Source organism: Lentzea jiangxiensis (assembly GCF_900104175.1).
GTDB lineage: Bacteria > Actinomycetota > Actinomycetes > Mycobacteriales > Pseudonocardiaceae > Lentzea > Lentzea jiangxiensis.
Window position 1 is genome coordinate 1,426,687 of sequence record NZ_FNIX01000001.1, and the last position, 162,247, is coordinate 1,588,933.

Sequence of the window (162,247 nt, forward strand, 5' to 3'; positions counted from 1 at the left end):
ACGGACGCCAGGCAGGTCCCCGCGAGCCACGCCGACGACAGCAGTTCGGTTCGTGCCTCCACAGTGGACGGGTTTTCGCTCAAAGCGTGCAAAACGCCCTCGATCGCCCTGGTGGCGATGGCGTCGACCAACGGGTTTTCGTCGCCCCTCGCGGCGACGGCGTGCGCGAGAGCGTTGAGCGCGCTCGTCACCGTGACGTCGAGGGGCAGGTCGAGCGTCAGGTCGACGTCGTAGATCACCGTGTCGGGCTGCACCGCCGCGTCGCGCCGCGTCTTCTTCCGCCCCGACGCCGTCTCGCCGAGCACCGGCGTGACCTCGGACCCGGCGTAGGTCGTCGGCAGGACGACCTGGGGCACGCCGGCGCGCACCGAGAGCGCCTTGGACAACCCCGTGCTGGACCCGCCGCCAACTGAAACGACACAGTCCGCGCCGTGTTCCTGCAACAACGCGAGCGCGCGCTCCGTGACTTCGACCGGCGTGTGCATCGCCGCGCCCGTGAACCTGGAGGCGAGCAGCGGGCCGAGTTGCGCGGCCACCCCGTCCCCGCCGTGCCGGGCGACCAGCAGCACCCGCGCCGCGCCGAGCCGCTCGACCTCGGCCCGCACGGTGGAGGCGGTGCCGCGGCCGAAGACGACGCGGGTGCGTCCGGGCTCGAAGGTGAAGCTCACGGAGGACGAATATTCGCGAGCGACGCCGCGGGCGCAACAGCACAGGGTCAAGCCTTTCGGCTCTGACGGGGCGACTTCGTCACTCTTTAGCGTGAATCTTCATGAAGCGTGTTCGTGTTGTAGTGGCGTTAGCAGGGGCCCTGACCCTGACGCCCATCCCTGCCACAGCGGCGACACCCGCGTTCACCCTGTCCGGTGGCGTGTCCGCGCCGATCCACTCGATGGCCGACGCCGTGCGCGAGACCGTCTACGTGGACTCCGGGCTCGACCTCGACGGCGACGGCACCCGCGACAGGGTGGCCGCCGACGTCATCCGGCCGTCCACGACCGGGCGCGTGCCCGTGATCATGGACGCCAGCCCCTACTACCAGAGCGCCGGCCGGGGCAACGAGTCCGAGGTCAAGACCTACGACTCCGCCGGTGTGCCGGTGAAGTTCCCGCTCTTCTACGACAACTACTTCGTCCCTCGCGGCTACGCCGTGGTGCTGGTCGACTTCCTCGGCACGAACCGGTCGCGCGGCTGCGTCGACGTCGGCGGCCAGTCGGAGATCGCGTCCGGCACCGCCGTGATCGACTGGCTCAACGGCCGGCGCACCGGCTATTCGACCCTGACCGGTTCCACGACGAAGTCCGCCTCCTGGTCGACCGGTGCCGTCGGCATGATCGGCAAGTCGTGGGACGGCTCGATCGCCAACGGCGTCGCGGCGACCGGCATCGACGGCCTGAAGACCATCGTGCCGATCGCGGCCATCAGCTCCTGGTACGACTGGTTCCGCTCGGACGGCGTCGCGTACCCCGGCTACAGCTCGCCGACCGGGCTGGGCTCGCAGTTCGAGAACTCGAACGCGCGCTCACGGTGTGGCGCCGTGCGCACGCAGATGACGAACGGCTCTCCCGCCAACGGCGACTACACGTCGATGTGGCAAGCGCGTGACTTCGTGCGCAACGCCTCGCGCGTGAAGGCCTCCATCTTCGCGATCCACGGCCTGAACGACCTCAACGTGAAGACGCTGCAGTACGGGCAGTTCTGGGACGCCGTGCCCGCGTCGGTGCCGAAGAAGCTGTGGTTCTCGCAGACCGCGCACGTCGACCCGTTCGACTTCCGGCGCAGCGAGTGGGTGCCGACGTTGCACCGGTGGTTCGACCGCTGGCTGCTGAACGTGCAGAACGGGATCGAGAACGAGCCGCAGGTGTCCGCTGAACGCGCACCGGGCCAGTGGGCCGACGACCAGACGTGGCCTCCTGCGGGGACCGTCAGCACCGTGCTGCGTCCCTCGGCCGCGGGGCTCGGCACGACAGCGGGAACCGGAACGGCGGCGTTCACCGACAACGGCAGCGCGACGCCCTCCACCTGGCTGTCGGGTTCGAACACCGGCCGGGTCCTCTACTCGACCGCCCCGCTGACGTCGGACCTGCGCGTCGCGGGCACCTCGTCGATCACGGTCGGGGTGTCGTCGTCCACGCGGACCGCGCACCTCACGGCGTACCTGGTCGACTACGGCCCGGCTCGGGTGCGGACCGGTGAGGGCATCCGGACGCTGACCACGGAGTCGTGCTGGGGCGAGAGCCGCACGGGCGACGACGCCTGTTACCGCGACACGGAGGCAACGGCGGGCAACGTCGACGCCCAGATCATCGCGCGCGGATGGGCGGACCTCGCGAACTACGAGTCGCTCTCGGTGCCGCGCACGATCACGCCGGAGACGAAGTACCGCATGACGTTCCGACTGTCCACAACGGACCACGTGGTTCCGGCGGGGCACCGGCTGGGCCTGCTGATCGGTGGCACCGACTCGAGCGCGATCGTGCGGCCGAGCCAGCTGCCGAGGCTCACCGTCGACCTGGCGGACACCTCGGTGCGCGTCCCGGTGAAGGGCCCGGTGCCGGCCGCCTCGACGGCTCCGCTGGTGGCGAGCAGTGTTTCCGCTGGTACGAAGGGTGCGTTGGGCTAGCGAACCGGACTGTCGGTGCTGCTCGCTAGCATCGGCGACATGGGTTCAACCGACGGTGTCGACGGTGTCGACCTCGGAGACGCGCTGCAGGTCCTGCAGCGCGTCTTCGGGTACCCCGAGTTCCGCGGCGACCAGGCCGCCATCGTCGAGCACGTGATCGCCGGTGGCGACGCGCTCGTGCTCATGCCGACGGGCGGCGGCAAGTCCCTGTGCTACCAGGTTCCGGCGCTGGTCCGGCCGGGCACGGGCGTGGTGATCTCCCCGCTCATCGCGCTGATGCAGGACCAGGTGGACGCGTTGCGGGCGCTGGGCGTGCGCGCGGGCTTCCTGAACTCCTCGCTGTCGTGGGACGAGCGCAGGATGGTCGAGGCCGAGTTCGTCAACGGCGAGCTCGACCTGCTCTACCTGGCGCCGGAGCGGCTGACGTCCGAGGCCACCCTGAAGCTGCTGGAGCAGGGCGAGATCGCGCTGTTCGCGATCGACGAGGCGCACTGCGTCTCCCAGTGGGGCCACGACTTCCGGCCCGACTACCTCTCGCTGACGCACCTGCACGAGCGCTGGCCGAAGGTCCCGCGCATCGCGCTCACCGCCACGGCGACGGAGGCGACGCGCCAGGAGATCCTGACGCGCCTCGACCTGGGCGACGGCCGCCAGTTCGTCTCGAGCTTCGACCGGCCGAACATCCAGTACCGCATCGTCGGCAAGAAGGAGCCGAAGAAGCAGCTGCTGGACCTCCTGCGCGGCGAGCACCAGGGCGATGCCGGCATCGTGTACTGCCTGTCGCGCGCGTCGGTGGAGAAGACGGCGGAGTTCCTGGTGGCCAACGGCATCCCCGCGCTGCCGTACCACGCGGGCCTCGACGCGTCGGTCCGCCAGCGCAACCAGGCCAGGTTCCTGCGCGAGGACGGTCTGGTCATGGTCGCGACCATCGCGTTCGGCATGGGCATCGACAAGCCGGACGTCCGCTTCGTCGCCCACCTCGACCTGCCGAAGTCGGTGGAGGGCTACTACCAGGAGACGGGAAGGGCGGGCCGCGACGGCTCGCCGTCCACCGCGTGGCTCGCCTACGGCCTGCAGGACGTGGTGCAGCAGCGCAAGATGATCGAGTCGTCCGAAGGCGACCTGGCCTTCCGGCGCCGCTCGCAGGCGCACCTCGACGCGATGCTCGGCCTCTGCGAGACGATCACGTGCCGCCGCACGATGCTCCTCGAGTACTTCGGCGAGTCCGGCGTCCCCTGCGGCAACTGCGACACGTGCCTGACGCCGCCGGAGTCGTGGGACGGCACCGTGGCGGCGCAGAAGATCCTCTCCACGGTCTACCGGCTGCGCAAGGAGCGGAACCAGAAGTTCGGCGCCGGCCAGACCATCGACATCCTGCTGGGCCGCAAGACCGCCAAGGTGATCCAGTTCGACCACGACCAGCTCAGCACGTTCGGCATCGGCGAGGACCTGAACGAGAGCGAGTGGCGCGGTGTGGTCCGCCAGCTCCTGGCGCAGGGGCTGCTCGCCGTGGAAGGCGAGTACTCGACCCTGGTGCTGACGGAAGCGAGCTCCGAGGTCCTGGGCCGCAAGCGCGAAGTGAAGCTGCGCAAGGACCCGACGCCCACCCGCTCGACGACGCGCACGGCTTCCGTCCCCGCCGCCAAGCCGAAGGTCGACCTCCCCGCCAACGCGGGCCCGCTGTTCGAGCAGCTGCGCGAGTGGCGCGCCGGCCAGGCCCGCGAGCAGGGCGTCCCGGCGTACGTGATCTTCCACGACGCCACCCTGAAGGCCATCGCGGCCTCCCGGCCCGGCTCGCTGGCCGCGCTGGGCGAGGTGAGCGGCGTGGGCCAGGCCAAGCTGGCGAAGTACGGCGAGCAGATCCTGGAGGTGGTGGCGGGCGCCGGTTCCGCCGCACCCGCCCCGGCCACGCCTCCGCCCGCCAGGTCCAAGCCGCGCACCACCAGCACCGGCGGCGCGGCGTGGGGGGCGGGCGACGGCGCGGCGGACGAGTGGCCCGAGCCGGAGGAGCCCGACGAGCCGATGGACTGGTGACCGGGCCGCTCGGCGACCACAGGACCATGCGCCGATCGCGGCCGTGCCGGCACGGCCGCGCGGCACTGCTGGGGTGAGCCGGGCCTCCAGCCGTGCCGAGGCCCTGTGCCACACCGCCGCCACCTCGGGCACCTGCTCCGCTGCCGACCGGCCCACGCCGGCTCGCCGGCCATCGCGCCAGACGCCTGCGCCCTTGCTCGCCCGCCAGCTCACACGACCGGCAACCCGTCCACCGGCGCTCTGTGACCCTCTGGCGTCGGGACCGGCTCAGGTCACCTTCTCGATCTGAACGCGCTTGATCACGCTCTTGCCGGACTCCCCGACGAGCGCGAACGCCTCGCTGTTCAGCACGACGCAGGCAGGTCCGACGCCGACGATCCGCACCGTCGACTGCTTGCCGTTGTCGAGGTTGGTGACCCGCACCGAAGTCCCCACGGGGAGCTGCGACGAGAACGCACCGGGCGCGCCGCCGACGGGCGACAACCCGACGGTCGCACCGTCGCACACGACCTGCCCGACCACTCCGGAAGCACGCACTCGTGACACCGGGGTTCTGGTCGTCGGAATCGGTGCGGGCGCGTTCCCGACGATTTCCACGCGCACCCGGCGAAGAACGTTCTCCGAACCATCCCGATCGGAATCGGCTGACCGCACAGCATCGAATGCCGCGGTGTTCAGCACCGCGCAGCCGCCGGACTCCGCGACGACCGCAAGGGTGACCGCGCGGCCGTTCGCGAGATTGGTGACGCGCAACGACGTGCCGACGGGAAAGCGGTCCGACAACACACCCGCCGGTCCGGTGGAGGCGACGGCGCGCACCGGTTGCCCGCCGCACACCTCCTTGCCCGCCAAGTCCGGCTGTGGCGCGGGCGCGGCGGATCCGGAGAGCGCGAAAGCCGTTCCCCCGATGGCCGCCACGACGAAGAACACCCCGGCGCCCGCGATCCAGCCCCGTGACCAGCGCATGTGCACCACCCCACCTCTCCTGCGAGGCGTACGGCCCGCGGATCAAGAAGGTTCAACGGCGCGTGGCCCGGACCAGCGCGGTCGGGTCGCACGACGCGAGGTGGTCGCGCAGGGCGACGTGCGTGAAGCGGTACTCGCCGTCGACTCGCGTGAGCAGCAGCCTGTCCTGCGCGAGGTGGAGCAAAGCCTTGCGGCGGAACGACAACTCGCCCAGGGACAGCGGCCTGGTGACGCCCTCGGCGGCGACTTCCGCCAGCGCGTCGAACGGCCAGACGTAGTCACGAGCGGCGGTCGGGGTCACCAGCAAACCCAGTGCGACGCCCAGCGCGGTGCCCCATGATCCCGTCGCGCCGATCCCGCCCAGCAGACCGGCCGCGCCGAGAACCGGGATGGCGGGCTGGACCCACCACGGCCGCCCGAGCCGCATCCGTTGATGCTGCGCCGGACGCACCGTGCGCCACACGCGCCCTACGGCAGCCGCGAAAACGCCGCCCGCCACGCCTGCGGAGAAACCGAGCCCCATGCCCGACAGCACCGCGTAGGGGCCGGTCCAGATCATCGCGACGCCGGGCGCGGCGGCGATCAGCACCGCCCACGGCACGGGCGCGTCACCCGGTATGAACCCCAACGCCAAGAAGAATGACGCCACCACCACGAACACGTAAGTCACGAAATACGGCCACGACGTTCCGATCTCGCCCAGCCACAGTCCGACGAGCCCGACCAACGATCCCGCGAGCACGCCGGCGAGGAATGCCAACGCGGCCGTGATGATGCCATGCGCGCGTCCGGGTGGGTGGAAGACGTGCGGCAGTTTGTTCACCATCACGAGCAACGCGGACGCCGTGACTACGAACACCAGAGCGGACCACAGCCCGAGGCGCAGTCCGGTCATGAACGCCACGGCAGACACACCACCGGCGTACGCGGCAGGGACTGCGCGGATGAACAACAACCACAACGGACGCGTCGGTAGCAGTGGAAGCCAAGCACGACGGTGAGGCATGTGCACGGGTGCGCCGAGGTCTGGTCTGTCCAACCGCGCGAGGAACTTCAACGCGCGAATGGTGGGTCCCGCACCGCGTTGCCCGGAGAGCCGTTCCACCACGAAGGAACCCACGAAGTCGGTGCCGATGGTGTCGACCTGCTTGTCCAGGTGCGTGAGAGCCAGCAGGTTCAACGCCAGCGGTGAGTCCAGCCGCTCCCAGATCTCCGGGGTGAGAGCGGACTCCAGGCTGTCAAGACGAGGGCTGACCGAGGCGATGTACTCGAGCACCTGGCCGCGCGACAACGGCTCGACGAACACCGACGGCAGGTTCTCGATCGGACCTGTCGAGCACACGACCGAGGCGAAGGGCGCGAGCTCGGACTCGCAGTGCGCCCGATCGACGCGCGGCACCTCGTCCAGGCCGTCGACCAGGACCGCGACGCGTTCCCGGCGCAGCCAGATCGTGCCTGCCGAACGGCTGATGCCGTAACGCAGGTTCATCTCCCGCAGCAGCCAGGAGGTGAACTCAGTCGGCTTGCGCGTGCCGTACGCACGCCAGGTCGCCAAGTCCACGACGACGGGAATCGGTGCCTCGGGGTCGTTGCGCGCCCGTTCGACGAGCGCGAGGCACAGTTCGTGCAACAACGTCGACCGCCCGCTGCCCACCGGCCCGACGAGGACCATGGTGTGACCGAGGCGGTCGTAGACGGCTTCGAGATCAGAGGAGGAGATTCCCTCGCCCTCGACCCGCACGGCGAGCCGGGGCTGCTTCAGCACGCCGAGCTTGATCTGCGTCTGAGCGGCCAGCGAAGACGCGAGCAGCGCCTTCACCCGCGACTCGACCCGGCTGAGCGCGGCGGTCCGGCTGCTGGTCTCGTGCCCGCGGACCCGCTCCCAGAGCGCGAGGCCGATCGCGACGAGCACCATCGCGCCGACCGCGGGCCACAGCCACCGCCCGAACTCGCCGATGAACCCCGGTACGGCCCCGCCGGTGCTCACGCTGATGGCTGCGGGAAGCAGCAGGACGACGGTGACCAGGCACAACGCGGCCAACGCGGTCAGCCGTGCCGCCCTTTTCACACCGCTCGGATCCACTTCCACCTCCGCGATCCCGGCGAACGACGGTAACCGTGCTGCCGGGATCGCGGAAGTGACTCGGGCTCGCGTGCACGCACGCAGACGCGGGATCGTCCGATCAGGCGTAACTCACATGCGAACCAACCGCATGCACAGCCTTCGGAGACCCACGCCGGGCAGACCTGTCCTACTGCTGCTGGCCGCCGAAGTTCCGGAGGCCTTCCTTGAGCTTGTCCTCGCCCTGGTCGATGTGCTCGGTGTGCTTGCCGCCGGTCTTGTCGTCGGCGAACTGCCCAGCACGTTCCACACCCTGGTCGACCTTGTCGTCGTGCTGGCCGATGAGGTCCTTGGCCTTGTCCTTCATTTCCTCGAAGCCCATGACTGCATCACCTCCCTATGGAGCGCGGGTACCCGGTCTCGGATCCGGAACACCTCACTGGATCGAGTGAAGTGCCGCCACCGGGCTCACCCGCGCCGCGCGGCGGGCAGGCAGCCCGCACCAGTTGTGAGTGCGGCGAGAACGAGCACCACCACGCCGACAGCGACCACAGATACTTGCAACGGCCACTCGATACAACGCCGTGGCCGAGCCTGCTCCCACCACCGCGATCACCGTTGGCCAGCGCACCGACCGGTTCACCCTCCACATCGGACCGCTGCACCAGCGCGTTCTCGGCGTGCTGGCAGGGCAGGACGTACGTGAGCCCGGCCGCTTCGAGCGCCTTGACATCGACGTCACCGCGGACCTCAGGCAGCGTGTTCGCGCTCGTCAGGGTCGCGATGACCAGTTTGTCGCAGTACACGAACTCGCCTGCGCGGCAACAGCCGCGCAGCCTCTCCGCGCGAGGTCGATGTCGTGAAACTCGCCGCGATCGGGAGGACGAACGCCGAAATCGCACGGAAGCTGTTCATCTCCGTCGGCACGGTAGAGACGCACCTGACGAGCGTTCAGACCAAACTGGACGCGGGCAACCGCATCGACATCGCCGACTGGGCCTGGCAAACCCGGCTGGTCGACCACAAGCAGGACCCGCAACCGGTCTGCGGACAGAAGCCGCGCCGCCCGCCACCAGAATTCGCGCAATGAAGAAACTCCTGTTGCTATTCCCCTGCGGCGTTCACGGCGTGCGGCTCGAAGAGCTACACCTACGAGGCCTTCTACGACATCGAGAGCATCGCCGGGCCGAGGTGTCGCTCACCGTGCCTGGCGGCAACTCATCGACCGAGGTCGTGGACCTGCCGGTGCGGAACCGAGGCCTGCTCGCCAACGCCCTCGGCAAGGTGAAGCCACAGCAGGGCAGGTGATGTGCAAGTTCCGCCTGAAGAAGATCACCGGCTCCGGCTCCGAGGCGGCCTGGGAGTACGAGATCACCGCGGACATGGACGAATGAGTGATCCGTTAACCCTTGCCGGGCCGCCTCCGGCTCCACTAGGAAACGCGCATGAGGCGAATCGCAGCTGGTCTGGCAGTGGCGGCACTGGCCGTTGGGTTCATCACCACGGGCACCGCGGCCGCCGAGGAGCAGGTGGCCAGGCCGGACTGCGGCTACACCGCGACCCCGGAGGAGCCGGCCGCTCGTCCGGTCACGATCCCGCGCGACCCGTGGTTCACCAAGGGCAAGGTCCTCGTCAAGGTGAGGACCAACCAGGGCGACGTGCCACTGCTGCTCGACCGCAGCAAGGCGCCGTGCACGGCGCACAGCTTCATCCACCTGGCGCTCCGCGGTTTCTACAACCAGACCGAGTGCCACCGCCTCACCGCGTACCCGACGTTGAAGGTGCTGCAGTGCGGCGACCCGTCCAACACCGGTGAGGGCGGCCCCGGCTACAGGTACAAGGACGAGCTGCCGACGGATCTCGAGCCCGTGCCGAACGACCCGACCGGCCAGCGCCGCATCTACCCGCGCGGCACGCTCGCGATGGCCAACGCCGGCCCGGACACGAACGGCTCGCAGTTCTTCCTCGTGCAGTCGGACTCGACCCTGCGCCCGAACTACACGGTGTTCGGCCAGATCCTGCCCGAGGGCCTGAAGACCCTGGACAAGATCGCGGCCGGTGGCATCGCCGGGGAGAACCCCCTCGACGGCCGCCCGAACGTCAAGTCCGAACTCAAGTGGGTGCTCCCGCTCGGCATCTAGTTCGAGGCCCAGCCCTTCAACGCGCCGTAGAACGCGTCGGAGAGCCGCCGGACCACCTGCTCGTCGGGTAGTCCGGCGGTTTTCGTGAGGTCGAGGATCTCCCTCGGGTCGAACAGGGCGTTGTGCAGGAAGCGCGCCACGTTCAGCAAAGAATCGGGCAGCGAGAGGTCGATCAGCACGCCGCGCAACGCCTGGTCCCACGCGCTGCATGACAACGTGGTCATTCCGTCGCCGCCGTGGAGGCGTTCCAAAAAGCCTTTCTGGGACCAGAACCGCACTATCACCGGACCGTGCACGCTCTGCAGCTTCACCCAGCGCGTGGCCTGGTGCTCGAACAGTTCTTTGCCGGTCTTGCGAGACCGTTCGCCGTGCTCGACCAACGACGCTATGACGTCCTCGTGGTACGCGATTACCAGCGCCTCCACGGACGGGAAGTGCCGATAGGCCGTCGCTTGCGAAAGCGCCGCTTCACGCGCGATGGACTGCATCGTCGCGGTTGCTGGTTCAGCCCGCAGGACGTGCGTCGCGGCTTCCAGCAATCGCTTGCGGTTGCGGCGTGCGTCACTGCGGCTGTTTGTCTCTTCCGGCAGAACGCCCTCCTACCCCGCGAACCGATGGCGAGGTGCAGGATAGGGCGAACGATCAGCGGAATGATGCGATTCCGGTCAACGCGTGGCCGATGGATAGCAGGTGGATGTCGGAGGTCCCCTCGTAAGTAAGGACCGATTCCAGGTTGTTGGCGTGGCGCAAAGGCGAGTACTCGAGCGAGATGCCGTTCGCGCCGAGGATGGTGCGGCTTTCCCGGGCGACGGCGATGGCCGACTCGACGTTGTTGTACTTGCCGACGCTGATCTGCTCGGGCTTCAGCGTGCCGGCCTCCTTGAGCCTCGCGAGGTGCAGCGCCAGCAGCATCGAGTTGCCGACCTGCACCGTCATGCCCGCGAGCTTGCGCTGGGTCAGCTGGAAAGCGGCGATCGGCTTGTCGAACTGGACGCGCGTGCCGGAGTACTCGAGCGCGGCCTGCAACGAGTCCCGCGCCGCGCCGACGGCCCCGAACACGATTCCGAACCGTGCCTCGTTCAGGCAGGAAAGCGGAGCGCGCAAGGAGGTCGCGAGCGGCAGCCGAGCACTTTCCGGCAGGCGCACGTCCTGCAGCACCAACTCGGAAGTGACGGATGCTCGCATCGACAGCTTCTGCTTGATGTCCCGGGTGGAGAATCCCGGTGTGCCCCGAGGAACGAGGAATCCTCGAATTCCCTCCTCCGTCCGCGCCCAGACGGTCGCCACGTCCGCCAGACCGCCGTTGGTGATCCACGTCTTGGTGCCGTTCAGCACCCAGTCCCCGCCGTCCCGCACGGCCCGCGTGCGCATGCCGGACGGGTTGGAACCGAAGTCCGGCTCGGTGAGCCCGAAACACCCGATGGCCTCACCGGCGGCCAGCCGCGGCAGCCACTCCTGCTTCTGCTCCTCCGACCCGTACTTCCAGATCGAGTACATCGACAGCGAGCCCTGCACGGACACGAAGCTGCGGATGCCGCTGTCCACCGCCTCCAGCTCCAGGCAGGCGAGCCCGTACGCCAGCGCCGACGTCCCGGCGCACCCGTACCCCTCCAGGTGCATGCCCAGCACGCCCAGCTTGCCCAGTTCCCGAGCGAGTTCGCGCGGGAGGACGCCCTCCTCGAACCACGAGGCGATGTGCGGCCGCACATGGTCGGACAGGAACGCCGCCACGGTGGCCTGGATGTCGCGCTCCTCGTCGCTCAGCAACGACGGGATGTCCAGCAGCTCCAACGGGTCCTGCACGTCACTGCTCCAGCTTCGGCGGGCGCAGCCGGTAGGTGACCGGCGTGCGCGACAGGCGGATGGGGTTCGCGACGAGCGTCATGTCGCCGATCGTCGCGGTGGGGTTGAGGTCCAGCGACTCCGCCAGCGCGAACGCGCGCGCGACGTCGTTCACCGGCCCGCACGGAACGCCCAGCGGCGTCAGCGTCTCGAACCAGTGCTGGGCCGGCCGCGACCGCAGCCGGGCGGAGAGGACCTCGAACAACGCATCCACGCTCTGCACGCGGTCGGAGTTCGTGACGAAGCGCTCGTCCGTGGCGAGCTCCGGCACGTCCAGCACCGAGCACAACCGGCGGAACTGCCGGTCGTTGCCCACCGCGAGCACGATCGGCTGGTCGGCCGTCGGGAACACCTCGTACGGAGCGATCGACGGGTGCCGGTTGCCCATCGGCTGTGGCACCGAACCGGCCAGCGTGAAGCCCGCGCTCTGGTTCACCATGCTCGACAACAACACCGTGAGCAGGTCCAGCTCGACGAGCTGACCCAGCCCGGTCGCCTCCCGGTGCCGCAGCGCCGCCAGGATTCCGACGCACGCGTGCAGACCGGTCAGCACGTCGACCAGCGCCACGCCGGTCTTCACCGGCGCGTGCGGGCCGGGCCCGGTGACGCTCATCAACCCGCCCACGGCCTGCACGAGCAGGTCGTAACCGGGCAGGTCCGCACCCTTGCCCGAACCGAACCCCGAGATCGAGCAGTACACGAGGTCGTCACGCCCCAGCGACTCGTAGTCCAGCCCGAACTTCTTCATCGTGCCCGGCTTGAAGTTCTCGACCACGACGTCCGCCCGCGCGATCAGCTCGCGCGCCCGCTCCCGGCCCGCCCCGGTGGACAGGTCGATCTGCACCGACGTCTTGTTCCTGTTGACGGACAGGAAGTACGTCGCCTCGTCCTCGTAGTGCGGCGGACCCCACGTGCGGGTCTCGTCGCCCCTGCCGGGCTGCTCGACCTTGACGACCTCGGCACCGAGGTCACCCAGCACCATCGTCGCGTACGGCGCCGCCAGCACGCGGCTGAAGTCCGCGATCACCACGCCTTCGAGTGAACTCATGCGATCGTCTCCCGCCGATCGGTCCCGGTTGCCCGTCCGCCTGCCGCCACGGCTGCCGGCACGGTCATGCCACCCGCCCGCGCAGCTTCATCGCGGCCAGCACGCGTTCCTGCGCCAGCTCGCGCGCCGCCACGTGCGTCGTGGTGCCACGGCTTCTCGCTTCGACGACGACCTTCGCCGCGTTCGCCCTCAGCTTCGAGGACACGGCGTCGAGCACCGTCGCGGGGTTCACCGGGAAGGGGGAGTACCGCGCGTCCATCCCGAACGCCGCCGCGACCACACCGCCGGCGTTCGCGATGAAGTCCGGCACGACGGTGATCCCGCGTCCCGCGAGAACCTCCTGTGCCGCAACGGATGTCGGCAGGTTCGCGCCCTCGACCACCAGCGCGGTGTCGAGCACGCCCGCGAGATCCGCGTCGATCACGTCCTGCAGCGCGGCCGGCACCAGCACGTCGCACGGCACGCGCAGCTCGGCACCGAGCGGACGGACTCCGCCGTACTCCTCGACCGCGATATCACCGAACTCCGCCCGCAACTCCAGCAGCCTGGTGACGTCGAGTCCGTGGGGATCCACCAACGCGCCGTGCACCGACGACACGGCGACGACGACGGCGCCCAGTTCGGTGAACCGCTTCGCCGCCGCGGCGCCCACCGCGCCGAAACCCTGCAGGGCCACGCGTTTGCCGCGCAGCTCCACCAATTCGTCCGCCACCTCGGCCACGCCGTACCCGGTGACGCCCAGCTCGTCGTACGGGAGACCGCCGAGTTGAGCCGGTGCGCCCATCATAGCGCCGCGGTCCGACAGTTCGTCCTGGACGATCGCAGCGTCCCGTTCGGTGAGGCCCATGTCGAGGCCGAACACGTACTCCCGCGGCACCTCGTTGGACAGCTTGCGCGCGAACGCCCGCAGCGCCGCTTCCTTGTCGGGGGAGGCGGGGTCGAACCTGATCCCCGCCTTCGCGCCGCCGAAGAAGAGGTCGACCCCGGCCCACTTCCACGTCATCACGCGCGCGAGGCGGGCGATCTCGGAGACCGTCACGTGCGGGCTCATCCGCGTGCCGCCCTTGCCCATGCCGCGCGCGGTGTTGTCGATGACGAGCACGCCCTTCACGCCGGTGCGCCGGTCGGACACGCAGACGACCTTCTCCGGACCCCACTCGTCCATGAGCTCGAGAACGTCCATCACATCCCTCACACGCGGTTGAGTTCCGGCCGTGCTTTGCCGGCGGCGAACCTGGAGGCGTCCAGACTGGACACGTCGACGAAGGGCTCGCGGTCAAGCACGAGGTCGCGCACGACCTCGCCGACGGCGGGACCCTGCAGGAAGCCGTGCCCGGAAAAGCCCGTGGCGTAGTAGAAGCCGCCGACGGAGCCGATCAGGGCGTTGTGGTCCGGCGTCACCTCGTACAGCCCGGCCCACCCGTCGCGCACGCCCACGTCCAGCAGCTTGGGCGCACGCCGGCCGATCGCCTCGGTGAGGCGGGGCAGCCACGCGTCGGACACCTCCAGCTTGAAGCCCGGCGTCTCGTCGGGGTCGGACATGCCGAGCAGCAGTCCGCGGCCCTCGCGGTGGAAGTAGAAGGTGCTGCCGAAGTCGATGGTGAACGGTGTCACCCCATCGTGTAGCTCCGGCATGGGTTCGGTGAACACGACCTGGCGCCGCAGGGGAGAAACCGGCAGGTCAACGCCCACCATCTCGCCGATCTCCCGCGACCAGGCGCCGGCCGCGCAGACCACTTTCCGCGCCGAGACGGTGCCGCGGTCGGTCTCGACGCGAAAAGTGTCGGACCCCGTCCCTACGATCGATCTCACGGTTGTCCTGGTGCTGAAGCGGGCACCGAACCGGCGGGCCGCGGTGGCATAGCCGAGGACCACGGACTCCGGAGTGCAGTGTCCGTCGTCCGGCGAGAAGGTCGCCGCGAGCAGGCCGTCCGCTTCGACCAACGGCGACATCCGCCGTGCTTCCTCGACCGTCACCATGCGGCTGGGTACCCCGAGGGAGTTCTGGAGGTCGACGTTGCGCTCGAACGCCGTGACGTGTTCGTCGGAAGAGAGGAGGAACAGGTAGCCGACCTGGTGCAGATCGATCTCCTGCCCGGGCCGCTGCGGAAAGCGCTGGAACAGTTCGATGGATCGAGCTCCGAGCCTGATGTTCAGCTCGTCGGAGAACTGGGCGCGCACCCCACCCGCCGCTTTGCAGGTGGAGCCGGAGCCCAGCTCGTCCTTCTCGACGACCACCACATCTCGGACGCCTGCCTCGGCGAGGTGAAAGGCGATGGACGTCCCCATCACCCCGCCGCCGATGACGACGACTTCGGCCTGACCGGGCAGCTCAAGCCAGTCGGAAGTCAAGGTCCGCCTCGATCGCGAGAGTGTCCATCTGCGCCTTCTGCAGCTTCCCGGAGTAGTCCCAGTTCATGGACTGCCAGCGGGTGAACTGGTCGAGCACCCACACGCCCGACTGCCGGGAGCCGTTGCCGCTCTTGCCGTTGCCGCCGAACGGCAGGTGCGCCTCGGCCCCGGACGTCGAGTTGTTGACGCTCACCATGCCGGCGGAGATGCCGGCGCGGAACCGGAAGGCCTTGTTCGGGTCCGTGGTGTAGATCGAGCACGACAGGCCGTAGCCCGGCTTGTTGCCGAGCTCGATCGCCTCGTCCAGGTCCGAGTACCTCATGACGCCGACGATCGGTCCGAACGTCTCCTGGAGGAACAGTTCGTCGTCGTCGCGCACACCGGAAACGATTGCGGGGTGGTAGAAGAAGCCGTTCTCACCAGTGAAACCGTTGCGCGGGCTGGAGTTTGTGATGCGGCCGGTCGGGCCGTGCACCGTGTGGTGCTCGCCGATCCAGCCGAGGTACTTCTCGTACGCCAGCGCGAACTTCTCGTCGAGCATCGGTCCATAGAGGACATCGCCGGTCGGGTCGCCCACGGTGGCACCGGCCACGGCGTCGACGAAGCGGGACAGGAACTCGTCGTACACCGACTCGTGCACGATTGCCGTGCCGAGCGAGGTGCAGCGCTGCCCCGCGGACCCGAAGCCGGCGAACAGCGCGCCCTGCACGGCCAGGTCGAGGTCGGCGTCCTCGGTGACGACCATCGGGTTCTTGCCGCCCAGTTCCAGGCACGGTGCCTGGAGGTGGCGCCCGCACAGCTCGCCGATCCGCGCACCGACCTCGCTGGAGCCGGTGAAGCCGACCTTGTCGACCAGGCCCTGCCGCAGCGACTGCTCCAGTCCGGTGAACGTCTCCGAGCCCTCGGCGAAGACGATCTCGAACACGCCGGCCGGGATGCCGGCGGCCTGGAACACGTCGTAGAAGGCCTGCGCCGACGCGGCGGAGTACTCGGCGGGCTTCCACACGACCGAGTTGCCGCACAGCAGCGCGGGCACGATGTACCAGGACGGCACGGCGACCGGGAAGTTGCCGGCGGTGATGATCGCCGCGACGCCCACCGGGTTGCGGAACGTGAACAGCTGCTTGTCCGGCATCTCCGACGGCACCGTCTGCCCGTACAGGCGCCTGCCCTCGCCGACGAAGAAGTCGCAGGTGTCCACGATCTCCTGCACCTCGCCGCGGGCCTCCGCGATCGGCTTGCCGATCTCGCGGGTCACGAGCCGGGAGAGGGGTTCGGAGTTCGCCTCGACCAGCCGGCCGATGTTGCCGATCACCTGACCGCGCACAGGTGCGGGCACACGTGCCCACGCGCGTTGTGCGGCTTTTGCCCGCTGGGCGGCGTCGACGAAGGTGCGACTGGTCCCGAGCTCGATCTCGGCGACCACGTCGGAGGTGTTCGACGGGTTCGTGGAGACGTAGGGCATGCATCCACCCTGGCGGCTGTGGGGGTGGATGCGCCAGAGGCCGCAGAATGAAACCTCGCGACGTCGAGCATAAGCTGCCCTGGTGCTCAACCCGGTTCATCTCCGCACGCTCGTCGAGGTCGTGAAGACGGGTTCCTTCGCCGAGGCGGCCCGCCGGCTCGGCTACACGTCCTCGGCCGTGTCGCAGCAGATCTCGGCGTTCGAGCGAGCGGTCGGCGTTGCGCTCTTCGAACGCGAGGCGCACTCGATCCGCCCCGCCAGCGCCGCCCTGCTGATCGCCGACCGCGGCGGCGAACTGCTCGCCGCGCTGGACGGGTTCGAGCACGAGGTGAAGGCGATGGTGCAGGGCCTGCGCGGCCGCCTGCGGATCGGCACCTTCCCCACGGCGAGCTCGCGCATCGTGCCGAAGGCACTGGCGAAGCTGCAGACCGACCTGCCGGACGCCGAGCTCCGCCTGGACGAGGCCGAACCGGACGACGTGCTGCCGCTCGTCCTGACCGGCGAGCTCGACCTGTCGCTCGTCTACGCCTACGACCTGGTGCCGCGGACGTGGCCGGAGGAGCTGACCGTGTCACCGCTGCTGGACGAGTCCCTGCTCGTGATGGTCCCCGCCGACCACCCGGCCGCGAAGAACAACGTCAAACTCGAAGATCTCAAAGACGAACGCTGGATCGCCTCGCGCGACGGAACATCAGGCGCCACCTGTCTGACCCCCCTGTGCGCGGCAGCGGGATTCGCGCCGAGGATTGCTTTCCGAAGCAACGATTACGAGGTCGTCCAGTCGCTCGTGGCAGCCGGCGTCGGCGTGGCCCTGATACCCGCGCTCGGCTACAGGCCGCTGCCGGACACCCACGCGATGCCGTTGCGCCACAAGCCTTTGCGCAGACACGTCCACGTCATCCACCGCACGGCGAACACCAACCCGCTGCTTCGCGACGCGGTGAAGGCACTTCACGAAGTCTGCCAAAACGCCGTGGGTGGCTACATCAACCGACCATGATGGAGAAATGGGGAGTTCAGCAGCGGCGGGGCGCTACCTGAGATCCGGGACTGGGATTCACCGGATCTGAGCGCACACGCCAGACAATTGATCGACAGCAACGAACCGGACGTCGAGGAATTGCTCCTCGACACCCTCGACAACGCGGGCCCGTTACGCCCGCTGCTCTGCCGCGTCCTGGCGGACCGCGACCCGGACCGCGACCTGGACTACGCCCTGAGGCACTTCTACGCCGTAACCGACGGCCCAGTCCGCAGATGGCTCGGCCAAGAGGTCTGCCACAGCCCGTGGGTGTGGCTCTACGGCATCACCAGGCTCCGCGGCGCGAACCCGGTAGCGCGCATCACCCCGGACGCCACCCACTGGCTGGCCTCCCGTCGCCGCACAGCCGTCATCGCCCTCGGCGACACCGCGGACCCAGCCGCCCTCCCGCCGGTGATCGGCCGGCTCCGCGACCGGAAGTGGTGGGTCCGATCCCCAGCGGCAGCGGCAGTCCGCCGCTTGGCCCCAACGGCGTCCAAGTGGGACAGGCAGCCGACGCGCTGGTCCGCTGCCTCGACCACGACCGCCAAGAGGTCGTCGAGCAAGCCGCAGCCGCACTCGCAACACCGGCCCTGCGCACAGACCTGCTCTACGCAAGGGCAACCCTCATGTCACTCGCCGGCGCCATCGTCGACAACGCCCTCGACGGCGTGGTCGCCCCGCTGATCCCGCTCTGGCCGGGCGATGAGTGATGCGCCGGGTGTGACGTTGAGCTCACTCACCGTGAGTTGAGCCGATCGGCGCATTGCTTTCCGATGTCCGTTTTCGGCATGCTCAGCGCCGATCAACACGCTGGGGGCGTGCGGGCAGCGGAAGCCCGCGCCTTCCATTGAATTCTGGGGGATAGACCAATATGACGCGTCGCTCAGCGACGCGGCACACTCGTGCGCGAAGATTCGCACGGGTGCTTGCCGCTGCGCTCGCAACCTCTCTGACGATCAGTCTGGCGTCCGCACCCGCGTTCGCCGCGCCTCCCGCGAAGTCACCGGCCGTCGACACGACGAAGCTGCCGGTGCTCAAGGGACGGGAGGTGCCCGCCCCGCCGACGGCCGCGGCGGATCCGAAGGCGGACTTCGGCCCTCTGGCCGCGCGGGAGGCGAAGTCGAGCTTCGACCCCGAGAAGTCCAAGGTGACCTCGCGGTCGATGTTCGTCGACGAGTACACCAACCCGGACGGCACCAAGACGATCAAGCAGTCCACGGAACCGCTGAACGTCCAGGACGCCAGGGGTTCCTGGCAGCCGGTCGACACGACGCTGGTCGCGGACACGCCGACCCGGCGGGTCAAGGCCAGGCAACACCCGCTGAAGCCGACGCTCGCGGCCAAGGCGGACGACCCGGCGCTGATCACCGTCGAGTACGACGGCAACAAGGTCTCGCTGGCGCCGGAGAAGCCCGCGAAGGACAAGCAGGTCAAGGTCTCGGCGGACAAGGCCGAGTACGTCGACGTCGCCGCGGACACCGACCTCACCTACGAGGTGACGCCGGGTTCGGTCAAGGAGACCATCCTGCTGAAGAAGGTGCCCACCACCAACAAGTGGCGGTTCACCCTCAAAGCCGGCGCGTTGACGCCGACCGTGACGGAGCAGGGCACGGTCGAGCTGCGGGACGCCCAGGGCACACCGAAGATCGTCATGCCGCCCATCGTCACCTGGGACTCCTCCGGCAAGGCGGAGGAGGCGCCGCCCGCGCAGACCGGCGGCACCTACACGGTCGAGAAGGCCGGGCAGGACTGGATGCTCACGGTCGCCGTCGACGAGGCGTGGCTCAAGGACCCGAAGCGCGTCTACCCGGTCAGCGTCGACCCGACGTTCAGCTTCGGGGTGGTCTTCGCCGAGTCGTACAAGTCGGACGGCTACTGGTGCCAGATGTGCGGTGTCCAGTTCGGCAACTCGCTGGACCACGGTGACAAGTACTGGCGCAGCGCGATCCGGTTCGACTACCAGTCCCTGTACGGCCAGCGCATCGTCGGCGCCAAGCTCGACGTGACGAAGAAGACCGGCCCGCTCAGCCCGGACAAGACGTGGCCGGCGCAGCTCTACCACGCCTCGGCCATGGACTTCAACGGCCTCGGCGGTCTGCTGGCCAACGGTCTCGTCGGCCAGGTCGGCACGCTCACCGGTGACAGCCTGGTGAGCTTCCTCCAGCACATCGCGGACATCCGCCACATGGCCACGTTCATGATCGTGGGCGCGGAACAGCCGGGAGCCTGGACCTACAAGGATACGGTCGTCTCGCTGACCGTGGACACGGGCTCGGCCCCGCCCGCGCCCACCCTGGTCGGCCCCGCCGACCACGGCGTCATCACGAACACGACCCCGACCCTCGAGGTCAGCCCCGTCAGCGACCCGGACGGCGAACAGGTGAAGTACTGCTTCACCGTCGCGACCGGCGCGGACGCGAAGACCGGTGTGGTGGTCGACTCCGGCTGCCTCGACACCCCGAAGTGGACGATCCCGACGGGTGTCCTCCAGGACGGCGTCTCCTACACGTGGCAGGCCAAGGCCGTCAGCGGCGCCACCTCGCGGATCCCGAGCGCGGTCTTCCACCTGAAGGTCGACCAGCGCATCGGCAACCGCGGCCCGGCACCGTCGGACAAGATTGGTCCGATCGAGGTCAACCTGGCCAACGGCAACGTGCAGACGTCGCTCTCCTCTCCGACGTTCACGACGGTCGGCGGTACCGCGGGTCTGAACATGACCTACAACTCGCAGCAGCAGGAGCAGAAGGGTCTCCGGGCGTCCTACTTCCAGGACCTGTCGCACAACGGCGAGATCAGCTCGCAGCAGGAGCCCGTGCTGGTGCGCACCGAGCCGCAGGTGAACGTGGACTGGGGTGACACCTCCCCGTTCGCTCCCGCGCTGCCGAAGGACTGGTTCGTCGCCCGCTGGGAGGGTTACTTCCAGGCTCCCGCGACCGGTGACTACCAGTTCGCCGGCGTGCACGACGACCGGCTGCGGGTGTGGGTCAACGGCGCCTCGGTCTACGACCAGGGCTGCTGCAGCGACGTGAACTGGGGTGTCGCGACCAGCGTGAAGCTGAACGCGGGCCAGCGCGTGCCGATCAAGGTCGAACTGGCCGAAGCCACCGGTTGGGCGTACCTCCGCCTGTTCACGCGGACGGCTGACGGCACCACCGTGCCGTCGCAGATCGTCCCCGCCGACTGGCTGCACTCCTCCGACCTGCCCGCACTGCCCAGGGGCTGGACGCTGAGCGCCGACCTCGACGGCAGCGGGACGGGCTTCACCGAGGCCAAGGTCACCGACCAGAACGTCGTGCTGACCGACGCCACAGGTGCGAAGCACACGTGGACGAAAAAGAGCACCGGTGGCTACACGCCGCCGGACGGTGAGTCGGGCACCCTCGTCCTGGACACCGCGGGACGCATCACGCTGACCTACGGTTCGGACGTCTTCGTGTTCAACTCGGCCGGCAAGCTCGAGTCGCAGACCGGCGCGATCGACGCTCGCAAGCCTGCCGCGCTGCAGAACGTCTACGACGGCTCTCCCTCGCGTCTCAAGGAGATCAAGGACCCGATCTCGGGCCGTTCGCAGAAGCTCTTCTACAACCGGCCCGGTGATGACTGCTATGCGGGCACCACTCCTCCGCCGGACGCGGAGAAACTCCCTCCGGCGCAGATGCTCTGCCGGGTCGAGTACTGGGACGGCAGCCAGACGAAGCTGTACTACTACCGCGGGAACCTGGTGGCGGTGGAGGACCCGGGCCGTGAGATGACGCAGTTCAGCTTCACGTCGAACGGTCTTCTCGACGGGCTGCGGGACAGCCGGGGCGCGGACTGGGTCGCCCAGGACCACGCGAACCGGAACACCGACGCGGCGAACTACATCGTCCACTACTACAACCACACCGTGGCCACGCCGATCGCGCGGACGATCTACCAGCCGTACACCACGCACGGTGAGGAGCGCGGCTTCCACTCGTACCGCTACGACACGGGTGCGAAGACGTCCTTCGTGGACATCGCCGGGGTGAACCCGGTGAGCGGGTTCTCCCGCAAGGTGGTCTACGACGACGCCTTCCGGATGCTGACCGACACCGACGCGACCGGCAAGACGACGTCGCAGACGTGGAACGCCAAGGACCAGCTGCTGACCACGACGGACGCCGCCGGCCGGGTGTCGACCACGTTGTACGACGCGCAGGACAGGCCGACCGATAACTTCGGTCCCGGCCCGGCGTCGTGCTTCAACGGTCAGCAGCTCAAGCTCGAGTGCGCGGAGACCGTTCCGCACACCAAGACGAGCTACGACGAGAACCTGAACGGTCTGGCCGTGTCGTTCTACGACAACAAGGACATGGTCGGCACGCCGAAGGTGTACCAGACCGGTCTGGCAACCGACGGCACGTTCGTCCGCAACTGGGGCGAGAGTGCACCGGTCACCGGCATCGTCGCGGACAACTTCTCGCTCCGGGCGACCGGGGACATCGTCTTCCCCGAGGCGGGCAACTACAAGCTCCGCGTCGTGGCAGATGACGGTGTGCGGGTGTGGATCGACGACGCGATCGTCATCGACGATTGGATCGACACGGGCGCGAAGTGGCGCGAGGCCACGGTCAACAGCCCGTCCGCCGGTGCCGCGAAGAAGATCCGCGTCGAGTACTACGACCTCACGTCGTTCGCCCAGCTCGAACTGCACTGGACCACCCCCGGCGGCACCCAGCAGGTCGTGCCCGCGGCGAACATGAAGCCGAAGTACGGCCTGACGACGTCGGTCACGAAGGGCGAGTCGCTGGGACTCACCCCGTCGGTCACCACCACGAAGTTCGGTGAGAACGGACTCGACCCCGTCTACGGTCTCGCCAGCAGCAACACGGCGAACGGCAGGCAGGTCAAGACGTCCTACGAGAACGTCGGTACCGGCTACCTGCGCAAGACCGGGGTGACCGCGCCGAACAACGCGCAGACGACCTACGTCTACTACGGCGACCAGGAGACCCGGGACAACCCCTGCACCCCGCAGGTCGAGGCGATCAACCAGGGCGGGCTCGCGAAGCTCACCCGGATGCCCGCTCCGGCAACGGGACCGGCGCGCGAGGACGAGCAGATCTTCGACGCGTCGGGCCGTGTGGTGGCCGAGGGCAGCGCCGGCCAGTGGACCTGCACCACCTACGACGACCGCGACCGGGTGGTGTCGGTCAAGTACCCGGCGAACGGCGCGGCGGGTGAGCGCGTCGTCACCACCAACCACGCGGTGAACGGCGACCCGCTCGTGTCGTCGGTGTCCGACCACAACGGCACCGTCACCACGAAGGTCGACCTCCTCGGCCGCGTGATCGAGTACACCGACGTGCACGGCGTGCGCACGGAGACCAAGTACGACCGCGCGGGCCGTGCCACGACGGAGACGGTGAACCTGCCGTCGAACCCGGCGCAGGTCATCACCAACACCCACGACGACGCGGGCAGGCTGCTGACCGTGTCGCTCGACGGCACGCTCCTCGCCAAGCCCGCCTACAACGCGGCCGGTGAGCTCGCGTCGGTGGTGTACGCCAACGGCACCTCGCTGTCGGCCATCGGCAAGGACGGCACCGGCCAGGTCACCTCGCACACGTGGAAGACCAAGGCGGGGGCCGAGATCGTCACGGCCGTGACCCGCACCCGTGCGGGCACGATCGTCGACGAGACGCTCAACGGCTTCGACGCGGGTGCAGGCCACAACTACATCTACGACTCAGCGGGAAGGCTCACCAAGGCAGCGGTCAACGGCCACGTCTACACCTACGACTTCGCTTCGCCCACGGCGGAGGGATGTCCGGCGGGATCGGTCGGCAACGCGGGTGCGAACACCAACCGCGTCAAGCTGCTCGACCAGACGGCGAGCGGCACGCAGACCACCGGCTACTGCTACGACGCGGCCGACAGGTTGCTGGCCACCACGGGCCACAACGCGGTGTCCGGCATCAAGTACGACGATTCCGGCAACACCACCGAGTACACGGTCAACGGTTCCACGACCCATCTCTCGTGGGACGCGGCCAACCGCAACCTCAGTGCCCGTTCCGTCGGCACGGATCCCGCCGCCGTCGCGTACCAGCGCGACTCGAGCGACCGGATCGTGCGCCGTGGTGCGGAGCAGGGCGACGAGCAGAAGGTCGTGCTGTACGGCTACACCGCTGAAGGTGACGCCGCGGACTTCGCGCTCGGTGAGGACAAGAAGCTGCTGTCCCGCTCGATCTCGTTGCCGGGCGGCGTGTTGCTGACGATCAACGGCGACACGCGGTCGTACGACCACCCGAGCGTGCGCGGCGACACGGTCCTCACGACGGACGCGGCGGGCAACCAGGCCGGGCAGCTGCGGCACTACACCCCGTTCGGTGAGCCGCTGGCAGCGAACGGATCGGTCGACAACGACAACGTGCCCGACAACCAGCCCGGTCAGATGGACCACGGCTGGCTCGGACAGCACCAGCGCCCGTACGAGCACGCCGGTGCGTTGTCGATCGTCCAGATGGGTGCGCGCCCGTACAGTCCGTTGCTCGGCCGCTTCCTGTCGGTCGACCCGGTCGAGGGCGGCTCCGCCAACGACTACGACTACGTCAACGGTGACCCGGTCAACGCCAACGACCTGGACGGCAAGTGCCCGTTCTGCGTCGTGGCCGCGGTGATGGGGCTGCGGGTCGCGATCCCGTGGGCCGCCCGCGCGTCGGCGCCGTACCTCTTCCGGTTCGGTGCGTGGGCAGCGACCAAGGCCGCGCCGAGGATCTGGACCGGCATGAAGTGGACCGGCCGCAAGGTCGTCGCGGCCGGCGGCTGGATCCGCAACACCACCGTGAAGACGGTGAGCCGGGCCAAGGGTGTCTTCAAGCAAGCGAAGACGCGCTGGCAGTCCAGCAAGGCCAACAAGGTGTTCAACAACATCAAGCTGCACCCGCGCGTGCAGGGGTGCAGGGACAACCTCCGCTACAACAAGGCGATCCTGGGTGACCAGGCCACACCGACATCGTTCAAGATCGGCTTTGGCGTGTTCACCTGCTTGATGGGTGCACTGAGACGCTGATCGGCCGGGTGCCCGGTCCGGGCGGGGCGCTGCGAGGCGCCCCGCCCGCTCGTGTCGGAACAGGTTTGAGGTAACAGCAGATGAACGTTGATGTCGCTCTGGCGGGACTTCTCGACTGGAAGTCACCGCGTCACCTTGAGCACGTACGGGCTCTGGTCGAGTCGGAAGAGCCCGGCGCCGACGGCCTGATCGAAGCCTTCCTCGGCCAGCACGACGCATCGATGCAGGTGACGTCGGTGTTGTGCCGGGTGCTCGCGGAACGCGATCGTGACCGCGATCCCTCGTACGTGTTGAAGTTCTTCGGCAAAGGACGCAAAGGCGACCCAGCCGACTGGCCGCTGCGTCGGAACCCCTACCGCAGTCCGATGTCGTCCGCGTACGGAATCCCCCGGTTGCGGCGGCTCAAGCCCGTCGAGAACCTCGCGCCAGGTCTGAAGAGCTGGTCCGCCCATCGGCGGAGCATCTCGGTTCTCGGGCTGGGAGACACGGGGGAGCCCGCCGCCGCGGCGCTCCTCGCCGGACGGCTGGCCGACCGTCACCCGAAGATCCGCATCGCCGTGGCCAGCTCGGTGCGCAGGCTCGATCGGCAGGGAGCCTTGCCCGCCGAGTCGCTGGGACCGCTCGGCGATGGGCTCGTGTCGTGCCTGTCGCACCGGGAAGAGGCTGTCGTGCGGAACGCCGCCGCCGCGTTGGCGCTTCCGGCGCTGCGCGAACGGCTGGTCGAGGTGAGCCGCGCCGGCGAACTCTCACCGGTCGCGCAGTCGGCGGTCGACGACGCGCTCAAGGGCGATGTCGTGCCGTTGAACCAGATTTGGCCCGGTGAGGTCGTCTGATCTCTACTCGCCGGTCTCGCCGTCCGCCAGTTCGCGGAGCAGGTCGAGATGGCCCACGTGGCGTGCGGTTTCCTGTGTCACGTGGGTCAGGATCCATCGCACGGTGCGCTCGCCGTCGGCTGCCATCGCGGCGGGATCCAGCTTCGTCAACGCCTCGGCGTTCGCCCATTCCTCGCGGTACGCCTGGATGAGCGACGCCGGGGTGTCGTCGTCTTCGAGGTTCCAGGACGGGTCCGGGTCGCCCTCCCAGAGTGACGGCAGGTCGAGGCCCGCGCCGGCGATGCAGAGCCAGTAGCGCTCGACGGCGGTCAGGTGCTTGAGGACGCCCAATGCCGTCAGCTTCGGGGAGGTGGGGATCGGGGCTGCTGCGGCCTGGGCTCTGGTCAGGCCTTCGACCTTCAGCACGGCGGTCTTGCGGAGGAAGACCAGGAACTGCCGGGCGAGGGCCGCTTCGTCGGTCGCTTGGTTCTCGGGCCAGGTTCGCGTCACCGGAGCAGTTTCTCAAGTCCCATAGTAGTGATGCAGCCACACGGTGCTGTCGTCCTCGCCCACGGTGGCGTTGGTCAGGTGACGGTTTTGCGGTACCAGCGCGGTGAGGTGTTCAGCGGCGGTTTGAGGCTCGCGTTGACGACGATCATCGACGGGCCGTCGGAGGCGTCCAGTGCCGTTCGGAGGTCGTCGAAGCCGTCCAGCGTCACGGCGGGGATGCCGAAGCTCTCGGCCAGCTTGGCGAAGTCGGGACGGGTCAGGTCCACGCCGGTGATGGCGTGGTTCGCGATCTGCTGGTCGTAGCGGAGCATGCCGTAGCCGCCGTCGTCCACGAGCACGATGGTGAGCGGCAGGCCTTCCTGCTTCAACGTCGCCAGGTCGCCGCACGCGAAGAGGAAGCCGCCGTCACCCACGACCGCGATGGTGCGGTGGGCCACGGCGGCGCCGATGGCCGCCGGGAAGCCGAAGCCGAGCGTGCCCCAGCCGACCGGGTAGGCGAGGCCGCGGGGGCGGGTGACGTGGTGGAAGCCGCCGATCCAGTAGCCGGGGATGCACATGTCGGCGACGATCGTGGCGTCGGTGCCTTCCAACGCGTGCAACAACTTCGCGGCGTCCGGAGAGTCTGCTTCGGTCAAAGCGCGCACTTCGGCGTTGACCGCTTCGACGTCGCACGCACCTTCTTTGGGACTCACCGCGGCTGCGAGGGCGGCGGTGACGGTGGCGGCATCGCCTTCCAGGGTGACGTCCGCCGGGTAGTTCTTGCTCGCCTCGGCCTTGTCGATGTTCACGGCCAGCAGAGCGGGAGGCCGCGGCTGCACCCAGTTCTGGGTCATCATGCCGTCGAAGTCGGTGCCGATCGCGATCACGAGGTCGGCGTCGTCCCACAGTTGCCCAACGGGCGGTGCGTGCACTGGGCCGCGCACGACGAGAGGGCTGTCCGTCAGGCCGCGTGCCCCGTACGTCGTGATGATCGGTGCCTGCAGCTTGGCGGCCAACGTGCCGATGGCAGAGCCGGCACCGGACCGCGCCGCGCCGCCGCCGGCCCAGATGAGCGGCCGGGACGACGCGGCGACGAGCCGTTCGGCTTCGGCGAGATCGGGAACGGTGCGGGAGGACTCCACCTCCGCGACGGTGTGCCGTGGCGCTTCGGTGGACAGGAAGTCCGTTGGGACACCGAGGTAGACGGGGCCGTGCGGGCTGCGAAGGGCTTGCCGGACGGCCTTGTCGGTGTACGCGGCGAGCTCCTGTGCCGACGGCACGTCGAACGCGGCTTTCGTGACCGGCACGAACATGGCCCTCTGGTCCCGGGTTTCGTGCAGGACGCCGCGGTGCACGCCGGGCCGGCGCAGGGTCGACGGGATGTCCGTGGCGATCACCAGCACCGGGCTGCCCGACGCCCACGCCTCGCCGGTGGCGCCCAGGGTGTTCGCCGCGCCGGGGCCGGTGGTGACGACAGCGACGCCGAGCTTGCCGGTGGCGCGTGCGTAGCCGTCTGCCGCATAGACCGCCGTCTGCTCGTGGCGCACACCGATCATGCGGATGCCCGGCTGCTTCCGCAGCGCCTCCCAGATCGCGAGGTTGTGCACGCCCGGCAGGCCGAACACCACCTCGACTTCGTGCGCGGCCAGCACGTCCAGCAAGCTCTCGGCACCCAGAGGCATGCGCCCGAAGCTAAGGCCCGCCTGTGGCCCCGGCAACGGGTGCGCAGCAGCTCTGGTGCTCAGCGTCAGCGTCGCTGTGAACGTTCCACCCTCCCGGAACCGTCGCTCGATCGAGCGAAGCGCAATTCGAAACGGTGGTCTTTTCGCCCTGAAGGGTGAATTGGTTGTCCGCTCGATATTTCCCGCCGGTGATGGAACTGCGGACCATGTCCAGCGGGTGGCCTCTTGTGCCACGATGTGCGCGACCGCATGACCTGGGGGTGGGAGATGCTGTACTTCGGTGGGCTGTTCGGAGTGGTGATGCTCTGCGTGACGATCTTCGCGGTCGTCGACGTGGTCACGACTGACGAAGGAGCCGTTCGCAACCTGCCGAAGCTCTGGTGGCTTCTCCTGGTCCTGTTCTTCCCCGTGGTGGGGTCGATCGCGTGGCTCGTCGCGGGCCGTCCGGTGGGGGCGGGACGTGCGCGCACCGGGGCTTTCGAGCGCGGCGCCGCCACCTATCCCGAGTACGACCGGCCGGGGCGGTTCGCGGCCGCGAACGCTGACGACGACCAGGAGTTCCTGCGCCGCTGCCGTGAGCGCGCGGAGGAACAACGACGCAAGGGACGCGAGAACCAGTGAGGACCGTCCTGCTGTTCTTGGTGGTTCTGCTCGCCGGTTGTGGCGGGACCGCGCAACTGGCGACGCACCCTCCCGCTCCGCAAACGTCCACTTCGGACGAACTGGCTCCTGCCGATTTCCAGGCCCGGTGGTGGACGTGGGCCTCCCAGCCCGCGAACAGCAACCCGGTTTCCGACACCTCCGGTCGTTTCTGCATGCGCGACCAGCCCGTCGAGGTCTGGCTGCTCGCGGGATCGCTCACCGAGGGGCCGGTCGAGCGGCAGTGCCGGGTTCCCGCCGACAAGCCGCTGCTCGCGCCCGCGGTGAACCTCGCTGGCGACATCGCCGGCTGCGAGGCGTTCATGAAGACCGCGCAGGGCGAGGTGCTGCTGAACAACGCCACGCAGCGGCTCACCGCGGTGCCCGCCACGCCGTTCACCTACGAAGCGCGCGCGGGCAACCCGTTCGGCACGCGAGCCGGCCGCCTCGACTCCGTCGGCTGCGGCCTCTACGCGTGGATTCCGGCTCCTCCGTCCGGTGAGCACGACCTCGTGATCCGCGGATCGGCCGGCGGCAGGAACGTCGACGTGAAGTACAAGCTGATCGTCGGCGCCGACTAGGAAAACGGGTGGCGGTCGTCCGGTAATGTGGTCAGCGGCGTCCGAGCAGACGTGAGGCTGGAGCCGCTCCCCGGCAGCGAGCGGCGTCGTCCGCCGCAGTGTTCAGCAACTCCTGCTCGCCGAAGCGAACCGACCACGTAGACGCGTGACACATGCGTCCTTGTCGTGCCGAGCCGGGCGGCGGAAACGAGGACTGCTGTGATGGCACGTCTGTCCACCACGGACCAGCTCGCCGATCTGCGGCGCGCCTACACCGGCGAGAACCTGTCCCAGGCGGTCCCGGCCGTCCGCGGCGGTGAGCTCCTGCCCGACGCGGCCACCGAGGCCCAGCGGCAGCTCGAGGCCAAGGTGCTGGCCGCGGCCTGCACCGCGGCGAGCGTGCTGCAGCTGATGCCGCCCGCGAGCATCGTCAGGCCCGCCTACGTGTTCCGGACGGTGGAGCCGGGGGAGACCCTCCGGCTGCACCTGAACGACAGGGCGCTGGGTCCGCTGCTGTTCGAGCTGCTCCCGCGCACCGAGGGCGGCTTCGGCATGGGCGTCGCCGGGCTGGAGCACCGGCAGCACCGGCGCTCGGCCGAACTGACCACCGGTGACGCCTCGGTCGTGCTCTGCGGCGTCGACGGGCACGCGTGGGACCGCGGCATGCGCTACCTGCGCTGGATGCACGAGTTCCGCGGCGTCGAGTACACCGACGGCGGCGGCAACGACGACGTGATCGCGGAATCGGCCACTGGGAGCGCCCTTCTGCGCCGGGTACACCTGTGGCATGACGCCAGCTGGTTGCGAGCACTCCCGATGGGCGGGGCCTGGTTCGTCGAGTGGGCCGGCGGCCCGTCCGAGGACGAGATCGGGCAGAAGCTCGGTCACCCGGACTTCGGGACCACCGCGGACATCACGCTGCGCCGCATCGACGCGCCCACCGAGGACGTCGAGGAGGGCGTGCGGACCTACCCGTGGCCCGAGGAGTTCGTGTCTGCCGTCACGGCTGCCGAGCCTGATCAGCGGCCGGGCCGCCGGTAGACTGCGCTTTCGCCCGCAGGAACGATCGTCAGGAGGACCCCGGTGACCCAGCAGGCTGCCGAGGCCCAGTCCGAAGCCACGCGCAAGGCCCCCCGCGTGCTCGTCGCGGAGGACGAGGCGCTGATCCGCCTCGACCTCGTGGAGATGCTCCGCGAGGAGGGCTACGACGTGGCGGGTGAGGCCGCAGATGGCGAGGAGGCCATCAAGCTCGCGACCGAGCTCGACCCCGACCTGGTGATCCTGGACGTCAAGATGCCCAAGGTCGACGGGATCGAGGCGGCGCAGCACATCGCGGGCAACCGGATCGCGCCGGTCGTGATCCTCACCGCGTTCAGCCAGCGCGACCTGGTCGAGCGCGCCCGTGACGCGGGTGCGATGGCGTACCTCGTCAAGCCGTTCGCGAAGCGGGACCTGGTGCCCGCGATCGAGCTGGCGATGAGCCGGTTCAACGAGCTGGCCGCGCTCGAGCAGGAGGTCGCCGGGCTCACGGAGCGCCTGGAGACCCGCAAGGTCGTGGAGCGCGCCAAGGGCATCCTCATGTCCAAGCAGGGCCTGAGCGAGCCGGAGGCGTTCCGGTGGGTGCAGCGCACCGCCATGGACCGCCGCACGACGATGAAGGCCGTCGCGGAAGCCGTCATCGAGAACTTCGGCTGAGTTCGAGCCACACGGAGTCCGTCTGCGCCTCGGGGTTCTCGGGGCGCAGGCGGACTTCGACGTCGTGTCTGCCTTTCAGCGAGAGCTGCACTTCGTGCCGGCCACCGACGCCGCCCGGAATCGGCATGGTGGCCGCGAGAGAGCTGTCCACGTACACCTCGAAGCCCGCCAACGGCGCCACTGAACGCGCGGGAGACGCGTCGAGGGTGATTACCAGCGTCGCGTCGTTCGGGGCCACACGGACGAACTCAGCCGTCATCACGGGCAAAACGGGCGTGGACTCCTGCGGGACGGCCTCGAGCCGCACCGGCGACGGGCCGGGCACCTCGAAGTAGCTCTCCAGCACCTGTGCCTGCGACGCGCCGGGCATCCGGAGCACGAACGGCGACAGCGCGTCCGGTCCCGACGCTCCGAGCAGATCCGCCGGCAGGTCTCCGACCAGCGTCAGCTCGCTGTCCTGCGCCGTGGACCAGCCGCTCACCACCGGCCGCAACGGCACCCGCGCCGACCCGAACTGCGCGACCAGGCCGTTCGGGTCGCCGCCGTCACCGAGGCGCACCGTTGTCCGCAACCGTGCCGAGGGGGCGTCACGCAACGGTGTGCGCGCCACGCCGATGCCGGGTGCCTCTTCATCGGGCTCCAGCACGCGCAGTGTCCCTGCCACGAGGTGCGTCTCGGTCACGTCCTCCACGGACTGGCGTGACCCGGTGATGCCGATCGCGTCGATCTCCACGCGTCCCGGGTAGCCCGGCGGAGGGGTCACGCCGACCAGCACGCTCGCCTCGCGCCACTTCGGCACCACCGGCAAAGACGCGATCTGCGCGCCATCTTGCACAACGCGCACATCGTTATCTGTCAGCACCGCTTCGAATCGATGCAGAACGCCCGCTCCCCGCGTTCCGGGGGCCACGGAGTCGTCCACGACGACGCGGACCGCATCAGCCGGAGGAATGGGTCCGACGCGATCCGGCGTTCCGGGGACGAGGTCGAGCACCAGCCTCCCGCGCGGCCCGGCCGCGTCCGTCACCACGGCCACCCGGCCTCGTTCCCCCGACTCGCCGAGCTGCAGCAGCGTTCGTGCGCGCAGCACCGCCGTGTCGTTCCCGCACGGCATGTCGAGGACCAGACGGCCGCCGGAGCCCGATCCGGGGTTGACGCACCCGCGGCGGCCGCTGAAGTGGTAGCGGCGTTCCAGGAACGGGTCGTCGAAGTCGTCCAGCCAGCCGTTCACCGCCCGGCGCCACGTGTCGTCGCGGGGCTGCTCCCGCGCCCGGACCGGTGCCGACCGCTGGCCGAAGGCGTCCACGGCCCGCACGTCGGGCCGCCCGGACCGGGCGATCTCGGGCGACGCGACGAGCGTGCCGTCGACCTCGTAGCCCGCCGCGCCGGGCACGGGCGCCCACCGGACCCGCCCGTCGCTGCTCCATACGGAGGACGGAGGAGCCGGAGGAGCCGGTCGAGACGGGAGCTGGACGAAATCGGCTGCGTACTTTGTCAGTCGAACGGCCTCTGAACTGCGCTTCTGCAGGGCATCATCGGTCTCGCGCAGAACCAGCACCGCTGCGGCCAGGACGGCCACGGCGCCGAGCAAGGCGATCACCCGACGACGGGGAGTCATATACCGAGGTTATGGCAGCCGTCCAAAGAGTGAACGAAGGTTACGGTCTGTGACATTGCTTAAGTAAAACATAACGCCGAGTTGCGTTATGGTCACGAGCCCATTGGCTTTGATGACTGCGGTCACAGTCATCGCCTAGGTTCCGGCCATCCCTCAGGAGAGGGTGATGGAGCGGTGCGCGGAGATCTCGCGCAGCCGAGAGCAGGGATAGAGGAGGGACATCACGTGCGTAAGCACTCTGTGAAGTCCGCAGCGATTGTCGGTGCCTCGCTGCTTGTTCTTGCAGCTTGTGGCTCGAACAAGACCGAGGGCGGCGGCAACACCGGGGGCAGCTGCGACACGTCGAAGGGCACTCTGACCGTCGGTGTTGTCGCCCCGTTGTCCGGGAACCTGTCCGCTCTCGGCCTCGGCATCAAGCAGTCCGCCGAGCTCGCCGTGGACGAGGCGAACAAGAAGTGCACGGTTCCGGGCTACAAGCTGACCGTGTCCGCTCAGGACGACGAGGCCAACCCCGCCAAGGGTGCCCAGGCCGCGACGAAGCTGTCGACCGACCCGAACGTCGTCGGCGTCGTCGGCACGCTCAACTCGTCGGTGGCCCAGACGGTGCAGCCGATCCTGCGGGACAAGAAGATCCCCCAGGTGTCGCCCGCGAACACCAACCCGTCGCTGACCAGGGGCAACGACTTCCTGACGGCCCCGAAGCGCCAGTTCGACAACTACTTCCGCGTCTGCACCACCGACGACCTGCAGGGCCCGTACGCGGCCAACTACCTCGTCGAGAAGGCCGGCAAGAAGAACATCGCCATCATCACCGACGGCAAGACCTACGGTGAGGGCCTCGCCGCCGAGCTGTCGAAGCAGGTCGCCAAGAAGGGCGGCAAGATCGTCGGCTCCGAGAAGGTCGGCGAGAAGGACACCGACTTCTCCGGCGTCATCTCCAAGATCAAGGCGCTGAACCCGGACGCCGTCTACTACGGCGGTGAGTACCCGGTCGCCGGCCCGCTGTCCAAGCAGATGGCGTCCGCCGGTCTCAACGTCCCGCTGATGGGCGGCGACGGCATCTTCGACCCGAAGTTCGTCGAGCTCGGCGGCAAGGAGGGCGACCTCGCCACCTCGGTCGGCGCGCCGACCGAGTCCCTGGCCACGGCCAAGGCCTTCGTCGAGGCGTACAAGGCGAAGTTCGGCAAGGAGGACTACGCCGCCTACGGTGCGTTCTCCTACGACGCCGCGAACGCGATCATCGGTGGTCTGGCCAAGACCGTCGAGGGCGGTGCCTGGGACGACTCGAAGCGCGACGCCATGCTGACCAACGTCGGTGCCTACAGCGGCTCCGGCGCCACGGGTGAGGTCAAGTTCGACCAGTACGGCGACAGCACGAACAAGGTGCTGACGGTCTACTCGGTCACCTCTGGCAAGTGGAAGGACGTTCAGACCGGCGAGTTCACCGGCTGACGACTACCTAGTCACTGATTGAAGCCACGGCGGGGGCGGGCGTTGTTTGCTCGCCCCCGCCGTCTACGGAGGTAGTTGTGTCAGTCCTGCTCCAACAGCTGGCCAACGGGGTCGTGCAGGGTGCGTTGATCGCCCTGATCGCCCTCGGGTACACGATGGTGTACGGCATCATCCAGCTGATCAACTTCGCCCACGGCGAGGTCTTCATGGTGGCCTCGTACGGAGGCCTCGCCACGTTCACGCTTCTTCCGGAAGACCTCCAGAAGTCGCCTGCCGTGGCCCTGCCGCTCATGTTCGTCGGCGGCATCGTGGTGGCGGTCGTCGTCGCCGTGATCATGGAACGCTTCGCCTACCGGCCGCTGCGCAACGCACCCCGGCTGGCACCGCTGATCACAGCGCTCGGCGTGTCCGTGTTCCTGCAGGAGGCCGTGCGCGTTTTCTACCCGAACGCCAAGTCGAACCTGCCGTACCCGAAGGTCTTCCCGGAGGGCAACCTCACGCTCGGCCCCGTCAACGTGTCGTGGACCGGTGTGCTGCTCGTCGGGCTCTCGATCGGCCTCGCGGTCATCCTGCAGACCTACATCAACAAGTCGAGGATGGGCCGGGCGATGCGCGCGACCGCGCAGGACCCCGACACCGCGAAGCTCATGGGCGTGAACCCGAACCGGGTGATCGTGCTGACGTTCGTGTTCGGCGCCGTGCTCGCCGGTGTCGCCGGCATCATGTACGGCGGCTACCTGAACAACATCAACATCGACATGGGCTTCCAGACCGGCATCTTCGCCTTCACGGCGGCCGTTCTGGGCGGTGTCGGCAGCATTCGGGGCGCGGTCATCGGCGCGTTCATCATCGGTCTGATCAAGACCGTGGCCGGCCAGTACATGCCGGGTGGTACCCAGTACGACTACGTGTGGATCTTCGTCGTGCTGATCCTCGTGCTCGTCTTCCGCCCGCAGGGTCTGTTCGGCGAGCCGGAAAGGGTGCGCGCATGAGCACGGTCGACACTTCTTCTGGCAAGCGCTCCGCGCTCGCACCGCTCGGCAAGCCGCTCGCGGCCGCCGGTGGCGTCCTGGGCATCGTCGCGGCACTGCTGCCGTGGGTCACGTTCACCCTCAACGACGGCAACTGGCCCGACAAGTCGACGCTGCAGTTCTTCGACGCGCCGTTCTCCGTCACGGGTTTCCGCTGGCACGTCCTGCTGCTCGGTGTCCTCATCCTGGTCGCCGCGTTCGCGCCGGTCCCGTCCAAGGGCCGGGTCGTCCGGGCGCTCGGCTGGGGCCTCACCCTCGTGTCGTTCGTCAACGCCGCGTACATCACGGTCAAGGGCGGTGGCCTCGGCGCCATCACGGCCCTCGACGGCGCGACCGCGTTCGGCGGTGTGGTCGGCCTGGTCGCCGGTGTGCTGGCGATCCTCGCGGGCTACGGCATCGGCATCGGGCCGGTGGGCGACTGGAAGTTCAAGGTCTCGACGCCGGTCGCGTACCTCGTCCTGCTGGTCTCGTTCGGCGCGGTGCTCTACGCCGTCGCGGCGATGCTGACCACCGGTGGCGTCGGCTCGGCCAACCCCTACGCGGGCGCGATCTTCCTGTCGTTCCTCGGGTTCGCCGCGGGCATCCTGGCCGCGCTGAGCGGCGTCGGGTTCGTGCGCTGGATCTCGGCCCTGTCCGAGCAGCACCGCGTGTTCAGCGTGGTCGTGCTGGCGGCGTGCGCGCTGCTGCTGCCGTTCACCGACGCGGGCAACGAGTACTGGATGACGGTCGCGGCGAACATCGGCATCTACGCCGCCACCGCGATCGGCCTGAACATCGTCGTCGGCCTCGCGGGTCTGCTCGACCTCGGGTACGTGGCGTTCATGGGCATCGGCGCCCTCGTGGCGGCGAACTTCTCCGGTGCGGCCACCGCGTACTTCGGTTTCGACCTGCCGTTCCCCGTCGCCGCCGTCATCGCGGCGATCGTGGCCGGCATCTTCGGCGCCATCGTCGGTTCGCCGACGCTGCGGGTCCGCGGTGACTACCTGGCGATCGTGACGCTGGCGTTCGGTGAGATCTTCACCCGCTCCGCGCAGAACGACATCGGTGGCTTCACCAACGGCTCCAACGCCATTCCCGGCATCCCGGCGCTGTCGCTGTTCGGCACGGAGTTCAACCGGTCGATCTCGATCGGCTCGGTGAAGCTCCCCGCGGGTGTCCTCTACTACATCCTCATCGTGCTGCTCGTCGCGGCGACGATGGCCGTGTTCGCGAACCTCAAGTTCAGCCGCATCGGCCGGGCCTGGATCGCGATCCGCGAGGACGAGGACGCCGCCCGCGCGATGGGCATCCGCACCGGCAAGATGAAGATCCTCGCGTTCCTCATCGGTGCCATGCTCGCGGGTCTCGCGGGCGCGGTGTTCGCGCACAAGAACGGCACCGTCTCGTACGAGTCGTTCAAGTTCCTCGAGTCGGTCACGCTGCTCGCGGCGGTCATCCTCGGCGGCATGGGCTCGATCCCCGGCGCCGTGCTCGGCGCCGCGCTGCTGTTCGTGCTGCCCGAGAAGCTGCGCGACTTCGAGGACTACCGCCTCATGATCTTCGGCCTCGCGCTGATCCTGATCATGCGGTTCCGGCCGGTCGGCCTGATCCCCGATGCGCACAGGCGCGCTGAGATGGTCGAACGCGCCGATGAGAACGCCGAAGAGGCGCATTTGGAGGCGAAGAAGGCATGAGCACGCCGGTTTTGGAGGCGCGCGACGTCTCGATGGTCTTCGGTGGCCTCAAGGCGTTGAAGGGCGTCACCCTGACGCTCGAAGAAGGAAAGATCGTCGGCCTGATCGGCCCGAACGGCGCGGGGAAGACAACGTTCTTCAACTGCCTCACGGGTCTGTACACGCCGACCACCGGTCAGGTGCTGCTCAAGGGCAACGTCCTGCCCGGCGACCCGGCGAAGGTGACGGACGCGGGCGTGGCCCGCACGTTCCAGAACATCCGCCTGTTCCCCAGCATGACCGTGCTGGAGAACGTCATGGTGGGCCGTCACGTCCGGATGAAGCAGGGCCCGCTGGCCTCGCTGTTCCACGGCCCCGCCTACCACCGCGGTGAGAAGGCGGCGCGCGAGCGGTCGCGGGAGCTGCTCGCGTTCGTCGGCCTGAACGGCGTGGACGACGAGCTCTCGCGCAACCTCCCCTACGGCGACCAGCGCCGTCTGGAGATCGCGCGCGCGTTGGCGACGGATCCGGCGGTGCTGCTGCTGGACGAGCCCACCGCGGGTATGAACCCGCAGGAGACGGAAGCGACGCAGCAGCTGATCTTCCGGATCCGCGAGACGGGTGTGTCCGTCGTGGTCATCGAGCACGACATCAAGTTCATCTTCGGCCTGTGCGACTCGGTCTCCGTGCTCGTGCAGGGCGAACTGCTCGTCGAGGGCAGCCCCGAGGTCGTGCGGGCGGACCCGCGGGTGGTCGAGGCCTACCTCGGCAAGCCGCCGGAGGAAGTCCAGCACGACGTCGAGGCCGCGAAGGGAGAGCAGGCATGAGCCCGCTGCTCGAAGTCCGCAACCTCTCGGTCGCCTACGGCGCGATCGAGGCCGTCCGCGACATCTCGTTCACCGTCGAGGCCGGCCAGATCGTGTCGCTCATCGGCTCGAACGGCGCGGGCAAGACCACGACCCTGCGCACGATCTCGGGTCTGCTCCGGCCCGCGGCCGGCGAGATCCTGTTCCAGGGCAAGCCGATCCACAACCAGCCGGCGCACACGATCCTCGGCATGGGCATCTCGCACTCGCCCGAGGGTCGTCGGCTCTTCCCGCGGATGACCGTGGAGGAGAACCTGCAGCTCGGCGCGTACGTCCGCAAGGACGACGGGGTGCAGGCCGACATGCAGCGCGTGTACGACCTCTTCCCCGTGCTGGGGGAGCGGCGGCACAACAAGGCCGGCCTCTTCTCCGGAGGTGAGCAGCAGATGCTCGCCATCGGCCGCGCGATGATGTCCAAGCCCCGCCTGCTCATGCTCGACGAGCCCTCGATGGGTCTCTCGCCGATCATGACGCAGCGGATCTTCGACACCATCAAGGAGCTGCAGTCGCTCGGCACCACCATTCTGCTGGTGGAGCAGAACGCCCTCGCGGCTCTGGCGTTGTCGGACCACGGGTACGTGATCGACCTCGGCAAGACCACTCTGGACGGTCCGGGGCACTCGCTCCTGGCCGACCAGCGGGTGCGCGACGCGTACCTGGGTGAGTCCCACTGAGGTTCGTCGTAGTGGGAGCGGGGCGGAGGGCTTTCCTCCGCCCCGCTTTCGTTCGCGCGCAGGAGGCCGGGTGCGCTGGGAGCCGCGAGGGTGCGGCAGTGCCGACCCGGCGCGGGGCGCTTCCGGCCTCGCCCCGCGCCAAGTCTCCGGCTCAGGCGCCGTCGAAGTCGGCCAGGATGCGCGGTAAGGCCAGCTTGGCGGCCCTGCCGTGGTTCACGTCGGCGCCCAGGTCGACGAGCGTGCTGCGGGCGTGGTGCTTCTTGAGCTGTTGGTCGCAGTAGGCGGAGGTCTCGAGAAGCGTGTCGCGGTCGCCGGCCGAGGAGTAGATCGTCACCGGGACCGAGGGGCGCCAGTCGCAGTAGCCGTCGGCCTCGCGGAGCTTCGTGCGGAGGGTGCCCGTGGGGTGCCGCAGGCGGGCGGAGTAGGAGTCGGTCAGCAGTTCGCGCATGGTGGCGGGGAGGTGCCGGAAGATCTCCTCGTTGGGGTGCTCGCCGTCGAACAGGGCCTCGACCGACGGGTCGCGGAAGACCTCGGCCGGGCTGTCGTAGAGGGGGAAGAGGCGGTTCCAGGCCACCGTCCAGTACGCCATGTACGCGACGCCGTTGGCGATCTCGTCGTTCAGCGCCTTGGCCACCAGCAGGCTCGGCTTGAACGGGCCGCCGATCGGGGCCAGGGCCCCCACCTCCAGCCGGGAGTCGGCGCCGCGCTGCAGGGCCTGGCCCAGCGCCATCGCCGCGTGGCCGCCCTGGGAGTGGCCGGTGATCATGACACGCCGGTCGGGACGCAATCCCCTCGACGCGGCGTACGAGCGGGTGGCGCGCAGGGCGTCGACGGACGCGGTGACCGTGGACGGGGCGTCGACGTACGGGTGGAAGCCCGGACCGGTGCCGAGGCCCAGGTAGTCCGGCGCCGTGGTCAGGTAGCCCGCCGAGGCGAACAGGTAGGTGGCCGCCCTGTCGTTGCCGTCGGCCACGGACGCGACGGAGCCCCGGTACCCCGTGGTGCCGTGCAGCCACGCTGCCTGGCGGGGCGTTCTGCCGCCGTCGCGCGGCAGGGCGACCAGGGCGCTCGCCGTCGTCGGCTTCCCGAAGGCGTCGACGGTGCGGTAGGTGATGCGCTTCGCCTCCACGGCGAAGCGGACGCGCGAGGCGTCCAGGTCGTGGTCCCCCAGGTGTGCGACCAGCTGGTCGGTGTCCATCGTGGACACCGGGACGACGTCGAGGAGCTCGCCGCGCGCCGGGTGCGCCGAGGCGGTGGCGGGAACCGAGGCCGCGGCCAGCGCGCCGCACAGGACCGCTGCTGACAGTCGGGTCGTGAAGGTCATGCGACCCACGATGTCGGGCTGGTCTTGGTCGCACACTGGGGCTGACCGCACAACCGAGGTGTGGTTCACCCCAGTGTCAGGCTCCGGGCGCCTTGGGGCGCAGGAGACAGGTGAGGCGGGCGGTGCAGGTGCGCTTGCCGTCCTCGTCGGTCACCACGATCTCGTACGTCGTGGTGCTCCGTCCCAGGTGGATCGGGCGCGCCACGCCGGTGACGGTGCCCTCGCGCGCCGCTCGGTGGTGGGTGCAGGAGAGCTCGAGCCCGACGGCGATCAGCCCGTGCTGGGACGCGTGCATGGCGGAGGCGATGGAGCCGAGCTGTTCGGCGAGCACGGCGTTCGCGCCGCCGTGGAGCAGGCCGAACGGCTGGCGGTTGCCTTTGACCGGCATCGTGCCGACCATCTCCTGCACATCCCATCGGGTGATTTCGATGCCCATGCGGACGTGCAGCTGTTCGTCGGCGAACTCGATCGGCAGGTCGGGGGTCACGCGGGCTCCAAGGGCTCGAGCAGAACTGTCAGACCCCCACCCTAGACTCGGGCTCGTGACTACCTCAGACGTGAAGCGGCTCCTGCTCATCGACGGTCACTCGATGGCCTACCGAGCGTTCTACGCCCTGCCCGCCGAGAACTTCGTGACGAAGACGGGCCAGGTCACGAACGCCGTGTACGGGTTCACGTCCATGTTGATCAACATCCTGCGCGACGAGAAACCGACCCACGTGGCGGTGGCGTTCGACGTCTCGCGCAAGACGTTCCGCTCCGAGCAGTACCCCGAGTACAAGGCCGGTCGCACCAAGACGCCGGACGAGTTCCGCAGCCAGGTCTCCCTGATCCAGGACGTGCTCGCCACGCTCCGCATCCCCACGATGGAGAAGGAGAACTACGAGGCGGACGACATCATCGCGACCCTGACCACGCAGGCCGTGGCGCAGGGCGTCGAGGTGGAGATCGTCACCGGCGACCGGGACGCGTTCCAGCTGGTCAACGACAAGGTCACGGTGCTGTACCCGGTCAAGGGCGTCTCGGAGATGGGGCGGTTCACGCCCGCGTACGTCGAGGAGAAGCACGGTGTGCGCCCCGACCAGTACGCGGACTACGCGGCGGTGCGCGGCGACTCGTCGGACAACCTGCCGAACACGCCGGGCGTCGGCCCGAAGACGATCATCAAGCTGCTCAACCAGTTCGGCGGTCTCAACGAGCTCGTCGACCGCGTCGACGAGGTGCCGGGCAAGGTCGGCGAGGCGCTGCGCGGCAACCTGGCGAACATCATCATGAACCGCCAGCTCACCGAGCTGGTCAAGGACGTCGAGCTGCCGTACACGATCGACGGCCTCGAGGTGCAGCAGTGGGACCGCGACGCCGTGCACGCGCTGTTCGACGAGCTGGAGTTCCGCGTCCTGCGCGACCGTCTCTTCCAGACCCTGACGACGGCGGAGCCCGAGGCCGAGGAGGGCTTCGAGGTCTCCGGCGGTGCCATCCCCGCCGGCACGCTCGAGGCGTGGCTCGGCGAGAACGCGAGCAGGACCCGGGTGGGCGTCGCCCTGCGCATCACGACCGAACTGGAGGGCGTCGCGCTGTGCACGGCCACCGGTGAGGGTGGCTACGTCGACGTCACGCAGCTGAACGAGGCCGACGAGCAGGCGCTCGCCGCGTGGCTGGCCGACGAGGGCGTGGCGAAGGCGGGCCACGACCTGAAGCTGCCGTTGCGCCGCGTGCGCGCCCGCGGGTGGAAGCTGCGCGGCCTGACGTCGGACACGGCGCTGGCCGCCTACCTGGTGCGTCCCGGCCAGCGCTCGTTCGCGCTCGACGACCTGGCGCTGCGCTACCTCAAGCGCGAGCTGCGCGCGGAGGAGTCCGGCGACGGCCAGCTGTCGCTGCTCTCCGACGAGTCCGAGGAGGCGCAGAAGCTCGCGACCAGCACGATCCTGCGCGCGCGTGCCGTCGCCGAGCTCGCGGACCGCCTCGACGAGGAACTGGTCGCGATCGGCGGCACCGACCTGCTCGCGACCCTCGAGCTGCCGCTCATGAACGTGCTCGACGAGGTGGAGGCGGTCGGCATCGCGATCGACGTCGAGCACCTCTCCGAGCTGGAGGCGCACTTCGCCGCGGGCGTGAAGCAGGCGGCCCAGGACGCGTACTCGGTGATCGGCAAGGAGATCAACCTCGGCAGCCCGAAGCAGCTGCAGACGGTCCTCTTCGACGAGCTGAACATGCCGAAGACGAAGAAGACGAAGACCGGCTACACCACGGACGCGGACGCGCTGCAGAACCTGTTCGAGCAGACCGAGCACCCGTTCCTGCAGCACCTGCTCTCGCACCGCGACGTCACGAGGCTCAAGTCCACTGTGGACGGACTGTTGAAGTCGGTGGCGGACGACGGCCGCATCCACACGACGTTCCACCAGACGATCGCCGCGACGGGCCGGCTGTCCTCGACGGACCCGAACCTGCAGAACATCCCGATCCGCACGGACGAGGGCCGCCGCATCCGGCAGGCGTTCGTCGTCGGCGAGGGCTACGCGGAGCTGATGACCGCGGACTACAGCCAGATCGAGATGCGGATCATGGCCACGCTGTCCGCCGACGAGGGCCTCATCGCGGCGTTCAACAGCGGCGAGGACCTGCACACGTACGTGGCCTCGCAGGCGTTCGCCATCCCCACCTCCGAGGTGACGGGTGAGATGCGCCGCCGCATCAAGGCGATGTCGTACGGCCTCGCGTACGGCCTGTCGGTGTTCGGCCTGTCGCAGCAGCTGCACATCCCGACCGAAGAGGCCCGCGAGCAGATGGAGGCGTACTTCGCCCGCTTCGGCGGAGTGCGCGACTACCTCAACGAGATCGTCGAGAAGGCCCGCAAGGACGGCTACACCGAGACCGTCCTCGGCCGCCGCCGCTACCTGCCGGACCTGACGTCGGACAACCGCCAGCGCCGCGAGATGGCCGAGCGCATGGCCCTCAACGCGCCGATCCAGGGCAGCGCCGCCGACATCATCAAGGTGGCCATGCTGGGCGTCTACCGAGCACTGGAGTCCTCGGGCCTGCGCTCGCGGATGCTCCTGCAGGTCCACGACGAACTGGTGCTGGAGGTCGCCGAGGGCGAGCGCGAGGCCGTCGAGGCCCTCGTGCGCGACCAAATGGGCAACGCCTACCAGCTGCGGGTCCCGCTCGAGGTCTCGGTCGGCGTGGGCCGCTCCTGGGACGACGCCGCCCACTAGCCGCGGAAGCGACAGCCCGTCATCCCGGTCAGGGGTGGCGGGCTGTGGCTCGAGGAGGTGCTTCCAGGGCCTCGTGATCGGCAGCGTTCACACCGGTCGGCTCGACCCTGCGCGGGCGGGTGACGCCAGTCGCGGTCGCACGCGAACGTGTTGCCCTGCAACGAGACTGGGGAGACCTCCGGCTCCCACGATGTCCCGGACTGCATCGCGATCGACGAGGTCGACCAGCAGGCGCTGTTCCGCCGGGGCGCCGCAGTCGTGCACCACGGTGCCGGCACCACCACGACGGCCGCGGCGGTCGGAACACCGCAGGCCGTGCTGCCGCACGTGTGCGACCAGTCCTGCGGCCGCGCGGATCCGCGGCGACGGTGCGGCAGTGGCCGCCGAACGCCTCATGGCGTTGTGACCGCACCAAGAAGGAAATGAACCGCGCCATGTGAGACGTACGTGTTGTGGGTGTCCGCAGTGAGGGGTGACCCGCAATGTCCTACCAGGTTGGGCTCGATCTCGGATCCGCAAGCACCACCGTCGCCACCACCCGTGGCGTCACGACCGGCAGCAGGCGTCAGCAGGCGCCTGCCAGGGAGATCGCGCACGTCCTCGACGGCCTCGCGCAGCGGTACGGGGAGCCGCCGAGCCGTGTCGCGCTGACGCATCCGCTGTGCTGGCCGCACGAACACCTCGAACAGCTCCGGCGCGACCTGATCGACGAGGGGCGCGCGGACGTGTTGTTCGTGCCGGCGCCGCACGCCGCCGCCATCGCGTTCGACGCCGACGTGCGGATGCCTGAGCACAGCACCGTGGCGGTGTTCGACTTCGGTGCCACCGGGTGTGACATCACGGTGTTGCGCAAGCAGGGCGTGGTGTTGCTGGCCGGGCAGCCGGAACGGGTGGAGGTCGGCGGCTTCGGGCTCGACGAGCTGGTGGCGGAGCACGTCATCGCGAAGATCGGCACGCACAGCATGGAGCTCGTGCGCAGCTGCGTCGAGGCGAAGGAGCTGCTCGGCAGCTACCCGGAGGTCCGGATCCCCTACGTCGCGCACGGCGAGGTGTGCGAGGTGCGGCTCAGCCGGCTGGAGTTCGAGGCGGTCATCCGGCCGTCGGTCGAGATGGTGGTCGACGCGCTCGAACGCGTGGCGGCGAGCGCGGGGCCGGGCCTGCCGGACGTCGTCCTGCTCGTCGGCGGCTCGTCGCGGATCCCGCTGGTGACGAGGGAGATCAGCGAACGGCTGGGCATCCCGGTGATGAGGGCGCCGGACGGCGCTGCGGCGATGGGCGCGCACCTGGAAGCCCGGCGGCTCGAACCCGAACCCGCGGACGGGCACGCCGCCGAGGTGCCCGCGCCTCGCCGCGAGGAGGAGCGCCAGCGCGGCCTGCCGACCACGCCGTTCATCGCGGCGGGGCTGCTCGCCCTCGTCCTGGGCGGCGGGTGGGCGGCGCACCGGGCGTGGGACGAGCAGAAGGTGATCGTGGAGAACACCAGCGTGCGGCTGGAGCCGCCCGGGACGGCCGAGCTGCCCCGGATCAGCGCACCCGCGCCCTGATCTCGCGCAGTGTCCTGTCGAGCTCCTCCGGGGTGTTGAGGATCGACGTGCCGATCCGCGCGTACGGGATCCGGTAGGCCGCGGTGGTGATCTGGATCTGCTTGCGCGCCAGGTGTTCCACGAGCTCGGTCCCGGTGTGGCCGGGGACGTCGAAGCACACGAGGCCCGCGGAGACCGCCGGGTCGCGCGGGGTGTGGACGACGACGCCGGGGATCTCGGCCAGGCCGGCGGAGAACCGGCCGGCCAGCTCGGCGATGCGGGCCGCCACCCGCTCACGGCCGAGCCGCTGGTGGAACCGCACCGCCGCCTGCACCGCGTACTGGTGCTCGAACGCGTGGAAGCCACCTGGTCCGAGCAACGCCGTCTCGCTGCGGTCGCTCAGGCTCGGCAGCAGCGGCGTGATCTGGTCGCGCACCTCGGGGTTCACCCACACCATGCCGGTGCCGCGCGGCCCGAACAGCCACTTGTGCGTGCCCGCCACGAACACGTCGGCTCCGAGGCGTGCCGCGTCGTCGTCGACCGCTGCCAGGCCGTGCACACCGTCGACGACGAGAAGGCAGCGGTCCTCCGCTGCCCGGCCCTTGTTGGCCTCGGTGACGACTTGCGCGCACGCCCGCACCGGCATCTTCACGCCCGTGCTCGACTGCACCCACGTGACGCCCACGGCACGGGTTCGCGGCGTGATCGAGTTCCGCAGCCGTGTCGCGACCTCGTCCTCGGTGACCTTCGCGGAGCTCTCGTAGAGGGTGCCGACCCTGACCTTCGCCCCGACGCGTCCCGCCGCCAGCCGTGCGGCCTGCTGGTGCCACGTGTGGTCCTGGTCGCTGAGCAGCACCTCCTGGTCCGCGCGCAGCTTCAGGCCGCCGTAGACGATCGAGAGCCCCATGGTCGTGTTCGGCACGAACGCGATGTCGTCCGCCGAGCCGCCGACGTACTCCCCGAGGGCGGCCGCGACCTCCTGCGCCTGCCTGAGCATCAGGTCGTGCGAGTTGGCGTCGAGCCGGCGCCGGAAGTCGTCGACGGCGTCCCGCACCTCCCGCGGGTTCGACGCGAGGTAGAAGAGCCCGAGGTTCACGAGCGCCGGGTCGAGCCGGAACTCGCGGCGCACCGCGGCCCAGTCCACTCCCCGCGCGGCCGACGACGCGGTCGGCGCGACGGCGAGCAGCCCGGCCCCGACGAGGAAGTCACGACGATCCATGCCGTCCATTGGACAGCGGCACGGGCGCCGGTGCGAAGGGCTATCCGGCCGGAACCCGCACGAGTTCACTCCCTGGCTGTCACCTGCACGTCACGCGCGGTCAGCTCCACGCCGCACCCGGTGCACTCGACCTTCGCGCGCACGCCGCCCCCGCAGTCGCGGTGGTGCAGGTGGAACGACTCCTCCTCGTCCGGGGCCATCCACTTCTCGCCCCACGTCCGCAGCGCCATCAGCACCGGGTAGAGGTCGCGGCCCTTCTCGGTGAGCCGGTACTCGTGCCGCGTGCGGCCGTCCTCGTGGTACGGCACGCGCTTGAGCACGTTCTCCTGCAGCAGCACGTTCAGCCGGTCGGTCAGGACGCTGCGCGAGATGTCCATGGTGGCCTGGAAGTCCTCGAAGCGGCGGGTGCCCAGGAAGATCTGGCGGAGCAGCAGCAGCGTCCAGCGCTCGCCCAGCAGCGCCGCGGGGCGGCTCAGCGTGCAGGGCATGCTCGCGAAACTCGAGTACGGCATGACACCAGGATATCCCTTGCGTTCGATTTTCGAACTCAGCTACAGTTCGGATTCCGAACTCAGAGGGGTCGATCCTCATGCGCGTCACCGAGCTCAACCGCGACACCGCGCCGGAAGCTGTCGACGCGGTGTTCGCGGGACTCTCCGCCCGAAGCCGCTACCTGCGCTTCCACTCACCGACGCCGCGGCTGACGGCCTCGGCCCGCCGCGTGCTGACCGACGTGGACGGGGAACGGCACGCGGCCGTGTGCGCCCGCATCGGCGGTGACCCGGTCGGCATCGCGAGGGTGATCAAGACCGGCGGCTGCGGGGCGGAGATCGCGGTCGCCGTGGTCGACCTCTGGCAACGCCGCGGTGTGGGTCGCCGGTTGCTGGAGGAGCTGACCTCGGTCGCGGCCCGGCTGGGCGTCGCGGAGCTGCGCGGCACCGTGCTCCCGGACAACCACGCGATGCTCGCGCTCGTGCGCAAGGTGCTGCCCGGCGTGCGGCTGACCAGGGAGGACGACGCCGTCGAGCTGAGCTACCCGCTCGCCTGGGCCCTCGCCGAGATCTCGGACGCCGACCTTGTGGACAGCTTGCAGAGAACTTAGAGACGACGGCCGGAGCATGGCCGCGTGACCACCGCTCGTGCCACCGGCCGCCTGATCACCCGTCCCGAGATCGTGGAGCGCGCCTGCTCGTGGGTGCGCGACTCGGTCCCGTACAGCCAGACCTCGTTCCACCGCAACGAGCACGGCCTCTACCGCGCCGACTGCTCCGGCTTCGTCTCGATGGCGTGGGCGCTGCCCGGCAGGCCCGGGCACCGCCACGGCGGCCTGGACACGCCTGGGCTCGCGGGCGTGAGCAGCCTGATCTCGCTCCGGGAGCTGCGGGCGGGGGACGTGGTCATCCGCGCGGAGGGCACGAACCTCACGCGGCACGTCGTGATCTTCGCCGCGTGGGCGGCGGAGCCGGGGACGTACTGGGCGTACGAACAGGCCGGTGGTCACCGCACTCGGTTGCGCGCGCTGACCTATCCCTACGGGACGGGCGCGGAACTCTACGTCCCGCGCCGCTACCTGAGCGTTCTGGAAGAGCCGTGCTAGTCCACGCCAACGGTGAAAATCCACAGGAACGAGGAACGTTCGACCGGACCAAAACTTCACATCGCCTTGCTACCGTGACCGGCATGAAACGGTGGGGGATGTTGGCGGTAGCCGCGGCGGCCATCACGTTCGGGTCGACGCTGGCCATGCCCGACGTCGCTGTCGCCGCCGAGGGTGGCGTGATCTGCGGGACGTACGAAGCCAACTCCAAGATCACGCGCAGCGAGGTCCTGGCGCGCTCGCGCACGTGGATCAGCGCGCGCGTCCCGTACAGCCAGGCCGACTGCTTCGGCAACAGGTACGGCGCCTACCGCACCGACTGCTCCGGCTTCGTCTCGATGGCCTGGGGCCTGCGCATCTCCTACACCACGCACATCCTCGAGCAGGTCGCGCACCGCATCGACTGGGAGGACCTCCGTCCCGGCGACGCGCTCAACGACCGCGAGAGCCACGTCGCGCTGTTCATCGGCTGGGCCGACGCGGCCAAGACGCGGCCGATCGTCCGCGAGCAGGCCGGGCCGGACGGCAGCCGGACCGTTCAGCGCGTGTGGAGCGCGAGCACGGCCCGTCAGTACGTGCCGCTGCGCTACAACAACATCGTCGAGGCCGGCGGCGCCGGCTCCGGCAGCGAGACGCCGGTGACGGACAAGCTCGTCGTCAGCTCCGGCCCGCAGATCTCGAACACCGGCCAGCAGCAGCTCGAGGTCTTCGCCCGTGACGCGGACGGCGCGGTCATCACGAACTTCCACAAGACCAGCCGCTGGAACGGGTGGCAGCAGCTCGGCTCCGAGCACTTCGCGGGCGACCCGGTCGCGCTGATGAACCCGCAGACGAAGATCGTCGAGGTGTTCGCGCGCGGCACCGACGACCGGATCTACCGCCGCGTCGACGGACGCTGGGCCGCGCTCGGCGACACGGTCGTCGCGGGCGACCCGGCCCTGCAGTGGAACGACCGGACGAAGGCCGTCGAGGTCTTGGCCCGCGGCGTGGACGGCTCGCTGCTGCGCTTCACGGACAAGTGGGCGCAGGTCGGCGACCGCAAGATCCAGGGCACCCCGGTCGTCGCCGAGAACGACGTCTACGCGCGCTCCTCCGACGACAAGCTCGTCAAGTGGGACGGCACGACCTGGCGGGACCAGGGCGACAAGAAGATCGTGAGCGACCCCAGCGTCGCCGTCGACCAGGTCTTCGTGCGCACCGAGTCCGGCAGCGTCGAGCAGTACGCGGCGGGCGTCTGGACCTCGCTCGGCGGCAAGGGCACCGGCGCCCCGTCGGCGGTCTACAACTCGACGACCGGCTCCATCGACGTCGTGCAGCTCGGCGAGGGCGGCTTCGTCGAGCACTCCCGCGCGGCCGACAAGGGCTGGACCACGTGGGCGCGACTCGGCACCGCCAAGGTCGCCGAGGCGCCGAGCGCGATGTACCACGCGCAGACGAAGACCGTCGAGGTCTTCGCCCGCACCGAGGACGGCAAGCTGGTCCGCCGCTTCCACAAGGAGAAGGCCGGCTGGAGCCAGTGGGCGCTGCTCAGCGACCGCGGCATCAGCTGAGCGCCTTCACCGCCTCGATCACGACCTCGAAGAACCGCTCGACGTCCAGGCCCACGGCCACACGGGCGTTGGGCGGTTCTCGCGTTCTACCGTGCAGGTCGACCACGGTCGCGCCACGCGTGAACGTCCCGATCGTCTCGATGCCCACGAACGCGTCCACGCACGTCACCAGGGACGGGTCGATCACCCGCGCGACCGCGACCGGGTCGTGCAGCGGTGGCGCCTCGAACCCGAACACCTCGCGGTAGGTCGCCGCGAAGAACGTCATCAGCTCGCCGCAGATCCGCCCGAGCGACCCCAGGGCGTTCAACCGCGCCACCACTTCCGGGGTCACCAGTGCCTGGTGCGTCACGTTCAACCCGACCATGGTGACCGGCACGCCGCTGCCGAACACGATCGCGGCGGCCTCCGGGTCCACGTGGATGTTGAACTCCGCGTACGGCGTCGTGTTGCCGCGTTCGGTCGACCCGCCCATCAGGACGATCTCGCGCACCGCTGAGGTGCCGTACCGCTGCAGGTACATCGCCACGTTGGTCAGCGCGCCGGTCGCCACCAGCGTCGCCGGCATGTTCGCGTGCATCACGTCGATCGCGTGGTGCTCCACCACACCAACGGACAGAGCACCGAACGCGGGTCCGTCCATACCGGACTCGCCGTGGATGTCCTCGGCGACGTGCAACGGCCGCACCAGCGGTTTCGCGCACCCCTTCGCGATCGGCACCGAGATCCCGGCCGCGGAACAGATCCGCTGGGCGTTCAGCGTGACCTTGCCCAGTGTCTGGTTCGCCGCGACGGTCGTGATCGCGCGCAGGTCGATCTCGGGCGATCCCGCCGCCAGCAGGATCGCGATCGCGTCGTCGTGGCCGGGGTCGCAGTCGAGCACCACAGGAGTCGGCATGACCCCATCCTGCCTGTGCCGTAGCGTGGAAAAAACGTTTTCAGGGGGTCGCGGATGGCACGCAGGCGCTATGCGGTGGTCGGTACGGGTTCACGCGCGGAGCGGCACGTGCACGCCATCGCGGTCGAGCACGCGGACACGTGCGAACTCGTCGCGTTCGCCGACGTGAACCGCACCCGGATGAACGTCCACAACGAGCGGCTGGCCGAGCTCGGCCTCGGCCCGGTTCCCGCCTACGACGCCGCGGACTTCCTGGAGATGCTCGACGAGCAACGGGTCGACGTGGTCGTGGTGACCACTGTCGACCGGTTCCACGACAGGTACGTCGTCGCAGCGCTCGACGCCGGCCGGGACGTCGTGACCGAGAAACCCATGACGACGGACGTGCCGTCGGCCCGCAGGGTCCTCGACGCCGTGCGCCGCAACGACGGCAACGTCACCGTCACGTTCAACTACCGCTACAACCCGATCCACGAGAAGGTGCGCGCGCTGCTCGCAGACGGTGCTGTCGGCGAGATCGGGTCCGTGCACTTCGAATGGTTGCTCGACACCCGGCACGGCGCCGACTACTTCCGCCGCTGGCACCGCGACAAGGCCAACTCCGGCGGACTCGTGGTGCACAAGTCCACCCACCACTTCGACCTGCTCAACTGGTGGGTCGGTTCGGTGCCCGACACCGTGTACGCGCAGGGCCGGTTGTTCTTCTACGGCCACGAGAACGGCGAACGCCACGGCTACACCGACGACGACCGGTTCGCGGTCGACCTGACGCGGGACGACTGGCTGCGGAGGCTCTACCTCGACGCGTGCCACGAGGACGGCTACCGCCGCGACCGCAACCCGTTCGACCCCGGTGTGTCCATTGAGGACGACGTGTCCGTGCTCGTCCGGTACGCGAGCGGCGCGACCCTGACGTACCACCTCACGGCCTACTCGCCGTGGGAGGGCTACCGGCTGATGGTCAACGGCAGCAGGGGACGCCTCGAACTGGAGGTGGTCGAGAACTCCTGGGTGTCGGGCCAGAACCCGTCCGTGCACGGCGTCGGCGCAGGTCCGGAGCAGGGCTGGGCGAAGCTCTCCGTGCAGCGGCTGTTCGAGGAGCGGGAGGAGATCCCGCTGGAGTACGACCGGGAGGGCCACGGCGGTGCCGACCGGCGGATGGTCGACGCGCTGTACGGACCGGCCGGGCAGCAGGACCCGCTCGGACGCCGGGCGACGCACCACGACGGCGCCCTGTCGCTGCTGACCGGGTTCGCCGCCAACCGCAGCTTCACCACCGGCGGGCCGGTCCGGGTCGCCGACCTGCTGGACCTCCGGCGGCCGTGACGGTGCCGCCGTTGGTGTCCTGATGCTGTCGCAAGCGTGTCTTGGTCGGCGCCGCGCATTGAATTTCGCAGCACCTCGGCCGATGCTGGCCAGCGGGTGATCGCGGCGGGCCCGAGAAGGGTGATGACGATGCGTGTTGCGCTGGTCGGTGCTCGGGGGCATGGGGCGCGGCACGTCGAGAACCTGCTGAGGCTCGGCCACGACGGGGTCGCCACGTTCGTCGGCGTCGTGGACGTGGCGGACGTCGACGTGCCGGTGCCGTCCTACCCCGACCTGCCGTCGCTCGCCGCGGAGCTGCACCCGGAGGTCGTGGTGGTCTCCTCGCCGCCCGCGACGCGCCGCGACCTGGTCCTGGAGGCCTTCGGGCTCGGCTGCGACGTGCTCGTCGAGAAGCCCGCGGTGCTGTCGGTGGCCGACTTCGACGAGATCTCCGCCGCCGCCCACGACCGCGGGCTCGTGTGCCAGGTCGGGTTCCAGACTCAGGGCACGGGTTCGTACCGCCGCCTCTGCTCGTTGATCGGTTCCGGTGCGTTGGGCGACATCTCGGGCATCGGCGCCGCCGGCCGTTGGGTGCGCACGGACTCCTATTACGAACGGGCCGAGTGGGCCGGGCGGCAGGGCGAGGACGGGACGCTCGTGAACCCGTTCGCGCACGCACTGCAGAACGCGTTGCTTCTCGCCGATGTCGAGGAACGGACCGACATCACCGTCGAGCTGGAGCTGTACCGCTGCCGCGACACGATCACGGCGGACGACACGGCCTGTGTCCGCGTGACGTCGGACGGTGCGCCGCCGGTCGTGGTCGCCACGACGTTGTGCGCCACGACGTCGTTACCGCCGGTCGTCCTCGTGCACGGATCGCTCGGGCAGGCCGTGTGGTGGTACGACGACGACCGGCTCACGGTCAACGACCACCGCATGGCCGTGGCGCCGCCCGCGGACCTGCTCGAGAACCTCATCCGGCACCGCCAGTCGGGCGAGCCCCTCGTCGCGCCGCTCGCCGCCGCGCGGGCGTTCACGTCGGTCGTGGAGCAGTGCGGCAAGGCCGACGTGCCGCTGCTGCCCGCCCGCCGGGTGGGTGACCGGGTGGTGCTCGACGGCATCGACGAGGTCGTCGTGCGGGCGGCCGAGAAGGTCGCCACCTTCGCGGAGCTCGGCTGCCGGTTCGGGCGGTAGTCTCCCGCGAGGTCCGCCGTGTTCGGGAGAGTGGCGTTGGACACCTACATCGACCTCAGGGACGTCCGGGTCTCCGGCTACGTCAGTGTGGGGCTCATCACACTCGTCGCCGCCGCGTCCGTGTGGGGCACGGTCAACGACTGGCAGGGCGGCTCGCCGTCGTGGAGCTTCCTCGCGATCGTGCTGCTCCTCCCCGCTGCCGTGGCGTTCGTCGTGTGGTACCGCAACGCCACGCACAACGCCGAGGCGATCGCGCTGCACGGCGTGCGGATGGTGTCCCAGGTGTGGAAGGCGAGCGACCCTGACCAGCGCGAGGTGCCGTTCGCCGAGCGCGTGGCGAGTCCGCTGATCAAACCGTGGCAGTACGCGTTCCTCACGATGGTCCTGTGCGACGTGCTCGAGTCGTTGCTGCTCGACACCCGCGTATACGTGGTGTTCTCGACGTTGTCCACCCTGTGCGCGCTCGGGGCGGCGGGCCTCGCGTGCTTCGTCGTCTTCCGGATCTCGGCCATGCAGCAGCGGTTCGCGGTGCCCATTCGCCAACGCCCGTGACTTCAGGTAGTGTTCTCTGGTGGTTGCGGTTTTGTGTTCGTGTTCTGCACGCTCGCCAAACTTCAGTTGCGAGCGCTTCTCCTTCTTCACGGTTGGGGCAGTCGGCTCATGACCAACCACTGAGTGGTCGCACAGTGCGGCTCGCTCGTCAGTAATCAAGGAGAAGCAGTACATGGCTAACGGCACCGTCAAGTGGTTCAACGCCGAAAAGGGCTTCGGCTTCATCGCCCCCGAGGACGGCGGCGCTGACGTCTTCGTCCACTACTCGGCCCTCAACGGTGGCGGCTACCGCAGCCTCGAAGAGAACCAGAAGGTCTCGTTCGACGTCACGCAGGGCCAGAAGGGCCCGCAGGCGACGAACGTCACCGCTCTCTGACGTCGTCTTTCACGAACGCGGGGCCCCGGGATCTTCCCGGGGCCCCGCGTTCGTGTGTGCTCGTCGCGTTTCCCCTAGCCTGGCCCGATGCCGTTGCTCGGACCAGCTGATCCGCTGCCGCACGTGCCCCGGCGCGTTCTCGTCGCCGGCAACGCCGGAGCGGGCAAGTCGACGCTCTGCCAGCGCATCGCACGACAGCACGGCCTGCGCCGGGTCGAGCTGGACAGCCTCTACTGGGGGCCGCGGTGGACGCCCCGCCCCGAGTTCCGCGCCGACGTGGCGGCGTTCGCCCGCCAGGACGCCTGGGTCACCGAGTTCCAGTACAACGAGGTGCGCCCCGAGCTGCTCGCCCGCGCGGACACGCTGGTGTGGCTGGACCACCCGTTCCCGGTAGTCGTGGGACGTCTCGTCGTTCGCACGATCAGACGGCGCGCGGGCGGGGTGGAGTTGTGGAACGGTAACCAGGAACCGTCGTTGTGGTCGGTGTTCACCGACTCCGAGCACATCCTGCGGTGGGGCCCGCGGACCTACCGGCGCAGCAGGACCAGGGTGCTCGCCCTGGTCGACGACGTGGTGGTCGTGCGGCTGCGCGGGCAGGCGCAGGTGGAGCGGTGGCTGACCGGGCCGCTGGCCTCGGTCGGGGAGGAGCGTGCCCGGTGAGAACGGCTCTGGTGCTCAGCGGAACCGGCATGCTGGCCGGCTGCGCGCAACAGCTCGTGACACGCGGTTGGCGGGTCGTGCTGCCGTCGCGGACCCAGCCGCTGGCGGCCGATGACGGCCCGGGCAGGGCAGCGCGCGCGTCGATCTCGCGCGGACACCGCCCGACCTGGGTGCGAGCCGACTGGGCCGACCCCGGGGCGCTCGCGTCGGAGGTCGAGTACGAGCTCGACGGCCACCTCGTGAACCTGCTGGTGGCGTGGGTACACGCCAGCTACCGCACAGGAGTGCTCACCGCCGTGCACCGCCTTCTCGCTGAGGGCGCACCGGTGGTGGAGGTGCACACGTGCGCGCCGGTGCCGGACCCGGTGCTGCCGAACCCGACCCAGCAGGTGCTGCTCGGCCACTTCGCCCACGACGCCACCCGCCGCACGAGCCGTGCCGTGCTGGAAGCCGTGGAACGGGCGTTGGAGGGACGGCCCCCCTCGCTGCACTACGAGGACGCCCGCTGAGCCACGCCTTCCGGATCCCGGTCGGGCTTCAGCGCGCCGAACGCATTCCCCGCACCAGCAGCATGACCGACTCGCGCACCTCCGCCCGCGACCGCTCCGGCTGGAAGACCTGCCAGTCCAGCGCGATCACGAGCAGCGTGCCGAACAACGCCGCCGAGGCCGTGCCGACCTCGACCCCCTCGGGCAGGCGACCGGCGTCGGACAGGCGCTTCATCTGACCGCGCACGATCGACACGATGTCGTCGCGCAGCAACGAGAGAGTGCCGTGCCATTGGCCGGGCGTGCGCCACAGCTCCGAGACGAGCAACTGGCCGAACGCCGGGTACTCGGCCCAGAAGCCGAGCATCTCGTCGACCAGGGCCTCCAGCGAGTCCTCGGAGCCCTCGGCCGAGCGCAGCCTGCCCGCGAGGATCTCGACGCCGTGGCGCAGCAGGGCTTCGACCAGGGCGTCCTTGGAGGCGAAGTTGTAGTAGATCGTGCCCTTGGCGACACCCGCCTCCGCGGCGATCTCGTCGACCGTCACCGAGGCCGCGCCCCGTTCGCCGACGAGCTTCAACGCCGCGTCGAAGAGCTTCTGCTTGGTCGCCGTCGTCCGGGCGCTCACAGCACGAGCTCCGGCTTCAGCTTGGACGCTGTCCACACGCGCTGCTTGTAGGCCGCCACGGACGTCAAGGCTAGGGCCCCGACCAGCCAGGCGAGAAGGATCAGCGCGTCCCGGCCGACGCTGCTCAGGTCACCGCCGTACATGAGGTGGCGCAGACCGTCGACCGCGTACCCCATCGGCAGGCCGTAGTGCAGCGGGTACAGCGGCACCGGGATCGTCTGCCACGGGAACGTGCCGCCCGCGCTGACCAGCTGCAGGATCAGCAGGATCAGGCCGAGGAACTTGCCCACGGCACCGAACGCGGCGTTCAGGGCGTGCAGGATCGCCACGAACGTGAGCGACATGAGCACGAGGAAGCCGAACGTGCCGAGGGGGTTCGACGGCTCGATGTCGACCACGAACCGAACGACCGAGAACATCACGAGCACCTGCACGACGCCGAGCAACGCACCGGGCAGCCAGCCGCCCAACGCGACCCTGAGCGCCGACTGACCCGCGGCGAGCGCACGGCGTGAGAGCGGACGCAGCAGCAGGAACAGCACGAACGCGCCGATCCACGTCGCGAGGCCGAGGAAGAACGGCGCCAGGCCCGCGCCGTACGTGGCGGCCTTCGTCTGGGACAGGCCGCGCACCGCCACCGGATCGCCGATGGCCTGCGCGATCGCGGCACGGGTCGGGTCGTCGGCGTTCGGGATCTTGTCGACGCCGCCGGTGAGGCCGTCGCGCAGCTGCGCGGAGCCGTCGGCGACCTTGGCCGCGCCGTCACGCAGCTGCGGTGTGCCTGTGGCCGCCTTCTGCAGGCCGTCGCGCAGCGTCGTGGCGCCGTCGTCGAGCTTGGCGATGCCAGCGGTCAGGGCGGGCATCTTCTCCGAGAGCTGCTCGGCGCCGTCGGCCACCTGGTCCGCGCCGTTCGCGAGCTTGCGCAGGTCGCCCGCCGCGCCCTGCACCTTGCCGTTGGCGTCGTCGACGGGCTTGCGAACCTGGCCGAGCGTGGTCAGCACGTTCTGCACCTGCTCCTCGGCGAAGCCCAGGGAGCGCAGGCGGGTCGCGATGTCGCCGTCGGCCTGGTCGAGCACGCCGACCAGGGCCTGGGCCTTCGCCGCGTACTCCTCCGCCGAGCGGGCGGCGGTCTCGTTGCCGTCCGCGACCCGGCGCGCTCCGTCGGCGACCTTCTTCGCGCCGCCGGGCAGCTGTGCGGTCTGCGTGCGCAGCTCGTGCGTGCCGTCGCGGAGCTGCGCGGCGCCGCTCGCCAGCTGCTGGACGCCGCTGTCGAGCTCGCCGATCCTGTCGCGCACCGTGGCACTGCCGTCCGCGAGCTGCCGGGCGCCGTCCGCGGCCTTGGTGGTCTCCTCGCGGATCGTGGAGAACCCGAGCAGGAACCTGTCGGCGGCCTCGGTGGAGACCTTCGCCGTGATGGCCCTGCGGACCTCGCTCACCACCTGGTTCGCGATCGTGGAGCCGAGGTAGTTGTTGGCGTCGTTGGTCGTCAGGGTCAGCACGCCCTGACGGGGCTTCTGCTGCTCCGCGGACGTGAGCGCCTCGGAGAAGTCCTCCGGCAGGGTCAGCGCGAAGACGTACCTGCCCTTGCGCACGCCCTCGTCGGCGTCGTCGACCACCTGCCAGTCGAACTTCTCGCCGTTCAGCAGCTCGTCGGCGACGTCCTTGCCCGCGTTGAGGTCCTTGGCGCCCTTGTCCTTGACGACGAGCGCGGCGGGCACGTGGTCGAGGTTCGCGTACGGGTCCTTGTTGGCGTACAGGTAGAGCGACGCGTACAGCAGGGGCACGAGGGCCAGGGCCAGGACGGCGAGCTTGGGGAGCTTGCCGGAGGTGATCCGGCGCAGCTCGTTGAAGGCCATGCGAAGGGCGCTCATGCGGTGATCTCCATCTTGGTGTCGTTGTCCTCACCAAGGCGCGCGTGCGGGAGGTCGAGGATGCCGGCCGAGGAGTTCGAGCACAGGACGACGACCGCCCGTTCGGGGCTCACGTGGTCGTGCGCCAGGGCGAACCACTCGCGCGGGTCGGGGTGGTAGCGGTCCGGGCAGTCGAGGACGAGCGTCGTCACGCCGGGACGCGCGGCGGCCAGGTCGAGCATCACCGCGCACCGCGTCCGCGCCGGAACGTGCTCGAAGCGCTTGGTCGCGTGCTCATCGGCGGCGTGCTCGACCAACCAGTCGTGCACCGCCTTCTTGCTCGACGGCATGCCGTTCATGGCGAGCTCCTCACCGACGACGGCCGCGAGGCTCAGCGACTCCTCCGGCTCGTTCACCTCGGGTGCGTCGACCAGCACGACCTGCTTGCGCAGCTTCCTGGCGTCGGGTGACACGGTGCCGGTCGAGGGCTTCATGCGGCCGGAGAGCACGAGCGCGAGCGCGGTGTGCCCGGCGCCGGGCTCACCCGCGACCAGCGTCAGCTCGCCGGGCTTCACGGTCAGCGAGGTCGGCCGGAGCAGGGGACCATGACCCCCGTTGACGCCTGCGCGTCGCGCCTGGATCTCCACGGCCTCCACCTTCCTTTAAACTGACCGGTCAGTACAAATTCTCCCGCAGACCTGTTCGCGTGGCAACTCGGACATAGGTCACCTGAGGGCGGAAGCGGGGCGTACTTCCCAGACGGTCCACAACGGCCGGTAGCCCTGGCGCGGCCAGAAGACGCTGCTCAGGGGGTTCGGCGGGTTGTAGTAGAGGTACGTGCCGACCGTGCCCATCCGGTGCAGCTCCTGGTGGGCGTGGGCGAGCAGCTGCCGGCCGATGCCGCTGCCGCGGGCGTCCGGCAGCACCGAGACGCAGTTCACGTACCCCCAGCGGCCCGGGGGCAGCCGCGTGGCCGCCATCGAGCCGGGCTCGGAGGACACGATCGCGCACTCGGCGAGCGCCACCGCGATGCCGTCGCGTTCGGCGAGCCAGATGGGGCTCGCCTTCTCCAGCCGCTCCGCCAGCGCGCGGCGCTTCACCGCCGCCGCGCCGGGACGCACGACCGTCGAGCCCACGTAGGAGGAGAACTCCAGCTCCGCGAGCGAGAGCTGCAGCACGGTCTCCAGGTCGTTCGAGGTCGCGCGGCGGATCGCCAGCGTGCGGGAGAGCTGCCGGTCGGGCGTCCCGAGCCGGACCGCGAGCACCGACAGGGGCACCAGGCCGTGGTCGAGGAACGCCCGCGCGGCTTTGACGTCACGGCTCGGCCAGTGCACGACGCACGCGGTGTCCTCGCCGACGTCCTGCGCGTCGAGGTGCCGGCGCAAGCGGGTGAGCAGCGCGTCCATGCCCTGCGAGCCGCCGACCAGCGGCACCATCTCCCACACCTCTGCCGCCGACCAGAGCCTCGTCGTCGAGTGCGGTTCGAACCTCTGGTGGCTGACGACCCCGGCGACGCGCGTGCCGTCCGCCAGCGCCGCCGTGAGGACGTGGCCGTCCATCGGCGGTTCGGCGGCAGGGGGGAGCAGCGGGTCCAGTGAAGCGAAGTGTGCTGACTGGGCCGCCACTAGTGCGCGTGCCGAGGTCATGACCGGTGAGATTACGACGTCAGGCGCGTCCGGAAGATCGCGGTGCCGGGGAAGAGCTTGCCGCGCAGGGGGCTCCACTGGCCCCAGTTGCGCGTGTGGCCCTTCGGCCATTCGGGCTCGACCAGGTCCTCGAGCACGAAGCCGGTGTCGGTGAGCGCGCGGACGTAGTCGCCGAGCGTGCGGTGGTGCTCGACGTAGGTCGCCCGGCCCTCCTCGTCGACCTCCACGTACGGGGTGCGGTCGAAGTACGACTGCGTGACGGTGAGGCCGAGCGGGCCCGGATCGTCCGGAAAGATCCACCGCATCGGGTGATTCACCGCGAACACCCACGGGGAGCCGGGGCGGAGCACGCGGGCGACCTCGCCGAAGACCTCCCGGACGTCCGCCACGAACGGCACCGCGCCGAACGCCGAGCACGCGGCGTCGAAGGAGCCGTCCCTGAACGGCAGCTGGTCGGCGCTGGCCTGCACGAGCGGGACGTCGATGCCGGTCTCCGCGTTGTTCGCGCGGGCGTGGCGCAGCATGCCCGCCGAGATGTCGAAGGCGGTGACCTCGGCCTCGTGGTCCTTGAGCCACCGCGCGCACGGGGCGCTGCCGCAGCCGACCTCGAGGACGCGCCGGCCGGCGACGTCGCCGAGGAAGCGCGCGTCCTCCTCGCGCAGGCCCTCCGGGCACCAGACGAAGTCCGACGCGCCGAGGAAGTCGCCGTGCGTCCGGTGGTAGTCGTCGGCGTCGGCGTCCCACCAGATCCGGTTCGCCACGCGCGACTCCGCGGCGTCCGCACCGCGCTTGACGATGCCTGCGGTGCCGAGCGCTTGTTCCGCGCTCGCGTGCTGGTTGGACACACTGCTCCTTCACGTGGGGGCTGGTTTGCTTGCGCCTCTGGCGGCCGCGTACGATATCGCGTGCGTAGTGGGTTAGTGCTGCCCATGATCCAGAACCGCGGGATTCCAGGTCGCTGCGACGCTGCGCGCGCACCACTACCAGCCATCAATGCCAATCCGTACCGGAGCCACCTACCTAATGTCCACCGACACCACCACCGCCCCCGTTGCCGCTGCGCCCAAGCAGGTCGCGATCAACGACATCGGGACGGAGGAGGACTTCCTCGCAGCTATCGACAAGACGATCAAGTACTTCAACGACGGCGACATCGTTGAGGGCACGATCGTCAAGGTCGACCGGGACGAGGTCCTGCTCGACATCGGCTACAAGACCGAGGGCGTCATCCCCTCGCGCGAACTGTCGATCAAGCACGACGTCGACCCCAACGAGGTCGTCAAGGTCGGTGACGAGGTCGAGGCGCTTGTTCTCCAGAAGGAGGACAAGGAAGGCCGCCTGATCCTCTCCAAGAAGCGCGCCCAGTACGAGCGCGCGTGGGGCACCATCGAGGCCCTCAAGGAGAAGGACGAGCCCGTCAAGGGCACGGTCATCGAGGTCGTCAAGGGTGGTCTCATCCTCGACATCGGCCTCCGCGGCTTCCTCCCCGCCTCCCTCGTCGAGATGCGTCGCGTCCGCGACCTCCAGCCGTACGTCGGCCGTGAGCTCGAGGCGAAGATCATCGAGCTGGACAAGAACCGCAACAACGTGGTCCTGTCCCGCCGCGCGTGGCTCGAGCAGACCCAGTCCGAGGTCCGCAGCGAGTTCCTCAACCAGCTGCAGAAGGGCCAGGTCCGCAAGGGCGTCGTGTCCTCGATCGTCAACTTCGGTGCCTTCGTGGACCTGGGTGGCGTCGACGGTCTCGTCCACGTCTCGGAGCTGTCCTGGAAGCACATCGACCACCCGTCCGAGGTCGTCGAGGTCGGTCAGGAAGTCACCGTCGAGGTCCTCGACGTCGACATGGAGCGCGAGCGCGTCTCCCTGTCGCTGAAGGCCACGCAGGAAGACCCGTGGCGCCAGTTCGCCCGCACCCACGCGATCGGTCAGATCGTGCCGGGCAAGGTCACGAAGCTGGTTCCGTTCGGTGCGTTCGTCCGCGTGGACGAGGGCATCGAGGGCCTGGTCCACATCTCCGAGCTGGCCGAGCGCCACGTCGAGATCCCGGAGCAGGTCGTCCAGGTCGGCGACGACGTCATGGTCAAGGTCATCGACATCGACCTCGACCGCCGTCGCATCTCGCTGTCGCTCAAGCAGGCCAACGAGGGCTTCACGGTCGACACCGAGTTCGACCCGACCCAGTACGGCATGGCCGCCGAGTACGACGACCAGGGCAACTACATCTACCCCGAGGGCTTCGACCCGGAGACCCAGGAGTGGCAGGACGGCTTCGACAAGCAGCGTGAGGAGTGGGAGCGCCAGTACGCCGAGGCGCACACTCGTTACGAGGCCCACATGAAGCAGATCCGCAAGGCCGCCGAGGCCGAGGAAGAGGCTTCGGCCGAGGGTGCGGGCAACTACACCTCCGGTGGCGACGCTCCGTCCTCCACCTCGGTCGGCGCGCCGGCCCAGTCCGGTGGCACGCTCGCTTCCGACGAGCAGCTCGCTGCTCTGCGGGAGAAGCTGTCGGGCGGCATGTGAGTCGCTAGCCAGACCCTTCAGGAGCCCCCGCGCCGTTGGCGCGGGGGCTTTTGTCTTGTGCGCTTCGCCCGTGCCCGGGACGCGCCCGCCCCACGGCGCCGCATCCACCAGGCCACCTGCCTGCCGCGCCTCGCCTGCCCCGCGCTCACCGGCCACGCCGCACCGGACCTGCCGCGCCTGCCCGACGCACCACAACGCACCCACCTCGCCGCATCCCACGCACCTCGGCGCGCCTTGTCCCACGTCCACCCGTTCACTCTGTGGTGGAGGCTCGACCCCGTTGTGTAGGTTGGCAAACCTATGCGTGGGAACAGGTTCTTCGTGGCGCTGGGCGCGGGTGCGCTGATGGTCTGTGCCGGCTGCGCCACCACCGCGCCGCAACCCCAGGCGCCGCCGCCCCAGATCCCGAAGATCACTCCGTCCACCTCGCCGTCGCGCGTGCCGGCGATGGTCGACCGGCCGTTGCCGGACGACTGCGAGCTCGTGGTGCCCGCCGCGGTCATGAACGCGACCCTGGGGCAGGAGCTGCCCGGCGAGCCCCGGATCATCATCGGCATCAAGGAGCCGGCGGTCGGCAAGACCGGGAAGATCGACTGCTACTACGGGATTCCCGAGAAGAAGAACCTGCCGGACGCCAAGATCGTCATCGGGTTGTCGACCTACGCGGACGAAGCCACGGCTCGCACCCGCGTCGCCGAGAGCGTCGACACCGAGCGTGCCCAGGGGGCGAAGATCACCGAGGTCGACGTCGGGAAGCAGAAGGGGACGTTGATCGAGGGCAAGAGCGAGCAGCTGCTCGTCGGGTCGCTCGGGAAGACGTCGTTCGTGGTGCGCAACCGGCACAACTTCGTGCCCAAGGAGCGGTTGGTGGCCGTCCTGCCGGTACTCGCCCAACAGGCCATGACTCCTCCCGTCTAACCTGGCCCGCATGCTCAGGGTGGGGTTGACCGGCGGGATCGGGTCGGGGAAGTCGACTGTCGCGCGGCTGCTCGCGGAGAACGGTGCCGTGGTCATCGACGCGGACAAGCTCGCCCGCGAGGTGCTGGAGCCCGGCAGCGAGGGGCTCGCGGAGGTCGTCGAGGCGTTCGGGGAGGACGTGCTGAACGCCGACGGCACGCTCGACCGGGCGGCGCTGGCGGCCAAGGCGTTCGCCACCGAAGAGGCCCGCCGGACGCTCAACGGGATCACGCATCCCCGCATCGGGGCGTTGACCGGGCAGCGGATGGCCGAGGCGCCCGAGGACGCGATCGTCGTGCACGACATCCCGTTGCTGGTGGAACGCGACATGGCGGCGGTCTACCACCTGGTCGTCGTGGTGTACGCGGACTCGCGGACGCGGCTGGAGCGGTTGGTCGGCAGCCGGGGCATGGACCGGTCGGACGCCGAGAAGCGGATCGCCGCGCAGGCCACCGACGAGCAGCGGCGGGCCGTCGCGGACGTGTGGCTGGACAACAGTGGTGAGGTCCCGGACGTCACGGCGTTGTGGGACAGGCTGGTGCGCTTCGAGAAGAACGTGCGCACGCGGTCGTACGCGTCGGGCTCGCCGTTGGTGGTGCCCTACGACGAGCAGTGGCCCGCCCAGGCGCGGCGGCTCGCCCGGCGGATCAGCCTCGCGGCCGGCGGGCGGCACGTGGAGCACATCGGCTCCACGTCGGTGCCGGGGCTCGCGGCCAAGGACGTCCTCGACCTCCAACTGGCCGTCGAGGACATGGAGACCGCGGACGATCTGCGGGAAGCGTTGGCGCAGGCCGGTTTCCCGTACGTCGGTCCCTACGTGGACACGCCGCGCGGGGAGGGTGACTGGAGCAAGCGCGTGCACGCCGGGGCGGATCCCGGACGGCGGGTGAACCTGCACCTGCGCGTCGAGGGCGCTGCGAACTGGCGGTGGGCGGTGGACTTCCGCGACTGGTTGCGGCACGACGCGCAAGCGCGTGAGGAGTACGCGAACGTCAAGCTGGAGCTGTCACGACGGTTCGCGGACGACGCCGACGGTTTCGCCTACGGCGAGGCCAAGGAGCCGTGGATGGCGGCGGCCGTGGAGCGGGTCCAGGCCTACAGGGATGGCCAGGAGTCGTAGATGCCGTGCCACGTCAGCCACGACATCAGGTTGTGGTTGACGTTGCTCAGCTCTTCGAGGGCGCGGTGGACGGTGCGCAGCGCCTGGTCGGCGTCGCCCGGTCGCAGCACGCGGCCCGCGACGGCCGCGGCGAAGTCCTCGCTGCGCACGATGCGGGGCGTGGCGCCGCCGGGGACGGCGAGGCCCAGCAGGAGGTCGGTGGTCTGCCAGTGGCGGTGGTCGCGCTCGACCCGCACGGCGGACAGGATGCTCGGGCCGCTGCGGGAGTGCCGCGAACGGGCCCGGTGGTTCGTGAGGCGCAGACCCAGTTCCGGCATCAGCCAGGTGATCTCGGAGTCCGAGAACGGGTCTTCCGGCGTGGGGTGTTCGATTCGCAGACCCCACCTTTCGGCATAACACGAACTGAGCGTTCGCGAGCCGCCGGACGAATACGAGCGCACGCCGGAAATGGTGTCGATGACATCGACCAGCTGAGGTGTAGTGACCGCTCCCACGCCGCCGAGGGTAGTCAAATAAGTGCTCCCAGTTACACGGCGGGTTGATTTGTTACGTCACGTTCAGATGACGATCACACTGTGTGTATCAACGCCAGGTCGTGGGGCAACCCGAATAGGTGAGCCACCGGAGGACATCGTGACCGTGCGCTGAAATACCGGACACCGCCGAGTAGGTGGTTTCCAACGCCCATTGCGCGCGTTCCGCGGAGATCAGCTTCTGCTGCACCGCGGCGATCAACTCGTCCGTGTCCAGAACCGTCACGCTCTGACCCGTCCGGACGATCAGGTCGAGGTAGAGGTCGATCGTCCTCCACACGCTGCCGATCGCGGTGATCTCGACGACGTCGACGTAGAAGTCGAAGTCGAGCTCGTGGCCGCGGTGCCACGACTGGCGCGTGACGCGGAGGTTCAGCTTCGGCAGGAACCAGCTCTCGAAGTGGCTGATCTTCGGATGCCCCGCGAGCGGCCGGAACATGTAGAGGCCCGTCGGGGTCAGGCGGTACTCGTCGACGCTCCTCAGGTGCCCCTTGGGGTCGGTGTTGCTCTTGGCGTCCAGGTCGAAGTACTCGATCTTCGGCGGATGGATGTGTGCCACGTCGGCGATACTGCCATCGCGGGGGCTCCAGGCCACTTAGGATGCCGCGCATGTTCGGGATCATCCGCCCCTGCCGCAACAGGTTGGGGACTGAGCTGCGGTCCGCGTGGCTCTCGCACCTGTGTGGAATGTGCCTGTCTTTGCGCGACGAGCACGGTCATCTCTCGCGCCTCGTCACGAACTACGACGGGCTGGTGATCTCGGCGGCTGTGGAGGCGCAGTCCGGAGTCTCGCGGAGGACCGCCGGCCCCTGCGCGTTGCGCGGCATGAAGTCCGCCGACGTGGCCATCGGCTCCGGGGCGCGGCTGGCGGCGTCGGTGTCGCTGGTGCTCGCGTCGTTGAAAATCCAGGACCACGTGGACGACGGCGACGGGCTCGCGGGCAAGGTGCCGTGGGCGGGGCGCGCGATGGCGCACCGCTGGGCCGCCAAGGGCCTCGAAACGGCGTCCGACCTGGGGTTCGACGCGTCGGTGATGGTGGACGCGGTCCGGCGGCAGCCCGAGGTGGAGGCCGGGACCGGGCTGGGCAGCTCGGTGCTCGTGGTGACCGAGCCGACCGAGACGGCGACGGGGTTCGCCTTCGCGCAGACCGCCCTGATCGCCGGCAGGCCGCAGAACACCGAGCCGTTGCGCGAGGTGGGACGGCTGTTCGGGCGGGTGGCGCACCTGATCGACGCCGCGGAGGACCTGGAGGAGGACCGGGCGTCCGGGGCCTGGAACCCGCTGCTCGTCACCGGGACGTCCGTCGAGGAGGCGCACCGGCTGTGCCTGGACGCCGTGACGGGCATCAGGCTGGCCCTCGACGAGGTCGAGTTCACCGACTCGCGCCTCGTGCACAAGCTGATGGTGCACGAGCTGGAGGAGTCGGTGATCCGCGTGTTCGGCAAGCGGCACCAGCACCCGCCGGGCAAGCCCCGCTGGTCGGACCCGGGCAGCGGGCTGTGGGCGTACCCGAGGCTCAACTGGCAGCGGCGGCCGCGCGGGTGCTTCGAGGGCTGCGGCGCGTTCCTCTACATGTGCGGGACGTGCCAGTTCTGCTGCCGCGACCCGTTCCCCGGCCCCTGGAGCGACAAGCGGCGCGACGGGTGCGGTGGCGACTGCGGCCCGAACTGCGACTGCAACTGCAACAGCTGCGACTGCTGTTGCTGCCCGTGTGACTAGGGGCTCTGACCTGGCCTGATCGGAAATTGTCGGACCTGCGGCGTAACGTGCTTCCCGTGGCATTCGCAACCGAGCTCCCGCCAGAGGAGAGCACCGTCAAGGCGCACTCCGAACACCGTCCCGTCGGCGACATCGTCCGCACCGACAGGCAGTTCCGCGTGGTCAGCGAGTACCAGCCGGCGGGCGACCAGCCGGCCGCGATCAACGAGCTGGAGCGCCGCGTGCGCTCCGGCGAGCGCGACGTGGTGCTGCTCGGCGCCACCGGCACCGGCAAGTCGGCGACCACGGCGTGGCTGGTCGAACGGCTGCAGCGCCCCACGCTGGTCATGGCGCCGAACAAGACGCTGGCCGCCCAGCTGGCGAACGAGCTGAAGGAGCTGTTCCCGCACAACGCGGTGGAGTACTTCGTCAGCTACTACGACTACTACCAGCCCGAGGCGTACATCCCGCAGACGGACACGTACATCGAGAAGGACTCCTCGATCAACGAGGACGTGGAGCGCCTGCGCCACTCGGCCACGATGTCGCTGCTGACCCGGCGCGACGTCATCGTGGTCGCGTCCGTCTCGTGCATCTACGGCCTCGGCACACCGCAGTCCTACCTCGACCGCTCCATCCCGCTCGAGGTGGGCGTGGAGGTCGACCGCGACGCGTTCCTGCGCCTGCTGGTCGACGTCCAATACACCCGCAACGACATGTCGTTCACCCGCGGCTCGTTCCGCGTGCGCGGCGACACGGTCGAGATCATCCCGTCCTACGAGGAGCTCGCGGTGCGCGTCGAGTTCTTCGGCGACGAGATCGACAAGCTCTACTACCTGCACCCGCTGACGGGCGACGTGGTCCGCGAGGTGAACGACCTGCGGATCTTCCCGGCGACGCACTACGTGGCCGGTCCGGAGCGCATGGAGCGGGCGATCCGCGACATCGAGGCGGAGCTCGAGACGACGCTCGCGCAGATGGAGCGCCAGGGCAAGCTGCTGGAGGCGCAGCGCCTGCGCATGCGCACCCAGTACGACCTGGAGATGATGAAGCAGGTCGGCTTCTGCAACGGCATCGAGAACTACTCGCGCCACATCGACGGCCGCGCCCCCGGCACCGCGCCCGCGACGCTGCTCGACTACTTCCCGGACGACTTCCTGATGGTCATCGACGAGTCGCACGTGACGGTGCCGCAGATCGGCGGCATGTACGAGGGCGACGCCTCGCGCAAGCGCAACCTCGTCGAACACGGCTTCCGCCTGCCCTCCGCGCTCGACAACCGCCCGCTGACGTGGGAGGAGTTCGCCGACCGGATCGGCCAGGTCGTGTACCTGTCCGCGACCCCCGGCCCGTACGAGCTCGGCCAGTCCGGCGGCGAGTTCGTCGAGCAGGTCATCCGCCCGACCGGCCTGGTCGACCCGGAGATCGTGGTCAAGCCGACCGAGGGCCAGATCGACGACTTGGTGCACTCGATCCGCGAGCGCGCCGAGCGCGACGAGCGCGTGCTGGTCACGACGCTGACCAAGAAGATGGCCGAGGACCTGACGGACTACCTGCTCGAGCTGGGCATCCGGGTCCGCTACCTGCACTCCGAGGTCGACACGCTGCGCCGCGTCGAGCTGCTGCGCCAGCTGCGGCTCGGCGAGTTCGACGTGCTGATCGGCATCAACCTGCTCCGCGAGGGGCTCGACCTCCCCGAGGTGTCGCTGGTGGCGATCCTCGACGCGGACAAGGAGGGCTTCCTGCGGTCCGGGACGTCGCTGGTGCAGACGATCGGCCGTGCCGCCCGCAACGTGTCCGGTGAGGTCCACATGTACGCGGACCGAATCACCGCCTCGATGCAGCACGCGATCGACGAGACGAACCGGCGGCGGGCCAAGCAGGTCGCCTACAACACCGAGCGCGGGCTCGACCCGCAGCCGTTGCGGAAGAAGATCACCGACATCCTGGAGGCGGTGTACTCCGAGGTCGAGGACGAGGTGCCGGTCGGCGGGTCCGGGCGGAACGCGTCCCGGGGCAAGAGGGCCGCCGGGGAGAGCGGGCGGTCTTCCGGGGTGGTGGCTTCTCACGAGCGGGCCGGGATGGCTCGGTCGGAGCTGGCCGATCTGGTGCAGTCGTTGACTGATCAGATGATGAACGCTGCCCGGGATCTGCAGTTCGAGCTGGCTGCTCGGTTGCGCGACGAGATCCAGGACCTGAAGAAGGAGCTTCGGGGAATGGATGCTGCCGGGGTGAAGTGAGGGGGCGGGGAAGCGGTGGTTTCACCGGCCGTCCCCCTCTTGCGTCAGGGCGGCTTGCTTTTGCCTGTTGGTTGCGCCTGTGGGCGGTCTGCGAAGACGGCACCGCTTCGCCTTCGCGAGGCTCGCCTTCGGCATCGCAGTCATAAATCGCGTCCATCGTGGACGTTTGTTGCGGTGCGTTAGATCGCTGTGTGCGGTGTGTGATTTTGTAGCCGTATAACGATTTGCGCTTTCCGCGTAAATCCCCCTCTGGGGTGAGATGTTCGCGGACGGCTTTCGTCAGAGCGTGAGGCGGCCATGATCTCGGGGTGGATGTGGACTCCCACCTTGCCGCGGTGGAGCAGGCGCTGATCGCTGTGCGACGCAGTCAGTCGCGTCGGGCGTTGGCGGAGCTGGCCGTTCCGGCCTTTGACGTACTGGACGTGGTGGAGACCGCCGAGCGGGCCGGTGCTCAGGCCACGGTTTCCAGCGTCGCCTTGGCTTTGCACGTCGACCAGCCCCGGGCCAGCAAGCTCGTCACCAGTGCCGTCGACGCCGGGTTGGTGGCCAGGGTCGCCGACAAGGCCGATGGGCGGAGGGTGTTGCTCGTGCGGACGCCTCGGGGGCGGGCCACCTCCGCTGAGCTGCACCGGGCTCGGCAGAGTGCCTGTGCTGTCGCCATGGCGGACTGGACCGAGGAGGAGCGGGTGGAGTTCGCCCGGTTGCTCACCCGTTTTGTCGCGGTGTTCGGCGCGCGATAATCATGTTGTGACACTGGATGAGTTGATCGGCTACTGCGCTTCGAAGCCCGGTGCGGAAGAGACGTACCCGTGGGGCGAGGCCGAGTTGGTGTGCAAGGTCGGCGGGAAGGCGTTCGCCTTCGTCGGGCTCGACGTGCACACCGTGGGGCTCAAGTGCGGTGCTGACGCCGAGGCTGCCGCCATGTGGCGAGAGCGCTTTCCCGGCGACGTCACGATGAGCGGGTACATCGGGCGTTACGGGTGGAACACCATCTCGCTCAAGGGTTCTGTGCCCGACGCCGACCTGCTGGAGCTGGTCGACGGGTCCTACGAGGCTGTCGTCGCGCGGTTGCCGCGGTCCAAGCGGCCTGCCTAGCGGTCCTCCGGCCGAACGATGCCGAAGGTGTCGTTCTCGGCGTCTCGGCAGTAGGCGAGCAGGCTGCCTGCCTGATCTTCTCGCCGCCGCTGCTCCGGACAGTGGTTGTCCGCATTGGTCTCTACGGTTGGCTCATGGCAATCGGAATCCAGGTCACGATGGACGCGGCGGACCCCGGCAAGCTGGCCGCCTTCTGGGCTGAGGCGCTCGGTTACGTGGTGCAGCCGCCGCCTCCCGGGTTCGACTCCTGGGAGGACTTCGCGGTCAAGAACAACATTCCCTTCGAGACGATCAACGACTACTCGGCGATCGTCGATCCGGAGGGTGCGGGCCCGCGGTTCTTCTTCCAGCGCGTGCCGGAGGGCAAGACGGCGAAGAACCGCCTCCACCTCGACGTGAACGCCGGGCTGGAGGCGGTTGACCGGCTCGTTGCCCTCGGGGCCACCAAGGTCCAGGAGTTCGAGGACAACAAGGGCCATTGGGTCGTGATGCTCGACCCCGAGGGCAACGAGTTCTGCGTGCAGTGACCTAGCTCGTGATGTCCTTGGACTTGAACTGGCGCGCGGCGAGCAGCGTGAAGATGCCGCCGTAGACGAGCGCGGAGAACGTCCCGCGAGTCATCTCCGACCAGTCGATGTCGGTCGAGAGCAGGTCGACCCAGGCCATCGCGTAATGCGTCGGCAGGTAGTTGCGCAGGTCCTCGAGCGGCTCGATCTGGTCGAGGATCTGCGACACGATCGAGACGAGCACCGTGCCGCCGACCGCGCCGAGCGGTGCGTCGGTGGACACGGACAGGAACATCGCGAGGCCCGCGACCCAGAAGAGGTTGATCGCGATGTAGACCACCGCGAGCGCCATGCCGAGCACGCCGTCGGCGAACGGTGCGGCTTCGCCGGTCGGGCTCACCACCTCGCCGGCGCCGTACCAGGCGACGCCGACCCCGAGGGCCACGGCGGGGAGCAGGGCCAGGGCGAAGACGCTGAGGATGCCGCTGCTGACGGCCTTCTGCCTCAGCAGGCGGTGCCTCGGGATCGGCGCCGCCAGCAGGTACTTGAGGCTCGACCACGACGCTTCGGACGCGATCGTGTCGCCGAAGAACAGCGCCACGATCATCGGCAGCAGGAAGCTGCTGCTCACGAACAGCGTGAGCACCACGAAGTTGATGCCGCTGGCCGTGGCGAGGTCCACGAAGCCGCCGGAGCGGCGGTTCGGGTTCGCCTGACCGATCTCGAAGCTCGCCGCCAGGATGAACGGCAGCAGCACCAGGAACGCCAGCACCAACTGGGTTCGGCGGCGGCGGATCTGCCGTTGCAGTTCGACGCGGATGCGCAGCGTGCGGCGTGCGCTGTAGCCGGCCGCCGAGCCGTCCGGCGCCACCTTCGTGTGGTGCTGGGCGGCCGCGTCGGTCAGGTCCTTCAGCGCGCCGGGATCGGTGTGGACGCCGTTCTCGCTCATCGGTCCACCTCCTGGCGGATCGGTGCCTTCGTGCGGTTCGGGTTCGCGGTGAGCACCGTTCGCACGAGGGGCATGGCTTCGGCGGGCCCGGAATTGTCGGTGTCGCCTGGGATGATGGAATCAAGGGGACCCCCTTCGCCGGCGAGCAGCGTGCGCTCGCTCGACGAGGGGACCTCTGCTTCGGCGTGGGTCTCGGCGGTCGCGGAGGCGGCCGCCATCAGGAAGTCATTCACCGACCAGCTCCAAGAACGCGTCTTCCAGCCTGCGTCGCGGGCCCACCTGGTCCACCGCCACGCCGGCCGCCACGAGAGCGGTCAGTGCGGCGGCGCGCGGGACGCCGTTCATCGACGCGTGCACGGCGCCTTCGTCCTCGTGCACGTCGTGCACGCCTTCGAGGCTCCGCAGGACATCGGCCGCCTTCGAGGGGGAGTCGACGCGGAACGTCGTCTCGCCGCCTCCCGCCGCGATGTCGGCCACCTCGCCCGCGGCGACGAGCTGGCCCTTGTGCATCACGACCACGTGCGAACAGGTCTGCTCCACCTCGGCGAGCAGGTGGGACGAGACGACCACCGTGCGGCCCGCTGCGGCATAACGGCGCAGGACCTCGCGCATCTGGTGGATCTGGGGCGGGTCGAGACCGTTGGCCGGCTCGTCCAGGATCAGCAGGTCCGGCAGACCGAGCATCGCCTGGGCGATCGCGAGGCGCTGCCTCATGCCCTGGCTGTACGTCCGCACGCGGCGGTGCACCGCCTTGCCGAGGCCCGCGATCTCCAGCGCCTCCTCGACGTGCGCCTCGCTCTCGGGCCTGCCCGTCGCCGCCCAGTACAGGCGCAGGTTCGCGGCGCCGGAGAGGTGCGGCAGGAAGCCGGAGCCCTCGACGAACGAACCGATGCGCGACAGCACCGGGTTGCCGGGTGTGACCTTGTGGCCGAAGACCCGGATGTGTCCCTCGGACGGGTGAATCAGGCCCATGACCATGCGCAGGGTCGTCGTCTTGCCGGCGCCGTTGGGGCCGAGCAGGCCGAGGACCATGCCGTGCTCCACGCGGAACGACAGGTCCTTCACGGCGGTCACGCCGCCGGGGTAGGCCTTCGTGAGGTTCGAGATGACCAGCGGCACGCCCGCGAGGTCGGGGTCCGAGTCCTGCGCCATGCGGCGGCGGAACATCGCGACGATGCCCGCGCCGATCAGCACCAGCAGCGCGATGACGATGCCCCACAGGGCACCCACCGGGAAGCCGGTCGTCACGTTGCGGCCCGGCACCACCGGCACCGACAGCTCGTCGGAGGCCAGGGAGATCCGGTACGCGGCGGGCTGCTCGGCGTTCGCGAACGCCTGGTCCGTCGTCGACACGACCAGGGCGAGCTTGTGACCGCTCTCGACCGGGCGCACGGCACCGGGCAGCGTCACCGCAACCTCGGCCGCCGAGCCGTCCGGCGGCAGTGCCACGCGGAACGGGGCGACGGTCGAGCCCGGCAGCACGCGCGTGCCGTCGGTGGAGACGTCGTAGAGCTTCGCGAACAGGATCGCCTCGCCGGACGTCTGGTCGCCGCGCGCGACGCGCAGCTTGACCGTGGACGAGCCGGTCAGCAGCACCTGCGACTCGAGCGCCTCCGAGTTGAACACCGCGGCCTGGCCCGGCAGGTCGAGCGAGAGCCGCGACGAGATCGCCGACGACCGCGCGAGCGCCGAGCCGAGGCCCGGCAGGTTGCTGATCGCAGCCGGGTTGCCGCCCGCCGGGTTCACCGCCACCTGCTCGCGCCCGGTGAGCTTCACCGTCTTGCGCTCGGTGGTGGAACCGCCGGTCAGGCCGGGGTAGGACGGCGTGACGACCGTGCGCAGCGACGGCTGGCCGGACGAGCGGAACGCGCCCTGCACCGAGTACTCGAAACCGGTGCCGGGGTCGGCGCCGTTGCCGCGCAGGTGGAAGTCCATCCAGTCCGCGATCTGCCCGCGCAGCGCGGTGCCGGGGTTGCCGCCGTCGTGGCCGCCCGCGTACCAGACCATCTTCACCTTGCCGCCCGCCGCGGCGATCTGGCGCGCGGTCGCGTCGGACTGGTCGAGGCCGAACAGGGTGTCCTGCTCGCCCTGCACCAGCATCGTCGGCTGCTTGATCTGGTCGGCCACGGCGACGGGGGACGACTTGCGCAGCAGTTCGAGCGTCGGCTGCGTGGCACGGCCCGTCGTGGCGACCTCGGTGTACGCGGCGCACACCTCGGGGGTGAAGCGGCCGCACGCGCCGAGCGACGGCGTCGGCGGTTGCTGTCCCGCCGCACCGCCGGTCCCGCCCGGCTGCTGCTCGACAGCCGGCTGGTTCGCCTCGGTCTGGCCCATCTCCGGCGCCTCGCCCGTGGGCGACGACAGGTCGATCGACGTCATGCCCGCCGAGAAGAAGATGCCCGCCCACGACCGCTTGAAGACGCCGTCCTCGCTGAACGCCGTGGCGGCCGGGGTGGCGTCCGAGCGCGGGGTCGCCAGTGCCGAGTTCGGCAGCAGCGCCTGCGCGAGGTCGTTGTAGGTGATGACGGGGACGAGGGTGTCGACGCGCTTGTCGACGCCCGCGAGCAGCAGTGACAGCGCACCGCCGTACGACGCGCCAGTCACGCCGACGCGCGGATCGCCGCCGCCGTCCTTCTGCACCTCGTCACGTGTGCCGAGGAAGTCGAGCAGCTTCTGCGCGTCGCGGACCTCGCGGTCGACGGAGTTCAACGCGATCTGCCCGGTGCTGCGGCCGAAGCCGCGCGCGGACCACGTCAGCACGACGAAGCCGCGCCGGGCGAACTCCTCGGCTTGGGTGTGCACGCTGCGCAAGCTGCCACCGAAGCCGTGCGCGAGCATGATCGCGGGCGCGGGCGTCTGCTGGGGGAGGTAAAGACGCGTCTCGATCGTCACCGTCTGAGCGCTGTCAGGGCTCTCGGGTGCGTCGATGTTCGCTTCTTTGAAGGAAACGGCTACGGGGTCGTCCCCGGATCGAGTGAAGTACACGCCACCTGCGACGAGGGCGAGTACCACGATCAAAGCGGGGATCGTCCACCTGCCGCGAAGGCGGGAGAGGCGGGACACGGGGTTGACGATATGCGAGTTTCGCTGAGAGCGACCGGTCGGGATCCGGTGGTGGTCTCAGCATGAGTGGATCTTCAGCCGCTCTTCAGGTGCGGCCGGTTCCGACCCGAACGACACGCTGCGTATTCCCGTCGCAGCTGGTTGCGTGGGTCTGCTCACCCTGTGTGGCGCTGAACGACCTCCGTAGCGCACAATGTTGACGCAGCATGGAGGGGAGTACTCCCTAAGCGGCGGTGTCGTCAATACGGAGCTCGGCGTGGAGCTTCCGGTGCCGTCGGTCGTTCGAGAGATCATCTCGGCGGCGGAGGAGACCTCCGGGTTCTTTGGCGTGCGCTAAGTCTCCCGGAGGTTGGGTTGTGAACGTCCCCGCATGGATGTGGATCGCGACGATCGTGGGTCTGCTCGTTCTTCTCGCTGTCGACCTCGTGATCGTCGATCGGAAACCCCATGAGGTGACGATCGGTGAAGCCGCCCGCTGGGTGGTCTTCTACGTCGCGATGGCCGCCGTCTTCGGCGTCGGCATCTGGTACTTCTCCGGTGGGCAGTACGCGACCGAGTTCTTCGCCGGGTACATCACGGAGTACTCGCTCAGCGTCGACAACCTGTTCATCTTCTTGATCATCATGACGACGTTCAAGGTGCCGGCGATCCACCAGCACAAGGTGCTGCTGATCGGCATCCTGCTCGCGCTCATCATGCGCGGCATCTTCATCGCGGCCGGCGCGGCGCTCATCAGCCAGTTCAGCTGGGTCTTCTTCATCTTCGGCGCGTTCCTCATCTACACCGGCTGGCAGCTGGCGCGGGAGAACCACGACGAGGAAGAGGAGTACAAGGAGAACCTGATGCTGCGCATGGTGCGCAAGGTTTTCCCGGTGACCAACGAGTTCCACGGCTCCAAGTCGTTCATCAAGATCGACGGCAAGCGCTTCGTGACCCCGATGTTCATCGTGATGGTCGCGATCGGCTCCACCGACCTGCTCTTCGCGCTCGACTCGATCCCCGCGATCTTCGGCCTCACCAAGGAGCCGTTCCTGGTGTTCACGGCCAACGCGTTCGCGCTGATGGGTCTGCGCCAGCTGTACTTCCTGCTCGGCGGCCTGCTCGCGAAGCTCGTCTACCTGTCGATCGGCCTCTCGGTCATCCTCGGCTTCATCGGCGTGAAGCTCATCCTCGAGGCGCTGCACACCAACAACCTGCCGTTCCTCAACGGCGGCGAGCCGTTCCACGTGCCGACCATCGGCATCGAGGTCTCCCTGTCGGTGATCATCGGCGTCCTGGCGATCACGACCGTCGCCAGCCTCCTCAAGGTGAAGCGCCACCCGGAGGCCGCGAAGCACATCGACGCCAACGCGAACCACTAGTCCTGACGCGGTGAAGTGGCACGTGCCCCTCGGGGTACGTGCCACTTCCGCTTTTCAGGCGACGGAGACGCCGTTCTGGTAGACGGCGCGGACGGCCTGCTTGAGCGTTCCGGCCTTCACGTGCTGCTCGGCGTCACCCTCCACGAGCACGAGGTCCGCGAGCTTGCCGGGCGCGAGCTCGCCGAGCTCGTCCCCGAGGCGCATCAGCTCGGCGGCGGAGGTCGTGGTCGCGTGGAGCGCCTCGGCGGGCGTCATGCCGTACTCGACCATCAGCGTGAGCTCGTTCAGGTTGTCGCCGTGCGGGCCGACGCCGGAGTCGGTGCCCATCGCGATCTTCACACCCGCCTGGTGGGCCTTCTGGAACGACTGGAAGTGCTGCGTGACAACGGTCTTCGCCTTGTCCAGGATGACGTCGGAGATCGCCACGCCCGCGGCGGCCTGGTCGAGCACCATGCGCGGTGCCATCAGCGTCGGCACGAGCCACGTGCCGTTCTCGAGCATCTCCTCGACGCCCTCGTCGGTGAGGAAGACGCCGTGCTCGATGGAACGGACGCCGTTGCGCACGGCCGTGAGGATGCCGTCGCCGCTCATCGCGTGCGACATGACCGCGATGCCCGCGGCACTGGCCTCCTGCACGATCATCGCGATCTCCTCGTCGCGGAAGTGCGCGTGCCGGGGGTTGCTGCGCGGTGACATCACGCCGCCGCTCGAAGCGATCTTGATGATGTCGGCGCCGTGGCGGACGAGGGTGCGGACGACCTTGCGCAGCTCCTCGGGGCCGTCGGCGACGGTGTCGGGCAGACCGGGGTGCAGCGGCGGTGAGACGTGCGCGCCGCACTGCATCCAGTCGTCGTTGTGGCCGCCGGTCTGCGACACCATGTTGACCGCGATCTGCATCCGCGGGCCCTGGACGAGCCCGCGCCGCACGGCCTCGGCGACACCGAGGTCGGCGCCGAGCGCGTCGCGGACCGTGGTGATGCCGCACCGCAGCGTCGCCTTCATGTTGCCGATCGCCTCGTAGAACGGCAGCGAGAACGGCGTGTTCAACGACCGCACCAGGTCCGCGCCGCTGAACATGAAGTGCACGTGGCAGTCGAAGAGTCCCGGCAGGACGGTGTGGCCGGTCGCGTCGACCACGGTGTCGCCGTCGAGTCCGATGCCCACGTCGACGATGCGGTCGCCCTCGACGACCACGTCGCCGGGTTCGGTCGTCCGGCCGGTGAAGACCCTGCCCCCAGAGAACACGATGCGCGTCATACGCAGGAATCTATGCGGCGAGTCAATTTTTGTGATCGGTCAACAAATAACTCTGAGCTTTGCTAACAAGTTCTGTTAGCGTCCACGCCGTGCGCCCAGAAGACCTGCAGCTGCTCACCACGCCCGGCACCGTCGCCGTGTCCGGAGACCTGGTGCTGGTCAGCATCACCAAGCCCGATCTCGAGAAGAACACCTACCGGGGCGGTCTGCACCGGGTGTTCCCGGACGGCACCACCACGCCGTGGACACACGGTGATCGTGACAATGCGCAGCGAATTTCTCCCGATGGTCGTTTTGTCGCTTTCCTGCGCGTCAGCGGAAAGTCCAAGCCGCAGCTGTACGTCGTTCCGGTGGACGGGGGAGAGCCCCGCCCGCTGACCGACCTGCCCCTGGGAGCCGGTGCGCCGGTGTGGTCGCCGGACTCGTCGCGGATCGCGTTCGTCGCCCGCGTGCCCGAGGAGGGCCGCTACGGCACGACCGACGACGGTCCCGAGGCCGAGGCGCCGCGCCGCATCACGCGCCTGGACTACCGCGTCGACGACGTCGGCTTCCGGCTCGACCGCCGCCCGCGCCTGCACGTGGTGACGCTCGACGGCGAGGTCTCCGAGGTGACGGACGGCTCGTTCGAAGCCGCCGACCCGGCCTGGATCGACGACTCGACGCTGGTGTTCGCGGCGCCGCGCGACCTCGGTGCCGTGGAGACGCTGAACGCCGACCTCTACACCGTGCCGGTCACAGGTGGCACGCCGTCGCTGCTGGTGCGCACGGCCGGTGACGCGTCGATGCCGTTCGTGGCCGAGTCGTCGCTCTTCTGGCTGGGCACCGAGTTCAGCGGCATCGACGCCGTCGCGCGCAACCACGGCCTGTGGAAGGCGTCGCTCGACGGGTCCGGCGTCGTGCGGCTCACCGACGTCGAGACCGTGGACGTGGAACGGCTTTCCGGCCAGCCCGTCGCCGACGCGACCGGCGTGCTCCTGGTGGTGCGCAACCGCGGCGCCCTGGAACTGCGGCGCATCCCGTTCGACGGCGGCCCCGGCGAGGTGCTGGCCGGCACCGAGGCCGCGGTCCGCTCGTTCGCGACGGACGGCTCCACCGTGGTCGTCGTCGTGTCCACTCCGGACGACATCGGCCAGGTCGAGATCGTGGGAACCGGTGTGCGCACGGCGTTCCCGTCGGTCGACGCGCGCCGGGTGGTCGAGCTGAACGGCTCGGCGTCCGACGGCTACCCCGTGCACGGCTGGCTCGTGCTGCCGGACGGCGACGGCCCGCACCCGGTCGTCATGGCGGTGCACGGCGGCCCGTTCATGTACCACAGCTGGGGCTTCTTCGACGAGGCCCAGGTCTACGCCACGGCCGGTTACGCCGTCGTGCTGCCGAACCCGCGCGGCTCGGCGGGCTACGGCCAGGCCCACGGCCAGGCGGTCATCGGCAAGTTCGGCTCCGTCGACGTCGACGACGTCCTGTCCCTCCTCGACGTCGCACTCGCCCGCGAGGACGTCGACTCCGAGCGCGTCGGCGTGATGGGCGGCTCCTACGGCGGCTTCATGACGTCGTGGCTGTCCGCGCACCACGGCGAACGGTTCCGCGCGGCCTGGTCCGAACGCGCCGTGAACGCGTGGGACTCCTTCGGCGGCTCGTCGGACATCGGCTACTTCTTCGCCGACGCCTACTGCGGCCCCGACCCCGAGGCCCAGCGCGCGATGTCCCCGCTCACCTACGCCGAGAAGATCAACATCCCGTTCGCGGTCGTGCACTCCGAGCACGACTGGCGCTGCCCGCTGGAGCAGGCCCAGCGCATGTTCGTGGCGCTGAAGCGGCGCGGCGTCGAGACGGAGATGCTGATCTTCCCCGGCGAGGGGCACGAGCTCACGCGGACGGGGCAGCCGCGCCACCGCAGGCAGCGCTTCGACGCGGTGCTGGAGTGGTGGGGCCGCTACCTGAAGGCGTGATCCGGGGTGGGGCTGTTCCGGTCTCCCGCCGGAGCAGCCCCGTTCGGGTCACCGACCGGCGGCGAGTGCCTGGCGTCGAAGGCCACGAGCCGCTGGCGCTCTCCCGCACGCCCACCCGGAAGCACGCGAAAGCAGAACTCCAGGTCGGCCAGCGCGAGCGGCCTCGGCGTGCTCATGGTCTCGTCTTCCACGCCGGTCACCCCAGGAGCGTGTAGTTCAGCTCCTCGCACACGCGCGCCAGCGGCAGGTCGAGGCCGGGGTGGTCGAGGGGCAGCAGCACGTCCGGCGCGGCGGGCAGGCCGGAGGCGCCGGGCGGGTCCCACAGGCAGATCGCCGGGTCGCCCGAGTCCATCGACGAGCGGTACCAGAGGCCGTCCAGCTCCGGGTAGGCCGCGCGGATGGCCCGCGACCAGGCCTGCGTCACGTTCTTCGGACCGGTCGAGATCTCCTGCGACGCGCCCACGCGCGTGGGCCACAGGCCGCCCAGGTCGAGCAGCTTCAGGGTGCGTCGGGGGCGCAGCACCACGAGGAACGGCGCGCGGGTGCGGCGGTTGACGATCGAGGTGGCCTGGAAGACCTCGGCGATCGACGTGCGGACGGACAGCCCGAAGTACAGGACGCCGTTCTCGTGGTCCTGGACCGGGCTGCCGTCGTCGGCCGGTTGTTGCGCGTCGAAGCGGGCGTGGGGCAGCGGGCCCGTGTAGCGGAACGTGTTCCAGCGTTGGGGATGGGAGCCCTTGGCCGTGAAGACCCGCACGAGGCGGGTCGCCCGGTGCACCGCCACCACGTCCTCGGTGCGGCGCAGGTGTGCCTGGAGCACGGCAGGGGAAGGCGGCTGCGGAAGCCGTGACATTCGGGTCCTGTCGGGTGTTCGGGAAGCTCAGGCAGGTGTGCCGAGCACGGAGGCCAGGGTGGCGACGCGGCGCGGGTCTCCTCCGGCGAGGAGCCAGTCGCGCGGGGTCGTGGGCTTGCCGTCGACGGGCAGGTCCTCCTGGAGGGTGGTCATGAACGCGGCCACGACGAGCGCCGGCTGGTCGGGCGGGATCTCCGCCAGCACCGTTTCGAGACCCGGCAGCACGCCGGTGCCCGCGAACTGCCACGCGGGCAGCCGCCAGCTGCCCCGGTCCTTCCAGCCGACCAGCCTGCCGACGCCGAGGCGGTGCCGGATGCGGCTGGTGTCGACCCGCAACTGGCGCGCGGCCTCGTTCACGGTCAGCGCCGAGTCGCGCAGCACCGCGTGGGCCACGACGGTGCGGGTCCGGGGACGCGCGTCGCCGGGGCCCGCGGGGGACAGGTCGAGACCCACGTCGGTCAGGGCCGCCTGCTGGTCCGGCGTGAAGTAGGTGGCCGGTTCCGGGTGCGGTGGCGCGAGCCTGCGTGCCGCGTCGGACACGAGGGCCAGGAACTCGTCGGGGCTCACCTGCAGGCCGGCCTTGGCCAGCACCGTCTCCAGCGCGGGGCTCATGCGCACAGACTATCCCGTGCGTGCGCATTTGTGCGGCCTGCGAACGGCTTAAGCTCGAATGCTTGACGTAGTGCGGTCACGTAGCGACGCTACGTGAGATCTCCCGGTCCGGACCGGTGACGTGGGCCTCATGTGGCCCATCGATACCATTCCCCGATGCAGCTGGACCGCTCCGCCAAGCGGGTCGTGGTGGCGTGGGGCGCCGTCATGGTCGCCACGCTCACCTACGTCATGCTCCGTCCGCCGGGGTGGTCGCTCGACCTGCGCGTCTACCGCAACGGCGGCGCTGCGTTCCTGCGGGACCTCCCCCTCTACGTCGAGGGCTTCGCCCAGCCCCTCGGCGGCCCTGACCTGCCCTTCACCTACCCGCCGATCGCGGCGGTGCTGTTCAGCCTGCTCGCGCTCGTGCCGCTCGGTGTCGCGATCTTCGCGGTGGCGGCGGCGAACCTCGCGATGCTCACGGCGCTGTGCCTGATCGCCGCCCGGCGCGTGCTCGGCGAAGGCTCGGACGCGGTCAAGTGGGGCCTCGGCGCGGCCGCGGTGGCGTCGGTCTTCGACCCGTTGCGCGAGACGCTGTGGTTCGGTCAGGTCAACCTGCTGCTGGGCGTGCTGGTGATGGCCGACTGCCTGCTGGAACGCACGCGCTGGTGGCCGCGGGGCGCGCTGATCGGGCTGGCTGCCGCGATCAAGCTGACGCCGGCGTTCTTCGCGTTGTTCTTCGTGGCGCGACGGCAGTGGAAGCCCGTGTTCGTGTCCATCGGCTCGTTCTTCTTCTTCGGACTGGTGGGGTTCCTCATCTCGTTCGGTGACGCGAAGGAGTACTGGACGCACGCGCTGCTCGACCCGGGCCGCGTCGGACGCCTGACGTACACGTCGAACCAGGCCATCCGCGGCACGCTCGCGCGGTTCGGGCTGGAGAACGGCGCTCAGGTCGCCGTGTGGCTCTTGCTGGCGCTTCTGGTCGTGGCGACGGTGTGGTGGTTGGCGTCGCGTCTGGGCGAGGTCGAGTCCTTCTTCGTCGTGGCCATCGGCGGCCTGCTGATCTCGCCCGTGTCGTGGGGCCACCACTGGGTGTGGATCGCGCCCGCGCTCGTGCTGTTGTCACGGCCCGCGTTGCGCCGTCATTGGGCGTCGTGGGCGATCGTGGCGGTGTTCGCGATCGGGCCGCACTGGCTGTTCCCGCGCGACAACGACGTCGAACGCGACTGGCAGTGGTGGCAGCAGGTGATCGGCAACCTCTACGTGGTCGTCGGAGTCGCCGTGCTGGTCACACTCGCTGTGATGGCCGTGCGGGACCGCCGTCGAGCTGCTTCGACCGCAAGCTGAACGGCATCACGCCCCACAGGATCGCGAACACGCCGATGGTGATCACGCACGCCATCGCGCCCGCGGCCGGGTTCGCGGCGAGGATGACGCCGAGCAGCACCGTCAGCGCGCCGGACCCTGCAGACAGGCTCGCTTCACCGCATCCGCCTGCGTTTCGTGGGTGAGGACCCGCGCATCGAGCTGAGTTTTCGTCCGATGTGGACGGATCAGGCCCGGCCGAGCCGTCTGTGGAGCTGCGGACATCCGCAAGCTCAAGGGCCTCACCGAGTCGCTGCGGGTGGGGTACGCCTCTCCCCGAGAGCAGAGGCGTACCCGCGTTCCCTCTGCTAGCTCTGACCGGTGATGATCGACACCGCGCGGTCCTGCGTCTGGTCGCTCACCTCGGCGACCTGGAAGCCGCGCGCCACGACGTGCGCCACCAGCTCGGGCTCCGGCGGCAGGCCGTACTTGCGCAGGTAGTGGGGCACGGCCCCGGCCCAGATCCACGTGCCGTCGGTGCGGAAGTTGAGCGGGACGTCCTGCTCACCGTTCTGCGAGAACTCGTCCGTGTCGTAGCTGCGCGCGGCCAGCACGACCGGCGCCGACTCGAGGTAGTTCAGCAGGCGGTCGACCACCTGCGGGTCGACCGGCGGCCGGTTGACGATGATGCGGCCGTCGTCGCTCTTGCCGTCGTACACGCGTGCCGTGCGCAGCTCGCCCTGACTCTGCTGCTGTTCTGGCTGCTGCGGCGGGATCTGGTACTCCTGCTGCGGGGCCTGGTACTCCTGCTGCGGGGCCTGGTACTCCTGCTGCGGGGCCTGGTACTCCTGCTGCTGCGGGGCCTGCTGCGGCTCCGGCTCGGGAGCGGGCAGCGGCGGCAGGCCGACGCGCTGGCGCCACCAGTCCGGGATCTGCCGGTCCGGCCGCGGGAAGCGCTGCAGCTCGTCGCGGAAACCGATGGGCGGCGGCGCGTTGCGCCAGCGCGGCTCGTCCTCGGCGTTGAAGTCCACCGTGAACGCCGCGGGCGCCTCGATCTCGTACGTCGCGCTCAGCCACGTGCCGCGCTCGGGGTGGTACATGCCCCCGCGCAGGTGCCCGAACATCTGCACGACGTCCATCGGAGGCCGCACCGGGCGCAGCTGGCCATCGGGCCCGGCGAACGCCAGGTCGACCTCGATGTGCCGCCCCGCCGCGCGGTACTCGGCCCGGATGCGCTGCCAGCCTTGCGGCACGGCAGGCAGCATGGCACGGCCGATCTGCCGCACCAGCAGCTGCTGGTCCTGCTCGCTCAGCGGTGTCGCCGGCTGGCTCATGTGGTCCTCGCCCCTCTCCCGTGAAAGCCCGCTGATCTTATCGGGCCACCGCGACTCGCGTGGGGCGGTCACACACCCCGCGCCTTGACACAACTCGAATCAGGTGTTTCGCCTTGTGGTTCCAGTGGATGTCCCACCACGTGGTCCGCTGGTCCCCGGCCTGGCACCGCCGGTCGGCAGGCCCTCGCTGTCCCACTCGCCGCGACGGAGCTGACGGCCGTGTTCGTCGAACTCGGTTTCGACGGCGAGCTGCCCGTTCGGGTGCCACTCCCGGGTGATCCCCTGCAGGAGGCGGTCACCGTCGTCTTCGGTGGCCTCGACGTTCACCCTCGTCACGGCTCGGAACCGGTGATGCGCACGGCTTCGGGGACTCAGAGTCCCCGTGTGACGCCGGACTGCTCGTCCTCGACGAGGTTGCCTTCGGCGTCCCAGCGCTGCAGTCGGATCAGCTCACCGAACTTGTTGAAGAGGCTGTACTCGGCGAGCTTGCCGTTGCGGTGCCACTCGCGCCATTCCCCGACCGCGGCCCCCTTGTCGCACTGCCCCTCGACGTACTTCTCGCCCGTCGGGTACCACCCCGCCTGAGGCCCGTGCTCGATGCCCGCGGTGTACGAGGTCAACCCGATGAGCCGGCCTTCCGCATCGGTGTCCTCGAGCTCGCCGGTGAACGGCTGGCCTCTGTGCAGGAGAACCGGCCCCCGGAGTCCCGGTGACCTCGGCTCGGCTCACTCGCACGTTCAGGCGACGTGTTCGTGGGTCAGCACGCCGTTCTCGTCCCACTCCCGCCGGTACAGCTGGCGACCCATGTCGTCGTATTCGGCTTCCATCGCAAGCTGCCCGTTCGGATGCCACTGCCGGTTCACGCCGATGAGAAGGCCGAACTTGATCGTCCCCTGCTTGTACGGACGGTCTTTTCCGTACCACTCGCTGTAGGGGCCGTCGGCGACACCGGAATAGTAGTGGTAGCTGGAAATGAGATTGCCCTCACGCCCTATCTCCACCACTTCGCCGGTGTACGGCACGCCCTCGTGGAGGATGCCGTTGTAGTCCTCGTCGGTGTCCTCGATGTTCACGCGCATCGTCATCACTCCGGGAGTTCCTGGAGTCGCGGATCACCAGGGGGATGTGTGAGTTTACCAGGGGTGCTGGGGACACCGTCGATCATGCGAGTGCAGTTCGCACAGCACCGGGCGGGATCCGGGAACCGGTCGGACTTGCTGGGTGTGAACGCGTTGTCGACGCGCATTTCGCCCAGAATTCTTCGCAATTCCTCCGGGGTGACCTCCGCCGGCACTCCTCGGTCGATGAGCATCTGGTTGACGTTCTTGACTTCGGCGTGCCGCGTCGGCATGTCGTTGATCGGGTACGGCGTCCGGAACTCCGAACCGTCCGGCTTGAGCAACGGCTGTCCCGTCCGGTCCGGGTGGCGGTCCGGCTGCGTGTAACCGTTGCCGTCGCCCGCCGGGGGCGGGTTGCCCATCATGGCGTCGCGCCGTGCCGCCAGAGCCGGATGGAGCTTTTCCTCCGGAATCAGGTCGTTCCGGCTGCCGTTGACCGACTCGTACATCCGGCCGGTCTGCCGGTCGATCGACACGGACGTGCACACGACGTTGTTGCTCGCGTACTTGGGGATGTTCTCCGCCGGGTGGTTCGGCGGCTTGATCGTGCCGTCGGCGATCTTGTTCTCGATCAGCTTGGCGCGGTCTTCGAGCACCCTGTTCAGGTATCCGTCGATCGGCTGACCGTTGTAGTGCGTGATCAGGCCGTTCTCGTCGAAGTCGCACCTGTCGCGGTCGAGCGTCTCCAGCACCTGCGGCTCGGCGCGGTTGGGCGGGAGGTCGTCCGGGTGGTGGGCGAACTCCGGGTCCCGCGTGTACGGCGGGTCGCCCGCCCTGTCCACGGCGCCGTCGGTGTCGTGGGTCGCGTCCGGGTCGTGGCGCTCGGTGCCCGGGGCGTAGCCGTCGTCGCCGGTCCTGGTCTTCGTCCCGTCCGGGTGGTGGGTCTCCCACTCGCCGTTCGGCGGGATCTTCGGCTCGCGCGTGCCGTCCGGGCGGACGGTGGCGTCGCTCGTGAAGACACGGCCGTGGGTGTCGGTCCAGGCCGGCTTGGTGGGCGCGAGGACCGGGGCGTCGAGGTGCTTCGAGAGCTGCCTGGCGAAGTCGTTGCTGCCCGCGTCGCAGCCGATCAGGCGGACCGGCCTGCTGCCGTCGTACCCGCTGCGGCGGAGCATGTCCGCGTACTCGGCCGGGGTGTAGCTGTGGCCGCCCACGCGGGCCCTGCCGTCCGGCGTGACGTGGACGTCCGCGGTGAAGTAGCGCGGGTCGTTCGGGACGCGGTGCGGGAGGTCGCCCATGTCGCGGTCGCCGCCGTGGTGCGAGACGCCGGACGGGGTGGTCTCGGCGTGGCGCTGGTGCGCTTCGTCGGGCGACGGTCGGTCCGCGGGTGGGGCGTCGGTGTCGTGGCTGTCCGGGGCGCCGTCGTGTGGCCTGTCCGGGGTGGTGTCGTGGGGCCTGTCGGCGTCCGGGCCGCGGTGCGGCGCGTCGGTGTCCGGGGTGCGGTGCGGTGCCTCGGCCGTGTCGGTGCCGCGGTGGCGGGGGCCGTCCGGGCTGGGGGGACGGGAGCCGTCGGGACGGTTGGCGGGGCCGCTGCCGTCCGGGCGGGACGGGCTGTCGGGCCGGTGGGGCGCGTCGGGGCGGGACGGGCCGCCGTGTGGTGCGTTCGGGCTGTGGGGAGCGTTCGGGTGCGTCGGGCCGGGCGGCTGCGGGCGCATCGGAGGGGTGTCGGTGCGCGGCGCGTGCGGAGCGCCCGCGGAGGGGGCGTGTGGTGCGCCTGCCGACGGCGTGTGCGGAGTGGTCGGGGCGTGGGGTGCCGCCGCCGACGGGGTGGTGGCACGGCTCGGGGGAGTCGCGTCCGGGCGGCCGGCGGCCGGGGCGCCCGCGGACGGGCTGTGCGGGGTGCCCGCCGACGGCGCGTGGGGCGTGCCGCCCGACGGGGCACCGGCTGGAGGCATCCCACCCGCGTGAGACGGCGACGAAGGCGTCGACGGCGAAGACGGGGACAGGGGCGTCGACGGGCGTGCCGGGGCGTCCGCCCTGGCGGCGGAGGTCGACGTGTCCGGGGTGCGCGGGGGCGGGGCCGAGGAACCCAGGTCACCCCGGCTGCCCGGGGTGCCGGTCCAGCCCTGGCCACCGGTCGGGGTGCGGCCCGCCGAGGGGGAGGACGGGGCGTTGCCGCCGGCGGCGGGGGCGCCGCCTCCTATCGGGGCCGGCTGGGACGGCGTGGACGACGAGGAGCCGTCGGGGGTGCGGCTGGGCGGTGGGGTGTCCAGGCGGGGCGGGGCCTCGGGAGGGGCCACGGACGACTGGACGGTCTGACCCGTGTTGCGCGCCGGGGCCGGGGCGTCCGGAGTGGACGGGGCGGAAGGGGAGGCAGGGGCGGCAGGGGAGGAAGAAGAGGAAGGACCTCCGGGACCCGCCGGGGACGAAGGGGAGCCGTCCGGCGTGCGCGGCGTGGACGGAGCGGACGGCACCGACGCGGAGTCCGGGGTGCGGGACGGGGCGTCCGGGGCCGACGGGCTGTCCGGCGTGCGCGAGGGCGAAGGCGCCGAGGGCGGCGACGCGGACGAGGGCGACGAGCTGTCCGGGGTGCGCGCGGGTCCGTCCGGAGCCGGAGAAGACGGCGTCGACGAGGACGAGGGCGAAGTGTCCGGAGAGGACGGCGAAGAGGGCGAAGAAGGCGAGGACGGCGGAGAAGGCGGAGAGTCCGGAGTGGACGAAGACGGGTCGGGCGACGAAGGCGTGCCACGGCCACCCGACGGCGAGAGGTCCGGGGCGTCGGTGCGGTGGAACAACCCGCCCGGCTTGATGGACTTCGTGGAGATCACGTCGAGCCCGGTCACCTTGCCGACCAGCTTGCCGACGACCTTCATGATCTTCGTGAAGATCTCCACCAGCCGGCCGAGCAGCGGCGAGACCTTCTTGATGGTGCTGATGAGCTTCTGGATCAGCTCACCGATCCGCGTCGCCCACTTCGAGATCGCCGTCACGGCCTGCGCCACGATCACCGGCGTGCCGAAACCGAGCGTGAACACCGCCTCCAGCACCCACGCGATCAGCTTCCCCACCAGGTCGGCGATCAGGTCGCGCACCATCTCGCGCACGAACCCGACGACCATGCCCATCACGCCGACGACGGTGCCGACCGAACCGGCGGTCGAGGCGGCGCCGGACAACGCGTCCAGCTGTTCACCCGCAGTTTTGCGGTAGGCGTCCGCGGCGGCACCGGTCCACTCCGAGGTGCCGTCGACGGCGGCCCGGTAGTCGCCCGCGACCTTCCCGAGCTCCTGCGAGACGTTGTTCCACGTCGTGGAGTACGACTCGATCACCGGCGGGTCGCCCGCCAGCCAGTCCAGGGCCTCCTTGAGCGGCTGCATGTGTTCCATCAGGAACGAGGCCGCGGAGGACAGCAGCGTGCCGAACGGGTCGATCGCCATCGAGGCCGCGTCGGCGGCCAGGCCGAGGACGCCGAGGCCGCCCTCGATCCAGTTGCCCTCCGAGATGCCCTTGTACGCGTCGACCGCGGAGTCGGCGATGGAGAAGCCGGTCGCCCAGCCGTTGTCGCCGGTGCCCGCGTTGAAGAAACCGGACGGCTCGGCCGGGGCCGTGGCGACCAGCGGGTTGGGTGACGACATCAGACTCCGCCGCGCAGGGTTTTCGTGATCTGGTCCTCGACCTGCTGGTAGTGCTTCGCGGTCTCGGTGACCTTCTTGGCGGTGCTGTCCATCGCCTCGGCCACGCCCTTCAGCGCGTCCATGCCCCACTGCTCAACGGGGTCGAGCAGCATCCGGAACGGCTGGCAGATGATCCCGTACGCGTCGGTCGGCATCGACACGGTGTTCGCCGCGTCCACTGCCCCCTGCAGGCGCCCGTGCAGGCCCTCCAAGGCCTTGGCGTGCGCTTCCAGCACGTCCGACGTGACGTTGAAACCACCGGCGGTCATCGAACCCCCTCAAGTTCGAGCAGCGGACAGAAAGATCAGGAGAGCACGGACTGGCCACCGAAGTCGTCGTCGTCGTCATCGGACGGACGGCGGCGGCGCGGGGGCGGAGGCGGCGGCGCCGGGCGTGCGGGCGGCGGCGCGTCGTCCTCCACCCGGAAGTTGATCTCGTTGCGGTCGTACGGAGTGCGCGCCGGCTCTTCCGCGGGAGGAGCCGGGAAGTTCTTCTTGGCCTCGTTGAACAACACGTTCGCCGTCTCGTCCTGCGTGCCGATGGTCTCGGCCATGGCCTCCTGCAGCAGCTGCGGGATCCTCGACTGCGCGCGCTGCAGCAGCTTCATGATCTCGCCGCTGATCTCGGCCATGCGCTTGCCCGCGGCGGACTCGTTGATCACCAGGTTCTGCAGGATCCCGTTGGACCCGACCAGGATCTCGACGGAACCGTCCTGCGACCGCTCGGAGATCGTCATCCCCTGCACGCGCGTCGCCATCTCCTGGTAGCGGGCAGCGCGCTCCTGGATGTTCTTGTTCCAGTTCGCGAGCATCTGCTCGGAGCCGGCGATGTCCTCGGGCACCGGTTGATCCCCTCCTGAAACTGCGGCGGACTCAAAGGATGACGCAGCCGGGACCCGTCTCGTTCCGGCACCGGGTCAAATGAGCCGGAAGGACCAGCGACGTCCCGCCGATCGGAGCAGCGGGACGTCGCGGGGTCAGTGCGTCAGTTCACACCCAGCAGGTCGACGACGAAGATCAGCGTCTCGTTGGGCTTGATCACGCCACCGGCGCCACGCGCGCCGTAGCCCAGGTGCGGCGGGATGACCAGCTTGCGGCGGCCGCCGACCCTCATGCCCTGGACGCCCTGGTCCCAGCCCTGGATGACACGACCGCCACCGAGCGGGAACTGGAACGCCTCGCCGCGGTCCCAGGAGGCGTCGAACTGCTCGCCGGTCGAGTGCGAGACACCGACGTAGTGCACGGACACGAACTGCCCGGCCGTGGCCTCCGCGCCGTCGCCGACGGTGATGTCCTCGATCAGCAGGTCGGTGGGCGCCGGGCCGTCGTGCGGGTCGACCTCAGGCTTCGTGGGGGCCATCACAGACTTCCTCTCGGAACGGGGTTGTTCGCGGTCGATCCAATCACGCGCGCGGGAGAACGGCCGAGTGGCCTGCAGGGACCAGGCCCGCCGACGCTTGCCGGGGGCCAGGACCGCGCGAGCGCGGAAGAAGACCGGGAAGAGCGGCAACCCTTCCCGGTCCCGCTTACGTCCTCACACCATGAACGGCAAGAAGCTGTTGGCCGGTACCGCCGTGCTGGCCGTCGCCGGAGTGTGCGTGAGCTCCGCGGTGAGGGACGAACCCCTCACGCCACCGATCGCCGACCACGGGCCGGTGCGCCTCGTCGCGTTCGACTCGTGCGACAACGCGGTGACCGAACTGCGCCGCGCCATGGCCCCGTACGTCACGGCGTACGGGCTCGGCGGTGGCCCCACCATGTTCGCCGAGGGCATGGCGAACGACAGCGCGGGCGTCGCGCAGAAGGCCACGCCCGACGCGCGGGCCGCGACTCCGCCCGCGCAGCAGCAGGAACACTCCACGACGAACGTCCACGAACAGGGCGTCGACGAGCCGGACATCGTGAAGACGGACGGAAAACGCCTCGTCTCCATCGCCGGCGGCAGGCTGCGGCTGGTCGACGTCGCGAGCAAGGCCGTCACGGGCACCGTCGACCTCGGTGAGCGGCGCGCGAGCCAGCTGCTGGTCTCGGGTGACCGCGCGCTGGTCGTCACCGAGGGCCCCGTGCCGATGTTCGAGCCGACATCGCCGCCCGACCGCCCGTCGTACGCGCCCGAGACCGGCACCGAGCTCGTCCTCGTGGACCTGAAGGCGCTCAAGGAGATCGGCAGCCTCAAGACCGACGGCTTCTACCTCGACGCCCGCCAGATCGGCGGCACCGCCCGCGTCGTCGTCCGCTCGCAGCCACGCCTGCCGTGGGTGTACCCGGACCAGACGACCAACGAAGCAGGATCGTTGCGGCGCAACAAGGAAATCCTGCAGAACGAGCCCATCTCGTCGTGGCTGCCGCGCTACGAGCTGAACGAGAACGGCGCCCGCTCCAGCGGAACCCTCGTCGACTGCGCGAACGTCAGCCGCCCCTCGGCACCGAGCGCGACGTCGATGCTGACCGTGCTCACGTTCGACCTCTCCGGCAAGCTCGGCACCGGCCAGCCGGTGTCGATCGTGGCCGACGGCGACACGGTCTACGGCACGGACCGCAGCCTCTACGTCGCCGACGACCACCGCCTGCTGCCGGAGCTCCCTTCCCGGCGACCGGTTCAGCGGCCCATCAGCACGGCGATCCACCAGTTCGACATCAGCCAGGCGGGAGCGCCGAAGCACGTCGCGTCCGGTGAGGTCAACGGCACGCTGCTGAACCAGTACTCGTTGTCGGAGCACGGAGGTGTCCTCCGCGTGGCCACCACGACGGGCACGGAGACGCGGTGCTGCTGGCGCGTGCCGGCTGACGTCGCACCGCCGCGGCGGGAAGCCGCGCCGCCGTCGGAGAGCTTCGTCACCACGCTGCGCCGCGAGGGCAACCGGCTCGCCGAGCTCGGCCGGGTCGGCGGGCTGGGCAGGGGAGAGCGGATCCACAGCGTCCGGTTCATCGGCGAGATGGGCTACGTAGTCACGTTCCGCCAGACCGACCCGCTCTACGCGCTCGACATCAGGGATCCCCGGCAGCCGAGGGTGACGGGTGAGCTCAAGATCACCGGGTACTCCGCCTACCTGCACCCGGCGGGTGACGGGAAGCTGATCGGCGTCGGCCAGGAGGCCACCTCGCAGGGCAGGACGACCGGCACGCAGGTGTCGCTGTTCGACGTGAGCGACCCCGCGTCACCGCGGCGGCTCGCCCAGCACCACCTGCCGGACACCAGCTCCGAGGCGCAGTTCGACCCGCACGCGTTCCTGTACTGGCCGCAGGACGGCACGCTGGTCGTCCCCGTGTCGAGCCACCGGTCGGACTTCGAGGTGTCGTCGCTCGTGCTGCGCGTCGAGGGGGACCAGCTGCGCGACGCGGGCCGGATCGCCGAGCCGTCCGGTCAGGACGGGCGCGGCGGTCAGCGGCGCACGATCGTGATCGGCGACCAGCTGTGGTCGATCTCGGACGCGGGCGTCCAGGTCAACGCGCGCAACGGCTTGGCGCAGCAGGCCTGGCTGCCGTTCACGCCGTAGCGCGGTCCCCGTTGAGCAGGCGGTGCGAGAGCACCGTGCCGCCTGCCATCGCCGCCGGGATCACGACCAGCGCGGCGAGCGGGACGAGGCACAGCAGGTAGGTGGGGACGGCGAGCCCCAGCACCAGGCCGCGGCGCGTCGCGAGGATCTTCCTGCGCTGCTTGAACGAGCGGCCGCGGCGAGTGAACGGGATGCCGGTGAGCTCGATGCCGAGCAGGTAGCCGTTGATGCACACGGCCAGCACGGGCACGACCGTCTGCCCGACGACCGGGATGAACCCGCAGACGAACAACGGGATCGCGAACGCGATCGAGGTCGCGACGAGCAGGAGCGTGCTGCGCAGGCCCACCACGAACCCGCGCCACCAGCCGATCTGCTCGGCCTCCGGCACACCGCCGAGCTCGTCCTCGACCTCCTCGGAGATGTATTCGTAGAAGGGGCCGCCGATCATCAGCGTGATCGCCGTGAACAGCAGCACGCTCAGGCCGAGCACGGCCGCGACCACCGAGATGCCGACGGCGACCTCGGCGACGCCCTTCCAGGTGCCGCTCCACGAGTCGGCGAAGCCGGTCAGCCAGTCGGCGACCGAGTTGATGTTGGTCAGCAGCAGCACCCAGCCGGTCATCAACAGCACCGACGTGATGACCGCGGGCAACGCCCCGACCAGCACGCGCTTGGGCGAGCTGAACACCAGCCGGAACCCGCGCAGCAGCAGACCGACACCGGCACCGAAGTCCTTGATCACGGCCGCAGGATAGTCGGTGCGGGGCCGTCGCCGCTGCGAAGTGCGGTGACTACCCGGGAGGTGCGGCGACGCAGGCGGTTCCGGCCCTGCGGAACCCGACGCGCTCGTAGACCCTCGCGATCTCCGCGCTGCCCGCAGACAGGAACACCAGCTCCGCGCCGTGGGCCAGGGCGTCACGGGCCAGTTCGGCGGTGACGGCGCCTCCGAGGCCGCGGCGCCGGGCCGCCGGCAGCGTGCCGATTCCCACGACCTCCACGACGTCCCCCGCCCGTTGCGCCGTACCGGACGCCAGCACGCCCTCACCCGGCACGTCGGCCACCGCGTACCGGTGCCGGCCGGGCATCGGCGTGGCCACCGCGAGCGCCGCATCCCGTTCCGCGACGCCGGCCTCGCCCTTCGCGGTGCCCGGTGACGAGAACGCCAGCTGCGCCACCACGTCGACCTCCGGCGTCCTGGTGCCGAGCAGGCGCACGTGCGGGTGCGGCTCCGGCAGCCGGCGCGGGTCGAGGACCATCAGCGGCGCCTCGAGCACCTCCAGCCCGGCCTCGCGGGCCACGCCGAGCAGGTCCGGCGTCGTCTCGTGCACCCACTCCAGCGCTTCGGGAACACCGAGCTCGCGCTGCCGTGCGCGCATCTTCACCACGTCGTCCACCGTGGGCCGCCCGCCGGGGTACCGGGGCCGCGCGTAGAACGGGTAGCCGTCGCCCGCCTGCACGAACAGCACCAGCTCGCCGTGTTCCTCAACGCGAGATCCCGGTCGGGGCACAGAGTCGTAAAAGCTTTCGAGAACGTCCCACACGGACGATCACGCTAGCTACCTTTGGCGGTATGACGCACCGCATTTACCGCAGCGGCCTCTCATGAGGGCACTGGCGGCGCTCGTCGCCCTCCTGCTGGTGCTGACCGGCTGCGGCGGCGACCGCGAGGACCGCTTCGCCCGCCCCGGCGCGCCGAAGAACTCGCCCAGCGGGAAGTTCGTCGCGCACGCCGAGAGCACGAGCGAGGTGCGGGTGACCGACCGCAACGGCGGCGACGTCTTCCGCAAGTCCTACGAGTACGCCACGAGCTCCCGCGCCGACGGCATCGGCGTGGTGTGGCTGTCCGGGAAGGACCAGCTGTGGGTCCTCGTCCCCGGCGACACGAGCGAACGCGTCGAGGCGGGCCCGGACGGCGTGTGGACGGCGGTCGAGGCCGAGCTACCCCGGGAGATCACGCGGCTCGGGTGACGGGTCCTTCTCGCCTTGGGCGAGCCTGCGGCCGCGTTCCAGCTCCGCGTCGAACTCGGCACCGAGCAGCACCGCGATGTTCGAGATCCACAGCCACACCAGGAAGATGATCACACCACCGAGCGAGCCGTAGGTCTTGTTGTACGACGCGAAGTTCGCCACGTAGATCGCGAAACCGACGGTGGCGAGCGCCCACAGCACGATCGCGAGCAGGCTGCCGGGGCTGACCCAGCGGAAGCCGGGCTGCCGCACGTTCGGCGCGGCCCAGTACAGCACCGCGAACGCGAGGCTCACGAGCAGCAGGATGACCGGCCACTTCACGATGTCCCAGACCGTCACGACGACGTCGCCGAGCCCGAGGGCGTTGCCGACCGTGTCGGCCACCCCGCCGGTCAGCACGAGCGCGCCGAGCGTCAGCGACACCAGCACGACCGAGCCCAGGGTGAGCGCGAGGCGCAGCGGCACCGTCTTCCAGAACGGGCGGCCTTCCTCGACGTCGTACATGGCGTTGCACGCGCGCATGAACGCACCGAGGTAGCCCGAGGCGGTCCAGAGCGCGGTGAGCAGGCCGACGATGCCGAGCAGGCTGGCGGCGTTCTGGCTCTTCTGCAGCTCCTCGATGGACGACTTGACCAGGTCGCCGGCCTCGCCGGGCGCGACCTCGTCGACGTACTTGATCAGCTCCTGCGTCGTGTTGTCGCCCAGCAGCGCGAGCACGGACGTCAGGACGATGATCCCGGGGAACAGCGACAGCACCGCGTAGTAGGTGAGCGCGGCGGCCCAGTCCGTGAGGTTGTCGTCGTTGAACTCTTTGACGGTCCGCTTGAGGACGCCCCACCAGGCGCCTTTGTCGAGCTTGGTGGGGCTCTTGACGTGGTTACCGGCGGGCACGGCGCCAACCGAACGATCGTGTGCCGGAGCCGACACCGGCGAGGTGCAGCGCGAGCAGCAGCAGTCCGAGCACGATGAGCGTGTTCACCGTGATCACGTCACCGAGCCCGGCCTTGGCCAGGTCCAGGATCAGCGCCAAGCCGAATGAGACCGCGGCGATGATGGCCAGCATGTGTCCGCCTCCTGCCAGATGATCAAAGGGGTGTGGTGAGGTGCGGATACCCGCTCGGTTCGGGGTGAACCACGCCGTTCGGAGCAATGGACGTGCCATGATCGGTCCCGTGGACGTCCAGCGCTGGCAGGCAGCGGCGGTTCCGTGGTGGGTGACCAAGGTCGGGCTCGTCGGAGGGTGGGTCGCCGCCTTCTACCTCGCCGCGAGCGCGGGTGAGGCGCCGTGCACGACCGCGCACCCGTGCATGCCGGACCCGTTGTTCTCCCTCGCCGTGGTGCCGCTGCTGGCCACGCCGTTGCTGCTGCTGTTCGGCCGTGTGCTCACGGGCTGCGCGATGGGCGTGCTGTTCGGAGTCCTGGACCTCGCGCTCGACGGCAGCGCGGCGGCGAACGTCGCGTTCGTCCTGCATGCCGGTGCGTGTGCGTTGGTGGCGGCGTGGACCTTCAGGTCGCGCGCGGACCAGCACGACGCGGCGGGCGCGGCACTCGTGTCGCTGCCGGACCTGCCGCCCCAGCGGGGAGTGCTGCGCGTGGTCGCCGTGCTGCTGGTCCTCTTCGGCTTCCTGACGTTCGTGCAGTACAGCCTGCTCAACGACGAGATAGCGCAGCACGTGGCGAAGGCCAGCCGTGTCGACGCCGAGGTCGTCGAGGTCAAGAACGCGAGCGAGGTCTGGGTGGAGCTGCCGGACCGGCAGCGCACCGCGTTCCAGCCGCTCGCGGCGGACACCTACCACGTCGGCGACGAGGTCCCGGTGCTCGCGGACGGCACCTGGGTGCAGATGGCGAACGAGCCGGAGGACGTCACGTGGTGGCTCACGCTCGGCGGTGCCGCCGTGTTCTTCGCGATCGTGCTGGCCGCGCGGGAACGCCGCCGGCGTTCGTTGTGGAACGGCCCGGTGAAGGCGATCCGGCTGCAGGCGCACCCGCTCGGCCCGCGCCGGATCCTGCTGCGGCACGGCCAGGACGACATCGCCACGGTCGCCACGCTCGCCGATCTCGGGCTGGAGGAGCCGCTCTACCACGACACCGAGCAGTTCGGCCGCGTGTGGCGCGGCGAGGAGGACCCGCCGGTGCGGCTGGACCCGCCGGAGGTCCTCGTCGCGGGGGAGTGGCACCACGGCGGCCAGGTGGCGCTGCTCGTCGAGGGCGAGGTGGTGGCGACCAGCACCCTGAGCAGGGTCCGCCCGCGTCACACCGTCCACAGTGCACATCTGCCGGGGGAGCCCGTCACCACGGGCACCGCGGTCGAACTGCCGCACGCCGTGTGGCCGGGTGACCGCCGCCGGGCCGAGGGGGTGGCGCTGCTGCTCGGCGCCGCCGGGGCGCTGGTCGCGTTGAAGGAGTACCCGGACCTGATCGTGCTGGGCCTGATCGGCGTGCAGTGCGTGCTGTCCGCCGTGACGCGGTTCCAGCCGATGCTGCGCCTGGACCACGACGCGGTCGTGCTCTACACGGGCGTCTTCACCTACCGCGTGCCGTGGGAGCAGGTGCACGGCGTGCGCCGCTCCGGTCCCCAGCTCATGCTCGCGTTCGGCCCGCACGGCGACGTGCTGACGACACCGCACCTGCCCGACAGGCAGGCAGGCGAGAAGCTGATGTGGGCGCGCGCCCGGTCGTCGATCGCCGAGCCGCAGGGCCGGAGGGTGACCCGCAAGCTCAACGTCAGCGTGTTCGCCGGGGCGGCCTACGCGGCGCTGGTCCTGTTCACCTGAGCCGGGCGACCGCCGTGAGCAGGCGGTCCACATCGGACTCGTCGGTGTACGGGCCGATGCCCGCGCGCACAGCTCCCTTGTCGCCGAGGCCGAGCCACCGCGAGCACTCCAGGGCGTAGAAGTGGCCGGCGGGCGCGTTCACGCCCTCGGCGCCGAGCCTGCGGTACACCTCGGCGGGTTCCAGCCCGTCCACGGAGAACAGCACGGTCGGCGTGCGCGAGGAGGCCTTGCTGTAGATGCGCACGCCCAGGTCGCGCAGCCCCGTCTCGAGCTTCTCGCGCAGGCCGAGCTCGTACTCCTCCAGCCCGTCGAGCGAGCGCATGAACTCCACCGCCGCGGTCGTGCCCGCCAGCAGCTCGTACGGCAGCGTGCCCAGCTCGAAGCGTTCCGGCACGGCGTTGGACGAGGGCAGCAGCTTGTCCGGCCGCAACGTCTCCAGCAGCTCCGGCGCCGCCGCCAGCACACCGAGGTGCGGGCCGAGGAACTTGTACGGCGAGCACGCGAAGAAGTCCGCGCCCAGCGCCTCGACGTCGACCGGGACGTGCGGCGTGTAGTGCACGCCGTCGACGTAGACGAACGCCGCCATCTCGTGCGCCGCCCGGGTGATCTCGGCGATGTCCGGACGGGTGCCGAGCAGGTTCGACGCCGCCGTGACCGCGACGACGCGGGTGCGGTCCGACAGCAGCTTCGTCACGGCCTCGACGGGAAGCTCACCGGTCGTGCGGTCGAACGACGCCCACCGCACCGTGGCCCGTGCCGCCTCGGCCGCCTGCACCCACGGCCGGATGTTGGCGTCGTGGTCGATCCTGGTCACGACGATCTCGTCGCCCGGCCGCCAGTTCTTCGACAGCGTGCGGGCGAAGTCGTAGGTCAGCTGGGTCATGCTGCGCCCGAACACGATGCTGCCCGCGTTCAGGAACTCCGCCATCGTGCGCCGTGCGGTCTGCACGACCTCCTCGGCCCGGCGTTCGGAGGCCGTGACGCTGCCGCGGTTGGAGATCGCCGAGGTCAGCGTCTCTCTGACCGCGTCGGCGACGACGTCCGGCACCTGCGCGCCGCCGGGTCCGTCGAAGTGCGCGGCACCCCCGCGCAACGAGGGGAAGTGGGCGCGGACCGCTGCGACGTCGTAGACCATGCCCTCATGGTGCTGGAGCACCCACGGATCGGGAAAGGATCAACCGTAGGGTCATCACCTGTTCGCGTGGCCGAAGCCCAGGTCGACCGGCTTGCCGACCAGCCCCCGCACCCGGCTCGCTCGCTCGAAACCCTTCCGCGCGAACAACTCCGCGGCGGGTGTTTGACCGGGGCTACCGTTCGCGCCTGTAGTACTGCCTCTTCTTCTCGTCCCGCACGGCGACTCCGCGCTTGCGGATCTCCCGCGCCAGTTCCGCGGCCTCCTCGGTCTCGTACTTCGAGATGGCCTTCCTACGGGCGGTGAACAGCGCGTTCACGTCGGCCGGCAGGTCGGGGGCGTGCTCGACCCACATCCGGAACTCCGCGGCGAACGGGTCGGCGTCCCGCCAGCGGTAGCCCTGCCCGGTGAAGGCGCGCTCGAGCTCCGCCCTGCTCAGGTCGGACGTCTCCCGGACCAGCTCGGAGCCGTCGCGGCCGAGCAGGACGAGCTGCCTGCCGTCGGCGAACGCCGACTCGACCTCGTCCCGGCCGAAGCGGAAGGTCTTGTCGTCCCTGCGCAGCGCCACACCGCCCGCCGAGACCTCGACCGACATCATCTCGCTCGCCCAGAACAGCGCGAACACGACACCCGCGACCGCGCCCACGCCGAGCGACACGACTGTTCCCCACGGCTGCGGTATGTCCGTGAAGAGCTGGAACACGCCCTGGAACGGGAACCACCCCAGCGTCGTGATCCCCGTCGCCGCCAGCCCGAGCCCCCAGCCCGCGGCGGCACCGGCGAGCGGGCACGCGACCCAGATGCCGTACCGGACCGCCGCGGTCTCCTGCACCGTCGTCATGCGCCCAATGCTAGACCGAGTGATCGGTCTAATTATGTCAGGGGAGGTAGAACGTCAGCAGATCGCTCGTGACCGGCGGGAACAGCCTCATCATCAGCTCCGTCTTCGGGCCCGGGTAGACGTCGGAGAAGATCCGGCGCAGGCCGTCCATGCCGTGCGGGCCGAACAGCAGCGGTGCCAGCAGGTCCGGGGCGATCCCCGCGCCGCCCACCGCGCCGGGGCCGAGCAGCGTGCCACCCCACTCGAACGGGCCGATCTCCTCGCCGTCCCAGGGGAAGCGGACGTGCGTGCGGAAGAAGCCGAGCACCACCTCGGTGGGTTCGTGCCCGCGCAGGCGCCGGGTGAAGACCGGCCGCAGGTGCTCGAAGAGCTCCGGGACGTCGGGAATGCGCACCATGCACTGGTCGAGTTCCGGCGCGCGGTCGGCGAGGAGGGGTTCCAGCGCCGGGTGGCGTTCGCCGACCCGGGCCGGGTTCACCAGCGCCACCAACGCCTTCACCGCGTCGTCGTCCACGCCGGCGATCTCGCCGAGGACGACGTCGCCCTCCTCCTCGGGCGTGCTGCGGCCCGTGGCCACCGGCACGCCGTCGCGCTCGACGACCCACGTGGTCGAGCCGGTGCGGTGCAGCAGCCAGCGCCAGCACGGCGTGGTGTGGCCCATCCGCAGGTCGGCGTCGCGCTGTGCGGCGTCCTGCAGGGCTTGGAGCACCGGGATGTCGGCCTCGGTCGCCCGCCGGAGGGCGTGCCCCGCAACGGGCTGCGGGGTCTTGACCAGCGCGCGGTTCTGCTTGACCGGGATCGAGTAGACGTAGCCGAACTGGCGGTAGAAGTACGGGACGCCCATCACGAACTGGATCAGGTGGCCGCGTTCGGCCGACCGGTCGTGCGCCCAGCCCATCAGCTGCCGCACCAGGCCCCTGCCCTCGTGCTCGACGTCGGTGGCGACCTGTTCGACCTGGCCCGCGGGGATGTCGAGGCCCGCGAGCGCCACCGTCTCGTCCATCAGGGTGAGGGTGGAGACGATGCGGTCGCCGTCGGCGGCGACCCCGACCCAGTCGCAGCCCGCGTCCGGGTCGGTCATCAGGAGGCGGGCGTCGACGCCGTCGCCGGGGTCGAGGCGGGAGACGATGAGCTGGGCGACCCGGTCCACGTCTTCGGGGCGCGAGGTGCGGATGTCCACGGCCGGAGTGTTTCCAGGGCGGTCGTTGTCCGCAAACGGATTTACCGTGCCGGACATGGACTGGAACAAGCAGTTGACGGACCAGCTCGCGTTCCACTGGGACGTGGCGGCGCGGGCGCGGCTGGAAGGCCTCACCGACGACGAGTACTTCTGGGAGCCCGTGCCCGGTGCGTGGACCGTGCACGAGGACAACTCGATCGACTGGGAGTACCCCGCTCCCGAGCCCGCGCCGGTCACGACGATCGCCTGGCGGATGGCGCACATCATCGTGGGCGTGTTCAACGCGCGCACGGCCTCGCATTTCGGTGGACCGCCCGCCGACCACGCCACCTGGCAGTACGCGATGAGCGCAGACGAGGCGTTGAAGCAACTCGACGATGCCTACGAGGCGTGGATGGCCGGTGCGCGCACGGCCGACCTCTCGAAGGCGGTCGGTCCGGCGGAGGGACCGTTCGCCGCCGAGCCGATGGCCACGCTCGTGCTCCACATCAACCGCGAGGTGATCCACCACTTGGCAGAGATCGCACTGCTCAGAGACTTGTACCTCAGGAAGAGCTAGTCACCAACAAGTGCCTACTTTCTATAAGTTGGCGCTAACTGCAAGATGGTGCCCGTCGAGAACGTCGAAGGGATCATCATGCGAGTCATCACGCAGAAGTCGGTCGGCGATGCGTCCGTGCTGGAGGTCGCCGAGGCCGCGAAGCCCACGCCGGGGCCTGGTCAGGTGCTGGTCAAGGTGGGTGCGGCGGGCGTCAACCCGGTTGACACCTACATCCGCTCCGGAGGGTTCCCCGCGCTCGGGGAGCCGCCGTTCACATTGGGCTGGGACGTGGCGGGCACCGTCGCGCAGGCCGGTGAGGGGTTCGCCGAGGGGGACGAGGTCTACGCGCTCCTCGACTTCCCCGGCACGGGAGGCGGCTACGCCGAGTACGTCGTGGTTCCGGCCTCGAACCTGGTGCGGCGGCCGTCCTGGCTGACCGTCGAGCAGGCGGGCGCGGCGCCGATGGCGGCGCTGACGGCGTGGCAGGCGCTCGTCGGACGCGGTGGCGTCTCCGCCGGTCAGCGCGTGCTGGTCCACGCGGCCGCCGGCGGTGTCGGGCACCTGGCCGTGCAGATCGCCAAGGCCCGGGGCGCGCACGTGATCGGCACGGCGTCGGCGGCCAAGCACGACTTCCTGCGCTGGCTCGGCGTGGACGAGGTTGTCGACTACCGCACGCGGGACTTCACCGAGATCGAGCCGGTCGACGTCGTGCTCGACACGATCGGCGGTGAGTACGCCGAGCGGTCCGCCCGCGTCCTGAAGCCCGGCGGGGTGCTCGTGTCGATCATTCCCGGCAACCCGGGTTTTGACGTTGACCGAGCCGCGGAACTCGGAATCCGGTTCGAGCTGTTCCTCAGCGTGACCGCGTCCGGCGCTGATCTCGCCGCGTTGCCGCAGCTCAGGGTGGAGATCGACCACGCGGTGCCGCTGGCGGAGGCCGCGAAGGCGCACGAGCTCGTCGAGTCGGGGCGGACGACGGGCAAGGTCGTCCTGGTGCCGTGATCGCTCGTTAACCATCCGTTGACCATGTACACCGATCGTGTGCACAACATCCACACGATCGGGGAGTGCTCATGGCACGGTGGAGTCCACTTGCTTTAGTCGTCGGTGTGCTGGCGGCGGTCGGCCTGTACGGGTCGACCGCCGCTGTCGCAGCAGCCCCACTCACTGTCGCCCAGGCGATCAGCCAGCAGAACGCCTCGTCCGCGACGGTCCGCGGGTATGTCGTCGGCCAGCCCACGGCCACCACCACGGTCATACGTTCGGGTTACCCGAACGACTACGCGCTCGCGCTGGCCGACTCGGCGTCCACGACCAGCACGTCGAACATGATCTACGTGCAGATCCCGTCGGTGTTCCGCGCCTCGTGGGGCCTGCGCACCAACCCGTCCCTGCTGGGCAGGCAGATCGACGTGACCGGCACGCTGAGCGCGTACTTCTCGCACGCCGGCCTGACCTCCTCGACGGCGTTCGCGTTCGCCAGCACGACCACCCCGCCGACCAGCACCACCACGCCGCCGACGACGACCACCACGGGGTCCTCGGCCTGCGAGGCCTACTACACCGCGGCCTGCGGCAAGTCCGGCGCGGCGCTCAAGTCGGCGTTGAACTCGATCATCCGCAACCAGACCAAGCTCAGCTACGACCAGGTCTGGGACGCGCTGAAGGTCACCGACCAGGACCCGGCCAACGCGAACAACGTGATCCTGCTCTACAGCGGCCGTTCGCAGGCGAAGTCCACCAACGGCGGCAACGCCGACGACTGGAACCGCGAGCACGTCTGGGCGAAGTCGCACGGTGACTTCGGCACCGCCACCGGTCCCGGCACGGACATCCACCACCTGCGGCCGGAGGACGTGTCCGTCAACGCCGCCCGCGGCAACCTCGACTTCGACATCGGCGGGTCCGCGGTCAGCGAGGCCCCCGGCAGCTACGCCGACGGCGACTCGTTCGAGCCGCGCAACGCCGTGAAGGGCGACGTCGCGCGCATGATCTTCTACATGGCCGTGCGCTACGAGGGCAACGACGGCTACGTGAACCTGGAGATGAACAACTCCGTCTCCAACGGCACGGCGCCGTACATGGGCAAGCTCTCGGTGCTGAAGCAGTGGAGCCAGCAGGACCCGCCGGACGCGTTCGAGAAGCGGCGCAACCAGGTCATCCACGACAGCTACCAGCGCAACCGCAACCCGTTCATCGACCACCCGGAGTGGGTGGCCTCTATCTGGCCGTGAGTCGTTCGAGGAAGGGGCGTTGCGCGGAGACGATCTTCGCGCTCGCCTCCTCCACGCCGAACCACTGCACGCGGTCGACCTCGGGGAAGGTCTTCTGCTGTCCCGACTTCGGCGGCCACTCCATCTCGAACGTGCCGGGGGTGACGGCGTCGGGGTCGAGGTCGCCCTCGAGCGCCCACACCGTGATGACCTTGCCGGACCCCTTGGCCTCGCCGAGCGGGATCAGCTCGCCGTCCGGCACCGGCAACCCGAGCTCCTCCGCGAACTCGCGCCGCGCGGCCTGTTCGGGCGTCTCGTCGTCGGCGTACTCGCCCTTCGGCACGGACCACGCCCCGGCGTCCTTGCGGGCCCAGAACGGGCCGCCCATGTGCCCCAGCAGCACCTCCAGCTGGGGAGTTCGTCTGAAGAGCAGGATTCCGGCCGACCGTTTCATACTGTCCAGCATGGCGGACTGGGTCCTGCACGTGGACCTCGACCAGTTCATCGCGGCGGTCGAGGTGTTGCGCGATCCGTCGTTGCGCGGCAAGCCGGTGGTCGTCGGCGGCAACGGTGACCCGACCGAGCGCGCGGTCGTGGCCACCGCCTCCTACGAGGCGCGCGCGTTCGGCGTGCACTCCGGCCTGCCGTTGCGGACGGCGTTCAAGAAGCTGCCGGACGCCGTGTTCCTGCCCGCCGACCACGCCCTGTACGAGGCCGCGTCGGCGGAGGTGATGGCCGTGCTGCGGTCGTTCCCGGTCGTCGTCGAGGTGGTGGGGTGGGACGAGGCGTTCGTCGGCGCCTCGGTCGACGACCCCGCCGACCTGGCCCGGTCGCTGCAGGCGGCCGTGCTGGAGTCGACCGGCCTGCACTGCTCGGTCGGCATCGGCGACAACAAGCTGCGCGCCAAGATCGCGACCGAGTTCGGCAAGCCCGCGGGTGTGTACCGGCTGACCCGCGAGAACTGGGCCGGGGTGATGGGGCACCGGCCGACGTCCGCGCTGTGGGGGATCGGCGCGAAGACCGAGCGCAAGCTGGCCGGACTGGGGCTGGTCACGGTGTCGGACCTGGCCGCCGCGTCGCCGGACGTGCTGGCTTCCCGCTTCGGCCCGCGGATGGGGCCCTACTACCGGACCGTCGCCCTGGGTGCGGGCGACACGGTGGTGAGCGCGACGCCGTGGGTCGCGAAGTCGCGTTCGCACGAGAAGACGTTCCAGCAGGACCTCAGCTCGTTGGACGACATCCGGCGCGAGGTCGTGGCGCTGGCCCACCAGGTGGCGGCCGAGGTGGTCGCCGAGGGACGCCCGGCCGTGCGCGTGGGCGTGAAGGTGCGGTTCGTGCCGTTCTTCACGAAGGTGCGCCTGATGAAGCTGCCGGCGCCGACATCCTCCGCGGACGAGTTGGCCGCCGCCGCTCTGGCCGTGCTGGACCGCTTCGAACACGGCCGCGCCGTTCGTCTTTTGGGTGTGCGCGCGGAATTCTCCGACGATGATGTCGAACCGAATCCTTCTCCTTCGACGTATCAGTAAGTAGACGTTCCACCGCTAGGAGAAGAAGATGACCGCCTCATCGCTCACACATCGTGACCGCGCAGTTCTGAGAGCAGTGGCCGAGGGCCGTTGCGAGATCAACGGCAGCTGCCTGCTCGTCGACGGCCTGTGCTGCGCCGACCAGTTCGCCGGCCTGCGCCTGACCACCGCGGGCCTGATCAGCGCCCGTCCGGGCCCCGCGGCGCTCACCACGGCGGGCTACGAGGTGCTCGCCGCCTGACCTTTGCGGAAGAGCGACATCAGGTACTTGTTCGAGAACCGATAGCCGTCCGGGGTTCGGTGCGGTTCAGCGGCGGCCTTGATCTTCTCCGCGACTTCTTCCTCGCCCTCGCGCTCGATGATGCGCTGGTAACTGCCCACGCTCAGGAAGCTGCGCAACATCGTGGCTTCGTCGGGGTGTTCCAGAGGAATGTCGATCGTGAGTTCCTCCTGCGGTTGCGGCAGCCTCGGCATCCTCCGGCCGCCAGCTCCCCGCACGGCCCGCCCGACGACCAGCAGGTCGCTCGGCAGGTCCGGGTGCCAGCCGCAGACCACCACGAAGTCCTTGCTGACCCTGACCGCCTCCTCGAACGCCTCATCGGGGTCGTCCGCGAAGAACAGCGCGTTGAACGCCGTCACGACGTCGAACGTGCCGTCCGGCCACGGCAGCTTTCCCAGCGGCAGCTCGAGGAACTCGGCGGTGCTCGCCCGCCTCGCCACGGCCAGCATGGCCGGCGAGAGGTCGATCCCGGTCGCCTCGGCCCCCGCCTCGGTCGCGGCGGCGCAGAACTCACCGCTGCCGCACGCCAGGTCGAGCACCCTGGTACCCGTGGTGATGCCGGTGCGTTCGATCGCGGCCTTCCAGGCGGGCATCGACATCGTCGCGCCGAGCGCAGCCCGTTGAGCGGCTCGGCGCCCCCACAGCTCACCCTCATCCATGATCCCGACCCTAGCCGGGTAATCCACTGGCCCGAGTGCGGATCATGGTGACCATGAGTGCCTTGACGCGAGTGCTGCGATCGTTGGGCGGCGAGGAAGCGCTGTCCCGGCTGGCCGCGCTACCGGGAAGCGACCTCACGACGTTGCTCCTCGCTCTGATGCAACGCCGTGCGCGCGCGTTGTCCGGCCCGGATGTGCTGCGCCAGTACTGTTCCGACCGCTTCGTCGCACCCGCAGAGGTCCCGTTCGCCGTGCTGCGTGCCGCCGAGGACCGCCTCCTGGCCGCCCTGCCTCCGTCGTTCTCCGTGCTGGGCCTGGCTCCGGTCGCACCGCTGGGTGCCTGCTCGGCCGTCGCGCTGATGGACCAGAACAACGTCGTGTCGACCGTGCGCGGCACCGAGGTGGCAGCCGACCCGACCAACGCGCTCGCCCTGGAAGCCGCGCTGCGCCGCCGATCCCGCCCCGACGACGTGCGGCTCGCCGCCGTGCAGCGCGTGGTGCGCGCGCAGTTGTTCGACGGAGCCGGGAGGTTCGCGCACTTCACGTTGTTCGCTGCTGTGTCCGCCGGTCGTGACCGGGGCTCCCTCGCCTTCGAGCGCGAGCACTTCGCTGAGCACGTGGCGTTCCTGCGCGAGGCATGTGGTGACGTCGAGGTGCGCGTGACGGTGCTGGACCCCCGGTTCGAGGTGCTGCGCGGTGATCTGCCGGCTGATCCTTCGCGGCGGACCGGGTACTACAAGGGCATGTGCTTCAAGGTGTTCCGCGACGGGGTGGAGATCGGTGACGGTGGCTTCGTCGACTGGACCGCGCGGTTGACGGGCAACCGCAAGGAGCGCCTGCTGATCAGCGGTGTGGGCGTCGACCGCTTCGCCACGCTCTGATTCCACGCCATGTCAACGAGTCCGGGTTGTTGCTGTTCTTGATTTGTCCTCTTTCCCTTGTGGTGGCGTACCTCTGGCGGCACGCAGAACCCTTGCCACGCAATGATCTTCCTGCGCATGGCGGTCGAGCGCATCGCGTTCGACCGGGACTCCGCCTGCGCAAGAGCGAGCGAGGAGGTCGGCTGAAGTGCTGCTCTCGCCCGGAGGAGTGGTGCCACTGGCTGATGGTGCTGCGTGCGCGCTTGTGCCACGCCGCTCGCAAGTACAACGACGGCAGGGAGTTCATCACCCAGGTCATCGCCGCAACGCGTACGACCACGCCGCGGCGTCCTCCTGGCGGTCCGTCGCCAAGCTCGACGCGGCCGGGGTCACCGACGTCGAGCTCACGGCCGCTGACCTCGAGGACCTGACGCCGGATCCGCGGACCCGGCACCGGGTCGTGCTCGAGTACGAGCAAGCGAGCGCACGCCGGTTCTGGCGCCGGTGCCCGCCCGGCTGGCGCTTCGCGGTGGACCGGGTGCGCTACGCGTGAGTCAGCGCTCGGCGTAGCGCTTGGCCAGTTCCTCCTCGCGGTCGGCGGGCCACGGGCAGCGGATCTCGCCCTGCGTGGCCGCGAAGAACAGTTCCAGGTGCACGTGCCAGGCCGCGAGTGCTTCGGGGCCGTGCGCGTTCTCCTGCACGAGCGTGACCGTGGTGCCCTGCAGCGGCACGTGGTCGAACTCCCAGCGCACGACGCCCTTCGGCTCGCCGTCCTGGAGCCACTCGTACTCCAGCAAACGGGGTGCTTCGGACCTCGTGACCCCGCCCGGCGTGAGGCCGGGATGTGCGGCACGGGCCGGCACGGCGTTGTCGGTGCCTTCGGTGAGCAGGTGCCAGACGTCCTCCAGCGGCGTCCACACCAGATCTCGCGTGAAGCGGACGCCTTCGGGTTCGTCCGTGCCCTCGTCGAGGCCGAACTCCCTGACGTAGTGCTCGATGCGCGACAGCCACTCGGTCGGTGGCTCGAACTCCGTGCCGTCGGCGTGAGCGACCAGGGCGTCGAGGCAGGTGGTCCAGCCGGGTGCGTCGCGGCCGACGGTCAGCCTGTTCGTGACGACGGCGGTGAAGACCAGCAGGCAGCCCTCGTCCCGCGGCAGGATCTCGAAGCGCAGCACGTCGGTCAGCCAGCGGAACGCGAACACCTTCGGAGGGTCCGACTCCAGCAGTTCGCCCTCGCCGCCGTCGGAGTCCACCGGGGCCTCGGCCGGGAACGTGAAGCGCATCCTCCTGCCGTCGACCTCGACCTCGGCCGGGAACCAGTGCTTCATCTCGGCCGGATCGGTGACGACCCGCCAGACCTTCTCCGGCGAGTGCCGCAGCCTGCGCTCGAAGCGCAGGACGGGCTTGCCCTCGATCATCCGCAGTTCGGCGTCCACGGGTCAGTCCCCTTCGATCTCGTCGAGTCGTCGTTCCAGTGCGTCGAGGCTCGTCTCCCACATCCGCCGGTACGGCGCGAGCCAGGCGTCGATCTCCGCCAGCGGACCGGGGGACACCCGGTACCAGCGCTTCTGGGCGTCGGTGCGCACCTCGACCAAACCGGCCTCGCGCAGCACCTTGAGGTGCTTCGAGACGGTCGGCTGGGCGAGCGTCAGCCTGTCGACGAGGTCGCCGACCGGCTGCTCGCGTTCCCGCAGCAGGTCGAGGATCTCCCGGCGACTCGGATCCGCCAGCACGGCGAACGTAGATGCCATGCCAGCAATATAGCCCAGTCGGAATATAAGGTCCAGTCAGTCCGCGAGGCGGATCGCCACCTCCGTGGTCCACTTGGCCGGATCGGGCTCTACCGCGGGGTCGGTGAAGTACGTCTCGAGGCGTGCGCCCCACCTGTCGCCCTCACGGTCGAACCGGACGGCGTGGGCGAGGAGCTCGTCCGTGACGGCGGCCAAGCCGTCGGGACCGCCCTCGTGCAGCGCGGTCAGGTACTGGCCCGCGGGAAGCGTCGCCGTGAACACCTCACCGTCGCCGGCGACCGTGGCCTCGACCCCGCCTCGTTGCGCGAGGTCGTGGCCGAGGAGAAGCCGGGACTGCTGTACCTCGTGCCGACGTTCGCGAACCCGACCGGCCGCACGCTCTCGGCCGCGCGCCGGGCCGAGATAGCGGAGATCGCCGCCGAGAACTCGTTGTGGGTGGTAGAGGACGACCCCTACGGCGAGCTCCGCTACCGGGGCTCCGCCGTGGCCCCGCTGGCGTCGATCAGCGACAGGACCGTCTACCTGGGCAGCTTCTCGAAGATCGGTGCCCCCGGGATGCGGCTGGGATGGCTCCGCGCTCCCGCGGACCTGCTGCGGACGTTGGTGGTCGTGAAGCAGGCCGCCGACCTGCACACGTCCACAGTGGACCAGGCGGCCGCGGCGTCCTACCTGGCGCACACCGATCTCGATGCCCACATCGCCCGCTTGTGCGTGGAGTACGGTGCACGCCGTGACGCGATGGTCGCCGCGTTGCCTTCCGCCGTTCCTGACGGCACCACGTGGAGCGATCCGGACGGTGGCATGTTCGTCTGGCTGAGGCTGCCAGGTGACGTCGACAGCGCCGTATTGCTCCAGAAGGCGTTGAAGCACGACGTCGCTTTCGTGCCGGGAGCGCCTTTCTTCGCCACCACGCCGGACCACGCGACGTTCCGGATGTCCTTCACCAGCAACACCCCGGAGGAGATCCGCGAAGGCATGGCGCGGCTGGCGGAGGTGCTGCGCTGAGTTGCCGCCGGGACCGTCAGGCCCACGGCCCGACGCCGGCGACGCGGTCGACGCCGATCCGCGTCACGCGAACAGTTCGAGCGCGTGCTGGTGGTGCTCACAGCGGCCGCCACCGGTCGCGATGGTGCAGGGCGTGCCCTTCTTCGTGAGGGCACCACACTGCAACGCCGGGTCGTGGATGTGGCACAGGCCGTTCGCACCCGCGGTGATCGGGCACGGCGTGCCCTTCTTCGTCGGCGTGCCGCACCGTTCGCCGCTCAGTTCGCGCGGCTGCTTCGGCTTGGTCGCCTTCTTCGGTTTCGACTGGGGCTGCTTGACTTCGCGACCCGTCACCTCCTCCACGCCGCGCACGGCCAGGCGGTCGGCGCGTTCGTTCTCGGGGTGACCCGCGTGTCCCTTGACCCAGTGCCACTCGACGTCGTGCCTGTTCGCGGCTTCTTCCAGGCGGCGCCACAGGTCGGCGTTCTTGACCGGCTCCCGGGCCTTCGTGAGCCAGCCGTTCGCCTTCCAGCCGTGCACCCAGGAGGTGATGCCGTTCCGGACGTACGTGCTGTCCGTATAGAGCTTCACGGTGGACACGCGCGTAAGGCTCTCCAACGCCATGATGGGCGCCATCAGTTCCATGCGGTTGTTCGTCGTCGGGCCGATGTCACCGCCGTACATGTCCTTCTCGTGCGCGCCGTAGCGCAACACGGCACCCCAGCCACCCGGACCGGGGTTGGGGCTGCACGCACCGTCGGTGTAGATCTCGACCTCCATGCGGCATGAGGCTACCGACGCGGTCCGGCTGTCCTTCGGCGGCGGTTGCCCTCGACGTCGTGCCCGTGCAGGAGTACGCGAACGCCGGCGGCGATGTCCTCGTCGTCTGGACGTGACCCCGCTGTTGCCGGGGTCGCCGGTCATCGTGAACACCATGAGGTGCACGCGGCTCGCCGCGGGTCCTGGAACCCGAGCGCCTCGAGCCACGACGCCAGCTCCGCCGCACGACGAACTGGTGGCGTGGGCCTCGGCGCTCAGGTCGGTCCGAGCCGTGGCGGCTTGGCGATCAGGCGGGCGGCGGCGACCAGGTCCACCTCGCGGCCGTGCCTCGCCACGGCCTGCAGTCCCACCGGCAGGCCTTCGGCGTCGAACCCGGCCGGGATGCTGATCGCCGGGTGCCCGCTGAGGTTGAACGTCCAGGTCAGCGCGGTGTTGATGCGCGAGCCCGGCCCGTCGTGCCCGTGCGGCGGACCGGGCGTCGTCGGCGTGAGCAGCAGGTCCGCGGTCTGGAACAGCTCGTCCAGCACGGGACTGGGGCCGCAGCGGTGGGCGTACCAGTCGTCGGCGGGGTCCGGGAGCCCCAGGTCGACCGGGCGAGGGCTCAGGGGAGCCGCTGCCCGCCAGGCGATCCCGGCCTGCTCGTCGTCCACGTCGGCGAAGCCCAGGTCCGCCGACCAGACGGCCGTGGGGGAGCTGACCTCGTCGAGGTCCAGGTAGGTCATGAGCAGGGACGGATCGCGCACGAACACGCCGACCGCGGCCCGTTCCGAAGAGGTCGTCTTCAGGCCGTACACGCCGCACCACGCCGCCGGCACGCGGATCGAGCCCGCGCCGTCGACGCCCGTGGCCAGCGGCACCACCCCCGACGCCACCGCCACCGCCGATCCCGCCGACGACCCGCCCGGTGTGCGGTCGAGGTTCCACGGGTTGCGTGTGACGCCGCGAGAATTGCGGCCCCACGTCTGCCAAGGAGTGCTGCCATCAGGCGTGGTGGTGAGTCCGATCGGAATACATCCTTTAGCCACCAACGCTTCGCGGTGGCTCCTCCGCTCGCCGCGCTTGACCGCGATCGGCATCCCGGCGAACGGCAACGACGGGTCGACGTCGAGATCCGGTGAGCGGAAGACCTCGTGGAACGCGCACAGGGTGGGCTCCACGACGTCCAGGCGCGCGAGCGCCTCCCGCACTTCAGGCATGATCCACCCCGTGAAATGGACTCGCGCTGTGCACCACCTGGCTGAGCTCGCCGAGAAGTGCGGCGACCTGCCGGCCTCGTTCTTCCGGTTCCAGGTGGTGGAGCTGTGGGTCTTCGGCGATCTGCTCGACGTGCCGCGCGATGTCGAGGCCATCCAGGTCGCGCTGGTCGCGGACCTGCCGGTGGACGAGGTGCCGTGGCTGAGCGAGCCGGTCGGCGCCGAGCACTGGGCGAACTCGACGCGACTGTCGCGCAACCCGTTCGACGCCCGGTGGCGGTCCAGGGACGCACCCGTGTGGAACCACCGCATCGAGCGGCCCGCGCTGATCTGGAGCGCGGCGGACGGCGTCAACGAGGAAGCGCTCGTGGCGGTCGGCGACGGCACGGCGGAGCTGGTGCGTTCTGCCGCGCCGTCCGCCGAGGAGCTGCGCAAACGGGTCGAGGACGAGCTCGCGGTGAGCCTCCGGGCGTTGCGGCGGGAGAACCAGGCCTACACGGACCACCGGTGGAGCCCCGGCAAGCTCACACCGTATTCGGACGCGTTGTGGCGCACGACCACCGGGTACCTGGACCTGCTCGACGCGCTCGCCGGCTGACTGGTCACAGCTCGGCAGGCGCGCGTCGAGTCAGGTGCGCGATGTGGTGCGACGTGGCCATCGCGATCCAGCGCGGGACGGAGCCCGCGGTCCTGTTGCCTCCTCGCCGGCACGCGGCCAGTTCGCGGTCACCCCACGAGTAGCCGGCGCCGGCGAACTCCTGCCTGGCCACGAGTTCGTCGGCGATGTCGGAGAACGCCTCGCCGGCCGCTCCCTCCGCCACCTTCCCGGACTCCCTGACGAGCTGTCGCCGCAGCGTGATCACGTTGCCGGGGACGGTGTAGACGAAGTACGGGTTGGGGAGGCGGCCACCGGTGCCGCCGGCAGCGGACGGCCGCGGGTGAACGACGCCGTAGTCGCCGTAGTGGATCTGAGCTCCGCTCACCCCGGCCACGAGTTCGCGCCAGAGCCGCACCTCGGGCCGGTCCCGGACGGTGGTGGCGTACCCGTGCCTGGTGTCGGGGATCGACCCGGCGAGCAGCGTCGTCGAGGCCGGCCCCAGGTGATCGGTCAGTGCCCGGGCGAGCACCACGGCCGACTCCACCTGCCGCTGGTCGACGTTCTGCACGTGCCCCAGGTCGATGACGGCGTGCATCGCCTGGTCGCCGAGGCGCGTCAGGCTCGCGATGTGGCGGAGGCGGTCCGCGAGCCGGTCGGCACCGAGGTCGCGGAAGCGGACCACGACTTCACGAGGCCGGTGTTCCTGGAGAAGCGCTATCGTCCTCAACTCGCCGTCGGCCGCCGAAGCCGGAACCACCGGGATCAGGGCCGGGACATCCGGGACGAGGAGCCCGAACTTGTCCTGCAGCGCGTTTTCGATGCAGTTGTCGAGGTGTTCGAACGGGCCTCCGGGGCACTGCGCGAGCCCGCCGGCGGGAGTGAGCAGGTGCGGGTCGATCCACGCGGGTCGTCCTCGTCCTGCCAGCTCCACCGCGGCGTCCACCAGTGACCGGAAAATGCCGCGGCCTGCGGGTTGTACGGAGTCGAGGAGTTCGATCACGACTCTGGGCGTGGAATTCTCATGCTTGTCGAGATGGAGCAAAGAATCGAACTCGCCCATTTTGCTCTTCAAAGCGACCAGCGGTGTGAAGGACATGCATCGCCCCTTCCCCAGTGCGGCGCGAACCCACTTCGATCATGCTGGGGAAAGATGGGCGAATGGTCCGCCGGACGAGTGAACTTCGCGGGTCGTCCGGGCTGTCTCACCCCACCAGCCGCATGAGCGCCTCACGACGTAGCGTCGGTGCTACGCGGATCTGGGCTTGGCGTGTGAAGGTCATCAGTCAGCGGGAGTTGCGCAACTGCTTTGCGGCGGTTATGGACGCCGTGGAGGCGGGCGAGACGTATCACGTGACGCGGAACGGGGTTGAGGTCGCCGAACTCCGGCCGCTGTCCCGCCGCCGTCGGCTGACGGCCGAGGAACTCGTCGAACGACACAGGACCCTGCCCCGCGTCGATCACCTCCGCACGCGTCAGGAAGCCGACGAGTGCTTCGGCGACGAGGACCGCGTCAGCGGCAGCGATCTGTGGAAGCGCAACCGTGGCTGAACGCCCCGAATCCGGCGTGATCGGCACGTACGCCTAGATCGGCCTCGGTCTTCCGGACCCGGCAGGACTGCCGGAGGTACCTGAGCTCACGGCGTCACGATGGCCGAGTTGCGCCAGGGTGTGGCGATGGCCAAGACGCGACGTCCAGGGCTGCGCGGACCGAGAAGCTCGGCGCGGCGATCGTGGACTTCGAGGCGCTGCCCTCGACGGTCAGGCAGCAGCCAGATACGGCACCTTGGTCGCGCTCACGGATGGCGGCGAACCGGAACCGAAGCCTCGCCGGATGGTTCTGATGATCGCAGCTGTCGCATCGTCGCGTGGATTGCCGCTGTACACGCGAAATGCCGAGGACTTCAAAGGGCTCGACAGCATGGTCACGATCATCGAGGCCTGATCGAGGCGTCTGGGAGCCCGCCCCGGCAGGCTCCCCATCCGCCAGGTTCACCAGCCGCGTGAGCGCCACTCCGCGAGCGACGGGCGCTCCTTGCCGAGCGTCGAGTCGTCGCCGTGGCCCGGGTAGAACCAGGTCGAGTCGGGCAGCACCGCGAACAGCCGGTCCTCCACATCGTTGATCAGCGACGCGAAGTTGTCGGCGGACGTGGTCTTGCCCACACCCCCCGGAAAGAGTGAATCTCCGGTGAAGAGGTGCGGATGGCCGTTCGGGTCGTCGTAGACGACGGCGATGGAGCCCGGGGTGTGGCCGCGCAGGTGGATGATCGAGAGAGGGACTTCTCCCACGTTGATGGTGTCGCCGTGGTCCAGGAGGACGTCCGGTGCGACGGGGAGGACGGAGGCGTCCAGTTCGTGGGCGGCGGTGTTCGCGCCGTGGGCCGCGGCCGTGGCTTCGAGTGCCTGCCAGTGATCGGCGTGCTGGTGCGTGGTCACGATCGTGCGCAGGCGCGGGCGGTCCGGGCTGTGGGCCAGCAGGTCGGCCAGGCGCTCGTGGTCGTTGGCCGCGTCGATCAGCAAAGCTTCGTTCGTGGACCGGCAAACCAGCAGGTAGGCGTTGTTGTCCATGGGGCCGACGGAGATCTTGGTGATGGTCAGCGCGTCGAGGGTGCGGCGGGCCGCGGGGCCCTCCGGATCGACATGACCGGTGTAGTTCTCGAGTACGTCCACGGTGGCAGACGGTAGTCGCTCGATGCGGTAGGACGCACACCTTCAGGTTGCATACAGGTCTCACTCATAGGGTAAGCAAGGATCAAGCTTCGAACCCCGAGTACTCCGAACGCACCAACGGACAGGGTCCCCGCCTCTCGTGATTCCAGCGCAACGACAGCAGCCCCGGACGGCCCGCAGGATCAGCTGGGACGTCCTCCGCGTCGTCGCCATCGGGTGCGTGCTGCTCCACCACGCGACTCTCACGAGCGTGAGCAGCCACCCCGGCCTGGGGCCGCTGCCGTTCACGTTCCCGATGTCGATGGGCGCCAGCACGCTGATGGTCGTCTCCGCCTTCTTCGCCTGCGCGTCGCTGAACAGCGGCAGACCGGGGCGGTTCCTGTGGCGAAGACTCGCGCGCCTGCTGCCCGCGTACATGGCGGCGGTGCTGCTGACGTACGCGGTGCAGAGGTGGATCGCGCCGCCGGGGTGGAGCCAGCTCGACGGCAGGGACGTCGTCTACAACCTGCTGCTGGTCAACCAGTGGTTCCCGGACGTCGACATCGTCGACTTCGCCTACTGGACCGTGCCGGTGCAGATCGCGGCCTTCGTCGCCGGTGCCGCGCTGGTGAAGGTGTTGAGAGGGACGAAGCTCCGCGTCTTCCTGTGGGCGCTCGTCGTCACGCCACTTCTTTTGCGCCCGTTGCTGGACCACTCGCACGCGTTGTTCGTGATCTACAACGGGTTCGCGCTGCACAGGGCGCAGTTGTTCGCCGCCGGCATCGCCATCTGGCTGTGGCACAAGGACAGGCTGAAGACCCCGCACCTGGTCGCGTTGCTCACGGCTACCCTGATCGCGCAGGCGATTCACACGACCGAGTACGGATCGACGCTCGGCTTCGGCATCCTGCTGCTCATGGTGTGCGCGGCGGCCGCTGGACCCGATTGGGTGTTCTTCAGCCCGATCGCCAAGCCGATCACGTGGCTCGCCGGCATCTCGTACGGGGTCTACCTGGTCCACCAGCAGATCGGCACCGTGGTGATGGACCGCATGCACGCCTTCGGGCTGCGGTCCTGGTGGATCCTCGCCGGGTTCGCGACCTCGGCCCTGGTGCTCGGGTGGGCGATGACGAAGTTCGTCGAACGGCCCGCGTACCGCCTGCTGACTCAGACCCAGTCCGGCAGTTCCGGCAGCTCACCGCGCACGTCGGCGCCGTTGGTCCTGCCGGTCAGCCACCCCAGGACGGCGCTCGCGGACCCGCTCACCGAACTGCGGCTCGCCGGGCCGTTGACCACCCACCTGCGCTGACCGCCACCGGGCAGCGCCACCTCGACGCCGAACGGCTCGACCCTGCCCTCGAACTGCTGGACGGCGTCGTCGAGGAACTCCTCCACGAGCTCCTCGGGCAGGTCCTCGAACCCGACACCGGCGTCGAGGTCGACCAGGTGGATCCAGATCTCGCGCAGCCGCAGCAGCGGCACGGTCGACGCCGGGATCACCTGGCCCTTGGGCGCGCTGACCTCCGAACGCCAGGCGTGCGCCGGCATCTCGCGGCACGCGGCGTCGAACCGCAGGCACGCGGAGTCGAGGTCGGCCCTGATTACCTGCAGGCTCCGGCGGGAACCCTCCTCGATGTCGGCGTCGCGGTCCGTCCGCGACGTGTAGGCCTGGTGCTCCACCCCGGTGCGTGCCCAGGTGAGGAGGTTCACCAAGGCGTCCGCGTTGCGCGCGAGGTGGGTGATGACGTGTCCGCGGGACCACCCGGGGAGCAGGCTGGCGCCGCGCACGGCGGTCTCGTCCAGCTCCTCGACGGTCTCGTAGAGCACGTCCGTCGCCTGGCGCACGGCGTTGATGTGCCGCTCCGGCACCCCTCGCGGCGCCGGTACGGACGTGTCCTGCGTGGACGGCGTGTAGGTCATGTGCTGCCTCTCCCCGACGTTGAGGCTTCTGATCGAAGTGACCAGCCTAGGAGTAAACCCAGCTCAGGGGAATGCGACAGCCGTCCGAACCGTTCCTGTCAGGGGTGCGCCCTAGCATGGTCCGCGGGTCGGTCGCAGCCTCCAATCCGATGCTAGTACTCTTCGAACGCTTGTTCGGAAGAGTGTGGCGTGAGTGACCCGCCAATCGCAGCCGAAGGGACCCCAGTGGCAGACCGTCTTGTTGTTCGCGGCGCCCGCGAGCACAACCTGCGCGGCGTGGATATCGACCTGCCGCGGGACAGCCTGATCGTCTTCACGGGGCTGTCCGGCTCCGGCAAGTCGAGCCTGGCTTTCGACACGATCTTCGCCGAGGGCCAGCGCCGCTACGTCGAGTCGCTCTCGGCCTACGCGCGCCAGTTCCTCGGTCAGATGGACAAGCCCGACGTCGACTTCATCGAGGGCCTCTCGCCCGCGGTCTCGATCGACCAGAAGTCCACGAGCCGCAACCCGCGCTCGACCGTCGGCACGATCACCGAGGTCTACGACTACCTGCGCCTGCTCTACGCGCGCGCCGGCAAGCCGCACTGCCCGCAGTGCGGCGAGGCGATCGGCAAGCAGACGCCGCAGGAGATCGTCGACCAGGTGCTCGCGATGGAGCAGGGCACCAAGTTCCAGGTGCTCGCGCCGGTCATCCGCGGCCGCAAGGGCGAGTACCTCGACCTCTTCCAGAACCTGCAGACGCAGGGCTACTCGCGCGCGAAGGTCGACGGTGTCGTCCACGCGCTGGCCGAGGTGCCCAAGCTCAAGAAGCAGGAGAAGCACCACATCGCGGTCGTCATCGACCGCCTGAGCGTCAAGGCCTCGTCCAAGCAGCGCCTCACCGACTCGGTCGAGACGGCGCTGCGGCTCGCCGACGGCCTGGTCGAGCTCGAGTTCGTCGACCTCCCGGAGACCGACCCGAAGCGGATCAGGGGCTTCTCCGAGAACCTGGCGTGCCCCAACGGCCACCCGCTCGCCATCGAGGACCTGGAGCCGCGGTCGTTCTCCTTCAACTCGCCGTACGGCGCGTGCGTGGTCTGCACGGGCATCGGCGTGCGCAAGGAGGTCGACCCGGAGCTCGTGGTCCCGGACGACGAGCTGAGCCTGGCCGACGGCGCCATCGCGCCGTGGGCGGGCGGGCAGACCGCGGAGTACTTCCAGCGGTTGCTGCAGTCGCTCGGCGAGACCATCGGCTACCGGATGGACACGCAGTGGCGGCACCTGCCCGCCAAGGCGCAGAAGGCGATCCTGCACGGCATCGACGAGCAGGTGCACGTCCGCTACAAGAACCGCTACGGCCGTGAGCGCTCCTACTACGCCAACTACGAGGGCGTCATCCCGTTCCTCGAACGGCGTCAGGAGCAGACCGAGTCCGAGTACATGCGGGAGAAGTACGAGGGCTACATGCGCGAGGTCCCGTGCCCCGCGTGTCAGGGCACGCGCCTCAAGCCCGAGATCCTCGCCGTCACGCTGCACCACGGCAAGAAGGGCGACCGCTCCATCGCCGAGGTCTGCGCGATGAGCGTCGCGGAGTGCTCCGACTTCCTCGACGGCCTCAAGCTCGGCAAGCGCGAGTCGATGATCGCGGGCGCGGTGCTCAAGGAGATCCAGGCCCGCCTGCACTTCCTGCTCGACGTCGGCCTCGACTACCTCTCGCTCGACCGCGCGTCCGGCACGCTGTCCGGCGGCGAGGCCCAGCGCATCCGGCTCGCCACCCAGATCGGCTCGGGCCTGGTCGGCGTGCTGTACGTGCTGGACGAGCCGTCGATCGGCCTGCACCAGCGCGACAACCACCGCCTGATCGAGACGCTGACGAGGCTGCGCGACCTCGGCAACACGCTGATCGTCGTCGAGCACGACGAGGACACGATCCGGACGTCGGACTGGGTGGTCGACATCGGCCCCGGCGCGGGCGAGCACGGCGGCAAGGTCGTGCACAGCGGCCCGTACAAGAAGCTGCTGACGAACAAGGAGTCGATCACCGGCGCCTACCTGTCGGGCCGCAAGTCGATCCCGATGCCCGCCAAGCGCCGCAAGATCGACAAGAAGCGCCAGATCACCGTCGTCGGCGCCCGCGAGCACAACCTGCGCGGCATCGACGTGTCGTTCCCCCTGGGCACGCTGACCTCGGTCACGGGCGTGTCCGGCTCGGGCAAGTCGACGCTGGTCAACGACATCCTCGCCACGGTGCTCGCGAACAAGCTGAACGGCGCTCGCCAGGTGCCCGGCCGCCACACCCGCATCAACGGCCTGAACGAGGTCGACAAGCTGGTGCGGGTCGACCAGTCGCCGATCGGCCGCACCCCGCGGTCGAACCCGGCCACCTACACCGGTGTGTTCGACCACGTCCGCAAGCTGTTCGCGGCGACCACCGAGGCGAAGGTCCGCGGCTACCAGCCGGGCCGCTTCTCGTTCAACGTCAAGGGCGGCCGCTGCGAGGCGTGCGCCGGCGACGGCACCATCAAGATCGAGATGAACTTCCTCCCGGACGTCTACGTCCCCTGCGAGGTGTGCAAGGGCGCGCGGTACAACCGCGAGACGCTGGAAGTGCACTACAAGGGCAAGACGATCTCCGAAGTCCTCGACATGCCGATCGAGGAAGCGGCCACGTTCTTCGAGCCGATCAACGCGATCCACCGCCACCTGCGCACGCTGGTCGACGTGGGTCTGGGCTACGTGCGGCTGGGCCAGCCGGCACCGACGCTGTCCGGTGGTGAGGCGCAGCGCGTGAAGCTCGCGTCGGAGCTGCAGAAGCGCTCGACGGGCAAGACGGTCTACATCCTCGACGAGCCCACGACCGGTCTGCACTTCGAGGACATCCGCAAGCTGCTGGGCGTGATCAACGGCCTGGTGGACAAGGGGAACACCGTCATCGTCATCGAGCACAACCTCGACGTCATCAAGACGTCCGACTGGATCGTCGACATGGGTCCCGAAGGGGGCTCCGGCGGCGGCATGGTCGTGGCCGAGGGCACACCCGAGCAGGTCTCCGCGGTCGAGAAGAGCTACACGGGCCAGTTCCTGCTGCAGGTGCTCCAGAACGAGGAGGTGCCGGCAGCAGGGTGATGACCCCACTCGCTGCGCCGGCCCACCGCGAGCGCGCTCTTCAGGCGTCGCGCGGAAAGTCCACGGCGTCCCCGTCAGCCTCGTAGCGGTGCTCGACTCGCCGGAGCAGGCACTCTGCCGCGTCGCGGCTGTCAGCTGGGTGCGGGCCTGGGAACGGCTTGCTCATCTGGTCGACAAGTGAACACGGGCGGCCTGGTGGGGCGCTGGAGTCCCACCGGAACCGCAGTACACGCCGTGAGGAATTCCCGGTCATCTGTGAGTTTTGCTGGGAAGCTGTCACTCGGACGAGCTATCCGGGATGATGGCGGCCGTGTCACTCAACCGCTATCGCTTCCACAGCGTGTGGCACGTCGACGCGTCCCCGGCAGATGTGTACGAGGTGCTGTCCGACATCGCGAACTACCCGGTGTGGTGGCCCGAGGTCCGGAGCGCGACGAAGATCGACGACGAGACCGGCGAGCTCCGGTGTCGTTCGTTCCTGCCCTTCGACCTCGTCATCCAGGTGAAGCACAGCATCCGCAACCAGCAGGCCGGTCTCCTGCGCGCGACGCTGTCCGGTGATCTCGAGGGCTGCGCCAGCTGGGAGATCACCGGGAGGGACGGCGGCACGGACCTGTTGTTCGACCAGGAGGTCGTGGTCAACAAGGTGCTGTTGCGGCGCCTGGTGCTGATCGCCAAGCCGTTCCTGCGCGGCAACCACGACCTGATGATGCGCGGCGGGTTCAAGGGCCTCAAGCAGGTCCTCGAGGCCAAGACCGCGAGCCGTCGCGAGTCCTAGTCACCAGTTGTCGCCCGGGCGCACGACCGCGCGGTCCGAGCTGCGCTCGCGCTGCGGCGGGGTTGGCCACGTAGTCGGTGGCATCACGGCAGACGACCGGCGCAGGGGTGCGGCGCACGTCCCACCGGCGGGTTCCGGTGTCAGCTCCGGCCGGAAAGGTGCCGCACCAGCAACGTCAGCTGTTCCGCGTACTTCGCGGCGAACTCGGGCGTGGCCGGGTCCTCGCCGGTGATCTGACCGGCGGTGTGCCGCAGCGTCAGCGGCGCGGAGGCCGCGGCCATGAGCGCCAGCAGCAGGAAGCCCGGGTCGAGGTCCGCGGGGAGCTCACCCGACTCCTGGCGTTGGCGCATCTGCTCGACCTGGGCGCGCAGGAACGTCTCGTCGGTGGGTGGGCTGTCGCCTGCCAGGTTCGACCACGCCCACAGCCGGGCGTGGTCGGTCAGCGTCGTGTGGACGAAGCCCGCGATCACGGTGCTCAGCGGCTGGTCGGTGCTCGACATCTCGGCCGCGGAGCCGTGCCAGCTCGTGGACAGCTCCTTGTACAGGCCCTCTTTGCCGCCGAAGTAGTACGAGATCAGCTGCTTGTTCACGCCGGCCCGTGCCGCGATGTCGGTGGTGCGCGTGGCCGCGTAGCCCTTCGCGCCGAACTCCGCCGCCGCCGCTTCCAGGAGCAGGGCGCGGGTGCGTTCCGGGTCGCGCTTGCGTTCCGAGGCGCGGGGAGAACGGCGTTGATCCACGTCGCCACGGTAGCCGACCGCCAATTTTCAACCGTTAGGTTGACTTAATCAACCACGCGGTTGAAACTAGTCGGCATGAGGATCGCGGTGATCGGTGGGGGAATCGGCGGGCTGTGCCTGGCGCACGGGTTGCGCAAGGCCGGCGTGGACGTGGAGGTGTACGAGCGGGACCTGTCGCGCACGGACCGCCTGCAGGGGTACCGGGTGCACATCAACCCGGACGGTGCCGCTGCGCTGCGGGAGTGCCTTCCCGCGGCGAACTGGGAGCGGTTCGAGCGGAGCGCGGGCTTCAGCGGCAACGGGTTCGGCTTCCTGACCGAGCACCTCAAGCCGTTGCTCGTGCTCGACCAGGACGAGGAGAAGCACTACTCGGCGAGCCGGATCACGCTGCGGCAGGTGCTGCTCGACGGCCTGGACGTGCGGTTCGGCAAGCGGTTCGAGCGCTACGAGCAGGGGGACGGGATCAGGCTGCACTTCGAGGACGGCACGACGGCCGAGTGCGACGTGCTGGTCGGCGCGGACGGCATCCGGTCGCGCGTGCGCCGCCAGTACCTGCCGCACGCGGGAACGGAGGAGGTCGGGATCACGGCGGTGGCGGGCAAGCTCTTCCTCGACGAGCACGACTGGATTCCGCCCAGCTTGCTCGTCCGGGCCAACTCGATCGTCCCGACCAGCCGGTGCGGCATGTTCCTGGTGGCCCACGACGGCCTGGGCCACTCCGACGACGAGGGCGTGCTGTTCGACAACGTGCGCCCGTACCTGATGTGGGCGTTCGCGGCCAAGGACCTCGACCTCGGCGGCGGGCTGCAGCGGGAGGTGCTGCGGCGGATCGCCGGGTGGAGCCCTGACCTGCGCAGGATCGTGGAAGCGTCGCACCCTGAAACCGTCAGCCAGTGGCACATCAGGTCGTCGAAGCCGATCGGGCGCTGGCGGCCGACGAACGTGACGCTGCTCGGTGACGCCGTCCACGCCATGACCCCGATGCGGGGGATCGGGGCGAACATCGCGTTGAAGGACGCGCAACTGCTCACGCGCTGCCTCGTCGAGGGCGGCGACGCGATCGCCCGGTACGAGGCGGAGATGTACGAGTACGGGTTCGCGGCGGTGCACGACTCGTTGCGGGCGGCGAAGCAGTTCGCCGAGGGCAGTCCGGTGGCGCGGACGCTGTTCCGGACGGTGCTCAGGACGGCGTCGGCGGTGCCCGCGTTGAAGCGCGCGATGTTCTGAAGATTCGGTTGAACCGTTCCGGCCTCCCGCACGTGTGATGGGCGTTCGAGGGCACGAGCCGGGAGGTTCAGGATGATCCGCAGGAGCGCCGCGGTCGTCGCACTGGGGTTGATCTCGCTGACCGCCTGCGCCGGCACGCCGGAGAGCAAGCCGGTCGCACAGCAGGAAAGCGTGGTGGCGCTGAACGTCACCGAGAACGCCGACCTGGGGCCGGTGGTCACCGACGTCAAGGGGTTCACGCTCTACCGCTTCGACGGGGATGAGCCCGGTACGTCCACTTGTGCCGGTGAGTGCGCCGCGACCTGGCCCCCGGCAACGGTTGCCGGTGAGACCTTCACGGTGGACGGCGTCGACCGGGGCCTGGTCGGCTCGATCGTCCGCGAGGACGGCAGCCGGCAGCTCACCGTCGACGGCATGCCGCAGTACAGGTTCGCCGAGGACACCAAGCCCGGTGAGACGAAGGGGCAGGGTCTGCGGGGCAAGTGGTTCGCCACGGCCCAGGACGGAGCCCGCACGAGGCTCGCCGCCCGCACGGGCGTCGTCGCCGGGCTCGGTGCGGTGCTCACCGACGACGCCGGTCTGACGATGTACCGGTTCGACGGCGACACGGCGCAGCCGCCGGCGTCCACTTGCGACGGTGGGTGTGCCGGGACGTGGCCGCCGGTGCACGTCGAGGGCGGGACGCCGCGGGTGAAGGGCGTCGACCCCGGGCTTCTCGGCACGATCACGCGCGCGGACGGCAGGAAGCAGCTCACCGTCGCCGGCTGGCCGCAGTACACGTTCAAGAACGACGCCAAGCCCGGCGAGGCCAACGGCGTCACGGTGGCGAAGTGGTTCGCCACGGCCACCGACGGCAAGAAGGCCCAGCGGAACAAGGCGATCGCGCTCACCAGTGCGACCGTCGAGAACCTCGGAGTCGTCGCGACCGACGCCGGTGGCATGACGCTGTACCGGTTCGACGACGACTCCGCGGACCCGTCGGCGAGCACCTGCTCGGGGCAGTGCGCGCGGCAGTGGCCGCCCGCGTTCGTGAGCGAGGGGTTCCAGGTGCAGGGCGTGGATCCCGCGCTCGTGGGGACGGTCGAACGGGACGGGAAGCAGCAGCTCACCATCGCGGGGTGGCCGCAGTACCTCCTCGCGGGGGACGAGGTCTGCGGTGACGCCGACGGGCAGGGCGTTGGCGGGAAGTGGTGGGCCACCAAGGCCGACGGAACGCGCGCCGGCCGGTGACGGGGGAGAGGAGAGCCCCGGCGGGACACGTCCCGCCGGGGCTCTTCGCGATCAGCTCAGGCGCAGCAGGACGGCCTGCTCCGGCTCCAGCACCGGCAGCTGCACGCCGACCTCCGCCAGCACGGAACCGGGCAGCTCCACCGCCTCCCAGTTCGCGGGGCCGCGCTGCGTCAGCCGGGGCCGGCCGGCCGGAGCGTCGAACGACAGGCGGTACGTGCGCGCCGGGTCGAGCCCCGGCAGCCGCACCCGGCGGGGCTTGTTCTGCACCGACGTCGTGAGCTGCGCGTAGCAGAAGAGCGCCTCGGACCTGTCCTCGGCGACGACTCCGTGCACCCACGCCGCGGGATCCGGGTGGTCGGAGCGCACGACGACACCGCTGTGCACCAACGACCGCACGTCCTTATAGTACTCGATCGCGGCCCGCAGCCCGGCCCGTTCGTCGTCGGTGGCCGAGTTGACGTCCCACTCGATCCCGAAGTGCCCGAGCAGCGCCGTCGCGACCCGGAACGACAGGTCGTGCACGCGCCCGGTGGTGTGCGACTTCGTCGGCCCGACGTGCTGGCCCATCAGCTCCGGCGGCAGGAACACCCCGGTCCAGCGCTGGATCAGCTGGCGCTCCAGGGCGTCGTTGCAGTCCGACGTCCACACGCGGTCGGTGCGCGCGAGCACGCCGAGGTCGATCCGGCCGCCACCGGACGAGCAGCTCTCGATCTCCACATGCGGGTGCCGCAACCGCAGCTCGTCCAGCAGCCGGTAGAACGCGGCGGTCTGGTCGTGCACGCGCGAGCCGATGAGGTCGCGGTTGTGGTCCCACTTCACGAACGCGATGTCGTTGTCCGCCAGCACCGCCGAGACGCGTTCGAGGATGTACGCGTACGCCTCCGGGTGCGCGATGTTCAGCACCTGCTGGTTGCGCGACGACGGCGGCAGCACGCCGGGACGCGGTCCGAGCACCCAGTCCGGGTGGGCGCGGTAGAGGTCGGAGTCCGTGTTGACCATCTCGGGCTCGAACCACAGCCCGAACTCCATGCCGAGCGCGCGGACGTGCTCGATCAACGGCGTCAGCCCGTCCGGCCACACCGTCTCGTCGACGTACCAGTCACCGAGGCCGGCGGAGTCGTCGCGGCGGTGGCGGAACCAGCCGTCGTCCAGCACGAACCGCTCGACCCCCAGGGCGGCGGCGGTGTCGGCCAGCGAGGTCAGGCGCGCGAGGTCGTGGTCGAAGTAGACGGCCTCCCACGTGTTCAGCACGACCGGCCGCGGCCGCAGCGCGCGTTCGCGCAGCTGACGGTGGAACGCCGCGCTGATGCCGTCGATGCCCGTGGGCGAGTAGGCCGCGTAGATCCACGGCGTCTCGTACTCCTCGCCCGGTGCCAGCGCGACCTCCCCCGGCAGCAGCAGCTCGCCACCGCCCAGGACAGGCAGGCCGTCGACCAGGTTCTCGGCGTACGTCACGTGGTTGCCGCTCCACGCCACGTGTACGGCCCACACCTCGCCGTCGCGGAACGAGAACCCGGGCGTGCCGGCCAGCAGTCCGATGGTCGCGTCGTGCCCGGTGCGGCCGCGCCGGTTCTCGCGCACCCACGAGCCGTGGTGGAACGCCTGCCGCTGCGGCGCGCGTTCGCGGCTCCAGCGGCCGGTGAAGTCCAGGAGCTCCGTGGCGTGCGACGGGACGGGGAGCGCGGTTTCCAGGCCCTCCAACGCGTACGGCGTCTCGCCGTCGTTGCGGACGACGTGCCGGACGCGGAGCATCCCGGACGGCAGCAGTTCGACGGTGCCGGTCACGGTCAGCGCGGCGGCCTCGTCCGACGCGACGTAGCGGAAGATCGAGCCGTCCTCGCCCGAGAACGACGTGACCTCCAGCGCGGGGGCGAAGTGCTCGCCGCCGCGGTGTCCGCGCAGGCCGGGGCGGCCGGCGTACCCGGCACCGGCGTCGGGCAGCAGCGCGAGGGGGACCGGGAGGTCCGGCGCGTTGTTCGGGTTGGTCCACGAAACGGCGTCGACCAGGCCCCGCAGCGCGGCCTGGTCGACGTCTCCGAGCGTGCGTCCCCAGTGCGCCACGATCGGCAGGCTGGTGCCCGCGACGGTGATGACGACGCTGGAGATGTCGTCGTGCAGGTACACGACCTCCGTGTTGCTCATGCGGGCCCCGTCCACATCAAACACAAATGAACATTGCGCCGATCCTCAGATGTGGACGGGGTGTTGTCAAGCGTTGGGGAATGTTGAGTTGTGTCCGATCAGACAACGAGGCTGAGCGCCGCGGCGACCACGAAACCGACCACCGAGAGGATGGTCTCGAGGACCGTCCACGACTGCAGCGTCTCCTTCACCGACAGCCCGAAGTACCGCGACACGATCCAGAACCCGCCGTCGTTGACGTGCGAGGCGATGATCGAACCGGACGCGATGGCCATCACGACCAGCGCGAGCTGGGGCTGCGAGTAGTCCAGGTCTCCGAGCACCGGTGCCACGATGCCCGCGGTGGTCACGATCGCGACCGTCGCGGACCCCTGCGCGATGCGGATGACGCAGCTGATCACGTACGCCAGCGCGATCACCGGCAGGCCGATGCCGGACAGCTCGGCCGCCAGCGTCTTGCCGATGCCCGTCGCGGCCAGCACGGCGCCGAAGAAGCCACCGGCGCCGACCACGAGCAGGATCATCGCGACCGGCTTCAGCGAGGCGGCGGACAACTCCGCGACCTTCTCCCGCGTCATGCCGCGCCGGAAGCCCAGCAGCCAGAACGCGAGCAGCACCGAGATCGTCAACGCCACCGCGGGCGTGCCGAAGAACGTCGCCACCGAGTACAGCCGGGTGCCCTTGGTCAGCAGGATCGAGCCGAACGTGCCGGCGAGGATCAGCACCAGCGGCAGGCCGATGATCGACAGCACCAGGCCGAGCGGCGGCGGTTCGCGGTCACCGTTGTCCTCGCGCGCGGCCTCGGCCGCCGCCAGCATCTCCTCCGGCACCGGCACGTTGATGCGCTTGCCGATCCAGTACGAGTACAGGACACCGCCGACGAACCACGACGGCAGCGCCACCGCGACACCCATGATGATGATCCACCCGAGCGACACGCCCAGGAGGCCGGCCGCCGCCACTGGTCCGGGGTGCGGCGGCATGAACGCGTGCATGACCGACAGGCCCGCCAGCAGGGGCATGCTGAACAGCACGATCGACTTGCCGCTGCGCTTGGCCGCCACGTAGACGAGCGGCGCCAGCACGAAGATGCCGATGTCGAAGAAGACCGGCACGCCGAAGATCAGGCCGGCGAGGCCGATCGCGACCGGCGCCCTCTTCTCGCCGAACGCGGTCATCAGCTTGTCCATCAGCACCTGCGCGCCACCGGACGCCTCGAGGATCGCGCCCAGCAGCGTGCCGAGACCGATGATCGCGGCGATGTGGCCGAGGATCGAGCCGAAGCCCTTCTCCAGCAACGAGTCCGAGGCCTTCTGCGCCGACCCGACCAGTGTCTCCACCGGCACGCCCGCCAGGAGCGCGACCAGCAGCGCGACGACGATCAGCGCGATGAACGGCTCGACCTTGAACTTGATGATCAGCAGGAGCAGCACCGCGATGCTGACTACCGCGAGGGTGAGCAAGCCCCCTGTTGAGTGTTGCAACCAGTCGATCACGGGCGGCTCCTGAGTGAATGGCCTGGCAATGAGCCGGTGGCGGTTCCGTCGTCGATCACCGTCACCCCGTTGCAGAACACGTACGGGATGCCGGCGGCTTGCTGTCGAGGCTCGTCGAACGTCGCAGTGTCGGCGATCGTCGCGGGGTCGAACAGCACCAGGTCTGCCGCGTAGCCCTCGCGGACCAGACCCCGGTCGGTGAGCCGCAAGCGCTTGGCCGCGCGGCCGGTGAGGTGCTCCACGCACTCCTCCAGGCTCAGCACGCCCAGCTCGCGGACGTAGCGCGCGAAGTAGCGGGGGAACGTGCCCCACGCGCGCGGATGAGGCCGGTCGCCGACCAGCAGCCCGTCGCTGCCGCCGGTGTGCGCCGGATGCTTCATGATCGCCTGCACGTTCTCCTCGTGGCCGACGTGCATGAGGCACGAGGTGCCCAGGCGTTCGTCGACCAGCACGTCGAAGTACACCTCCGCCGGCGCGCGGCCGAGGCGGGCCGCGGACCGCAGAACGCTCGCGCCGACGAGGTGGGCGTTGCGGTCGTTGCGGACACCGTTGATCTCGATGGAGTCCCAGTCGACCGGGACGCCGTGGCACCCGTCCGAACCGGTCTCCTCGATCTCCTCGCGGATGCGTTCGCGGACGTCCACATCGGACAACCGCGCCAGCGCCCTGTCCGGCCCGCCCTCCGTGGCCCACGACGGCAGCAGCGCGGACAGGTAGGTCGCGCCCGGCAGGTAGGGGTAGGTGTCCAGCGAGATGTCGGCACCCTGGGCGATCGCGTCGTCCAGCAACCGCAGCAACTCGGGCGCACGACCCTTGTTCACCGGGAAGTTCATCGTGGCGTGCGCGAGGTGCAACGCGCAGCCGGACCGCTTCGAGACGTCCACCATCTCGGCGTACGCCTCCAGCGCACCGGCGCCGTAGCTGCGGTGGTGAGGGCTGTAGAACCCGCCGTGCCGGCCGACGACCTCGCAGAGCTGCACGAGCTCGGCCATGTCCGCGTACATGCCCGGCGTGTAGGTGAGCCCGGACGACATGCCCATCGCGCCTTCCGCGAGCGACTGCGCGAGGACGGACCTCATGGTGTCCATTTCGGACTCCGTCGCCGGGCGGTCCTCCCATCCGACGGCCAGCATCCGCAGCGTCCCCTGCGGCACCAGGTACGCGGCGTTCACCGCGATGCCCTGGTCCAGCCGGTCGAGGTACTGCCCGACCGAGCGCCAGTTCCAGTCGAAACCGGGCGGGTCGTCGTTCCACCCGGCGAGCTGGCCGCGCAGCGTCGCGAGCACCTCGTCGTCCACCGGCGCGTAGGACAGGCCGTCCTGACCGAGCACCTCGGTCGTGACGCCCTGGGAGACCTTCGCCAGGTGGTCCGGTTCGGCGAGGACGCGCAGGTCCGAGTGCGAGTGCATGTCGATGAACCCCGGCGCGAGCACGAGCCCGTCCGCGTCGATCGACCTAGTGGCGGAGATCCCCTCACCGATGGACGAGATGACGCCGTCCTTGATCCCCACGTCCGCCCGGTGGGCGGGCGCGCCGGTGCCGTCGGCGATCAGCGGTCCGCGCAGAACGACGTCGTCCATCGCAACGCTCCTTCTAGAAGTAGGTGCGGATCAGGTCGACCACGGTCGTGCCCCGCACGACCGGGATCAGCTGCCACTTGTCGAACACCGTGCACGGGTGCGAGAGGCCGAGCCCGACCCAGTCGCCGACGCGAACCGTGGCCTCCGGGCCGAGCGCGAGGAACGCGTGCTGGTCGTTGAGCGCGGTGATCTCCGCCTGCGCCAGCGGGGCGATCGCGCCGTCACCGCGGCGCACGAGCTGCGGTTCCGGCAGGCCCTCGTCGAACGACGCGTCGCGCTTGCCGATCGTCAGCAGCGCCAGGTCGCGCTGCGGCCGTGACGTCACCTGCGCCCAGGCCCTGAGCGCTGAGCGGAACGGCTCGACGCCGTCGATCCGCGCGAACGGCGAGATCCCGCGGTAGAAGCCGTCGTCGTGCGTGATGTACGCGCCGCTGCGCAGCACCGGGGTCACCGGCACCGGCCACGGCTGGGCCAGCGTCGCCGCCACCTGGTCGAAGTACGCGCTGCCGCCGGCGGTGACGACCACCGAGTCGAGCTCGTCGAGCATTCCCGCGTCGGCCAGCCGCAGCACGAGCGTGCGGAGATCGCCGAGGTACCGGTCGATGACGGACTTCGACGACTCGGACGCGTCGTGCGCCAGCGCGCCCTCGTAGCCGCCCGCGCCCACCAGCCGCAGCACGGGGCTCTGGTGCACGGCCCGCGCGACGGCCATCGCCGTCTCCAGGTCGCGGGCACCGGTGCGGCCACCGGGGGCGCCCAGCTCGACCAGCACGTCGACCGGCCGTGAGGGCTGGAGCTCCTGCAGCGTCTCGCTCATCAGCGCGACGCCGGCCTCGGAGTCCGCCCAGCAGCTGAACTCGAAGCGCGGGTCGCGGTCGAGCTCGGCGACGAGCCAGCGCAGCGCGGCCGGGTCGAGCAGCTGGTTGGCGAGCAGGACCCGGCTCACGCCGAACGCCCGGTAGACGCGCAGCTGCGACGCGTTCGCCGCCGTCAGCGCCCACACGCCGTGCTCGACCTGCCGCTGGAAGAGCTGCGGTGCCATCGTCGTCTTGCCGTGCGGCGCCAGCTTGACGCCGTGGTTGTCACACCACTTCGCCATCGTCGTCAGGTTGTGCGCCAGCGCGTCCGCGTCCAGCACGACGAGTGGCCCGACGAACTCGTCGGCGAACAGGTCCAGCCCCTGACCGGCGACCTCGCCGATGGTCGAGCCGAACGTGCTCGACGGCAGGCCCTTGAACCGCCAGCTGACCTTCTCGGACCTGATGTCCGCGACGGCCCCGAGGTCCATCTCCATCAGATGTTGCATATTTTGCAACTCCCATTGCGCGATGTGATGCTGAGTTGTGTAGCATTCGGTCTCGCCGCAGTCAACGAACACCTCTGGAGCGCGCATGCGGTTCGATCACGTCGGCGGTGTCGTGTGTCTCGGCGAGACCATGGTCATGATGGTTCCGGCCGAACCCGGTCCCGTGCACCTGGTGCGCACCTGGCACAGGGCCGTCGGGGGTGCCGAGTCCAACGTCGCCGTGCACCTCGCGCGTCTCGGCGTGCGGTCGTCGTGGGTCAGCGCCGTCGGCGACGACTCGTTCGGCCTGGCCGTGCTCGACGCCGTGGGCGGGTTCGGCGTGGACGTGTCGCGGGTGCGCGTCGACCCCGACCGGCCGACCGGCCTCTACGTCAAGGAGGCCTCGCCGCACGGCAGCCCCGTGCGCTACTACCGGCGCGGGTCGGCGGCGTCGGGCATGGGGCCCGAGATGGTCGACCGGCTCGGCCTCGGCTCCGGCGAGGTGGCGCTCGTGCACCTCAGCGGGATCACCGCCGCCCTGTCCGACTCGTGCCTGGAGATGATGCGCGAGCTGCTGCGCAGGCCGCGGCACGGGTTCCGCGTCTCGTTCGACCTGAACTGGCGTCCCGCCCTGTGGACCGACCGCGACCCGCGCGTGCTGCGCGAGCTCGCGGACTCCGCCGACGTCGTCCTCGCCGGTGCCGACGAGGCCGAACTGGTGTGGGGCACGGGCGATCCCGCCCGGCTGCGGCAGCTGCTGCCCGGCCCGGCGTCGCTGGTCGTGAAGCAGGGCGCGGAAGGTGCCACGCTGCTCGAGGGAGGGGAGTCGTACTTCGAGCCGGCGCTGGAGGTGGAGGTCGTGGAACCGGTCGGCGCGGGTGACGCGTTCGCGGCGGGCTTCCTCGCGGCCACGCTGGCGGGCGAGGCCCCGCCGGTGCGGCTGAGGGCCGGGCACCTCCAGGCGGCCTCCGCTTTGCTCACCGCCGAGGACGTCGGAGATCCTTTGCCGGACGACGTGACGGTTCCCCTGCTGCACGCCGACCCGCGGACCTGGGCGTCCGCCCGCCTGGAGGTGTAGATGAGCCAGAGCCTCGACCGAGCGCTCACCCTGGTGAGCCAGCTCGCGACCGGACCGAAGACGCTGGACGAGCTGTCCGGCGTGATCGGCGTGCACAAGTCGACGACGCTGCGCCTGCTGCGCACGCTGGAGACGCACCGCTTCGTGCAGCGCGACGGCGTGCACCACTACCGCCTCGGCACCGCCCTGTTCGACCTCGCGAACCGCGCCCTGGAGGAACGCGACGTCCGCCGCGCCGCCGAACCGGCGTTGCGCGACCTCAACTCCCGCCTGGGCCACACCGTCCACCTCGCGTCCTACGAGGACGGTGAGGTGATCTACATCGACAAGTACGAGTCCCGGCACCAGATGCGCATGTACTCGCGCATCGGCCGCCGCGCCCCGCTGCACTGCACGGCCGTGGCCAAGATCCTGCTGGCCGACCTGCCGCCCGCGACCCTGCGGAAGGTGCTGGCGGGCATGGAGTTCCCGCGCCTGACCGAGAACACCATCCCCGGCCCCGCCGAGTACCTCGCCGAGCTGGAACGCGTGCGCGCCAAAGGCTACGCCGTCGACAACTCCGAGCACGAGGACTTCATCCACTGCATCGCCGCGCCCATCAGGGGCGCCCGCGGCGAGGTGCTCGCGGCCGTGTCGATGTCCGTGCCCAAGGTGCTGCTCGACTTCGACGGCCTGCTGTCCCACCTGCCCGACCTGCTCGCCACCGCCGAGGTTGCCTCGGTCGAGTGCGGTTACGTTCCGAGATAAGGGGATTTCCGTTGTCCAAGGTTGAGATCAAGACCGCTGACGCGCCGCAGCCGGTGGCCCGTTTCTCCCAGGGTGTGCGCAAGGGCAACATCCTGCAGGTGGCGGGCCAGGTCGCGTTCGACCCGAAGTCCGGCGAGGTCGTCGGCACCACCGTCGCCGAGCAGACGCGCCAGACGTTCGCGAACCTGAACGCCGTCCTCGCCGCCGGTGGCGCGTCCATCGACGACGTGGTGATGATCCGCGTCTACCTCACCGACACGGCGCACTTCGCCGAGCTGAACGAGGTCTACGGCGAGTTCGTCACCGACCCGGCTCCGGCCCGCACCACCGTGTACGTGGGGCTCCCGGCGGGGCTGCTGGTGGAGATCGACGCACTGGCGGTCGTCGACTGACGACCGGAGAAGGCTCGTCCCCGGCGTTGTGGCCGAGCGACCGGACTTCTCCTCCGTCGCGCGGGCCGAACCCGTGGTGACGCCGCACTGAGCTGTTCGTCGCAACGGCGGCCCCGAGTCTCAGCTGGACTCCGGGCCGCCGTGGGCGTTGTGACACCATCCGCGCATGAAGTGGTACGCGGACAGACCTGTCAGGTTCACGCGTCAGCTGATCGCCGACCTCCTCGCCGTCGGCTGGGTCGCGCTCTGGATCTGGGTGGCCACCACCGTCCACGACTGGGTGCTCGAACTGCGCGCGCCGGGGGACGGGCTGGTCAACGCGGGCGGCAGCATTCGCGACGCCTTCACCAACGCGGCCGGCAAGGCCAGGGGTGTTCCGTTCGTCGGGGAGGACCTGGCGGGAGCGCTCGGCAACGGCAGCAAGGCCGGCGAGACGCTCACCAACGCGGGCAACGCGCAGATCGGCGTGGTCGAGGACTCCGCGTTCTGGCTCGCCGCCGCCCTGGTCGCGGTCCCCGTGCTGTTCCTGCTCGTCACGTGGCTGCCCGTCCGGCTCCGGTACGCGCGCAAGGCCGCGAACACCGCGCGGTTGCGCGACAAGCCGGACCTGCTGGCGCTGAGAGCGCTCACATCGTTGTCGCCGCGGGAGCTCGGCAGGTTCGACGGCGATCCCGCCGTCGCCTGGAGGACGGGGGACACGGACGTGATCGACGAGCTGGCCCGGCGCCAGCTGGCCTCGGTGGGGGTGCGGGCATGACCGCCCTGTCGGTGGTCGCCGCGGTGGTGGCGATGTGCGCGGTGGCCGTGTCGTTGTGGCAGGCCCGTGAAGCGAAGAGGGCGCAGGCCGCGGCGAAGCAGTCGCAGGAGGCCGCGACCAAGGCGCAGGAGGAGGCGCAGGCCGCGCGCAAGGCCGTCGAGCAGGCCACGGCGAGCGCCTTCCAGGCCAAGACCGCGGCCGAGGAGGCCAAGAAGGCGGCGGCCAAGGCCGAGGAGGCCGTCGGGAAGGCCGCGCTGGAGGCCTCGGCGTCGCGGATGCTGGCGGACGAGGCGCAGCTCAGCGCGCACCAGGTGACGGTGCGGCTCGACGAGATCACCGGACTGCTCGCGGCCGAGCGCAGCCGGGCGGGCATGCCCACGTTCGCCATCACGCCCGGCGCGCCGGACGAGTTCCGGCTCAGCTACCTCGGCGGACCCGCCGTCATCGAGCAGCTGACGGTCTCGGTGGTGCCGGGGAGCCGGGTGCTCGGGTTGTCGCAGTACGACGAGCCGCCCGTGGAACACCTCGACGTCGGACCGCTCCACAACGGGTCGGCCATCACGTTCCGCGCCGCCACCGGGCAGCGGGCCAGCGCGGTGTTCCAGGTGAGGGCCGAGCCGTGGGAACCGGTCGTGGTGCGCGCCGAGTGATCGCCCAGGCGGCCGACGCCGGCGAACCGTGCGAACGCCGCTGCGGGACGCCGGCCACGAGGCAGCTGCGTGGAGCTCGCGCTCGTAGCCGGCCTGGAGCCGCCGGTCAGTACACGGGGCCGGTGAACTTCTCGCCCGGTCCCTGACCCGGCTCGTCCGGCACCGCGGACGCCTCGCGGAAGGCGCGCTGCACCGACTGCAGGCCGTCCTTGAGCGGGGCGGCGTGCGGGCCGAGGTACTCCGAGGTGGCCGTGACCAGGCCGGCCAGGCCCGTGATCAGGCGGCGGGCCTCGTCGAGGTCGCGGCGCGGGGAGTTGTCGGGGTCCGGGTCGGCGAGGCCGAGGCGCTCGGCGGAGGCGGACAGCAGCATCACCGCGGCCCGGCTGATCACCTCGATGCTGGGGACGTCGCCCAGGTCGCGGATGTCGTCTTCAAGCGGATCGGTCACGCCCACATTCAAGCAAGAGCCCTGGCAGGACCGACGTCACAGGCCGCGATTCGGGGGTTGACAAGAGCGTCTGCTAGTATTTCCGACGCGACCAGCTCTCGTTAGTGCGAGAGCGGCAAGTGGAGCCCCGCTCCCACCCGCGATCACCGCTTCTTGAGGTGGCCGGGTCCGGTCCTCCTGGCAGTCAGGCGCACGGGCGTCGGGCGGTGCAGGTTTGTGATCGGTCGGAAGCGGGCCCTGTCGTCGACATCGACGACGGGGCTCTTGTCTTTGGCGCAACCGAGTCTCAAAGGACGTGAATGACAAGTCCCTCGAACCGCGGTGCTCCCGTCAGCACCGAGCCGCGCATCAACGACCGCATTCGGGTGCCGGAAGTTCGTCTGGTCGGGCCGAATGGTGAGCAGGTCGGGATCGTTCGCATCGAGGACGCGCTCCGACTCGCGCAGGAAGCGGATCTCGACCTCGTCGAGGTCGCCGCTCAGGCTCGCCCGCCGGTCTGCAAGCTCATGGACTACGGCAAGTTCAAGTACGAGACCGCGCAGAAGGCCCGCGAGTCGCGTCGGAACCAGCAGCTGACGGTCATCAAGGAGCAGAAGCTCCGCCCGAAGATCGACCCGCACGACTACCAGACGAAGAAGGGCCACGTGGCCCGCTTCCTCTCACACGGGAACAAGGTCAAGGTGACCATCATGTTCCGCGGTCGTGAGCAGTCGCGCCCCGAGCTCGGCTACAGGCTTCTGCAGAAGCTGGCGGAGGACGTCGCGGAGCTGGGCTTCGTCGAGTCGAACCCCAAGCAGGACGGCCGCAACATGATCATGGTGTTGGCGCCGCACAAGAACATCAAGCCGCGCGTTGCCAAGCACGACGACGACGCGCCCGAGGCGGACACCGCTTCGGAAGAGGCTTAGGACGCACGCCCGCCCCCGACCCGGTGGGTGCACGAGACGAGGACGGAAATGCCGAAGAACAAGACGCACAGCGGGACCTCGAAGCGCTTCAAGGTCACCGGCAGCGGCAAGATCCTCCGGGAGAAGGCCGGCAAGCGCCACATCCTGGAGAAGAAGTCCAGCAAGGTGACGCGTCGCATGAGCGGCACCGCGGTCGTGTCGGAGAACGACGCCCCGCGCATCAAGAAGCTGCTCGGTCTCTGACCCGCTTCGACACCCCCAGCTAACTCGGGAAACCGGCCCCCGACGCCGGTTTCCCATGAGATCGACAGGATGGACCCGTGGCACGCGTCAAGCGGGCTGTAAACGCCCAGAAGAAGCGTCGTACCACCCTTGAGCTGGCGAGCGGTTACCGCGGCCAGCGCTCGAGGCTGTACCGCAAGGCCAAGGAGCAGGTGCTCCACTCGCTCAACTACGCGTACCGCGACCGCCGTGCGCGCAAGGGCGACTTCCGCAAGCTGTGGATCCAGCGCATCAACGCCGCTGCCCGCGCGAACGGGATGACCTACAACCGCCTGATCCAGGGCCTGCGCCTGGGCGGCGTCGAGGTCGACCGCAAGATCCTCGCGGACCTCGCCGTCCACGACGGCACCGCCTTCGCGGCGCTGGTCGAGATCGCCCGCAAGGCGCTCCCGGCCGACGTGAACGCCCCGGCCGGGGACAAGGCCTGAGCCAGCACGTCAGCGGGCACAACCGACCCGAGGCAGCTCCGTTCACCGAACGGACGCCTCGGGTCGTTGCTGCTCGCCACCTGACCCGCCGCCAGGGCCGCGACAAGGCAGGCCGTTTCCTCGTCGAGGGCGCCCAGGCCGTGCGCGAGGCACTCGCCTGGACCTCCGGCGAGGTGCACGAGCTGTTCGTCACGGCGACGGCCGCGGAACGCAACGCCGACCTGCTGCGGTCCGCCTCGGCCAGGGGCATCCGCGTCAGCGAGGTCGACGACAGGGCCGCCGCCTCGTTGTCGGAGACCGTGACGCCCCAGGGCCTGATCGCGGTCTGCGACGTCGTGCCGCAGCCCCTCGAAGCCGCGCTGCGGGGCACCCCGCGCCTGGTCGCCGTCCTGCACGGCGTCTCCGACCCCGGCAACGCGGGCACCGTCACGCGGGTGGCCGACGCGGCCGGCGCCGACGCGGTGATCTTCGCGGGCGACACGGTCGACCCGCACAACGGCAAGTGCGTGCGCGCCTCCACCGGCTCGCTGTTCCACCTGCCGATCGCGCGGTCCCGCGACGCCGACGAGGTCTTCGCCGCCTGCCGCGCGGCCGGCCTGCGGCTCGTCGCCGCCGACGGGTACGCGGAGCACGACCTGGTCGAGGCCTCCGCGAAGGGCGACCTGAAGCACCCCACCGCGTGGGTGTTCGGCAGCGAGGCGCACGGCCTGCCCGACGACGTCGTGGCGAAGCTCGACACCTCGCTCAAGGTGCCGCTGTACGGCGCCGCCGAGAGCCTGAACCTCGCGACAGCTGCCGCCGTGTGCCTCTACGCCTCCGCGCGGGACCACCGGAATTGAGCTGACGGGTCACGGGCGCGCGGCTACTGTGCGCCCGTGCGCGAACCCGAGATCGAACTCCTGTGCTCCCAGCTGGCCGCTTACTACGTTTTTCCCGACACCGCAGCGGAAATCGCGAAGGTCGTCCGCGCTCGCCTCGACGAGGGCGCCTATTCCGGAGTGGACGACGAGGAGTTCGCCCGGCGCGTGACCGAGGACCTGCAGTCGGTCAACGGCGACAAGCACCTGCGCCTGCTCCACAGCGCCGAAGAGGTGCCCGAGACCGGCGAGGAGTCGGCCTTCGACCCGGTGGCGTACCGGAAGGAGGCCGAGCTCGACGCGTTCGGCATCCACAGGGTCGAGCGGCTGGAAGGCAACGTCGGCCTGCTCGACCTGCGCCTGCTGCACGACGCCGAGATCGCCACGCCGGCCTACGTCGCCGCGATGAACCTCGTCGCGCACACCGACGCGTTGATCATCGACCTGCGCAACAACCGCGGTGGTGACCCGCACACGGTCGCGTTGGTCTGCAGCTACCTGTTCGACGAACCGGTGCACCTCAACGACATCTACAACCGCCCGGACGACACGACGCAGCAGTTCTGGACCCTGCCGCACGTGCCCGGCCCGAAGTTCGGCGGCAAGAAGCCGGTCTACGTCCTCACGAGCAGCCGCACGTTCTCCGGCGCCGAGGAACTGAGCTACAACCTCCAGCAGAACGAGCGCGCCACCCTCATCGGCGAGACCACGAAGGGCGGAGCGCATCCCGGCGACCGCTACCGGGTCGGCCCGCACCTCAAGTCCGCTGTGCCGAACGGGCGCGCGATCAACCCGGTCTCCGGCACCAACTGGGAGGGCGTGGGAGTGGTCCCGCACATCCAGGTGCCCGAGGACTCCGCCTTCGAGGTCGCCTACGAGAAGGCGACCTCGAAGCCGGAGTGACTAGTCCAGCCGGGCGGTCAGCTCGCGGACGAGCGGATCGGTGCCGGACGGCTTGTTCTGGCGCCGCAACGCCTCCGACAGCATCGACAGCACGTTGGACACCTGGTGGTCGTCGGGCAGCAGCGATGCGGCCCGGCGCGCCTCCGCCTCCGCGCCCTCGGCGTCGTCGGCGTTGAGCAGCACGTGCGCCGACTTCAGCACCACGAACACCCGCCAGCCCGCGTCGCCCAGCGACACCACCAGGGCCTCGGCCTCGCGGTACTGCTTCATCGCCAGCGCGAACTCGCCGACCTGACCGTGCACCCACGCGCGGATCGCGGCGATCTCCGCCTGCCGGCGCGTGACCTCCTGCTCGTCGTCGAGCAGCGGCAGCAACGCCTCCGCCTCGTCGACGGCCGCGCGGGTCTCGGTCACCTCCTCGTCGGGCAGGTTCGACGCGAGCTCGACCAGCGAGCCGATCGCCTCCGAGAGGTTGCCCTCCTGCTGCCACAGCGCGGCACCCGCGCGCCACGACGCCGTGGCCTCGTCGTGCTTGCCGAGCCCGCCCTGCACGGACGCGAGCGCGTCGAGCAGGAACGCCCGGCGGCCCGTCTCCTCGGGCGGCAGCAGTTCGGTCGCCTCGCGCAGGTACCGTTCCGCGGCCGGCAGTTCGCCGAGCTTGCGGCACACCTGCCCGAGCCGGAACACCACCTGCAGCCGCAGGTCCTCCTGGCCGTCCTGCAGCAGCCGCAACGACTCCTCGAGGACCTCGGCGGCCTCGACGAACCGGTCCGTCTGCACGTACCCGCCGCTCAGCGCGAAGCAGAAGTGCGCGGTGTGGCCGGGGGTGAGGTGCACGCGCGAGATCGCCACGGCCTCGCGGAGGTCGCCCAGGCAGGCGCCCTCCTGGTCCAGCTCCTGGATCGCCGCGACCTGGTACCAGCGCGCCTCGGAGGACTCGGGCAGCGGGAACGCCGACACGTACTCGCGTGCCGTCGCGATCGCCTCCGGGACCTTGCGCAGGACGGTCTCCAGCCGCAGCTTCAGCCGGTAGCCCTCGAAGCGGGCGTTCGGCCGCAGGTCACCGGACATGGCGTCGAGGACGTCCGCGTACGCGCCTTCGAGGTCCTGCTGCCGGGCCCTGTGCTCCGCCGCCTCGACCAGGACCCTGCCGCGCAGCTCCGGAACGTCCCAAGAGGACGCCAGTGCGAGCATCTCGCCCGCCTCGTCGTGCGCGTGGTCGTCGTCGAGCAGCTCGGCCAGCGTCAGGGCGGCGACCGTCCTGGTGTAGTCGGACGTCGCCTCGGCGAGGCACCTCTCGGCGATCTCGCGGCCACCTTCGAGGCCCATCGCGAGCCGCGCCTGGTACCGCAGCGCGAGGTCGGCGGGCAGCGCGGCCAGCAGCCGGTCGAAGGCCTGCCGGTCGAACGGCACCAGCCCGGTCGTCATCCGCCGGATGCCCGCGTGCGCCGCGAGGTCGGGCGGCAGCAACGCGTCCATGTCCGCGGGCAGCGAGTCGAGCATCCGCCGCGCCTTCACGAAGTCGCCCTGCTCGTACAGCGCCAGCATCGACTCGGCGATCTCCACCGGGTCACCGGTGACGTGCGGCTCCTCGGCGGGAGCGGCCACCGGCGCCGCCGGCACCGCCAGTTCGACGGCCGGGTAGTCGGCCTGCTCGAGCGCCCTGGTCACCCGCTCGACCCACGCCGGCGTGCCGTTGCGCTCGTCGAACTGGTTCGCGAGCTGCACGGCCCGCTTCGACAGCCGGTCGAGCAGCTCGGCGGCCGTCCGCGTGCCGACGGCCGGGACCTCGAAGACCGTGTCGGCCGGAAGGCGTTGCAGCAGAACGGAAGCGCACTCGGCGAACGACATCTCGTCGGCGGGCAGCTGCGTGGCCTTCACCTTGTGCAGCGACCGGCGCAGGATGTCCTCGCCGCGCGAGAGGTTGCCCGTCAGCGCGCAGAACCGGATGTGCTCGTGCACGTACGAGGTGATCTCGTCATCCTTGATCAACCGGTACGCGGTCGTGTGCGCGTGCGCCGCCTTTTCGACGTCGCCGATCTCCAGCAACGGCCACAGCAGCGCGGTCAGGATGCCCTGCGGCTGCGTCGCGCAGCCGCTGTGGCCCGACAGGCCCTCCCAGCCGTGCGCGGCGGCCTCCTGGTGGCGGCCGAGGCGCGCCAGCATCCAGACCTGCTCCTCGACCACGCACGCCTCGCAGTCCGCCATCGGTCCGCGTTCGGTGGCGAGGTAGCGGCCGAGGTGCTCGGCGAGCCCGGTCATGTCACCGACGTGGTAGGCGTACTCGGCACGGGCGCCGTGCACCGGCTGCACGGAGAAGCCGAGCTTGGCGTAGCGGTCCGCGAGCTGCGCGATCACGGCCCGCAGCTGCTCCAGCGAGAACCGCGGGTCGCGGCGCAACCCCGTCGCGATCCATTTGTGCGACCAGTTGAGCGAGTGGACCTCGTACTCGTTGAACGCCTCCGGGTCCTTTTCCTCCGCGGCCCGCACCCACGCGAACGGCGCGAGCATCAGGTCGTAGCGCGACAGGTAGTACGCCGAGTCGATCATCGCGATCCGGCACGAGACCCCGAGCGGCAGGTGCCCGAGCGCGTCGGACATCCGAGCCGCCCGTTCCAGCGCCTCGTGCTTCGGCATGCCCGTCGGCATGTTGTACGCGTCGAGGAACGCTCTTTCCGCGTCCTCAGCGGTGAAGTCGGCCATGTTCACTTGCCCCCAACGGCGCGGTCGAGAAGTTCCAGGAACGAGCGGTTGAGCGCCGCCGTGTCCTTCGGTCGCATCGCCCTGCGAGCCTGCAGGACGGCGTGCACGTACAGGGATTCGAGCGTCAGCTCCACGAGCGACGGGTCGTTCAGCCGGGCCAGCCGCTGCACCAGCGGGTTGCGGCAGTTGAGGACCAGCTGCTCCGGCCGTGACGACGACGAGCCCGCGGTCAGCTGCCCCAGCAGCTCCGCCCACAGCGGGTCCGCCACCTCCTCGGCGGTCTGCTCGGTGTCGAGCTTGCGCTGCTGCTCGGCGTTGGTGATCAGCAGCGCGGGCAGCGAGACCGGGTCGAAGTCGCGGATCACCGCGTCGCAGTCGTGCCGGTCCAGCGCCGCCGCTCCCTCGGACAGCCGCAGCCGCAACGCCGTCTCGATGCCGGGTTCCGGATCGGCGAGCGCCGCCAGCAGTTCCGTGGGCGCGACCCGGCGCGCGACGGACGCGCCGTCGAGCGCGCTGAGCCGGTTCAGCAGCTCCAGGTCGTAGGCGTAGCCCGCGTTGACCAGGCCCAGGCCCTGCGCGGCCGCGACCGGCGCGAGCTGGTGGAACTCGTCGACGTCCGGGATGTAGAGGATCGCGCCGTGCTTGCGCTTGAACTGCCGCAACGGGATCGGGCCGTCGGTGGTCTCGAACGGCAGCCAGCGCTCGACCAGCCGCAGCATCTCGTCGTCCGAGCGCGCCAGCGACTTGATGCCGAGGTGGTGCGCCGCCAGCAGCTCACCGGCGCGGCGCGGCTCCAGGGCGTCCAGCCTGATCAGCCAGTCGCGGATCTGCTCGCCCAGCTCCTCGCGCACCGCCAGCAGCATCTCGTCCTGGTACAGCGACTCGCGTGACGCCGTGGGCCTGATCGCGGACGCGTCGACCACGCACCGCACGAAGTACGCCCAGTCCGGCAGCAGGCCCTCGACGTTGTCGCCGACCAGCATCCGCTTCAGGTAGACCCGGTGCGTCTGGCGCGTTCCGGGGTGGACCCCGGACGGCAGCACGAACGCGACACCGGTCAGGCCGGCCGCCTCGACCTCGATCGGGATCGCCTCGAACGGCGTGAACCCGAAGACCTGCTCGCAGTACTCGGAGAGGTCGGCGTCCTCTGCGGCATCAAGGCTGTCCCACGGGCGCACGCCACGGGTCACCCGAGCGCCGTCCAGCGTCACCACGGCCGGCAGCAGGTCTCCGTAGTCCACCACCAGTGGCCGCACGACGTCCGCTTCGAGCCAGTGCTCGTTGCCGCGTGACGCGCTCAGGCTCACCGTCGTGCCAACCGGCACGTCACCGTCCACTGCGGACACCGTGTAGTTGCCCGAGGAGTCAGCCTCCCAGCGCACGCCCGGACCGCCGCGCGCGGACCGCGTGACCACCGTCACGGAGGAGGCGACCAGGAAGCACGACAGCATGCCGACGCCGAACTGACCGAGGAACCCCTCGCGGGCGAACCCCAGGTCGTCGCGCTTCGACGTGCGGCCGAGCGTGGACAGCAGCTCGTGGACCTCGGTCTCGGTGAGCCCCACACCGGTGTCGGTGATCGTCAGGACCGGACCGCAGGTGATCGTGACGTCGGCGGGGCACGACGGGTCGAGCTCACGCCTCGCCGTGATCGCGTCGACGGCGTTCTGCAGCAGTTCCCGCACGTAGACGCGCGGACTGCTGTACAGGTGGTGGCTGAGCAGGTCGATGATGCCGCGCAGGTCGACGCGGAAGGTGTGCGACATGATGCCGCCATCCTAGGGACGGCGGCGGGCCCGTGCCGCCGTTTAACGGCAACGTCCGAGAGCGGCCGGCGGCGCACCCACTAGGATCAGCCTGCTGATTACCTGATGTCCCCTGTGTGGATCAAAACCTGGGAGCTGTCCGCCAACCATGTCCGGAGCCAACGACCCGTACGACCCGAAGCAGGTCGCGGCGCTGTCGGCCGAGAACCTCGACGCGGCCGTGCAGAAGGCCCGCGAGGCGTTCGCCGGAGCCGCCGACCTCGAGGCGCTCGCCGCGGTCAAGCCCGGCCACCTCGGTGACCGGTCGCCCGTCCTGCTGGCGCGCCGTGAGATCGGCGCCCTGCCCCCCAAGGCCAAGGCCGAGGCCGGCAAGCGGGTGAACGAGGCGCAGTCCGCCATCAAGACCGCGTTCGACGAGCGCTTCGCCGTGCTCCAGGTCGAACGCGACGAGCGGGTGCTGCGCGAGGAGTCCGTCGACGTCACGCTGCCCTGGGACCGCTTCCCGCGCGGCGCGCGCCACCCGATCACCACGCTCGCGGAGCGCATCGGCGACGTCTTCGTGGCCATGGGCTACGAGATCGCCGAGGGCCCCGAGCTCGAGACCGAGTGGTTCAACTTCGACGCGCTGAACTTCGGCAAGGACCACCCGGCCCGCTCGATGCAGGACACGTTCTACATCGCGCCGGGTGACTCGCAGCTCGTCCTGCGCACGCACACCTCGCCCGTGCAGGCCCGCACGCTGCTGGAGCGCGAGCTGCCGGTGTACGTCGTGTGCCCCGGCCGGACGTTCCGCACCGACGAGCTCGACGCGACCCACACCCCGGTGTTCCACCAGGTCGAGGGCCTCGCGGTCGACAAGGGCCTGACGATGGGCCACCTCAAGGGCACGCTCGACGCGTTCGCGCGCTCGATGTTCGGCGAGGACTCGAAGACCCGCCTGCGCCCCAGCTTCTTCCCCTTCACCGAGCCGTCGGCCGAGGTCGACGTGTGGTTCCCCGAGAAGAAGGGCGGCGCCGGCTGGGTCGAGTGGGGTGGCTGCGGCATGGTCAACCCCAACGTGCTGCGCGCCTGCGGCGTGGACCCGGACGTCTACTCCGGCTTCGCCTTCGGCATGGGCCTGGAGCGCACGCTGCAGTTCCGCAACGGCCTTCCGGACATGCGCGACATGGTCGAGGGCGACGTCCGCTTCACCCAGCCATTCGGAACGGAGGCCTGATCCGGTGCGCATCCCGGTCAGCTGGCTGGTCGAACACCTCGGTTTCGACGAAGTCCCCACGCCCGACGAGCTCGCCGAGGCGTTCACCCGCATCGGCATCGAGGTCGAGGAGGTGAGCCCGCTCGGTCCCGTGACCGGCCCGGTCGTCGCCGGCCGCGTCGTCGAGATCGAGGAGCTCACCGAGTTCAAGAAGCCGATCCGCTACTGCAAGGTCGAGGTCGGTCCCGAGCAGACCAACCAGATCATCTGCGGCGCCACCAACTTCGTCGAGGGCGACTCGGTCGTCGTCGCGCTGCCCGGCGCCGTCCTGCCCGGTGGCTTCGCGATCTCCGAGCGCAAGACCTACGGCCGCGTGTCGCAGGGCATGATCTGCGCCGCCGACGAGCTCGGCATCGGCGACGACCACTCCGGCATCCTCGTGCTGCCCACCGGCACCGCGCAGCCCGGCGACGACGCCCTGGAGCTGCTCGGCCTGAACGACACCGTGCTCGAGCTCGCGCCGACCCCGGACCGCGGCTACGCGTTCTCGGTCCGCGGCCTCGCTCGCGAGATCGCCTGCGCGCTCGACGTGCCGTTCGGCGACCCGGGCCTCGTCGAGATCCCGGAGCCCGAGGGCGAGGCGTGGCCGGTCGACGTCGAGGACCGCGCCGGCTGCTCGCGGTTCGTGGCGCGCCGGGTCACCGGTGTCGACCCCACCGCGCCGACGCCGTGGTGGATGCGGCGCCGCCTGATGCTCGCGGGCATGCGCTCGATCTCGCTGCCGGTCGACGTCACGAACTACGTGATGCTCGAGCTCGGTCAGCCGCTGCACGCGTTCGACGCCGCCTCCCTGTCCGGGGCGCTGACCGTGCGTCGCGCCCTGGCGGGGGAGAAGCTCACGACGCTGGACGACTCGGTGCGCGCCCTCGACACCGACGACATCGTCATCGCCGACGACTCCGGGGTCATCTCGCTGGCCGGTGTCATGGGCGGCGCGTCCACGGAGGTCGGCGACACCTCGTCCGACATCCTGCTGGAGGCCGCGAACTGGGACCCGGCGTCCATCGCGCGCACGGTCCGCCGCCACAAGCTGCCGTCCGAGGCCGCGAAGCGCTTCGAGCGCACCGTCGACCCGGCGCTGGCACCCGTGGCGCTGGAGCGGGCCGCGAAGCTGCTCAACCACTGCGCCGAGGGCCAGATCAAGCCCGGCCGCACCGACGTGGGCGCGTTCGCGCTGCCCGAGCCGGTGTCGATGCCGATCGACCTGCCCGACCGCGTCGCCGGCGTCCGCTACGCCCGCGGCGTGACGGCCCGCCGTCTCGGCCAGATCGGCTGCCAGGTCTCGGTGACCACCTCGGAGGAGGGCCAGACGATCGTCACGGCCGTGCCGCCGACGTGGCGCGCGGACCTCGTGCAGCCCGCCGACCTGGTGGAGGAGGTGCTGCGGCTGGAGGGCTACGACACGATCCCGTCCGTCCTGCCGCCCGCCCCCGCCGGTCGTGGCCTGACCGAGCAGCAGCGCCGCCGCCGCACGGTGTGGCGCACGCTGGCCGAGGACGGTTTCGTCGAGGTCAAGCCGTTCCCGTTCATCGACCCGTCGGTGTTCGACGCGTTCGGCCTGCCGGAGGACGACGTCCGCCGCAACACGGTCGGCGTGCTGAACCCGTTGGAGGCGGACAAGAACGTCCTCGCGACGACGCTGCTGCCCGGCCTGCTGGAGACGTTGCAGCGCAACCTCTCCCGGGGTGCTCGCGACGTCGCGCTCTACAACGTCGCCCAGGTGACGCTGCCGCGCGCGCAGCAGGTCCCCGTTCCCGCGCTCGGCGTCGACCGCCGTCCCACCGAGGCCGAGGTGGCCTCGTTGCAGGCTGCGCTGCCGCAGCAGCCGCTGCACGTCGCCGGTGTGCTCACGGGCCACCGCGAGCTGGCCGGCTGGTGGGGCAAGGGCCGCCAGGCCGACTGGTCGGACGCCGTCGAGGCCGCCCGCCGCGCCGGTGCCGCCTACGGCGTGACGCTGCGCGTCGTCGCTTCGGACCTGCTCCCGTGGCACCCCGGTCGCTGCGCCGAGCTGCGCGTGGGCGACTGGCCCGTCGGCCACGCGGGCGAGCTGCACCCGAAGGTCGTCGAGAAGCTGGGCCTGCCCAAGCGGACCGTGGCGTTCGAGCTCGACCTCGACGCCCTGCCGCTCGACGACCACCGCCCCGCCCCGGTCGTGTCGGCGTACCCGCCGGTGCTGCTGGACGTGGCGCTCGTCGTGGACGCCTCCGTGCCGGTGCAGTCGGTGTCGGAGGTCCTCCGCGCGTCCGCCGGCGACCTGCTGGAGGACATCCGGTTGTTCGACGTCTACACGGGTGAGCAGCTGGGCGAGGGCAAGAAGTCGCTCGCGTACTCCTTGCGCTTCCGCGCCCCGGACCGCACGCTGACGGTGGAGGAGGCGACCGCGGCCCGCGACACCGCCGTGGCCGCCGCCGGCGAACGCCTGGGCGCAGCGCTGCGCGCCTGACCGGTCACACGTGGTGAGGCCCGAGGTTCTTCCGGAATCTCGGGCCTTTCCGCGTCATGAGGCCTCTGACCTCCAGTTCGCGTATGCGGGTAACCGATCCATGCCGGATGACAACAGTGCCGGCCGGGTCCCCGTTCTCCTGACTTGTGCACGCTGTGTAGTGGTTGAGCGTTCCCCGAACTTGGTGCCGCACCCACCGGGCACCACCCCAGGAGAACCCCATGCGCAAGCGCACCGCAGTATGATCAGCTTCAAGGAACTCGTCCGTCGGCGCGGTCACCACCGGTCTGCTGTACCCCGGTGCGACCGGCAACGCCGCCGTCAGCGTCAAGAACCCGAACGCGTACCCGGTGAAGGTCACCTCGGTCGCCCTCGTGCCGGGAAGCGCGCTGGAGTGCGCGCTCGGGTTCGTCACGAGCGCCCCCATGACGCAGATCGCCTCCGGCGCCACCGCCACCGCCACCGTGGAGCTGCCCGGCGCCGTGACGATGGGCAACGCCGACAACAGCTGCCAGGGGAAGTCCTTCTCCATCCCGGTCACCGTCACGATCGCGAGCGCGTGATGCGCGGCGTGATCGCCGCAGCGGCGGTGCTGTGCCTCCTCGCGGCGCAGCCCGCCTCGGCGGCCTGGACCACCGGCGGTCAGGGAGCCGCCGGCGCCAAGGCCGCCACCGTCGCCGCGCCGGGTGTGCCGGCCTATGACGTCTGGTGGAGCGACAAGGACAACGGCGAAGGCAACTTCAAGGGGTCCTTCCGTGTCTCCTCACCGCCCTGCACCGTCACCGGGGGACCTCCTCTCCGCGTGAAGGTGCAGTCAGTCGCGGGAACCTGGCGCAGCGTCCAGGTGTCCGAACAGGTCTGTTCCTGACAATTCGCTCGATCGGCTGAATCCCGTTCGCCGGGATTTGGGATCAAATCAGCAGGTGGTGGCCCTGCGTGGCTGTCAAGGTGCCAAAGGTCCCTCATTACAAGGGGCAATCGGCGCCCGTCAGACGCTTGCGCAGTGCGGGAAGCTTCTCCAAGATTGGCGACGCGGCCCACTGGGGCCGAGGGGCGAAGCGATGAACCACCGGGCGAGTTGGTCGCCGGTCCGGTGGGGAGCTAGAGGCGAACCCACCGCCTGGAGCAACAACTCTGGAGAGTTGCGCCATGCGTAATCTGGGTCCGCGCCTCGAGGTCGCCGTGTCTTTGACGATCCTCATGGTCGGTGCGGCGGTCGTGGCGGCCATGCACCTGACGTGGCCCGAGCCCCGCATGCCCGCGATGGCGTACTCCGTGAGCAGCGGTGAGTCGGGGATGCAGCAGCTCAAGCCGTTCGAGATCAACGACATCTCGGGCGCTGCCGTGGAGCTCAAGCCCGGTGCCGAGGGTGAGCGCAAGGTGCGCCTGTCGAACCCGAACCCCGTCGTCATCATCGTCGAGAGCCTGTCCGCGGTGCCGGGGCAGCCGCTCGACGCCACGCGGCAGCGCGTCGAGGGGTGCCCGGCCGGGGTGCTGACCGTCGTGCCGCTCACCGACATCGTGGAGATCCCCGCGGGCGGCGCTGTCGAGGTCACCATGAGGGTCCAGGTCGCGCCGGACGTGCCGGCGGCGTGCGCCGAGCTCGTCTTCCCGCTCACCTACTCGGGCCGCGCCAAGCACGGCTAGAGGTGCTTGAGGGCCTCGCGCCGGGACAGCGGCGACAGGCCCGGCCTCGCCTCGACGAACGAGCGCACCCAGCCAGGCTCGGTCTTCGCGAACTCGCGCAGCGCCCAGCCGATGCCCTTGCGCAGGAAGAAGTCCGGGTCGTCGGCGTTGGCGTCGACGCACGCGGTGAGCAGGTCCACGTCGGTCGCGCCCTTGGACCCGAGCTGGCAGATCACCGACGTCCGCCGCCGCCACCGGTCCTCGTCGGTCGACCACTCGAGCACCAGCGGCCGCACGACCTCGGGTGCCGACCGCAGCAGCGGGCCGACCCGTTTCGACGCGATCTCGTCGACGTGGTCCCACCACGCGCCGGTCACGATCATCTCGTCGAACCACGGCATCAGGTCGACGGACTGGAATCGCCGATCACCGCTCAACGACAACGCGACGTAGCGTTCCTCGCGATAGGTCGCCTCGCGCCACAACGTCTGCACGGCGTGGAGCCACTCGTCCCGGTCCGGGATCACCGGCAGCGACTTCAGCAACGCCACCCGCGCCGGTTTCCGCACGCCCAGGAACGGCATCGCGGACTTCATGTACGCCTGCATCTCGGGCGCTTTCACCGGATCCGCGAGCTCCTGGAGTCCCGCTCGAACCGCGTCGATCAAGGAAACCTCAAGAGCCACGCCCAAACGGTATAGGCATTAGGAGTAGCCCTGTTGAGATTTATGGCCCCTTTGGTACCGAAAGTGCTAACGAACCCGCAAAACATCACTTGAACGGGGGTGATTGTGAACGGAAAGGACGCTTGACCCGGATACAGTTCGCGTTCATGCGCGTGCTCATGGTGGTGGCGGCGCTCGTGCTCGGCAGCATGGGTGCCACCAAAGCGGAAACGGTGGATTACCTCGATCTGCCGCTGGTCAACGGAAACGGTGAACAGCGGGGTGGGGTGCACCCCGATCTGCCGTACGACCGCGCCACGATCGAGCAGGCGCTGGCCGCCTATCGCGCGCGAGGCCTCGCGCCGGTCCGCTTCAAGGCGTTGTTGTGGCAGTACTGGATCGTCCGCGCCGCGGAGGACGCCGGCGTGCGGTTGTCCGAATGGGACCCGCAGCGCCCCGCCGAGCAGAACCGCTCGGTGATCTTCGCCGTCTACGACTTCTACGCGAAGCTCTACCTCACCCACCCGGACTCGTTGCGGTGGATGGGGTTCGCGAACATCGGCGCGCCGGCGTTCGCCGCCGGGATGCTGGACCTCGGTTCGGTGCCGGAGCTGCGCTGGTTCTCGACGATGCTGATGGCGATGCAGAAGCACATCTTCATGGACCTCGGCGCGATGCACGCCGCCTACCTGCACGGCGGGATCGAGGCGGTGCGGGAGATGCGGGACGCGGGCCTCATCGACGCGGAGACCACGGCGGCGTGGGCGGACCCGGCGCAGGCGGTCATGGAGTTCTCGTCCCGCGAGCAGAACCTGGTGATCGCGGGCCAGTTCAACCGCATGCGTTCGCGGTTGCTGCCGCCGGGAGAGGTCGTCACGTACGCGATCACCGTCGCCGGTCCGATGCCCGTTCCCGGTGGCAGGACGCCCGCGCAGTACCGGCCGTTGTTCGGCGGCCCGCTGCCCGCGTTCAACTACGCGGACCGGGAAGCGCGCTGGGACTTCCTGAGCAACGACACGGTTCCGGCGTACGAACGCCTTTCCCGCGACGCCGTGCACAGGATCGTGCAGCGGCCGTTCGCGGACCGGGTAGCGGAGTACCGGGCCGCGGCCCGGCTGCTCGACCTGCTGCCGTTCCGCGGTTCCGGGGTGGAATCGCAGCCGTCGAAGTAGGCTGCTGACCATGACGTCGTACGACTACGACCTGATCGTCATCGGCTCTGGTCCTGGCGGCCAGAAGGCGGCGATCGCGGGTGCGAAACTGGGCAAGCGCGTGGCGATCATCGACAGGCAGGAGATGGTCGGCGGCGTCTGCGCCAACACGGGAACCATCCCGTCGAAGACGCTGCGCGAAGCCGTCATGTACCTGACGGGCATGAGCCAGCGCGAGTTGTACGGCGCGAGCTACCGGGTCAAGCAGGACATCACGATCAACGACCTGATGGCCCGCACGCAGCACGTGATCGGCCGCGAGGTGCAGGTCGTGCGCGCACAGCTGCACCGCAACGGCATCGACCTGCTCAACGGGTTCGGCCGCTTCGTCGACGAGCACACCGTGGCGGTGGACGGCAGCCACCGCGGCGACCACACGACGATCAGCGGTGAGTTCATCGTGATCGCGACCGGGACCACGCCGGCGCGTCCGTCCGCGGTGGACTTCGACGAGGAGCGGATCCTCGACTCCGACGAGGTCTTCGCGTTGCAGGAGATCCCGTCGTCGCTGGTCGTCGTCGGCGCGGGCGTGATCGGCATCGAGTACGCGTCGATGTTCGCCGCGCTGGGCACCCGCGTGACGGTCGTCGAGCAGCGCGAGCGGATGCTGGACTTCTGCGACCCGGAGATCGTCGAGTCGCTCAAGTTCCACCTGCGCGACCAGGCCGTCACCTTCCGCTTCGGCGAGAAGGTCGTGAACGTCCAGGTGTCGAACGGGGGCACCATCACCACGCTGGCCTCGGGCAAGCGCATCCCGGCCGCCGCCGTCATGTACTCGGCGGGCCGCCAGGGCTGCACGGACAGGCTGGACCTCGCCGCGGCCGGGCTCGAAGCGGACAACCGCGGCCGGCTGAGCGTGGACGAGCACTACCGCACGCCCGTCGAGCACATCTACGCCGTCGGCGACGTGATCGGCTTCCCGGCGCTCGCCGCGACGTCGATGGACCAGGGCCGCCTGGCCGCGTACCACGCGTTCGGCGAGCCGGTGCGCGAGCTGACCGCGCTGCAGCCCATCGGCATCTACACGATCCCGGAGATCTCCTACTGCGGTGCGACGGAAGCCGAGCTCACGTCGTCCGCGGTGCCCTACGAGGTGGGCATCTCGCGGTACCGGGAACTGGCGCGCGGCCAGATCGTCGGCGACGCCTACGGCATGCTGAAGCTCCTGGTGTCCACTGTGGACCGGAAGATCCTCGGCGTGCACGTGTTCGGCACCGGCGCCACCGACCTGGTGCACATCGGTCAAGCCGTGATGGGCTGCGGCGGCACGGTGGACTACCTGGTCGACACCGTCTTCAACTACCCGACGCTGTCCGAGGCCTACAAGGTCGCGGCTCTGGACGCCACGAACAAGATCCGCGCGTTGGACCGGTTCACGACCGCGTGAGACCGGCGTCGTGGGCGACGATGGCGGCCTGCACGCGGTTGGCGCACTCCAGCTTGGGCAGGATCCGGCTGATGTGCGCCTTCACCGTGCCGGTCGCCATGTAGAGCTGTTCGCCGATCTCGGCGTTGGACAGGCCCTCGCCGACGAGCCTGAGGACGTTGCGCTCGGTCTCGGTGAGGGTGTCGATCCTGGCGCGTGCGGCCGACCCCCTGTCGGGCTCGGTCAGGTGCTTCTCGATCAGCCGCCGGGTGATCTGCGGGGCCAGGATCGGCTCGCCCGCCGCGGCCTTGCGGACGGCGTTGATCAGCTCCTGGGGCGGGGTGTCCTTGAGCAGGAAGCCCGTCGCGCCGACCTTGAGCGCCTGCGCCACGTAGGAGTCCTCGCCGAACGTCGTCAGCATGACGACGCTGGCGGTCCTGGCGATCTGCTCGGCGGCCTTCAGGCCGTCCCCACCGGGCATGCGGATGTCCAGCAGGGCCACGTCGATCCGGTGCTGCCGGGTCAGCTCCACCGCCTGCCTGCCGTCGCTCGCCTCGGCGGCGACGGTGATGTCCGGGTCGTTCTCCAGGATCAGGCGGATGCCGGCGCGCATCAGGGTTTCGTCGTCGGCGATGAGAACTCGGATCACGGGCAGCAGCCTACGGGCGCTCCTGCGCCTTCGACGCGAGCCTGCCGTCGCGGAAGCACAGCTTGTACTGCAGCTCCGCGTTGTGCGAGGTCCGGAACCGCGAGCAGCCGTCCACGCCCAGCTGCCCGACGCCGAACTGGCCCACGACCTCCTGCTCGGTCGTCACGCCCACCTTCAGCGAGTCGAAGTAGGGGGCGTTCATCTGCGTGGGGTTGAGCAGCGCGAACAGGAGCAGGAGCAGCAGCGCGGCCACGATCGGCAGCAGCGCCAGCAGTCCCAGGCAGCCGCTGCCCAGCACGCGGGGCACGGTCAGGACCTCGGCCGCCAGCGGAGGCGGGACCTCGGCGACCTCGGGGGCCGTCTGGTCCGCCTGGGCCGCCGGGTGCAGGGGAACGTCCGCCGCGACCCGGAAACCGCCCTCGACCGGCGGCCCCGCGCTGAACGAGCCGCCCAGCAGGCCGACGCGTTCCTCGAGACCGACGAGTCCGCGCCGGGTGCCCTTGCCGCGGGGTGCGGTGAAGGGGCCGTTCACGACCTGGATGCGGGCACGGCCCGCTTGGACCGCGACCAGGACGCGCGTGCGGGCGCCGGGGGCGTGCTTGTGGACGTTGGTCAGGGCTTCGCGGACGACCCGATGCACCGCGCGCCGGGTGCGGGGGTCGGCGCCGTGCAGGTCGTCGCCCGACCAGTCGAGCGAGACGGCGATCCCGGCGGTCGCGGAGCTCTCGACCAGTGCGGCGATGTCGGACCTCGTGCCGGTGTCCTCGTCGAGCGACTCGGGTTCCGGGCTGGTCCGCAGGACGCCGAGGATCTCCCGCAGCTCGGCCATGGCGAGCGAGGACGTCGTGCGGATGAGCTCGGCCTGTTCGTGCAGCTGGGGTGCTTTGGTGGCCGTCGCCAGCTCCAGGGCGCCCGCGTGGATCGAGATCAGGCTCAGGCGGTGGCCGAGCATGTCGTGCATCTCGCCGGCGATGTGGGCGCGTTCCTCGGAACGGGCCGACGCCGCGGTCAGGGCCCGTGCGCGTTCCAGGTACTCGTTGCGTTCCCGCAGGAGGCGGACCATCGGCCTGCGCCGGCCCAGCAGCATCCCGGACACGGCGGGGAAGACCACGAAGAACGCCGACCCCAGGAACGCGCCGAGCACCGTCTGCCACAACGGGGCGTCGTCGTAGGCCTGGAAGAGGCTGAAGGCGGTCTGCAGGACGACCGTCGCGCCCAGCAACGCCCACAGCCTGCCGAGCCGGGGGACGCGCCGGGCAGCGGCGAACACCACGAACGCGGTGGTGGCCATCGCCCAGAGGTTGTTGACGGCGAAGAGCGGCGCCGTGAGCAGCAGCACCCACTCCGGCTTGCGCGGCGCGAACCACACGAGGGCGGCGATCCAGAGCGCACTGGTGATCGTCACCGCCGGGTGGGGGACCGGGGCCAGCGGGGCGACCAGCGGCACGAGTCCGACGACGAAGGCGAGCGACGGCCAGACGAACCTCATCGGGCGAGCTCCCTCTTCGTGGTCAGCAGGCCGGTGTCGTTGTCGAAGCACAACTCGACGTCCCGGTCGTCCGAGTCGCGCAGGTGGTAGCGGTAGCAGCCGGCGTTGCCCGACAGCACGCCGAAGCCGAACGTCTCGGTGATCTCCTCCTCGTGCGTGACCGACACCTGGAAGGCGGCGTACTCCTGCGGGCTGATCTCGCCGCGGCTGAAGATCGCGACGACGAGCAGGACGAACGCCGTGCCGAGGGCCGGGATGACGGCGAGCGTGCCGAGGCAGCCGCTGCCGATCACGCGCGGCACGGTGAGGACGTCGGCGGTGATCGGCGGGGGCGCTTCCCGGACGGCGCCCGCGACCGCCGTCTCGTCCTGCACCACCGGGTGCAGCGGCAGGTCGGCCGTGACCTGGAAGCCGCTGCCGACGGTCACCCCGGCGAGGAACACCCCGCCGATCAGGGCGACGCGTTCCTCCAGGCCGATGAGGCCCCGGCGCGTGCCGCCACCCCGGGGTTCGCCGCTCGGGCCGTTGACCACGTCGACCCGCACGCGTTCGGCGACGGCCACGGACACGCGCGTGCGAGCTGACGGCGCGTGCTTGTGCACGTTCGTGAGTGCTTCGCGCACGACCCGATGCACCGCCCTGCGCAGCCGTGCGTCGGCATCTGCCAGGTCAGGACCGGACCAGTCCAAGTGGACGGAGACACCGGCCGCGGTGGACGCCGCGACGAGCCGTTCGACGTCCTGACGCGTACCGGCGTCCTCGTCGGCGTCGGTCGACGTGCCGAGCACACCGAGGATCTCGCGCAGTTCCTCCATCGCGACGGTGGAGGTCTTGCGGATCAGCTCGACCTGTTCGCGCAGCTCGGGCGCCTGCTCGGCGGCGGAGCGCTCCAACGAGCCCGCGTGCGCGGCCAGTTGCCGGAGCCGGTGGCTGAGCATGTCGTGCATCTCGCTCGCGATGTGCGCGCGGGTGGCGGACCTCGCGGTGTTGGCGGTCAGCACGCGCGTCTGTTCGAGGTAGTCGTTGCGCTCCATGAGCACCTGGGTCAACGGCTTGCGGCGTCCGACGAGCGCACCGGCCAGGGCGGGGAAGAGCAGCAGGAAAGTGACGGTGAACGCCGTTCCCAGCAGCCACTCGGTCAGGCTGTCCCCGGCGCGCAACGCGTGCACGCCGCCGAACGCGGCCTGCAGCACCGCGCTGACGCAGACCAACGCCCACAGGCGCCGCGCCGACCGCTCCGACCGGGCGGCGCGGAAGATCACGAGCGTGGTCGGGGCGATCGCGAGCAAGTTGTCGACCGCGTGCAGGGGAGTGGTGAGCACGACCGCCCACCTCGGCCGGCGCGCGCTGATCGGCACGAGCGCACCCGCCCACACCGCCGACGCCACGATCAGCCACGGTTCGACCGGCCTGCCCAGCGGCGCCAACAGCGACACGAGTGCCAGCAGGAAGGCGCCGGCCGCCCACAGCCCGTCGCGCACCCTCACGTCCACGCTGATCATCATGGTCGACCGGCCAGGACACCCCCAGCGCCAGGTGGCCCGTTCGGATGGCCGGGTGGCCACAGTTGGTTGAGTGAGTTTGCATGACCGTGCATAATCATGCGCATGACAGTGAGGATCGCGGTCGCGGGCGCCAGCGGGTACGCGGGTGGCGAGCTGCTCCGCCTGCTACTCGGCCATCCGGACATCGAGATCGGCGCGCTGACGGCCAACAGCAGCGCCGGTGACAGCCTGCTGAAGCACCAGCCGCACCTCCTGCCGCTCGCCGACCGACGGCTACAAGACACCACAGCCGAGACCCTCAAGGGCCACGACGTGGTGTTCCTCGCCCTTCCGCACGGCCACTCCGCCGCGCTCGCCGAGCAGTTGGGCGACGACACCCTCGTGATCGACTGCGGTGCCGACCACCGGCTGACCAGCGCGGACGACTGGAAGCGGTGGTACGGCGGCGAGCACGCGGGCACCTGGCCGTACGGGCTGCCCGAGCTTCCCAACGGGCGGGACGCTCTCGTCGGCGCACGCCGCGTGGCCGTCCCCGGCTGCTACCCGACCGTCTCCTCCCTGGCGCTCGCACCGGCCGTGGACTTCATCGAGGACGAGGTCGTCATCGTCGCCGTGTCCGGCACGTCCGGCGCCGGCAAGTCGCTGAAGCCGAACCTCCTCGGCTCCGAGGTGATGGGGTCCGCGAGCGCGTACGGCGTCGGCGGCGCGCATCGGCACACGCCCGAGATCAAGCAGAACCTGAGCGCGGCGGCCGGTCGTCCGATCGGCGTCAGCTTCACGCCGGTGCTCGCGCCGATGTCCCGCGGCATCCTCGCCACCTGCACCGCGCAGCTCCAAGACGGCGCAAACGTTCGCGAGGCCTACGAGAAGGCGTACGCGGACGAGCCGTTCGTGCACCTCCTGCCCGAAGGTCTCTGGCCGACGACGAACGCCGTTCTCGGTTCGAACGCCGTACAGCTGCAGGTCGCCGTCGACGCCGACCTGAACCGGCTCGTGGTCGTGGCCGCCGTCGACAACCTGGCCAAGGGCACCGCCGGTGCCGCGGTCCAGTGCATGAACCTCGCTCTCGGACTGCCGGAAACGACCGGCCTCTCGACCGTTGGAGTCGCTCCGTGAACCGCAACAAGGGCGTCACCGGGCCCCGGGGCTTCCGGGCCGCCGGGATCGCCGCCGGGATCAAGGGGTCCGGCGCGCTGGACCTCACGCTCGTCGTCAACGACGGGCCGTCCGACGCCGCCGCGGGCGTCTTCACCACGAACAAGGTGAAGGCCGCGCCGGTGCTGTGGTCGCAGCAGGTGGTCCAGTCCCGCCGTCTCACCGCGGTCGTGCTGAACTCCGGTGGCGCCAACGCGTGCACCGGTCCCGAGGGCTTCCAGGACACCCACGCCACCGCCGAGAAGGTCGCCGAGGTGCTCGGCGCCGGCGCGGTCGACGTCGCGGTCTGCTCCACCGGCCTGATCGGCGAGCGCCTCCCGATGGACAAGGTGCTGACCGGTGTCGAGAACGTCGCGAAGGAGCTCGACTCCACGGACCAGGCCGGGCTGAACGCCGCCACCGGCGTGATGACCACCGACAGCCGCCCCAAGCAGTCGTGGAAGGCCTCCGGGCAGGGCTGGTCGGTCGGCGGGTTCGTGAAGGGCGCGGGCATGCTCGCCCCGAACCTCGCGACGATGCTGTCGGTGATCACCACCGACGCGAAGATCTCCGGCGAGCAGCTCGACCGGGCGTTGCGCCTCGCGACCTCGCGGACGTTCGACCGGCTCGACGTCGACGGTGGCACGTCCACCAACGACACCGTGCTGGTGCTGGCCTCCGGCGCCTCGGCCGTCGAGCCCTCGTTCGACGACTTCGCCGCGTTGCTGACCGAGGTCGCGGGAGACCTGGTCAAGCAGCTGCAGGGCGACGCCGAGGGCGTGACGAAGGAGATCAGCATCACCGTCCGGCAGGCCGCCACCGAGGCCGAGGCCGTCCTGATCGGACGGACGGTCGCCGAGGACAACCTGGTGAAGACCGCGTTGTTCGGCAGCGACCCGAACTGGGGCCGCATCGCGATGGCGCTCGGCCGCGCGGACGCCGAGATCGACCCGGACGTGCTGCAGATCCTGATCAACGGGGTGTCGCTCTACCGCGGCGGGACGCGCGACCGCGACCGGTCCGAGGCGGACCTCTCCGGCCGGGAGATCGAGATCGTCATCGACCTCAACGTCGGCGACGCCGAGGCCACCGTCCTCACCACGGACCTGTCCCACGACTACGTCGAAGAGAACAGCGCTTACTCCTCATGAACGCACAAGAGAAGGCGGCGGTCCTCGTCGAGGCGCTGCCGTGGCTGGAGCGCTTCCGCGGTGCGCTCGTCGTCGTCAAGTACGGCGGCAACGCCATGGTCGACGACGAGCTGAAGAAGGCGTTCGCCGAGGACATGGTGTTCCTGCGGCTGTGCGGCCTGCGCCCGGTCGTCGTGCACGGCGGCGGCCCGCAGATCAAGTCCATGCTGGACCGGCTCGGCATCCACAGCGAGTTCCGCGGCGGCCTGCGCGTCACGACGCCGGAAGCCATGGACGTCGTGCGGATGGTCCTGGTCGGACAGGTCGGGCGCGAGCTCGTCGGCCTGATCAACCAGCACGGCCCCTACGCCGTCGGCCTCTCCGGCGAGGACGCGCACCTGTTCACGGCCACCCGTCGCGGGGCGGTCGTGGACGGCGAAGAGGTCGACATCGGCCTCGTCGGCGACATCACCGAGGTCAACCCGGACGCGGTGCTCGACATCGTGCGCGCGGGCCGGATCCCGGTCGTGTCTTCCGTTGCGCCGGACATCCACGGCGTGCCGCACAACGTGAACGCGGACACGGCAGCCGGCGCTCTCGCGGTCGCTCTCGGCGCGGAGAAGCTCGTCGTGCTCACGGATGTCGAAGGCCTTTATGCGAACTGGCCGGACAGATCGTCGTTGCTGAACCAGATCCGCGCCTCCGAGCTGGAGGAGATCCTGCCGGACCTGGAGAGCGGCATGGTGCCGAAGATGGAGGCCTGCCTGCGCGCGGTGCGCGGCGGCGTCCCGCAGGCGCACGTGATCGACGGCCGGCTGGCGCACAGCGTTCTGCTCGAAGTCTTCACCTCGGAAGGTGTGGGCACCATGGTGTTGGGGGACGGCAAATGACCACGCGGTGGCAACAGTCCATGATGGACAACTACGGCACACCCTCGCTGCAGCTCGAACGCGGTGAGGGCGCGCACGTCTGGGACGCGGAGGGCAACCGGTACGTCGACCTGCTGACCGGTCTCGCGGTCAACGCCCTCGGGCACGCGCACCCGGCGATCGTCGAGGCGGTCTCGACGCAGATCGCGAAGCTCGGCCACACCGGCAACCTGTACGTCAACGAGCCCGCGCTCGAGCTCGCCGAACGCCTGCTCGACATCGCGGGCGAGCCCGGCAAGGTCTTCTTCTGCAACTCCGGCGCCGAGGCCAACGAGGCCGCGCTGAAGATGGCGCGCCTGACCGGCCGCACCAAGGTCGTCTCGACGATCGGCGGGTTCCACGGCCGCACGATGGGCGCGCTGACGCTGACCGGCCAGGAGCCCAAGCGCGCGCCGTTCGCGCCGTTGGTCCCCGGCGTCTCGCACATCCCGTTCGGTGACGTGGCAGCGCTGGAAGCCGCGATCGACGACGAGACGGCGGCCTTCATCGTCGAGCCGATCCAGGGCGAGCAGGGCGTGGTCGTCCCTCCGGCCGGCTACCTGCAGGAGGCCCGCCGGATCACCGCCGAGCACGGCGCGCTGTTCGTCCTCGACGAGGTGCAGACCGGCATCGGCCGCCTCGGCACCTGGTTCGCGTTCCAGCAGGCCGGGATCGTGCCGGACGTCGTCACGCTGGCCAAGGGCATCGGCGGCGGGCTGCCGCTCGGCGCCACCATCGGGTTCGGCGCGGCGGCGGAGCTGTTCAAGCCGGGCCACCACGGCACCACCTACGGCGGCAACCCGGTGTGCTGCGCAGCCGGGCTCGCGGTGCTCGACACGATCGCCTCGGAAGGCCTGCTGGAGCACGCCTCGTCCGTGGGCAAGGAGATCGCAGCGGGCGTGGAGGCGTTGCACCACCCCGCCATCTCCGGAGTCCGGGGAGCAGGCCTGCTGCTCGGCATCACGCTGCGCGAGGCGGTCTCGGCGAAGGCCGCGGCTGCCGCGCAGAAGGCCGGTTACCTGATCAACCCGATCCAACCCGACGTGCTGCGGCTCGCCCCGCCGCTGGTGCTCGAGACCTCCGACGCGCAGGCCTTCGTCGCCGCGCTCCCCACCTTCTTCGAGGAGACGCCGTGAGCCCGAGGCACTTCCTGCGCGACGACGACCTGACCACCGAGGAGCAGGCCGCCGTCCTCGACCTCGCCGACACCTACAAGGCGGACCGGTTCACCGCGAAGCCGCTGGCGGGCCCGAAGTCCGTCGCCGTGATCTTCGAGAAGAACTCGACGCGCACGCGGTTGTCGTTCGAGGTCGGCATCGCCCAGCTCGGCGGCAACCCGGTGATCATCGACGGCCGCTCGATGCAGCTGGGCCGCGAGGAGACCATCGAGGACACCTCGCGGATCCTCTCCGGCTACGTCGACGCCGTGGTGTGGCGGACGTTCGCGCAGGCGCGCATGGAGGCGATGGCCTCCGTGTCGCGCATCCCCGTCGTGAACGCGCTGACCGACGAGTTCCACCCGTGCCAGGTCCTCGCGGACCTGCAGACGATCCGCCGCCGTTACGGCAAGCTGGCCGGACTGACGCTGACGTACCTGGGGGACGGCGCCAACAACATGGCGCACTCCCTGCTGCTCGGGGGCGCCACGGCCGGTATGCACGTCCGCATCGGCGCGCCCGCGGGCTTCGTGCCGAACCCGCAGTTCCTCCAGGACGCCAAGAAGCGCGCCGCCGAGACCGGCGGTTCGGTGGCGCTGATCAGCGACCCGCTGGCGTCGGTCGACGGCTCGGACGTGCTGGTCACCGACACGTGGACGTCGATGGGCCAGGAGAACGACGGCAAGGACCGCGTCGGCCCGTTCCGCCCGTACCAGGTGAACGCGGACCTGCTGGCCGCCACCGGCAAGCCGGACTCGACGGTGCTGCACTGCCTGCCCGCGCACCGCGGCTGGGAGATCACCGACGACGTCCTCGACGGACCGCAGTCGCTCGTGTGGCAGGAAGCCGAAAACAGGCTGCACGCGCAGAAGGCGCTTCTCGTGTGGTTGCTGGAGCAGTCGTCATGACTCGCACCGCACGTCAGGGCCGCATCGTCGAGATGGTCAGCCAACTCGTCATCCGCAGCCAGTCCGAGCTCGCGAAACTCCTCGCCGCGGAGGGCATCGAGGTCACCCAGGCCACGCTGTCGCGCGACCTGGACGAGCTCGGCGCGGTGAAGCTGCGCGGCCCCGACGGCGGCGCGCCGATCTACGTCATCCCCGAGGACGGCAGCCCCGTGCGCGGCGTCCAAAGCGGCACAACCCGCCTCGCGCGCGTGCTCGGCGAGCTGCTGGTGTCGACGGACTCGTCGGCCAACCTGGCCGTCCTGCGCACCCCGCCCGGGGCCGCGCAGTTCCTCGCCTCCGCGCTCGACCGGGCGGCGCTGCACGAGGTCGTCGGCACGATCGCGGGCGACGACACGATCCTGGTCGTGGCCCGCGAGCCGATGACCGGCGCCGAGCTCGCCGAGCGGATCGCCGCGCTGGCCACGGGGTCCGGCGATGAATGAGCCCGTGCACGCCGTCCTGACGTTCGACGCGGGTGTGCCCGTCGCGGTGGACGGTGAGACCGTGTCGGTCGCCGAGGCCGTCCGCGAGCTCAACTTCCGCGCGGGCGTGGTCCGGTCCAGCCTCGGGTCCGTGGCCGTGCGGGTGGCGCGGATGGCGCTGCCGTCGGGGTGCGGCGAGGTGGACGTGTCGCTGTACGAGGGCCGCGTGGTCGGACTCGTGGCCCGTTCGGAAGAATCGCTCTACGACTTCGCTAGCTGAAAGTTGCGTGTGATGAGTTCTTTGTGGGGTGGCCGGTTCGAGTCGGGACCGGCCGAGGCGATGGCGCGGCTGTCGCTGTCGACGCACTTCGACTGGCGGCTCGCGCCGTACGACATCGCGGGCTCGCGCGCGCACGCCCGTGTGCTGCACGCCGCCGGCCTGCTGACCGACGACGAGCTGGCCGGCATGCAGAAGGCGTTGGACGAGCTCCTCGCCGACGTCGAGTCCGGCGCCTTCACCCCCGTGCTGGAGGACGAGGACGTCCACACGGCGCTGGAGCGCGGCCTGATCGACCGCGCGGGCACCGAGCTCGGCGGCAAGCTGCGCGCGGGCCGTTCCCGCAACGACCAGGTCGCGACGCTGTTCCGCATGTGGCTGCGCGACGCCGCCCGCCGCGTCGCCGCCGGTGTGCTCGACGTCGTCGACGCCCTGGCCGCGCAGTCGGAGACGCACTTCGGCGCCGTCATGCCGGGCCGCACGCACCTGCAGTCCGCCCAGCCCGTGCTGCTGTCGCACCACCTGCTGGCGCACGCGCACTCGCTGCTGCGCGACGTCGACCGCCTGCACGACTGGGACAAGCGCGCCGCGTTCTCCCCGTACGGCTCGGGCGCCCTCGCCGGCTCGTCGCTGGGCCTCGACCCGGCGAAGGTGGCCGCGGACCTCGGCTTCTACGCGCCCGTCGAGAACTCCATCGACGGCACCGCCTCCCGCGACTTCGCCGCCGAGATCGCGTTCGTGCTGGCCATGATCGGCGTGAACCTCTCCCGGATCGCCGAGGAGGTCATCATCTGGACCACCGCCGAGTTCCGCTTCGCGGTGCTCGACGACGCGTGGTCCACCGGCAGCTCGATCATGCCGCAGAAGAAGAACCCGGACGTCGCCGAGCTCGCGCGCGGCAAGTCCGGCCGCCTGATCGGCAACCTCGCGGGTCTCCTGGCCACGCTGAAGGCCCAGCCGCTCGCGTACAACCGCGACCTGCAGGAGGACAAGGAGCCCCTGTTCGACTCGGTCGAGCAGCTCGAGCTCCTGCTGCCGGCGTTCGCGGGCATGGTGGCGACGCTGAGGTTCGACGTCGACCGCATGGCGTCGCTGGCCCCGGCGGGCTTCACCCTGGCCACGGACATCGCGGAATGGCTCGTGCGCCAAGGCGTCCCGTTCCGCGTGGCCCACGAGGCCGCCGGCGCGTGCGTGCGTGCCGCGGAGTCCCGCGGCGTCGGCCTGGAAGACCTGACCGACGACGAGTTCGCCGCCATCTCGCCCGCCCTGACGCCGGACGTGCGCTCGGTGCTGACCGTCGAGGGCTCGATCGCCTCCCGCGACGCCCAGGGCGGCACCGCGCCGTCCCGCGTCCGCGAACAGCTGGACGCCCTCGTCGCGAAGGCTGCTTCCGCACGTGAGTTCTAGGCTGCTGACCAGGGAGGAGCTGGCCATCGACCCGGTCGATGCCGCCCGGCTCCTCCTCGGCTCGTACCTGGAGGCGGGCGACGTGCGCGTGCGCGTCGTCGAGGTGGAGGCGTACCGGGGCGGCGACGACCCGGCGTCGCACTGCTACCGCGGCAAGACCCCGCGCAACGAGGTCATGTTCGGCCCGGCCGGCTTCCTGTACGTCTACTTCGTGTACGGCATGCACTTCTGCGCCAACGTCGTCTCGCTGACCGACGGCGTGCCGGGCGCGGTCCTGCTGCGTGCGGGCGAGGTGGTCGCCGGTGAGGACGTGGCGTTCTCCCGCCGTCCCGCGTCGCGCTCGGCCGCCGAGCTGGCCAAGGGACCCGCGCGGCTGTGCAAGGTCCTGGGGCTGGACCGGTCGTCGAACGGCCTCGACCTGACATCCGCTGACTCGCCCGTTCGGCTCTACGCGGCCGATGAACCGGCTACCGACGTGCGTTCCGGTCCTCGCGTCGGTGTCGCTGTGGCGATGGACGTGCCGTGGCGGTTCTGGATCGACTCTCCGGCCGTGTCGACGTACAAGAGAGGCGGCAAGCGCCGCACCTCAGCGTGACAACCTGTCCAGCGCCGCCTTGAACTCCTGCTCCAGAGCCGGGTCCACCTCGAACACCAACGGCACCGTCATGTCGATGTGCTCGCCGGCGGTCAGCCGTTCGACCAGGGTGTCCGCGACTTCGCGCAAGGCCTGCGCGACCGTGTGCATCGCCCGCAGCTGCTGGTCGGCGAACCGCGCCTGGACGCGCGCCGCCGTCCGCGCCGGCTCGCTCGCGTAGCTGGTGCCGTGGATCTCGCGGGCCCACTCCAGGATCTCGTCGAACGTCCGCACGAACAGCCCGCCGAGGTGCACGATCCGGTCCGGGTCGCCCGGCACCCCGGACCGCCCGAACGCGGCCTCCTGCGTGTCCGCCGTGAAGACCGTGTCCACCGCGACCTTGATGATCTCGCTCAGCAGCACGTTGCGGTCGCGGATCAGGTCGATGCCGTTGCCGTGCTCGACCATCCCGTTGCGGGGCGCGTACCGCAGGAAGTGCTCCCAGTACTTCGACTCCAGCTCCGTGAGTCCTTGCGCCACAACGGTCACGTAGAGCAGGTACTCCCAGCCGTGCGGCTTCTCGCGTGCCAGCGCGGCCACCGACTTCGGTGTGATCGGAGTCCTGGCGGTGAACTCGGCGCGGTGCTGCGCCAGCTTCTGCACGACGGCGTCCGCGATCGTGCCGGCGTCGTGGACGCGCAGGTCCAGGTACGCGATGGTGGGGGAGAGCCCGGGAACCTCGGTGTCGTCGACCCGGATCGGCAGCACGTACTCGGTGTGCTGTTCCACCGCCCGCCCGAAGGCGGCACGGCGCTGCAGGCGCGCCCACTTGTCGACGTAGTGCTGCGAGCTGAAGAGGAGCACGTACCTCGCCCGTTGCGTGAACGCCTGCGAGAAGTACTCCACGAGGTCGACGCCCCACTTCTCGGCCTCGCGCTCCTTGTCGTGGAACAGCGCGACGCCGAGGTCTTTCAGACACGCGACAACGGGGAGGACCAGGTGCTGGTCCTCCCCGGCGTAGGACAGGGCGACGTCGAACTCGTACTCGTCCACGCCGCCATTGTGTTAGTGCCGCACGGTCCTGCGGTACCAGGCGCGCCGGTGATCAGACGGCAGCGCGACACGCGTGATCAGGTTCGTCAGCAACGCGCCGATGAGCAACCACAGGAGGGCTGCGAGGCCCTCGTTCAGAAGGGTCGCCACGGCCGGAGTGCTGGACGTGAAAAGACCGTCCAGGCCGAGGGTGATGCCGTCCGCCCAACCCGCGATGAACTGGAAGAACCCGTTGCCGGAGTTCGCCCCTGCGATCACGAGGAAGATGTGGACCAACAGCACGATGGCGAACGTCCAGCAGATGATGTCGATGATCGCGCAGACAGTCCGCACCGTCCGCGCCTTGCGGTAGTCGTCGTCTCGCTCGACCACCTCTTCCACCACCGGATCGTCCATGCGCTGCATGTGCACCGGCTCGTTCGCGTACGGCATCCGCTGGGTGGGCCGCCGTAACTCGTCACGTGGCTCCGTCATGGCGTGTGCGTACCCGTTCCGGCACCGGGTCGAAACCCGTTGGACCAGGTGAGGGACAATGAGCGCCGTGAGCGAGCACATCCTTGACGAACTGTCCTGGCGCGGCCTGATCGCGACGTCCACCGACCTCGACGCGCTCCGGAAGGACCTGGACGCCGGCCCGCTCACCCTCTATTGCGGCTTCGACCCGACGGCGCCGTCGCTGCACGCCGGCAACCTGGTCCCGCTGCTCATGCTCAAGCGCTTCCAGATGGCGGGGCACCGGCCGATCGTGCTGGCGGGCGGGGCGACGGGGATGATCGGCGACCCGCGCGACACCGGTGAGCGCACGCTGAACTCCCTGGACACCGTCGCCGAGTGGGCCGACCGCATCCGCGGCCAGCTGGAGCGGTTCGTCGAGTTCGACTCCTCGCCCACGGGCGCGGTCGTCGAGAACAACCTCGACTGGACCGGCCAGATGAGCGCGCTCGAGTTCCTGCGCGACGTCGGCAAGCACTTCTCGATCAACGTCATGCTGTCGCGCGAGACGGTGAAGCGCCGCCTCGAGACCGACGGCATGTCGTACACCGAGTTCAGCTACCTGCTGCTGCAGTCGAACGACTACCTGCGGCTGCACCGCAAGTACGGCACCGCGCTGCAGGTCGGCGGCTCGGACCAGTGGGGCAACATCGTCGGCGGGGTCGACCTGATCCGCCGCGTCGAGGGCAAGCACGTCCACGCCCTGACGGCCCCCCTCGTCACCGACGCCGAGGGCCGCAAGTTCGGCAAGTCCACCGGTGGCGGCAACGTGTGGCTCGACCCGGAGCTGACGTCGCCGTACGCCTGGTACCAGTACTTCGTGAACGCCGGTGACGCCGACGTCCTGCGGTACCTGCGCCTGTTCACGTTCCTCACCCGTGAGGAGCTGGACGAGCTGGAGAAGCAGACCGCGGAGGCGCCGCACCAGCGGGCCGCGCAGAAGCGGCTCGCGCAGGAGTTCACCGACCTGGTGCACGGCGAGCGAGCGACGCAGCAGGTCATCCTCGCGTCGTCGGCGCTGTTCGGTCGCGGCGAGCTGCGCGACCTGGACGCGTCGGTGCTGGAGGCGGCGCTGGCCGAGGCGCCCAAGGGGCAGGCGCGGCTGGCGGACGAGCCGACGATCGTCGACCTGCTGATCGCGTCCGGCCTGGCCGAGAGCCGGGGTGCCGCACGGCGCACCGTCAACGAGGGCGGCGCGTACGTGAACAACGCGAAGGTGACCGACGAGGAGTGGAAGCCGGCGTCGTCGGATCTGCTCCACGGCAAGTGGCTGGTACTGCGCCGGGGCAAGCGCAACAACGCAAGCGTGCACGTGGAGCCCTGACCTGCACGTACTGGTCGTAGGAGGCCGCCGGACCCACCTGGGTCCGGCGGCCTTCGATGTTTCTTGGTGTGATCGCGGTCACAGTGTGCCCGGGTTTCCGCTGCGATAGCGTGGTCGGAGGGTCCTGTACGGGGCTGCTGACCTGCGGTTTCCTGACCGTGGGGAGCTGGGTTGTCCCCGATTTGACCGCCAGTTGGCGTGCGTGTAACTTTCTCCATGTCAGCGAGGAACGGGCCGGGAACACCGGAACGGAGCGCGACACGGGTCACGAACCAAGCTTCCACGGACTGTGGTAGAGTGGGTGACCGAGAAACGACGAAGACCCAGCCGGTAGCTCTTCTGAGCTCAGAGGCCAAGGGCGTCGGATGTTTCAACCAAAAAGCTTCAGTACGACACAGCCTCGGATCGAGTCGCCGTGCGGCGGACCGTGATGATGAGCGCGTGTTCTTTGAGAACTCAACAGCGTGCCGATAACACAGCCAGTAATATGAATATCTCTCGTCAGAGATATTCCTTTGAGAGTAATA

Annotated in this window: 156 protein-coding genes and 2 pseudogenes (1 of these 158 cut by a window edge); 87 read left to right on the forward strand and 71 right to left on the reverse strand. The window is 69.9% G+C overall.

What is annotated here, in order from left to right; translation table 11 throughout:
* On the reverse strand, nt 1-668 hold the 5' portion of the coding sequence (locus BLQ91_RS07020) for a maleylacetate reductase (RefSeq protein ID WP_090095745.1). 271 nt of this gene lie to the left of the window's left edge; the window shows 668 of its 939 coding nt (coding positions 1-668); it begins with the start codon at nt 666-668; its stop codon lies off the left edge, out of view.
* 101 nt (nt 669-769) lie between these two features.
* On the opposite strand from BLQ91_RS07020, the gene BLQ91_RS07025 reads away from it, so the two are divergent.
* Complete coding sequence (locus tag BLQ91_RS07025; RefSeq protein ID WP_090095746.1) at nt 770-2,620, forward strand: Xaa-Pro dipeptidyl-peptidase; 1,851 nt, start codon at nt 770-772, stop codon at nt 2,618-2,620.
* Between the two features lie 39 nt (nt 2,621-2,659).
* On the forward strand, nt 2,660-4,654 hold the full coding sequence (gene recQ / locus BLQ91_RS07030) for a DNA helicase RecQ (protein WP_090096062.1): 1,995 nt from the start codon (nt 2,660-2,662) through the stop codon (nt 4,652-4,654).
* Between the two features lie 267 nt (nt 4,655-4,921).
* Here the strand turns inward: recQ and BLQ91_RS07035 are convergent, their stop codons facing one another.
* From BLQ91_RS07035 to BLQ91_RS07045, 3 genes are all read right to left on the reverse strand, one after another.
* Nucleotides 4,922-5,620, reverse strand: coding sequence for an RlpA-like double-psi beta-barrel domain-containing protein (locus BLQ91_RS07035; protein WP_143022542.1), 699 nt, complete (start codon nt 5,618-5,620; stop codon nt 4,922-4,924).
* 52 nt (nt 5,621-5,672) lie between these two features.
* Nucleotides 5,673-7,703, reverse strand: coding sequence for an NACHT domain-containing protein (locus BLQ91_RS07040; RefSeq protein WP_143022543.1), 2,031 nt, complete (start codon nt 7,701-7,703; stop codon nt 5,673-5,675).
* Nucleotides 7,704-7,872: 169 nt separating this feature from the next.
* On the reverse strand, nt 7,873-8,064 hold the full coding sequence (locus BLQ91_RS07045; protein ID WP_090095749.1) for an antitoxin: 192 nt from the start codon (nt 8,062-8,064) through the stop codon (nt 7,873-7,875).
* Nucleotides 8,065-8,266: 202 nt separating this feature from the next.
* On the opposite strand from BLQ91_RS07045, the gene BLQ91_RS07050 reads away from it, so the two are divergent.
* The 4 genes from BLQ91_RS07050 (at nt 8,267) to BLQ91_RS07060 (ending at nt 9,823) form a co-directional block, all read left to right on the forward strand.
* Nucleotides 8,267-8,545, forward strand: a complete 279-nt coding sequence (locus BLQ91_RS07050; protein WP_090095750.1) for a hypothetical protein — start codon at nt 8,267-8,269, stop codon at nt 8,543-8,545.
* Nucleotides 8,542-8,772, forward strand: a complete 231-nt coding sequence (locus BLQ91_RS07055) for a response regulator transcription factor (protein WP_218130161.1) — start codon at nt 8,542-8,544, stop codon at nt 8,770-8,772. Before BLQ91_RS07050 ends, BLQ91_RS07055 begins: the two co-directional genes overlap by 4 nt.
* Nucleotides 8,769-8,990 carry a hypothetical protein gene (locus BLQ91_RS40125; RefSeq protein WP_143022544.1) on the forward strand — a complete coding sequence of 74 codons (222 nt, stop codon included), beginning with the start codon at nt 8,769-8,771 and terminating at the stop codon, nt 8,988-8,990. The genes BLQ91_RS07055 and BLQ91_RS40125 overlap by 4 nt, the downstream gene beginning before the upstream one ends.
* A gap of 137 nt (nt 8,991-9,127) precedes the next feature.
* Nucleotides 9,128-9,823, forward strand: coding sequence for a peptidylprolyl isomerase (locus BLQ91_RS07060; RefSeq protein WP_090095752.1), 696 nt, complete (start codon nt 9,128-9,130; stop codon nt 9,821-9,823).
* On the opposite strand, the gene BLQ91_RS07065 is transcribed toward BLQ91_RS07060, so the two are convergent.
* From BLQ91_RS07065 to BLQ91_RS07090, 6 genes are all read right to left on the reverse strand, one after another.
* Entirely contained in the window at nt 9,820-10,362 is a 543-nt protein-coding gene (locus BLQ91_RS07065) for a TetR/AcrR family transcriptional regulator (RefSeq protein ID WP_281199259.1), read from the reverse strand. The two genes, BLQ91_RS07060 and BLQ91_RS07065, sit on opposite strands and share 4 nt — an antisense overlap.
* A 103-nt stretch (nt 10,363-10,465) precedes the next feature.
* Complete coding sequence (locus tag BLQ91_RS07070) at nt 10,466-11,626, reverse strand: acyl-CoA dehydrogenase family protein (protein WP_090095754.1); 1,161 nt, start codon at nt 11,624-11,626, stop codon at nt 10,466-10,468.
* 1 nt (nt 11,627) lies between these two features.
* Nucleotides 11,628-12,713 (reverse strand): CaiB/BaiF CoA transferase family protein, encoded by a 1,086-nt coding sequence (locus tag BLQ91_RS07075; RefSeq protein WP_090095755.1) that lies wholly within the window; start codon nt 12,711-12,713, stop codon nt 11,628-11,630.
* 64 nt (nt 12,714-12,777) lie between these two features.
* Nucleotides 12,778-13,896 carry a Glu/Leu/Phe/Val family dehydrogenase gene (locus BLQ91_RS07080; protein ID WP_218130162.1) on the reverse strand — a complete coding sequence of 373 codons (1,119 nt, stop codon included), beginning with the start codon at nt 13,894-13,896 and terminating at the stop codon, nt 12,778-12,780.
* An 8-nt stretch (nt 13,897-13,904) separates the two neighbouring features.
* The gene (locus BLQ91_RS07085; protein WP_281199261.1) at nt 13,905-15,065 is read right to left on the reverse strand and encodes an NAD(P)/FAD-dependent oxidoreductase; all 1,161 of its coding nucleotides are present in this window, start codon (nt 15,063-15,065) and stop codon (nt 13,905-13,907) included.
* On the reverse strand, nt 15,046-16,530 hold the full coding sequence (locus BLQ91_RS07090; RefSeq protein ID WP_090095757.1) for an aldehyde dehydrogenase family protein: 1,485 nt from the start codon (nt 16,528-16,530) through the stop codon (nt 15,046-15,048). The genes BLQ91_RS07085 and BLQ91_RS07090 overlap by 20 nt, the downstream gene beginning before the upstream one ends.
* A gap of 82 nt (nt 16,531-16,612) precedes the next feature.
* Between BLQ91_RS07090 and BLQ91_RS07095 the strand changes: the two genes are divergently transcribed.
* The 4 genes from BLQ91_RS07095 to BLQ91_RS07110 all read left to right on the forward strand — a co-directional run bounded on the left by BLQ91_RS07095 (nt 16,613) and on the right by BLQ91_RS07110 (nt 25,423).
* A complete protein-coding gene (locus BLQ91_RS07095; protein WP_090095758.1) occupies nt 16,613-17,530 on the forward strand; it encodes a LysR family transcriptional regulator in 918 nt (305 codons plus the stop codon).
* Nucleotides 17,531-18,051: 521 nt separating this feature from the next.
* Entirely contained in the window at nt 18,052-18,264 is a 213-nt protein-coding gene (locus BLQ91_RS40130; RefSeq protein WP_143022545.1) for a hypothetical protein, read from the forward strand.
* Nucleotides 18,265-18,476: 212 nt separating this feature from the next.
* On the forward strand, nt 18,477-24,590 hold the full coding sequence (locus tag BLQ91_RS07105) for a PA14 domain-containing protein (protein ID WP_245733189.1): 6,114 nt from the start codon (nt 18,477-18,479) through the stop codon (nt 24,588-24,590).
* An 80-nt stretch (nt 24,591-24,670) separates the two neighbouring features.
* Complete coding sequence (locus BLQ91_RS07110) at nt 24,671-25,423, forward strand: hypothetical protein (protein WP_090095760.1); 753 nt, start codon at nt 24,671-24,673, stop codon at nt 25,421-25,423.
* A 3-nt stretch (nt 25,424-25,426) separates the two neighbouring features.
* Here BLQ91_RS07110 and BLQ91_RS07115 read toward each other — a convergent pair whose 3' ends face one another.
* A complete protein-coding gene (locus BLQ91_RS07115; RefSeq protein WP_090095761.1) occupies nt 25,427-25,912 on the reverse strand; it encodes a DinB family protein in 486 nt (161 codons plus the stop codon).
* Between the two features lie 74 nt (nt 25,913-25,986).
* On the reverse strand, nt 25,987-27,573 hold the full coding sequence (locus tag BLQ91_RS07120) for a thiamine pyrophosphate-binding protein (RefSeq protein WP_090095762.1): 1,587 nt from the start codon (nt 27,571-27,573) through the stop codon (nt 25,987-25,989).
* Nucleotides 27,574-27,840: 267 nt separating this feature from the next.
* Here BLQ91_RS07120 and BLQ91_RS07125 point away from each other — a divergent pair, with 267 nt between their 5' ends.
* The 4 genes from BLQ91_RS07125 to BLQ91_RS07140 all read left to right on the forward strand — a co-directional run bounded on the left by BLQ91_RS07125 (nt 27,841) and on the right by BLQ91_RS07140 (nt 30,467).
* On the forward strand, nt 27,841-28,194 hold the full coding sequence (locus tag BLQ91_RS07125; protein WP_090096065.1) for a PLDc N-terminal domain-containing protein: 354 nt from the start codon (nt 27,841-27,843) through the stop codon (nt 28,192-28,194).
* The gene (locus BLQ91_RS07130) at nt 28,191-28,793 is read left to right on the forward strand and encodes a hypothetical protein (protein ID WP_090095763.1); all 603 of its coding nucleotides are present in this window, start codon (nt 28,191-28,193) and stop codon (nt 28,791-28,793) included. The genes BLQ91_RS07125 and BLQ91_RS07130 overlap by 4 nt, the downstream gene beginning before the upstream one ends.
* Nucleotides 28,794-28,994: 201 nt before the next feature.
* Nucleotides 28,995-29,813, forward strand: coding sequence for a hypothetical protein (locus BLQ91_RS07135; protein ID WP_090095764.1), 819 nt, complete (start codon nt 28,995-28,997; stop codon nt 29,811-29,813).
* Between the two features lie 42 nt (nt 29,814-29,855).
* Complete coding sequence (locus BLQ91_RS07140) at nt 29,856-30,467, forward strand: ANTAR domain-containing response regulator (protein ID WP_090095765.1); 612 nt, start codon at nt 29,856-29,858, stop codon at nt 30,465-30,467.
* Here the strand turns inward: BLQ91_RS07140 and BLQ91_RS07145 are convergent.
* A complete protein-coding gene (locus BLQ91_RS07145; RefSeq protein WP_090095766.1) occupies nt 30,448-31,860 on the reverse strand; it encodes a hypothetical protein in 1,413 nt (470 codons plus the stop codon). The two genes, BLQ91_RS07140 and BLQ91_RS07145, sit on opposite strands and share 20 nt — an antisense overlap.
* 450 nt (nt 31,861-32,310) lie before the next feature.
* On the opposite strand from BLQ91_RS07145, the gene BLQ91_RS07150 reads away from it, so the two are divergent.
* The 5 genes from BLQ91_RS07150 (at nt 32,311) to BLQ91_RS07170 (ending at nt 37,760) form a co-directional block, all read left to right on the forward strand.
* Nucleotides 32,311-33,537: a branched-chain amino acid ABC transporter substrate-binding protein gene (locus BLQ91_RS07150; RefSeq protein WP_090095767.1), complete on the forward strand. Its 1,227-nt coding sequence runs from the start codon at nt 32,311-32,313 to the stop codon at nt 33,535-33,537.
* A gap of 77 nt (nt 33,538-33,614) precedes the next feature.
* The gene (locus BLQ91_RS07155) at nt 33,615-34,529 is read left to right on the forward strand and encodes a branched-chain amino acid ABC transporter permease (RefSeq protein ID WP_176959592.1); all 915 of its coding nucleotides are present in this window, start codon (nt 33,615-33,617) and stop codon (nt 34,527-34,529) included.
* Nucleotides 34,526-36,241: a branched-chain amino acid ABC transporter permease gene (locus BLQ91_RS07160; RefSeq protein WP_090095768.1), complete on the forward strand. Its 1,716-nt coding sequence runs from the start codon at nt 34,526-34,528 to the stop codon at nt 36,239-36,241. Before BLQ91_RS07155 ends, BLQ91_RS07160 begins: the two co-directional genes overlap by 4 nt.
* A complete protein-coding gene (locus BLQ91_RS07165; RefSeq protein ID WP_090095769.1) occupies nt 36,238-37,047 on the forward strand; it encodes an ABC transporter ATP-binding protein in 810 nt (269 codons plus the stop codon). The genes BLQ91_RS07160 and BLQ91_RS07165 overlap by 4 nt, the downstream gene beginning before the upstream one ends.
* Nucleotides 37,044-37,760, forward strand: coding sequence for an ABC transporter ATP-binding protein (locus BLQ91_RS07170; protein ID WP_090095770.1), 717 nt, complete (start codon nt 37,044-37,046; stop codon nt 37,758-37,760). The genes BLQ91_RS07165 and BLQ91_RS07170 overlap by 4 nt, the downstream gene beginning before the upstream one ends.
* A gap of 151 nt (nt 37,761-37,911) precedes the next feature.
* On the opposite strand, the gene BLQ91_RS07175 is transcribed toward BLQ91_RS07170, so the two are convergent.
* Both BLQ91_RS07175 and BLQ91_RS07180 read right to left on the reverse strand, forming a co-directional pair.
* Nucleotides 37,912-39,084, reverse strand: coding sequence for an alpha/beta hydrolase family protein (locus BLQ91_RS07175; protein ID WP_090095771.1), 1,173 nt, complete (start codon nt 39,082-39,084; stop codon nt 37,912-37,914).
* Nucleotides 39,085-39,160: 76 nt separating this feature from the next.
* Nucleotides 39,161-39,520: a hotdog fold thioesterase gene (locus tag BLQ91_RS07180; protein WP_236218411.1), complete on the reverse strand. Its 360-nt coding sequence runs from the start codon at nt 39,518-39,520 to the stop codon at nt 39,161-39,163.
* Between the two features lie 154 nt (nt 39,521-39,674).
* On the opposite strand from BLQ91_RS07180, the gene polA reads away from it, so the two are divergent.
* From polA to BLQ91_RS07195, 3 genes are all read left to right on the forward strand, one after another.
* A complete protein-coding gene (gene polA, locus BLQ91_RS07185; protein ID WP_245733243.1) occupies nt 39,675-42,299 on the forward strand; it encodes a DNA polymerase I in 2,625 nt (874 codons plus the stop codon).
* A gap of 147 nt (nt 42,300-42,446) precedes the next feature.
* Nucleotides 42,447-42,725 (forward strand): nucleotide disphospho-sugar-binding domain-containing protein, encoded by a 279-nt coding sequence (locus BLQ91_RS43585; RefSeq protein WP_342670615.1) that lies wholly within the window; start codon nt 42,447-42,449, stop codon nt 42,723-42,725.
* Nucleotides 42,726-42,781: 56 nt separating this feature from the next.
* Entirely contained in the window at nt 42,782-43,843 is a 1,062-nt protein-coding gene (locus BLQ91_RS07195; RefSeq protein WP_090095773.1) for an Hsp70 family protein, read from the forward strand.
* Here the strand turns inward: BLQ91_RS07195 and BLQ91_RS07200 are convergent.
* Entirely contained in the window at nt 43,824-45,041 is a 1,218-nt protein-coding gene (locus BLQ91_RS07200; RefSeq protein WP_090096069.1) for an aminotransferase class V-fold PLP-dependent enzyme, read from the reverse strand. The two genes, BLQ91_RS07195 and BLQ91_RS07200, sit on opposite strands and share 20 nt — an antisense overlap.
* Nucleotides 45,042-45,106: 65 nt before the next feature.
* Entirely contained in the window at nt 45,107-45,553 is a 447-nt protein-coding gene (locus tag BLQ91_RS07205; RefSeq protein ID WP_090095774.1) for a winged helix-turn-helix transcriptional regulator, read from the reverse strand.
* Nucleotides 45,554-45,630: 77 nt separating this feature from the next.
* Here BLQ91_RS07205 and BLQ91_RS07210 point away from each other — a divergent pair, with 77 nt between their 5' ends.
* From BLQ91_RS07210 to BLQ91_RS07220, 3 genes are all read left to right on the forward strand, one after another.
* Entirely contained in the window at nt 45,631-46,143 is a 513-nt protein-coding gene (locus BLQ91_RS07210; RefSeq protein ID WP_090095775.1) for a GNAT family N-acetyltransferase, read from the forward strand.
* A gap of 24 nt (nt 46,144-46,167) precedes the next feature.
* Entirely contained in the window at nt 46,168-46,638 is a 471-nt protein-coding gene (locus BLQ91_RS07215) for an NlpC/P60 family protein (protein ID WP_090095776.1), read from the forward strand.
* Between the two features lie 83 nt (nt 46,639-46,721).
* Complete coding sequence (locus tag BLQ91_RS07220) at nt 46,722-48,188, forward strand: DUF8189 domain-containing protein (RefSeq protein WP_143022546.1); 1,467 nt, start codon at nt 46,722-46,724, stop codon at nt 48,186-48,188.
* On the opposite strand, the gene BLQ91_RS07225 is transcribed toward BLQ91_RS07220, so the two are convergent.
* Nucleotides 48,181-49,086, reverse strand: coding sequence for a nucleoside hydrolase (locus tag BLQ91_RS07225; protein WP_090095778.1), 906 nt, complete (start codon nt 49,084-49,086; stop codon nt 48,181-48,183). The two genes, BLQ91_RS07220 and BLQ91_RS07225, sit on opposite strands and share 8 nt — an antisense overlap.
* Before the next feature lie 54 nt (nt 49,087-49,140).
* Between BLQ91_RS07225 and BLQ91_RS07230 the strand changes: the two genes are divergently transcribed.
* The 6 genes from BLQ91_RS07230 (at nt 49,141) to BLQ91_RS07255 (ending at nt 53,685) form a co-directional block, all read left to right on the forward strand.
* On the forward strand, nt 49,141-50,412 hold the full coding sequence (locus BLQ91_RS07230; protein WP_090095779.1) for a Gfo/Idh/MocA family oxidoreductase: 1,272 nt from the start codon (nt 49,141-49,143) through the stop codon (nt 50,410-50,412).
* A 123-nt stretch (nt 50,413-50,535) separates the two neighbouring features.
* A complete protein-coding gene (locus tag BLQ91_RS07235; protein WP_090095780.1) occupies nt 50,536-51,588 on the forward strand; it encodes a Gfo/Idh/MocA family protein in 1,053 nt (350 codons plus the stop codon).
* 18 nt (nt 51,589-51,606) lie between these two features.
* Nucleotides 51,607-52,140, forward strand: coding sequence for a hypothetical protein (locus tag BLQ91_RS07240; protein WP_143022547.1), 534 nt, complete (start codon nt 51,607-51,609; stop codon nt 52,138-52,140).
* 172 nt (nt 52,141-52,312) lie between these two features.
* A complete protein-coding gene (locus BLQ91_RS07245; protein ID WP_086665400.1) occupies nt 52,313-52,516 on the forward strand; it encodes a cold-shock protein in 204 nt (67 codons plus the stop codon).
* Nucleotides 52,517-52,603: 87 nt separating this feature from the next.
* Nucleotides 52,604-53,176 (forward strand): P-loop NTPase family protein, encoded by a 573-nt coding sequence (locus BLQ91_RS07250; protein ID WP_090095782.1) that lies wholly within the window; start codon nt 52,604-52,606, stop codon nt 53,174-53,176.
* Complete coding sequence (locus BLQ91_RS07255; protein WP_245733193.1) at nt 53,173-53,685, forward strand: Rossmann-fold NAD(P)-binding domain-containing protein; 513 nt, start codon at nt 53,173-53,175, stop codon at nt 53,683-53,685. The genes BLQ91_RS07250 and BLQ91_RS07255 overlap by 4 nt, the downstream gene beginning before the upstream one ends.
* 28 nt (nt 53,686-53,713) lie before the next feature.
* Here the strand turns inward: BLQ91_RS07255 and BLQ91_RS07260 are convergent, their stop codons facing one another.
* The 5 genes from BLQ91_RS07260 to BLQ91_RS07280 all read right to left on the reverse strand — a co-directional run bounded on the left by BLQ91_RS07260 (nt 53,714) and on the right by BLQ91_RS07280 (nt 58,630).
* Nucleotides 53,714-54,289: a TetR/AcrR family transcriptional regulator gene (locus BLQ91_RS07260; protein ID WP_176959593.1), complete on the reverse strand. Its 576-nt coding sequence runs from the start codon at nt 54,287-54,289 to the stop codon at nt 53,714-53,716.
* On the reverse strand, nt 54,286-56,160 hold the full coding sequence (locus BLQ91_RS07265; RefSeq protein ID WP_090095784.1) for a YhgE/Pip domain-containing protein: 1,875 nt from the start codon (nt 56,158-56,160) through the stop codon (nt 54,286-54,288). The genes BLQ91_RS07260 and BLQ91_RS07265 overlap by 4 nt, the downstream gene beginning before the upstream one ends.
* Nucleotides 56,157-56,786 carry an ATP-binding cassette domain-containing protein gene (locus tag BLQ91_RS07270; RefSeq protein WP_090096071.1) on the reverse strand — a complete coding sequence of 210 codons (630 nt, stop codon included), beginning with the start codon at nt 56,784-56,786 and terminating at the stop codon, nt 56,157-56,159. The genes BLQ91_RS07265 and BLQ91_RS07270 overlap by 4 nt, the downstream gene beginning before the upstream one ends.
* A 78-nt stretch (nt 56,787-56,864) precedes the next feature.
* Nucleotides 56,865-57,785 (reverse strand): GNAT family N-acetyltransferase, encoded by a 921-nt coding sequence (locus tag BLQ91_RS07275; protein WP_090095785.1) that lies wholly within the window; start codon nt 57,783-57,785, stop codon nt 56,865-56,867.
* Nucleotides 57,786-57,796: 11 nt separating this feature from the next.
* Nucleotides 57,797-58,630, reverse strand: a complete 834-nt coding sequence (locus BLQ91_RS07280; RefSeq protein WP_090095786.1) for a class I SAM-dependent methyltransferase — start codon at nt 58,628-58,630, stop codon at nt 57,797-57,799.
* Between the two features lie 178 nt (nt 58,631-58,808).
* Here BLQ91_RS07280 and rpsA point away from each other — a divergent pair, with 178 nt between their 5' ends.
* From rpsA to coaE, 3 genes are all read left to right on the forward strand, one after another.
* The gene (gene rpsA / locus BLQ91_RS07285; RefSeq protein WP_090095787.1) at nt 58,809-60,302 is read left to right on the forward strand and encodes a 30S ribosomal protein S1; all 1,494 of its coding nucleotides are present in this window, start codon (nt 58,809-58,811) and stop codon (nt 60,300-60,302) included.
* A gap of 300 nt (nt 60,303-60,602) precedes the next feature.
* Nucleotides 60,603-61,220, forward strand: a complete 618-nt coding sequence (locus tag BLQ91_RS07290) for a hypothetical protein (RefSeq protein ID WP_090095788.1) — start codon at nt 60,603-60,605, stop codon at nt 61,218-61,220.
* A 10-nt stretch (nt 61,221-61,230) separates the two neighbouring features.
* A complete protein-coding gene (coaE, locus tag BLQ91_RS07295; RefSeq protein ID WP_090095789.1) occupies nt 61,231-62,379 on the forward strand; it encodes a dephospho-CoA kinase in 1,149 nt (382 codons plus the stop codon).
* Here coaE and BLQ91_RS07300 read toward each other — a convergent pair.
* Nucleotides 62,355-62,873 (reverse strand): ribonuclease FAU-1 family protein, encoded by a 519-nt coding sequence (locus BLQ91_RS07300; RefSeq protein WP_090095790.1) that lies wholly within the window; start codon nt 62,871-62,873, stop codon nt 62,355-62,357. The genes coaE and BLQ91_RS07300 overlap by 25 nt on opposite strands.
* An 88-nt stretch (nt 62,874-62,961) precedes the next feature.
* Nucleotides 62,962-63,471 (reverse strand): ribonuclease FAU-1 family protein, encoded by a 510-nt coding sequence (locus tag BLQ91_RS07305; RefSeq protein WP_090095791.1) that lies wholly within the window; start codon nt 63,469-63,471, stop codon nt 62,962-62,964.
* A gap of 50 nt (nt 63,472-63,521) precedes the next feature.
* Here BLQ91_RS07305 and BLQ91_RS07310 point away from each other — a divergent pair, with 50 nt between their 5' ends.
* The 5 genes from BLQ91_RS07310 to BLQ91_RS07330 all read left to right on the forward strand — a co-directional run bounded on the left by BLQ91_RS07310 (nt 63,522) and on the right by BLQ91_RS07330 (nt 68,472).
* Nucleotides 63,522-64,631, forward strand: a complete 1,110-nt coding sequence (locus BLQ91_RS07310) for a DUF5685 family protein (protein ID WP_090095792.1) — start codon at nt 63,522-63,524, stop codon at nt 64,629-64,631.
* Nucleotides 64,632-64,687: 56 nt separating this feature from the next.
* A complete protein-coding gene (gene uvrB / locus BLQ91_RS07315; RefSeq protein WP_090095793.1) occupies nt 64,688-66,850 on the forward strand; it encodes an excinuclease ABC subunit UvrB in 2,163 nt (720 codons plus the stop codon).
* Between the two features lie 335 nt (nt 66,851-67,185).
* Nucleotides 67,186-67,590, forward strand: coding sequence for a MarR family winged helix-turn-helix transcriptional regulator (locus tag BLQ91_RS07320; RefSeq protein ID WP_245733195.1), 405 nt, complete (start codon nt 67,186-67,188; stop codon nt 67,588-67,590).
* Between the two features lie 7 nt (nt 67,591-67,597).
* Nucleotides 67,598-67,945 carry an MmcQ/YjbR family DNA-binding protein gene (locus tag BLQ91_RS07325; protein WP_090095794.1) on the forward strand — a complete coding sequence of 116 codons (348 nt, stop codon included), beginning with the start codon at nt 67,598-67,600 and terminating at the stop codon, nt 67,943-67,945.
* Between the two features lie 134 nt (nt 67,946-68,079).
* Nucleotides 68,080-68,472 (forward strand): VOC family protein, encoded by a 393-nt coding sequence (locus tag BLQ91_RS07330; RefSeq protein WP_090095795.1) that lies wholly within the window; start codon nt 68,080-68,082, stop codon nt 68,470-68,472.
* Between the two features lies 1 nt (nt 68,473).
* On the opposite strand, the gene BLQ91_RS07335 is transcribed toward BLQ91_RS07330, so the two are convergent.
* From BLQ91_RS07335 to BLQ91_RS07345, 3 genes are read right to left on the reverse strand one after another with little or no spacing between them, the layout of a single operon-like run.
* Nucleotides 68,474-69,400, reverse strand: coding sequence for an ABC transporter permease (locus BLQ91_RS07335; protein WP_090095796.1), 927 nt, complete (start codon nt 69,398-69,400; stop codon nt 68,474-68,476).
* Nucleotides 69,397-69,633, reverse strand: coding sequence for a hypothetical protein (locus BLQ91_RS07340; RefSeq protein ID WP_090095797.1), 237 nt, complete (start codon nt 69,631-69,633; stop codon nt 69,397-69,399). Before BLQ91_RS07340 ends, BLQ91_RS07335 begins: the two co-directional genes overlap by 4 nt.
* A complete protein-coding gene (locus tag BLQ91_RS07345) occupies nt 69,626-72,463 on the reverse strand; it encodes an alpha/beta fold hydrolase (RefSeq protein WP_090095798.1) in 2,838 nt (945 codons plus the stop codon). Before BLQ91_RS07345 ends, BLQ91_RS07340 begins: the two co-directional genes overlap by 8 nt.
* 356 nt (nt 72,464-72,819) lie before the next feature.
* Between BLQ91_RS07345 and BLQ91_RS07350 the strand changes: the two genes are divergently transcribed.
* Nucleotides 72,820-73,824 (forward strand): TerC family protein, encoded by a 1,005-nt coding sequence (locus BLQ91_RS07350; protein WP_090095799.1) that lies wholly within the window; start codon nt 72,820-72,822, stop codon nt 73,822-73,824.
* Between the two features lie 54 nt (nt 73,825-73,878).
* Here BLQ91_RS07350 and BLQ91_RS07355 read toward each other — a convergent pair whose 3' ends face one another.
* Nucleotides 73,879-75,081, reverse strand: coding sequence for a metal-dependent hydrolase family protein (locus BLQ91_RS07355; RefSeq protein ID WP_090095800.1), 1,203 nt, complete (start codon nt 75,079-75,081; stop codon nt 73,879-73,881).
* Between the two features lie 89 nt (nt 75,082-75,170).
* Between BLQ91_RS07355 and BLQ91_RS07360 the strand changes: the two genes are divergently transcribed.
* Nucleotides 75,171-77,030: a S9 family peptidase gene (locus BLQ91_RS07360; RefSeq protein WP_090095801.1), complete on the forward strand. Its 1,860-nt coding sequence runs from the start codon at nt 75,171-75,173 to the stop codon at nt 77,028-77,030.
* On the opposite strand, the gene BLQ91_RS07365 is transcribed toward BLQ91_RS07360, so the two are convergent.
* The 3 genes from BLQ91_RS07365 to BLQ91_RS07375 are packed head-to-tail and all read right to left on the reverse strand — an operon-like array spanning nt 77,015 to nt 78,495.
* On the reverse strand, nt 77,015-77,230 hold the full coding sequence (locus tag BLQ91_RS07365; RefSeq protein WP_090095802.1) for a hypothetical protein: 216 nt from the start codon (nt 77,228-77,230) through the stop codon (nt 77,015-77,017). The two genes, BLQ91_RS07360 and BLQ91_RS07365, sit on opposite strands and share 16 nt — an antisense overlap.
* The gene (locus tag BLQ91_RS07370; protein ID WP_090095803.1) at nt 77,227-77,883 is read right to left on the reverse strand and encodes an RES family NAD+ phosphorylase; all 657 of its coding nucleotides are present in this window, start codon (nt 77,881-77,883) and stop codon (nt 77,227-77,229) included. The genes BLQ91_RS07365 and BLQ91_RS07370 overlap by 4 nt, the downstream gene beginning before the upstream one ends.
* Before the next feature lie 27 nt (nt 77,884-77,910).
* Nucleotides 77,911-78,495 carry a DNA-binding protein gene (locus BLQ91_RS07375; RefSeq protein ID WP_090095804.1) on the reverse strand — a complete coding sequence of 195 codons (585 nt, stop codon included), beginning with the start codon at nt 78,493-78,495 and terminating at the stop codon, nt 77,911-77,913.
* 156 nt (nt 78,496-78,651) lie between these two features.
* Between BLQ91_RS07375 and BLQ91_RS07380 the strand changes: the two genes are divergently transcribed.
* On the forward strand, nt 78,652-79,821 hold the full coding sequence (locus tag BLQ91_RS07380) for a glycosyltransferase 87 family protein (RefSeq protein ID WP_090095805.1): 1,170 nt from the start codon (nt 78,652-78,654) through the stop codon (nt 79,819-79,821).
* Here the strand turns inward: BLQ91_RS07380 and BLQ91_RS43720 are convergent.
* From BLQ91_RS43720 to BLQ91_RS07420, 8 genes are all read right to left on the reverse strand, one after another.
* Nucleotides 79,763-80,125 (reverse strand): DUF308 domain-containing protein, encoded by a 363-nt coding sequence (locus tag BLQ91_RS43720; protein WP_425412438.1) that lies wholly within the window; start codon nt 80,123-80,125, stop codon nt 79,763-79,765. The two genes, BLQ91_RS07380 and BLQ91_RS43720, sit on opposite strands and share 59 nt — an antisense overlap.
* 22 nt (nt 80,126-80,147) lie before the next feature.
* Nucleotides 80,148-81,113: a hypothetical protein gene (locus BLQ91_RS07385; RefSeq protein WP_090095806.1), complete on the reverse strand. Its 966-nt coding sequence runs from the start codon at nt 81,111-81,113 to the stop codon at nt 80,148-80,150.
* A gap of 371 nt (nt 81,114-81,484) precedes the next feature.
* Entirely contained in the window at nt 81,485-81,733 is a 249-nt protein-coding gene (locus BLQ91_RS07395) for a toxin-antitoxin system YwqK family antitoxin (protein ID WP_090095808.1), read from the reverse strand.
* 117 nt (nt 81,734-81,850) lie between these two features.
* Nucleotides 81,851-82,198, reverse strand: a complete 348-nt coding sequence (locus BLQ91_RS07400; RefSeq protein ID WP_090095809.1) for a toxin-antitoxin system YwqK family antitoxin — start codon at nt 82,196-82,198, stop codon at nt 81,851-81,853.
* On the reverse strand, nt 82,198-85,803 hold the full coding sequence (locus BLQ91_RS07405; protein ID WP_090095810.1) for a WXG100 family type VII secretion target: 3,606 nt from the start codon (nt 85,801-85,803) through the stop codon (nt 82,198-82,200). The genes BLQ91_RS07400 and BLQ91_RS07405 overlap by 1 nt, the downstream gene beginning before the upstream one ends.
* Nucleotides 85,803-86,111, reverse strand: a complete 309-nt coding sequence (locus tag BLQ91_RS07410; protein WP_090095811.1) for a type VII secretion target — start codon at nt 86,109-86,111, stop codon at nt 85,803-85,805. Before BLQ91_RS07410 ends, BLQ91_RS07405 begins: the two co-directional genes overlap by 1 nt.
* 35 nt (nt 86,112-86,146) lie before the next feature.
* Nucleotides 86,147-86,683 carry a YbaB/EbfC family nucleoid-associated protein gene (locus BLQ91_RS07415; protein ID WP_090095812.1) on the reverse strand — a complete coding sequence of 179 codons (537 nt, stop codon included), beginning with the start codon at nt 86,681-86,683 and terminating at the stop codon, nt 86,147-86,149.
* Nucleotides 86,684-86,826: 143 nt separating this feature from the next.
* Nucleotides 86,827-87,201 carry an FKBP-type peptidyl-prolyl cis-trans isomerase gene (locus tag BLQ91_RS07420; protein ID WP_090095813.1) on the reverse strand — a complete coding sequence of 125 codons (375 nt, stop codon included), beginning with the start codon at nt 87,199-87,201 and terminating at the stop codon, nt 86,827-86,829.
* 181 nt (nt 87,202-87,382) lie between these two features.
* Here BLQ91_RS07420 and BLQ91_RS07425 point away from each other — a divergent pair, with 181 nt between their 5' ends.
* Nucleotides 87,383-89,338 (forward strand): beta-propeller domain-containing protein, encoded by a 1,956-nt coding sequence (locus BLQ91_RS07425; RefSeq protein WP_143022548.1) that lies wholly within the window; start codon nt 87,383-87,385, stop codon nt 89,336-89,338.
* Here BLQ91_RS07425 and BLQ91_RS07430 read toward each other — a convergent pair.
* On the reverse strand, nt 89,328-90,083 hold the full coding sequence (locus BLQ91_RS07430) for an EI24 domain-containing protein (protein WP_090095815.1): 756 nt from the start codon (nt 90,081-90,083) through the stop codon (nt 89,328-89,330). The genes BLQ91_RS07425 and BLQ91_RS07430 overlap by 11 nt on opposite strands.
* A gap of 49 nt (nt 90,084-90,132) precedes the next feature.
* Nucleotides 90,133-90,807 (reverse strand): GNAT family N-acetyltransferase, encoded by a 675-nt coding sequence (locus BLQ91_RS07435; RefSeq protein WP_218130163.1) that lies wholly within the window; start codon nt 90,805-90,807, stop codon nt 90,133-90,135.
* 136 nt (nt 90,808-90,943) lie between these two features.
* Between BLQ91_RS07435 and BLQ91_RS07440 the strand changes: the two genes are divergently transcribed.
* The gene (locus tag BLQ91_RS07440) at nt 90,944-91,309 is read left to right on the forward strand and encodes a hypothetical protein (RefSeq protein ID WP_090095817.1); all 366 of its coding nucleotides are present in this window, start codon (nt 90,944-90,946) and stop codon (nt 91,307-91,309) included.
* Here BLQ91_RS07440 and BLQ91_RS07445 read toward each other — a convergent pair.
* On the reverse strand, nt 91,280-92,200 hold the full coding sequence (locus tag BLQ91_RS07445; RefSeq protein ID WP_245733197.1) for a YihY/virulence factor BrkB family protein: 921 nt from the start codon (nt 92,198-92,200) through the stop codon (nt 91,280-91,282). The genes BLQ91_RS07440 and BLQ91_RS07445 overlap by 30 nt on opposite strands.
* Nucleotides 92,187-92,372, reverse strand: a complete 186-nt coding sequence (locus BLQ91_RS07450) for a hypothetical protein (RefSeq protein ID WP_090095819.1) — start codon at nt 92,370-92,372, stop codon at nt 92,187-92,189. Before BLQ91_RS07450 ends, BLQ91_RS07445 begins: the two co-directional genes overlap by 14 nt.
* Nucleotides 92,373-92,469: 97 nt before the next feature.
* Here BLQ91_RS07450 and BLQ91_RS07455 point away from each other — a divergent pair, with 97 nt between their 5' ends.
* Nucleotides 92,470-94,083, forward strand: coding sequence for a hypothetical protein (locus tag BLQ91_RS07455; RefSeq protein ID WP_090095820.1), 1,614 nt, complete (start codon nt 92,470-92,472; stop codon nt 94,081-94,083).
* On the opposite strand, the gene BLQ91_RS07460 is transcribed toward BLQ91_RS07455, so the two are convergent.
* From BLQ91_RS07460 to BLQ91_RS07470, 3 genes are all read right to left on the reverse strand, one after another.
* Nucleotides 94,076-95,218, reverse strand: coding sequence for a cysteine desulfurase-like protein (locus tag BLQ91_RS07460; RefSeq protein ID WP_090096073.1), 1,143 nt, complete (start codon nt 95,216-95,218; stop codon nt 94,076-94,078). The genes BLQ91_RS07455 and BLQ91_RS07460 overlap by 8 nt on opposite strands.
* 172 nt (nt 95,219-95,390) lie before the next feature.
* Nucleotides 95,391-96,056 carry a YqeB family protein gene (locus tag BLQ91_RS07465; RefSeq protein WP_090095821.1) on the reverse strand — a complete coding sequence of 222 codons (666 nt, stop codon included), beginning with the start codon at nt 96,054-96,056 and terminating at the stop codon, nt 95,391-95,393.
* A gap of 37 nt (nt 96,057-96,093) precedes the next feature.
* Nucleotides 96,094-97,236 (reverse strand): GNAT family N-acetyltransferase, encoded by a 1,143-nt coding sequence (locus BLQ91_RS07470; RefSeq protein ID WP_245733199.1) that lies wholly within the window; start codon nt 97,234-97,236, stop codon nt 96,094-96,096.
* Nucleotides 97,237-97,291: 55 nt separating this feature from the next.
* On the opposite strand from BLQ91_RS07470, the gene BLQ91_RS07475 reads away from it, so the two are divergent.
* The 3 genes from BLQ91_RS07475 (at nt 97,292) to BLQ91_RS43725 (ending at nt 100,011) form a co-directional block, all read left to right on the forward strand.
* Nucleotides 97,292-97,795: a DinB family protein gene (locus BLQ91_RS07475; protein WP_090096074.1), complete on the forward strand. Its 504-nt coding sequence runs from the start codon at nt 97,292-97,294 to the stop codon at nt 97,793-97,795.
* A gap of 78 nt (nt 97,796-97,873) precedes the next feature.
* On the forward strand, nt 97,874-98,779 hold the full coding sequence (locus tag BLQ91_RS07480; RefSeq protein ID WP_090096075.1) for an NADP-dependent oxidoreductase: 906 nt from the start codon (nt 97,874-97,876) through the stop codon (nt 98,777-98,779).
* A 71-nt stretch (nt 98,780-98,850) separates the two neighbouring features.
* Nucleotides 98,851-100,011 carry an endonuclease gene (locus tag BLQ91_RS43725; RefSeq protein WP_090096076.1) on the forward strand — a complete coding sequence of 387 codons (1,161 nt, stop codon included), beginning with the start codon at nt 98,851-98,853 and terminating at the stop codon, nt 100,009-100,011.
* Here BLQ91_RS43725 and BLQ91_RS07490 read toward each other — a convergent pair.
* A complete protein-coding gene (locus tag BLQ91_RS07490) occupies nt 99,998-100,444 on the reverse strand; it encodes an NUDIX hydrolase (protein WP_245733201.1) in 447 nt (148 codons plus the stop codon). The two genes, BLQ91_RS43725 and BLQ91_RS07490, sit on opposite strands and share 14 nt — an antisense overlap.
* A 10-nt stretch (nt 100,445-100,454) precedes the next feature.
* Between BLQ91_RS07490 and BLQ91_RS07495 the strand changes: the two genes are divergently transcribed.
* Nucleotides 100,455-101,516: a DNA polymerase IV gene (locus BLQ91_RS07495; RefSeq protein WP_090095824.1), complete on the forward strand. Its 1,062-nt coding sequence runs from the start codon at nt 100,455-100,457 to the stop codon at nt 101,514-101,516.
* A 28-nt stretch (nt 101,517-101,544) separates the two neighbouring features.
* Nucleotides 101,545-101,757, forward strand: coding sequence for a hypothetical protein (locus BLQ91_RS07500; RefSeq protein ID WP_090095825.1), 213 nt, complete (start codon nt 101,545-101,547; stop codon nt 101,755-101,757).
* On the opposite strand, the gene BLQ91_RS07505 is transcribed toward BLQ91_RS07500, so the two are convergent.
* Nucleotides 101,736-102,455, reverse strand: a complete 720-nt coding sequence (locus BLQ91_RS07505) for a class I SAM-dependent methyltransferase (RefSeq protein WP_090095826.1) — start codon at nt 102,453-102,455, stop codon at nt 101,736-101,738. The two genes, BLQ91_RS07500 and BLQ91_RS07505, sit on opposite strands and share 22 nt — an antisense overlap.
* 53 nt (nt 102,456-102,508) lie before the next feature.
* Between BLQ91_RS07505 and BLQ91_RS07510 the strand changes: the two genes are divergently transcribed.
* Nucleotides 102,509-103,336, forward strand: coding sequence for a hypothetical protein (locus BLQ91_RS07510; RefSeq protein WP_143022549.1), 828 nt, complete (start codon nt 102,509-102,511; stop codon nt 103,334-103,336).
* A 244-nt stretch (nt 103,337-103,580) separates the two neighbouring features.
* Nucleotides 103,581-103,868, forward strand: coding sequence for a hypothetical protein (locus tag BLQ91_RS07515; RefSeq protein WP_090095828.1), 288 nt, complete (start codon nt 103,581-103,583; stop codon nt 103,866-103,868).
* Nucleotide 103,869: 1 nt separating this feature from the next.
* Here the strand turns inward: BLQ91_RS07515 and BLQ91_RS07520 are convergent, their stop codons facing one another.
* From BLQ91_RS07520 to BLQ91_RS42495, 3 genes are read right to left on the reverse strand one after another with little or no spacing between them, the layout of a single operon-like run.
* Nucleotides 103,870-104,751, reverse strand: a complete 882-nt coding sequence (locus BLQ91_RS07520; protein ID WP_245733203.1) for an SRPBCC domain-containing protein — start codon at nt 104,749-104,751, stop codon at nt 103,870-103,872.
* A 3-nt stretch (nt 104,752-104,754) separates the two neighbouring features.
* On the reverse strand, nt 104,755-105,066 hold the full coding sequence (locus tag BLQ91_RS07525) for an ArsR/SmtB family transcription factor (protein ID WP_090096078.1): 312 nt from the start codon (nt 105,064-105,066) through the stop codon (nt 104,755-104,757).
* Nucleotides 105,067-105,102: 36 nt separating this feature from the next.
* Entirely contained in the window at nt 105,103-105,327 is a 225-nt protein-coding gene (locus tag BLQ91_RS42495; RefSeq protein WP_245733250.1) for a GyrI-like domain-containing protein, read from the reverse strand.
* Here BLQ91_RS42495 and BLQ91_RS07530 point away from each other — a divergent pair.
* Nucleotides 105,280-106,071, forward strand: coding sequence for an aminotransferase-like domain-containing protein (locus BLQ91_RS07530; RefSeq protein ID WP_245733204.1), 792 nt, complete (start codon nt 105,280-105,282; stop codon nt 106,069-106,071). The genes BLQ91_RS42495 and BLQ91_RS07530 overlap by 48 nt on opposite strands.
* A 315-nt stretch (nt 106,072-106,386) precedes the next feature.
* On the opposite strand, the pseudogene rnhA reads toward BLQ91_RS07530, so the two are convergent.
* Nucleotides 106,387-106,830 (reverse strand): annotated as a pseudogene (rnhA, locus tag BLQ91_RS07535) (ribonuclease HI); the annotation flags it as partial.
* 254 nt (nt 106,831-107,084) lie between these two features.
* On the reverse strand, nt 107,085-108,026 hold the full coding sequence (locus tag BLQ91_RS43590) for an amidase family protein (RefSeq protein WP_090095829.1): 942 nt from the start codon (nt 108,024-108,026) through the stop codon (nt 107,085-107,087).
* Between the two features lie 10 nt (nt 108,027-108,036).
* Here BLQ91_RS43590 and BLQ91_RS07545 point away from each other — a divergent pair, with 10 nt between their 5' ends.
* Entirely contained in the window at nt 108,037-108,621 is a 585-nt protein-coding gene (locus BLQ91_RS07545; RefSeq protein ID WP_143022550.1) for a DUF7711 family protein, read from the forward strand.
* A 4-nt stretch (nt 108,622-108,625) separates the two neighbouring features.
* Here the strand turns inward: BLQ91_RS07545 and BLQ91_RS07550 are convergent, their stop codons facing one another.
* The gene (locus BLQ91_RS07550) at nt 108,626-109,717 is read right to left on the reverse strand and encodes a beta family protein (RefSeq protein ID WP_090095831.1); all 1,092 of its coding nucleotides are present in this window, start codon (nt 109,715-109,717) and stop codon (nt 108,626-108,628) included.
* 173 nt (nt 109,718-109,890) lie between these two features.
* Here BLQ91_RS07550 and BLQ91_RS07555 point away from each other — a divergent pair, with 173 nt between their 5' ends.
* On the forward strand, nt 109,891-110,169 hold the full coding sequence (locus BLQ91_RS07555) for a type II toxin-antitoxin system Phd/YefM family antitoxin (RefSeq protein ID WP_090095832.1): 279 nt from the start codon (nt 109,891-109,893) through the stop codon (nt 110,167-110,169).
* Nucleotides 110,170-110,610: 441 nt separating this feature from the next.
* Here BLQ91_RS07555 and BLQ91_RS07565 read toward each other — a convergent pair whose 3' ends face one another.
* On the reverse strand, nt 110,611-111,288 hold the full coding sequence (locus BLQ91_RS07565; RefSeq protein WP_090095833.1) for an MBL fold metallo-hydrolase: 678 nt from the start codon (nt 111,286-111,288) through the stop codon (nt 110,611-110,613).
* A gap of 139 nt (nt 111,289-111,427) precedes the next feature.
* Here BLQ91_RS07565 and BLQ91_RS07570 point away from each other — a divergent pair.
* Nucleotides 111,428-112,387: pseudogene (locus BLQ91_RS07570) on the forward strand (acyltransferase family protein); the annotation flags it as partial.
* Between the two features lie 47 nt (nt 112,388-112,434).
* Here BLQ91_RS07570 and BLQ91_RS07575 read toward each other — a convergent pair.
* Nucleotides 112,435-113,187 (reverse strand): maleylpyruvate isomerase family mycothiol-dependent enzyme, encoded by a 753-nt coding sequence (locus BLQ91_RS07575; protein ID WP_090095834.1) that lies wholly within the window; start codon nt 113,185-113,187, stop codon nt 112,435-112,437.
* 225 nt (nt 113,188-113,412) lie between these two features.
* Here BLQ91_RS07575 and uvrA point away from each other — a divergent pair, with 225 nt between their 5' ends.
* Both uvrA and BLQ91_RS07585 read left to right on the forward strand, forming a co-directional pair.
* Nucleotides 113,413-116,292, forward strand: coding sequence for an excinuclease ABC subunit UvrA (gene uvrA, locus BLQ91_RS07580; protein WP_090095835.1), 2,880 nt, complete (start codon nt 113,413-113,415; stop codon nt 116,290-116,292).
* A gap of 310 nt (nt 116,293-116,602) precedes the next feature.
* On the forward strand, nt 116,603-117,070 hold the full coding sequence (locus tag BLQ91_RS07585) for an SRPBCC family protein (RefSeq protein ID WP_090096080.1): 468 nt from the start codon (nt 116,603-116,605) through the stop codon (nt 117,068-117,070).
* Nucleotides 117,071-117,210: 140 nt separating this feature from the next.
* Here BLQ91_RS07585 and BLQ91_RS07590 read toward each other — a convergent pair whose 3' ends face one another.
* Nucleotides 117,211-117,807, reverse strand: coding sequence for a TetR/AcrR family transcriptional regulator (locus tag BLQ91_RS07590; protein WP_090096081.1), 597 nt, complete (start codon nt 117,805-117,807; stop codon nt 117,211-117,213).
* A 75-nt stretch (nt 117,808-117,882) separates the two neighbouring features.
* Here BLQ91_RS07590 and BLQ91_RS07595 point away from each other — a divergent pair, with 75 nt between their 5' ends.
* Together BLQ91_RS07595 and BLQ91_RS07600 are read left to right on the forward strand one after the other, a co-directional pair.
* Nucleotides 117,883-119,034 (forward strand): FAD-dependent oxidoreductase, encoded by a 1,152-nt coding sequence (locus tag BLQ91_RS07595; protein ID WP_090095836.1) that lies wholly within the window; start codon nt 117,883-117,885, stop codon nt 119,032-119,034.
* 72 nt (nt 119,035-119,106) lie between these two features.
* Entirely contained in the window at nt 119,107-120,264 is a 1,158-nt protein-coding gene (locus BLQ91_RS07600) for a hypothetical protein (protein ID WP_090095837.1), read from the forward strand.
* Between the two features lie 51 nt (nt 120,265-120,315).
* Here BLQ91_RS07600 and BLQ91_RS07605 read toward each other — a convergent pair whose 3' ends face one another.
* The 4 genes from BLQ91_RS07605 to BLQ91_RS07620 all read right to left on the reverse strand — a co-directional run bounded on the left by BLQ91_RS07605 (nt 120,316) and on the right by BLQ91_RS07620 (nt 126,788).
* Entirely contained in the window at nt 120,316-122,406 is a 2,091-nt protein-coding gene (locus BLQ91_RS07605) for an alpha-galactosidase (RefSeq protein ID WP_090095838.1), read from the reverse strand.
* 98 nt (nt 122,407-122,504) lie between these two features.
* Nucleotides 122,505-123,902 carry a GntP family permease gene (locus BLQ91_RS07610; protein ID WP_090095839.1) on the reverse strand — a complete coding sequence of 466 codons (1,398 nt, stop codon included), beginning with the start codon at nt 123,900-123,902 and terminating at the stop codon, nt 122,505-122,507.
* Nucleotides 123,899-125,482, reverse strand: coding sequence for an N-acyl-D-amino-acid deacylase family protein (locus BLQ91_RS07615; RefSeq protein WP_090095840.1), 1,584 nt, complete (start codon nt 125,480-125,482; stop codon nt 123,899-123,901). Before BLQ91_RS07615 ends, BLQ91_RS07610 begins: the two co-directional genes overlap by 4 nt.
* A gap of 13 nt (nt 125,483-125,495) precedes the next feature.
* Nucleotides 125,496-126,788, reverse strand: coding sequence for an amino acid deaminase (locus BLQ91_RS07620; protein ID WP_176959594.1), 1,293 nt, complete (start codon nt 126,786-126,788; stop codon nt 125,496-125,498).
* A gap of 85 nt (nt 126,789-126,873) precedes the next feature.
* Between BLQ91_RS07620 and BLQ91_RS07625 the strand changes: the two genes are divergently transcribed.
* The 5 genes from BLQ91_RS07625 (at nt 126,874) to BLQ91_RS07645 (ending at nt 130,391) form a co-directional block, all read left to right on the forward strand.
* Complete coding sequence (locus BLQ91_RS07625; protein ID WP_090095842.1) at nt 126,874-127,845, forward strand: sugar kinase; 972 nt, start codon at nt 126,874-126,876, stop codon at nt 127,843-127,845.
* Nucleotides 127,846-128,592: an IclR family transcriptional regulator gene (locus tag BLQ91_RS07630; protein ID WP_090095843.1), complete on the forward strand. Its 747-nt coding sequence runs from the start codon at nt 127,846-127,848 to the stop codon at nt 128,590-128,592.
* Nucleotides 128,593-128,603: 11 nt separating this feature from the next.
* Entirely contained in the window at nt 128,604-128,984 is a 381-nt protein-coding gene (locus tag BLQ91_RS07635; RefSeq protein WP_090095844.1) for a RidA family protein, read from the forward strand.
* A gap of 166 nt (nt 128,985-129,150) precedes the next feature.
* Entirely contained in the window at nt 129,151-129,741 is a 591-nt protein-coding gene (locus tag BLQ91_RS07640; protein WP_090095845.1) for a hypothetical protein, read from the forward strand.
* Entirely contained in the window at nt 129,738-130,391 is a 654-nt protein-coding gene (locus tag BLQ91_RS07645; protein ID WP_090095846.1) for a hypothetical protein, read from the forward strand. Before BLQ91_RS07640 ends, BLQ91_RS07645 begins: the two co-directional genes overlap by 4 nt.
* Before the next feature lie 106 nt (nt 130,392-130,497).
* Here BLQ91_RS07645 and BLQ91_RS07650 read toward each other — a convergent pair whose 3' ends face one another.
* The gene (locus BLQ91_RS07650) at nt 130,498-130,839 is read right to left on the reverse strand and encodes a DUF1844 domain-containing protein (RefSeq protein WP_090096082.1); all 342 of its coding nucleotides are present in this window, start codon (nt 130,837-130,839) and stop codon (nt 130,498-130,500) included.
* 299 nt (nt 130,840-131,138) lie between these two features.
* Here BLQ91_RS07650 and infC point away from each other — a divergent pair, with 299 nt between their 5' ends.
* From infC to BLQ91_RS07675, 5 genes are all read left to right on the forward strand, one after another.
* A complete protein-coding gene (gene infC / locus BLQ91_RS07655) occupies nt 131,139-131,747 on the forward strand; it encodes a translation initiation factor IF-3 (protein ID WP_090095847.1) in 609 nt (202 codons plus the stop codon).
* A 48-nt stretch (nt 131,748-131,795) separates the two neighbouring features.
* On the forward strand, nt 131,796-131,990 hold the full coding sequence (rpmI, locus tag BLQ91_RS07660) for a 50S ribosomal protein L35 (protein WP_086663968.1): 195 nt from the start codon (nt 131,796-131,798) through the stop codon (nt 131,988-131,990).
* Between the two features lie 77 nt (nt 131,991-132,067).
* Complete coding sequence (gene rplT / locus BLQ91_RS07665; protein WP_090096083.1) at nt 132,068-132,457, forward strand: 50S ribosomal protein L20; 390 nt, start codon at nt 132,068-132,070, stop codon at nt 132,455-132,457.
* The gene (locus BLQ91_RS07670; RefSeq protein WP_090096084.1) at nt 132,454-133,296 is read left to right on the forward strand and encodes a TrmH family RNA methyltransferase; all 843 of its coding nucleotides are present in this window, start codon (nt 132,454-132,456) and stop codon (nt 133,294-133,296) included. Before rplT ends, BLQ91_RS07670 begins: the two co-directional genes overlap by 4 nt.
* A 36-nt stretch (nt 133,297-133,332) precedes the next feature.
* Nucleotides 133,333-134,217, forward strand: a complete 885-nt coding sequence (locus BLQ91_RS07675) for a S41 family peptidase (RefSeq protein WP_090095848.1) — start codon at nt 133,333-133,335, stop codon at nt 134,215-134,217.
* Here the strand turns inward: BLQ91_RS07675 and BLQ91_RS07680 are convergent, their stop codons facing one another.
* The gene (locus BLQ91_RS07680) at nt 134,218-136,920 is read right to left on the reverse strand and encodes a hypothetical protein (protein WP_090095849.1); all 2,703 of its coding nucleotides are present in this window, start codon (nt 136,918-136,920) and stop codon (nt 134,218-134,220) included.
* A 2-nt stretch (nt 136,921-136,922) separates the two neighbouring features.
* Nucleotides 136,923-138,686 carry an HSP90 family protein gene (locus tag BLQ91_RS07685; RefSeq protein ID WP_090095850.1) on the reverse strand — a complete coding sequence of 588 codons (1,764 nt, stop codon included), beginning with the start codon at nt 138,684-138,686 and terminating at the stop codon, nt 136,923-136,925.
* 148 nt (nt 138,687-138,834) lie between these two features.
* On the opposite strand from BLQ91_RS07685, the gene pheS reads away from it, so the two are divergent.
* The 5 genes from pheS (at nt 138,835) to BLQ91_RS07710 (ending at nt 144,031) form a co-directional block, all read left to right on the forward strand.
* Nucleotides 138,835-139,902, forward strand: a complete 1,068-nt coding sequence (pheS, locus tag BLQ91_RS07690; protein ID WP_090095851.1) for a phenylalanine--tRNA ligase subunit alpha — start codon at nt 138,835-138,837, stop codon at nt 139,900-139,902.
* Nucleotides 139,903-139,906: 4 nt separating this feature from the next.
* Complete coding sequence (pheT, locus tag BLQ91_RS07695; protein ID WP_090095852.1) at nt 139,907-142,384, forward strand: phenylalanine--tRNA ligase subunit beta; 2,478 nt, start codon at nt 139,907-139,909, stop codon at nt 142,382-142,384.
* Between the two features lie 350 nt (nt 142,385-142,734).
* A complete protein-coding gene (locus BLQ91_RS07700; RefSeq protein ID WP_090095853.1) occupies nt 142,735-142,947 on the forward strand; it encodes a hypothetical protein in 213 nt (70 codons plus the stop codon).
* Nucleotides 142,947-143,252, forward strand: a complete 306-nt coding sequence (locus BLQ91_RS07705) for a hypothetical protein (RefSeq protein WP_143022551.1) — start codon at nt 142,947-142,949, stop codon at nt 143,250-143,252. Before BLQ91_RS07700 ends, BLQ91_RS07705 begins: the two co-directional genes overlap by 1 nt.
* Nucleotides 143,253-143,533: 281 nt before the next feature.
* Nucleotides 143,534-144,031 carry a hypothetical protein gene (locus BLQ91_RS07710; protein ID WP_090095855.1) on the forward strand — a complete coding sequence of 166 codons (498 nt, stop codon included), beginning with the start codon at nt 143,534-143,536 and terminating at the stop codon, nt 144,029-144,031.
* On the opposite strand, the gene BLQ91_RS07715 is transcribed toward BLQ91_RS07710, so the two are convergent.
* Nucleotides 144,028-144,696, reverse strand: a complete 669-nt coding sequence (locus BLQ91_RS07715; protein WP_090095856.1) for a DNA alkylation repair protein — start codon at nt 144,694-144,696, stop codon at nt 144,028-144,030. The two genes, BLQ91_RS07710 and BLQ91_RS07715, sit on opposite strands and share 4 nt — an antisense overlap.
* 146 nt (nt 144,697-144,842) lie before the next feature.
* On the opposite strand from BLQ91_RS07715, the gene BLQ91_RS07720 reads away from it, so the two are divergent.
* Nucleotides 144,843-145,847 (forward strand): hypothetical protein, encoded by a 1,005-nt coding sequence (locus BLQ91_RS07720; RefSeq protein ID WP_143022552.1) that lies wholly within the window; start codon nt 144,843-144,845, stop codon nt 145,845-145,847.
* Nucleotides 145,848-145,857: 10 nt separating this feature from the next.
* The gene (gene sthA / locus BLQ91_RS07725; RefSeq protein WP_090095858.1) at nt 145,858-147,273 is read left to right on the forward strand and encodes a Si-specific NAD(P)(+) transhydrogenase; all 1,416 of its coding nucleotides are present in this window, start codon (nt 145,858-145,860) and stop codon (nt 147,271-147,273) included.
* Here the strand turns inward: sthA and BLQ91_RS07730 are convergent.
* From BLQ91_RS07730 to BLQ91_RS07740, 3 genes are read right to left on the reverse strand one after another with little or no spacing between them, the layout of a single operon-like run.
* Nucleotides 147,260-147,901: a response regulator gene (locus BLQ91_RS07730; protein WP_090095859.1), complete on the reverse strand. Its 642-nt coding sequence runs from the start codon at nt 147,899-147,901 to the stop codon at nt 147,260-147,262. The two genes, sthA and BLQ91_RS07730, sit on opposite strands and share 14 nt — an antisense overlap.
* A gap of 10 nt (nt 147,902-147,911) precedes the next feature.
* The gene (locus tag BLQ91_RS07735; protein ID WP_090095860.1) at nt 147,912-149,390 is read right to left on the reverse strand and encodes a sensor histidine kinase; all 1,479 of its coding nucleotides are present in this window, start codon (nt 149,388-149,390) and stop codon (nt 147,912-147,914) included.
* Nucleotides 149,387-150,883 carry a sensor histidine kinase gene (locus BLQ91_RS07740; protein ID WP_176959595.1) on the reverse strand — a complete coding sequence of 499 codons (1,497 nt, stop codon included), beginning with the start codon at nt 150,881-150,883 and terminating at the stop codon, nt 149,387-149,389. Before BLQ91_RS07740 ends, BLQ91_RS07735 begins: the two co-directional genes overlap by 4 nt.
* Nucleotides 150,884-150,997: 114 nt before the next feature.
* Here BLQ91_RS07740 and argC point away from each other — a divergent pair, with 114 nt between their 5' ends.
* Genes argC through BLQ91_RS07785 form a run of 9 tightly spaced genes read left to right on the forward strand, consistent with a single transcriptional unit; the run spans nt 150,998 to nt 158,872 of the window.
* Nucleotides 150,998-152,011 carry an N-acetyl-gamma-glutamyl-phosphate reductase gene (argC, locus tag BLQ91_RS07745; RefSeq protein WP_090095862.1) on the forward strand — a complete coding sequence of 338 codons (1,014 nt, stop codon included), beginning with the start codon at nt 150,998-151,000 and terminating at the stop codon, nt 152,009-152,011.
* The gene (argJ, locus tag BLQ91_RS07750; protein ID WP_090095863.1) at nt 152,008-153,180 is read left to right on the forward strand and encodes a bifunctional glutamate N-acetyltransferase/amino-acid acetyltransferase ArgJ; all 1,173 of its coding nucleotides are present in this window, start codon (nt 152,008-152,010) and stop codon (nt 153,178-153,180) included. Before argC ends, argJ begins: the two co-directional genes overlap by 4 nt.
* On the forward strand, nt 153,177-154,049 hold the full coding sequence (gene argB, locus BLQ91_RS07755; protein WP_090095864.1) for an acetylglutamate kinase: 873 nt from the start codon (nt 153,177-153,179) through the stop codon (nt 154,047-154,049). Before argJ ends, argB begins: the two co-directional genes overlap by 4 nt.
* Nucleotides 154,046-155,203 (forward strand): acetylornithine transaminase, encoded by a 1,158-nt coding sequence (locus BLQ91_RS07760; protein ID WP_090095865.1) that lies wholly within the window; start codon nt 154,046-154,048, stop codon nt 155,201-155,203. The genes argB and BLQ91_RS07760 overlap by 4 nt, the downstream gene beginning before the upstream one ends.
* On the forward strand, nt 155,200-156,132 hold the full coding sequence (gene argF, locus BLQ91_RS07765) for an ornithine carbamoyltransferase (RefSeq protein ID WP_090095866.1): 933 nt from the start codon (nt 155,200-155,202) through the stop codon (nt 156,130-156,132). Before BLQ91_RS07760 ends, argF begins: the two co-directional genes overlap by 4 nt.
* The gene (locus BLQ91_RS07770; protein ID WP_090095867.1) at nt 156,129-156,614 is read left to right on the forward strand and encodes an arginine repressor; all 486 of its coding nucleotides are present in this window, start codon (nt 156,129-156,131) and stop codon (nt 156,612-156,614) included. The genes argF and BLQ91_RS07770 overlap by 4 nt, the downstream gene beginning before the upstream one ends.
* Nucleotides 156,607-156,873, forward strand: coding sequence for an argininosuccinate synthase (locus tag BLQ91_RS43730; RefSeq protein WP_143022553.1), 267 nt, complete (start codon nt 156,607-156,609; stop codon nt 156,871-156,873). The genes BLQ91_RS07770 and BLQ91_RS43730 overlap by 8 nt, the downstream gene beginning before the upstream one ends.
* A 12-nt stretch (nt 156,874-156,885) precedes the next feature.
* The gene (gene argH, locus BLQ91_RS07780; protein WP_090096086.1) at nt 156,886-158,277 is read left to right on the forward strand and encodes an argininosuccinate lyase; all 1,392 of its coding nucleotides are present in this window, start codon (nt 156,886-156,888) and stop codon (nt 158,275-158,277) included.
* On the forward strand, nt 158,267-158,872 hold the full coding sequence (locus BLQ91_RS07785; protein ID WP_236222495.1) for a DNA-3-methyladenine glycosylase: 606 nt from the start codon (nt 158,267-158,269) through the stop codon (nt 158,870-158,872). Before argH ends, BLQ91_RS07785 begins: the two co-directional genes overlap by 11 nt.
* Here the strand turns inward: BLQ91_RS07785 and BLQ91_RS07790 are convergent.
* Both BLQ91_RS07790 and BLQ91_RS07795 read right to left on the reverse strand, forming a co-directional pair.
* The gene (locus BLQ91_RS07790) at nt 158,864-159,904 is read right to left on the reverse strand and encodes a toll/interleukin-1 receptor domain-containing protein (RefSeq protein WP_090095868.1); all 1,041 of its coding nucleotides are present in this window, start codon (nt 159,902-159,904) and stop codon (nt 158,864-158,866) included. The genes BLQ91_RS07785 and BLQ91_RS07790 overlap by 9 nt on opposite strands.
* A 12-nt stretch (nt 159,905-159,916) precedes the next feature.
* Nucleotides 159,917-160,378, reverse strand: a complete 462-nt coding sequence (locus BLQ91_RS07795) for a hypothetical protein (protein ID WP_090095869.1) — start codon at nt 160,376-160,378, stop codon at nt 159,917-159,919.
* A 67-nt stretch (nt 160,379-160,445) separates the two neighbouring features.
* Here BLQ91_RS07795 and tyrS point away from each other — a divergent pair, with 67 nt between their 5' ends.
* Nucleotides 160,446-161,720, forward strand: a complete 1,275-nt coding sequence (gene tyrS / locus BLQ91_RS07800; protein ID WP_090096087.1) for a tyrosine--tRNA ligase — start codon at nt 160,446-160,448, stop codon at nt 161,718-161,720.
* The last annotated feature ends 527 nt before the right edge of the window (nt 161,721-162,247 follow it).

Bases quoted from the DNA above. Each gene is read 5' to 3' on its own strand.
- BLQ91_RS07465 (WP_090095821.1), bottom strand. From the start codon at position 96,056: ATGACGACGGTGCAGGAGACCGCGGCGGTCCGGTACGGCATCTGGGTC.
- BLQ91_RS07400 (WP_090095809.1), bottom strand. From the start codon at position 82,198: ATGACGATGCGCGTGAACATCGAGGACACCGACGAGGACTACAACGGC.
- BLQ91_RS07440 (WP_090095817.1), top strand. From the start codon at position 90,944: ATGAGGGCACTGGCGGCGCTCGTCGCCCTCCTGCTGGTGCTGACCGGC.
- BLQ91_RS07495 (WP_090095824.1), top strand. From the start codon at position 100,455: ATGGCGGACTGGGTCCTGCACGTGGACCTCGACCAGTTCATCGCGGCG.
- coaE (WP_090095789.1), top strand. From the start codon at position 61,231: ATGCTCAGGGTGGGGTTGACCGGCGGGATCGGGTCGGGGAAGTCGACT.
- BLQ91_RS07275 (WP_090095785.1), bottom strand. From the start codon at position 57,785: ATGACCTCGGCACGCGCACTAGTGGCGGCCCAGTCAGCACACTTCGCT.
- BLQ91_RS07550 (WP_090095831.1), bottom strand. From the start codon at position 109,717: ATGTCCTTCACACCGCTGGTCGCTTTGAAGAGCAAAATGGGCGAGTTC.
- BLQ91_RS07705 (WP_143022551.1), top strand. From the start codon at position 142,947: ATGCGCGGCGTGATCGCCGCAGCGGCGGTGCTGTGCCTCCTCGCGGCG.
- BLQ91_RS07120 (WP_090095762.1), bottom strand. From the start codon at position 27,573: ATGCCTCTGGGTGCCGAGAGCTTGCTGGACGTGCTGGCCGCGCACGAA.
- BLQ91_RS07480 (WP_090096075.1), top strand. From the start codon at position 97,874: ATGCGAGTCATCACGCAGAAGTCGGTCGGCGATGCGTCCGTGCTGGAG.
- BLQ91_RS07595 (WP_090095836.1), top strand. From the start codon at position 117,883: ATGAGGATCGCGGTGATCGGTGGGGGAATCGGCGGGCTGTGCCTGGCG.
- BLQ91_RS07330 (WP_090095795.1), top strand. From the start codon at position 68,080: ATGGCAATCGGAATCCAGGTCACGATGGACGCGGCGGACCCCGGCAAG.
- BLQ91_RS07410 (WP_090095811.1), bottom strand. From the start codon at position 86,111: ATGACCGCCGGTGGTTTCAACGTCACGTCGGACGTGCTGGAAGCGCAC.
- polA (WP_245733243.1), top strand. From the start codon at position 39,675: ATGGCCTACCGAGCGTTCTACGCCCTGCCCGCCGAGAACTTCGTGACG.
- recQ (WP_090096062.1), top strand. From the start codon at position 2,660: ATGGGTTCAACCGACGGTGTCGACGGTGTCGACCTCGGAGACGCGCTG.
- BLQ91_RS07425 (WP_143022548.1), top strand. From the start codon at position 87,383: ATGAACGGCAAGAAGCTGTTGGCCGGTACCGCCGTGCTGGCCGTCGCC.
- BLQ91_RS07575 (WP_090095834.1), bottom strand. From the start codon at position 113,187: ATGACCTACACGCCGTCCACGCAGGACACGTCCGTACCGGCGCCGCGA.
- BLQ91_RS43590 (WP_090095829.1), bottom strand. From the start codon at position 108,026: ATGCCTGAAGTGCGGGAGGCGCTCGCGCGCCTGGACGTCGTGGAGCCC.
- BLQ91_RS07205 (WP_090095774.1), bottom strand. From the start codon at position 45,553: ATGCCGTACTCGAGTTTCGCGAGCATGCCCTGCACGCTGAGCCGCCCC.
- BLQ91_RS07035 (WP_143022542.1), bottom strand. From the start codon at position 5,620: ATGCGCTGGTCACGGGGCTGGATCGCGGGCGCCGGGGTGTTCTTCGTC.
- BLQ91_RS07045 (WP_090095749.1), bottom strand. From the start codon at position 8,064: ATGGGCTTCGAGGAAATGAAGGACAAGGCCAAGGACCTCATCGGCCAG.
- BLQ91_RS07355 (WP_090095800.1), bottom strand. From the start codon at position 75,081: ATGACGCGCATCGTGTTCTCTGGGGGCAGGGTCTTCACCGGCCGGACG.
- BLQ91_RS07135 (WP_090095764.1), top strand. From the start codon at position 28,995: ATGGCACGTCTGTCCACCACGGACCAGCTCGCCGATCTGCGGCGCGCC.
- BLQ91_RS07375 (WP_090095804.1), bottom strand. From the start codon at position 78,495: ATGAGCCCCGCGCTGGAGACGGTGCTGGCCAAGGCCGGCCTGCAGGTG.
- BLQ91_RS07615 (WP_090095840.1), bottom strand. From the start codon at position 125,482: ATGGACGACGTCGTTCTGCGCGGACCGCTGATCGCCGACGGCACCGGC.
- BLQ91_RS07385 (WP_090095806.1), bottom strand. From the start codon at position 81,113: ATGAGCCAGCCGGCGACACCGCTGAGCGAGCAGGACCAGCAGCTGCTG.
- BLQ91_RS07230 (WP_090095779.1), top strand. From the start codon at position 49,141: ATGGCACGCAGGCGCTATGCGGTGGTCGGTACGGGTTCACGCGCGGAG.
- argB (WP_090095864.1), top strand. From the start codon at position 153,177: ATGAACGCACAAGAGAAGGCGGCGGTCCTCGTCGAGGCGCTGCCGTGG.
- BLQ91_RS07510 (WP_143022549.1), top strand. From the start codon at position 102,509: ATGAGTGCCTTGACGCGAGTGCTGCGATCGTTGGGCGGCGAGGAAGCG.
- BLQ91_RS07420 (WP_090095813.1), bottom strand. From the start codon at position 87,201: ATGGCCCCCACGAAGCCTGAGGTCGACCCGCACGACGGCCCGGCGCCC.
- pheS (WP_090095851.1), top strand. From the start codon at position 138,835: ATGTCCGGAGCCAACGACCCGTACGACCCGAAGCAGGTCGCGGCGCTG.
- BLQ91_RS07720 (WP_143022552.1), top strand. From the start codon at position 144,843: ATGCGCGTGCTCATGGTGGTGGCGGCGCTCGTGCTCGGCAGCATGGGT.
- BLQ91_RS07250 (WP_090095782.1), top strand. From the start codon at position 52,604: ATGCCGTTGCTCGGACCAGCTGATCCGCTGCCGCACGTGCCCCGGCGC.
- BLQ91_RS07405 (WP_090095810.1), bottom strand. From the start codon at position 85,803: ATGTCGTCACCCAACCCGCTGGTCGCCACGGCCCCGGCCGAGCCGTCC.
- BLQ91_RS07225 (WP_090095778.1), bottom strand. From the start codon at position 49,086: ATGCCGACTCCTGTGGTGCTCGACTGCGACCCCGGCCACGACGACGCG.
- BLQ91_RS07505 (WP_090095826.1), bottom strand. From the start codon at position 102,455: ATGGATGAGGGTGAGCTGTGGGGGCGCCGAGCCGCTCAACGGGCTGCG.
- BLQ91_RS07080 (WP_218130162.1), bottom strand. From the start codon at position 13,896: ATGGACGTTCTCGAGCTCATGGACGAGTGGGGTCCGGAGAAGGTCGTC.
- BLQ91_RS07310 (WP_090095792.1), top strand. From the start codon at position 63,522: ATGTTCGGGATCATCCGCCCCTGCCGCAACAGGTTGGGGACTGAGCTG.
- BLQ91_RS43725 (WP_090096076.1), top strand. From the start codon at position 98,851: ATGGCACGGTGGAGTCCACTTGCTTTAGTCGTCGGTGTGCTGGCGGCG.
- BLQ91_RS07380 (WP_090095805.1), top strand. From the start codon at position 78,652: ATGCAGCTGGACCGCTCCGCCAAGCGGGTCGTGGTGGCGTGGGGCGCC.
- BLQ91_RS07625 (WP_090095842.1), top strand. From the start codon at position 126,874: ATGCGGTTCGATCACGTCGGCGGTGTCGTGTGTCTCGGCGAGACCATG.
- infC (WP_090095847.1), top strand. From the start codon at position 131,139: ATGACAAGTCCCTCGAACCGCGGTGCTCCCGTCAGCACCGAGCCGCGC.
- argC (WP_090095862.1), top strand. From the start codon at position 150,998: ATGACAGTGAGGATCGCGGTCGCGGGCGCCAGCGGGTACGCGGGTGGC.
- BLQ91_RS07335 (WP_090095796.1), bottom strand. From the start codon at position 69,400: ATGAGCGAGAACGGCGTCCACACCGATCCCGGCGCGCTGAAGGACCTG.
- BLQ91_RS40125 (WP_143022544.1), top strand. From the start codon at position 8,769: ATGAAGAAACTCCTGTTGCTATTCCCCTGCGGCGTTCACGGCGTGCGG.
- BLQ91_RS43730 (WP_143022553.1), top strand. From the start codon at position 156,607: ATGAATGAGCCCGTGCACGCCGTCCTGACGTTCGACGCGGGTGTGCCC.
- BLQ91_RS07180 (WP_236218411.1), bottom strand. From the start codon at position 39,520: ATGGGCATCGAAATCACCCGATGGGATGTGCAGGAGATGGTCGGCACG.
- BLQ91_RS07200 (WP_090096069.1), bottom strand. From the start codon at position 45,041: ATGGATCGTCGTGACTTCCTCGTCGGGGCCGGGCTGCTCGCCGTCGCG.
- BLQ91_RS07685 (WP_090095850.1), bottom strand. From the start codon at position 138,686: ATGTCGCACACCTTCCGCGTCGACCTGCGCGGCATCATCGACCTGCTC.
- BLQ91_RS07220 (WP_143022546.1), top strand. From the start codon at position 46,722: ATGAAACGGTGGGGGATGTTGGCGGTAGCCGCGGCGGCCATCACGTTC.
- BLQ91_RS07125 (WP_090096065.1), top strand. From the start codon at position 27,841: ATGCTGTACTTCGGTGGGCTGTTCGGAGTGGTGATGCTCTGCGTGACG.
- BLQ91_RS07460 (WP_090096073.1), bottom strand. From the start codon at position 95,218: ATGGTCTACGACGTCGCAGCGGTCCGCGCCCACTTCCCCTCGTTGCGC.
- BLQ91_RS07490 (WP_245733201.1), bottom strand. From the start codon at position 100,444: ATGAAACGGTCGGCCGGAATCCTGCTCTTCAGACGAACTCCCCAGCTG.
- BLQ91_RS07770 (WP_090095867.1), top strand. From the start codon at position 156,129: ATGACTCGCACCGCACGTCAGGGCCGCATCGTCGAGATGGTCAGCCAA.
- BLQ91_RS07165 (WP_090095769.1), top strand. From the start codon at position 36,238: ATGAGCACGCCGGTTTTGGAGGCGCGCGACGTCTCGATGGTCTTCGGT.
- BLQ91_RS07195 (WP_090095773.1), top strand. From the start codon at position 42,782: ATGTCCTACCAGGTTGGGCTCGATCTCGGATCCGCAAGCACCACCGTC.
- BLQ91_RS07475 (WP_090096074.1), top strand. From the start codon at position 97,292: ATGGACTGGAACAAGCAGTTGACGGACCAGCTCGCGTTCCACTGGGAC.
- rpsA (WP_090095787.1), top strand. From the start codon at position 58,809: ATGTCCACCGACACCACCACCGCCCCCGTTGCCGCTGCGCCCAAGCAG.
- argH (WP_090096086.1), top strand. From the start codon at position 156,886: ATGAGTTCTTTGTGGGGTGGCCGGTTCGAGTCGGGACCGGCCGAGGCG.
- BLQ91_RS07175 (WP_090095771.1), bottom strand. From the start codon at position 39,084: ATGACCTTCACGACCCGACTGTCAGCAGCGGTCCTGTGCGGCGCGCTG.
- BLQ91_RS07245 (WP_086665400.1), top strand. From the start codon at position 52,313: ATGGCTAACGGCACCGTCAAGTGGTTCAACGCCGAAAAGGGCTTCGGC.
- BLQ91_RS07760 (WP_090095865.1), top strand. From the start codon at position 154,046: ATGACCACGCGGTGGCAACAGTCCATGATGGACAACTACGGCACACCC.
- BLQ91_RS07025 (WP_090095746.1), top strand. From the start codon at position 770: ATGAAGCGTGTTCGTGTTGTAGTGGCGTTAGCAGGGGCCCTGACCCTG.
- BLQ91_RS07290 (WP_090095788.1), top strand. From the start codon at position 60,603: ATGCGTGGGAACAGGTTCTTCGTGGCGCTGGGCGCGGGTGCGCTGATG.
- sthA (WP_090095858.1), top strand. From the start codon at position 145,858: ATGACGTCGTACGACTACGACCTGATCGTCATCGGCTCTGGTCCTGGC.
- BLQ91_RS07620 (WP_176959594.1), bottom strand. From the start codon at position 126,788: ATGCAACATCTGATGGAGATGGACCTCGGGGCCGTCGCGGACATCAGG.
- BLQ91_RS07525 (WP_090096078.1), bottom strand. From the start codon at position 105,066: ATGGCATCTACGTTCGCCGTGCTGGCGGATCCGAGTCGCCGGGAGATC.
- BLQ91_RS07235 (WP_090095780.1), top strand. From the start codon at position 50,536: ATGACGATGCGTGTTGCGCTGGTCGGTGCTCGGGGGCATGGGGCGCGG.
- BLQ91_RS07795 (WP_090095869.1), bottom strand. From the start codon at position 160,378: ATGACGGAGCCACGTGACGAGTTACGGCGGCCCACCCAGCGGATGCCG.
- BLQ91_RS07450 (WP_090095819.1), bottom strand. From the start codon at position 92,372: ATGCTGGCCATCATCGCCGCGGTCTCATTCGGCTTGGCGCTGATCCTG.
- BLQ91_RS07645 (WP_090095846.1), top strand. From the start codon at position 129,738: ATGACCGCCCTGTCGGTGGTCGCCGCGGTGGTGGCGATGTGCGCGGTG.
- BLQ91_RS07640 (WP_090095845.1), top strand. From the start codon at position 129,151: ATGAAGTGGTACGCGGACAGACCTGTCAGGTTCACGCGTCAGCTGATC.
- BLQ91_RS07735 (WP_090095860.1), bottom strand. From the start codon at position 149,390: ATGAGGTTCGTCTGGCCGTCGCTCGCCTTCGTCGTCGGACTCGTGCCG.
- BLQ91_RS07600 (WP_090095837.1), top strand. From the start codon at position 119,107: ATGATCCGCAGGAGCGCCGCGGTCGTCGCACTGGGGTTGATCTCGCTG.
- rpmI (WP_086663968.1), top strand. From the start codon at position 131,796: ATGCCGAAGAACAAGACGCACAGCGGGACCTCGAAGCGCTTCAAGGTC.
- BLQ91_RS07265 (WP_090095784.1), bottom strand. From the start codon at position 56,160: ATGAGCGCCCTTCGCATGGCCTTCAACGAGCTGCGCCGGATCACCTCC.
- BLQ91_RS07455 (WP_090095820.1), top strand. From the start codon at position 92,470: ATGATCGGTCCCGTGGACGTCCAGCGCTGGCAGGCAGCGGCGGTTCCG.
- BLQ91_RS07630 (WP_090095843.1), top strand. From the start codon at position 127,846: ATGAGCCAGAGCCTCGACCGAGCGCTCACCCTGGTGAGCCAGCTCGCG.
- BLQ91_RS07075 (WP_090095755.1), bottom strand. From the start codon at position 12,713: ATGAGTTCACTCGAAGGCGTGGTGATCGCGGACTTCAGCCGCGTGCTG.
- BLQ91_RS07605 (WP_090095838.1), bottom strand. From the start codon at position 122,406: ATGAGCAACACGGAGGTCGTGTACCTGCACGACGACATCTCCAGCGTC.
- BLQ91_RS07710 (WP_090095855.1), top strand. From the start codon at position 143,534: ATGCGTAATCTGGGTCCGCGCCTCGAGGTCGCCGTGTCTTTGACGATC.
- BLQ91_RS07160 (WP_090095768.1), top strand. From the start codon at position 34,526: ATGAGCACGGTCGACACTTCTTCTGGCAAGCGCTCCGCGCTCGCACCG.
- BLQ91_RS07110 (WP_090095760.1), top strand. From the start codon at position 24,671: ATGAACGTTGATGTCGCTCTGGCGGGACTTCTCGACTGGAAGTCACCG.
- BLQ91_RS07370 (WP_090095803.1), bottom strand. From the start codon at position 77,883: ATGTCACGGCTTCCGCAGCCGCCTTCCCCTGCCGTGCTCCAGGCACAC.
- BLQ91_RS07090 (WP_090095757.1), bottom strand. From the start codon at position 16,530: ATGCCCTACGTCTCCACGAACCCGTCGAACACCTCCGACGTGGTCGCC.
- BLQ91_RS07680 (WP_090095849.1), bottom strand. From the start codon at position 136,920: ATGGCCGACTTCACCGCTGAGGACGCGGAAAGAGCGTTCCTCGACGCG.
- BLQ91_RS07170 (WP_090095770.1), top strand. From the start codon at position 37,044: ATGAGCCCGCTGCTCGAAGTCCGCAACCTCTCGGTCGCCTACGGCGCG.
- BLQ91_RS07210 (WP_090095775.1), top strand. From the start codon at position 45,631: ATGCGCGTCACCGAGCTCAACCGCGACACCGCGCCGGAAGCTGTCGAC.
- BLQ91_RS07060 (WP_090095752.1), top strand. From the start codon at position 9,128: ATGAGGCGAATCGCAGCTGGTCTGGCAGTGGCGGCACTGGCCGTTGGG.
- BLQ91_RS07500 (WP_090095825.1), top strand. From the start codon at position 101,545: ATGACCGCCTCATCGCTCACACATCGTGACCGCGCAGTTCTGAGAGCA.